Source organism: Micromonospora trifolii, from assembly GCF_050516465.1.
Lineage (GTDB): Bacteria > Actinomycetota > Actinomycetes > Mycobacteriales > Micromonosporaceae > Micromonospora > Micromonospora trifolii.
Genome location: NZ_CP191526.1, coordinates 911,484 through 1,142,169, shown reverse-complemented (window position 1 = coordinate 1,142,169; position 230,686 = coordinate 911,484). Strand labels below are relative to the sequence as shown.

The window sequence follows — 230,686 nt, the reverse complement described above, 5'->3', positions numbered from 1 at the left end:
GCCTTCACAGCGTCGGCGTCGGCGGGCTCGTCGGCGAGGAACGCGGGGGCCTTGTCGGCGTAGAAGCGGGCGGCGGTGGCGCACTTGGTCACCTCGGCCTGCGCCGCGACGTACGTCTTGCCCATCTCCGTGGTCATGATCCGGGCGACCTCGTCGCGCTCGGCGTCCAGCAGGTCGGCCGCGGCGTTCATCCACTGGGCGCGCTGGTCGACGGTCGTCGCCTTCAGCTGGTGGAACGCGAGGTCGGCGCGCTCGATGGCGTCGTCGAGTTGCTCGGTGGACATCGCCTCATAGGTCTTGAGCACCTGTCCGGTGGCGGGGTTGGTGGTGGCGATGCGGGGCATCTCGTCCTCCTGTTACTCGAACAACGAGTGTCGTACGCCCGGCTCCTCGCGGCGGCGGGCGGCGCGGCGGCGCTGGATCACGACCAGGTCGACCACGGCGACCACGGCGAGGATCGCGCAGACTACGCCGAGCCAGGCGATGCCGGCCCAGAACGCCAGCACCGCGAAGAGCACCATGATCACCAGCCCGAAGCTGGCGAGGGTGAGCCGAAGGTTCAACGCGCTGTTCGCGTGGCCGACCGTGCCACGGGCGCGCCGGGGCTGCGATCTCGTCATGCCCAGGGACCTACCCCCGATCGCCAGCGTTAACCGGCCTCGGACGCCTCGGTCAGTCGCGCCAGGCACCACGCGACGCCGCCTCGGCGGCGTACGCCGAGAAGTCGCGCGGCTCGCGACCGGTCAGCCGGCGGACGGTGTCGGTGGGCTCCGCGTGGCCGAGGTCGCGCAGGGCAGTGAACGCCGCGATCTGTTGCTCGATCTCCTCGGCGGGGACGCCCAGCGGACCCAGCGCGGCCCGGTAGTCGTCAGCCGTGCCGAGGTGACGCACCGGTCGGCCCGCCGCTCGGCTGATGGTCTCGGCTGCCTCCGCGAAGGTGATCGCCCGTGGCCCAGTGACCTCGTGGACCTGGCCGGCGTGCCCGGGCTCGGTGAGGGCGGCCACCGCGACGGCGGCGATGTCGTCGGCATCGACGAACGCCTGGCGTGCCGCGCCGACCGGCACGGTGATCTCCCCGGCCAGCACAGCCTCCCGGAACACTCCCTCGTCGAAGTTCTGGTCGAACCAGTCCGCTCGCAGGATCGTCCAGTCGGCGCCGGCCTCGCGGACCGTCCGTTCCGCGGTCAGCAGGCGCTCGTCGCCCATCGCCTCGATCGCCCTGCTGGAGAGCAGCACCATGTGCCGCACCCCCTGCTCGATGGCCAACCGGACGAGGGCCGGCTCGACCGGCTGGCCGTCCGGTGCCATCAGGTAGACCCCGGACGCGCCGGCCAGCGCGGGCGCCCACGTCGACTCGACCGACCAGTCGAAGCGCACCGAGCCGTTGCGGGAGGCTGCGCGGACCCGGACGCCCAGCGCCCGCAGTCGGTCGGCCACCCGTCGCCCGGTGGTGCCCGTCGCACCGAGCACGAGGATCGCTCTGTCGGTCATCCCCCGAGTAGAGCATCGACCCCCGACAGGTACCGGCCGATCGCCTGCCAGGCCGGGCGGCGCTGGGGTGCGCTGGTGTGCTCGATTACATCCGTTCGCGCCGCGGCCCCGTCGACCGCAGGATGGGCGCATGTCAATGACCCTCGCCGTGCCGGTGACAGTCTCCATCGCCCGCCGCGTCGATCCCGGCCGGGCCAGCGAGATGGTGGCCTGGATGCGGGCCGGCACCGCGCTGGCCGAGGCGTTCCCCGGCTTCCTCGGCGCCGGCTGGGTGCAGAGCGGCCCCGGTTCGCCGGAGTGGCACATGCTCTACCGCTTCGCCGACGCCGAGACGCTTCGCCGGTGGGAGGAGTCGCCGCAGCGGCACTGGTGGCTCAGCTCGGCGCAGGGCATCGTCGAGCACACCCGGGTCGAGCGGCGTACCGGGATCGAGGGCTGGTTCGACAGGCCGCTGGAGCACTCGGTGGACCCGGTGGAGCCGGCCCCGCCCGCGTCACCGCCCCGCTGGAAGCAGGCGGTGACCATCTGGCTGGCGTTCTTCCCACTGAGCCTGACCGCCACCCTGCTGACGAGCCGATTCCTCGACGCGGTGCCGCTGGCGGCCCGGGTGCTGCTGATGACGCTCTGCCTGACCCCGCTGATGACCTATCTGGTGCTGCCCCGGATCACCCGGGCGTTGCACTGGTGGCTGCACGGTCAGCGGGCACCGTGGCGGGACGCATAGCACCCCGACGGCCTCCGCGTCGGCACTCTGCCGCATACCCGACAGCAACTTCCCGACGAACCGCATCCTGCGCATAGAGTTACCGCGCTGTCGCTCTGTGCTGCGGGAACGGGAGACGTCATGCCTCGACGCTGGGTCGCCGCCCTGGCCTGTCTCACGGCGCTGGTCGCGCTGGCCTGCGAGGGCGGCAACTCCGCGACACCCCGCCCCACCACGAGCGCCCCGCCGTCGAGCGGGCCCGGCGGCATCGCCGCCCTCGGCGACTCGATCAGCACCGGCTTCGCCTCCTGCCTGGTGCTCACCTCGTGCGAGCGCAACTCCTGGTCGACCGGGGACGGGCTGCGGGTGCAGAGCCACTACCGACGGCTGCTCGAACAGAACCCGGCGATCCGCGACCGGACGTACAACCATGCCCGTCCCGGCGCCCGCGCGGACGCTCTCGTTGGTCAGGCCCAGGCGGCGGTACGCGACCGCGCCGACTACGTCACAGTGCTGATCGGCGCCAACGACGTCTGTCGGGGCGGGGTGGACGCGATGACGCCGGTGGCGAAGTTCCGGACCGACGTCGACCGGGGGCTGCGAGTCCTGCGGACCGGCCGGCCGAAGGCCCGGGTGCTGGTGGTGAGCATTCCCGACCTGTACCGGCTCTGGGAGGTCGGGCACGACGACGACCGGGCGACCCGCGCGTGGCGGCGGGGCATCTGCCCGGCCCTGCTGGCCGAGGCGACCTCGAACGCGCCCGCCGACCGGGCGCGCCGGGCCGCCGTCCGGGACCGGATCGACGCGTACAACGCCGAGTTGAAGGCGGCCTGCCGGGCGTACGGATCACGGTGCCGGCACGACGGCGGCGCGTTGCACAAGGTCCGGTTCACCCTGGACCTGCTCAACCCGCTGGACTGGTTCCACCCCAACGCCACCGGCCAGGGCCGCATCGCCGAGGTGACCTGGCGCTCCTCCGGCCTGGCCGGCTGACGACCCCGGACGGGCCGTCAGGGTTGGCGCGGCTCCGGGACGGCGTTGCCGCAGGAGCCGTAGAGGACCCGGGATCGCTGGGCGAGATCCTTTGTAGCCGACGAGTTGGCCCAGGTGCCGAGTACGATCGCCGCACCAGGGACGATCTTGGCGACCATCCGCTTCGCGGCCCGGACGCCGGCCATCTGGGCCAGCCGGACGCCGAGTTGCAGCATGACCCGACCGAGCGGACGCTGCCCGCCCAGGCCGAAGAGCGCGTCGGCGCGTTCCCGGCCGGCGGCCACACCGAGCGCCAGCCGGGCGCTCTCGGCGACCTTGTGCACCCGCTGGAGCACCAGCAGGTCGGTGGCCCGATCGCTGTGCAGGGGATCGACGCCGTACGCGGCGGCGATGTGCAGCACCATCCGCGCCTGGGTCCAGGCCAGCACACCCACGTCGATCACGGCGCCGGGCAGCCCGGCCGCGCCGGAGACCGCGCCGGACAGTCGGGCCAGGTTGACGAACTTACGGGCCGCCTGGTCGGCCAGGACGTCGGCGGACACCCCGGGCTGCTCGGCCCGGGCTCGGGCGGCCCACTGCACGGCCTCCGGCCCGAGGCGGCGCACCGCCTCCAGGGCAAGGTGCTCCGGCGCGTACTGCGGGTCGTCCCGCATCCGGTCCCAGAGCCGGGCCGGCGGACCCTCGGGGGCGTCCACCGGCCCGGCCGGCAGGTCGGCGGACGGCTGCGGAGTAGGGGCGGCGGGCTGGCCGCCAGCGGGCGGGGTGTCGGTCACCAGGTCTCCCCAGGGGTGGAAACGGTGGACAGGGCGGCCGATGGAGAGGTCAGCGGCGGCGGTTGGACAGCCGGGAAGCCAACCCCTTCAGCTTCTGCTGGTTGCCCGGCTTGGCCATCTCGCGCCGGCCCCGGTCGACCAACTGCTGCCCCTTCGGCGATTTCAGAAACGCGCTGATCCGCTGCATCAGTGACATAACGTCCTCCTGTCGATGGTCCCGTACTCATGTGTACCCCGAACCCGCAACACATGTACCCGGGATGCGACAGCCTCAACCCTGACCGTCCATAGTGGGCGGTAGGTTACCGCCCCGCCGGCACGATGGCGTCAACGACCCGGGTGGCCCGCCACTCGTGCTGCTGGTAGTGCTCGGGGTACGCGGAGACCTGCACCGCCTGCGCGGCGTCGGTGAGCCGCATCCGCTGCCAGCCGGGCACCTGCTCCAGCGCGCTGAGGAACTGCCGGGTGGCGAACTCGGGGTCCATCAGCCGCCCCACCGGACCCCAGCCGCTGCTGGAACGCTGCTGGAACAACCCGACCGAGTCGTGGTCCCAGCCGACGCCCTGGTGCGGATAGTCCTGCGACTCGGGCAGCACGCCGCTGGCCACGTTGTAGAGGTTGCTCTCCTGCATGGCGGTGGCCACCGCGATCACCAGACCCCGGCGCGGCACCCCCATCTTGCGGCCGGCGCGGACGATCGCCTCGGCGTTCTCCATCTGGTCCTCGTCCAGCCCGGCGACGGGCGCCGGGTCGGTCGGGCGAGCCGGGGCGACCTTGCGGGCCGGCGCGCTGGTGTCCGGGTCGGCGGGGCTCGCCGCGGCGGACTGGGCGGCGGCGGAGGTGCTCGGGGCAGCCGTGCGGTCCAGGGAACGGGAGGCGCTCTGCTGCTCGGCGCGCTGCGCCAGCTCGGAGCTGGAGAGCGATCCACTCCGGGTCGCCGCGTCGGCGTCCTCGTTGCGGACCTGGACGACGGCGGTCAGACCGAGGCAGCACACCACACCGGTGGCCAGCGCCATCTGTGCCCGGCGTCGACCGGTCAGGTCCCGGGCGTACGCCCGGAGCCGGCTCGCGGCGGTTGTCCGTTCGGTTGAGGTGCCATCCTCCATATCGGCAGTGGGCCTGCTCGGGGCGTACGGGTCGTCGAGGGTGCCGTCGTCACGCATCAACCGAGGCTAGGCAGGTGCAAACCCCGATCACGCACGGTGATCACGTGGCGCTCGACACAGATCTGACCCGTACTGGTGGACGACCTGGGCGGGTCGACCCGCCCGGGGAACGGACCTCGCGTACCGGATGAAGCTGGCGCCGCACGCGGACCGGCACGGGCCGGGACAGCGCCGGACATCCGACCGCCGAGCCTGACATGATCGACAAACTCGGCCTTTGGGCCGAACCGCCCCTCGGCCGATCGGCCAAGAGGCTCGGCCTGGTGGCGTAAACAGCCGATTAGTCCGGTCACGCCCACCACCCGGCCAACGGATCGCCCGGCGCAGGAATGCACCAGGATGGCGGGTACGTTGCCCGAACGGGTGCCCTCCGTCGCGACGGCGCCCCGCAGGCACATTTCAGGGAGGTCCGCACCGGTGCTCGACCCACACGAGCTTTACCAGCTCACCGACGATCTGCCCGACCTCGGGCAGCCGGTCCTGATCCAGGCCCTCACCGGGTTCGTGGACGCCGGAAACGCCAGCCGACTGGCGCGTGAGCAGCTACTCACCTCGCTGGAGGGTCGGCCGATCGCCACCTTCGACGTCGACCAGCTCTTCGACTACCGATCGCGACGACCGGTGATGACCTTCGTCGAGGACCATTGGGAGAGCGTCGACGCGCCCAAGTTGGAGCTGCACCTGTTGCAGGACGACGACGAGACCCCGTTCCTGCTGCTCACCGGCCCCGAGCCGGACTTGCAGTGGGAGCGTTTCGTGGCCGCCGTGGCCGGGCTCGCCGCCCGGCTGGACGTCCGGCTCACGGTGGGGCTCAACTCGATCCCGATGGCGGTCCCGCACACCCGGCCGACCGGGGTGACCGCGCACGCCACCCGCCCCGAGCTGATCGCCGGCTACGAGCCCTGGCTGCAACGCGTCCAGGTGCCCGGCAGCGTCGGTCACCTGCTGGAGTTCCGCCTCGGCGAGCAGGGCCGCGACGCGCTGGGCTTCGCCGCCCACGTGCCGCACTACGTGGCGCAGACCGAATACCCGGCGGCCGCCGAGGTACTGCTCACCTCGGTGTCGCGCAGCACCGGGCTGCTGCTGCCCGGCGACGGGCTGCGCTCGGCCGCCGAGGTGGTCCGGGTGGAGATCGACCGGCAGGTCGCGCAGACCGAGGACGCCGCAGCCCTGGTCCAGGCCCTGGAGGAGCAGTACGACGCGTTCGCCCGAGGTCGAGGCGAGAAGAGCCTGCTCGCCCCGGATGCCGGCCCGCTGCCCACGGCCGACGAACTCGGCGCCGAACTGGAACGGTTCCTGGCCGAACAGACCCGTCCCGGCGACACCCCGGGCAGCTGACCCGGCGTCGCGGCGGCGGATACGGCAGGCTGGGGGCATGCGCCTGGCGACCTGGAACGTCAACTCGGTGAAGGCCCGCCTACCCCGGCTGCTGGAGTGGCTGGCCGACACCGGGCCGGACGTCGTCTGCCTCCAGGAGACGAAATGTCCGGACGGCGCCTTCCCGGTGACCGAGGTGGGCGAGCTGGGCTACACCGTGGCCAGCCACAGCGACGGCCGGTGGAACGGGGTGGCCATCCTGTCCCGGGTCGGGCTGGGCGACGTCCGGGTCGGGTTCGCCGACGAGCCCGGCTTTCCCGAGCCCGAGGCCCGGGCCATCTCCGCCACCTGCGACGGGGTGCGGGTCTGGTCGGTGTACGTGCCCAACGGCCGGACGCCGGACGACCCTCACTACGCGTACAAGTTGGCCTGGTTCGCGGCGCTGCGCGACGCGCTGGCCACCGAGGTGGCCGGCGGGTTACCGCTGGCGGTCTGCGGCGACTTCAACGTCGCCCCGACCGACGCCGACGTCTGGGACCCGGCGGTCTTCACCCACTCCACGCACGTCACCCCGGCCGAGCGGGCAGCCCTCGCGGCGCTACGCGACCTGGGCCTCAGCGACATCGTGCCGACCCCTATGAAGGGCCCGCACCCCTTCACCTACTGGGACTACCGGGCCGGCATGTTCCACCAGAACAAGGGCATGAGGATCGACCTGGTGTACGCGTCCGCGCCGTTCGCCCGGGCGGTCCGCTCCGCGTACGTGGACCGGGAGGCCCGCAAGGGCAAGGGCCCTTCCGACCACGCGCCGATCGTGGTCGACGCGGACCTGGTCCCGGCGGTCGAGGCGTTCTGAGTGGCTAGGGTGGGCAGATGGCAGTCGTGAAGATCAACGCAATCGACGTCCCACCCGGTGGCGGCGCGGAGCTGGAGAAGCGGTTCGCCGCCCGGGCCGGCACTGTGGAGAACTCCCCCGGTTTCCTCGGCTTCGAACTCCTCCGCCCGGTGGCCGGCGAGACCCGCTACTTCGTCTACACGAAGTGGGAGAGCGAAGAAGCGTTCCAGGCGTGGGCCGCCGGCCCCTCGCGCGCCGCCCACGCCACCGCCCCCGGCGACAAGCCCCGTCCCCCGGTCTCCACCGGCGCGAGCCTGCTGGAGTTCGAGGTGGCGCTGCACGTCCCCCAGCCCTAGCTACGCCGAGGACCCCGCACCGCCGCCAAACCGGGCCAGGCCGGACGTTTCCGTTGATAACGTCGAGGCGGCCGGAGCGGTAGCCGGTCACCAGTCGCCCTGCCCGCCGGCACCTGCCGTTCGCGCCGGGCGGTCCCAGGAAGGTGCGGGGTCCGGCCATGTTCGACGGCTTCGAAGAGTTCGACATCGAGACGCCCGGCGCGACGATCCACGGGCGCCGCGGCGGAAGTGGGCCGCCCGTTCTGCTGCTGCACGGCATCCCCGAGACGCACCTCATGTGGCACCGGGTCGCGCCACGGCTCGCCGAGAACTACACGGTCGTCGGCACCGACCTGCGGGGCTGGGGTGACAGCGGCAAGCCGCCGAGCAGTCCGGATCACGAGCCGTACAGCATGCGCGCCATCGCCCGCGATCAGGTTGCCGTGATGCGGAGTCTGGGCCACGAGCAGTTCCGACTCGTCGGCCACGATCGTGGGGCCCGCTGCGCGTACCGCCTCGCCCTGGACGAGCCGGACGCCGTCACTCGGCTGGCCGTCATGGACGTGGTGCCCATCGGCGACGTCTACAACCGCGCCGACAAGACGTTCAGCCTCTCCTACTGGGTCTGGTCCTTCCTGGCGGCACCCGCGCCGGTGCCTGAGCAGTTCATCGAGGCGGCGCCCGCGGTGCTCGTCGACTTCATGCTCGACACGTGGCCCAAGGTGAAGGACGCCTTCCCCGCCGAGGTCCGGGCGGCGTACGTCAAGCAGTTCAGCGACCCCGCCACGGTGCACGCGATCTGCGAGGAGTTCCGCGCTGCCGCGACGCTCGACTACCAGCAGGACGAGGCGGATCGCGGAAACCGGAAGATCACCTGCCCGGTGCTGTTCCTCTGGAGCCAACACGGCCAGGTCGCGAAGCTCTACGACGACCCGCTCGCGATCTGGCGGGAGTGGGCCGACGACGTGCGCGGCGAGCCGGTCCCGGTCGGGCACTTCATTCCGGAGGAAGCCCCCGACGAGACCACCCGTCAACTCCTGGCCTTCCTGAGCTGACGCCGACGCTGGCCCGGCGCCCGCCCGCCGACTGATCCACTCGGGTTCACCGAAACCGGGGTGTCCCGGTCGGCCCGAAACCGCGACTTCAGTGATCCCGAGTTGATCAAGCCCCGACGGGCGGGTGGGCCAGCCGGGGTCGGTCTCAGGGCTTGCGGGAGGACTGGAGGGTGGCGAAGGCGATGACGTTGTCGGCGTAGCCGGTGCGGCCCCCGATGAACTGCCCACCGCAGGTGATCAGCCGCAGCCCGGGTGGCCCGTCGTGGCCGTAGATCCGCTCGGCGGGCAACTGGTCCTTCGGGAAGTGCTCAACGGTGTCGACCCGGAACACCACCACCGACTTGTCCGCTCGGGCCACCTCGATCAGGTCGCCGGGGTGCAGCTTGCCCAGGTCGTAGAAGACCGACGGGCCGGTCTTCGTGTCCACGTGCCCGACGATCACCGCCGGGCCAGGCTCACCGGGGGTGGGCCCCCGGTCGTACCAGCCGGTCTCGTTGTGCCGTTCCAACGGCGGCACGGCGATCGAGCCGTCGCGCGCCTGCCCGACGGGTGCCACCGGCGCGGCCACCTTGATCGCCGGCACCGAGAGGCGCACCGGGCGACTGGCCGACAGCCCGACCGACTCACTGCGGGCCGGTCGGTCACCGCCGGTCGGGGCCAGGTCGAACGGGCCGACCGAACGGCCCAGCCCCGCCCCGGTGGCGAAGACCCCGGCCAACACCAACACCACGGCCAACGGTACTGACCAGGGGCTGCGGCCGGCGGGACGACTACGCCGGGGGGCGACGGCGGTCGGCGGACGCGCGGCCACCGACGGGCGGTCGGGATCCGGCGGGCGGTCGGGATCCAGCGGGCGCTGGCGACTTGGCGGACGCTGGGGAACCGGCGGGCGGTCGGAGCCCGGCCAGCCGTCGTCCAGGGGCAGCCGAACGTCATCGGGTGGCGAGGCGGGGCGGCCGGCGAACGGCTGGCGGGCAGCGTCAGACGACGACGCGGGACGACCAGGCAACGGCGGGCGTGAACCGGCCGGCGGCGGCGTGGGGCGGAAGATCGTCATGGCGGGCTCAGCGACGCGCGGCGGCTCGGGGGCGGCGGAACGCCATCACGGCGAGGATCAGCCCGGTGATGATCAGTGCCGCGCCGCCGGGCAGCAGCAGCTTTCCGGTCATCCCGCCGGTGCTCCCACCGAAGCCGGTCGCCGGACCACGGCTGGGCTGGACGGGGACCTTCTTGACCACCTGAAGCATTGTCGAGGCGGTCTCGCCGTCGCGGCACTCCAGCTTGACCCGGTAGTTGCCGGGGCGGGTGCGCTCGCGGACCATCGGCGCAGCGGTGAGCACCCCGCGCTGCGGCTGCACGCCGACCGCCCCGAAGGCGTCCGAGACCACTGTGGCGCCCACCGAGTTGTCCCGACAACTGGCCCGGATGCCGACCAGGTAGCCGGGCTGCACCGTGCTGGGGCTCACCTCGACGAAGATGTCCACCGCCGGCGTCGGTTGAGGTGCTCCACCGGGCGGTCCTTCCGGCTGCGGCGCGGGCGCGAGAGCGACGGCGGCAGGCTGGGGCGCGGCGAGGGCCGGCGTGGCGGCCAGCAGGGGGCCGGCGAGCACTGTCACCAGGGACAGGGTCACGACGCCGCGGGTCACTGTCACGATGCCCCCTCTCGACGCCGTGCGGCCCGGCCGGGCAGTGGAGCACCCGACCTGCCGTACCAGTTGGATCCTCTCATTTCCGGTCGCACATCACATCCGATCCGCCAGCGGCGTCGCGTACGCTCGGGTCGCTGTGACCGCCACCGACCATGACCCCGCCGTCCCGCCCGCGAGCCGGACGATCCGCACGTTCCACCCCCGCCGGGGTCGGATGAGCGACCGGCAGACCGACGCGCTGAGCCGGCTCTGGCCCGCGTACGGCCTGGATGTGCCGGACGGACCTGTGGTGCCCGTCGACCTGGCCGACCTGTTCGGTCGCCGGGCGCCAGTGGTGCTGGAGATCGGCTCGGGCATGGGCGACACCACCGCTGCGATGGCTGCCGCCGACCCGGATCGAGATTATCTGGCGGTCGAGGTGCACACGCCGGGAATCGCCAACCTGCTCCACCTGGTGGAGCGTGGTGGCCTGCGCAATGTGCGGGTGGCGGAGGGTGACGCGTTGTCCCTGGTCAGCGGCTTGCCCGAGGGTGTGCTGGACGCCGTGCACGTTTTCTTCCCGGACCCGTGGCCGAAGTCCCGCCACCACAAGCGGCGGATCATCCAGCCGGCGCACGTGGCGCTGCTGCGGTCCCGGCTGCGCCCCGGCGGCATGCTGCACTGCGCGACCGACTGGGCCGAGTACGCCGAGGCGATGCGGGAGACGCTGGAGGCGGACCCGGAGCTGGTGGACGCGTACGGCGGCTTCGCGCCACGGCCGACGCACCGCCCGGTGACGAAGTTCGAACGGCGGGCGATCACGGCCGGTCGACCGGTCGCCGATCTGCTGTACCGCCGACGGTGACCGGCGAAACGGCCGAACCGGAACGCGGCGGCGCGTTCGGGACGCCCGGACGGGGGTCCGGTGCGGGCCGGGTTGGCGTACCGGGGCATGATCCAGGCACCATGGACAGGCTATGACGCTCACCGCCGCGCTGCCGACAAGCGCCGACCCCGACACCCTCTTCGACGCGTTCGCCGGCTGGGCGAAGGAGCGCGGCCTCGACCTCTACCCCCATCAGGAAGAGGCGGTCATCGAGATCGTCTCCGGCGCCAACCTGATCATGAACACGCCCACCGGCTCGGGTAAGAGCCTGGTGGCGATCGCCGCGCACTTCGCGGCCCTCGCCGACAGCCGGACGACCTTCTACACCGCGCCGATCAAGGCCTTGGTGTCGGAGAAGTTCTTCGCGCTCTGCGAGGTCTTCGGCGCCGAGAACGTCGGCATGCTCACCGGCGACGCCAGCGTCAACGCCGACGCCCCGATCATCTGCTGCACCGCGGAGATCCTGGCGAACCTGGCGCTGCGCGAGGGCACGAAGGCCGACGTCGGCCAGGTGATCATGGACGAGTTCCACTTCTACGCCGAGCCCGACCGGGGCTGGGCGTGGCAGGTGCCGATCATCGAACTGCCGCAGGCCCAGTTCATCCTGATGTCCGCCACATTGGGGGACACCACCCGCTTCGTCGACGACCTGAGCCGGCGCACCGGGCGACCGACAGCCGTCGTGCGCACGGCGGAGCGGCCGGTCCCGCTCATCTTCTCGTACGCGATGACGCCGCTGCACGAGACGCTTGAGGAGCTGCTGGAGACCAAGCAGGCCCCGGTGTACGTGGTGCACTTCACCCAGGCCGCCGCGTTGGAACGCGCCCAGGCGCTGACCAGCGTCAACGTCTGCACCCGCGCCGAGAAGGACATGATCGCCGAGGCGATCGGTGGTTTCCGGTTCACCGCCGGCTTCGGCAAGACGCTCTCCCGGCTGGTCCGGCACGGCATCGGCGTGCACCACGCCGGCATGCTGCCCAAGTACCGCCGCCTGGTGGAGACCCTCGCCCAGGCCGGCCTGCTGAAGGTCATCTGCGGCACCGACACCCTCGGCGTCGGCATCAACGTGCCTATCCGCACCGTGCTGTTCACCGGCCTGTCCAAGTACGACGGGGTCCGTACCCGGCTGTTGAAAAACCGGGAGTTCCACCAGATCGCCGGGCGGGCCGGCCGGGCCGGCTACGACACCATCGGCCGGGTCGTGGTGCAGGCCCCGGAGCACGTCATCGACAACGAGAAGGCCCTCGCGAAGGCCGGTGACGACCCGAAGAAGCGGCGCAAGGTGGTCCGTAAGAAGCCGCCGGAGGGCTCGATCGGCTGGGGCCAGCCCACCTTCGACCGACTCGTCGACGCCGAGCCGGAGCCACTGACCTCCAGCTTCCAGGTCAGCCACTCGATGCTGCTCAACGTCATCGGCCGGCCCGGGGACGCGTTCACCGCGATGCGGCACCTGCTCACCGACAACCACGAGGAGCCCGCCGCGCAGCGCCGGCACATCCGCCGGGCGATCGCCATCTACCGGGCGCTGCGGGCCGGCGGGGTCGTCGAGGAGCTGCCCGAGCCGGACGAGACCGGCCGGCGGATCCGGCTCACCGTCGACCTCCAGCTCGACTTCGCCCTCAACCAGCCGCTCTCGCCGCTGGCCCTGGCCACCATCGAGCTGCTCGACGCCGAGTCCCCGTCGTACGCGCTCGACGTGCTGAGCGTGATCGAGTCGATCCTGGACGACCCCCGGCAGATCCTCTCCGCGCAGCAGTTCAAGGCGCGCGGCGAGGCGGTCGCCGCCATGAAGGCCGAGGGCATCGAGTACGAGGCGCGCATCGAACTGCTCGACGAGGTGACCCACCCGAAGCCCCTGGCCGAGCTGCTGGAGGCCGCGTACGAGATGTACCGGCAGGGGCACCCCTGGGTCGCCGACCACCAGCTCTCCCCCAAGGCCGTCGTCCGCGACATGTACGAGCGGGCCATGACCTTCACCGAGTACGTGCAGTTCTACGGGCTGACCCGCTCGGAAGGTCTCGTCCTGCGCTACCTGGCCGACGCGTACAAGACGCTGCGCCAGACCGTGCCCGAGGACGCCAAGACCGAGGAGCTGATCGACCTCATCGAGTGGCTGGGCGAGCTGGTCCGCCAGGTCGACTCCAGTCTCATCGACGAGTGGGAGCGACTGCGCAACCCGTCCGACGTGGCCGAGGTGGCCCAGGCGCACGCCGCCCTGACCGATCGGCCGCCAGCGGTGACCCGCAACGCGCGAGCGTTCCGGGTGCTGGTGCGCAACGCGCTGTTCCGCCGCGTCGAACTGGCCGCGCTACGCCGCTGGGACCTGCTCGCCGAGTTGGACGCCGAGGACGGCTGGGACTACGACGCGTGGGCCGACGCCCTGGCGCCGTACTTCGAGGAGTACGACTCGATCGGCGTCGGGCCGGACGCCCGAGGGCCGGCGCTGCTCATGATCGAGCAGGGCCGGGAACGGTGGACCGTCCGCCAGAGCTTCGACGACCCGGACGGCGACCACGACTGGGGCATCAGCGCCGAGATCGACCTGGTGGCCTCGGACGAGGTCGGTGCGGCGGTCGTGCGGATCACCGACGTCGGCCAGCTCTGACAGTCCTCCCGACGAGGGGGTCGTCCGCCCGGCGGACGGCCCCCTTTGTCGCCTTTTCCGCACCCCCGTTTTCGCTGGGCGATGTCAGACCCGTCGATTAGAATGTATGTACTAATCGAGTTCCTGACCTGGGAGGACGCCCGTGACCGCGCCCGCCTCCACGCCCCTCACCCCCTACGCGACACTGCTCGGTTTCACCCGCTACGTCGACCGCACCGGCCCCACCAAGGCGACCTTCGTCGGCGGGCTGCGCAAGCAGCGCGCCAGCCGGTCCGGCTTCAACCCGCACGGCCAGTTCGTCAAGGCGCTCAAGGCCGACATCGCCTTCCACACCGGCGGCACCCACCTGGCCGGGGTGGCCGACATCGTCAAGCCACGATGGCGCCCGCTCTACCAGGCGCTCGTCCCCGGCGCCACGACCTGGCTGCACTCCCTCGGCGAGCCGGCCGCCGTCGATCTCGCCCAGACCCGCGACGCCCTGGCCATGCTGGGCGACCTGCCCGTCAAGATCAACCCCCACTTCGGGGTACGCCACGCCGACGGCCGCGCCGAAACGGTCCGCCTGCACTTCGACGAGGCCCCACCCAGTGAGGAATCGGTGCTCGCCACCCTGCACCTGATGGCCCGACACATGGACGCGGTGCTCCCGCACGCCGAGCCGGTCCTGGTCGACGTCCGCCGCGGCCTGGCCCACCGCATGCCCACCGACGCCAAGCCCGACCAGATCGAACGATGGCTCTCCGGGGAGGCCGCCGCCTTCCGCGCCATCTGGTCCACCGCCGCCTAACCCCACCCCCGCCCTCCACGCCCTCCGCGCCCTCCGCGCTCCACGCGCCTGCCCAGCAAGATCGCGCTCGATCCAGGACGGACTCTGGCACGACGACCCCGAGCAGTTCCATCGGGACCGTCAACGCCTCAACCGACTGCTCGGCGGCGACTGGATCGTGCTGCACCTGACCGCCAAGCGCCTCCGGGACGACTTCGACGGGTTGCTCGCAGAGGTCCGAGCCGCCCTACGGGCACGCTCGCGCTCCCCCCGGTGACGATGATCGCGCTCGAACATGGAAGTAGTGGCCTCCCTAGTCAGGGAGGCCACTACTTCCTGGATCGAGCACGATCATGAGCCGGCGCACGGGTGCGCGGGGCGCGTGGCTCGCGCGGGTGCGGGTGTCAGGCGGCGGGGAGGTACTTGGTCAGGTCGTCGAGGATCTTGTTGGCGGCGCCGACGCCGATGCCGGTCATCCAGACCTCGTCGGAGACGGGGTACGCCTTGCCGGCCTTGACCGCGCCGAGGCCCTTCCACAGCGTCCCGCCCGCGACCTTGGTCTGCTCGGCGGCGGCCTTGTCGCCGTACGCGGTCACGAAGATGACGTCACCGTCGACCTCGTTGATCCGCTCGGGGCTGACCAGGTCGAAGCGCTTGTCCTCCTTGTTGGCGAGCAGCTGCCGCTCGGGGCGGCCCAGGCCGGTGTCGCCGATGACGATGCCGGAGAACGAGTCCGGGCCGTACACCCGGATGTTGCCGGGCAGGAACCGCACGATGGAGACCTTGCGCGTGGCGGCGTCGCCGAGTGTCGCGCCGAAGTCCTTGGCCCGCTTCTCGTACGTGGCGAGCAGATCCTTGGCCTGCTGCTCGCGGCCGAGCGCCTTGCCGTCGAGGAGGAGGTTGTCCTTCCACGTGATGCCCACCTTGTCGGTGAACACGGTCGGCGCGATGGCGGCCAGCTCGTCGTAGAACTTCTCCTGGCGGAACTTGCTGCCGAGGATGAGGTCCGGCTTCAGCGCGTTGATCGCCTCCAGGTCGGGCTCGGTGAGCACCCCGACCTCCTTGATGCCGGCGAGCTTGTCCGCGCCGAAGTACGTGGGCCAGCTCTTCGCCTCACCGGCGGTGGCCGCGCCGACGGGCGTGATGCCCAGCGAGAGCGCCGTGTCGATCTTGTCGGTGTCGAGCACGACGACGCGCTTGGGCTCGGCCGGGACCTTGGTGGTGCCCATGGCGTGGGTGATCTCCCGGGTCTCCCCGGTGGTGGAGCCGGCGACCGGGTCGCTCTCACCGCAGGCGGTGAGGCCGGCACCGAGGGCGACGGCCGCGGCGAGAGCTGCGACGAGACGACGCATCAGAGTCCTTTCGAGGGGTGCGAGCCGGCGAGCGGGTTGGCCGCGTCGCCGGTGGCGGGTCGGGCGTCCGGTACGGACGCCGTCGACGAATCGGGGTCTTCCGCGCCAGCGGACGCGGTCGCCGGAGCGTTCCCGCCGGTGTACGCGGGCACCACCAGCGGTGCGCCGGTCACCGGGCAGGGCACGACCACGCAGGCCAGCCCGAAGACGTCGCGGACCAGGTCGGCGGTGAGGATCTCCCGGGGTGGTCCGGCGGCGACCACGGCGCCGGCGCGCATGGCGACCAGGTGGTCGGCGTAGCGGGCGGCCTGGTTCAGGTCGTGCAGCACGGCGACCACGGTGCGGCCCCGCTCGGAGCGCAGCCGGTGCAGGAGGTCCAGCACCTCCACCTGGTGGGCCAGGTCGAGGAAGGTGGTCGGCTCGTCCAGCAGCAGGGCGTCGGTGTCCTGGGCGAGTGTCATGGCGATCCACACTCGTTGCCGCTGACCGCCGGAGAGGCTGTCCACCGGTCGGTCGGCCAGGTCGGTGACGTCGGCGAGGGCCATCGCCTGGTCCACCGCCGCGCCGTCCTCCGACGACCACTGCCGCCACCACCGCTGGTAGGGCTGCCGGCCGCGCCCGACCAGGTCCGCCACCGTGACGCCCTCGGGCACCAGCGGGCTCTGCGGCAGGACGCCGAGGCGGCGGGCCACCTCCCGGGTCGGCAGGTCGCGGATGGCGGTGCCGTCCAGCAGTACCGTGCCTCTGCGGGGAGTAAGAAGCCGGGCCATCGTGCGCAGCAGGGTGGACTTGCCGCACGCGTTGGGTCCGACGATCACGGTGAACGCGTCGGTGGGCAGGTCCAGGTCGAGCCCGTCGAGCACGGTCCGCTCGTCGTAGCCGGCGACCAGGTCGCGGGTGGAGAGCATCACACGACTCCTTGTGGCGTCACGACGACCGCCGCCGGCCGCGCAGCAGCAGGAAGATCAGGTACGGGCCGCCGATCGCGGCGGTCAGCACACCGGCGGGTAGTTGGGTGGGTGCGAACAGCCGCCGGCCGGCCAGGTCGGCCAGCACCAGCAGGAGGGCGCCGAGCAGCGCCGCGCAGACCAGCGGTGGTCGTTCAGCACGTACCAGTCGTCGGGCCACCTGCGGGGCGACCAGCGCCACGAAGTCGACGGCGCCGACCTGGGCGGTGACCATCGCGGCGACGAGTACGCCGGTGCCGGCGAGGCCGAGCCGGCGGGCCACCGGGCGCAGCCCGACGCCCCGGGCGGTGTCGTCGTCGAGGGCGGTGCTGTTCAGCGCCCAGCCGGCCCAGGCCAGCACCGGCAGCAGCACCAGCAGTGTGCCCGCGATCCAGGCGGCCTCGGTCCAGCCCTTGCCGGCCAGGGTGCCGATCAGCCAGATCTGCGCACGTAGTCCGTCGATCGGGTCGGCGGTGAGCATGACCACCTCGGTAAGCGCCCGGAAGCCGAACGCGACCGCCACGCCGGCGAGCACGAACCGCTGCGCGGCCAGCCCGTGCCGGGCGCCGAGGGCGAACAGCAGCACCGCCGCGAGCAGCCCGCCCACCAGCGCGGTGGGTGCCACCAGCACCGCGGCCATTCCGCTGGTCAGGGCTACGGTCGCGGCGAGGCCGGCGCCCTGGGTGATGCCGATGACGTCCGGGCTGGCCAGTGGGTTGCGGGCCACGCTCTGGATCAGCGTGCCGGCCACGCCGAAGGCGGCGCCGGCCACGGCCGCCAGCACGACCCGCGGCAGTCGAAGATCAAAGACCACGAGGTCGTACGGGGTGCCGGCGCCGGAGAGGGCGCGCAGCACGTCGGCCGGGGCGACGTACGGGGTGCCCAGCGAGAGGCTGAGCACGACGGCCAGCAGGAGCAGCACGGTCAGCACGGCGGCCACCAGTACCGCGCGACGGCGGATCAGCAGGCTGGCCGGGCCGATCCGCAGCAACGACCGCCCGGGCAGCCCAGCACGGCCGGCACTGTCGGCACGGCCGGCACCGACCGCGACGGCCGACAAGCCGACGGGGCCAGCCGAGCCGGGTGGGTCAGTGGGGCCGGAGGAACGCCGGGTGGTCGTCACGCGGTCACCACCCGGGCGCGGCGGACCAGCACGGCCAGCAGTGGCGCGCCGATCAGCGCGGTGACGATCCCGGCCGGGATCTCGCCGGGCGGGGCGACGAGCCGACCGACGATGTCGGCGGCGAGCAGCAGCGCCGGCCCGAGCAGGGCGGAGACGGCGAGGGTCCAGCGGTGGTCCGCGCCGACCAGGGCGCGCGCCAGGTGCGGCACGGCCAACCCGACGAACGCGACAGGTCCGGCGGCGGCCACCGCGGCACCGGTCAGCAGCACGGCGGCGAGGCCACCACCGAGGCGGACCAGGCCGATCCGGTGGCCGAGGCCACGGGCCACGTCGTCGCCGAGGGCCAGCGCGTCCAGACCGCGGGCCACCAGGGCGGCCAGCACCAACCCGGCGAGGACGAACGGCAGCACCTGCGCGGCGACCGTCAGGTCCCGGCCGGCCAGCCCGCCGACCACCCAGAAGCGGTACTCCTCGAAGGTGCGGGCGTCGATGCTGAGCAGCGCGTACACCCCGGAGGCCAGGCTGGCGTCGAGCGCCGCGCCGACCAGCGCGAGGGTGACCGGGCTGGCGCCCTCGCGGGCGCGGGTGGCGATGGCGAAGACCAACAGCCCGGCGATCAGGGCTCCGGCGATGCCGAACCAGACGTACCCGGCGAGCGTGCCGACGCCGAAGACGGAGATCGCGAGCACCACCCCGAACGACGCGCCCGCGCTGATGCCGAGGATGCGCGGCTCGGCGAGGGGGTTGCGGGTGAGCGCCTGGAACAACACCCCGGCCACGGCGAGCGCGAGCCCGACAGCGAGGCCGAGCGCGGTCCGGGGCATCCGCAGCTCACGGACGATGGTGCTGGCGTCGCCGCCGTCCGGCGCGACGAGCGCGTGCCACACCTGGTCGACGCCGAGTTGTCGGCTGCCGAGCGCGAAGCTGGCCAGCACGGTGAGCAGCAGCACCAGCGCGGCCCCGACGGTGACGGCCACCCGGCGGCCGGTGCGGGTGCCGGACCGGTTGCGGGCCGGGGTCGGCCGGGTGGCGAGGGTGGTCACGAGTCTCCTGCACGTTCACGCTTAGGTTCGCCTAACCTTAGCCGCTCGGTTGAGGGTCACCTAACTGGCGCTTATCGATCCGCGACAGGCTGAGCAGGGCAGACGCCCGCGCGGAGGGGGCCGCGCGCCTAGGGTTGGCTCATGCGATTCGACCAGCACACGGTCGTCCTGCTGACCCGGCCGTCGGATCCGCCGGAGCTGCCGCAGGACGCGATCGACCGGTTGCGGGACGCGCACCTGGCCCACCAGGCGGGCCTCGTGCAGCAGGGGCTGGTGCTCGCGGCCGGGCCGTTCCTGCACCCCGACGACGAGCAGCTGCGGGGCTTCGTGGTGCTGTCCATCGCCCCGGACGAGGCACGCGCGCTCTTCGCCAACGACCCCGCCGTGCGGGCCGGTCGCCTGGTCGCGCGGGTCACGTCGTGGCTGCTTCCGGAGGGCAACCTGCGGTTCGAGAGCGTGCCGGTGCCGCAGTCGATGCTGGAGGCGGCCTCCGGGGACTGACGCCGGGCCCGGTCAGCCGGCCGAGCCACTGCCGGTCTCCGCCGGCAACTCGCCGAGCGGGACCACCCGCAGGGCGTCCATCGGGCCGACGATCACCCGCAGTTCCGGGAAGTAGTCCCGCAGCACCTGCCGGCACCGGTCACAGGGCGCGACGACCTCGCGCCCACGGTCGGCGACCGTGACGATCGTCTCCAGCGCGGTGACACCCTGGGTCGCGGCCGTGCCGATCACGACCAGCTCGGCGCAGGCCCCTCCGGTGGCGTGCTGGACGTTCACGCCGGTGAAGACCCGCCCGTCCGCGGTCCGGGCCGCCGACGCGACCGTGTGGTGCTGGCTGCGGCAACGCAGCTTGGAGACCGCCGTGGCGGCCTGCACCAACGCGCGGTCGGTGTCGCGCATCTCCATCCGGCTCCCCCAGAGCTCGACGTCGGCCGCCAACTCTAGGGCCCGCTCGTGGCCGTCAAGGGACTGGAGGTGGCCTCCGGGAAGCCGGCCGCTCGGTAACCCAGGGGCGGTGCGCCGCCGGGCTGCCTATCCTTGGGCACGACATGCAGAATCCAACCGCCTCCGCCGCGTCCGACCCCGTTCGCGAGCTGCACCGCCGCCTCACACCTCTGATGTTCCGCGACCAGCGCCGGCTCCAGCGGCGACTGGACGGTGCCCGCAAGCTGCGCGACCCGCAGCGTCGGGAGGCGGCACTGGCCGAGATCACCGCCGACCTGGTCCGGGCCGAGCAGCGGCTCGCCGCCCGCCAAGCGGCGGTGCCCGTGATCACGTACCCGGTGGGTCTGCCGGTCAGTGAGCGCAAGGACGACATCGCCGCCGCCATCCGTGATCACCAGGTGGTGATCGTGGCGGGCGAGACCGGCTCCGGCAAGACCACCCAGATCCCCAAGATCTGTCTGGAGTTGGGGCGCGGGGTGCACGGCCTGATCGGGCACACCCAGCCCCGGCGGCTGGCCGCCCGGACGGTGGCCGACCGGATCGCCGAGGAGCTGGGCACCGAGTTGGGCGACGTGGTCGGCTACAAGGTGCGCTTCACCGACCAGGTCAGCGAGCGCAGCCTGGTCAAGCTGATGACCGACGGCATCCTGCTGGCCGAGTTGCAGACCGACCGGATGCTGCGCCAGTACGACACGCTGATCATCGACGAGGCGCACGAGCGCAGCCTCAACATCGACTTCATCCTCGGGTACCTGCGGGAGCTGCTGCCCCGACGACCCGACCTCAAGGTGATCATCACCTCGGCGACGATCGAGACCGACCGGTTCGCCCGGCACTTCGCCGGGCCACCCACGGCCGACGAGCCGGAGGGCGTGCCAGCGCCGGTGGTCGAGGTTTCGGGGCGTACCTACCCGGTGGAGGTGCGCTACCGGCCCCTCGTCGAGCTCGCCGAGGGCGAGGAGGACGGCGACGAGGAGAACGTCCGGGACCAGATCCAGGCTATCGGCGACGCCGTCGAGGAGTTGGCCGCCGAGGGCCCCGGCGACATCCTGGTCTTCCTCAGCGGTGAGCGGGAGATCCGGGACACCGCCGACGCGCTGGGCAAGCTGGTGCAGACGAAGCGAACGCTCCTCGGCACCGAGATCCTGCCGCTGTACGCGCGGCTCTCCTCCGCCGAGCAGCACCGGGTCTTCGCCGCGCACTCCTCGCGCCGGGTGGTGCTCGCCACCAACGTCGCGGAGACCTCGCTGACCGTGCCCGGCATCAAGTACGTGGTGGACCCGGGCACCGCCCGTATCTCCCGCTACTCCAGCCGGCTCAAGGTGCAGCGGCTGCCGATCGAGCCGGTCTCCCAGGCCTCGGCCAACCAGCGCAAGGGCCGGTGTGGCCGCACCTCGGACGGCATCTGCATCCGCCTCTACGACGAGCAGGACTTCCTCTCCCGGCCCGAGTTCACCGACCCGGAGATCCTGCGAACCAACCTGGCGTCGGTCATCCTCCAGATGACCGCGATCGGGCTCGGCGACCTCGCCGCGTTCCCGTTCATCGACCCACCGGACAAGCGCAACATCACCGACGGCGTCAACCTGCTGCACGAGCTGGGCGCGTTGGACCCGACCGAGGCCGACCCGGCGAAGCGGCTCACCGCGCTCGGCCGGCGGCTGGCCCAGTTGCCAGTCGACCCGCGCCTGGCCCGGATGGTGGTCGAGGGCGAACGCAACGGCGCCGCCACCGAGGTGCTGGTGATCGCCGCCGCGCTCTCCATCCAGGACCCGCGGGAGCGACCGGCGGAGAAGCAGGCCCAGGCGGACCAGGCGCACGCCCGGTTCGCCGACAAGGAGTCGGACTTCGTCGCCTTCCTCAACCTGTGGCGCTACCTGCGTGAGCAGCAGCGGGAGCTGTCCTCCAGCGCGTTCCGCCGGATGTGCAAGGCGGAGTACCTGAACTACCTGCGGATCCGCGAGTGGCAGGACATCGTCAGCCAGTTGCGCCAGGTGCTGCGTACCCCGTCCGACGGCGACCGGCGGGGTGGGCGGCCGGCGCGCGACACCTCGGACGACGCGGACGCCGGCCGGGGCCGTCGGGGTGGCGCGGACCTGCCGGAGGAGATCGACACCCCGAAGGTGCACCAGTCGCTGCTGCCCGGCCTGCTGTCGCACATCGGCCTGAAGGACGCCCAGAAACACGAGTACCTGGGGGCGCGGGGCGCGAAGTTCGCGCTCTTCCCCGGGTCGGCGTTGTTCAAGAAACCGCCGCGCTGGGTGATGGCCGCCGAGCTGGTGGAGACCTCCCGGCTGTGGGGGCGCATCGCCGGCCGGGTCGAGCCGGAGTGGGTCGAACCGCTCGCGCAGCACCTGGTCAAGCGCAGCTACAGCGAACCGCACTGGGAGAAGAAGCAGGCCGCGGTGATGGCCTACGAGAAGGTCACCCTGTACGGCGTCCCGCTGGTCAGCTCCCGCAAGGTCAACTTTGGGCGGATCGACCCGACGCTGAGCCGGGAGCTGTTCATCCGGCACGCCCTCGTCGAGGGCGACTGGCAGACCCACCACCAGTTCTGGGCGGACAACAAGCGGCTGCTCGCCGAAATCGAGGAGTTGGAGAGCCGGGCCCGCCGCCGGGACATCCTCGTCGACGACGAGACCATCTTCGGCTTCTACGACCAGCGGATCCCGGCCGACGTGTCCTCCGGCCGGCACTTCGACAGCTGGTGGAAGAAGACCCGCCGCGAGCAACCCGACCTGCTCACCTTCACCCGCGACCTGCTGATCAACGACGGCCGACCGGGGGTGGACGAGGACGACTACCCGGACGAGTGGCAGGCCGACGGGGTGAGCCTTCCGCTGACCTACCGGTTCGAGCCGGGCACGCCGGACGACGGCGTCACAGTGGACATCCCGCTGCCGCTGCTCAACCAGGTGCCGGCGGAGACCTTCGACTGGCAGGTGCCGGGGCTGCGCGAGGAGACGGTGATCGCGCTGATCCGCTCGCTGCCCAAGGCGATCCGCCGCAACTTCGTCCCGGTGCCGGACTACGCCCGGGCCGCCCTGGCGGCGATCACTCCCGGCGAGGAGTCGCTGCTGGACGCGCTCACCCGGCAGCTGCGCCGGATGACCGGGGTGACAGTGCCCCGCGACGCCTGGGAGCCGGGCAAGCTCCCGGCGCACCTGCGGGTGACCTTCCGGGTCCTCGGCGACGACGAGAAACCGGTCGCCGAGGGCAAGGACCTGCCGGCCCTGCAACGCCAACTCCGCCAGGAGGTACGCCAGGTGGTGGCGGCCGCCGCACCGGAGGTCGCCCGCACCGGGCTGCGCGAGTGGAGCATCGGCACCCTCCCTCGCACCATCGAGCAGGTCCGCGCCGGTTATGCGGTCACCGCGTACCCGGCGCTGGTCGACGAGGGCGCCACGGTCGGGGTGAAGGTGTTCGACTCCCCCGCCGAGGCGGAGGCGGCGCACTGGGCCGGCACCCGCCGACTGCTGCGGCTCACCGTGCCGTCCCCGGCGCGGTTCCTCCAGGGGCGGCTGGACAACGAGGCGAAGCTGGCGTTGAGCCGCAACCCGCACGGCGGCGTACAGGAGCTGATCGAGGACGCGGCGGGCGCGGCCATCGACCGGCTGATCGGCGTGGCCGGCGGGCCGGCGTGGGACGCCGACGGCTTCGCGGCCCTGCGCGAGAAGGTCCGCGCCGACCTGGTCGACACCGTCGTCGAGGTGATGGACCGGGTCCGCAAGGTCCTCGCCGCCGCGTACGCCGTCGAGCAGCGGCTCGGCGCGACCCGCAACCTCGCCGTGGTGGCGGCGCTGGCCGACATCCGCAGCCAGCTCGCCGGGCTGGTGCACGCCGGTTTCATCACCGAGACCGGGTACGCGCGCCTGCCCGACCTGCTGCGCTACCTCACCGCCATCGAGCGTCGGCTGGAGCGGCTGGGCGGCAACCCGCAGCGGGACCGCCAGCAGCAGGACCGGATCGCGGTGGTGCAGAAGGAGTACGCCGACCTGCTCGCCAATCTGGCGCCGGCCCGCCGTCAGGAGACGGCCGTCCGGCAGATCCGCTGGATGATCGAGGAGTTGCGGGTGAACGTCTTCGCCCAGGCGCTGGGTACCCCGTACCCCGTCTCCGAGCAGCGGATCTATCGGGCGATGGACGACGCCGAGGGCCGCTGAGCCCGGCGGCCGGGCCGCTGCCGGCCCTTCGCGGCGGCGGCCTCGGCCGGGTCAGGTCAGTGGCTCGACGCCGGGGGGCAGTTCGCCGAGGTCGATCGCCGACTGGATGTAGTCGAGCAGGATCCGTCGAAGCTCCCGACCGGCGTGGGTGGGTACGACGTCGCGCCGACGGGCCACCGCGATGGTCCGCCGCACGCCGGGCGGGGCGAGCGGAGTGATCCGCACGCCCGGCCGGCGGGCCAGCACGATGCCGGGCACGAGCGCGATGCCGAGCCCCGCCTCGACGAAGCTGAGTACCGCGTCCATCTCGCCGCCGTCCACCGCGAAGGTGGGTTCGAAGCCCGCCTCCCGACACGCCTGGATGGTCGCGTCGCGTAGGTCGTACCCCTCCCGGAACATCACCATCGGTTGGTCCCGCAGGTCGGTGATGCGCAGCTCCCCGGTCGTCGACGCGGTCGCCACCTCCCCCACCGAGGCCACCACCAGGCTCTCCCGCAGGATCGGGTCGACCCGCAGCCCCGGGTCGGCCCCCTGCGCCGGCATGATGATCAGGGCCAGGTCGAGGTCGCCGCGCAGGAGGTCGCGGACCAGGTCCTGGGAGCCGCCCTCTTCGACGCGCAGGTCGATGGTGGGATGCGCGTCGCGGAACCGGCGCAGCACCGGCGGGGCGAGCGAGGTGGCCAGACTGGGGGTGGCCCCGAGCCGGACCCGGCCCCGGCGCAGCCCGACCAACTCCTGGACCTCCCGGGTCGCGGTCTCCACGTCGGCGAGGATCCGGGTGGCCAACGGCAGCAGCACCTCACCCGCCGCGGTGAGCGCGATGTTGCCCCTTACCCGCTCGAACAGTGGGGCCCCGAGGTCGGCCTCCAGAGCGTGAATTTGCTTACTGAGAGAGGGCTGAGTGATGCCCACGATGTCGGCGGCTTGGGTGAAATGTCGTACTTCGGCCACCGCGACGAAGTACCGGAGCTGATGGAGCTGCATCTAAATAGCTTACGGCTATCAACACTGCGAGTTTGATGCATTGGACGACTGGTCGAAGTGCTCCTAGCGTCGGTCCTGTGGTAATCACGAAGACTCGGTCGCCCATCCGCTCAAACGTCGGCCTCAAGGCCGTCATGGCGGTGACGGGCATCCTGCTGGCGCTGTTCCTCATCGCCCACATGCTCGGCAACCTGAAGGTGTTCACGGGGGAGACCTCGTTCGACCACTACGCGCACTGGCTGCGCGACATCGGCAAGCCACTGCTGCCCGGCGTCTGGTTCCTGTGGATCCTGCGCACCGGGCTGGTCGTGGCGGTCGTCGCCCACATCGTCGCCGCCACCGTGCTGGCCCGGCGAGCCCGCGCCGCCCGCCCGGTCAAGTACGCCCACCGCAAGAAGGTCAACGGCAGCTACGCGGCCCGCACGATGCGCTGGGGTGGAGTGATCATCCTGCTCTTCGTGATCTACCACCTGCTGGACCTGACCACCGGCACGCTGAACCCGGTCGGCGACGCCAGCAAGCCGTACGGCAACGTCGTCGCCGACTTCGCCCCGGAGCGCTGGTACGTCACGCTCTTCTACACGCTGGCCATCCTCGCGGTGGGCTTCCACCTGCGCCACGGCGCGTTCAGCGCGTTCCGCAGCCTCGGCCAGCAGACACCACGCGGCGAGCGCAGGGCGCGTACCGCGGCTCTGATCTTCGCCGTGCTGCTCTGCGCCGGGTACCTGGTGGTCCCGTTCGCCGTACTCACCGGATTGGTGTCCTGACATGGAACTCTTCACCGAGGGCGACCCGATCGCCGACACCAAGGCTCCCGCCGGCCCGGTCGAGAAGCGTTGGGAGACCCGGCGCTTCGAGGCCAAGCTGGTCAACCCCGCCAACCGCCGCAAGATGACGGTGATCGTGGTCGGCACCGGCCTGGCCGGCGGCTCCGCCGCCGCGACCCTGGCCGAGCAGGGCTACCACGTCAAGTCCTACTGCTACCAGGACAGCCCGCGCCGGGCGCACTCCATCGCCGCACAGGGCGGCATCAACGCGGCGAAGAACTACCGCAACGACGGCGACTCCGTGCACCGGCTCTTCTACGACACCGTCAAGGGCGGCGACTTCCGCTCCCGGGAGTCGAACGTGCACCGGCTCGCCGAGGTGTCGGTAAACATCATCGATCAGTGCGTCGCCCAGGGGGTGCCGTTCGCCCGCGAGTACGGCGGCCTGCTGGACACCCGCTCCTTCGGTGGCGCCCAGGTACAGCGCACCTTCTACGCCCGGGGCCAGACGGGCCAGCAGCTGCTGCTCGGCGCGTACCAGGCCCTCGAGCGGCAGATCGGCCTGGGCAACGTCGAAATGAACACCCGGCACGAGATGCTGGAACTGGTCCTCGTCGACGACAAGGCCCGCGGCATCGTGGTCCGGGACCTGGTCACCGGTGAGATCAGCACCGAGATGGCCGACGCCGTGGTGCTCGCCTCCGGCGGCTACGGCAACGTCTTCTACCTCTCCACCAACGCCAAGGGCTGCAACGTCACCGCCACCTGGCGCGCGCACCGCAAGGGCGCGTACTTCGCCAACCCGTGCTACACGCAGATCCACCCGACCTGCATCCCGGTCTCCGGCGACCACCAGTCGAAGCTGACCCTGATGAGCGAGTCGCTGCGCAACGACGGCCGGGTCTGGGTGCCGAAGACCAAGGGTGACGACCGCAGCCCGAAGGACATTCCGGAGGACGAGCGGGACTACTACCTGGAGCGGATCTACCCCTCCTTCGGCAACCTGGTCCCCCGCGACATCGCCTCCCGCGCCGCGAAGAACGTGTGCGACGAGGGTCGGGGCGTCGGGCCGACCAAGCTCGGCGTCTACCTCGACTTCGCCGACGCGATCGGCCGGCTGGGCCGCAAGGCCATCGAGGCCAAGTACGGCAACCTCTTCGAGATGTACGAGCGGATCACCGGCGAGGACCCGTACGAGGTGCCGATGCGCATCTACCCCGCCGTGCACTACACGATGGGCGGCCTGTGGGTCGACTACGACCTCCAGTCGAACATCCCCGGCCTGTTCGTGATCGGCGAGGCGAACTTCTCCGACCACGGCGCGAACCGGCTCGGCGCCTCGGCGCTGATGCAGGGCCTCGCCGACGGCTACTTCGTGCTGCCCACCACCATCGCCAACTACCTGGCCTCCGGGCCGCTGGAGAAGGTCGACGCCAGCCACCCGGCGGCCGTCGAGGCGCGCACCGACGTCGAGGACCGCGTCCAGCGGCTGCTCGCGGTCGACGGCGACCGGACCGTGGACTCGTTCCACCGGGAACTGGGCCAGATCATGTGGGAACACTGCGGCATGGAGCGCAGCGAGGCCGGGCTGCGCAAGGCGATCGACGAGATCCGTGCCCTGCGCGAGCAGTTCTGGCAGCGGGTCAAGGTGTCCGGCACCGGCGAGGAACTCAACCAGTCGCTGGAGAAGGCCGGCCGGGTGGCCGACTTCTTCGAGCTGGCCGAGCTGATGTGCATCGACGCCCTGCACCGCGAGGAGTCCTGCGGCGGCCACTTCCGGGCCGAGCACCAGACCCCCGACGGTGAGGCGCAGCGCGACGACGACCGGTTCGCGTACGTGGCGGCCTGGGAGTTCACCGCCGACGGCGAGCCCTCGTTGCTGCACAAGGAAGACCTGAAGTTCGAATACGTCCACCCCACGCAGCGGAGCTACAAGTGAACCTGACCCTGCGCATCTGGCGCCAGAAGGGCCCTGAGGACAAGGGTCGGATGGAGACCTACCCGGTCGACGACGTGTCCCCGGACATGTCGTTCCTGGAGATGCTCGACGTACTCAACGAGCGGCTGATCCTCGCGGGCGAGGACCCGGTGGCGTTCGACCACGACTGCCGCGAGGGCATCTGCGGCATGTGCGGCCTGATGATCAACGGCGACGCGCATGGGCCGCAGCGCGGCACCACAGCGTGCCAGCTGCACATGCGGCAGTTCAAGGACGGCGAGACGATCGACATCGAGCCGTGGCGGGCCAGCGCCTTCCCGGTCGTCAAGGACCTGGTCGTCAACCGGAGCGCCTTCGACAAGATCATCGCGGCTGGCGGTTACGTCACCGCGCCGACCGGCAGCGCGCCCGAGGCCCACTCCACCCCGGTGGCCAAGGCCAACGCCGACGCCGCCTTCGAGTCCGCGGCCTGCATCGGCTGCGGCGCCTGCGTGGCAGCCTGCCCGAACGGCTCCGGCATGCTCTTCACCGCCGCCAAGCTCACCCAGCTCTCACTGCTGCCCCAGGGCCAGCCCGAGCGCTACACCCGGGTGATCGGCATGGTCGACGCGCACGACGAGGCCGGCTTCGGCGGCTGCACCAACGCCGGCGAATGCACCCCGGCCTGCCCGAAGGGCATCCCGCTGAACACCATCGGCCGGCTCAACCGCGACTACCTCGCGGCCACCGCCAAGGGAGCCAACAACACCCCCGGTTCCTGAGGTCCGCCGTACCGACCGCCGTATCCCGCTCTCCTGGGGGTACGGCGGTCGCGCGTTCTGGCTCTTGGGCTTCAGTTGCGGCGGTGAGGGCTGGGGCACGCCGACAGCTCCCCACCGACGCGCCCACGAACCCGGCCCAGGCGAGCCCACCCAGCGCACTCCGGCCCGTGCGGCACCCCACCCTTCTCGCCTCGCACCCCGTCGCACCCCGCCTCACCCTCTCGGATCGCTTGATCCACTCGTGTTTCAGGAAGTCGACCTGTCACCGGGTGTCGGATACCGCGACTTCAAGGAACGCGAGTGGATCAACTCGACTCGGCCTAGAAGACCCACTCACCAGCGCGACAAAGACGATCCAGACGGGTATTTCGCCGCTCCAGTGAGGGACTCGCTGGCTCGCCACGAGACGCACAAGCAGCAGCCACTCACGGACCGGGCTAACGGACCTACAGCGAACGCACGCGCGGACGCCCCCAGCCCCCACCGCAACACCCACAGGCCAGGGACAGGCGGCCGGTTCAAGTGCCTGAGCCCGGGTAGCAGTCTTCCGAGACGGCAGTGAGAAGGGATGAGGGACATGAAGGCGCTCACCTGGCAGGGCAAGCGAGACGTACGGGTCGAGGAGGTCCCGGACCCTCGGATCGAGGAGCCGACCGATGCGATCGTGAAGATCACCTCGACCGCGATCTGCGGTTCCGACCTGCACCTGTACGAGGTGCTCGGGCCGTACCTGAAGCCGGGTGACGTCCTGGGTCACGAGCCGATGGGCATCGTCGAGGAGGTCGGGTCGGAGGTGACCGGGCTCAAGCCGGGCGACCGGGTGGTGGTGCCGTTCAACATCGCCTGCGGCAGTTGCTGGATGTGCGAGCGCCAGCTCTACGCGCAGTGCGAGACCACCCAGGTCACCAGCGAGGGCAAGGGCGCGTCCCTGTTCGGCTACACCTCGCTCTACGGTTCGGTGCCGGGCGGGCAGGCCGAGTACCTGCGCGTCCCGCAGGCCCACTTCGGGCCGATCAAGATCCCGCAGACCGGCGCGGACGAGCGCTACCTCTACCTGTCCGACATTCTGCCTACCGCCTGGCAGGCGGTGAAGTACGCGGACACCCCACGAGGCGGCACCCTGGCCGTCTTCGGCCTGGGTCCGGTCGGGCAGTTCTGCGCGCGGATCGGCCGCCACCTCGGCGCGGGCCGGGTGATCGGGCTGGACCTGGTGCCCGAGCGGCTGGAGCTGGCCCGCCGGCACGGCATCGAGGTGCTCGACGTGAGCCAGCTGTCCGACGTGCCGGGCGCCTTGATCGATCTGGTCGACGGGCGCGGCCCGGACGCGGTGATCGACGCGGTCGGGATGGAGGCGCACGGTTCGCCGGTGGGCAAGTTCGCCCACGCCGCGGTCGGGTTGCTGCCGGACAAGCTGGCCCAGTCGATGACCGACCGGGTCGGCATGGACCGGCTGTCCGTCCTGCACGCCGCGGTCAAGGGGGTTCGTCGCGGGGGCACCGTGTCGGTCTCCGGGGTGTACGGCGGCGAGGCGGACCCGATGCCGCTGATGGAGATGTTCGACCGTGGCATTCAGCTGCGGATGGGGCAGTGTCACGTGCGCCGGTGGACCGACGAGATCCTGCCGCTGCTCTCCGGTGACGACGACCCGCTGGGCGTGGAGGACCTGCGTACCCACCGGGTGCCGCTGGCTCGGGCGCCGCAGGCGTACGAGATGTTCCAGAAGAAGGAGGACGGCTGCATCAAGGTCGTGCTCGAACCATGAGTGCGAGGAGTGAGCCGGGGTTGCGAGCCCCACGGTCACGATTGCAGCGGGCACCGTGAGCCGGGTGGTCGTGATCGTTGGCGCGAGCAGCGGGATCGGCCGGGCGACGGCCCGGGCGTTCGCCGAGCGCGGCGACCGCCTGGTCCTCGCCGCTCGCGCCACCACGACCCTGGCCGAGGTACGCGCGGAGTGCGCCGACGTCGACGTGCTGACCGTGCCGACCGACGTGACCGAGCCGGGCGCGCTGGACGCGCTCGCGGGTGCCGCGATCGACCGCTTCGGCCGCATCGACGTGTGGGTGCACACGGCGGCGGTGATGGCCTACGGTCGCTTCGACGAGCTGCCGGAACGGGTCTTCGACCAGGTGGTACGGACCGATCTGCTCGGCACCGCCGGCTCGCTGCGGGTGGCGCTGCGGCACTTCCGGGCCACCGGGGCCGGCACGGTGATCCTCACCGGTTCGGTGCTCGGGCACATCACCGCTCCGTACATGAGCGCGTACGTGGCGAGCAAGTGGGGGTTGCAGGGTCTGGTCCGGACGGTGCAGCAGGAGTTGCGCGACAGCCCGGGGATCCGGCTGTGCCTGGTCAACCCGGGCAGCGTGGACACACCCGTGTATCAGCAGGCGGCCAACTATCTGGGTCGGATCGGGCGACCTCCGCCGCCGGTCGCCGGCCCGCGGCGGGTGGCCCGGGCCATCGTGGACTGTGTGGACCGGCCCCGCCGGGAGGTGTCGGTGGGCCGGCTCAACGTGGTGCTGCGGGCCGGCTTCACCGTACTGCCGGGGGTCTACGACGTACTCGTCGGACCGTTGATGCGCGCGGCGGGACTGAGTGGACGGTCAGTCGCCGCGCACGACGGTTCGGTCTTCGCCGCGAACCCGGCCGGCGAGGCGGTACGCGGCGGCCACCTGCCCGACCTGCGGCAACTCGTGTTCGGACCGGTCGGTGCGATGGGCGCCGCACTGCGCCGACGGCTCGACTGACCTGTTCGGAACTGTTCGGGACATACTCGGGGGCATCGTGCGTCGATCAACTCGCCTAGGGTGGTGGGCCAGCAAGCGCTCTGGCACACCACGATCGGGGAGACGATTGACCATGCGACTGAACCGTAGGACGGCACTCGGGTTGGGCACGGTAGCCACCGCCGGCACGGTGCTGGGCGCCGCCGCCCCAGCGAGCGCCGCCGAGACCACCGAGGCGTCGCCGACCACCCCCGCTCGGGCCGCCCGTCGGGTCGCCAGCGTCTTCACCAAGCACAGCGCCGAGGCCGGCGGCAACTGGCAGGCGTACGTCAGCGTCGCCGACCCGGCCGGCGCGCCGGTGGTCGCGGTGGAGGCTGACGCGGACCGGCGGATCGAGGCGTACAGCGTCAACAAGATCGCCGTCGCCACGGCGGTGCTCGACAAGGTCGACCGAGGGCTGCTCACCCTGGACCAGCAGGTCGAGGTGAGCGCGGCGATCGTCGTGCCGGGTGGTGACGGCATCTTCAGCCTGGACGGCGCGTACCCGAGCCTGGTGACCATCGGGCACGTTCTGGCCAACCTGCTGACCGTCTCGGACGACACGGCGGTGCGGCTGTGCGGGCTGGTCGCCCCGGCTGCCGAGATCAACTCCATCCTGGTCGCCAAGGGCTTCCCGAACACCCAGGTTCAGCCGGTGGCCAACCCGAACCGGTTCTTCCTCGGCACCAGCACCCCCCGGGAGACGCACGACCTGCTGCGCGCCCTGGTCGCGGGCACGCTGCTCTCCCCCGCCTCGACGACGTACCTGTTGGGCATCCTGCGCTCCCCGGTGGCGTTCACCGACGGCATCCGGCGCACCATGTCCTCCGACGAGCGGGCCCGGATCGCCACCAAGGCCGGCTGGTTCGGCGACGCCCGGCACGAGGCCGGTGTGATCTTCGACCGTTCCGGCGCCGCGGTGCTCACCTATGCCCTCTTCGCCGACGGGCAGGCCAACCCGGAGGACTTCGGCGCGACCCACCCGGCGGTGCAGGCCCGGGCCGCCATGGGCCCGAAGTTCCTGGCCGCGGTGGACCGGATCGCGGGCGTGGGCAAGACCTTCCGGATCACCGCCCGACGCCCCAGCAACGGCGGCTAGGGCACGCGCTGAGCTTGTCCCGGGTCGGTCGCCGCTGCCGGCGACCGACCCGGCGTGGCGACCACCGAGGCACGGGTCGGTCCGGGTGACTACCGTGTAGGGCGGACACGTCGGAGGGACGGCAATGGCACGAGCGCAGAACACGGACGTCGAACGGTCGCTCGGGCGGCGGATGCGGGGCGCCGCTGGCCTGGCCGCGCTGGCCGGCCTGGCCTGGGTCGCCCGGGATGTGCCGGCGGCGTTGGGTGGCCGGCTCAGCGGGGCGCGGGCCGAACGGGCAGCCCGCTCGCCGCAGTTCCGCGAGGGCACCTTCCACAACCGGGCCGGCACCCGCACGATGATCGCCGAGCCAGGGCGCAACCTGGTCCGCGAGCTGATCTTCGGCAAGCAGAAGCGGCGTCCCACCGCGCCCGTGCCGCTGCTGCGCCCCAGCGCTGGGGCGCCGGAGGCTGCCGACACCACCGACGAGCTCAACATCGTCTGGTACGGCCACGCCTCGACCCTGATCGAGATCGAGGGCCGGCGGGTGCTGCTCGACCCGGTCTGGAGCGACCGGTGCTCCCCCTCGGGTCTGGTCGGCCCGCGCCGACTGCACGAGCCACCGGTGGGCATCGACGAGCTGCCCCCGCTGGACGCCATCCTGATCTCGCACGACCACTACGACCACCTCGACATGGCCACCGTACGGGCGCTGCTCGCCGGGCAGTCCGCGCCGTTCCTGGTGCCGCTCGGCGTGGGCGCGCACCTGGACCGCTGGGGCGTACCCGCCGAACGGATCATCGAGCTGGACTGGTCCGAGTCGCACCAGGTGGCCGGCCTGGAGATCACCGCCACCGCCGCCCAGCACTTCTCCGGACGCGGGCTGCGCCGCGACGGCACGCTCTGGAGCTCGTGGGTGGTGGCCGGGGTGCGCCGTAAGGTCTTCTACACCGGCGACTCCGGCTACTTCGACGGGTACGCCGAGATCGGCGCCGAGCACGGGCCGTTCGACGTGACGCTGATGCAGATCGGCGCGTACGACCGGGCCTGGCCGACGATCCACATGTTCCCGGAGGAGGCGGTCAGCGCCCACCTCGACCTGCGCGGCGGGCTGTTCCTGCCGGTGCACTGGGCGACGTTCAACCTGGCCCTGCACGACTGGTCCGAGCCGGTCGACCGACTGTGGGCCGAGGCGAAGGCCCGCGACGTGCGGCTCGCCGTGCCCCGACCGGGCGAGCGGGTGGTGGTCGACGAGCCGCCAGCAGTCGACGGCTGGTGGCAGGGCGTCGCCTGAGTCAGGCCCAAGCAGGCATCGCCTGACTCAGGCCACAGCAGGCATCGCCTGACTCAGGCCACAGCTGAGCCGGGTCAGAGCACGAACGCGTCGGTCCAGAGCGCGCCGGACCGGCCGGAGAGCGCGTCCAGCATGGCCACCGCCTGACCGTCGGTGAGCTGCGCGACGAAGTCCACGATGGCTCTGCCCCGGGCGCGACCGATCCGGTCCGGGGTACGCGGGTGCAGCTCCGCCTCGGCCAGCTCGACCAGGTCGTGCAGCCGGCGGGGCAGTCGGGACTCCTCCTCCGGGTCGAGCAGCCACTCCCAGAGCGCCTCGACCAGGGTGCCCAGCAGCCGGGCCTGGCCGCGCTGGTGCAGGGCGAGATCCGGGCGGGCCAGCACGAACCGGTGGTGGACGAACTTGAGCACCTGCACCTCGTGCCACTGGGCGCAGCCGAGCAGCACGTGCCCGGAGCGCACCGACGGCTGTTCGGTGACCGTGATCGCCTCGACGAAGCGGGTGGACCAGCGGGCGGAGAACCGAGCCACGTACTGCTCGGCCTCGATCGAGCCGTCGAACGGCATCGCGAGCAGCCCGTCCACCAACTCCTCGCGGACGTGTTCGACGGCGGCGGCGAACGCGTCGTCGTCGGCGATCCAGGCGTCCTTGCGGTGCAGTTGCCGGCGTAGCCGCTCGATCGCCGCCCCGGGTCGCCGGGCCGCCGTGGCCAGTGCCGCGTCGGTGATCGCCCGCAGCTGCCCGCTCTCGCGCTGCCAGGCCATCAACTCCGCGGAGACCGAACCCTGCTGGAGCACCCCGACCCGGTAGAAGTCCTCCACGTCATGAATGGCGTACGCGATGTCGTCGGCGGTGTCCATCACGGACGCCTCCACGGTCTGCTGCCAGTCCGGGATGCGACCGGCGAACGGCGCCCGGGCCTGCCGCAGGTCGTCCAGCTCGGTCCGGTACGCACCGAACTTCGACGAGCCGCTCTCCGGGTCGTCCGGCGGCGGGGTTGCTCCGCGCGGCGGCGGGTCCATGGTGCGCGGGTGCGGGTCGGGGTGGTCCAGGCGGGTCCACGGGTACTTCAGCATGGCCGCGCGGACCGCCGCGGTCAGGTCCAACCCGGTAGTGGCCGCGCCGCGGATCTCGGTGCTGGTGACGATCCGGTACGACTGCGCGTTGCCCTCGAACCCGTCGGAGAGGCCGAGGCGCTGGCGGGCCAGCCGGTCCAGCACCCGCTCCCCCAGGTGCCCGAACGGTGGGTGGCCGAGGTCGTGGGCGAGCGCCGCCGCCTCCACCACGTCGGGGTCGCAGCCGCCGAGCTTGTCCAGCAGGTCACGCCACCGTTCGTCGGCGCCCAGCCGCTCGGCGACCGACCGGGCCACCTGGGCGACCTTGAGGCTGTGAGTGAGCCGGTTGTGCACCAGCAGCCCGGAGCCGACCGGGCTGATCACCTGGGTGACGCCGCCGAGGCGGGCGAAGAACGGCGAGCCGACGATCCGGTCCCGGTCGGCGCGGAACGGGTTGGCCGTGAGGTCGCCGAGGGCCCGGGCGCTGCCGCCGAAGAGCCGCCGGGCGCGCGGCTCCGCAGCAGATTCCATGATCGCCACGCTAGCGCAGGCCCGACGGGACCGCCGCCGGTCACCCCGGCCGGGCGCTGTGGTTCGGTCCTCCGCCCCGGCCGGGCGCGGCGACAGCGCCCCGGCCGGCCCGGCAGAATGCAGGCGTACCCGCTCTTTGAAGGCGGATCGAGTCGAAGGCGGATCGAGATCGTGACCCAGTCTGTTCATCAGCGGATCGCCGACGAGCTCGGCGTGGCCGAGCGTCAGGTGCGGGCGGCCGTGGAGCTGCTCGACGGCGGCGCCACCGTGCCGTTCATCGCCCGCTACCGCAAGGAGGCCACCGGCCTGCTCGACGACACCCAGCTGCGCACCCTGGAGGAGCGGCTGCGCTACCTGCGCGAGCTGGACGAGCGGCGGGCCGCGGTGCTGGAGTCGATCCGCGGCCAGGGCAAGTTGGACGAGGCCCTGGAAGCGCAGATCATGGCCGCCGACTCGAAGTCCCGGCTGGAGGACATCTACCTCCCGTACAAGCCGAAGCGACGGACCCGGGCGCAGATCGCCCGCGAGGCCGGGTTGGCCCCGTTGGCCGAGACGCTGCTGGCCGACCCGGGTCAGGACCCGCGGGCCACCGCCGCCGGGTTCGTCGATGAGGAGAAGGGCGTCGTCGACGCCGCCGCCGCGCTGGAGGGCGCGCGGGCGATCCTCATCGAGACCTTCGCGGAGGACGCCGACCTGATCGGCACGCTGCGCGAGCAGATGTGGTCGCGGGGCCGGCTGGTTTCCCGGGTACGCGAGGGTCAGGAGGCGGCCGGCGCCAAGTTCGCCGACTACTTCGACTTCTCCGAGCCGTACCCGAAGCTGCCGTCGCACCGGATCCTGGCGATGTTCCGGGGCGAGAAGGAGGGCGTGCTCGACCTGACGATGGAGTCGGAGGAGGCGGGCGAGGCGGACGCCGTGCCAACCGGCCCGACCCGGTACGAGGCGGCCATCGCCGGCCGGTTCGGGGTGTCCGACGCGGGCCGCCCGGCCGACCGTTGGCTGACCGACACGGTCCGCTGGGCGTGGCGTACCCGGATCCTCATCCACCTCGGCGCGGACCTGCGGATGCGGCTGTGGCAGGCGGCCGAGGAGGAGGCCGTCCGGGTGTTCGCCACCAACCTGCGGGACCTGCTGCTCGCCGCGCCGGCCGGCACCCGGCCCACCATGGGCCTGGACCCGGGCCTGCGGACCGGGGTGAAGGTGGCCGTGGTGGACGCCACCGGCAAGGTGGTCGCCACCGACACCATCTATCCGCACGAGCCGCGCCGGCAGTGGGACGCGTCGGTGGAGACCCTCGCCCGGCTGGCCGGGGCACACGGGGTGGAGCTGATCGCGATCGGCAACGGCACCGCCTCCCGCGAGACCGACAAGCTCGCCGGTGATCTGATCGCCCGGCACCCGCAGCTCAACCTGACCAAGGTGATGGTCTCCGAGGCTGGCGCGTCGGTCTACTCCGCCTCCGCGTACGCCTCGCAGGAGCTGCCCGGGATGGATGTGTCGCTGCGCGGCGCGGTCTCCATCGCCCGCCGCCTCCAGGACCCCCTCGCGGAGCTGGTCAAGATCGACCCGCGCTCGATCGGCGTCGGTCAGTACCAGCACGACCTGTCCGAGGTGAAGCTGTCCCGGTCGCTGGACGCGGTCGTGGAGGACTGCGTCAACGCGGTCGGGGTGGACGTCAACACGGCCTCCGCGCCGCTGCTGACGCGGGTCTCCGGGATCGGCGCCGGTCTGGCCGAGAACATCGTGCTGCACCGGGACGCCAACGGGCCATTCCGCTCGCGTACCGAGCTGAAGAAGGTGGCCCGGCTCGGGCCGAAGGCGTTCGAGCAGTGCGCCGGCTTCCTGCGCATCCCGGACGGCGACGACCCGCTGGACTCCTCCAGCGTGCACCCCGAGGCGTACCCGGTGGTGCGCCGGATCCTCTCCACCACCGGGCAGGACCTGCGCTCGGTGATCGGCAAGAGCGGCATCCTGCGCGGGCTGCGGGCCACCGACTTCGTCGACGACCGGTTCGGCCTCCCCACCGTCACCGACATCCTCGCCGAGTTGGAGAAGCCGGGCCGGGATCCCCGCCCGGAGTTTCGCACCGCCACCTTCGTCGAAGGGGTGGAGAAGATCAGCGACCTGACGCCCGGCATGGTGCTGGAGGGCGTGGTCACCAACGTGGCCGCGTTCGGCGCGTTCGTCGACGTCGGGGTGCACCAGGACGGTCTGGTGCACGTCTCGGCGATGTCCCGGACCTTCGTGAAGGAACCCCGCGAGGTGGTGAAGTCCGGCGACGTGGTCAAGGTCCGGGTGCTCGACGTGGACGTACCCCGCAAGCGGATCTCGCTGACCCTGCGCCTGGACGACGAGCCCGCCACCGTCGGTGGTGGTGGTAGCCGGACTGGCCAGGAGGGTCGGGGCCCGGCGCAGCGCGCGCCGCAGGGCGGTCGCGGCGGGCAGGGCGGTCGCGGCGGCGGGCAGGGCGGTGGCGGGCAGCAGGGCGGCCGAGGCGGCCAGCAGGGCGGTCGTGGCGGGCAGCAGGGCGGTCGTGGCGGGCAGCAGCGGCAGGGCGCACCGGCGCCGGCCAACGACGCGATGGCCGAAGCCCTGCGCCGCGCCGGATTGGCCTGACCCCGTCAGCTGACGCGGAGGTGACCGGGATGCCCCCGATTCGGCGGTCATCCCGGCTCCTCGGCTGAGTGCCTCTGCTGGCGCTCGCCACCGGAACGCCAAGCCACAGCAGATCTTGGACAGTTTCCGTTCTGGTGGAACGGAAACTGTCCGAGATCTGGAGTCATCGGGCCATGAGACCTGGCCGGGACGGCCGCAGGCGGCGGGCGGACGGCGCGGGCGGGCGGCGCCGGCGGCGGGGAAATCGGCTCGCGTGGCCGCGGGGTCCGGAGTGATGATCTCGCGGTGAAGATGCACGCCGATCAGGTGGACGTGAGCGTGGACGTGGTGTCCGCGCTGGTAGCCGAGCAGTTTCCCCGATGGGGTGGTCTACCGATCCGGCCGCTTCCCTCGACCGGCACCGAGAACGCTCTGTTCCGGCTCGGCCCGGACGTCGTGTTGCGGTTTCCGCTGCTGCCCTCGACCGATCCCGAGCTGCGCGCCGGGCTGCGGCGCGAGCAGGAGTACGCCGTACTGCTCGCCGCGCACCTGCCGGTCGCGGTGCCCGAACCGCTCGGCCTCGGCGAGCCGGGCGACGGATACCCCGGGCCGTGGACGGCGTACCAGTTCCTTCCGGGGGAGACGGCCCAGCTCGACCGGATCGGCGACCTCGACGTCTTTGCCCGTGACCTGGCCGGCGTGGTGAGGGCCCTGCGCGGCATCGACACCGGCGGGCGGGTCTGGCCGGGGACCGGGCGCGGCGGGCCGCTGGGCGCCGAGGACGCCGACGTACAGGCCGCGCTCGCCGTCAGCGGCGCGCTCACCGACACCGCCGCGCTCGCCGAGGTGTGGGACCGGTCCCGGGACGCGGGCCGGGACGACCCCGCCGACGTGTGGATCCACGCCGACCTGATGCCGGGCAACCTGCTGGTCCGCGACGGCCGGTTGGCCGCGGTCATCGACCTCGGAACGGCCAACGTGGGCGATCCGGCGGTGGACCTGATGCCGGCGTGGAACATGTTCGACGCGGGTTCCCGGGACACCTACCGGCAGGCGCTCGGCGTGGACGACGCGACCTGGGAGCGGGGGCGCGGCTGGGCACTGTCCCAGGCGATCAACGCGCTGCCGTACTACGTCGACACCAACCCGGTGATGGCCGACATCGCCCGGCGCACGCTGCTCGCCGTACTCGACTGAGCCGGGCCGCACGCGCGGGCGTACCGTCGGCGTCGTGAGCGAGCGCGACGACCGGGAGTGGCGGGATCGGCAGCGGCAGGCGGTGCGGGCGCACGCCGACGCGGATGCGCGGCGGCGGGCCGCCGAGCAGGCGGAAGCCGCGGAGCTGGTGGCCTGGTTCGTGGCCGAGGCGACCCGGCGAGGGCTGCGCACCACCCGGCTGGTTGCCCGGGGTTACGACGGGCGCGGCCGCTACCGGACCCGCCTGACCGGCTGGTACGTCGACCGGGCCGAGACCCGGGCGGTGGACGTGACCGGCCGGTTCCACCTGTTGACCGTGCCGGGCGGTCTGCGGGCCCGGCTGTTCGGCGTCGACCCGGAGCCCAGCCCGGCGCCGTTGGTCGTCGGGGCTGGTGGCCGTGACGGCGAGTCGATTCCGCTGCGGACGCTGCTCACCCGGTTGCTGGACGACGGGACCGGCGAGCCAGGCCCCACCACCAGACCTGCTGCACCACGAGGGTGAGAAGCCCGGCCAGGACAATCGCGCACAGGTTGATCACTAGTTGGAGTGCCGAGCCGCCCGCTTCACCCCACACTCCGTAGGCGGCGGCCACCGCCACGTTCGCGGCGGCCGGGACCGTGGTCACCGAGATCAGCACCCCGACCAGGCTGCCGGACTTCTTCGACGTCAACGAGAGCATGCCGGCCACACCGGCGAGTAGACCGACCACCCAGGACAGCGCGTCCGGCCGCCAGATGAAGTCGGTGAGCGGGCGCTCGGCGAGCAGCATCTCCCGGCTGACCAGGCCTGCGGCGCTCAGCGCCCAGGTGCTCAGCACTGTCGCCACCATGGCCGCCAGGAAGCCGACCGTGAGGGCCTGCACCGAACGGCCGACGCCCCCGAGCTGGCGGCGCAGCAACGCCACGCAGAGCGCGGCGAGAGGACCGAACTCCGGACCGACCACCATCGCCCCGACGATGAGAATCGGCTGGTCCAGCAGCACACCGATGCCGGCGATCATGGTGGCCACCACGATCAGCACGAGGTAGGTGCCGGACAGTTCGGTCTGCTCGCCGGTCTTCGCGGCGATCTCGTCCCAGACCACCGCGTCCGCGCCGCTGCCCGGCGCCCGGTCCGCCGCCCGGTCGGCCGCCGCGGAGATGGTCAGCTCGACGTCCTCGGCCGCGATGCCGCCGCTGGCGTCCACGCCGATGCGCTGCAGCTCCTGCAGGACGCGGTCGGCGCTCTCCCGCACCACGTCGCAGAGGATGAGATCGCCCTGCGGTTGCCGGGCAGCACCGGGCAGCACCGCCAGGTGAGTCACCCCCGCCTCCGCGGAGAGCAGGTCGACGACCTCCGCCGACCGGTCCACCGGGGCGATCACCCTCAGGTGCAGCACGTCAACCCCCCTCGCCCAACCGGCCAGTTCTTCCCTCGCCCGACCGGCCGTCGCGACTCTACCGCTCGGTCCAACAGCCGCAGGAGCTGCACAAGGCCGCGGATCTGGCCGTGTCCGACTACGGGGTTTCGGGGTTGATCGGGGGAATGCGGACCCGGTGTCGCTATTCGGCACCCCCGCGTCGTGTGTACCTGATATGACAAATGAGTACGTTTTGCGTAGATCACGTGGGAGGTCACAACGTGCCGGTGCCTGATGGTCTCGTGGACGCCGATCTGTCACTGCCCCGGACCAGCCCGAAACGGGGCAAGCGCATCATCGACGTCACCGTGGCGGCAGTCCTCCTCATCCTGGTCACGCCGGTGCTGATCGTGGTGGCGGCCCTGGTCGCGGCGGGTCTCGGCCGCCCGGTGCTGTTCCGACAGTGCCGCGCCGGCCTGCACGGCCAGCCCTTCGAGGTGGTCAAGTTCCGCACCATGCGCCCACCCAACCGGAGCCTCGGCCTGCTCGGAGACCGCGACCGACTCACCCCGCTCGGGCGTTGGCTGCGCGCCACCAGCCTGGACGAGCTGCCCACGCTCTGGAACGTGCTGCGCGGTGACATGAGCCTGGTCGGCCCGCGCCCGCTGCTGCCGGAATACCTCGGCCGCTACTCCCCCCGCCAGGCCCGGCGGCACGAGGTCCGGCCCGGTGTCACCGGGTTGGCCCAGGTACGGGGGCGCAACAGCCTGAGCTGGGAAGAGAAGCTGGACTTCGACGTCCGGTACGTGGACAGCCACAACCTGCGGGTCGACCTGTCGATTCTCGCCGCGACCGTCCGGACCGTGCTGCGCCGCGAGGGGATCAACGCGGCCGGGTCCGCGACCGCGCCGGAGTTCCTCGGTACGGCGGCCCGACGTCCGGCACCTTCGCAGCGGGATCGGACACCGGCATGACGATTCCCCAGGGAGCCGGCCGATGAGCCAGACGATCCACCTCTCCTCACCCGACGTCGGGCCGCTAGAAGAGTCGTACCTGGTCGCGGCCCTGCGTTCCGGCTGGGTGGCACCGGCCGGCCCGGACCTGCAGGCCTTCGAGAGCGACATCGCCGAGCGGGTCGGCACCGGCGGAGCCGTCGCGGTCAGCTCCGGCACCGCCGCCCTGCACCTGGCGCTGCTCGGCGTCGGCGTGGGGCCGGGCGACGTGGTCATCGTGCCCACGCTCACCTTCGTGGCCACCGCGAACGCGGTTCGGTACATCGGCGCGCGGCCGGTCTTCGTCGACTGCGACCCCAGGACTGGAAACGTCGACGTCGGCCTCGCCACCGAGCTGCTGCGCCGGTTGCGAGCGCGCGGCCAGCGGGTCGGCGCGATCGTCCCGGTGGACATGTTCGGCAGCTGCGTCGACTATCGCGCGCTGGTCCCGGTGTGCGCCGAGGCCGAAGTCCCCCTGGTGGAGGACGCCGCGGAGGCGCTCGGGGCCAGCCACCGGGGGCAACCGGCGGGCTCTTTCGGGCACGCCGGTGTGCTCTCGTTCAACGGCAACAAGATCATGACCACCTCCGGTGGCGGAATGCTGGTGTCCGACGACATCGCGCTCCTCGACCGGGCCCGACACCTCTCCACACAGGCCCGCGAGCCGGCCCGGCACTACGAGCACCGGGAGACGGGCTACAACTACCGACTGAGCAACCTCCTCGCGGCGCTCGGCCGGGCCCAGTTGCTCCGGCTGGACGGAATGATCGCGCGACGCCGCCAGCTGCGCGACCAGTACGCCAAGCTCTTCGCCCCGGTACCGGGCGTCCAGCTACTCGGCGCCGAGGACACTGAGTCGAACTGCTGGCTCACCGTCATCACCGTCGAACGGGAGCGGTGCGGTTGGCGGGCCGACGACCTCGCGGCCCACCTGGCCGAGCGGGACATCGAGACCCGACCGGTGTGGAAGCCGATGCACCTGCAACCCATGCACGTCGGCGCCGAGAGCCTGCTCACCGGCGCGGCGGACCGGCTCTTCGCCGACGGGCTCACCCTGCCCAGCGGGAGCGCCCTGACCGAACCGCAGATCGCACGGGTGTTCGCCGCGATGGACGAGTTCCTGGCCGTCCGGACGGGAGGGTCCACGGCGTGACGACGGGACTGGTGGTGGTCGGCTGCGGCGGGCACGGCCGGGAGGTGCTCACCATCGCCCGAGCGGTGAACGAGGCCGCCGGCCGGGCGATCTGGCAGCTGCTGGGCGTCGTCGACGACCGACCCACCGAGGAGAACCTGAAACGGTTGCAGCGACTCGACGTGCCGTACCTCGGGGACGTGGCCTGGCTGCGTGACGCGCCCCCGACCACCCGGTATCTCATCGGCGTCGGCGATCCCCGGGTCCGTCGCGCCATCGGCTGTCGGATCGACTCGTACGACATCACCGCCGCAAGCCTCGTCCACCCGGACGCCACCATCGGGCCGGACACCGAGTACGGGCCGGGGCTCGTCGCCTTCGCGGGCGCCCGGGTCACCACGAACGTCACCCTCGGTCGGCACGTCCATCTCAACCAGAACGCCACCGTCGGCCATGACAGCAGCCTCGCGGACTACGTCTCGGTCAACCCGCTCGCCGCGGTTTCCGGGGATTGTCACCTGGCCGAGGGTGTGCTGATCGGGACCACCGCCGCAGTGCTGCAGGGCCTGCGGATCGGGCGGGACTGCACCGTCGGGGCAGGTGCCTGCGTCGTCCGGGATGTACCCGATGAGGCGACGGTGAAGGGCGTTCCAGCCCGCTGAGGCCACCGATCAGACAGCATCTCAGCTTGTAATAACAGAAAGCGCCCAAGTGCGCTTATTTGGCATGTAACAAGAACAAAGATCCTAGAGGCTCTTCTGCCGTGCGGGCGGGAGCAGCCGTGCGACAGGACAGGGAGCCAGCACATGCCGCAGGACACCGAGACCACGCAGAGCGCGGACCGGCAGGCCCGGCGGGCCCGGGCCCGCCAGCGCACCGTCGGGTTCCTCGCCACCGACACCACCGCCTGGGTCGGTGGCTTCGTCGCGGCCGCGTGGACCCGGTTCGAGTTCCAGCTCCCCCCGGGCCAAGTGGGCCGGGCAGCTGCAGTCGGTGTCGTCGCGGCGGTCGTCCACGTGGCAGTGGCCGCGCTGCGCCGGCTCTACTCCGGGCGACACCCGCTGGGCAGCCTGCAGGAGGTCCAGGGCGTCGCCGGCACCGCCATCACCACGGCGGGAATCGCGCTGCTCGCCCTGCTGCCGTCCGGCGAGCGGCCGGTCCCGGCGAGCACCCCCCTGGTGGGTGGCGCGCTCGCCCTGCTGTTCATGCTCGGTGCGCGGTTCGCGTACCGGCACCGACGCGACCTCGCCATGCGGCCGGACGTACGGTCGTCGACGCCGGTGCTGCTGTTCGGAATGGGTGACGCCGGCCAGGGCCTGCTCCGCGCGATGCTCAGCGACCCGCGCGGTCGGTACCTACCGGTCGGCGCGCTCGACGACGACCCGGACAAGCGCGATCTGCGCATCGGCGGGGTACGCGTACTGGGTGGACGGCACGAGGTGACCGAGTCGGCCCGGCGTACCGGCGCCACCGCGGTCATCTTCTCGGTGGCCAACGCCGACGCCGCGCTGATCCGCCAGATCCGCGAGGCCACCCTCGAGGCCGGCGCGGTCTTCAAGGTACTGCCCCCGGTGCGGGACCTGGTCGACCATCGGATCACCGTCACCGACGTCCGCGACGTACAGGTCAGCGACCTGCTGGGCCGCCGGCAGGTGGTCGGCGACCTGCCGCTGAGCACCAACAGTCTGACCGGCCGGCGAATCCTGGTCACCGGCGCCGGCGGGTCGATCGGCTCCGAGCTGTGCCGTCAGGTGATGAAGGCCAACCCCGGCGAGCTGATGATGCTCGACCGGGACGAGTCGGCCCTGCACAGCCTGCAGATGTCGCTCAGCGGACGGGCCATGCTGGACGGGCCCGAGCTGATCCTCGCCGACCTGCGCGACGACGAGGGGATCCGGCAGATCATCCGGCAGCGCCGCCCGGAGATCATCTTCCACGCGGCGGCGCTCAAGCACCTGACGTTGCTGCAGCGGCATCCTGGCGAGGCGATCAAGACCAACGTCTGGGGCACCCTTTCGGTGCTCGACGCCTGCCAGGACGTAGCCAAGTTCGTCAACATCTCCACCGACAAGGCGGCGGACCCGATCAGCGTCCTCGGCTACTCGAAGCGGATCACGGAGCGGTTGACCGCGCACGCCGCCTCCCGGTTCCCGGGTACGTTCCTGAGCGTCCGGTTCGGCAACGTGCTAAGCAGCCGCGGTTCGGTGGTGACGGCCTTCCAACGGCAGATCGAGACCGGGATGCCCTTGACCGTCACCCACCCGGAGGTCACCCGCTACCTGATGACCCTTCAGGAGGCCGTCCACCTGGTGCTTCAGGCCGCCGAGATCGGTCGGGACGGAGAGGCGCTGGTGCTCGACATGGGCGACCCGGTCCGGATCATCGACCTGGCACGCCAGATGGCCGACCAGGCGTCCAGCTCGGTGCCCATCGTCTACACCGGCCTGCGGCCCGGCGAGAAGCTGCACGAGGACCTGCTCGGGACCGGCGAGATCGACGCCCGGCCCCTCCATCCCCTGGTGTCCCACGTGGCCGTGCCGGCGCTCGATCCGATGGAGGTCAGCGGACTCGACCCGTACGAGGATGTGGCGAAGGTCGTCGAACACCTCGCGCTGCTCTGCACCCAGCCGAGCCATCCGGTGGTGGACGGTCCACTCGGCGTACCACTGCAGTCGCGCTGATCGGCCCGTCCGCACCGGCGTCCGGGTTCACGCAACCGGGCCGGCGACCGCAGGTACGCGCGGTCGCCGGCCCGGTTGGCTGCCTCGTTCAGCGGCGGATGCCCGCCCAGTCGTGGTGCCGGCGAACGGTGGAGAGGATGAAGTCGACCACCCGTCGGGAGGTGTCCGGCACCTGGTAGTCGACCGGACAGGGCACCCCCTGCGCGGCGACCTGGGCCACGGTGACCTGGACCGCCTCGACGACGCCCTCCGGGTCGAGACCGGTCATGATGATGCCGCCGGCGTCCAGCGCTTCGGGGCGTTCCATCGAGTCGCGCAGGGTGACCGCCGGGAAGCCGAGGATCGCTGCTTCCTCGCTGATGGTGCCGCTGTCGGAGAGGGTGCACCGGGCCTGGCTCTGCAGGCCTACGTAGTCGAAGAGACCGAACGGCTCGTGGAAGGTTATGCCGTCGACGCTGAGATCGGCGTCGGTCAGGGCCTCCAACCGCTTTCGGGTACGGGGGTGGGTGGAGACGAGCACCGGCAGCCCCCAGGTCTGCCGTACGGCGTGTAGACAGTCGAGCAGCCGACGCAGCCGGGCCGGCTGGTCGACGTTCTCCTCCCGGTGCGCGCTGACCACGAAGTAGCCGCCGGGTTCGAGGCCGAGCTGGCGCAGAATCCCCGAGCCCTCGATGTCCGCGGCGTAGTGGTTCAACACCTCACGCATGGGTGAGCCGGTGTGCAGGATCCGGCGCGGATGGAGCCCTTCGGCGAGCAGGTTTCGGCGGGCGTGCTCGCTGTAGACCAGGTTGAAGTCGGCTACGTGATCGACCAGACGCCGGTTGGTCTCCTCCGGCACATTGAGGTCGAAACAACGATTGCCGGCCTCCATGTGATAGACGGGCACTCGCATCCGCCGTGCCATCAGGGCGGCGATGCTGCTGTTCGTGTCGCCGAGGACCAGGAGTGCGTCCGGCCTCAGCTCGGCGATTGCCGCCTCCATGCCGATCAACACACCTCCCAGCACCCGTCCCAACGAAGAGGTGTCCACCCGGAGGAACCTGTCCGGCTCGCGCAGCCCCAACTCCTTGAAGAAGACCTCGGAGAGGGCCGTGTCCCAGTTCTGCCCGGTGTGGACCAGCACGTGCTCCACAGTCTCATCGAGCCCGGCCATGATCCGGGACAGCCGGATGATCTCTGGTCGGGTCCCTACCACCGTCATCACCCGTGTCATGTCTCCACCCTTCGCCGACGCCTGCGCCGGAGTCCGTCTCGAGCCGGCAATTCGATCGTTGGACAAACGAGTAGCAATAGCCGGTGGTAGCGGCATTTTTGATGAAAATTAGTCGTCTATCAAATTTGTCGACGGTTATCGGATTTCCAGGTGCTTGGTCTTCTTAGGACGGTATGGTCCGAATCTATGACAACTGCGAACCCCCCTGTAGTGGCGGAAAGGGCTGGAGGAGTTGTGATTTCCTCGCTGTCGGATCGACGTTTCCTGATCACCGGCGGGACCGGCTCCTTCGGGCAGACCATGGTCCGTCGCCTGCTCGACGCCGGGGCCTCCGAAGTGCGGGTCCTCAGCCGCGATGAGTCGAAGCAGGACGCGATGCGGCACCGGATCCGCGACGACCGGGTCCGCTACTACGTCGGCGACGTGCGCGACTACGACTCGGTTGCCAAGGCCAGCCGGGACATCGAGTTCGTCTTCCACGCCGCAGCCCTCAAGCAGGTCCCCTCCTGTGAGTTCTTCCCCCTGGAGGCGCTGCGGACCAACGTGTTGGGCAGCGCCAACGTCGTGGACGCCTGCGAGCGGAACGGCGTCGAAGCGCTGGTACTGCTCAGCACCGACAAGGCGGTCTACCCGGTCAACGCGATGGGCATGACCAAGGCGCTGATGGAGAAGGTGGCGCAGGCCCACGCGCGCAACAACCCGGCCGCCCGGACCCGGGTCTGCTGTGTGCGCTACGGCAACGTCATGTACTCCCGAGGATCGGTCATCCCGCTCTTCATCGACCAGATCCGCAAGGGAACACCGCTGACGGTCACCGAGCCGACGATGACCCGCTTCCTGATGTCGCTGGAGCAGTCGGTGGACCTGGTGGAGCACGCCTTCCGTAACGGTCAGCCGGGGGACGTCTTCATCCGCAAGGCTGACGCCTGCACCATCGGCGACCTGGCCACGGCGCTGTGCAACCTGTTCTCGGTTCCCGTCAAGATGAACGTCCTCGGGATCCGGCACGGCGAGAAGCTCTACGAGACCCTCGCCAGCCGCGAGGACCTGTCCCGCGCCGAGGACTTCGGCGACTTCCTCCGCGTCGCGGTGGACAGCCGGGACCTCAACTACGCCCTCTACTTCGACGAGGGCAGCGTCGACCGCGGCACCCAGGACTTCAACTCGCACAACACACGACGTCTCGTCGTCCCGGAGATCGAGTCGCTGCTGATGAGCCTGCCGGAGGTGCGGGCGCACATCGACGCCGCCGCGGCGTGAGCGCCCCGACCAGCGGCGGACGACCCGACCGGGTAGCACTGGTCAGCCAGTGGTTCCCTCCGGAACCGGCGCCCTTCGCCGAGGGGATCACCGACTCGCTGCGCCGCCAGGGATTCGACGTCGACGTGCTCACCGGGGTACCGAACTACCCCAAGGGCGTCGTGTACGACGGGTACTCGGCCATGCGTCGGACCGTGGAACTGCGCGACGGGGGCCGGGTCGTCCGCACACCACTGCACCCGAGCCACGACCGGTCCGCGCTCGGCCGGGTCGCCAACTACCTGAGCTGGGCCGCGTCCTCCTCGCTGCTCGGCGCGTCAGTCCTGCGCACCGCTGACGTCGCCCTGGTGTACTCCTCACCGGTCACCGCCACCACCGCGGCCATGGCGGCACGACGACGCTGGGGCACCCCGTACGTGACCATGGTGCTGGATCTCTGGCCGGACTCCGTCTTCGCCACCGGGTTCCTCACCGACGGGGTGGCCCGCCGGCTCGCGGAGACGAGCCTCGGCTGGTTCACCGAGCGGACGTACCGCTGGGCCGATCACGTCACGGTTCCCGCGCCCGGCCTGCGGGACACGATCATCGCGCGGGGGGTTCCGGCCGAGAAGGTCTCGGTGGTCTACAACTGGGCCGACGAGAAGGTCATGCAACCGACCGAGCCCGAGCCCGGCCTGCGCGCCCGGCTGGGCCTCCGCGACGACGACTTCGTGCTGATGTACGCCGGCAACCACGGCCCGGCGCAGCGACTCGACACCGTGATCGACGCCGTGGCCCGGCTGCACGACCTGCCGGACGTCCACCTGGTTCTGGTCGGCGACGGGGTGGAGAAGGGCTCGCTGATAGCGCAGGCCGCGCAGAGCCGACCCGGCCACGTCCATTTCCTCGACCCGATTCCGCCGCAGCGCCTGGCGGCTCGAATGGCGGCCGCCGATCTGCACCTCGTGTCCCTGGCGAACGATCCGCTGTTCAGCATCACCCTGCCCAGCAAGGTGCAGTCGATCATGGCCTGCGGCCAACCCGTGCTCGCCTGCGCGCCCGGCGACGCCGCTCGGGTCGTCCGCGACGCCGGCGCCGGCTTCGACGCCCAGCCCGAGGATCCGGAGAACCTGGCCGAGGTCGTCCGGCAGGCCCGGCAGACGCCGCGCTCACGGCTACGGGCGATGGGGCACGCCGGCCGCGACCACTACCTGACGCACATGAGTCAAGCGACAAACGTGCAGGTCCTCGCCGACCTGCTCACCGATGCGGCACGGCGGGCCAGGAGCGGCCGCCGGGACAAGGAGTCACGATGACCCGACGCGTCCTCGTCCTCGGCGCGACCGGGATGCTGGGCCACGCACTCGTCCGGGAGTTGAGTGCGGACCCAACCCTCGACGTGTACGGCGCCGCGCGGAGCATGGAGGGCCGCGCGCACCTCTTCCCGCCCGAACTGCTCGCCCGGATCACCCCGGCGCTCGACGTCAGCCGGTTCGAGCAGGTGCGACAGGTCCTCGACGACATCCGACCGGACGTGGTCGTCAACTGCGTCGGCGTGATCAAACAGCGCCCGGACGTCCAGGACGCCGTCCAGACGGTAATGCTCAATGCGCTCTTCCCCCACCTGCTGGCCGACGCCTGCGCCCAGCTCGGCAACCGTCTGGTGCACGTCAGCACCGACTGCGTGTTCTCCGGCAGTCGCGGTGGTTACCGGGAGAGCGACCTGCCGGACCCACCGGACCTCTACGGGCAGTCCAAGCTGCTGGGCGAGACCACGCTGGCTCCCGCGCTCACCCTGCGGACATCGATCATCGGACACGAGTTGACCACCAACCGGTCACTGCTGGACTGGTTCCTCTCCCAACCGGGCCGGGTGGGCGGGTACACCAGGGCGATCTACAGCGGAGTGACGACTGTCGAGTTCGCCCGACTGCTACGCGAGGTCATCCTGCCCCGCGAGGACCTGACCGGGCTGTACCACCTCGCCGCCGAGCCGATCTCGAAGTACGACCTGCTCCGGCTGGTCGCCGACGTGTACGGCTGGCGGGGCGAGTTGTCGCCGGACGCCGACTTCGTGCTCGACCGGTCGATGCGCGCCGAGGCGTTGGCGCAGGTCACCGGATACCGCCCGCCGTCCTGGCCGGACATGATCCGGCTGATGCACGACGCGCGAGCCAGGTGGAACGTGCCCGAGACCGTGGCGAGCCGACACACCGCCCGGGTCTGAACGCACGTACGCCGGGTCGGCCGCACGCCGACCTGTCTCCCGACACATCTTCGCGACCACGGCGGACCGGCGGGTTTGCACCCCGCCGATCCTCAGAGTCGCGACCAGGACAACGCGCCGATGCCGATCCAGGCCGGCAGGAGCCGAAGGACATCACGTGGTAGAACGACTTGGCCTCGTCGCCCTCGTCGTTGGGGCAGTATGTCTCACGGCGGTCACGACAGCCTTTGCCGTTGGCGAACCGATGATCGCCGGCGGGGTGGCGCTCCTGTTCGTCGCGCTCTACCTCATGCGGCGGCTCGACGGTTTTGGGCGGATCCTGGCGGTGGCGACGGTTCTGCTGATCTTCGCCTCGTCGAACATGCCGTCGCTTGTCAGCTTCAGCTTCTACGCGCGTTACGTGGCGGTCGGCTGCCTGGTCGTCTGGGCGTTGCTGGGGCACCCCCGTGGAATTCGGCGGACCGACCATTGGACAAGTCTGTTCGTCACCGCGCTCTGGGCGACCGCAGCGCTGGCCGCACTGAGCAGCTTCTGGTCGGTCACCCCGTTGCACACACTCCAGCAGGCCATCGCGTTGCTGCTGCTGGCCGCGTTGACCCACGTGGTGCTCTGGCGCCGCTGGGCCGACGCGGTGGCCGTGACCGCCGACCTGTACGTGGTCTACGTGATCCTCAGCTTGTCGCTCGTGGTCAGTCTCGGCCTCGGCATCGCCGGCAGCGCGTCCGCCACCTCCTTCAACGAGCGGTTCCAGGGCTTGTACTCCAACCCCAACATGCTGAGCATCATCTGCGCCCTGACGATTCCGCTCGGCTGGGCGCTCTACCGGCAGTCGCGCAAGCGGACACAGTTGCTCGGCATCGTCCCGGCGGCCATCGCCCTCCCCATCACCGAGTCCCGCACCGCGTTGATCGCCCTCTTCGTCGGTGGCCTCTGGGTGGTGCTGCGGCACGGGGTCGGGCCGCTGGCCCGCCTGCTGGTGGTGACAGTCGGGGGTGTCGGGCTGGCGTACCTGTTCGGCATGCTCCCCAGCCTCGTCGGCTCGCCCTGGGTGCAGGCCATCGCCGCCCGGTTCACCGACCCGGACAATGGCGATTTCTCCAACGGACGTACCCAGACCTGGCAGGCGGCCGTCGAGCTGTGGCAGAGCCGTCCGACGCTGGGCTTCGGATACGCCTCGGGTTTCCAGCTGTTCGAACAGACCCGTCAGAACGGCTTCCTCGACGCCAACGTCAACCTGGTGCACAACAGCTATCTGCAGTGGCTGCTGGAGATGGGAGTCATCGGCGTCGCGCCGCTCCTGCTGCTCCTGTTCGTCGCGCTGAAGGCGGCGCTGGCTCCTGTCGGCGCACTCAATTCGGGTCTGGTCTGGCTCATCGTCACCGGCCTGCTGATCCAGGTCACCGAGTCGACGATGTTCGGCATGGGCCAGCCCTACCCGTACGTGTTCTGGCTCGCCGTGGCGGGCGTCTTGGTAAGTCCCCGCTCGGGACGCCACGTGTCCGGGGTTCCCGCGAGCGTTTACATCTCGGCACGTGCCGACGGCGGGTCGTACCCGCACAGTCCGACGGGCCAGCGGCAACCGACCACGGTGCACGGTTCGGCCCGGCGGGAGCGGATGTCCGTGCGCTGACCGCCTGACCGGGAAGCATCCGACGGCCGCCCCGTCGGGGCGGCCGTCGGCCAGCTCGGAACCTGCGAGTCAGCGCGCAGCGCGGGTGGGATCGAGGAAGGCTGTCACCCGAGCCCGCCAGGCACGGTGGTCGAAGGAATCGCGGGCCCGCTCCCGGGCCGCCCGGCTCATCGGCGCCCAGTCCTCGTCCCGCAGGCGCAACGCGCGCTCGATGCCGCGCCGAACGTCGTCCGGACCGTTGCCGTCGAGCACCAGGCCCTCCACCCCGTCCTGCACGTAGCTGGCGAGATCGCTGGTGTAGTTGAGCAGCACCGGACATCCGGCGGAGAGGCTCTCGGGCACCTTGGACGGGAACCCGTGGGCGGCGTATCCACCGGTGGGGCGCACCAACAGCGAGAAATGCGACTCGGAGAGCAGCGCGAGCACCTTGTCCCGAGGCACCCGGCCGAGGAATGTCACCTCGGCTGACACCGAGTCCAGCACTGATATGTCCAGGTCGGACGATGCGGCGGCGGCATCGCGGGTCACCCCGGCGATGGTGAGGCGTACCCGCGCCTGATCCTGCGGGGTGAGTCGGCTGATCCCCCGGAGAATGACGTCGAGCATGTCCTTGCGGCCCGGGGTGCCCGCGTACAGGAGCCGTAACCCGCCGGTCAGCGACGAGGACCGCGGCTCGGCGAACTCGTCGCAGTCCACCTGTGGCGGCACCACCAGGACGTCGACTCCCCGTCGTTCGAGGTAACCGCCGAGGGTGGTCGACACCGCTATGGCCCGGTGGACGAGACGGGTGGCCAGGAAGGTGGACCAGCGGTGCCGGACGAAGTACGGGGTCAGCCAGCCGCGCTGAAACTGGTGGCGGTCGTGCCGCTCGCTGGCGTCCACCACCACCGGGCAGCGCAGAGCCAGCCGTAGCACCGCCCAGTTGCCCAGGGTCATCATGGCCATCGGCAGCAGCACCACCGACACGTCACCGCGTACGACGCCGCGGCGACGCATCGCCCGCAGCACACGTATCGGTCGGGCGAGGCGGGCCGCCATCCGGGTGACCGGGTTTCCCCCCCTGGTTCGCAGCGTGATCAGCTCGATGCCCGCCACCTCGTCGCGCGAGGGTGCGGATCCGTCACACGGCCAGTCGTTGACCACCAGGGTCTGCGTGCCGTGGGGCGCCGCGCACCGGGCCAGCTGCAGCAGACGGTTCGAGGTGGCGTCCCCGTACGGGAAGCGGTAGTGGCCGACCAGGAGTGGACGCGGCCGGTCAACCCCCCGCGCTGGGCCGTCGTGTCTCTCGTGATCGGCGCCGAGCACCGTCGTCTGATCGTTCATCTGTCTCACCGTTCCGAAGCGGCCGGCAGCCGACTTCTGTTGTTGACAACAGGTGCGGACGGCGGGCCGCCAGACAGCCGCCGCCGGTAGATCGCCAGGTGCGTCTCGACTGCCGTCTCGATCGCGAAGGGGCTCAGCTGGAAGCGTTTGCTGACCGTCTCGGGATCCGTCGCCATGGTGTAGCCGGCAGCGGCCCGTACCGCCGTCGCCCAGACCGCCGGTGCCGCCTCGACCTCGACGATGGTGACGCCGGGCAGGTGCTCGTCGATGAAGCGCACACCGGGCAGATCGGCGGCCACCGTGCCGATCCCCAGGGCGACGGGTTCCAGCACACCGCCCGGCAGCCCTTCCAGACAGGACGGGTGCACGACCACATCGGCCTGACGGAGCAGCCCGCCCACGTCGTCACGCGGGCCGAGCAGGTGCACCCGATCGACGACTTCGTGCACAACGGCGGCGGCTCGGAGGCGGGCTTCGTCATGCTCGTTCGAGGGGCCGACGAACACGACGTGGGCGTCGACGCCCTGGTCGCGCAGACCGGCCAGGATCGGCGGCAGGAGCCAACGCCGCTTCTCCGGTGCGGCCCGCCCCACGCTGACGCAGAGCAGGTCGTCCGGGCCGGCCCCGGTCAGGGCCCGGAGATGGTGGCTGCTCGGCCGGTGGAGCCGGTCGAGGTCCAGACCATTGAGGACGACCTGACACCGCGGGTCGTCGCGCCAGGCACTGTGGTATCCGCAGGTGAGCGCGCTGGGCGAGACGCCGAGGATGTCGGTGGCCGAGGCCCGCAACAGCTGCCGCCAGAACCACCGCTGCGCCCGCCGACGCAGGTTCCGGTGCTGGTTGTCGTCGCCGCGGAAGTGCGCGACGCGGGTCGGGACGCGGCCAAGCAGAGCGAGGCTGAGGACCGCACCGGAGAAGTTTCCGCAGTCCACGTGGACCACGTCCGGACGTAACCGCCGCAGCAGCCCGAGGAAGCGCAGTGGGAACCGGACGTCGAGCGGGATCGGGGTGACCGACCCACCGTGTCGGACGGCCGCCCCAGCCAGGGGTCCAGGCCCGATCCGGTCGCTGAGCGTCACGAAGTGGACCTCCGTCCCGGCGGCGGCGAGACGCGGCAGCAGCTCGGCGGTCCGCATCTCCGTACCACCGAAGTTCAGCTCGCCGACGACCCGCAGGACCCGACACCGGCCGTCGTCGCCCTGCCTGTCCTGCCCGTCGCCGGCACCGACGCTGTCGACCTCGTACCCGGACATCCCGCCCCCCTCCGCTCCGTTCCGCCCTCTCGTCACGGACGGACCACCCGCGCCCCGGCCAACGGCGAACTGTCGGCCTGGCGTCCCGGGCGGCCCCGGTCGAGCCCCAGCAGCCGGGTGAAGTACGCACCCCGCTCGAACGCATCGGGTTCCGGGGTCACCGTCCGGTCGATGTCGTCGAGAGCGTCCGCGAGACTGTCCACGTCCGTCAGGCGGTACGGGGTCAGGGCGCTGCCCGCGACCTCGCGCGCCTGCGCGCTCTCCGGTGCCAGCACCGGCAGGCCGTAGACGCGTGCCTCGGCGAGCGGGTAGCCGAAGGACTCCACCAGGCACGGGAAGAAGACGGCGGTCGTCCGGCGCCAGTGCTCGGCCAGCTCGTGGTGCGGCAACTGCCCCAGCAGGTCCAGTCGCGGGTGTCGGGCCAGGTCGTCCGGCAGCTCGTGCGCGTGCGCGGTCATCCGCACCCGCACCGGTTGCTGGCGCCGGTCCAGCGCGGCGAGCAGCACGCGCAGCTCCGCCACCACGTTCTTGAACGGCGACGGCACAACCGGGACGAGGATCGTCGACACCCCGTCCGTGGGCACCCGAGGGCCGACCGGGCTGACCGGGTTCCCGAGCACCAGCAGTCGGTCACGAACCGCCGGCACCCGATCGGCGACCCGCTCCGCCATGGCCGAGCACGGCACGGCGATCACGTCGGCTCGGTGCAGCATGCCCCGGACCACGGGGATCTGCGCCCGCAGCGACCGGGGCTGCAACTTCAACAGGTGCCGCTCGGCGGGTGCCAGGAAGTGCAGGGCGTTGTGCACCAGGACCCGCCGCTCGGTGCCACGCCAGGCGAACGAGACGTTGTTCAGCGAGACGACGACGGGGGCGCCAGCGGCGGCGACCTCGCGCCGCACCAGCCACGACGACGTGAGCTGGCGGTCCCCTCCGATGACCCGGATCGGGGGGGTGCCGTCGGCGAGGAAGGCGTCGAGTTCGGTCTTGAGACGTCCGGCGCCGCCACCCGCCCCGCCAGCAGCGTCGATGACGACCTGCGCCTGGTTCATCAAAGGACTCCCATGGTGTCGAAGAGGGCCGACTGGCCGGCCGGGACGACGGATGGTCAAACTGCCACTTCGGATTCGCTGCGAGTGGTGGCACGATCGGACGTGGCCAGCGCCCGCCGGTAACCGACGATGGCGGCGGGCCACATGGTGAGCAGATAGGCCAGGCAGCCGGCAGCCGGCAGGCCCACCAGCCCGAACGCGCGCAGCCCGGCGAGCTTCAGCGCGGTCGCGAGCAGCAGGAAGGCAGCCCAGCCGACGAATTGCGGACGGAGGAGGCCGATGCTGTTCTGGACTAGGAGCAGCGGGGAGGCCGTCGCCACCAGGAATGACCAGAGCGCGAGTCCGGCCAGGACGGCGACCGGTACCACCGCCACGTCGACCCCACCGACCCACAGGTCGAGCAGGCGATGACCGCCGACGACCAGCGCGAGCCCGGCCGTTCCCACGATTACGCCGTTGAGCAGCACCATCCGTCGGGTGATCCGGCGTACCCAAGCGATCTCGCCTCGGGCGAGGGCGGCCCCGTTGGCTGGCCAGACCGTCATCCCGACGAGCCCGACGAAGAGCGAGAGGACGGCGAAGAGTTTCCCGACGACCGCGTAGTACGCGGCGACGCTGAGCCCGAGGACGTGCGCGACCAGTGGGCTGTCCACGTTGAGTGCGATCGACGACATCGCCGAGAGCGCGAAGAACTGCAGGCCCAGTCGAAGCAGGCCCACTGCCGTGGCCCGGTGCACCAGCCCGGGGCGCGGTCGCGCGGTCGACTCCTGGAGCCAGAAGTAGACGAGGGTGTTGACCAGGTTGGCCACCGGGACGGCCAGCACGGCGCAGGCGATCACCGTCAGTGGGCCACTCCCCGCGGCGATCGCGCCGAGCACGGCCGCCATCGAGGAGAGCGCACCCGCCGCCTGCCAAGCATTGCTCTGGGTGACCTGCGCGCGCGCGTACTGGATCCGCTGGATCAGCGAGAGCGGAACGTTGATCGCGAAGGCCCCGAAGCAGAGCAGGGCCAGGGTCGACGCCTCTGCGGCGATGGCGGGGTCGGTGACGCCGAACACCCGGGCCCAGGGCACCAGGGGCTCGAGCAGAGCGATTCCGGACAGCAGGGCGAGCGCGACCATACCGAGGGTGGCGTACGCGCTGGAAATCTCCCGCGCCCGCTGGCGGGGGTCGTCGGCGAGAAGACTGAGCCGGGTGAGCAGGCCGTTGCCGAGCCCCAGGTCGGCGAACCAGGCCATGCCGGTAAGCGCGGTGATCGCCATCCACAGGCCGTAGCGCTGCTCCCCGAGGTACCGGAAGCACGCGGGGGTGATGACCAGTGGCGCGGCGAGACCGACCCCCTTCGCGACCAGCGAGGTGGCGATGTCCACGCTGAGCCGGTGGTCCCGCCCCACCGGCAGGATCCGCGACAGGCCGCGTCGCGGTTCGGCCTCCGTCGCGGCTGATGTGCCGGGAACGGCGGGTGAAAGGGGCGCGTCGGCGGTGAGTTGTGCCCGCTCTACCCTGCTCGTCGCCTTCTGGGTCACCGCTGTGTGGCGTTTTCGACGGGCACCAGCCCGGCCATCCACTCGATCGTCGCCCGGAGACCGTCGGTGCGTGCGACCGGCACGACGTTCGGAAACAACTCCCGCAGCGTGGTGTTGTCGGCCGACGAGTGGGGAACGTCGCCGGCGCGGGGCGGCGCGTACTCGCGGGCGATTGGGCGGTCCAGCAGGTCGGTGAGTTCGTCGAGCACCTGCAGCAGGCTTGCCCGTGCTCCGAAGGCAAGGTTGACCGGGTGCGGGTGGTGCACTCGACGGCGGAGCGCGTCGAGGATGACCTCGCACACCGTGCCGACGAAGGTGAAGTCGCGGGACTGGGTGCCGTCGCCGTGCAGCACGACGGGCTCCCCCCGCAGCGCCCCGTGGACGAACCGGGGGATGACCGCGGCGTAGGCGTGGTCGTGCCGCTGGCCCGGACCGAAGACGTTGAAGAACCGGAAGGCCAGTGTCGGCAGGCCGAACGATGCCTGGTGGGCGAGGGCGTACGCCTCGGTGGCGAGCTTGCTGGCGGCGTAGGGGCTCATCGGCCGGGTCCAGGTGAGCTCCGCCTTGGGCAGTGCGGGGTTCATGCCGTAGACCGAGGAGGAGGAGGCGACCAGGACGTGGCCGACATCGTGTCGTCGTGCCGCTTCGAGGACCATGAGCGTGCCCGTGGCGTTGGCGTGGTGGGAGGCGAGCGGGTCGCTCAACGAACGGGGCACGCTCGGCAGCGCCGCCAGGTGGACGACCGCCTCCCGTCCGGCCATCGCCGCATCCAGAGCAGTCGGATCCAGGATCGACCCCTCGACGAAGTCGACATCCAGCCCGTCGAGGTTGCCGCGCAGCCCGACCGACAGGTCGTCGAGGATGGCCACCTCCTTCACCGCGGGATCGACCAACGCGGCACGGGCCAGGTTCGAACCGATGAAACCGGCCCCACCAGTGATCAGAATGCGCATCGACAGCCCCTCGGTGTGTGGATCGACCACCTGTACATCGAGCGAGGTCAGGGTGCAGTAACGGCAAATCCGTCATGGGAAGAAGGCGAGATTCGCCTACTTCCGTCGACCGGCCGCACCGGTACGCGACGGCGCCCGTGCCATCCAGGCCGCGCGCCACCGGCAGCGTCAGACCGTTGTCACCCCGTAGATCTTCTTGATCGCCTCATGCTTCGCCGGGACCGCGAGGTGGCCGATCCCCAGCGACTTGGCTTGCAACTGCTCCAGGTACTCGTCGGTGGTGCGCAGCGGGCGAGCCGGCACACCGGCCGCCACCGTGTTGTCCGGGATGTCGCGGGTGACGATCGAACCCGCCCCGATCACGCACCGGTTACCGATGTTGACCCCGGCCAGGATCATCGACCGCATGCCGATGTAGACGTCGTTGCCGATCGTGATCGGCGCTGTCCAGTCCAGCTCGGGGTGGTCCTTGCGGAGGATCAGGGTGCCACCGTCGTGGGTCACGAACTGGACCCCGGCGGTGATGAACACGTTGTCGCCCATGGTGATCAACCATGGTTCGGACCCGAACATCGCCCGGTTCACCGCGTAGAACTTGACCCGGCCGTTCAGCTTCACCCCGAGTGACCGGGCGAAAGCCTCAGGATCACGGGAGCCGGCGAGGTGGTCCTGGACCCTGCGGATCATGGTGCGAACGCGACTGGGCACCTGTTGACCTCACTTACGGAGCAATCGGCGGGAATGGCATACCGTCACCGGACCAAACACCTCCGTAACGATCCCGCCGAGTCGAGGTGACGGAGCTGCCCAGGAGTGCTGCGGCGCGGACGGTCGCCACCGTCGCCCCGGCGCGTCCCGCGCAGGACGTCGACGTGCCGGCGCACCTTCGCGGTACGGCGGGTGCGGTCGCCGCCGATGTGATGAGCTGTACGGGTGTCGGGGCTGGGACTTGTGCTGCACCCCACCCGGGATGTCACCGAGGTGGTCGGGATCATCGAACGGTGGGCGAAGCGTCACCACAAGACGCTGATGGTGCGCGAGGAGGACCAGCACCGCGTCTCGTCCTGCATCGTGCCGGTGCCGGCGGACGAGGTGGCGACCCGCGCCGACGCCTTGATCAGCGTCGGCGGCGACGGCACCATGCTGGGTGCGCTGCGCTCCGCCGTCCTCGACCCGAAGCCGGTGCTCGGCGTACACCTGGGTCATCTGGGGTTTCTCGTCGAGATCGAGCCGCCGGAGCTGCCCGACGCGCTGAGCCGGCTGCTGTCGAAGGACTTCACCATCGAGTCGCACGCCTGCCTGGCCTGCGACGTGTGCGGTGACGACGTCGTGGCGTTCAACGACATCGCGCTGGTGCGCCAGCCCGGCTCCGGCTTCGTCAGCGTCACCCTCGCCATCGATGGTCAGCAGTACGGCTACTACCGCAGCGACGCTGTGGTGGTCAGCACCCCGATCGGCTCGACGGCCTACAGCTACGCCGCCGGCGGCCCACTGATCTCCCCCGCCGCCGACTCGGTGGTGATCACGCCGTCGGCGCCGATGGCCGGCATCTCCCGGTCGGTGGTGCTCTCGCCGGACGAGAACATCCGGCTGCAGCTCCGACCCGACTCGTCGCCGGTCGTGGTGGAGATGGACGGGCTGGTGTTCCGCGACGCGGCGACGGAGGGGACCGTGGCCATCACGTACCGCCGCAACGCCGGCCTGGTGGTCCGTTTCGACCCGCTGCGCTACCAGGAGCGCAACCAGTTGAAGATGACCCTGCTCGACCTGCCGTTCCTCCCCGACCAGCTCCGCGAGCTGCTCCCCGAGGAACTACGCCGACGCACCCAACAAGAAATCCCCCCACCCTGCTAACCCACCCAACCCGCGCCCCGGCCGGGTCGAGACCGGGGCGGCGGGAGGGGCGGTGGGGTCAGGCTTGGGTCAGGACCTCGTCCACCAGGTTCTTGGCCTCTTCCTGGATGCGCTTCAGGTGCTCCGGACCCTGGAACGACTCGGCGTAGATCTTGTAGACGTCCTCGGTGCCGGACGGGCGGGCGGCGAACCAGCCGGACTCGGTGGTGACCTTGAGGCCGCCGATCGGTGCGCCGTTACCGGGGGCGGTGGTCAGCGCCGCGGTGATCGGCTCACCGGCGAGCTCGGTGGCGGTGACCTGCTCCGGGGAGAGCTTGCCGAGCACGGCCTTCTGCTCCCGGGTGGCCGGAGCGTCGATCCGGGCGTACGCGGGCGCGCCGAAACGCTCGGCCAACTCCGCCCAGTGCTCGCTCGGGCTGCGGCCGGTGGTGGCCTGGATCTCGGCGGCGAGCAGGCAGAGCAGCAGGCCGTCCTTGTCGGTGGTCCAGGTCGAGCCGTCGCGCCGCAGGAACGACGCCCCGGCGCTCTCCTCGCCACCGAAGCCGACCGCGCCGTCCAGCAGGCCGGGTACGAACCACTTGAAGCCGACCGGCACCTCCAACAGCGGCCGACCCAGGTCGGCGGCGACCCGGTCGATCATCGACGAGGAGACCAGGGTCTTGCCCACCGCGGCGGCCGGCCCCCACTCGTTGCGGGTGCGGAACAGGTGACGAATCGCCACCGCCAGGTAGTGGTTGGGGTTCATCAGCCCGGCGTCCGGGGTGACGATGCCGTGCCGGTCGGCGTCGGCGTCGTTGCCCGTGGAGATCTGGTAGTCGGCCCGCGCGGCGATCAGCGACGCCATCGCGTTCGGCGAGGAGCAGTCCATCCGGATCTTGCCGTCGCCGTCCAGGGTCATGAACCGCCAGGTCGGGTCGACCGTCGGGTTGACCACGGTCAGGTCCAGCCGGTGCCGCTCGGCGATCTCACCCCAGTACGCCACGCTCGCCCCGCCCAGCGGGTCCGCGCCGATCCGGATACCCGCGTCGCGGATGGCGTCGATGTCGATCGCCGCCGGCAGGTCGTCGACGTAGTTGGCGAGGAAGTCGTACTCCCCGGTGGTGTCGGCGGCCCGCGCCCGCGCGTAGGTGATCCGGCGGACCTCCTTGAGCCCGGCGGCGAGGATGGTGTTGGCCCGGTCCTGGATCCACCGGGTCACGTCGGTGTCGGCCGGCCCGCCGTTGGTGGGGTTGTACTTGAAGCCGCCGTCGTCGGGCGGGTTGTGCGACGGGGTGATGACGATGCCGTCGGCGAGCCCGCTGGTCCGCCCACGGTTGTGCGTGAGGATCGCGTGCGACAGCGCCGGTGTCGGGGTGTAGCCGTCGCGGCTGTCCACCAGCACGGTGACCCCGTTGGCGGCGAGCACCTCCAGGGCGTCCACCGCGGCCGGCGCGGATAGCGCGTGGGTGTCCCGGGCGAGGAAGAGCGGCCCGTCCAGCCCCTGCTCGCGCCGGTAGTCGCAGAGCGCCTGGGTGACCGCCAGGATGTGGTCGGAGTTGAACGCGTGGCGCAGGCTGGAGCCGCGGTGGCCGGAGGTGCCGAAGGAGACCTGCTGGGCCGGGTCCGCGGGATCCGGATGCTCGGCGTAGTAGGCGGTCACCAGGCGCGGCACGTCGACCAGGTCGGCGGGCTCGGCGGGCTGGCCGGCACGGGGGTGGGTCACTGCGGGATCCTCCTCGGGGAGTGCGGGTCGGTCACGGCACGACCTTCTGGCCCTTGCCGATCACCACGATGCCGTTGTCGGAGACGGTGTAGCGCTGCCGGTCCTTCTCCAGGTCGACGCCGATCTCGACGCCCTCCGGGACGAACACGTTCTTGTCCAGGATGGCCCGCCGGACCACCGCGTGCCGGCCGATCTCCACACCCTCCATCAGCACCGAGCCCTCGACGTGCGCCCAGGAGTGCACCCGCACCTTCGGCGAGACGATCGAGTTCTCCACCAGCGAGCCGGAGATCACCACACCCGGGGAGACCATCGAGCCGACCGCCCTGCCGACCCGCTCACCCCACTGGTGCACGAACTTCGCCGGCGGCCACGGCGGCTGCTCCGTGTAGATCGGCCAGTCGAAGTTGTACATGTTGAAGACGGGGTGCACGTTGATCAGATCCATGTGCGCGTCGTAGAACGAGTCGAGCGTTCCCACGTCCCGCCAGTAGCCGCGATCACGGTCGGTGCTGCCCGGCACCTCGTTGTCGCGGAAGTCGTAGACGTTGGCCTCGCCGCGCTCGACGAGCATCGGGATGATGCTGCCGCCCATGTCGTGCTTGCTGGACTTGTCTTCGGCGTCGCGCTCGACCGCCTCGCAGAGCGCCCGGGTGGTGAAGACGTAGTTGCCCATCGAGGCGTAGATCTCGTCCGGTGCGTCGGGCAGGCCGACCGCGTCGGTGGGCTTCTCGCGGAACGCCCGGATCCGCTTGCCGTCCTCGCCGACCTCGATGACGCCGAACTGGTCGGCCATCGACAGCGGCTGGCGGATGCCGGCGACGGTCACCGCCGCGCCGGAGGCGATGTGGTCCTCCACCATCTGCCGCGGGTCCATCCGGTAGATGTGGTCGGCGCCGAAGACGATCACGTAGTCGGGCTGCTCGTCGTTGATCAGGTTGAAGCTCTGGTAGATGGCGTCGGCCGAGCCGGCGAACCACCACGGGCCACGACGCTGCTGCGCGGGCACCGGGGTGACGTAGTTGCCGAGCAGCGTGGACATCCGCCAGGTCTTGGTGATGTGTCGGTCGAGGGAGTGGGACTTGTACTGGGTCAGCACGACGATCTTGAGATAGCCGGCGTTGGCCAGGTTGGAGAGGACGAAGTCGACCATGCGGTACATCCCGCCGAACGGGACGGCCGGCTTGGCCCGATCCGTGGTGAGTGGCATCAGGCGCTTGCCCTCCCCACCCGCCAGGACGATCGCGAGCACCTTGGCAGCCATGCCCCGACGCTATCCACCCGCGTCCCACTTCACCACTCGTACGGGGAGTCTTCTGCACTAGGGTGCGCACATGACCGACTCCTCCCCGGCCACCGGATCCCTGCGCGTCGATCTGCTCACCCGCGAGTACCCACCGGAGGTCTACGGCGGCGCGGGCGTGCACGTCGAGTACCTGGCTCGGGAGTTGCGCCACCTCGCCGACGTACGGGTGCACTGCTTCGGCCTGCCGCGCACCGAGCCGGGCGTCACCGCGTACCCCGAACCGCCCGGCCTGACCGGCGCGAACGCCGCGCTGCGCACGATGGGCGTGGACCTGGAGATGGCCGCCGGCGCGGCCGGCACCGACGTGGTGCACAGCCACACCTGGTATGCGAACCTGGCCGGCCACACCGCGAAGCTGCTGCACGGGGTGCCGCACGTCGTGACCGCGCACAGCCTGGAGCCGCTGCGACCGTGGAAGGCCGAGCAGCTCGGCGGCGGTTACGCGCTCTCCTCCTGGATCGAGCGCACCGCCATGGAGGCCGCCGACGCGGTGATCGCGGTCAGCGGCGGGATGCGCAACGACGTGCTCACCGCGTACCCGCAGATCGACCCCGACCGGGTCCGGGTGGTCTACAACGGCATCGACACCATTCAGTACGCCCCGGATCAGGGCACCGACGTGCTCGACCGGCTCGGCGTCGACCCGTCCCGCCCCAGCGTGGTCTACGTCGGCAGGATCACCCGGCAGAAGGGGCTGCCGTACCTGCTGCGGGCCGCCCGGGAGTTGCCGGCGGACACCCAGCTCGTCCTGCTCGCCGGCGCGCCGGACACCGCCGAGATCGCCGCCGAGGTGGAGGGGCTGGTCGCCGAGTTGCGGGCCAACCGTTCCGGCGTGGTGTGGGTGGCCGAGATGCTGCCCAAGCCCGAGGTGATCCAGGTGCTCACGCACGCCACCGTCTTCGCCTGCCCGTCGATCTACGAGCCGATGGGCATCGTCAACCTGGAGGCGATGGCCTGCGAGACGGCCGTGGTGGCGACCGCGACCGGCGGCATCCCCGAGGTCGTGGCCGACGACGAGACCGGCCTGCTGGTGCCGATCGAGCAGGCCACCGACGGGTCCGGGACCCCGTTGGAGCCGGAGAAGTTCGTCGCCGACCTGGCGGCGGCGATCAACACGCTGCTCGCCGACCCGGCGCGCACCGAGCGGTTCGGCCTGGCCGGCCGGCAGCGCGCCGTGAAGCACTTCTCCTGGGACGCCATCGCCCGGCAGACCCTGGAGGTCTATTGCTCCGTCGGCGCGGCCTGAGGGAGACGGACTTCAGATCGCCGTCCCCGGCGGCGACTTGAGCAACGACGTCGCCTCGGCGCACTGACCACCACGCCCGTTCCGTAGCGCGCTGGCGGCGATGCGGATGAGGTCGATGTTGACCCCCGCGGCGCCACTCGGGTCATGCACCTTCAGCTTCACGTCGAGGCTCACCGACGTTTCACCCCAACCCTGCGCCTCAAGGTTGAGGTGAGCCACCTTCTGCGACGCGAGATGCGGCAGGTACCCGAGCGGGGCCACCTCGACGCTGTCAGCGCCCGACAGGGCGTTGAGCTTGGACTGCTTCTTGGTGTTGGGGTTCTCGACCAGGTTGCGGAAGTCTTCGGTGCCGCCCAGGTTGACCTGGTAGGAGCTGACCAGGGTGAGGCCCCGCTCCTCCAGGAGCCGCAGCAGCGCGTTGTGCAGCACCGAGGTGCCGAACTGGCTGGCCAGGTCGTCGCCGAGCAGCGGCAGCCCGGCTGCCTCGAACCTGTCGATCCAGCGTGGATCGCGGGCGACCGGGTCGGAGGTCGTGTTGATGAAGGCGACGCCCGCCGTGTGGGCTGCCTCGGCGTACGCCTGGGCGGTCTCCGGCCGGCCACTCGGTGCCGAGTAGAGCAGCACCTCCGCCCCTGCCAGCGCCGCTGCCACCCGCTGCACCTCGCTCGCGTCGACCAGGCCCTTCGTGACCGGCACACCCGCTCTGGGCAGGTCGCAGTTCAGCCGAGGGAAGTTGTTGGGCGCCAGGAAGATCGCCTCGGTCAGGTCCCGACCGATCTTCTCCTCGGAGGTGGCGAAGGCCGCCACGACGTCGACATCCCCCACCCCGAGCCCGTCGATCATCGGCCTGCGGATTCCGACCAGGCTGCCGCTCTGGCGGTAGAGAGCAAGCCCCTGCACCAGTGCCGAGGTGTTGTTACCGACACCGACAACCGCGACTTTCACCCGTTCGATCATGGCCGGAGGCTACGTCACCTCCGGGTCGGCGGTCCGCCCCGGCGGGACCGCCAACAGGACCGGAAGACCTCTCGCCCGGTCTAGATCTACTCGGGTTTCAGGAAACCGCCGCATCCGGAGCGCGCCGACACCGCGCTTTCCTTGAACCGGTGTGGATCTTGACGGCTTGGCCGCGCGCGAACGGATCTCGCGCAGTAGGTTGGCGGGGTGACTGGACGGTTCCCGATCGAAGACGTCTCCCCGGTCGTCTCGTGCGGGCGATACCCGGCCAAGGCGGTGGTCGACGAGCCCATTCCGGTGTCGGCGCGCGCCTACCGGGAGGGGCACGACGCGCTGGGCTGCAACGTGGTGTGGGCCGGTCCGGACGGCGCGAGCCGACCGTTCACCCGGATGCGCCCCGGCGAGCCCGGCCAGGACCGCTGGCACGCCACCATCGCACCGGACGCCGTCGGGCCGTGGACCTTCTCCGTGGAGGCGTTCCAGGACCCGTACCTGACCTGGCAGAACGTGGTGACCAAGAAGATCGCCGCCGGGCAGGGGCCGGAGGACCTGGCCAACGACCTGGCCGAGGGCGCACGGGTGCTCGCCGCCGCCCGGGGCCTCGTGCCGACCGCCGACCGGCCCCGGGTCGCCGACGCCCTCACCGCGCTGGTCGACACCGACCTGCCACTGGCGCAGCGGGTCGACCCGGCGCTGACCCTGGCCGACCTGCTCTGGGAGCACCCGGTGCGGGAGATGGTCACCGCCGGTGACACGTACTCGATCTGGGTCGACCGCAAGCGGGCGCTCTACTCGGCCTGGTACGAGTTCTTCCCCCGCTCAGAAGGGGCGGCGGGCGGCCGGTCCGGCACCTTCGCGACCGCCACCGAGCGGCTGCCGGGGGTGGCCGCGATGGGCTTCGACGTGCTCTACCTGCCGCCGATCCACCCGATCGGCCGGGTCAACCGCAAGGGCCCGAACAACGCGCTCACCGCCGGGCCGACCGACGTGGGCTCGCCGTGGGCGATCGGCGCCGCCGAGGGCGGCCACGACACGATCCACCCCGATCTGGGTACGCCGGCGGACTTCCGAGCCTTCATCCAGGCGGCGGCGGCACAGGGCCTGGAAGTGGCGATGGACCTGGCGTTGCAGTGCGCGCCGGACCACCCCTGGGTCACGGAGCACCCGGAGTGGTTCACCACCCGGGCCGACGGCAGCATCGCGTACGCGGAGAACCCGCCCAAGAAGTACCAGGACATCTACCCGGTCAACTTCGACAACGACCCGGAGGGCATCCGGGCCGAGGTGCTGCGGGTGGTGCTGCACTGGGTCGGCGAGGGCATCCGGATCTTCCGGGTGGACAACCCGCACACCAAGCCGTTCGACTTCTGGCACTGGCTGATCGCCGAGGTGAAGGCGGTCGACCCGGACGTGCTGTTCCTGGCCGAGGCGTTCACCAGGCCGGCCATCATGCACGGCCTCGGCAAGATCGGCTTCACGCAGTCGTACACCTATTTCACCTGGCGCACGACGGCAGCCGAGATGCGGGCGTACTGCGAGGAGCTGATCGAGGCGGCCGACTACATGCGGCCGAACTTCTGGCCGAACACCCCGGACATCCTGCACGAGTCGTTGCAACACGGCGGCCCGCCGATGTTCAAGATCCGGGCGGTGCTGGCCGCGCTGCTCTCCCCCTCCTGGGGTCTGTACGCGGGCTACGAGCTGTTCGAGCACGTGGCCCGGCCGGGCGCCGAGGAGTACCTGGACAACGAGAAGTACGAGCTGCGCCCCCGGGACTGGGCCGGCGCCGAGGCGCAGGGTCGCTCGCTGGCGCCGTTCCTGGCCACCCTCAACCAGGTACGCCACGACAACCCGGCCCTGCACCAGCTCCGTAACCTGCGCTTCCACGAGATCGACAACCCGGCGCTGCTCTGCTGGTCCAAGCACGACCCGGAGACCGGCAACACGGTCATCGTGATCTGCTCGTTCGACCCGCGCGCCGTGCAGTGGGGCAACACCACCCTCGACATGCCGGCGCTCGGCTTCGACTGGCACGAACGGTTCACGGTGCACGATGAGCTGACCGGCACCAGCTACGACTGGGGTCAGCGCAACGCGGTGCGGCTCGACCCGTACCTGCAACCCGCGCACGTGTTGACAGTGCGTCGCCCCATCCCGCCGACCGAGCCGCAGCCGGCGGGCGCCGAGCCGGCCGACCTCACCGTCGCCGAGGTGCCGGACGACCTCTCCGGCGGCACCGCGCCGACGACCCCGGCCACGACGACCCCGGCCACGACGACTCCGGCCACGACGACCCCGGCCACTGTGGCGTCCCGGCTGTCCGCCGCCCGTTCGGCTGCCGCCCGCTCGTCCCGTTCCGCGCCGACCGCTCCCGCCCCGAAGGACGACCGATGGACCAGCTGATCTCCGGCGCGACGCACGACCCGCACGCGCTGCTCGGCGCGCACCCCGCCGACGGCTCGACGACGATCCGCACGATGCGCCGGGGCGCCGGCGACGTCGCGCTGCTCGTCGGCGACGAGCGGCACCCGATGAAGCGGGTGCACGACGTGGGCGTCTTCGAGGCGCAGGTCGACGGCACCGTGCTCGACTACCGGGTGGAGGTCGACGGCACCGCCCACGACGACCCGTACCGCTACCCGCCGACCCTCGGTGAGCTGGACCTGCACCTGATCCGCGAGGGCCGGCACGAGCGGCTGTGGGAGGCGCTCGGCGCCCGGGTCTTCGACGAGGGCGTGGCGTTCAGCGTCTGGGCGCCCAACGCTCGTGGGGTGCGGGTGATCGGCGACTTCACCGGCTGGGGCCCCGACGACGGCTGGCCGATGCGGTCGCTCGGCTCCAGCGGGGTGTGGGAGCTGTTCGTCCCCAACGCCCGGGTCGGGGCCCGCTACAAGTACCGGGTGCTGGGCGCCGACGGGCAGTGGCGGGACAAGGCCGACCCCCTCGCCGCGTACGCCGAGGTGCCGCCGGCCACCGCCTCGGTTGTGCACCACTCGACGTACCGGTGGAACGACGCGGACTGGCTGGCCCGGCGGGCCGAACGGCAGCCGCACCAGGAACCGATGAGCGTCTACGAGGTGCACCTCGGCTCGTGGCGGCCCGGCCTGGGCTACCGCGAACTGGCCGAACAACTCACCGCGTACGTCACCGAGTTGGGCTTCACGCACGTGGAGTTCCTGCCGGTGATGGAACACCCGTTCGGCGGCTCCTGGGGCTACCAGGTGACCGGCTACTACGCGCCGACCTCCCGGTTCGGCGACCCGGACGAGTTCCGCCACCTCGTCGACCAGTTGCACGCCGCCGGCATCGGCGTACTCCTGGACTGGGTGCCCGCGCACTTCCCGAAGGACGAGTGGGCGCTGGCCCGGTTCGACGGCACCCCGCTCTACGAGCACCCCGACCCGCGGCGTGGCGAGCACCCCGACTGGGGCACGTACGTCTTCGACTTCGGCCGCAACGAGGTCCGCAACTTCCTGGTCGCCAACGCGCTCTACTGGTGCGACCAGTTCCACGTCGACGGGCTGCGGGTCGACGCGGTCGCCTCGATGCTCTACCTGGACTACTCCCGCAACCACGGCGAGTGGGCCCCGAACAAGTACGGCGGCCGGGAGAACCTGGAGGCCATCGCGCTCATGCAGGAGGTGAACGCGACCGTCTACAAGCACCACGCCGGCGTCGTGATGATCGCCGAGGAGTCCACCGCCTGGCCGGGTGTCACCCGCCCCACCGCCGACGGCGGGCTGGGCTTCGGCTTCAAGTGGAACATGGGCTGGATGCACGACACCCTGCTCTACACCTCGAAGGACCCGATCTACCGCCAGCACCACCACCACCAGCTCACCTTCTCCCTGGCGTACGCCTGGAGCGAGAACTACGTGCTGCCGATCAGCCACGACGAGGTGGTGCACGGCAAGGGCTCACTGGCCGGCAAGATGCCCGGCGACACCTGGCAGCGGCTGGCGAACGTGCGGGCGCTGCTGGCGTACATGTGGGCGCACCCCGGCAAGCAGTTGCTCTTCATGGGCTCCGAACTGGCCGACGACCGGGAGTGGAGCGAGGAGCGCGGCCTCGACTGGTACCTGCTGCACGACCCGGCCCGCGCCGGTGTGCAACGGCTCGTCGCCGACCTCAACCGGGTCTACCGGGACACCCCGGCGCTCTGGGCACAGGACACCGAGCCGGCCGGGTTCCGTTGGATCGCCGGCGACGACGTCGCCAACAACACCGTGTCGTTCGTCCGGATCGCCCCGGACGGTTCGACGCTGGTGTGCGTGGCGAACTTCTCCGCCCAGCCGCTGCACGACTACCGGATCGGCCTACCGGCCGGCGGCACCTGGCAGGAGGTGCTCAACACCGACGCGCAGCACTACGGCGGGTCGGGGGTGGGCAACCTGGGCGAGGTACGGGCCGAGGACGTGCCGTGGCACGGAATGGTCGCCTCGGCGGCCCTCCAGGTCCCGCCGCTGGGTGCCGTCTGGCTCCGCCGAAGCTGACGCGGCCGGGCGGTCAGACCAGGCCGGCGTCGCGCATCAGCTGCCACAGGCCGGCGCCGTCCGGGGCGGACAGCCACTTCTGCCCCACCGGCCCCGACGACGGGCGGCCGGCTGGGGCGGGCAGGGTGCCGGCCAGCACCGACTGGGTCGGGGAGAGCCGGCGGATCGCCACCCCGGCGACGTTCTCCGGGTGGGCGGCGGCGAACTCCCGGTAGATCTCCTGATCGTGCTGGCCGTCGTCGCCGACGAGCAGCCAGCGCACGTCGGGGAACTCCTGGGCCAGTCGGGCCAGCGTGACCCGCTTGTGTTCCATGCCGCTGCGGAACCAGCGGTCGGCGGTCGGGCCCCAGTCGGTGAGCAGCAGCGGCCCGGCCGGGTAGAGGTGGCGGGACAGGAAGCGGGTCAGCGTGGGCGCCACGTTCCACGCCCCGGTGGAGAGGTAGAAGACCGGTGCGCCGGGGTGCGCGGTGACCAGCCGCTCGTAGAGCACGGCCATGCCGGGCACCGCGTTGCGGGCGTGCTCGTCGAGCACGAACGTGTTCCATGCGGCGAGCAGTGGCCGGGGCAGCGCGGTCACCATCACCGTGTCGTCGATGTCGGAGATGATGCCGAACTTGACCTCCGGGTCGAGGATGCGCACCGGGGCGTCGACCGGCTCGGCGTCCGGGACACTGAGCCGGACCGTACCCCAGCCGGGCGGCAGGTCCGCCTCGACCAGGGTGTCGACGAAGCCGCTGCGGTCGGCCTGCGTCTCGTGCCGCACCCCGCCGGCCTCGATGGTCACCGTGACGTGCTTGTTCGGCAGCGTGGTGAAGCTGCGCCAGCCGCGGACCTTGTCCAGCCGACCTCGCTGGCGGGTGTCCGGACGGCCCAGCAGCACGCGACACATCACCCGCACCCAGCCCGGTGCGCCATAGCCGGTGTACGCGACGATGTTGACCCGCCAGCCGGTGCGCCGCAGCCGGCGCTGGACGAGCTGGTGCACGGCGTCCTCGATCCGCGCAGCCCGGTGCAGGTTCGTAACGGCCAACTGGCCGGCGGGAGTGGGTGGCACGCGCCAACCCTGCCACACGTCGACAGCCACGGCCACGCGAGCCGATCCCGGTCCCGCCGCTCCGCCCGGCCGCCGTGGAGCCGATCCAGCCCACCCCGGCTGCGCCGATCCACCTCGGCGGCCCGGCCGAACGTGAAACACTCCGGTCGGGACGACGACGGGGGCGTTGGTCGTGTCGCATCCAGAGCAGCACCGTGGGCGATGGCGCCCACGACTCGATCGGCCGGCGCTCGTCGCGCTGCTGTTCGGGCTCGTCGGTGTCGTCTACCGGCTGGTCCTGACGCTGTTCACGGTGCCGGTGTCGAACAGCGACGAGGCGACCTTCGGCCTCGCCGCGCTGCACATCGGGCAGGGCCGGGAACTCCCGGTCTTCCTCTACGGCCAGCACTACATGGGGATGTTGGAGTCGTACCTGGCCGCTCCCCTGATGGCGGTGGCCGGGCCGAGCTGGCCGGTGCTGCGCCTGCCGATGCTCGCGCTGTACGCGATCTTCCTCTACCTGATCCACCGGTTGACCCGCCGGCTCGGCACCCCGTGGTTCGCCGCCTTCGTGGTGGGTCTGCTCGCGCTCGGGCCGGAGCGGGTGGTGCGCGACCAGCTCACCGTCGTCGGCGGGCGGCCGGAGGTGAAGCCGGCGGTGCTGCTGATGCTGCTGATCACCGTGGGGTTGGCGGCCGGCACGGTCCACCGCCGACGGCTCGCGATCGGCCTCTTCGGGCTGCTCGTCGGGCTGGCCGTCTGGTCGGACTGGCTGATCCTGCCGTACCTGGCGGTGGCCGGGCTGGCCCTGGTCTGGGCGGTACGGCGGGAGCTGCTCGGCTGGTCCGGTCTGCTGCTGGTGGCGGGGGTGGTCGTCGGCGTGGCCCCGATGATCGTGGACAACCTGCGGGCCGGGCCCGGTGAGGACTCGCTGTCGGTGTTCCGGGAGGTCAGCACCAAGGCCGGGCCGCAGCCGCCGTGGTCCGACCGGATCCGGGGCGGCCTGCTGGAGGGGGTGCCGTTGGCACACGGGCTCTGCCCGGTGGACGGCTGCGGACGCTGGCAACAGTGGTTCGGTGTGCTGTACCCGCTGCTGCTGCTGGCCGGCGCGGCACTCGCGGTGCTCGCGTACCGTCGCGCCGCCGGGGCGCCGCGTGGGGGGCGGGTCGGACGCGCGGCCGGGGGGCTGCGCGGGGAGCGGGTCGGGCCGGTCGTGCAGCTCGCGCTGGTCGCCGGCGCGGCGTTGACCCTGCTGTCGTACGTGCGCAGTCCGCTCGCCGCGACCAGCCCGCTGGACAACGCCCGCTACCTGTCGGTGCTGCAACTGTCGCTGCCGGCGGTGCTCTGGCCGCTCTGGGTGGCGGCGCTGACCGCCTGGCGGGGCACCAGCAGCGTGCTGGGGCGGCTCGCCGGCGCGCTGTCCGCCGCCGTGCTGGCCGCACTGACCGTGACCACCCTGGTGATCACCGTGCTGTTCGCGGCCACCGGCACCGCAGCGTCGCGGACCGAGGAGCGCCAGGCCCGGGAGTTGGCCGCCGCGCTGCGCGCCGACGGACCCCACGAGGTGTACGGGGACTACTGGACCTGCAACCGATTGATCTTCAACACGGATGAGTCGGTGGTCTGCGGGGTCCTCGACGGGGACCTGTCGCCAGGGCAGAACCGCTACCGGCCGTACTGGCGGCAGGTGGGGCGGGCCGAGCGGCCGGGTTACGTGGTGGCTGTCGACTCGCCGATGGACCGGCGGTTGCGGGCGCTGCTCGCCGACCGGGCTGACGCCGCGCCGGTGCGGGAGGTCGGCGGCTATCGCGTGTACCACCCCGACACCCCGGTGCGGCCCTGGCGCTAGGGGCTGGTCGTACGCTGGCCGGGCCGGCGCGTGGGGCGCCGCCGTTTCGCCCGTCGAGGAGACCCATGCTCATCCTGTTGCCGCCCTCGGAGGGGAAGGCCGACGCCGGCACCGGACGGCGCTGGGCCCCGGACCGGCTCTCGCTGCCCGAGCTGAACCCGGCCCGCGAGCGGGTGCTGGACGCCCTGGTGGCGCTGAGCGCCGGGCCGGACGAGGAGGCCGCGCGGGCGGCGCTCGGCCTCAGCGAGGGCCAGCGAGGCGAGCTGCGGCGCAACGCCCGACTGCGGGAGGCGGCCACCGCGCCGGCCGAGCGGCTCTACACCGGGGTGCTCTACGAGGCGTTGGACCTGGCGTCGTTGCCGGCCATGGCGCAGCGGGCGGCCCGCCGGTCGATCCTGATCAGCTCCGGGCTGTGGGGCGCGGTCCGGTTGGCCGACCGGATTCCGCCGTACCGCTGCCCGATCGGCGCCCGCCTGCCCGACGTCGGGGCGCTGTCGACGTACTGGCGCAGGGAGCTGACGCCGGTGGTGGACGACGCCGCCGGGCGCGGCCCGGTGCTGGACCTGCGCTCCGGCGCGTACGCCGCCACCTGGACGCCGCGCGGTGAGCTGGCCGAGAGGACGGTCACCGTGCGGGTCCTGCACGAGCGGGAGGTCGACGGCGTGCCGGTCCGCTCGGTGGTCAGCCACTTCAACAAGGCGACCAAGGGGCGGCTGGTCAGGGACCTGCTCGTCGCCGGCGCCCGGCCGCGCACCGCCGCGGAGCTGGTGGGCACCCTGCGGGAGTTGAAGCACACGGTGCTGGAGCAGGCCACCGCCGCGGGCCGGGTACGCCAGGTGGATGTGGTGGTCACCGACCTGTAGTGGCACCGCAGCCGCAAGATTTGCTCAAGGCTGGGCCGGAGCAGTTCCGTAACGGCGTGGCAGGGGCCACGGTAGGGCAACCCAGACTCCGACAAGGGAGCCTCCGTTGACCCACGAACCCGCCCTGCTCGACCGGCCCCACACCCCGACCACCCCATCCCCGCTGGGCTGGCTGACACTGGGCGACGCGTTCGAGGCTGCCTGCCTGCTGCGCTGCACACCACCGCCGACCGCCGCCCGCCCCAGCGCGGTCCGGGCCGAGCACACCGCCGGGGTGGAGTTCAACCGGGAGGACGCCGCGCAGCGGATGCGGCAGCTGCTCAACCGGCTCGACATCCCGGTCAGCCACGAGGTGGCCGTCGGCGGCCTGCGCCGCCGCTACGAGCTGCACCGGCTGTGGGTGCCCCGGGAGCACCAGGGCGCGTACACCCGGATGTTGGACGCGGGCTGGTGGCAGGGGCGGCGCGAGCTGCTCGGCGGGCCGCTGCCCGGCGCCTCACCGGCCCGCCGACGGTTGGTTACCCGACTGGCGGAGGCGGCCTGGCGCTCGGCGCTGCTGGCCGCCGGGCGGCACGTCCGCCGGCACATCCTCGGTGTCCGGCTCACCGACCGGGAGTTGGCCGCCGTGCTGATCCGGGGCGCGGCAGTGCTCGACGTGCCGGCCCGGCTCCGCCCCGGCACCGGTTGCTTCCTGGTCAGCGTGGCCGACGGCCCGGACCGGCAGCGGATCCTGCGCAGCGCCGCGTTGGAGCCGGCGCGTGGCCCGCTGGCGGCACCCGCGACGGCGACGGCGCGCGGCGTGATCCCGGCGTCGGCGCGGGGCGCGGCCGTGGCGCCGGCAGGTCGCACGGCCTTCTGATCGGGTTCCGAGCATCCGGTACGTCGTCGGCCCGGGCTTGCGTGCACCCGCCCGACGGCGCACAGTGCACCGCGTGAGTCGTACCTCGTCCAGCCGCGCCGGCCTGGCCGCTCTGTCGACGGTGCTGCTGATCGCGAACCTGGCCGTCGCCAGCTGCCGGGACGCCCCGACCGAGCCGACGTCGATCCGGATCGCCACCGGTAGCCCCACCGCTGTCTACTACGCGTTCGGGCAGTCCCTGGCGGCCATCCTCAACCGGGAACTCCCCGACGTACGGGCCAGCGTGGTGGTCACCGCCGCCTCGGCGGAGAACGTCCAGCTCGTCGGCTCCGGCGGGGCCGAGCTGGGCTTCACCCAGGCCGACGTGCTGCCGACCAGCACGGCGGGAAGCCCGGCGGTCGACGCCGTCGCCCGGGTGTACGACGACCAACTGCACCTGGTCACCACGAGCGGCGGCCCGGTTCGCACGGTCGCCGACCTGCGCGGCCGGCGAGTCTCCGTCGGCGCGGCCGGTTCGGGCACCGAGATCACCGCGACCCGGCTGCTGGAGGTGGCCCGCCTCGGTGGTGACGAGGTGCGCCGGGAACGACTCGGACTCGACGACTCGGTGACGGCGCTGCGCTCCGGGCGGATCGACGCGTTCTTCTTCTCCGGCGGGTTGCCGGTCCGGGGCATCGAGGAGTTGGCCGATGCCAGCGCCATCCGGATCGTGGACCTCAGCGAGTGGACCGAGCCGCTGCGGTCGCGCTACGGCCAGGTCTACGTCTCCCGGGACATCCCCCGCTCGGTGTACGGGGTGGACGCGGTGACCACCGTGGCCAACCCGAACTACCTGATCGTCCGGGCCGACCTGCCGGAGCCGTTGGTCCGTGAGGTGACCCGGCTGTTGATGGAACGCCGGGCCGAGCTGGCCGCCGCCCATCCGGCGGCGGGGCGGATGAGCCCCCGCTCGGCGATCGTCACCGCGCCGCTGTCGCTGCACCCCGGCGCCGCCTCCTGGTACCGCGCCACCAAACCCTGACGGCCGGGCCTCACCGCGCCGGGGAGGGTCGCAGGTCGGCGGCCGGTTCCTCCTCCGCCGGCTCCACCGCAAGGGCCGGCGTCGGGAACCACAGGGCGGCGACCAGCCCCCGCGACTCCCCCGGGCGCATGGTGAGCCGCCCGTCCGAGGCGTCCACCAGCACGGCGGCGATGGTCAGGCCGAGCCCCGCGCCGTCCACGTTCTGCGCGTCCGGGGCGCGCCAGAACCGCTCGGTCGCCTGGCCGAGCTGACTCTCGGTCATGCCGGGGCCGGAGTCGCGTACCTCCAGCGCCACCCCGCCGTCGCGGCGGGCCACCGTCACCGTCACCGCCCCGCCCGTCCCGCTGAACTTCACCGCGTTGTCGATGAGCGCGTCCAGCGCCTGGTCGACGGCGGTCGGCACGGTCTGGGCGTACGCCGGGGCGTCGGTCGTGGCCAGCCGCAACGCGACCGACCGGTGCCGGGCCAGCGGCGCCCACGCGGCCACCCGGGAGGCGGCCACCGCGGCGGCGTCCACGGTGACGCGCTCGTTCTCCTCCCGTTCGGCACGGGCGAGGGTGAGCAGCGCGTCGAGCACCAGCGCGAGCCGATCGGTCTCCTCCAGGGCCAGCCGGTGCTCGGACCGACCGTCCGGGTCGGTGAGGCTGGGCCCCAACTCCTCCACCCGCAGCCGCAGCGCCGTGAGCGGGTTGCGCAGTTGGTGGCTGGCGTGCGCGACGAAGGCGCGCTGCCGGTCCATCACGTCGGAGACCACGTCGGCCATGTGGTTGAAGCTGGCCGCGAGGCGGCGCAGCTCCGGCGGTCCCAGCCGGTGCTGCACCCGGGCGCCCCGGTCGCCCTCGGCGATCTCGTGGGTGACCGCGTCCAGTTCGGTGACCGGGCGCAGCACCCAACCGGCCAGCCCGAACGCGGTGAGCACGCAGGCCAGCACGGCGAGCAGACCGGCCAGGGCGAGCAGCAGCCACCACGCGACGACGGCTCGGCGGATCGGGTCGGCCGGGGTCACGATCACCACCGCGCCGAGCACCTCACCTCCGTCGTTGATCGGTACCGCCACCACCACCGGGTCGGTCGTCCAGGGCCAGACCGCCTCGGGGGCGCTGGTCTGCTGCCCGGACAGCGCGACGTCGAGCACCGTCGCAGTCCCCGGGCTGGGCTGCCACCTCGGCGACGAGACCGGGGTGTTCCGGTCTCGGTCGACGATCGCGGCGCTGATCGCGTACAGGTCGTCGTAGCTGGTCAGCTCCGACTCGATCGGGCCGGGCCCGCCGTCACGCAGCGCCGGGCCGGCCAGCGAGGCGAACCGGGTGGCGTCGGCGAGCCGGTCGGCGCGGACCCGTTCGGTCTCCCGGCTGGCCATGGTGGCGGCCAGTGGGGTCTCCAAAGCGATCAGGACGAGGACCATCAGCAACAGATAGCTGATCACCAGGCGACGGCGCACGTCAGCTCCTCACGCGTCGCGCAGCCGGTAGCCGACGCCGCGTACGGTCTCCACCAGGCGGGCGTCGCCGAGCTTGCCGCGCAGCGACCCGACGTGCACCTCGACGGTGTGCCGGTCCGCCCACGTGGTGCCCCAGGCGTCGAGCAGGATCCGATCGCGGGGCACCGCCACCCCGGGCTGGCGGGCCAGCGACAGCAGCACGTCGAACTCCTTGCGGGTCAACGTGACGGCACGGCCGTCGACGGTCACCGTCCGCGCGGCCACGTCGATGCGGACCGGCCCGGCCTCGATGAGGTGCCGCTCGGGCGCGGCGTTCGCGGCGCGGCGCAGCACCGCCTCGATCCGGGCCTGCAACTCCACCATCGAGAACGGCTTGACCACGTAGTCGTCCGCGCCCAGGCGCAGACCCAGCACCCGGTCCCGTTCCTCACCCCGGGCGGTCACCGCGATGATGCCGAGCTGACTGCTGCGCCGACGCAGCTCCCGGCACAGGTCGGTGCCGTCCCCGTCGGGCAGGGTCAGGTCGAGCAGCACCAGGTCGCAGGGGGCGGCGGAGAGCGCGGCGGCGACGGTGGCGGCGTGCTCGACCTCGTACCCCCGGCGGGTGAGGGCGGAGGACAGCGCAGCGGCCACCCGGCGGTCGTCCTCCACCAGCAGGATCCGCACCCGTGCCCCCGTCCGTCGCAGCGCTGTTCTGCGAATGGTGGCAGAAGAGCGCGCGGACCGGGAGGCCACCCGCCCGCGCTGGGCGGGCTACCGGCCGCTACAGGCCGAAGGTGTCGTCGGCGGTGGCGTCCCGGACGCCGTCGGTGAACCCGCGGAAGCCCGGGTCCTCGTGGCTGGCCGGCACGCTGGTGACGTTGACCCCGCTGGCCTGGGTGACCGCGTCGACCAGCGGCGGGTAGTCGATCTCGGCGTCCTGGAAGGCGTCGTCGTCCGCCTCGGCCAGGTTGATCACGTGCTGCACGTCGTCGGACGGAGTGTCCGGGTCCTCGGCCCACTCGCCGCCGGCCCGGTAGCACTCGTCGTACAGCGCGCGCTGGCTGTCGGTCCAGTCATCGTCGTAGCTCTGCATCGCCCATCCCTCCGCGGCCCTTGACCTGAGCATGCCCGGCGGGAGGCGACGGGCGCGGCGGTACCGGCGAAAACCGGGCGGGCGCGCCGACCACGGCCCCGTACGCTGCTGTGGTGATCTACAAACTGCTGTCGAGCGCCGAATGGGACGACGCCCTCGCCGCTGGTGCCTTCACCGGCTCCGCGGTGGACCGGCAGGACGGGTTCATCCACCTCTCCGGCGCCGACCAGGTGGTCGAGACGGCGCGGCGGTATTTCACCGGGGCGACCGGGTTGACAGTGCTCAGCGTCGAGGAGGAGCGGCTGGGCGACGCGCTGCGGTGGGAGCCGTCGCGCGGCGGGCAGCTCTTCCCGCACGTGTACGGACCGCTGCCGGTCGCGGCGGTGGTGGCGGCGCGGGCGTTGCCGGCGGACCTTCCGGTCGCCGACGCGGTGGCCGCCCTGCTGGGCTGACCCGGTGGCCGCTCTGCCGGGCTGACCAGGTGGCGACTCTGCTGGCTGACACGGACGCGCCCGACCCGACAGTGTCGGGCCGGGCGCGATGCCGTAGGGACGGGGCTCAGTGGCAGAGCCGGTCGATCTCCTGCTGGAACCGGTCCATCGGGTTTTCCTCGGCGGGGCCGAGCAGGTAGGTCTTCAGCTCCCGGCGGGCCTCGGTCATCGGGTCGTCACCGGCCCGGGTGACCGACACGATTTTCTCCAGCTCGCCGCAGTCCTTGGAGAGCAGGTACGCGGCCCGAGCCGTCGGGTACTCCCGGCGGAACTCGTCCTCCGACAGGCCGGCCGGGTTGGCCACCACGTACGGCCGCTGGCTCTGCACGAAGTCGGACACCACACTGGACACGTCGCTGATCAGCAGGTCGGTCTGGTTGAAGCAGTCGAACAGCGCCGGCGTGCGGCCGGTGACCACCAGGTGTGCGGTGCCGTCCAGCGAGGACGCGTCCGGGTTGCCGCCGGCAGCGCGGATCGCCGTGACGACCCGGTCGTGCACGACCTTCGCAGCCCTGGACCGCGACCCGGTGAGCGGGTGCGGCTTGTAGATCAGGCGGACCCGAGGATTCGTGGCGAGCAGCCCCTTGACGATCCGCTCACCCATCAGCACCAGTGAGGTGTGGTACGGGTCGTCGTCGAGCCAACCCTCCCAGGTGGGCGCGTAGAGCACTGTGAACGGCCGGTCCACCGACTCGGCGCCGAAGGTGTGCACCCCGGCGAGCTGCGGCCGGCCGATCTCGACGATGTCCGAGTCGAGCACCCCCACGCCGGCCCGCGCGTAGCGCTCCCGGCCGGCCAGGCCGGCGACCCAGACCTCGTCGTACACCTTGCTGTAGGGGTTGACGCTGGCCTGCTTGTCGCTGTCGCCGTGCCCGACGAAGACGTGCTTCGTACCCGGCTCGCGGAGCATGTGGATGTTCGCGCCGACGTTCGCTGAGTAGAGCGCCGCGCGGATGCCGCCGAGGTCGAGGTTCATGAAGTCGACCCCGGCCGGTACGCAGATCACCGGCAGCCGGGTGTCGGCCAGCTCCAGGAACGCGTCCCGGCTGCGCATCAGCACCACCGCGCGCTGCTGGAGCGCCTCGGTCGGGGCGAGCCACATGTTCGCCTGGTAGACGTCCTTGGCCGGGCCGGCGAAGTAGAGCGCCACCTCCGGCCGGTAGCTGTCCAGCCAACGCTGGACCGCCGGCAGCAGCGGACCCTGCCCTGCGCCCCGGCCCCGCAGCCAGGTCAGCGCGATGATGGCGCCCACCAGACCGGTCGCCAGGACCGCCACCGCGCCGGCCACGAAGAACGGCGTCGGATCGTGCTGCACCGCCGCGGCCACGCCGGCCGGCACCAGCAGCAGGTTGAGCAGGGGCATCCGGTCACCGGCGACCGCCGCCGCCCAGGCGGGCGGCTGGGGGGCGCTGGACAGTGGACCCAGCTCGATGTTGCGCACCATGGCGGAGAGCGGGTTACGACGCTCGATCATGGTGGAGAGCGCACCGGCGAAGACCGACACGACCCACACCGCGGCCGGCAGCACGAGCAGCAGGGTCAGCTCGCCGTCGGTGAGCCGCACCTCGGCGGCGACCAGCAAAACGGCGGCGAGGTCCCGGGTCAGCTGTCGGTACGACCAGTGCAGGCCCACCTTCTCCAACAGCAGTTGCGACGGGGGTGACCAGCGGGCGACGGCGAACTCGCCGATGATGGCGGCCAGGCCGGCGACGGCGAACAGGCCGACCCAACCGAATACGCCACCGAGGAGCATGACCAGGTAGGCCAGTACCAGTAGCGCACTCTGGGCGGCCACTCCGAGGCGTCCTGTCAACGTGCCGAACAAACGAGTTCGCTCCCTACGAGATTTCGTTGCGGGCGGTGCCCGTGATGGACCGACGTCACTCCCCCGTCGCGCAGCGGCTCAGTCGCGGCCGGCTGCGTGTGACTGCGACCTTAACGCGAGGGGACAGCTCGGTGTCGCTCGGGTATCCGGCACCATTTCGGGCAAAGTTCCACACCGGGGTGCGCCCGACCCCACGCCGGGGTCGGGCGCTCGGTGCGGGTGAAGCGCTCAGCTGACCCGCCGGAAGCAGGTCATCCCGCCGGGTGCCGGGCGCGTGGCGAACTCCCGGTAGCCCAGTTGCGGCGCGGTGTCGCGGGCGTACCGGTTGCCGTTGTAGACGCAGATGGTGCCCACGTCCAGGCGGTCCAGTGCCGGCGTCAGCTCGGCCGGCGTCGGGCTGGCGGTGCCGTCGGCGAAGTCGGAGAGCAGCAGTCGGTCCTTGGCGAACTGGGAGCTGAGGTCGTACTCGACGAGGTAGAAGTCGCGGGGCAGGACAACCCGGACCTCGCTGGTGATGATCGGCGTGGTGCGCATGATCGTCTTCGGGGCGAGCAGCAGGCCCTCCGGGCGGTCCAGGCCCTTGATCCAGAACGCGATCGACTGACGCTGCTGCGGAAGCTTCCAGGTGGGGCGGTCGTGCACCTCGACCCAGCTCTTCGACGACCACATCGGGGTGGCGAACAGCGCGAACGAGGCGACCAGCAGCACCGCGATCCCCCCGGACGCCGCCCGGCGCAACGCCGGGGTCGGCGCCGGCACGCGCACGGTGCAGAGCAGACCGATCAGCGTCGGCAGGGCGAGCAGCCACGGCACACGCCAGAGCACCACCGAGATGCCGCTCAACGCGCTCAGCAGCTCCAGTACACCGGGCACGAACAACACGCTCAACGCCAGGGCGGCACCGGCGGCGAGCAACGCGGGCGTACGCCGACGGGCGAGCAACGCGCCGCACCACAGCGCGAGGCCGCTGATCACCCCGACCACACCGAACAGCAGCGTCCGCTTGTAGGTGTACGCCGCGTCGAAGAAGGCGTCGTCCGCCCCGGTCGCGGTCATCCCGCCAAGCAGCAGCCGGGAGACCACCAGCGAGCCGATCGGGTACGCGAGGGCGGCGACCGCCGCGACGATGGCCGCCTTCCAGCGGCCGACCAGCAGCATGGCGAAGCCGGCGGCGCCGACCAGCATCGGCAGGATGATCGCCGCGGTGTTGGTGAGCCCGATCGCGGTGATCGAGAGCGCCACGATGAGCAGCAGGCTGCGCCGCGACCGGTTGTCGAACCACTCGGTCAGGTAGAGCCACATCAGCGGGATGACCGCCGAGACGAACATGCCCTTGCCCTCGTGCAGCCGCAGCAGGTGGAACGTGCCCAGCGCGGCATCGTCACCGGCGACGAGGTAGAGGTACGCGATCGCCACGGTGAAGGCGAGCAGCGGACGGCGCGGGGCCCACCGGTGCGTCAGCCGCCACAGCGCCAGCGCCGCGATCACCGCCATGATCGGCAGCAGCACGTACCAGAGGGCAGAGCTGGCGTGGATGCCGACGACATTGGCGAAGGCGCCGTCGAAGACCTCGATCGACGGGATGGGCGGCTGCGAGCCCATGGACGGCAGCACGTTCTCGGAGAACAGGAAGTCGTTGAGCGGGATCAGGTCGCGCTCGGCGATCCACACCGACTTGCCGACGTAGTAGACGTCGTCCGGGGTGTTGCGGGCCATGAAAAACGAGGAGATGCCGACCAGGGCGGAGACGACCAGCGCGTACGCCGACTGCACCGTGGTGGGCGCGGGGGCGGCAGGGGTGGGCGCCGGGCCGCTCAGCCAGGCCTGGCGTACCAGCAGGAGGCCGCCGACGGCCGCGAGCAGGCCGGCCACGGCCGGGATCCACCAGGAGAGGCTGACGCCGGTGCCGGCCACCCCGGCGGAGATGGCGGCCACCCCGGCGGCGACCACAACCCCGATCAGCAGGCGGCGGTCGGTGGCGGGGCGGCCGATGACCGGTTCATCCTGAGCGGCCGGGGTGCTGTCGGCCGGGGTGCTGTCGGCCGGGGCGCGGCGGCGGGCGCGCAGCACGGCCACGACCGCGAGCACCACACAGGCCAGCAGCCAGATCCGGAAGGTCACCGACGGACGCAGGTCCCCCAGGAAGGCCAGGTGGTAGAGCACGGTGAAGAGCGCGAACGCGATCACGGCGCCGTCGGTGAGCACCGCCGGGGCGACGGCCACCAGCGCGCGTACCCGGGACAGCCCCGCGCGAGCGCCGGCGGGTCGGGATGCCGGCCCGGTCCGCGGCGTCGGATCCGGTTCGGCGGGCGCTACGGCGATGCTGTCGACGTTGGCCACGGGCGTCCTTACTCGTCAGGCGGATGAGGGGCGTCGTCACGGTGACGGCCGGGTGTCAAGGGGGCAGCGTAGCGGAATCGGACAGGGGGGCCGCTGCTGCCGGGGACCGAGTGTCGAGGGCTGGTCAACCCGATATCGGAGCCGCCCGGGGACGGGGCAGCACGCTGTCGGCGCCGAGCCCGGCCGCCACGGATTCGACCAGGTTGTCGAGGTAACCGTCGGTGAGCGGAAGCCGGGCGATGGCGAGCCGCCAGTAGAGCGGCCCGACGATGAGGTCGATGGCGGCGTCCAGTTCGGTGTCGGCGGGCAGCTCGCCACGCTGCACGGCACGGGTGACCAGGCGACCGCCGATCTCCTGCTGCCGGGCGTGCAGCACCTGACGCAGGGTCGCGTCGATGCTGGGGTTGCGGGCGGCCTCGGCCAGCAGGTCCGGAATGATCTGCGACGCCAGTGGGTGGCGCAGCGCGTGCGCCACCGCCTGGAACAGCAGCGCGAGATCACCGCGCAGCGTGCCGGTGTCCAGGGCGGGGAGCTTGCCGTGTGCCGCAGCGGCGACGATCTCCAGCACCAGGTCGAGCTTCGAACTCCACCGTCGGTAGATCGCCGTCTTGCTGACCCCGGCCCGCCGGGCAACCGCCTCGATGGAGAGCCGGCCGTAGCCGACCGCGGCGAGTTCCTGCATCAGCGCCCGGCGGATCGCCGTGGTGATCTCGTCGCGCAGCACCGCCGCGCCGGCCGGCGCCCGCCTCTTTTCGGTGGTCATCGAGGGCTCTTATCGCAGGTCACGCCGGACAGCGTAGCGCAACGACGGTACGGTTGCGTCCCGACGTGTTTCGGACTACTGTCCTCGCAGCGACGAGGCGGCGCCCCGCGCAAATTTCCCACTAGGATTCGATCGTCGCGAGCAACCCCCGTCTGCACGAAAGATCGGAGCGCCATTTCCATGGCCACCACCGCGCTGGTCGACCCCGACACGGGCCTGACCCAGGCGCAGCTGGCCGCTCGGCACGGGCTACGGGTCGCCGGTGAGCGGCCCAGCCTCGTCGAGTACAGCCGCCGACTCTGGGCCTACCGGCACTTCATCGCCGCGTACGCCAATGCCAAGCTCGTCGCCTCGTACAGCAACGCCAAGCTGGGTCAGCTCTGGCAGGTGCTCACCCCACTGACCAACGCGGCGGTCTACTACCTGATCTTCGGGGTGGTGCTGGCACAGAACGACAACATCCCGAACTTCATCGCCTACCTGACCACCGGGTTGTTCATCTTCAACTTCACCCAGAGCGCGGTCCTGGCCGGCACCCAGTCGATCAGCAGCAACCTGGGGCTGATCCGGGCGCTGCACTTCCCCCGGGCCAGCCTGCCGCTGTCCACCACGATCACCCAGTTCCAGCAGTTGCTGGCCTCGATGGTGGTGCTGGTCGGCATCGTGCTGGCCACCGGCGAGCCGCTCACCTGGAAGTGGCTGATGCTGGTGCCGGCGCTGCTGCTGCAAGCGGTGTTCAACGCCGGCGTGGTGCTGCTGGTGGCCCGTCTGGGCTCCAAGGCGAGCGACCTGAAGCAGGTCATGCCGTTCGTCATGCGGACCTGGATGTACGGCTCCGGCGTCCTCTACAGCGTCAGCCTCTTCGACCGGCTGCCCGGCTGGGCGACGACGCTGGTGCAGTACAACCCGCTGCTGGTCTACATCGAGCTGGCGCGGTACGCGCTGCTCGAGGAGGCACCGCTGCTCAACGAGTCGCTGACCCAGCTCTGGCTGGTCGGTGCCGGTTGGGCGCTGGTCGCCGGCATCGGCGGTTTCATCTACTTCTGGCGCGGCGAACAGGAGTACGGCCGTGGTTGATCACTTCGACGCCCCCGTTGAGGCGAGCGCGACGATGACCCGAACCCAGGAGCGCATCCCGACCGTGGTCGTGGACGACGCGCACATCATCTACCGGGTGCACCAGGGCGCCGCCGGTGGCACCACGCCGGTGGCCGCGCTGCGCCGGCTGGTCAAGCGCACCCACGCGCCGAACGTCCGGGAGGTGCACGCGGTCAAGGGCATCTCGTTCACCGCGTACCGGGGCGAGGCGATCGGGCTGATCGGCAGCAACGGCTCCGGCAAGTCCACCATCCTGCGGGCCATCGCCGGTCTGCTGCCGGTGAACCGGGGTGCCATCCACACCCAGGGGCAGCCGTCCCTGCTGGGCGTCAACGCCGCCCTGCTCAACGACCTCTCCGGGGAGCGCAACGTCACCCTCGGCTGTCTGGCCATGGGCATGCACCCCGACGACGTGGCCAAGCAGGCCGCGGGGATCATCGACTTCTCCGGGATCAACGAGCGGGGTGACTTCGCCAGCCTGCCGATGCGCACGTACTCGTCGGGCATGGCGGCCCGGCTGCGGTTCTCCATCGCCGCCGCCAAGAAGCACGACGTGCTGCTCATCGACGAGGCGCTCGCCACCGGCGACAAGGGCTTCCGCAAGCGCAGCGAGCAGCGGGTGCGGGAGCTGCGGGAGGGCGCCGGGACGGTGTTCCTGGTCAGCCACCAGCTCTCCTCGGTACGGGACACCTGCGAACGGACGATCTGGCTGGAATCGGGCGTCATCCGGATGGATGGCCCCACCGACGAGGTCATCCGGGCCTACGAGGCGTACGCGAACAGCAAGTAGGGTTCCGGAGAACGTCCGGCATCGACATGACAACCGAGGACCGCGTCGCCCGCGTTGGGGCGACGCGGTCCGCGCGTTAAGGTTCATTCCGTCGCCGCTCGGGCGGAACCTTCCGTTAACGCATCCCTGAGAGTGAGGATCCGGCAATGACGCAGGACCAGACCACTGGCCCGGACGCCGAAGCGGAGACCCCGACGCCGTGGCGGCCCTCGCGGACAGTGGCGGTGGTTCTGGCCGGCGGCACCGGGACCCGGCTGGGCCTCGGCATCCCGAAGCAGCTGCTGAAGATCGCCGGTAAGCCGATCATCGAGCACACCCTGGCGGTCTTCGAGGCGGCACCGGAGATCGACGAGATCATCGTGCTGATGGCCACCGGCCACGTCGAGGACGCCCAGCAGATCGTCGAGAAGGCCGGCCTGCGCAAGGTCACCAAGGTGATCGAGGGCGGTGACACCCGCAACGCGACCACTCGGATCGCGCTGGACGCGGTCGGCCCGGAAGACTGCAACATCCTCTTCCACGACGCGGTGCGCCCGCTGCTCAGCGGCCGGATCGTGCGCGAGTGCGTCAACGCGCTCTGGAGCTACGACGCCGTGGACGTGGCCATCCCCTCCGCGGACACGATCATCCAGGTCGACGAGAACGACTGCATCACCGACATCCCGGTGCGCTCCCGGCTGCGCCGTGGTCAGACCCCGCAGGCGTTCCGCTCCCCCACGATCCGGGCGGCGTACCAGATCGCCGAGGACGACCCGGACTTCGCCGCCACCGACGACTGCGGCGTGGTGCTGCGCTACCTGCCCGGCACCCCGATCAAGGTGATCGACGGTTCGGACGAGAACATCAAGGTCACCCACCCGGTCGACGTGCACCTGGCGGACAAGCTCTTCCAGCTCGCGGCGGCGCAGGCGCCCCGGCTGACCGACCACCGCAGCTACAGCGAGGAGCTGACCGGCCGGACCATCGTGGTGTTCGGCGGCAGCTACGGCATCGGCCACGAGTTGACCGAGCTGGCCCGCCGCTACGGCGCCCAGGTCTTTCCGTTCAGCCGTTCCAGCACCGGCACGCACGTGGAGCGGGCCGAGGACGTCGAGGCCGCGCTGACGACCGCCTTCGAGGCCACCGGCCGGATCGACCACGTGGTGGTCACCGCGGGCATCCTGGAGAAGGGCGCCCTCGCCGAGATGGACGAGGAGACCATGGACCGGCTGCTCCAGGTCAACTTCGTCGGTCCGGTGACCATCGCCCGCCAGGCCCTGCCGTACCTCCAGCAGACCAAGGGCCAGCTGCTGCTCTACACCTCCAGCTCCTACACCCGGGGCCGGGCCCGCTACGCGCTCTACTCGGCCACCAAGGCCGCCCTGGTCAACCTCACCCAGGCGTTGGCCGACGAGTGGGCCGACGTGGGTGTCCGCGTCAATTGCATCAACCCGGAGCGCACCGCCACCCCGATGCGGACGCGGGCCTTCGGCGAGGAGCCGGAGCACACCCTGCTCGCCGCGGAGGCCGTCGCCCAGTCGTCGCTGGACGTGCTGATCTCCGACCTGACCGGCCAGGTGATCGACGTACGCCGGGCACCCGGTGACGGGCCCACGCCGAGCGTGCCGGCGCAGTCCGGGTCGGGTCGGGTCGAGACGCCAGCCGGCGCGACGTCCGCCAACTGACGCCGACGGCTGCGGAACCACGAACGGAGCGACATGCGCGGCGACCTGGTCCGAAAGCTGGCCGCCCGGTGCCTGACCACCGGGTTGGCCGTGCTGGCCTTTGTCGTGCTGGCGCTGACCGGCGCCACCGGCTGGGGGCTGGCGTTGGCCGTCGCCGCGCTGGCCGCCTCGGCCGCCGAGCAGCGGATCCGGCCCAGTGCCGACCTGGTGGCGGAGACCGCGTTGATCGCCGCGGCGATCCTGGTCGGTTACTCCCGACGGATGGACGACGGGCTCAACCTCGCGCTGGTCGCCACCGGGCTGGTCCTGCTGGGGCTGGTGCTGCTGGTGGGGCCGCTGCGCACCGCCGGCAGTCTGGAGATCCGGGCGGCCAACCTGCCGGTACGCGCCTGGACGCCGCTGATCGCCGACCGGCTCGGCACGGCTCTGCTCGGGCTGCTCGCCGCCCTGGCGCTCGCCGCCGCGCTCGCCCTGCCGGCCGGTGTGGCGCTGGCCGCCAGCCTGCTGGTCGGCGCGGGCGCCGGTGCGGTCGCGCTGGACCTGGCCCGGCGGCGGTTCCGGCCGCGGGCCGGTGGCGGGTCGGTGGCCGCCGCGCTGCGCCGGCACCAGCCGGAGTTCCTGCTCTACTTCTCCGCGCCTCCCGGCTCGGAATACCAGGTCACCATGTGGCTGCCGTACCTGGAACGGATCGGCCGACCGTTCCTGGTCGTGCTGCGTGAGCCGGAGTTCCTGGCCCCGATCGCGGCGGCCACCGACGCGCCGGTGGTCTACTGCCCCACCCTGGGGGCAATGGACGAGGCGTTGGTGCCGAGCCTGCGGGCGGCGTTCTACGTCAACCACGGTGCGAAGAACAGCCACTGCGTCCGCTTCACCCAGCTCACCCACATCCAGCTGCACCACGGCGACAGCGACAAGGCGCCGAGCGCCAACCCGGTGTCGGGGATCTTCGACCGGATCTTCGTGGCCGGGCAGGCGGCGATCGACCGGTACGCCCGCGCCGGAGTGCAGATCCCGGCGGACAAGTTCGTGGTGGTGGGTCGCCCACAGGTCGAGTCGATCGAGGTACGCCCGGAGCCCGCGCGAGGGTTGGCGCACCCGACGGTGCTCTACACGCCGACCTGGACCGGGCACCACGCCGACGCCGACTACTGCTCGCTGCCGGTGGCCGACAAGCTGCTGCGCCGACTGTTGGAGCGCGGCGCGACGGTGATCCTGCGGGCCCACCCGTACACCGCGCAGAACCCGGCATCGGCCCGCCAACTGGGCCGCCTGACCGAGCTGCTCGTCGCCGACCGGGCCCGCACCGGCCGCCAGCACGTGGTCGGCGCGGCGGCTCGGGAGCTGAGCCTGACCGAGTGCGTCAACTCCGCCGACGCGCTGGTCTCCGACGTGTCCGGCGTGATCTCCGACTTCCTCTACTCCGGCAAGCCGTACGCGGTCGCCGACATGGGCGACGAGGGCGACCGGTTCGTGGAGCGGTTCCCGCTGGCCGGGTCGGGTTACGTGCTGCGCCAGGACATGTCCAACGTGGACGAGGTGCTGACCGCGCTGCTGGACACCGACCCGCTGGCCGAGGCCCGCTGGGCCACCCGCCGCCGCTACCTGGGTGACTTCCCGGCCGAGTCGTACGCCGAGGCTTTCCTGACCGCCGCCCGCCGGGAGCTGGCACCAGCTGAGGACCGCGTGTCCGAGGGGTCCGCGCAGCTTTCCCCCTCTGCCTGATCGGGACCATCGGGCCCGGCGAGGGCGGCTAGCTCAGGCCGAGCCGAGGCGCTGCGTTGACCTCGATCCGGACGATCCCGGACGTGCCGGTCGGCGCCTGCCATTCGGCTGTCGCAAGACCGTCGGCCGACTCGGGGACCGACCACTCCCACGGGTGAAGCTCGGTGGCTGCGACGACGACATCCACGATCTCCCCTGCGGTCATCAGCGTCGCCCCGAGGTGTGCCACGATCCGTAACCGTCCATCGGCGAGGGTGTCGCTGCTGATCGACTCGATGTCCTCGTCGTCGAGTCGGACGAGTTCCCGGACAACTGCCCTGGCGTCCGCGACCGGACCAGCGACGTCGACCACCAGCACGAGACGTACGGCATCTCGCAACGCCTCCTCGACAACGCGGATCAACTCGGCCTCGTCCGGACCGTCCTCATCCCGGCCTCGGAGCACCATCTCCCGGGTCGCCACCGGCCGGTCGCTCGGCCCCGGATCGAACGGGTCGATGCCGGTTCGCACGTACAGCGCATCAACCGTCGGCGCCCCGGTGAGCGGCCGGTTCGCCTCCACTGCCCCCACCAGCCACAATCCGAGCGGCGACCTGCGCAGGTGCCCCGCCGGCAACCCGAACTCCGCCGTCAGGGCATCCACCTCGGTCCCGAAGGGAGCCTGCGGTGAAACCCCGACAGAGGCAGCACCAGGAGCATGGCCAGGCCCCACGTGCCGCCCCCGTCGAGCGCCAACGGTTGGAGGTCGACGGACCACACTTCCGGTCGTCCGAGCAGCGGAAGGCAGCGGGCGAGGGCGGTGTCGAGGTCGGGGGCCCTCAGCCGGGCGTGCAGTCGGGCGACCACGTCGTCGTCGGACGCCGCCGCCGGCAGTCGCCGGACCCGTCGTCGAACGGGCGCAACGGATTCGTCGGCGGGCAGCCACTCGGGCGGGTCCCACCACTCGCCTTCGGTGTCGGCGGCAGCGTCGATGGAAACGCACAGCGGGGTCAATCCGTCGGTCGTCCGCTGTCGACCGACGGCGAAGCCCATCGGGTAGCCCGCCGCCGACTCGCCAACGTCCAGGTCGCCGGGCCACCATCCGAAGCGCGTCAGCAGGGGCGCGACCAGTTGACGCACCGCTTCCGCGCTCGGAGCGGACGGGAAGGACGGCGCCAGCGTCAGGTCGACGTTCACCCCGCTGCGGGAGCCGTCGACCTCGGTTCGGGACGCCGTCAGGCTCACCGCGCCGAGCGACGCGACGAGGGGTCGGCAGCGACGCGACGCGTCGTCGAGTCGGGCGTCGACGACGTTCAGGCTCACTGTGGTGATCAGGGCTTGCTCGACAGTGGACATCAACGCGGGATCGTATGCGCCGGGGTGGGGCGGCACGACCGCTTTCCTGCCGACGAACGCGCTCGTAGGACCTCAGCGGTACGGGTCGAGCAGCGCCAGCACCGCGGCCGGGTCCTCCACGTGCGCGTTGTGCCCGAGACCGGGCAGGGTGGCGACCGGTACGCCGTACTCCTTGAGCTGTTCGTCGGTGACCATCGGGTCGTTCTCCCCGCGCGCCAGCACCACCGGCACGTCGGTCGCCGCCAGCAGCGCGGTCAGGTCGGGCTCGCCGACGGCGAAGGCGGCCGGGTCCATGGCGAGACGCCACCGGCCGTCGACCTGACGCAGCCCGGCGTCCACCACCGGGTGGTCCGGCGAGACCAGGCCGGCCAGCCCGGCGACCCGCAGGTAGCGGCGTGCCGCCTCGGTGCGGCTGGCGAACCAGCTCACCGGGCGGGCGGCGACCTCGGCGGCGCGGGTCAGCTCAGCGGGTGACCAGAGCGCCTTGATGCCCAGCCCGACCACCGCGTCCACCGGCGTCCCGGCGTCGCGGGCGGCCAGCGCCAGGCCGACCACCCCACCCAGCGAGTGCCCGAGCACGACCAGCCGGTCGTCGGGGGCGAGGGCCTGCGCGATCTGCTGGGCGAAGCCCGCGAAGGAGTACGACGGCAGCGGCGACGCCCAGCCGTGGCCGGCGAGGTCCGGTGCCAGCCACCGCCCGGGCCAGTGCTGCTCGAGGTACGGCGCCCAGGGCAACCACACGTCCCCGGTCGCCCCCATGCCGTGCAGCAGCAGCAGGACCGGCCTGCGGCCGGCGTGACCACCCGTTTTCTCCACCACGGCCGCAGTCTCCCACGGTTCACGGCCTGGTACGAGAGCCGTCACCCGCGCCACCCCCGGGACACGAAGATCCACTGTAGAGTTCGCGACCTGAACCGGGACCGCCATCCGTCGATCCCGTCGCGGAAAGGAGCCACAGTGCTCAGGATGTCCGGATCAGCACTGGTCGCAGCCCTGGCAGCCGTCGCGCTCGGCGCGTCGCCGACGCACGCCGCACCGGGCACACCGGCGGATGTCACCACACCGAACGGCGGGGCGGCAGTGGCGGCCGACCGGGTCCTGCGGGTCTACAACAACAACATCGAGAACCTGGTGGTGAACAACTCCGACGGGAGCTGCACCCGGATCTCCGGGCCGGACCACCTGAGCTCGATCCTGGTCGACGACGCTGGTCGCACCGGCACCAGCGGTGTGGCGCCGCCCGACATCCTGATCGTGCAGCAGGTGCGTGGCAGCGGCCAGGCCGAGGCGTACGCCGACCAACTGTCGGCGAAGTTCGGCTACCCGGCGGGCACCTACGGGGCGATCGTGGCGTGGAGTGACCCGGAGCCGTGGGGCAGCACGCACAAGTGCAGTTCGCAGTCGCTCGGGGATCTCAAGAAGAAGCAGACCAACGGGATCATCTGGAACACGCGGACGCTGAGCCTGGCCAGCGGCGACATCTCGAAGTACTGGAGCGCGGGCTGGCTCAGGCCGGGCACGGCGTACGCCGACGGCGCCGGATGCACGCTGTACAAGCCACCGAACAGCGACCCGGACAGCACCGACTTCTACAAGTGGAAGCGGACCAGCGCCATCGCGGCCCGGTTCACCATCAAGGCGACCGGCACCAGCGTGTTCGCCGCGACCATGCACCTGCCCCAGGAGAACCGGCAGAATGCCTGCGCCGGCGACGGCGATCGGGGCATCGCCAACACCGGCATCCACCTCGGCGCGGACGCGACCAGCCTGCTGAACGCCTCCACGATCCGCGTGGTGGGCATCGACGCGAACCGGACGGGCATCGCCCCCGGCACGTTGAGCGGCTATGGAATGACCGGCTACGGGTCGAAGGCCACCAACGGCTCCAGCAAGATCGATTATCTCTTCGTGAAGGGCAGCGTGCAGCCGTCCACCATCGACCACACGGTCGGCGGGACGAAGTCGAACCATCTCGCGCTGTACGGCTTCATCGCGTACTGACTCGTCGACGAAGACGCCGCGGGCGCCGGCCCCTCGTGGGGGATGGCGCCCGCGGCGGTCAGCGTGCCCGGGTCAGGCGGAGTAGCCCCGGCTGGTGATCCAGTTGGCCAGGTCGATGGTGGTGATCCAGTACGACGGGTCGGCCGGGTTCGCCGAGTCGGCGATCCGCACGGTGCGACCGTTGTCCTTGTAGCCCACGACGGCGATGTAGTGCCCGCCGCCGTAGGAGTGCCAGCTGCCGTCGGTGTCGGTGGCGTCTCCGACGACGTTGGCCACCACGCCCCGGCCGTCGGTGATGGCCTTCACCACGTCGGCCTGGAGCCGGTCCATCTGAGCCGGGCTGGGCGCGCCGGGGAACATCCGGGTCCGGTACGGGGAGCCCTTCACCTCGGCGTTGAGCACCCGGGTGGTGTCCTCGGCCGAGTTGGTGCCCATCTCGGTGGTGCCCAGCTCGGCGCCGAGCTCCTCCTGGGTGCGGTCGATGCCGGCCGCGCTGAGCGCGTTCCGGGTGGCCGCCGGGCCGCAGTTGTAGTAGGTGTTCTGCGCCTCGTAGTCGTAGTCGAGCACCTTGGTCGCGGGCGGCTTCGGCCGCTCCGGCTTCCGGGTCAGGTCCGGGTTGCTGCTGGCCTTGGCGGCGGGCGACGCGGCGCTGGTGGCCGGGCCGGCCGTGGTCGGCGCGGCGCTGGCCGAGGGGGACGCGTCCCGAACCTCGCCGCGGGAGGCGGCGACGTCGCTGCGCATCTCGGCGACAGTGGTCGCGGTGCGCTGGCCGACCGGGGCGTCGTCGGCAGTGGTGAGCAGGGCGCCGGTGGTGGTGGCGATCGCGAGGGCCGCGGCGGAGGCGGCAACGATCTGGTACGGGCGCTCGGTGGCGAGGCGGCGGAGCTGACGCTTCAGGGTGTGCTTCACGGGGTCCTCCACGGATCGGGGGGAGAGCGGCACACCGGGGCCGGACCGGCATCCGGGCAGGCGCCAGCGCGCGGACCGTGGTCCGCGGATGGTGAACCGCTCAGGGGAACGCCCGGCGCGGCCGGGCGGGGAAGGCGATGACCCGGGGGGTCAGCTCACCGTCACTGGACGAATGAGCGGGTGCACCGCCGCGCCGTGGAGGCGAGGGAACAACCGAGGGGTGGAAAGGTGCTGCACGAGGATGGGACTCCTTCCGACACCGCCTACCGGGTTAGCTGACGGATTCGGGCGGGAAGATCGCCCTACCGCGGGCCGTGGCTCGCGGATTCACCCCAGACTTACTGATGGGTCCCCGGCTCGTTGATCACGATTAAGCGGGTCGATGCGGCGTCGCGTCTTGCGATCGGTTACCGCACCGGACGGGACGACACTACTGGCGTCTCAGCGCCCTGCCAAGCCAGGTTCACCTGCGTAAACCCCAATTGGCGCGACAATTTCTGCGCGTATTGCCGATGATGTGACTCGATGGGACAACCGGTTACGGCGACGCCTACGGGCGACAACCGGACAGGCCGCAAACAACGCGACGGTAATCGCGGGAACAATGGCGCCGATCGCGCCGGACGTCCGATTTCGCAATCGGGTGACCGGCCTCACATCACGGATTGGGCTCAACCCACCCGGGCCGGGCGCCACCGTGCCACGACGGCGGGACGCAACGACCCGGCCACCGTCCGACGCGCGGGCACCGGGGTGGGGCGGAGCCGGGCCGCCGCCGCGTGTGCCTCCTCGGCGAGGGCACGAGCCGACTCGGCGGCCAACTCCGCGTCGCGCCAGGCGGCCCGCTCCCGGTCGGCGGCCGCCTGGTAGTCGGCCAGCCGCGCGTCCCGGATCACCCGGCTGATCAGCACCTCCTGCTCGACCGGGTGTCGCCGGGGATCCCAGCCGCGCCGGTGCCCGAACACGTCGCCGAGCTGTGCCATGGTCAGGTCGCCCCGCCAGTACGCCGCCATCGCCGCCCGGTGCAGATAGCGTTCCCGGGCGGCGTACTCGGCGGGGGTGTGCGGGGTCTGCGGGGTGGGCAGCGCCCCGGCGCCCGCGAAGCGACGCGTGGCGGTGTCCGCCTCGTCGTACCCGATCCAGGCCCGCTCCAACTGCTCCTGAGCGGTCAGCCAGGCGGCGCGCCACCGCTTGGCGGTGGTGGCCGCGCCGGCCGCGGCGACGGCCACCTCCTCGGCGTAGCGGCGCCTGTCGACGGCCTCGGCGGCGGCCAACTCCCGAGGAGTGGGCCCGGCCGGGAGCGGGTCGTCAGTGGGCCGGTCCCGTTCGGGGCGGGCGGCCAGCACGGTGAGCAGGCCCAGGGTCAGCAGGAACAGCGTCGACCAGATGGCGGCGGCCTGCGGCACCTCGGTCACGAACTGGTAGAAGACGACGGTCTCCATGGTCGGCACCTCGGGGAGAGAGCAGTGCGATGGGGAGCCGCGCCGACCAGCGGGCCACGGTGGGCACGGGTCGGCGGGTCAGGGAGCGGTGGGTCGACAGGACGCGGTGACGGGACGGTCGTCCCGGTGGCTCAGCGCCCGGGTGGGGCCCGGGAAGCCCGACCGTTCGCACCGTCAACGAGGGGCAGCCGGTCAGATTCGGCAGCGCGGACCGGTAGCACGCCGGACGCGATGGTGCCCTGATCGCCGGGGAGCGCCACCGGCGTGTCGACCGACCAGGTCGGGACCGACTCCTCGGTGGCCTCCGGCGGTATCGCCGGGGCCGGGCGGGCCGCACTGGGTGCCCCGGCATGCCGGCAGGTGGCCGCCAGCGACCCGGCGGCGACCGAGGCCGGCACCGCGCTCGCCGTTGGCACCGGGCCGGGCGTTGACGTGGCGGCCGTGGCCGGGCCTGCGCCGAGCGCCAGGGCCGCGACGACGGCGAGGCTGCTCAGCACCCGAGTCGCCCAGCGCGCCACCCACCACAGCGGACAGGTGAACGCGACCGGAAGCACGTCCCCACGCTACCGTCGCGCCGACCCGGGCGCACCGACCACGGGCGTGTCGAATCACGCCGCGCCGACCCCTTTGACCAGGGTGGACGTTGTCAGCGCAGGTCGACGTACGTTGATCGAACGCCGGCTTGACCGACCTCGTCGGCGGGTCCATCGACCTCGCCGCGGGCGCTGCCTGCGGGGTCTCGTGCGTCGCCGTCGCCGGCCGCGCGTTGCTGGGGGACGGGCGCCGGACGGGCCGCACGGCGCGGCGCGAGCCGGCGCATCATCGGGGTTTCGACGAAGCGGTGCACCAGCCCGGCGAGGATCAGGGTCGCCGCCAGGAAGCCGAACACCACGGCCGGGCCACGCCAGCCCGCGAAGCCGACCCCCCAGGTTCCGCTCCAGCGCAGCACGCTCGTCATCACCAGCACGTGCACCAGGTAGAAGGCGAACGAGACCTCACCGAGCCAGACCAGCGGCCGGGACCGCCACGGCGAGCGCCGACCCCGCACGTCCGCGTCCGCGGCAGCGGTGATCACCAACAGGTACGCGACCGCGAGCAGCGTGGTCCACAGCTCGGCGCGGATCCACTGCGCGGCCACCACCCAGGTGACCAGGAAGATCCCGCTGGCCACGGCCAGATTGGGACCGCGCCAGAGCCCGCGGCGCATCAACTCGGCCGCCACCGCGCCCAACCAGAACTCCAGCGACCGCACCGGCGGGAAGATCTGGGTGAACCACCAGCGGCTCACCTCCGGCACCAACTCCTGCGCCGGCCAGAGCGCGAGGATCAGCAGCGGCAGCGCGACGATCAGCGCCCAGAGCACCTTCGGTCGGGCCCGGCGCAGCAGTGGCAGCGCCAGCGGCAGACAGAGGTAGAAGAAGAACTCGCAGGACAGCGACCAGCTGACCGTGTTGATGCTGTAGAACCAGCCCGGCCGGGGATCCCACGCCTGCAACAGCAGCAGGTTCTCCAACGCCGCCGCCGGCAGGACCGGGTCGGCGAACCACCAGGCGACCACCAGCGTCGCCACGAACAGCACCAGGTGGTTCGGGTAGATCTTGGCGATCCGTCGCCGCCAGAAGGTACGCCGGGAGTCCCCCTCGCGGGCCGACCAGACCAGCACGAACCCGCTGAGGATGAAGAAGAACTGCACCCCGGAGAGGCCCAGGGTGAACAGCTCGTCGACCACTGCCTTGTAGTCCGGCTCGGCGATGATCCGCATGGTGCCGGCGTGAAAGCCGAAGACCAGCAGAGCGGCGATCCAACGCAGCCCGGTCAGCGAGGGCAGCCGGGGCGGGGCGGGTGCGGGTCGGGCGGCCGACGTCGCGGCGAGGCTCGTCATACCGGGATCCCGGCGCTCGGCAGGGTCACCAGCACGGTCGTAGCCTCCTCGGCGCGGCGTCGGACGGCGCGACGGCGACGCCCACGACGACCCGGCAGGGCCGCACCGAGGCACCCTACCGGGTCACTCCCGGGTGAACCGGACGCATCCCACCCGCCCCACCAGCCCGCGTTTCCCCGGCCGGGAAACCGCCCACCGGCCCGGCGTTAACCTTCCGCTGGGCGGGAGTTCAGAGAGTCCACCATCGGCGGCAACGTCAGGTTCCGGGGCCGGCCACCCGAGTCGTCGAAGGTGGCGGACGTGGTCAATGAGCCGACGCACGCACCGCTGCTGAGCATCGTCGTGCCCGTGTACGGCGTCGAGGCGTACCTGTACCAGTGCCTCGAGTCGATCCGGGCCGACATCCCGGCGGGCGAGTCGGACGCGGTCGAGCTGATCGCCGTCGACGACGCCTCGCCGGACGGCTGCGGCGACATGCTCCGCTCGTACGCGGTCAGCCGCGACGGCGTGCGCGTCGTGCACCTGAGCAGCAACGTGGGTCTGGGGCTGGCCCGCAACGCCGGGCTCGACGTGGCCACCGGCCGGTACGTCTGGTTCGTCGACAGCGACGACTGGTTGCCGCCGGGCACGATCGCGGCGGTGCTGGACCGGCTGCGCCAGCACCAGCCCGATGTGCTGATGCTCGACCACCTGCGGGTGCACGACGACGGCCGGCGGGAGGTCGACGCGAGCAGCCCGCTGCTGCGCGGGATCACCGGCGTGACCCGGCTGGCCGACCAGCCGCAGTTGCTGCGGGTGCAGCACACCGCCTGGAACAAGGTGGTCCGCCGGGACTTCATGGACGGGCTGGAGCTGCGGTTCTTCCCCGGCTGGTACGAGGACATCCCGTTCAGCCACCCCCTGCTGATCGGGGCCGAGAAGATCTCCGTGCTGGACCGGGTCTGCTACCTGTACCGGCAGGGCCGCCAGGGCGCGATCACCTCCACCCGCAGCGGCCGGCACTTCGACGCCTTCGCCCAGTACGAGCGGCTGATGGACTGGGTCACCCGGAAGCACCCGGACGAGCGGTTGCAGGCCGAGCTGTTCGAGCTGATGATCAGCCATTATCTGGTGGTGGTGGGCAACGACGGCCGGCTGCACCCACACCTGCGGCGCGACTTCTTCCACCGGGCCGCCGCGCACTACCGTCGGTACCTGCCCACCGGCGGCTACCCGCTGCCCCCGGGCGTGACCGGGCTCAAGCACCGCCTCGTCGGGCGGGGTGACTGGGTGGCGTACTCGGCGCTGCGCCAGGCCCACCGGGTCGCTGGTCGCCTGCGTCGGCAAGGCCCGGTTGGCGGCGCCGACGGCGGTTCGCTCGCCGCCGACGAGGAGCCGGGGCGAGGGGTGAGCGACGGGCCGACGCGCGACGGTGGGCTCGCGCCGGAGCGGCGCGACGCGCTGGCCGTCGGCCGGCTGCCGTGATCGACCCCACCGCAGAGCACGCCGGGAGCCGGGGCGGCTCCCAGTGCCCTGATTTCCCAGGTCGTCCGCCCGCCGGGTGGACGACGACAGCACCACCGCACCCCGGTGCGGACGTACCTGAGCAGAGGTCGGAATGACGGCGACAATCAAGATCGGACCGCACGCGGTCGGTGCCGGGGAGCGACCGTTCGTGGTGGCCGAGATGTCCGGCAACCACAACGGCGATCTGAACCGGGCGTTGGCCATCGTCGACGCGGTGGCCGCGAGCGGGGCGCACGCGCTCAAGCTCCAGACGTACCGGCCGGACACCATCACCATCGACGTCGACACCCCGGCGTTCCGGATCTCCAGCGGGCACGAGCTGTGGGGCGGGGAGAACCTGTACCGCCTCTACGAACGCGCGCACACCCCGTACGAGTGGCACGCCCCGATCTTCGAGCGGGCCCGCGAGCGTGGCCTGACCGTCTTCTCGTCGCCGTTCGACGCGACCGCCGTGGAGCTGCTGGAGTCGCTGGACGCGCCCGCGTACAAGATCGCCTCGTCGGAGCTGGTGGACCTGCCGCTGATCCGACTGGTGGCCAGCACCGGCAAGCCGATGGTTATCTCCACCGGAATGGCGACGGTCGCCGAGATCGACGCCGCCGTGCGCACCGCCCGGGACGGCGGCGCGGCGGGCATCGTCCTGCTGGCCTGCACCGCGTCCTACCCGGCGCCGCCGGCCGACAGCAACCTGCGCCGCTTGCCGGTGCTGGCCGGCGCGTTCGACGTGCCGGTCGGGCTGTCCGACCACACGCCCGGCATCGGGGTGGCGGTCGCCTCGGTGGCGCTCGGCGCCTGTTTCATCGAGAAGCACGTGACGCTGGACCGGGCCGACGGCGGCGTGGACTCGGACTTCTCCCTGAACCCGGCGGAGCTCACGGCCCTGGTCGCCGAGTCCGGCCGCGCGTATGAGGCGCTGGGCGGCACCGCGATCGGACCGACCCCCGCCGAGCGGGAGGGGCTGCGGTTCCGCCGGTCGCTCTTCGTGGTCGAGGACGTCCGGGCCGGCGACCCGGTGACCGCGCGCAACGTCCGCTCGATCCGGCCGGCCGGCGGGCTCGCGCCCGTGGAGATCGACCGGGTCCTGGGCCGCACCTTCGCCACCGACGTCCCCCGCGGCACCCCCCTGAGCTGGGACCTGATCTGACCGTTCGCTGAGGCCGGGCCGCCCAAGCGTGCGGCCCGGCCCACCCGCGCCCCGCCCACCCGCGCCCCGCCCACCCGTGTCGATCATGGACTTGTGGTGGCCGTTTAGACCCCCGGTGCCTGCTTTGTGAAGCACCACAACTCCATGATCGACCGGCGCGGAGGTCGGGGGGCGGAGGGCGGGGGCGGCTCTACAGGGAGCGGCCGCCGACTGCAGCGCCCCGGCCGTTGGGGGCGAAGCCGACGGTGACCACCAGGTCGGCCGTGCGGAGGGTTCGCCAGAGCGTCGAGCCGTCGGCCGGCGTGCCCAGGCCGTGCCGGCGCCACCAGGTCGCGATGGGCACGTCGGCCAGCTTGCAGCAGCACTCGGCCCGGGTCCACCGGGCCCAGAAGTCACCCGCGCCGAACCGGCGGGCCAGCGCCGGGGGCACCGGGGCGTCGGCGCGCTCCGCGTCGATGGCCACCCGCCAGCCGGGCGCCGGTGGGCCGTACCAGCCGACGCACCGTCCATCGTCGAGGTGACTGCGGGTCACCGCGTCGGCCATCGCGGCCGGCGACCCGATGCGCAGATACCGCTCGGCGACGGCGAGCAGCCCCGGCACCGGGCGCGGCACGGCGGGGCCGCCGTGCCGCGCTGGTCGCACCGGGAGGAAACCCGGCCGCAGGTCAGATGGCGGCGGCACCGTCCACCACGATGACCTGGCCGTTGATGTTGGTGTGCTCCCGCAGCAGCATCCGCACGACCGGGGTGACCTCCACCGGCTCGGTCAGGTGACCGGTCGGGGTGCGGCGCACGATCTGGTCGAGCTGGGTAGGACCGAGCACGGCGGACATCTCCGAGGCGAAGAAGCCGGGCGCGACCGAGTTGACCAGCATCCGGCCGCCCAGTTCGCGCGCGAGCGAGCGGGTGGCGGCGTCCATGCCGCCCTTGGTGGCCGAGTACGCGACGAGGCCGGGGAAACCGCGCTGCCCGCAGATCGAGGTGATGTTGACGATCCGCCCGCGCAGCCCCTTGGCGAGCATCCGGCGGATCACCAGCCGGGTCAGCTGGAGCGGGGCCGTCAGGTTGGTCTCGATGATCCGGGCGATGTCCTCGTTAGCGGTGTGCGCGTGCAACGAGTCCTGTCCCATGGCGGCGTTGTTGACGATGCCGTCGATCGGGCCGAGGCGCTGCTCCACCTCGCGGACGAAGCTCTGCGCGGCGCGCAGGTCGGTGACGTTTACCGAGCCGACGTGCACCCGGTCGGGGTGCTCGGCGGCGAGCTTCTCCAACTCCGGGGTGATGGTGCGGGCGAACGCGGCCACGCGTACGCCCGCGTCGAGCAGGTCGGTGACGATGGCCAGGCCCAGGCCACGGGAACCGCCGGAGACGAGGACCACGGAGCTGGGCGGGACGAGCTGGGTGTCGGCGGGCTCAGACATCGCTCTTCAGGGTCTCCTTGACGGGAATGTCGGTCAGGACGCGAATGCGGCGCGGCACCGCGTGCTCGGGAAGCCGATCGGTGCACCAGCGGACCAGCGCGGCCTCGTCCGGCACACCGGTGTCGGCGACGGACGGGTCGGCGGCGAGGACCACCTCGGCGACCACCATCCGCCCGAGCACCGGGGCGCGGCGCCCGGTCACCCGGGCCCAGGCCACCGCCGGATGACCGGCGAGCACACCGCGGACCACACCGGCGGAGACCTTGCTGCCACCGACGTTGATCTCGTCGGAGTCCAGCCGGCCGGTGATCAGCACCCGGCCGTCGAGCACCTGCACCCGATCCCCGGTACGGATCGGGCCGGCCAGACCGGCCCCGTGGTACGGGGAGGTGACCACCAGCTCGTCGTCGCGGACGGAGAGCGTCGGCCGGCCCGGGGTTTCCCGGTCCAGCCAGTCGACCGGGAAACCGGCCCGCCCGTCGTGCACCACAATGGACGCCCCCACCTCGGAGGACGCGTAGATCCAGGAGATCCGGGCCGTCGGGAAGACCTCCCGCAGCTGGTCCAGGATCGCCTGGTCCACCGGCTCCCCGCCGAGGGTGATCTGGCGCAGCGGCACCCGGGCCAGCGCTTCGGCGTCGCGGTAGAGGGTGCGTCGCCAGAAGGTCGGGGTGCCGGAGGCCGCGTCCACCCCGTGGGCGGCCGCGACCGTGGGCCAGTCGTCCAACTCGTCGGGCTCGACCACCACCAGGTGCTGGCCGGGCTGGGTCAGCGACAGGGTGACGACCTGCCACCAGGCGTACGTGCCCGGGGCGTACGGGCAGAGCCAGGTCCGGTCGGGCTGGTCGGCCCGCACGGTGGTCAGCGTGTCGAGGGTGTGCCCGACCCGCTTCGGACGCCCGGTGGAGCCCGAGGTCAGCAGCCAGAGCCGGCCCGGTTCGGCGGCTCGCGGCCGGGCCGGTGCGCTCGGGTGCACGCCGTCGTCGTCGAGGACGCTGACGGTGAACCCGGCCTCCAGCAGCTCGGCGCGCATCACCGCGTCGACCCGGCTCTCGGTACTGAGCAGCAGCTCGGTGCCGTGCACGGCGTGCTGCCGCGCCGCGGTGAGCGCGTGCACGGCCGAGTGGGCGAGCACCGCCGCCGGGTCGGGCAGGGTGGGCGTCGGCAGCGAACGCCAGGTCAGCGCGGCGCCACCGACGACGAGCCGGTTGTCGACACCGGCCGGCTCCGGGTCAGCGGGGGTGGGGTGGCGCGACGTCTCGACGGTCACTGGTGTTGAAGCTCGACGAGGAAGTCGAGGACGTCCCCGACGGTGGCGATGCGGCGCAGCCCGGGGGCGTCGAAGTTGAGCTCCTCCCCCGTCTCGTCCTCCACCCGCAGGGCCAGCTCGGAGAAGTCGAGCGACCGGAAGCCGATCTCCCGCAACTGCGCCGCGTCGTCCGCGGGCAGCTCCTTGTCCTGATTCTTCAGCACCTGAGCCATGAGGTCGCGGATCTGCGCGCGACTCAATTCGTTCATGCGCCGCAGTCTACAACCCAACGAATGCATATCTGATTTCCCGGTAGGCCCGGGTAAGGTGCCGGAACCGACGTGAACGGCTAGGAAAGCGAGACGCACGTGCTGCGCGAAGCGACGACGGACGACGTTCACCTGATGTTGTCCTGGCGTAATCAGGAAACCAATCGACAGGTCAGCAAGACCAGTCACGAGATCACCGCCGAGGAGCACGCCCGGTGGTGGTCGGCGGTCCGCGACGACCCGTCCCGGCGGGTGCTGGTGTACGTCCGCGACGACCGACCCTGCGGAGTGGTCACCTTCTTCGACCTGCGATTGGACGGCCCTCGCACCGGTGCGTGGGGCTTCTATCTCGACGCCGACGGGCTGGACGGGCGAGGCGAGACGCTGCCGGCCTGGCTGGGGGTCATGCGGGAGGCCGTCGAGTACGCCTTCGACGGGCTGCACCTGGACCGACTCGACGGCGAGGTGCTCGGCCACAATACCGTCGTACGACAGATGAACCGACGTTTCCGATTCGTCGAGGGCACCCCGCGACAGGAGCTGTCCGACGGCCGGGAAATCACCGTCATCCCGATTTCCCTGGCTCGGGCAGACCGCCGCCAGCGCTGATTGTAGGACCCTTTTCCGCCCTGGACGGGAACCATTAACCGACCGTGCTCCCGGTGGACATCCGCCGTTCACGAATAGCGGTGTCCACCGGGGCGCGATGGGTCAGGCGCGCCGCCAGGCGGCCCAGTGCTGCTCCGGGTTGCCGCCCAGCCGGACGAAGCCGTACGCCGTGCCGTCCCAGTCGTCGGCCTGCCCGGGCGCCCAGCGGGCGAACACGACCTGCGCCGCGGCCGGCGGCTGTTTGTCGCCGAACCACCGGACGTCGCTCCAGGTCACCTGGTGGCTGAGGTTGAACCGGAGGACGTAGTGCACGCCGGTCGAGGCCCACACCCGCTCGCCGGGGCGTACGCCGACGTCGGCCACCCGGGGGGTAGGCGCGGTGCTCGCGGCGGTCGGTCGCACGACCCGTTGGTCGATCACCTGCATCGTGACGAGGTTGACCACCACGACGGCGCCGAGGATGGGCAGCCGCAGGCGGGGCACCCTGACCGTGGCGACGAGCAGCACGCAGGCGGCGATGCCGACCAGCGACCCGACCACCGGTCGCAGCTCCCGCCAGCCCCCGGTCAACGCCGCCAGGTCCGGTGCGCTGAACCCGCCGTAGCGCAACCGGTGACCCTGGCTGGCCACGTACGCGAGTCGGGCGGCGACCAGCGCGCCACCGCCGACCAGCAGCGCCACCGCGACCGCCGCCTGGCGCAGCACCGCCCGCCACCCGGCGGTGAACAGCACCCCCAGCCCGACCAGCAACCAGAACGGCGCCAGCATCTGCACGTACCGGCCGTAGATCGCGTCCAGTGGCTTGCCGGTGATGCCGGACAGGATCACCGACGCGCCGCCGGCCACCCCGACGGTGACCACCAGCGCCACACCCATCGTCCAGCGGGCCGCGTCGCCGTGCCGTGGGCGCCACAGCTCGCGCACGGCGCCGGCCCAGGCCACCCCCGCCATCCCGAACGTGATCACCACGAGGTACCAGAGCTGGGTGGTGACCGCGGCGCTCACCCGGACCACCCCCTGGGCGGAGGCGATCGCCTCGAACGTGCTGCCGCCGGGAGTGCTGCCGAGCAGGTAGACCTTGCCGCCGAGGTAGCGGATGGCGGCCGCGTTGACGAGCGCCATGGCGAGCACCGGCAGCAGCGCCGCGAGCACCACGGGCGGGCTGATCCGGCGGCGGACGAACAGCAGCAGAACCAGCCCGGCGTGCACGGCCACGATCACCAGGCCGCGGGAGTGCAGCAGGTGGAACCCGCCGACCAGCAGGCCCACGGTGGCGGCGGCGAGCGGGCCGGGCCGGGTGATCCAGCGATGCACGGCGAGCAGCCAGGCGACCACGAGCGGCGCCATCACCGCGTCGATCATGGCGACGCCCGCGTAGAAGGCGGTGGCGGGCAGGGTCGCCGCCGCGACCGCGCCGAGCAGCGCGTACGAGCGGCGCAGCTGGAACAGACGGCGACCGAACAGGTACGCCAGCGGCAACAGCGTCGAGTTCACCATCGCGTTGATCAGCTGGACAATCCGGTAGCTGTCGGTGAAGTCCCGGTCCCCGAGGAACGCCGGCGAGATCAGCATCGGGTAGCCGACCCGGCGCAGCAGGTCGTTCTCGCTGCTGAAGCCCCCCGGACCGCCAGCCAGCGCGCGGGCGGTGTTCAGGTAGCTGTCCTCGTCGGTGTGCGCGATCGGCAGCACGACGTGCCGGGACCACCACATCCGCCAGGCCACGCTGAGCACCCAACCGACGACCAGCAGCAGCGGCACCAGCCAACGCCGGGCGGGCGGGCCGCTCGGCGTCTCGGCCACCACCACCGGCCGTTCGATCACGTCACTACCGGGTGCCATGAACGCCTCCAGAATTGCCGGCCGGACCGGGCCCGCGCTGATCCGACGGGCCCACCGGCCGGCGTCGGTGACGCCCGGGGTGGCCCGCTCGCACCGAGCCGGTGTGGATGTCGGGTGAACGTGGGACCCGGCTTCGCGCCGGGCCGACGGGTCGTTCGCGCGGTCACTGTAACGGCCCGATCCGGCCAGGTCAGCCCACATCCGGGGCGGTTGGAAGTGTTCGCCTACGCGGTGTTCGGCATTCACGGGAGCAGAGGTTGTGGTTCACCCGCGAGCGTCGAGGAGTTAACCCGCCATGGCTAGCGTGTCACCCCGGTCGGCCGGCCCAGGGCCGCCCGTTCATCCACGAACACGGGAGCACCACATTGAGTGAGTTGAATGGATCGTCCATTCTGATCACCGGGGGAACTGGTTCCTTCGGCAGGACGTTCCTCCGGCACATCCTCAACGAGGCCGACCCCGCCCGCGTGGTGGTGTTCTCCCGTGACGAGCTCAAGCAGTACGAGCTGCGCCAGCAACTCGGCGACGACCCGCGGCTGCGCTGGTTCATCGGCGACATCCGGGACCGGCACCGCCTCACCCGGGCCATGCACGGCGTCGACCACGTGGTGCACGCCGCCGCGCTGAAGCAGGTGGACACCGCGGAGTACAACCCCTCGGAGTACATCGCCACCAACATCACCGGCTCGCAGCACGTCGTCGACGCGGCGATCGAGGCCGGCGTCAAGAAGGTCATCGCGCTCTCCACCGACAAGGCGTCCAGCCCGATCAACCTGTACGGCGCGACGAAGCTGGTCGGCGACAAGCTGTTCGTCTCGGCCAACCACTACGCCGCCCAGCACCCCACCCGGTTCTCGGTGGTGCGCTACGGCAACGTGGTGGGCAGCCGCGGCTCGGTCGTCCCGCTGTTCCGCCGGCTGGCCGCCGAGGGCAAGAGCCTGCCGATCACCGACAAGCGGATGACCCGCTTCTGGATCACCCTGGACCAGGCCGTGCAGTTCGTCATGGACTCGTTCGACCAGATGCAGGGCGGCGAGCTGTTCGTGCCGCGCATCCCGAGCATGCGCATCCTCGACCTGGTCGAGGCCGTGGCCCCGGACGCCACCACCCACGAGATCGGGATCCGGCCGGGCGAGAAGCTGCACGAGGAGATGATCGCGCCCGACGACAGCCGGCGGACGCTGCGCGCCGACGGCCGGTTCATCGTCCAGCCGACCATCGCCACCTGGGGCTACCAGGCGCCGGTCGACTGCGACCCGGTCCCGGACGGCTTCGCCTACCAGTCGGACACCAACGACGAGTGGCTCACCGTCGAGCAGTTGCGCGACATGCTCGGCATCAACGGATGACGGGGATGCTCCCGTACGGCCGGCAGTCGATCAGCGAGGACGACGTCGCAGCCGTCGCCGACGTGCTGCGCGGCGACTGGCTCACCACCGGTCCGCAGGTCGACGCCTTCGAGGCCGACCTCGCCCGGTGGACCGGCGGAGTCGGTGTCGCCGCCGTCTCCAACGGCACCGCGGCGCTGCACGTGGCGTACGCGGCGGCCGGGGTGGGTCCGGGTGACGAGGTGGTCGTCCCGCCGATGACGTTCGTGGCGACCGCCAGCAGCGCGGTCGCCCTCGGCGCGAAGATCGTGTTCGCCGACGTCGACGACGAGACGTTCTGCCTCGACCCGGCGGCGGCCGCCGCGGCGGTCACCTCGCGAACGAAGGTCGTCGCCGCGGTCGACTACGCCGGCCACCCCGCCGACTACGACGCGCTGCGCAAGTCGGTCGAGGGCAGCGACGCGCTGCTGCTCGCCGACGCCGCGCACTCGATCGGCGGGACGTACCACGGTCGGCCGGTCGGTTCGCTCGCCGACCTGACCACGTTCTCGTTCTTCCCCACGAAGAACCTGACCACCGCCGAGGGCGGCGCGGTCGCGGCGCTGGACCCGGAGATCCTGAAGCGGGCCCGCCGGTTCCGTGGCGTCGGCGTGGTCCGCGAACGCGACGACCTGCGTTTCCCGGACGAGGGTGGCTGGCACCAGGAGGTGCACGAGTTCGGGCTGAACTACCGGCTGCCGGACGTGCTCTGCGCCCTGGGCCGCAGCCAACTGCGTCGGCTCGGCGAGTTCACGGCCCGCCGCAGCGCCCTGGTCGCCCGCTATGACGAGGCGCTGGCCGACCTGGACGGCGTGCTGCTGCCGAACCGCAGGTCGTGGGCCGACCCGGCCTGGCACCTCTACCCGATCCGGGTGCTCGACGGGCGTCGCCGCGAGGTGTACGACCGGATGCGGGCCGCCGGCATCGGCGTCCAGGTCAACTACATCCCGGTGCACTGGCACCCGGCCTTCGCCGACCTGGGGTACCGGCGCGGGTCCTGCCCGGTGGCCGAGTCGTTCTACTCCCAGCAGCTGTCGCTGCCGCTCTACCCGGGGCTCAGCGACGCCGACCAGGACCGCGTCATCGACGCGCTGACCGCCGCGCTGCGGGTCGGCTCGGTGCGTTCCGCCGCCTGATGGGAACCTGATGCACCACGCCAACCACTTCTACGGCCACGCGCACGTGCTGGCCCGGTACGCCGGCCTCGGCGACCGGCACCCACCCCGGATCAACGGGTACGTGCAGCACGGCTGGAACATCGGTGACGGCCTGGCCCCCGGCCACCCGTACGCCGACCGCACCCCCAGCCTGCTCTGGTCGGAGCAGACCCGCCGCCGGGCCTGGTCGGTGGGCCGACGCAACGTGGTCGTCATCGGCGCGCCGTTCAGCTACCTGCTGGCCATGCGACCCGAGGAACCACCGGCCGAGGAACGGGAGGGCACCATCTGGTACCCGTTCCACGGCTGGGAGGGCCAACACGTCAAGGGCGACCACCGCAAACTGATCGCCCTCATCCAGGACACCGAGCCCGGCCCGGTCACGGTCTGCCTCTACTGGCACGAGTACCGGATGCGCAACGTGCGCCGGCTCTACGAGCGCGCCGGGTTCCGGGTGATCTGCCACGGCTACCGCGGGCACTGGTGGAAGGACACCGATCCGGAGTTCCTCGACCGGCAGCTCACCGAGCTGCGCCGTCACCGCCGGGTAGCATCCAACCGGCTGACCAGCGCGATCTTCTACGGCATCGCGGCGGGGTGCGAGCCGGCGGTCTACGGCGACCCGATGATCCTGTCCAACGAGGACCCGACCTTCGGCGGCACCGCTCGGATCCGACGGCAGTGGCCGCAGCTGCACGGCACCACGGTCGACCTGCCCACCGCGGTCGAGATCGCCCGCGCCGAGCTGGGCACCGACCACCGCTGCACGCCGGCCGAGCTCCGCGAGCTGCTCGGTTGGGCGAACCTCCAGGAGGAAGAGGAAGACCGTGACGACTGAGACGGCACCCGCCGACCGGATCACCCTGCCGGGCGGCGAGATGCTGGCCTGGTCGGACCTGCCGCAGGAACGGCTGGCCAACGGTGGGCCGCTCGCCGCGCTGGCCGCCCGGTTGGTGCCGCCCGGCGCCCGGGTCCTGGTGGCCGGTCCACACGACCCGGCGCTGCTCGACCAGCTCACCCACGCCGAGGTCACCTGCCTGCTGCGCAGCCACCCGGACGCGGTGGCGCTGGCGCACCGGGCCGCCCGCGTGGTGGTGGGTGGCCCGGCCGGGCTGCCCGACGACGAGACGTACGACGTGGTGATCGCGGCTGCCGGGCTGGACCCGGTGGAGTCGGTGGAGGGCACCCGGCTCGGCTGGGACGGTGTGCTGGCCCGACTCGTCGCCGCGGTGCGACCGGGTGGCGCGTTGCTGCTGCGCCTGGACAACCCGCTGGGCCTGCACCGGCTGGTCGACACCACCCCCTGGTACGCCCGCCGCGACGACTCCGCCTGGGTGATCGGCGGCGTGCTGGACCGGGCCCACCCGGCCAACCGGGACCAGCTGCGCGAGCGGCTCGGTGCGGCGGGGCTGCGGCCGGCCACGTGCTGGGCCGCGTACCCCGATGTCAGCAGCCCGACGGCGCTGCTGGACGCCGACCACCTGGACCGGGACGCGGGCTCCGGCCTGTTCGACGCGGTGCTGCACGGCGCCTGCGCCGGGGGTTTCACCAGCGCCACAGTGCTCCAGGACCCGGCCCGGCTCGCGGTGGACGCGCTGCACGCCGGGCGCGCCGCCGACCTCGCACCGGGCTGGCTGACCCTCGCCCACCGGCCCGCCGACCCCACGGACCCGACCACGCCGACCGTCGACCGGGACCTGCCGGTGGCCCTCGTGCAGACCGGTCGCCCCGGGATCGGCGTGCTGGAGGTGCTGCACGGCCCCTCCGGTTGGCGCTGGGGGCTCATCCCGGCCACCGACGCGACGACGCCGGCCGTCGCGCCGTTCGCCAGCCGCGAGGCCGCGTACCGGGACGCGGACGCGCTGTCCGGACCGGTGCCGTCCGGCCGGCTGCTGCGTACCCTGCTGCTCGACGCGGCCCTGCGCCGCGACCTGGCCACCCTGCGCGCGCTGCTGCACGGGTACGCGGGTTGGCTCACCGACCAGGCCGACACCGACGGCCGGATCGCCGGCGCGGCGGCGCTGGCCGGCACCGACAACGTGGTGGTCGACGGCGAGCGGTACGCGGTGCTCGACCCCAGCTGGCGGGCCACCGCCGCGCTGCCCGGCGACGTGGTGCTCGCCCGCGGGCTGTGGCGCTTCGCCGCGGGCCTGCTCACCGGCGGGTACGCCCACCCGTGGTCGTCCACTCTCGACGTCGCGGGCCTGACCGTGGTGCTCGGCGGACTCGCCGGCCACGACCTCGACCGCGCGACCGTCAGCGAGGCGGTGGAGGCCGAGGCGGCCATCGCCGCCGCGCTGCACGGGCTGGACGCCGTCGGCAGGGTCGGCCTCGCCACCGAGCTGCACGCCGTCGCGCCGACCGACCCGCCGGTCGGCGGGCACAGCTACCAGCAGCTCCGCGAGGCGTGGCTGCGACAGCGCGAGGAACTCACCCGGTTGGCCGCGCTGACCGCGTGGACCGAGGAGTTGCTCACCTCGCGGGAACGGGCGCTACGCCGGGCCGAGACGACGATCGGCCTGCTCAGCGGGTCGATCAGCTACCGGGTGGGCCGGCTCGCCATCACCCCGGCCCGGCTGGCCAAGCGGGGCGCCCGCGCCGCCAAACGCCGGGCCACCGCGGTGCTCGCCCCCAAGCAGGAGGAGCAGCAGTGACCGCCGTACCGGTGCCCGGGGTCGCCACGGACGACGCGGGGCCACGGATCGTCGGCATCGTGCAGGCGCGCATGGGTTCGTCCCGGCTGCCCGGCAAGGTGCTCCGCCCGCTCGCCGGACGGTCCGTGCTGGGCCGGGTCGTACGCGCCGCCCGGGACAGCGGCGTCCTGGCCGACCTGGTAGTCGCCACCAGCACCGACGCGGTCGACGACGCGGTGGCCGCCGAGTGCGCGCGGCTCGACGTGCCGTGCCACCGCGGGCCGGTCGACGACGTGCTGGACCGATTCGTGGGCGCCCTCGCGGCGCATCCGGGGGACGCCGTCATGCGGTTCACCGCCGACTGCCCCCTGCTCGACCCGGAGATCATCGCCCTGGTCGCGTCGGTGTACCGGGCGGTCCCCGGGCTGGACTACGCCAGCACGTCGATCGCCCGGACCCTGCCCCGAGGGCTGGACGTCGAGATCATCCGAGCGGAGACGCTGCGCACCCTGGGCCGGCTCGCCACCGACCACCACCGGGTGCACGTCACCTCGTACGCGTACACCCATCCGGAGCTGTTCCGGGTGCTCGGGGTGACGCTCACCCCGGACCGCTCCGCGCTGCGGCTCACCCTCGACACCGAGCAGGACTGGGCGCTGGTCAGCGCGATCATCGACCACTTCGGTGACGTCAGCGTGCCGCTGGCCAAGCTCGCCGACTGGCTCCACGGTCAGCCCCGGCTGCGCGCGCTCAACGCCGACGTCCAACAGAAGCATCTGGAGGAGTCCTGAGCACCCTGAGGGTCGGGTTGCGCTGCGACGCCGGGCCACTGCGCGGCGTCGGCCACCTCGTCCGCTGCCTGGCGCTCGCCGAGGAGTTCCTCGCCCGGGGCGCCGACGTCACAGTGTTCGGCACCGTCGAACGGCTCGACTGGGCCACCGCGGAGCTGGCCGCGCGGGGCATCCCACTGCTGCCCGGCCCGGACTCGGCGGCCGACCTGGTCGAGGCGGCCCGCCGACACGACCTGGACGTGCTGGTCCTCGACTCCTACGAGCTGGACCCGGCCGGGGCCGGCGCCCTGCGCGCCGCCGGCGTCTACACCCTCGCCATCATCGACGGCGACAGCCGGGGCCAGGTCGCGGACCTCTACCTCGACCAGAACTTCGGAGCAGAACTGGCCGGGCCGGGTTCCGGGGCGGAGCTGCCCGGGCTGGGGTCCGCAGCGGCGCTGCCGGGGCTGGGTGCCGGGGCGGGACTGCCTGGCCGACTGCTCGCCGGGAGCGGGTACGCCCTGCTGCGCGACACCGTGATCAGCGCCCGGCCGCCGGTCGTCCCGCCCACCACGGCGGTCAGCCGCCCCCGGGTGCTGGCCTTCTTCGGCGGCACCGACGCGGTCGGCGCGGCCCCGGTCCTGACCCGGGTGCTGGTGGCCACCGGTCACCCGATGGACCTCACGGTCATCGTCGGGCGACCCGAGATCGAGTCGGAAGTCGAGGACGTCACCCCCGGCCGGGGGCAGATCATCCGACCGGTCCCGCCCACCACCTCGCTGCCGGCGCTGATCGCCGAGGCGGATCTGGTGGTCAGCGCCGCCGGCACGTCCACCTGGGAACTCTGCTGCCTCGGCGCACCGAGCGCACTGGTCTGCGTGGTCGACAACCAACGTGAGTCGTACACCCGGGTGGTGCGGCACGGCCTGGCCGCCGGCCTCGGCGAGCTGCCGGAGCTGACCGCCGGCGGCGTCGCCGGACGAGCCGCCCGCGCGGCGGCGGCGCGAACTCTGCACGGGCTGCTCAGTTCGCCGCAGCGGCGCGCGACGCTCGCCGCGCGCGCCTGGTCCACCGTTGACGGGCAGGGCCGGGCCCGGGTGGTGGACGCGGTGTTCGACGCCGTACGCGCCGCCGCCGTCCCCGGCTGACCGCAGCACGCCAAGGTCACGTTCACCACTAGCACGGGTGTACGAAAGTGCTGCTAGGGTGGCCGTATGACGCAGGCCGCCTACCAGCCGTCGATGCTCGACCTGGCCGACGCCGGGCCGACCCTGGGGCCGCTGCCCGGCCAGATCCGCCGGCACCAGCTCAGCCGGGGCGCCTGGGTCGACCACCTCCCCGGCTGGGTGCGCGGCTCCGACACGGTCCTGGACACCCTGCTCACCGAGGTGCCCTGGCGTGCCGAACGGCGCACCATGTACAACGCCGAGGTCGACGTGCCCCGCCTGCTCTGCTGGTACGACGGCGCGAGGCAACTTCCCCACCCCGTGCTCACCGCCGCGCGGGCCGCGCTGACCGGGCACTACGCGCCCGAGCTGGGCGAGCCCTTCGTCACCGCCGGCATGTGCCTCTACCGGTCCGGGCGCGACAGCGTGGCCTGGCACGGCGACACCATCGGCCGCTCGGCGCACGCCGACACGATCGTCGCGATCGTCTCCTTCGGATCACCCCGACCACTGCTGCTACGCCCACGCGGCGGCGGCGAGAGCCTGCGCTTCCCGGTGGGCCACGGCGACCTGATCGTCATGGGAGGCTCCTGCCAACGCACCTGGGAACACGCCATCCCCAAGACCACCCGCCAAGTGGGCCCCCGGGTGAGCGTCCAATTCCGCCCCCACAACGTCGCCTGACCCTGAGGCCGTAGTACTAGGACGGAATCGGACGTTCGAGGCGGCGGCGGACCTCCTCGACTGCGGGGTCGCCCACCTCCTCATAGATCCGCGCGGCCAGGCGCCAAGCGGCAGCGGCAGCGTTCCGGTCACCCATCCCTTCCCGGGTGTCCCCGAGTCGGATGAGGGTCTCCGCCTCGTGATACCGGTCCGCGGAGTCGCGGAAGAGTTTGATCGCTTGCTCGTAGCAGTTGGCCGCGCGATCGCGGTCGCCGAGGCGGTCGTAGGCGAAACCGAGGCTGTCCAGCGTCGCGGCTTGACCGTTGCGGTCGTCGGTCCGTCGTTGCTGGTCGAGGGCCTCGGTGCAGCTGGCGATGGCCTGGACATAATCGCCGGTGGTGGCGAGCAGCCAACCGATCGCGTTGAGCGTCCGGGCTTCGCCCGCGTGATTGCCGACCAGCCGGTAGAGCCGCAGCGCCTCGCGACCGTGTGCGAGCGCCTCGTCGAGCCGGCCGTCCAGGTAGCAGAGTTCGCAGTAGTTGTGCAGCGTCTGGGCCTGGCCGATCGGGTCGCCGAGACGTTCGTGCAGCTCAAGCGCGCGCTTGAGCCGGTACTCGGCAGTGGTGCGGTCGCCCAGTCGGGTCAGAGCGCGGGAGACCAACCGGCTGGCGACGGCCTGGCCGGCGAGGTCGTCGATTTTCTCCGCAGCGCCCAGCGCGACCTCTTGGATGGCGAGTTGGTCCTGCCAGAGGCCGCGCGGCGCCACGAAGGTGGTCAGTGCCCACGCGATCTGCCAGGCGTACGTTTCGAAGCCGTTCTCGGCGGCCTGTCGGACCACCCGGACCAGCACCCGATGCTCCGCCATGAACCAGGCGAGCGCGCCGTCGTGATCGGTCACCGGCCGCCTGGCGGGTACGGGCAGCGGCGGCACCGGCCTGATCGGGGGCCACTGCGGCTGCAGTAGCCGGGCGGCCGGATAGGCGGCGTGCAGGTAGTGGTCGTACAGACGCTGTCGGGCTGCGACGTGTTCGTCGCCGCGCTCCGACGACTGGGCGAGCTCGGCCGCGTAGGCGCGCAGAAGATCGTGGAAGGCGAACCGGCCGGGCGCGTGCTCCGCCAGCAGATGGAGCCGGGTCAGTTCCCGCAGGATCGGCGCAACGGCCGCGGCCGACACACCGGCGAGCGCTGAGGCCGCGGCGGTGGTCAGGTCCGGGCCCGGATGCAGCCCCAGCATGGTGAACAGCCGGGCCGCGTCCGCCCTCAGGGCCAGGAACGACCACGAGAAGACGCGCCGGACGTCGCCGTCGGCCAACGCGTCCAGCCTCGCCTCGGCCGAGTGCAGTTCGGCGGCGATCGCGCTGAGCGGGAACGTGGGATGGGTCGCGACGCGCGCCGCCACTATCGACAGTGCCAGCGGAAGCCGGCCTGCGGCCTCGATGATGTCGGCCACCGCCACCGACTCGGAGGCGAGCCGGCCGACCCCGAGACGTCTGACGAGCAGGCTCCTCGACTCCTCCGCCGTGAGTACGTCCAGAGTCAACGGCGTGGCACACTCGGCGGCGATCAGGCCGCCGAGCCGGTCACGGCTTGTGACCACGACCATGCAGCGGCCCGCACCGGGCAACAGGGCGCGCACCTGGGCGGAGTCGCGAGCGTTGTCGAGCACCAGGAGCATCCGGCGGGAGGCCAGCAGGCTTCGGTAGAGACCAGTCCGGGCCTCCAGATCGGAGGGGATCCGGGCGTGGGGCACGCCGAGCGCTTCGAGGAAGCCGGACAGGGCATCGGACGGGGACACCACGCCGGCTTCGTCGTAGCCGCGAAGGTTCACATAGAGCTGCCCGTCCGGGAAGCTGTCGGCAACCCGGTGCGCCCAGTGCAACGCCAGGGCCGTCTTGCCGACTCCGGCCATGCCGGACACCACAGAGATGGCCACGCTCGTCGGCCCTTCAGCTCCGCCGTGCAGAAGCCCGTCGAGGCCCGCCAGCTCGACGCTGCGTCCGACGAACTCCGGCACCGCACGCGGCAGTTGCTCGGGGCGCTGAAAGAGCGGCCCTCCTGTCGTCTCCGGCGCCGACCGGTCCGGCCCCGTTGGAGGTTGCGCCGTCAGGCCCGGCCGGTGATGCAGGATGTCGTCGTACAGCGCGACGAGTTCGGGTGCGGGATCGAGGCCGGTCTCCTCCGCTAGCGTCTGTCGGGCCTGCCGGAAGGCATCCAACGCGCCGGCTACGTCTCCGATGCGGTACAGGCCCACCATCAGCTGGCCCCACGCCCGCTGCCGCAACGGATGCCGGTCGAGCAGGCCGCGCAACCGGTGCACGACGTCGGCCGACGCGCCGAGGGCCAGCACCGCCTCGGCGTAGTCCTCCTCGACGAGCAGCCGGCGCTCCTCCAACCGCGCCACCCGCTGAGCCAGCGTCGAGCGCAGCGGCAGGTCGGACAGCGGTGCACCACGCCACAGGCGCACCGCGGCGGAGAGTTCGGCCTCGGCCCGGTCCAGATCGGAAGCGGCGAGCGCCTCGCGGCCCCGCGCCGCCGCGGCGTCGAACAGGTCCAGGTCCCGTTCGCCTGGGCCCACCCGCAGCAGGTAGCCGCCGGCCGCAGCGGTTATCCCATCCCAGGTCGCCCCACCGCCCAGCGACTGCCGCAACCCTCGCACATAGGTGCGCAGATTCGCGGCGGCCGACGCCGGCTCTTCGTCGCCCCACAGCATCGCGGCCAACTCGTTGGTGCCGACTACCTCATTCGGGCGCAGCAGCAGGGTCGCCAGCAGGAGACGCTGCTTCACCGAGCCCAGTGGAACCGACCGGCCGTCGCGGTACACCCGGAACGGGCCAAGGAGTTCGAAACGCAACCAGGCACCTCACATGTGGGCACTGCCATGTGCCGTCATGCGTACAACACCCACACAACGCGGGCGAGCAATTGATCTATACCGCAGATGTGCGGTGGTTGTGCCGGCCCCACCGTACCTTCTCCAAGGGGGGCCCCGGAGCGGTGAGGACGGTTCTACCGTCCTCACCGCTCCATCCAGGAGCACCAATCGCCAGACCTGGTCGCACGACGATGGCGCGAGGTCAAACGGGACCGTCTGTCCAGACCTGGCGCGAGGCCACCTCGCCTCGTCGTGCCGGGCCTGACACCGCCGGCTGGCGCGACGCCCCAGCACCGTTGCCCCCTCATGATTCCCGACCAAAGGAGACACATGTCGTCGCTCCGCTCCACCCGCCGCATCCTCAAGGGAGTTGCCGTGCCCGCCATCGGCGCGGCATTGGCCATCGGCATCAACGTCACCATCGCCACGCCGGCCGCGGCCAGCGGCTCCTACACGGGCCGGGCGTTCGTCCATGGCACGGGCGCGGTGTCTGACGACTTCGATGACGAAGGCGTCACCAACGTCACCACCCACCGCAACTCGAACGTCGCCTGTCTCTGGCAGACCATTCTCTGGGCGAATGGCTACCTGCCCTCGTCCGGGGTCGACGGCGTCTTCGGCGACCAGACCGATGCCGCGACGAAGAACTTCCAGCGCGACAAGGGCCTCTCTGCGGATGGCTCCGCAGGCCGGAACAGCTGGACCAGGGCAGGCGACAAGCTGGTGCAACACGACAACCAGAACGGCTGGCTGTACGTGGTGTACCACGGGGCGGCGGGTTCCAGGAGCCCCTACGGCTCGCACCAATTCGTCCTACAGCGTTCGCCCGATGGGAACTACCGGTTCTACCCGCCTCAGGGCAGCGGCCCCTACTGGGCTGCCTACAACTCCCGCACCTGCTGACCTCGCCCAGGACCACGACGCGGCGGATGCCGGGCCAGCCTGTTTGTCGATCCGGAAAGGAATACCGACAAATGGAGCGAAGAGCATGGAGCAGAGCAGGCGCAACGGCGTCTCGCGTTGCGGGCTGATCCGAGGCGGGCTGCTGGCGGTGGCGGCATCGGGCGTGTCTGACTGAACAGGCATCGCGAGTGGCCCGACCGGGACGCGATGACCAGCGACTCGCAAGGTAGGTCCGGACGCGGCGGGTCCCGTTGTCCGGACCTACCCTGCGGTTCTCCGGCCTGATCGCCATTGGTCCAGCGGCGACCGGGCGCCGTCCTAGAGGAGGCCGGCGAGTTTGTAGAGGACCAGGGAGCCGGCTACCGCGACGTTGAGGCTGTGGCCGTGCCCGACCATGGGAATCTCCACCGCCGCGTCCAGTTGGTCGAGCGCCTCGGGTGGGATTCCGGTCGCCTCGTGCCCCAGCAGCACCACGGTGCGGCCCCGAGCGGCGGGCAGATCACCGAGCCGGACGGCCTCGTCGGCCAGTTCCACCCCGAGGACCCGGGTGCCGGCGGCCCGTTCGGCTGCCAGCCAGCTCAGCGGACTGCCGACCCGGTGAACGCAGCCCGGCCGGCGCAGCGTGTTGCCCCGGGCCACCGCTTCGTCCACCCAACGGAACGGGGGCACGGCAAGACAGGCGCCGACCGCGTCGCACGTACGTAACAGGGTGCCCAGGTTCGCGCCGTGCATCGGCCAGAGTGGCGCGGCGATCAGATGACCCCAGCAGCGGTGTGGCCGGGGACGGCGGGCTGCGCGTAGCTCACGCCTGGGCCGGACCCGGATGGCGGCGCTCACGCCGCGCCGGCGACTCCGCCGGACAGAGTTGAAATCATGTTGAGGGGTGCTTAGCGGCGCACCCAGACCCTCACCGACAACAGAGGACCCCACCATACCGCGCTGACGGCCGTCCCCACTCCCCAAGATCGTGCTCGAACCAGGTTCGAGCACGATCTTGGGGCCGGGCGCGCCAGACGCGCCGGGCGCGACAACGCGGGTGGGTGGGTTAGTCGCGCTCGATCAGGTGGCCTACCACCGTTGGGCCGAGCATCACCGCGAAACCGCTGCCGTCGCGGCGCGGGTCCGCCGCGGGCAACTCCACCGGGTCGCCGGTGGCGGTCGCGCCGACCGGTCGCGGGCCCACCCAGGCGACGGCCACGTCCGTCTCACCCTTGAGGAAGCGGTGCGCGCGCACGCCGCCGGTCGCCCGGCCCTTTGCCGGGTACGCCTTGAACGGCGTCACCTTGACCGTCGCGCCGGTGGAGGTGACCACCATCGGCTCGCCGTGCCCCGGGTCGTCGGTGCGCACCGCGCCGAAGAACGCGACCCGCGCCCCGGCCGGCAGGTTGATGCCGGCCATACCGCCACCCTTGAGGCCCTGCGGCCGAACCAACCCGGCGGGGAAGCGCAACAGCGACGCCTCCGAGGTGACGAAGGTCAGCGTCTCGGTGCCGTCGGTCAGCCAGGTCGCCCCGACCACCTCGTCACCGTCGCGCAGACCGATCACCTCGAACTCGTCGGAGCGCACCGGCCACTCCGGCGAGCAGATCTTCACCGCGCCCTGCCGGGTGCCCAACGCCAGCCCCGGTGAGCCCTCCGCCTGCCCGCCGAGCGGGGCCAGGCCGACGACCGTCTCTCCCGCCGCCAACGGCACCAGCTCGGCCGCGGACATACCGCCCCGCAGTGACACCGTGCCCGCCTGCTCGGGCAGCACCGGCAGCGGCAGGACGTCGACCTTGAACGCCCGGCCGGCGCTGGTCAACAGCAGCACCCGACCACGGGCGGTGGAGTGCGCGATGGCGCGTACCGTGTCGTGCTTGACGCGGCCGTTGCGTCGGCGCCCCTCGGAGCTCTCCTCCGACTCGGCCGCGGTCCGGGCGACCAGCCCGGTCGCGGAGAGGATCACCTGGCACGGGTCGTCGGCGACCTCCAGCGGGCCGGCCGGCGCGGACGCGGCCAGCACCTCCTTCAGGTCACCGTCGACAAGCGTCGTACGACGTTCGGTGCTGAACTGCTTGACCACGGCGGCCAGCTCGTCGGAGACCACCTTCTTGAGCACCCGCTCGTCGTCGAGGATCTTGCTCAGCTCGGCGATCTCAGCGCGCAGCCGCTCCTGCTCGGCCTCCAGCTCGATCCGGTCGAACTTGGTCAGCCGGCGCAACGGAGTGTCCAGGATGTACGTGGCCTGGATGTCGGAGAGACCGAACCGGCTCATCAGCCCGTCCTTCGCGGCCTGCGCGTCGTCGCTGCCCCGGATCAGCCGGACCACCTCGTCGATGTCCAGCAGCGCGATCAGCAGACCGTCGACCAGGTGCAGCCGTTCCTGACGCTTGCGCCGACGGTACGAGGTGCGCCGGGTGACCACCTCGTACCGGTGGGCCAGAAAGACCTCCAGCAGCGCCTTGAGGCCCAGCGTGCGCGGCTGCCCGTCGACCAGGACCAGGTTGTTAACGCCGAACGACTGCTCCAGCGGGGTCAGCCGGTAGAGGTCGGCGAGCAGCGCCTGCGGGTTGACCCCGACCTTGCACTCGACGACGAGCCGGGTGCCGCTCTCCCGGTCGGTGAGGTCCTTGACGTCGGCGATGCCGGTCAGCCGCTTGGTCTTGGTGACCTCGTTGGTGATCGCGGCGATGACCTTCTCCGCGCCGACGCCGTAGGGCAGCTCGACCACTGTGATCGCCTGACGGCCCCGGCTGCCCTCGATCGGGCCGATCTCCACCTTGCCGCGCATCCGCACCACGCCACGCCCGGTCTCGTACGCCCGGCGCACCTCGTCCAGGCCGAGCAGCACCCCACCGGTGGGCAGGTCGGGGCCGGGGACGAACTCCATGAGTTTGTCCAGAGTGGCGTCCGGGTGGTTGATCAGCCAGCGGGCCGCGGAGACGACCTCCGCCAGGTTGTGCGGGATCATGTTGGTGGCCATCCCGACCGCGATCCCGGACGCGCCGTTGACCAGCAGGTTGGGGAAGGCCGCCGGCAGCACGGTCGGCTGGGTCAGCGACCCGTCGTAGTTGGGCTCGACATCGACGGTGTCCTCGCCCAGCTCACCGACGAGCAGCATGGCCTCGCGAGACATTCGCGCTTCGGTGTAACGCGATGCTGCCGGTCCATCGTCTGGGGACCCAAAATTTCCATGCCCGTCGATGAGCGGCACGTTGAGGGAGAAGTCCTGGGCGAGGCGAACCATCGCGTCATAGATCGCCGTGTCACCGTGTGGATGGTACTTTCCCATCGTATCCCCGACAATTCGGGCAGACTTCACGTGCCCGCGGTCCGGGCGGTAGCCCTGCTCGTACATCGACCAGAGGATGCGCCGGTGCACGGGCTTGAGGCCGTCCCGCGCGTCGGGCAGGGCGCGGGAGTGGATGACCGAGAACGCGTACTCCAGGTAGGAGTCGGAGACCTCGGTGACCAGCGGGTTGTCGAAGACCCGCGCGCCGGCCTGGTCGAACGAGGAGAGGTCGACCTTGTTTTCCTTACGGCGTGCCATGACTCAGCTTTCCCCTCGAACGGAAGCGGTGCTCATGCGTCGATCGCATCCCGGTCGACGCGGTCGGCGGAGTCGATCAGCCAGTTGCGGCGCGGCTCGACCTTCTCGCCCATCAGCAGTTCGAGGATGCGTTCGGCAGCGTCGACGTCGTCGAGGGTGATCCGGCGGACAGCGCGGGTGGCCGGGTTCATCGTGGTGTCCCACAACTCGTCGGCGTCCATCTCACCGAGACCCTTGAACCGTGGGATGGGCGTGACGATCTGCTTGCCGGCCTTCTCCAGCTTGCGAACCGTCGTCTCCATCTCGGCCTGGGTGTAGGTGTAGACGGTCTGCGGGCTGCGCCCCTTGGTGGTGATCTTGTGGAGGGGCGGCATCGCGGCGTAGAGCCGACCGGCCTCGATCAGCGGCCGCATGTACCGGGCGAACAGGGTGATCAGCAGCGTACGGATGTGGGCGCCGTCCACGTCGGCGTCGGCCATGATCAGCACACGGCCGTAGCGCAGCGCGGTGAGGTCGAAGGTGCGCCCCGAGCCGGCGCCGAGGACCTGCACGATGGCGGCGCACTCGGCATTGTCCAGAACCTGCTGGAGGTTGGCCTTCTGCACGTTGAGGATCTTGCCGCGGATCGGCAGCAGCGCCTGGTATTCCGAGGAACGGGCCATCCGGCTCGTCCCCAGGGCGCTGTCGCCCTCGACGATGAACAGCTCGCTGCGGTCGATGCCGGTGGCCCGGCAGTCGACCAGCTTCGGCGGCATGGACGCGCCCTCCAGGGCGGTCTTGCGCCGGGCGGCGTCCTTCTGTTGCTTCTGGGTGAGTCGCACCCGGGCGGCGTCGACGATCTTCTGAAGGACGGTGCGCGCCTCGGCCTTGGTGCGCCGATCTTCAAGCCAGGCCTTGATGTGCGCGTCGACCAGCGACTGGAGAACCTTGGTGATGCCGGTGGTGGAGAGCTCGTCCTTGGTCTGCGAGGTGAACTGCGGCTCGGGGATCCGCACGTGCACCACGGCTGTCATCCCCTCCAGGACGTCGTCCAGGGTGGGCGGCTCCTCCTTGGCCTTGAGCAGACCGCGGGTGTTGCGGATCGCGTCGGCGAGCGCGCGGACGAGGGCCCGCTCGAAGCCCTTGCGGTGGGTGCCGCCGTGCGCGTTGCGGATGGTGTTGGTGAAGCACTCGACGGTGCGCTCGTAACCGGTGCCCCACCGGAACGCCACCTCGACCTCGGCGCGCCGCTGCACGTTGGACTGCATGACGCCGTTGGCGTCGGCGGCGTTCTCCCGGTAGGTGCCCTCGCCGTTGACCAACAGGGTGCCGGAGACCGGCCGGTCGCCGGCCGGAGCGAGGAACTCCACCATGTCGCTGAGCCCGTTGGGGTAGTGGAACCGCTCCTCGGCGGGCGTCTCGCCGGTCAGGTCGCGGAGCAGGTAGGTCACGCCGGGGACCAGGAACGCGGTGTTGCGCAGCTTCATCCGGACGGCGTCGACGTCGAGCGCCGCCCCGGTCTCGAAGTAGCGGGCGTCGTGCCACCAGCGGATCGAGGTGCCGGTGCGTTGGCCGCGCTTCATGGCGCCGGTCACCTGGAGCCCGGGGCCGGCGGTGAAGGGCGCGTCCGGCCCGTCGCCGTCGAAGATGCCCGGAACGCCGTGCCGGAACGACATCGCGTGGATCTTGCCGGCCCGGCGGACGGTCACGTCGAAGCGGTGGGACAGCGCGTTGACCGCCGACGCGCCGACGCCATGCAGACCGCCGGAGGTCTTGTAGCCGGAGCCGCCGAACTTGCCGCCGGCGTGCAGCCGGGTCAGCACCAGCTCGACGCCGGAGATGCCGGACTTGGCGTGCACGTCGGTGGGGATGCCCCGGCCGTCGTCGTCGACCTGCACCGAGCCGTCGGCGTGCAGGATCACCTCGACATGGCTGGCGTGACCGGCGACACCCTCGTCGGTGGAGTTGTCGAGGATCTCGTTGACGAGGTGACCCACGCCACGGCTGTCGGTGGAACCGATGTACATGCCGGGCCGCTTGCGGACAGCGTCCAGCCCCTCAAGGTGGGTGAGGTCATCGGCCCCGTACAGGGTGTCAGGCTCTGCGGTCAACTGGTCGTACTCCCCGGTCTCGGCGGTGTGCTGCCGGTCACCGGCGACATCAGCCGGCGTGGCGCGCCGCAGCGAGCCTAGCCCGAGGCTAGGACAACCACCGGAGGACCTACGCGACCCGCCGCGCGCGGCCCGCAGGACGTGAGCCAACGAACAGCCTGCGGTGATCATGGGACCACGCAGAGACACCGCCACCGGTACGCTCACCCATGATCGCGGCCGGTTGAGCGCGGGGTGCGCGCCGGTCCGGGTCGAGGAGATCAGGAGGCGGTCGAGGTGGACGGGACGATTCGCGACGCGCTGCGGCGCTCCCTCGGTACGCCGGCCCGACGGTGGCTGCTGGTGGGCACCCTGGTGGCAGGGCTGCTGGCCGCCGTGGCGCTGGTCGCGGCGGCGGATCCCGCCGACCGGACCTTCGCCGAACTCTCGGGCACGGTCCAGAGCCTGACGTCGGTCGTGACGCCCCTTTTCGGCATCCTGCTGGTACGCGACCTGCGCCGGTCGCCCGTCCCCCTTCCGGTCCTGCCCACCGTGCTCGCGGTGGGGCTGCCGGCAGTGGTCATCGGCGTGGTCGGTGTGCTGATCTGCGCCGCGACGCTGGCCCTCACCCCGGCCGATGTCGCCGACGAGCCGTGGCGGTTCGCCGGGACGGTCGCGGTGGGCAGTGTGCTGGTGCAGATCGCCGCCGGCCTGGTGGGCACCGGGCTGGGTCTGTTGCTGCGCTCGGTGGTGGTGGCGTTCCTGACCACGATCATTCTGCCGCTGGGGCTGTTCGCGCTGCTGGGCGCCGTGGACGCCCTCCGTCCGGCGCAGCCGTGGCTCACCCCGTTCGGCAGTGTGCGCAACCTCCTCTCGGGAGAGATGACCGCGCTGCGGTGGGTGCAGTGGCTGTGCGTACTCCTGATCTGGGGTGTCGGTCTGAACGCCGCCGGTGCGGCAGTGCTGAACCGCCGCGGCGGCCCGGCCGGTCGCTGACTCCCCGCGCACGGCGGGCGCGGGTCGGTGGGCGCGAAGGCTCGGAGCGCGAGTCCAATCTCGACACGGTAGGGCGTCCTGCCTACGTGCGCGTGTCTTTCGTCGAACGAATCTGTTACGGGCCATTGACGCCCGTCGTACGGGGGTGATCTGATCTCGCTCTCAGAGAATCTTTCATCTTTCGATGGTTGGGGGCCCCATGCCCAGGTTCCGGCGTACCGCGCTCGCCGCGGGACTAACGATCGCGATGGCCGCGTTGTCGACCGCCTTCGCGCTGCCCGCACCCGCGTCCGCCGCGTTGCCCACCGCCGCGGTGGCACTCGGGGACAGCTTCATCAGTGGCGAGGGCGCCGGGGCGTACACCCCGGTCGTCGACGTCAACGGAGTCAGCCAGGGCTTCCCCGGTTGGACCGCGGCGAACAACAACGCGTTCTTCTGCCACCGCTCGGCGAACGCCTCGCTCAACCAGGCCAACCTGCCGGGCATCCAGAACCGGTTCAACCTGGCCTGCTCCGGTGGTCAGCCACACGACATCGCCAACGCCTCCCAGGCGCGGACCAACGGTCGCACCGTCGCCTCGCAGGTGAGTCAGCTGCGCGCCGTCGCGCAGACGCAGGACATCGACCTGGTGCTGGTCGGCCTCGGCTCCAACAACAGTTCGTTCACCTTCGGCAGCGTCGCGGAGAAGTGCGCCAACCGGTTCATCGCCGACGCCTGGACCGGCTGGTGGGAGTTCTGGGCGTACCTGAACGGCCCGGTGGAGCAGAAGCCGTGCAGCGACGCCGACCTGGCCACCGCCGCGCAGCTCAGCGCCGCGACCGCGGAGACCACCGCGGCCGTACGCCAGATCCTGACCACCCTCGACCAGGTGGACGCGGACGGGCAGCACCGGGTGGTGTTCCAGGACTACACGAACCCGCTGCCGCTGGACCTGAACCAGCAGTTCCACGAGGAGGACAGCCGGGACGACACCCGGGACAAGTTCCGTGACCTGGGCGCCGAGCGGTACGCGGCCGGTTGCCCGATCCACCGGGCCAGCCTGGCGCCGGGGCACCGCTTCTCCCAGGGCCTGGGCGGCATCGTGAAGTCCACCAGGGACACTCTGGCCGCCGAGTTCCCCGCCGACGACCTGGTGTACCTGAACGTGCAGCAGGCCTTCAACGGCGCCCGGCTCTGCGAGCAGACCAGCAGCCCGAGCGGCGCGCTGGCCACTCCGATCCGGCTTCAGGACGGCGCGACCGGCACCTTCGTCACCAGCCTCGCCGGCAAGGACAAGATCGCCATCCAGCGAATCGCCAACACCTGCGTCACCTACTTCCAGACCTGCCAGGAGTCGTGGCACCCGAACGCCACCGGGCACCAGGTGCTCGGCCAGTGCCTGAGCGGCGCGGCCTCCACCAGCGCCCGTTCAGTGGCCTGCGTGCGGGCCAGCAACGGGGCGATCTCGGTCTCCTGACCGCAGCGTCCTTTGAAGGGCTCCGCCGTCCGGCGGGGCCCTTCGTCGCGTCCGTCGAGCGTGCGGCACGTCTGCGCAGCGCTGTCGTCGACCCGGCAGCCTGCTGCTACCCGCCGGTAACGTCAGGCCGTAGGCTGGGCCGGTGAACGGGGAGCCGGAGTACGCGCAGGAGTTCGTCGAGGTCGACGGTGGCCGGCTGGGTGTGCAGGTCTATCCGGAGCCGGCCGGGGCGCCGGGCGCGCCGGTGGTCGTGATCTGGCCCGCGATGGGGGTCCGGGCCCGCTACTACCGGCCCTTCGCCGCCGCGCTGCGCGCCGCCGGACTGGCCGTGGTCGTGGCCGACCTGCGCGGCACCGGGGCGAGCACGCCCGCGCCGAGTCGGGCGGACCGGCACGGTTACGCCGAACTGGCCGACGACGTCGGCGCCGTCCTGGCCGCCCTCAAGCCGCGACTGGACGGACGCACCCGACTGCTCCTCGGGCACTCGCTCGGCGGGCAGGCCGCGCTGCTGCACCTCGCCCTGCACGGGAGCGACGAGGTGGACGGGTTGGCGCTGGTCGCGGTCGGCATCCCGTACTGGCGGAGCTACCCGGGCCGGCGCGGCCTCGGCGTACTGCCCTACACCCAGGGAATCGCCGCCACTGCGGCGCTGCTCGGGGTCTGGCCGGGCTGGGGCTTCGGCGGTCGGCAGGCGCGCGGCGTGATCCGCGACTGGGCCCACACCGCGCGGACCGGCCGATTCCCCCGGCTCGACGGTACGGACACCGAGGCCGCGGTCCGCGCGGTGCGGACTCCGGTGCTGGCCGTCAGTGTGGACGACGACCAGTTCACCCCGCACGAGACCATGGACCACCTCTGCGCGAAGCTCGCCGACGCGCCGGTGACCCGGGAGCGGTACACAGTGGCGCAGGCCGGTACGACGTTGGACCACTTCACCTGGGTCCGCGCCAGCGTCCCGCTGGCGCGGCGGATCGCCGGTTTCGTCGGCGATCTGCCGCCCCGCTGAGCCCTACCGGTCGGTCGGCTCACTCGTCCTGGTCCAGCGGCACCAGTTCACCGTCCCGCTCCACCTGGATCTCGGCGTGCTCCTTGCGGGGCGCGACCTCGGCGGTGTTCCGGTGTGGGTCGTTGTCGGGGTGCATGAGCACCGCGTCTGTTTTGGGGGTCTTCTCCCGGCTCTCGTCCGGCTGCGACATCGCGTTCCCCTCTCGTCGGCGTCGCTCGGGATCTACCCGCCACCGGGCCAACGACTCCTGCTCGGGGCAGGTCGACCTGCCGACGCCACGGATGTCCGGTAGCGGCCCGCCACGGCGCGGATCGGCCCGCCCGGGGCGGGGTTAGCTGCCCGACCGGCGGGTAAGCCGCACCGCCCGACACGGCGGAAGGGGATCACATGTCCGAACGGCACACCGCACTGCGCTCGATGCACGATCTGGGCCTGGCGGCCTGGTTTGGCGGCTCCCTCATGGGTGCCTTCGGCGTCAACGGCGCAGCGGCGAAAATCAGCGACTCGACCCAGCGACTCCCGGTCGCCTCGGCTGGATGGTCCAAGTGGACACCGGTCAACGCGGCCGCGATCGGCGCCCACCTGGCCGGCGCCGTCGGCGAGTTGGTAACCGAGAGCCCACGGGTGGCGGCCCAGTCCGGCGTTGGCCGGGCCAGCGCCATCAAGACCGCGTTGACGATCGGCGCGCTGGCGGTCACCGGCTACAGCCGGTTGGTCGGCATGCGGCTGGAGAAGGCGGGCGGTCCGTCGGTGAGTGGCGCCACCGAGCCGAACCACCAGACGCCGTCCAGCGTGGCCTCGTCGCAGCGGCAGATGAAGCTGCTCCAGTGGGCCATTCCGGCGCTGACCGGGACCCTGGTCGTGGTCACCGCGTACATGGGTGAGCAGCAGAAGCCCGGCCAGGTGTTCCGCGGGATGCTCGGCCGGGGCGGCGGAGCGAAGAGCATGATCAAGCTGGCGGGAATGAGTAACGGCAAGCGCCCGATGGCGATGGCCGGACGCTGAACGTCAGGCCGACCGGCGTCCCGCCGCCACCTCGACGGCGGGGCGCTGGCCGGCCCTGCGCGCGCACCGGAGCGACGACGGATCCCGCGCGCAGCGGCGTGCCGGCGACATGTGGTGCGCCGCGCTCGGGCGGGCAGTCCCGGCCCGAGGACGGCACATCGTCCGCCGTAGCGGCGGACCGACGAGCGGGGTGGCCATGACGGCGCACAAGGGACGCAGCGGTGACAACGACCGGCTGGAGCCGGAAGCGACCAAGCCGTGGGGCACCGGCGACGGCTTCGACGCCGACGCGCCCTGGGGCACTGACGACGACTCACCGATGGACGAGGGCAGCGAGGAGGCCGCGGTACCCGAGGGACGGCGCGGAGAGCGACGCGCGGGTGCCCCGGCGGGCCGGTCAGACCCGGCGGGACGACACGGCTTCGGCTCGGTCGAGCCGACCCGTACGACCATGGCCGGACCGGGTGCCCCACCCGATCCCGCCCCCAGCGGCCGGAGCTTCCCCGATGATGCGGACATCGGCGAGTCGACCCAGGACGCCCTGCGCAGCCGGGGACGACGGTCCTGACCGGGCCGGCACCCGGCCGGGCGGCCCGTGCGGCGGTCAGCCGGTCGCCGGGACGGCCTGCTCGACGACCAACGTCTCGGCGAGCAGTTGCGCCAGCCGGGTCGCGTCGCGCTGGGCCTGCCCGGCACAGCAGTTGTTGAACAGCACGTGCAACTCGTCGGAGAGATCGGCGAACTCGGCCAGCAGCCCGGCCCAGTGCCGCAGCTCGTCCTCGGCGTACGCGTACCGGAACTTCTCCTGCTTGTCGCCCTCGCCCCAGGCGTCGCTGTGACCGTGGAACCGGACGATCGCCGGCTCCGCCGTCATGGTCAGGATCGGCGGCACCGACGACGGGTGACCCTGCGGCATGTCGACGCAGACCAGGGACAGATCGTGGGCGCGTAGCAGGTCCAGGGTGTCCGGCGCGGCGTCGTCGTCCAACCAGGAGGCGTGCCGCAGCTCCACACCGACCCGCCACGGCCGGCAGCGCTGCGCCAGCTCGACGATCCGGCGTTCGGCCGCGGGGCTGCGCACCAGCCACGGCGGGAACTGCAACATCACCACACCGAGCTTGCCGGCCGCCGCGATCGGGGCGAGGGCCGCGCGGAACCGGGCCCACAGCTCCTCGTACGCCGGCTCCGGCAGGTCACGGCGGCGGATCCGGCTCGGGCCGCTGGCCGGTCGCAGGTCCCGGGGCAGCACGGCGACCGGTGTCGGGTGACCGGTGAAGAGGCTGAACGCCTTGACGTCGAAGGTGAAGTCGTCAGGTGTGGCGTCCACCCAGCCCTGGGTCGTCTCCGGCACCGGGATGGCGTAGTAGGACGTGTCCACCTCGACCATCGGGAACTGGCTGGCGTAGAAGCCCAGTCGACGGGCCGGCGTGCTGGCCGAGCGTGGGTACCACCCGGAGCGCAGCAGGGACTGGTCCGCCCAGGACGACGTGCCCACCTTAATCACACCCATGTCATTCAGTTGACCGCCACCGGCGCGGATCGGCAACCGCTGGCGCGTCTTCGGTCGATTAGGTGTCGTGCCCGGGAAATGTCGGTGCCTCGCCCTACGGTGGCACCGGGTGGACATCAACGAAGGGTGGCGGCATGACCAGCACTGAGCAGCTCACCGGTGAGCGCGCCGACCTCCTGCAGACCCTCCGCAGGCACCGCGGTTTCCTCTTGCAGACGGTCGACGGGCTCACCGACGAGCAGGCGGCCAGCCGCCCCACCGTCAGCGGGCTCTGCCTCGGCGGCCTCATCAAGCACGTGTCCGGCGTCGAGCACCGGTGGATGCTCTTCGCCGTCGGCGGCGCGGAGGCGATGGGCCGCGAGGAGATCGACTGGGTCGGTCAGTTCCAGATGTTGCCGGGCGAGACCCTCGCCGGGCTGGTCGAGCGCTTCCAGGAGGTGGCCGCCCAGACCGACGAGTTGACCGCCACCCTCGACCTGGATGCCGCGCACCCGCTGCCGCAGGCGCCCTGGTTCGAGCCGGGGGCGAGTTGGACAGTCCGCCGGGTGCTGCTGCACCTGATCGCCGAGACGGCCCAGCACGCCGGGCACGCCGACATCCTGCGCGAGTCGATCGACGGCGCCAAGACCATGGGCTGACTCCGACGCCGACCGTCGCCGGGCCGAGCGCTGCTCCACCGCCTCAGCGCAGGCGGTGCCGGCGCTCGGTGGTCCGGTCCCTCGCGTAGGCGTCGGAGTGACCCCAACGTCCCGGAATGTCCAGCAGTTCCAGCCGACCGAACCCCTCCGGCACCGCCGGGTTGACCAACAGGTTGTCGCCGGTAGGTCGCAGGCCCAGCATGGTGCCGAGCAGCATCAGCAACGCTCCCGACGACCACGCCTGCGGGCGGCAGCTCGTCGTCAACTGCACGGGGTAGGTCGTCAGGTCGCGCTCGTAGCCGGCGATCATTCCCGGCGTCGCGCCACCGAGCGTCTGCGCCATGTCGAAGATGCCGTCCGCGATCCGGGCCGCCTGCACGTCGAGGCGGTAGCGGCGCAACCCGGCGGCGATCAGCGCGTTGTCCGACGGCCATACCGCGCCCAGGTGCGTGCCCACCGGGTTGTACGTGCGCTGCCCCGTGGCGAACGTGCGTACTCCCCATCCGCTGAACAGTCGCGGCCCGACCAGGTGCTCGGCGACCGCCTCCGCACGGTCGTCGGCGACGATCCCGCTCCAGAGCAGATGCCCCATGTTGGAGGCCAGCGCATCGACCGGTTCGCCGTACGGGTCGAGCGCCAACGCGTAGTACTCCCGGTGTGGCAGCCAGAAGTCCCGGTTGAAGCGCTCCTTCAGCGCTGCCGCCTCCCGTTCCAACCTGTCGGCGTACGCGGGGTCGCCCCAGAACTCCCGGGCCAGCCGGGCGCCACGCCGCTTCGCGTCGTACGCGTAGCCCTGCAACTCGCAGGTGGCGCGAGGGAAGGCGGGTTGCCGACCGTGACCGTCGACGATGGCGTCCGGGGAGTCCTTCCAGCACTGGTTGATCGTGCCGTCGCGCTCGTTGCGGCGCTGGTAGCGCAGGTAGCCGTCCCCGGTCAGGTCGCCGTACTCGTCGATCCAGTCCAGCGCCATCCGGGCCGGGTGGCGCAGCTCGCGGACCAGGTCGGCGTCACCGGACCAGCGCTCGTACTCGTCGAGCAGCACGACGAAGAGCGGGGTGGTGTCCGCCGCGCCGTAGTACAGCGCGCTCGCCCGGTCGCTGAACGCCCCCGTCTCGCCGTATCGGAGCTGGGCCAGGATCTTGCCGGGCTCCTCGTCCAGCGCGTCGTCGAGCTGGCCGCCCTGCATGAGCGCCAGCATCCGTAGCGTCGCCGGAGCAAGTTCGGGGGTGAAGGCCATCGTCTGGAGGCAGGTGATGATGGCGTCCCGTCCACACAACCCCATCGCCCACGGCAGACCGCCGATCGGCACCCGCTCGCGGTACGACAGCGGCTTGTAGCGCAGCGCCGCCAGGTCCGCGAGGCTGCCCTGGTAGAGCTCCTCGAGGCCCTTGCGTTCGGCCACCAGCTGCGGTGCCCGGTCCAGCCACTGCACCAGGTCCTCGCGCATCCCCGTCCGCACGGTCTGCTGGTGCGACTGTAGGTCGGCGCGGAGATCCCGGCCCTCCTCGCCGCCCATGGTCGCGCTGACGTGCAGGTCGGTCTCCCACTTCCCGTCGGCTTCGATCCGGATCCGGAACGTCATCCCCTGCTCGTCAACCTCGGCAGGGACGGTGCTGCGCACAGTGGTCTCGCGGACGAACCGGTCCCGCTGGTAGCGCAGCACGAGCTGCTGGCTCGCCGAGTCTGCGCTGACCTCGACGGCCCGCTGCCGGAGCTGCCCGACCTCGATGATGTCGGTGAAGTCGCTGGCCATCTCCACCCGGACGGTGAACTCGGCGGGCTGCGACGAGTGGTTGAGCACTGTGATGTTCTCGTGCAGACAGTCGTGCACCGAACGGTGCCTGATGATCGACACGTCCGCGTCGACGTAGTGGCTCGCCGCACCGGGGACCAGGAAGAACCGGGTCTCGAAGTAGGTGAGGTCGTCGCGGGAGAGCGCGTTGATCCGTTCGCCGTCGATCCTGAGCACCCAGTGTGACAGGAACCGGGTGTCGTACGCGAAGAGTCCGAGCGGGGCCTGCGGATCGGCCTCGATGTCGCCCTGGGCGTCGCTGATCGCGAACAGGTTGCCGGCGATGACGTGCACCAGTTCCTGCTTCACGACCGCTCATTCCGAGCGGTCGTCGCGGCCCGGCCAACCAACGCGGCCCGGCCCAGCTCATGCGGGTGACGGGCGCCGTCCGGCCCGGAGAAGATCCGCCGCAGCAGCATCAGCAGTTGCATGTTGCCCTGCACGGTCAGCTCGTTGCGCAACAGGCCCGCGCCCGGGTGCAGCTCGCCGCGGGCCATCCGGTCGAAGACCGCCCGGTCGGCCCGCACCACCAGCTCGGCGTCGTCGGCTGAGCGGGTCACCCGGACCTGCTGGTCGGCGACGGTCAGGTACCAGTGATCGGTGCTGCCGTCGTCGCGGACGTCCAGCCGCAGCGTCCCCGCGGTGGTCTCCGGCAGGTCGGGCCGCCGACCGGTGTCCAGCTGTCGCAGGTACTGCTCCGCCGTCGCGCCCATCGGGTCCCCTCCCCACGGTTTCCCGCAGGATCACCCGCGTCGGGGTGAGCCCGGTTCACCCGAAGAGGGTGAGGGGTGCGTCAGCCGGCCTCGATCAGGCCGCGCACGTAGGCGGCCTGGCCCACGTGTTGCAGGTCGTCGTCGGCGACGCTGACCAACCGGACGCCGAGGGTGACCGGTGGGTCCCACGCCTCGTCGACGACGCGGTCCAGGTCCGCCGGGCCCAGGCCGGCCAGGAAGCTTCCGGTACGCGCCGCGACCGCCTGGTAGTAGTCGATCAGCGCCTGCGGGCTCTCCGGCCGCACCGCCGCGACCTGAGCGGGTGAGTGCCCGTAGCCGGTGTCGTCGGGGTCGGCGGCGAGCCCGAACCGACCCGCCCAGTCGCCGCTCACCCATATCTGCTCGGCGTCGAGCAGGTCGGCGACGTGGTGGTCCTGCACCCGGGTGAGGTGCCAGACCAGCCAGCCGACCGAGTTGGCGCCCGGCGCGGGCTGGTGGCGCAGTTGCTCGGGGCTGAGGCCGTCGACGGCCGCGCGGACGAGGTCGGGCAGCCGGTCGTACGCCTCGGTCAGCAGGTCACTCACATCCACGGGTACGCCTTCCTGGTCGGTTTCCGAACAGGTACCGCCGGACCCGGGCGCGCAAACCTGGGCCGCTACGGTGATCAAATGGTCGCCGCGGTGGAGTTGTACCTGGACCCGGACGCCACCCGCCGGATCCGGGTGCTCTGGGACGCGCTGGAGGCCGAGGGCGTGCAGAGCATGCGCTCGCTGCTGGAGCAGCGCCACCGTCCGCACGTCTCGCTCATGGTGGCGCCCCGGTTCGACCCGGAGCAGGTCGCCGAGGCGCTACAGGGGACGGTGGTGGCCGCCCCGCTGCGGCTCGACTTCCAGCACGCCGGCCAGTTCGTCGGTCGGGTGCTCTGGCTCGGCCCAGCGCCCACCCCGGAGTTGCTGGCGCACCACCGGCTGGTGCACGACCGGCTCGCCGCCGCCGGCATACCCCTCGCCGAGCACTACCAGCCGGGGCGGTGGGTGCCGCACTGCACGCTCTCAATGCGGGTGCCGAACACGCTGATGGCTGCCGCTGTGCGCCGCTGTCTGGAGGTGTTGCCGCTGGCCGCGACAGTGGTCGGCGCGGCGCTCACCGACCACGCGCGCGGCATCGCCCACCCGCTGCCTTGACCATGCCTCGACCGTCGAGGCGTAATGTCCGGTTTGGCGGGCGACAGTCGGGAAACCCGAAAACAAGCGGTGCGGATGCGGCCGGGCGTGGGAAGGTTCGAGTGGCTGTCGTACCGGTGGTGAGCTGCTCGCAGGCGGTTCGCCCGGCCGGTGCGGCGCGGGGTCACCCCGCGCCGCCCACGACGGCTTCGACGAGGAGAGGCAGGGCCCATGCAGGCTCAGCGCAGGCCACCGCGCACGGAGCGGAGCCAGACCCGGGACGACCGGACCGGCGGCGGAATGACCGGGGCGGCCACGCCACTGACGATCTGGGCGGCCGCCGTACTGCTCGGCCGGATCAGTGCCGGCGACGACGACGTCGAGGACGAACGACACATCCTTCGCGGCATCGAGTGAATCCCGGCCGCGCGGCTCAGAGCCAGCCGCGCCGCTTGAAGATCACATAGAGGGTGCCGCAGACCAGCAGCATCAGCAGCAGCGCGAAGAGGTAGCCGAAGCGCCAGTTCAGTTCCGGCATGTGCACGAAGTTCATGCCGTACACGGTGCCGATGAGCGTGGGAGCAAAGAGGATCGCCGCCCAGGAGGAGACCTTCTTCAGCTCCTCGTTCTGGCTGTAGCTGGCCGCGGTGAGGCTGCGCATCTCCTCGTTCTGCTGCTGTGAGACGAGGGTGGCGTTGACGGTGAGGATGTTCTGCAACAGGTGCCGGAAACCGTCCACCCGCTCCACCACCTGGGTCAGGTGGTCGGTCACGTCGCGCAGGTAGCGGCGCAGCTCCTCGTCGGCGCTGGCGCTGCCGACGCCGTCGGCCAGCGCGTCGAGCACGCTGAGCAGAGGGCGGGCGGCCCGCTGGAACTGGATGACCTCGCGGCTGAGCCCGTAGATGCGGCGGCTGGCGTTCGGGTCGCCGCCGAACACCTCGGTCTCGATCTCGTCGATGTCGTTCTCCAGTCCGGCCACCACTGGCGCGTACCCGTCGACGACCTGGTCGAGGATCGCGTACAGGACCGCCTCCGGGCCCCGGGCCAGCATCTGCGGCTCGGTCTCCAGCCGCCGCCGCACCGCGGCCAGGTCGGGCGCCTCACCGTGTCGGACGGTGATCACGAAGCCCGGGCCGATGAAAAGGTGCAGCTCGGAGAACTCGACCTCCTCCCGGAGGTCGTCGTAGCTGGCGGCGCGCAACACCACGAACAGGGTGTGCGCGTACCGCTCCAGCTTGGGCCGCTGGTGAGCGTTGATCGCGTCCTCGACCGCCAGGTCGTGCAGCCGAAACTCCCGGGCCAGCGAGGTGATCTGCTCGATGTCGGGCCGGTACAGCCCGATCCAGGCCATCGCGCCGTCCTGCTCCTGGAGGCAGCGGTACGTCTCGGCGAGGCCGGACGGCGAGGCGAACCGGTGCCCCCGGATGTAGACCGCGCTGTCCACCAGGCCGCCGTGGGACGCGGCGGGCGGCTCCGGGGACGGTGGCACACCGACCCTCGTCTCGTACTCGTCGAGTTGGCGGCCAAAGCCACCACCCGGGCGGAAGCGACGGCCGCCGACCATGCCCTGTCCCCTCCCCCGGTGCCGTCCCACCCAGCCCGGGGCGCTGCTTCCCCCTGTCCTGGGCCCTGAAACCCGCCGTGGCGTTGGCCGGGTTCCGCGCACCGGCGGACGGGGGCGGCCCGTCGGGCGGATACTCACGGTGACCGTGGGCGGGATGACGGGGGACGCGCCGGTGACTCTCGACAGACGCGCCGGCCGGTTGCGGGGGTGGCTGCTCGACGCCGGCTCGGACCAGGCCGTGCAGCACCCGGGGCCGCACGGGCGTCCGCCGGAGCACCGGCACCACCCGTGGTGGAAGGTGATGTGCCTGACCGGGGTCGACTACTTCTCCACGCTGGGTTACCAGCCGGGCATCGCGGCGCTGGCCGCCGGGGCGCTCTCGCCGGTGGCGACCCTGGTGCTGGTGCTGGTGACCCTGCTGGGGGCGTTGCCGGTCTACCGGCGGGTGGCGGTGGAGAGCCCGCACGGTGAGGGCTCCATCGCGATGCTGGTACGCCTGCTGAGCTACTGGCCGGGCAAGTTGCTGGTGCTGGTGCTGCTCGGTTTCGCGGCCACCGACTTCATCATCACCATCACCCTCTCGGCCGCCGACGCGACGGCGCACATCGACGAGAACCCGTTCTGGCCGAGTGGGCTCAAGGGTCACGAGGTGCTCGTCACGCTGCTGCTGGTGTCGCTGCTGGGCGCGGTGTTCCTCAAGGGATTCACCGAGGCCATCGGGATCGCCGTCGTCCTGGTCGCGGTCTATCTGACGCTGAACGCGGTGGTGGTGGCCGACGCGCTGTGGCGGGTGGCGACGCATCCGAGCGCGGTCGGCGACTGGACCACCATGCTGACCACCGGGCACGGCGATCCGTGGCTGGTGGTCGGGCTGTCGCTGCTGGTCTTTCCGAAGCTGGCGCTGGGTCTGTCCGGTTTCGAGACCGGGGTGGCGGTCATGCCGAGCGTACGGGGTGACCCGCAGGACTCCGAGGCACGACCACTGGGCCGGATCCGTGGCGCCCGCCGGCTGCTCACCACCGCAGCGGTGATCATGAGCGTCTTCCTGATCACCAGCAGCGTGACGACCACCGTGCTCATTCCGCCGGAGGCCTTCCAGCCGGGCGGGCCGGCGAACGGGCGCGCGCTGGCCTACCTGGCGCACGCCCACCTCGGCGAGGTGTTCGGCACCATCTACGACCTGTCCACCATCGGCATCCTCTGGTTCGCCGGGGCATCGGCGATGGCCGGTCTGCTCAACCTCGTACCGCGCTACCTGCCCCGCTACGGCATGGCACCGACCTGGGCGCGAGCCGTCCGGCCGCTGGTGCTGGTCTTCACCGCCGTGGCGTTCCTGATCACGATCGTCTTCGAGGCCAGCGTGGACGCGCAGGGCGGCGCGTACGCCACCGGGGTCCTGGTGTTGATCACCTCGGCCGCGACGGCGGTGACGCTCGCGGCGCGCCGGCAGCGTCAGCGCGGCCGCACCATCGCGTTCGGAGTCATCGCGGTGATCTTCGTCTACACCACCCTGGCGAACGTGGTGGAGCGCCCGAGCGGCGTCAAGATCGCGGCCTGTTTCATCGGCGGGATCATCCTGGTGTCGGTGCTGTCCCGGCTGATGCGGGCCTACGAGCTGCGCGTCGACCACGTCGAGCTGGACCACGCCGCGGCTCGGATGATCGACGAGCGCGCCGGCCGGCGGATCCGCCTCATCGCGCACGAACCCGACCGGCGCGACGAGGCGGAGTACCGCGCCAAGCTGGCGCAGACCATGGCGGACAACGACTTTCCCGACGACAGCGACGTCATCTTCGTCGAGGTCAAGGTCACCGACCCGTCCGACTTCGAGACGGAGCTGCTGGTCCGCGGCGGAGTGGTCGACGGCCGCTTCCCGGTGCTCAGCCTGGCCAGCTCGTCGGTGCCCACCGCGCTCGCCGCCCTGCTGCTGGAGATCCGCGACCGCAGCCGTCGGCGCCCCCACATCTACTTCGAGTGGTCCGAGGGCGGCCCGACTCGCAACTTCCTGCGCTACCTGGCGTTCGGGCAGGGCGCGATCGCCTCGGTTACCCGGGAGATCCTGCGCCGCCAGGAGCCCGACCCGCACCGTCGACCGCACGTGCACGCCGGCTGACCTGCGAGCCGACAGCCCGTCGCGCACGGTGAGCGTGGTCATAACGACTGGACGATCCACCCGTTCCTGCTGCTAGCCTCGGCACAGGTCATGAGTGCCAGCGCGAAGCCCCGGCTCGCTGGCCGGCAACCCTCCTCCGCGGTGGGGTGCCCCGGGTGAAGACCAGGCACCGGCACGACGTCGGTGCAAGCGTGGCCTGGCACCCAGGTCAGCACAGACCCGGGAGAACCATGCGCATCCTCAGCACCACCCCACCGACCGACGTCGCGGACTCCCGCACCGGTCGACCCTCGCCCGCACTGACCCGGCGACGGCACGTGGACATGATGCGAATGTGCAGCGCCGCCTGTCGTCGCGGCACCGCGCTCTAGCACCCCCTTCCCGAGCTCCTACCCACCGGTACGCCCATCGGGCGCGCCGTCGGTGGCGCACGTCCGTGCGCGCCGAGACACCACCCTTCGGAGACACCCGTGCGATTTCTTCCTGCCCTGACCCGCGCCGCCGCCCTGGGCGCCGCCACGATCCTGGCCGCGACCGCCCTCACCGCCTGCGGCGACGACAGCTCGTCCGACGCCACCGCCAACCCGTACGGCCTGGCCCAGGCGGGTGTGCTGCGCGCCGGCACGCTGACCGACGCCCCGCCGAACGTATACCTCAAGGACGGCAAGTTCACCGGCTTCGACAACGACCTGTTGACCGCCGTGGCCGGCAAGCTCGGCCTCACTGTCGAGTTCGTCGGCACCGACTTCTCCGCGCTACTCAGCCAGGTCAACAACCGCAAGTTCGACGTGGGCAGTTCCTCGATCACCATCACCGAGGCCCGCAAGAAGACCGTCGACTTCGGCAACGGCTACGACTTCGGCTACTTCGGCCTGGACGTCCCGGCCGGCTCGCCGATCACCGGCTTCGACCAGCTCGCCGGCAAGCGGGTCGTGGTGGTGCAGGGCACCGTCCAGGACGACTACGCCACCGGCAAGCAGCTCGACCCGGTGCGGGTGCCGGACTACAACGGCGCGATCAACCAGCTCAAGGCGGGCACCGCCGACGCCTGGATCGCCCCGGCGGAGATCGGCGAGAAGTCGGCTGCCGACAGCAACGGCAAGATCACCGTGGCGGCCAAGCAGCTCAGCCCGGCACCGACCGCGTACGCCGTGGCCAAGGGCAGCGACAAGCTGCGCGAGGCGCTGAACAAGGGCCTCGACGAGGTCATCGCCGATGGCACCTGGAGTCGGTTGCAGGCGCAGTACTACCCGGGCCGGCCGATCCCGGCGGACTTCACGCCAGGCAGCGGCACTGTGAAGGCCCCGTCCGCGTCGGCCACGCCGTCGGCGTCGGCTGTGCCGACGGGACCGTCGGCGTCGGCGTCCGCGTCGGCCGCGTCCTGAGCCGGTAACGAGCGAGCGGGGCGGTAGGAGGAGCGACAGATGGATCCGTTGAGCAACCTGTGGGAGACCTTCTTCGACTGGGACGCGATGCGCGAGGCGCTGCCCGAGATGCTGACCGTCGGGTTGCCCAACACGCTGATCCTGGCGGTCTCCGCCGCCCTGCTCGGCTCGGTGCTGGGCCTGCTGCTGGCCGTCGCCGGGATCTCCCGCAGCCGCTGGTTGCGCTGGCCGGCGCGGGTCTACACCGACGTGTTCCGGGGGCTGCCGGCGGCGGCGACGATCCTGCTGATCGGCGTCGGGCTGGCCCCGCTGGGCATGCAGGTCTGGGGGCCGGATCCCTACCCGTTGGGCATCCTGGCGCTGTCGCTGATCGCCGCCGCGTACATCGGGGAGATCTTCCGCTCGGGCATCCAGTCGGTGGAGGCGGCCCAGTTGGAGGGCGCCCGGGCGCTCGGCTTCTCCTGGTCCGACGCGATGCGGCTGGTGATCATCCCGCAGGGCATCCGGCGGGTGCTGCCGGCCTGGGTGAACCAGCTCATCGCGCTGATCAAGGACTCCAGCCTGGTCTACTTCCTCGGATTGGTGGCCAGCCAGCGGGAGCTGTTCCGGATCGGGCAGGACTACGCGGCGACCACCGGCAACGAGTCGGCGCTGCTGCTGGCGGGGCTGTTCTACCTGGCGCTGACCGTCCCGCTGACGCACGTCGTGAACTGGATCGACCGGCGGCTGCGCAACGGCCGGCCGGCCACCGCGTCGACCGAAGAGGACGACGACGACATCGCGTCGTACGCCGCGACGGAAGGAGATCGGCGATGACCACCGCCACGACGACCTCGGTCAGCCTCGACGTACGCGACGTGCACCTCGCCTTCGGACCGAACCGGGTGCTGCGCGGCGTCGACCTCTCGGTGCCGCGGGGCGCCACAGCCTGCGTCATCGGCCCGTCCGGGTCGGGAAAGTCCACCCTGCTGCGCACCATCAACCGGCTGATCGAACCGGACCGGGGCGACGTGCTGCTGGACGGGCGCAGCGTGCTGGGCGACGACCCGGACGCGCTGCGGCAGCGGGTGGGCATGGTGTTCCAGCAGTTCAACCTCTTTCCGCACATGAGCGTGCTGCGCAACGTCACGCTGGCGCTGCGCCGGCTGCGCAAGCTCGGTGCGGACGAGGCGGAGGCCGTCGCCCGGGCCCAGTTGGAGCTGGTGGGGCTGGCCGGCAAGGCGAACTCCCGGCCGGCGCAGCTCTCCGGTGGTCAACAGCAGCGGGTGGCGATCGCCCGCGCTCTGGCGCTGCGGCCCGAGGTGATGCTCTTCGACGAGGCCACCTCAGCGCTCGACCCGGAGTTGGTCAAGGGCGTCCTCGGGGTGATGGCCGACCTGTCCGCCGCCGGCATGACCATGGTGGTGGTGACCCACGAGATGGGCTTCGCCCGGCAGGTCGCCGACACCGTCGCCTTCATGGACCGGGGCGTGGTGCTGGAGGCCGGCCCACCCGAGGCGATCTTCGAACGGGCCAAGCATCCGCGGCTTCGCCGGTTCCTCGACCAGGTGCTCTGAGCCCTGGTCGGACGGCCGCCGACGATCACTCGTTGGGCCCGCGCCCCAGCAGCCGGATCTCCTCGTTGTCCAAAGCGGCCTGGAGCTCCTGGAGCACCAGGTCGTCGATCTCCCGGTTGTCGCGCAGTCGGGTGACCTCCCGCCTCTTGTGGGCGAGGACGCCGAGGCGCAGTCGGCGTTCCAACCGGCGCTCCTCGGCGGTGTTCCCGCCGCTCTCGTTGAGGTCCTCCAGATGACGCCGGTACTCGGCCTCCAGCCGACGCACCGATTCATCCTGGGCACCGACCTCCTCGGCGACCTGGGGAAGGGCGGCCAGGCCCACCTCGGTGGCCCGCCGCCGGGCGTTGCGGGCCTCGTCGACGCGTCCCGGGTCGCCGCTCAGCCCGGCCCAGCGCACCACCAACGGCAGGGTGGTGCCCTGAAGCAGCATGATCAGCACGATCACCAGCGCGGTGACGAAGATGATCAGATCGCGTTCGACCACCGGTCGACCGTCGACCATCACCGTCGGGACGGCCAGGGCAGCGGCCAGTGACACCGCGCCCCGGAAACCGGACCAGCCCGCGACGGTCCCCACCCGCCAGGCGGAGGGACCTCGGCCGTCGTCGTCCACCATCCGGCGGCGCCGCAGCCGCGCCGACTGCGCGGTGAGGTAGACGAAGAGAAGCCGGGTGCCGATCACGACCAGGGTGACCACCAGCACGATCACCAGAGCCCTCCCGGGCGAGGTGCTGGTGATCCCCCGGACCGCGCGGGGAATCTGCGTGCCGAGCAGGACGAACAACCCGCCGTTGATCAGGAAGGTGGACAGGTCCCAGAACGCGTACGCCAGCACCCGGGACCGGGCGCGGATCACCCGTGGGCCGGCGTAGGCCAGCACCAGGCCGGCGACCACCACCGCCAGCACGCCGCTGGCGTGCACCGAGTCGGCGAGCAGGAAGGCGCCGAACGGGGTCAGCACGCTGAGCGCTCCCTCGCGCAGCGGATCGTCGAGCCGTTTGCGGATCAGCACCACGGCGGCCCCGACCAGCAGACCGGCGACCACGCCGCCGACGCTGGCGCCGACGAACTCCTCGCCGATGCCCAGCACGCCCGGGTCGTCGCTGTGGCTGAGCAGACCCACGGCCACCGCGAAGACCACCAGCGCGGTGCCGTCGTTGACCAGGCTCTCCGCGTGCAGGGTGGTGAGCAGCTTCCGGGGCAGCCGCTTGGCCAGGCCGGTGACCGCGGCGGCGTCGGTCGGCGCGAGGACCGCGCCGAGCACCCAGGCGGCGGCGGGGTTCACCCCGAACGCCTGCGCGGCGAACGACACAGTGACCATGGTGAGCACCACCAGCACCACGGCGAGCAGCCCGATCACCGGCAGGTTGGCGCGGATCTCCCGCAGGCTGATGGTGAGGCTCTCCCGGTACAGGATCGCCGGCAGGAAGATCAGCAGGACCAGGTCGGGTTCCAGGGTGACCTCGGACAGCGGCGGCGCGAGCCCGAGCAGCACGCCCAACGCGATGAGCAGGACCGGCGGGGCGACCCGGTACCGGCCGCCGAGGGTGGTGCCGACGAGGACGGTGACGCCCAGCGCCACGATCAGGATGAGCGCCTCCACGCGTACCCCCTCGGACCATGGCCGACGGTGGACGCGCCGGTGGTTCCATCTGACCGCACCCGCCGGTGGGTTCCGGCGGAAACCGGCAAGTCGCCGTGGCCCCGGGTGAGGGTCAGGCGGTGGCGCGGGCGCGCGCGGTCACCGCATGGGCCGTCCGACGGTGTTCGGCTGCCTCCTCGTGCCGACCCAGCGCGGCGGCCAGGTCGGCGAGGTGCCCAGCCACCGGGCCGACGGTGAGCACCCCGCTGCCGGCGGCCAGCTCGTCGGCGGCCGGCAACAGCTCGGCGTGGACCCGGGTCATCGTGGCCCGGTCGTCGAGAGCGCGTGCCGCCCGACCGACGAGGCAGAGCCGTACCTCACGCAGCAGATCGTGCGGCCCCTCGGGAAGCGCCCGCAGGGCGGCCGCGGCGGCGTCCCGGTCGTCGGCGGCGACCAGCAGCAACGGTCGGACCCACGGCTCGTGCGGACCCCAGTCGAGGTCCGCCCAGTCGGCAGCGCCAGGTCCGGTGAACAGCCGGTCGGCAGCGCCGATGGTGTCGGCCAGCCGCAGGCCGAGCAGGGCCAGCGGGAGCAGCCCCTGGGTCAGCCCCGGCATGCCGTCGGCGCTCACCCCGTCGGCAGCCACGCGGTACGCCTGCGCCGCCGCGTCCGACTCGCCGTCGAGGGCCAGGCGCAGTGCGGCGTACCACCGGGTGAAGACGCCGACCAACGGCAACTCGTACCGCTCGGCGAGGCGGTCGGCGGCGCGCGCGTGCGCGTCGGCGGCAGGCCGGGCGGCCAGCGCACAGTTGGCCTGGACCAGAACGAGGTGGCCGAGCACCTCGAAGGTCACCAGGTGGTGCCGGGCGGCCAGCTCGACCAGTTCGACGCCGATCCGGGCCCGCGCGTCGGCCAGACCGACGCGGTGGAAGGCGTGCATGAAGCGGGCGTTGAGCGCGAAGGCCAACAGGCCGGGATCGCCGATGTCGCGGGCGATCGTCTCGGCCTCGGCGGCGGCGCGGCGGCCACGATCGGTGGTGGTGCCGCGCAGCTCCAGCGCGAGGGTGCTCAGCAGCCGGCCGCGCTGCGCCGAGCCGATCGGGCCGAGCGCGGTCAGGGCGTGTTCGGCGGCTCGGACGATGTGCCCGGAGAGCAGATCGTCGTCGTTGCGCGTCCAACTGGCGGGCACGTCAAAGCCAGCCAGCGCCTCCTGGATCAGCAGGGGGTCGCCGGTGGACTCGGCGGCGGTGATCGCCTCGGCTCGCCGTCGCCGCGCCTCGGCCAGCCGGCCCGTCACGGCCAGCGCCCGCCCCAGGCCGAGCAGCGCGGTCACCCGCCCACGCGGCTCGACCCCGCCGGCCCGGTCGTGCGCGTCGATCGCCTGGCCCCACAGGCGGGCCGCCTCGTGGGGGTTGCCGCCCCGTTCGGCCCGCTCGGCCGCCACCCGGGCGTAGGTCGACGCCTCGGCGGCGTGGACCGTCCCGCCGGCGCGCAGCAGGTGGTACGCGAGGGCCGCCGGCTCGACGGGTTCCCGCTGTCGCAGCACCTCGGCGACGGCCGCGTGCCAGGCGGCGCGGCGCGGCGCGGACAGGTCGGCGTAGAGCGTGTCGCGGACCAGGATGTGGGTGAAGCGCAGCCGCCCGTCGGACTCCCGCTCGGTGAGGAACCCGGCTGCCAGGGCCCGGTCCACGGCGTCCAGCGCTGCCGTCGGGTCACCGGCCAACGCGCCCAGCACGTCCGGGTCGAGGTCCCGGCCGAGCACTGCCGCCTGCCGCAGCACGGTACGGGTCGAGGCGGGCAGCTGCGCCAACCGGTGCCGGATCACGTCGCGTACCCCGGGCGGCACGGCGGCCAACCCCGCCTGCCCCGTGCTCGCGTAGAGCTGGGCCAGTTCGCGGACGAAGAACGGGTTACCGCCGCTGCGCTGGTGGATCGAGCGGGCGGTGGCGGGGTCCAGTTCCGTCCCTGCGATGGTGCCGGCCAGCTCGCCGGTCGCCGACGCGGGCAGGCCGGCAAGATATTCCCGGACCGGCTCCAGCCCGGCGGCGCGGGCCAGGGTGGCGGTCAGCTCCGGGCTGATCTCGGTGGCCCGGTAGGTGCCGATGATCAGCACCGGCCCGCTGGCCGGCTGCGGGCCGGTGAGCAGTGCGGTCAGCAGGTCCAGGGTGTCACCGTCGGCGCGGTGCAGGTCGTCGAGGACCAGCAGGACCGGCTCCCGGTCGGCGACCGCCGAGATCAGCGAGGCCACCGCGCGGTGTCGACGGAACCGCACGGTGGCAGGGTCAGCCGAGCCGTCGTCCGGGTCGGCGGGTCCGGCGAGCGCGTCGGTGATCTGGGTCCACGGCCACGCTGGCGGGGCCCCTTCGTACTCCGGGCTGCGCCCCCATGCCGTGGTCCAGCCCTCGGCGGCGAGCAGCCGGGTCAAGGCCTCGGCCAGCGCCGTCTTGCCGGCGCCCGGGTCGCCGCTGAGCAGGGCGAGCGTGGGCTGGCGGCGTCGGGACGCGGCCTCGGCGGCGTGCCGCAGCCGCTCCAGCTCCGCGTCTCGGCCGACGAACGGGCGCTGCTCCGCCTGAACGGGTCGGTCGGGTTCCCCGAGGCCGGGGGTGGCGGCCCGGTCGAGGGACGGGGTGAGGTGCGGCGCCTGGGCCAGGATGTCGGCTTCCAGCCGCCGCAGCTCGGGCCCCGGGTCCACGCCCAGCTCGGTCACCAGGGCGTGGCGGGCTTCCCGCAGCGCGGCCAGCGCGTCGCCCTGCCGGCCGGCACGGTACCGGGCCGTCGCGAGCAGCCGCCAGGCGTCCTCGCGCAGCGGATGGCTGGCCAGGTGTGCCGGTAGGTCCGCGGCGGCCTCGTCCGGCCGGCCCACCGCCAGGAGCGCCTCCGCCCGCCGCTCGACGGCGAGCATGCGCAGCTCGTCCAGCCGGTTGATCTCCGCGACCGCCCAGGACTCGTTGGCGCAGTCGGCGTACGCGGGCCCGCGCCAGAGCCCGAGCGCCGTGTCCAGCGCGGCCAGGGCCGGCGTGGGACGTCCGGCCGCCAGCAGCCGGGCCGCCTCGGCGACGGCCGCCTCGAACCGTCCGGCGTCCACCGCCTCCGGGGCGGCCTTCAGGGCGTACCCGGGCGGCTCGGTGACCAGGATCCGGGGTGGCTGGCGGGGCGGTCTATCGGGCTCCAGGGCCCGGCGCAGGTCGGCGACGAAGGTCCGGATCGCGCCCACCGCGCCGTCCGGTGCGACCTCCCACAGGTCGTCGACGAGACGATCCACCGGCACCACCCGACCGTGGGCGATCAACAGCCGGCCCAGCACCAGGCGCTGCCGGTGTCCCCGCAGGGGAACCGGGCCGCGTTCGGTCGCGGCGGTCACCGGCCCGAGCACGCCGAAGGTCACCGCGACGGGCGCCGTCAGCTGCCTGGTCATGGCACCAATCTAGGCCCGTGGTCCGGCCGGCACTGATCCGACGCTGACCGGCTGCTGATCACCGCCGGGCAGGCTCGACGAGGTACGACGGCGACGGGCCACCGCCCCCCGCCGGCACTGCTCACCAGGAAGGTTCCCCGTGGACCCGAAGATCAACGGATTCGACTACCGACGCGTCACAGTCGCCGACGGGGTGACGCTCAACGCCGCCGTGGGCGGTTCCGGGCCGGCGATCGTGCTGTTGCACGGCTTTCCGCAGACCCACCTCATGTGGCGGCACGTCGCCGCCGATCTGGCCGCCGACCACACGATCATCTGCCCCGACCTGCGCGGCTACGGCGACAGCGACAAGCCCCTCGACACCGACGGTGCCGGGTACGCCAAGCGCACCATGGCCGCCGACATCGTGGCGCTGGCCGGCGCGCTCGGTCACGACCGGTTCGCGTTGGCCGGGCACGACCGGGGCGCCCTGGTCGCGTTCCGCGCCGGCCTCGACCATCCGGCGGCGATCAGTCACCTGGCCCTGCTCGACGTGCTACCCACCCTGGACATGTGGGACGTGCTGCACGGCGCCAGCGCTGCTGTGGCATTTCACCTCTATCTGATGGCGCAGCCGCCCGGCCTGCCGGAAGAGCTGATCGCCGGCAGCCCGGACGCCTTCTTCGGTCACTTCCTGGACGTCTGGACCCGTGATCCGGGCGCCCTGCCGGCGGAGGTGCGGGCCGCGTACCTGCGCGCGTCCCGCGACGCCGTTCCCTCGATCGTCGCCGATTATCGGGCGTCCGCCGGCATCGACGTGACCCACGACGCCGCTGACCGGACGGCCGGCAACCAGCTGCGGATGCCGGTGACGGTGCTCCAGCAGGACTGGGGCGCGGCGCTGGGCTACGACGCGGCGGCGGTGTGGCGGGCCTGGGCACCGGACCTGGACCACCAGACGGTCACCTGCGGACACTTCATGGCGGAGGAGGCCCCGGCCGAGGTGCTCCGGGCGCTGCGCACCCTGCTCGCCCGTTGATCGATCGGCGACTCGGCCGCCACTGTCACCCTGGGCGACATATCCGACACTTTTCGTCATCGGGTGGCCCGTGCGGCCGGGTCGCCGCACTTGATCGCTGAGCGGGTTCGGCGACTCAACCCCGGCCACGGAGGCGTTCGGCGAGTTCGCGCACCGCCGCCCGGAACTCGGGGTCGGTCTCGCCCGGATGGTGCCCCCGTAGCGGCGGCGCAGACCGCTCCCCCGGCGCCGGCAGCAGGTCCGGTGGGTCCCGCAACCGCCGGTCGACCTGGCCCGCCGGATCGACCGGGTCCGGGGGTGGATCGCCGGGGCGGTGTGCGGCGAAGACCCAGCCGCCGACCGGGTCGGTGTCCCGCCAGAGGTTGAGCCACCGCCACTCGACCCGCTCCCCCACCTCACGCAGCACCTTCTCGTTGAGGTAGGCCGGGAAGAGCCGGGCGTACAGGCGGTCCAGCGGTGATCCGTAGGTGAGCAGCGCGACCCGTTGACGGACGCGCGGGGGCAGCCGCAGCACCGCGAGAGCGAGCAGCGCGGACCCGTGGCTGTGCCCACAGAGCAACACCCCGACGTGCCGCTCGGCCAGTTGGCTGATCCGGTCGGCCAGTTCCGGCACCGCGCGGTCGGCGTAGCTCGGCGGGGCGAACGGGTGCGCGGCCCGGGGCCAGAAGGTGCCCAGGTCCCACAGGATGCCGACGTGCCGGCGGAACCACGCGGTCCGATAGGCGAACACACCGCCGGCCAACAGCGTGAGCAGCAACGCGGCGAGGAGAAAGCTGCCCGCGCTGAGCCCCATCTGGACGGCGCCGGCCGGCAGCCCGAGCAGTTGCCGGGTCAGCTCCTCCGGTTCACGCCCGGTACGCCCCACCAGACTGGTGGACAGTCCGACCACCGCGAGCGCCGCGTACGTGGCGGCCAGCAGACCCAACCATTCGGTGAACCGCGCCCGGGCGACGGTCTTCGTCGCCAGCCGCAGCCGACCGACCGCCTCCGGCGGCACGACCGGGAAGTCACGGGTGGTGATCGCCGCCGCCGCACGCCGCCGGCGCCGCCGCGACACGACGGTCAACGCGCCACACAGCAGCACCGCCGCGACCACGTGCAGGAAGAAGGCCAGCAGCGTCCAGCGATACGGCAACGGTGGCCCACCGTCACCGCGGTAGCCACCGAGCAGTTCCCCTGTCTGGTAGACGAGGCCGGCGGAGAGCGCGCCGGTCAGGCCGACCGCGAGGGCGGCGAGGACCGCCGCGCCCAGGCCACCCGGCAGCGCGGACCGGCCGCCCACCCGACCGCGCTGCCACAGCACCACAACGCTGAGCAGCACCAGCAATATCATCTGGCCGAACAGCGCCCCGCCCGCGATCCCGTCGTAGCCGGGAAGCCCGGTCGCCGACGACCAGTCGCGCCGGTCGCTCGCCACGGTGACGAGGGTCGCCGCGGTCAGGACGGCCGCCACCGCGCCCGCCGTGCGGGCGGTCCAGGTGGCCGTTCGCGCGGTCGCCGCCCGGTCGATCATTCCCGGAGCGGCGAGCAGACCGACGCAGGCCAGCAGCACCGCCGCATTGAGCGCCAGCAGCAGCGTCGTGGAGAACGTCGCGCCGCTGGCACGACGGGCCGTGAGCAGCACGACATTGAGTACGGCGAGCGCGGCGGCCACGTGGATCGCGCGCAGCCGGTGCACCAGCGGCTCCACGGCCCACAGTGGGTTGTCGGCCGGGCCGGACCGACGGGTGCCGAGGAGACGCAGGACCGCTATGGCGGCGATCGGCAGGAGCGCCAGCACGGCCAGCCGGTGCCCGGCGTGCCGGCCGTCGAGCCCGGCCATGGTGTCGAAGGGCGGGCGGCAGCGGGCCGTACCGAGACACTGCCAGGCGAGCAGGTCGAGGGCGACTCCGGCGATGGACACCACGTACAGCACTGTGAGGTTGAGCGCGAGGAGCCGACACAGCACGCTGACCGCGGCGGCGCGGCGGCGGCCGGTGGGGCGCATCCACACGGCCACGTTGCTGAGCATGAACGGCAGCAGGAAGACCATGGCGAGGGTCCGGCCGACAGTGCCCGAGGGCAGGTCACCCCAGCGGTACGCCTCCAACGTCACCCCGTCCGGGCCGACGCCGTCCGACCGGGCGGCGCGATGGAAGCCCCCGCTGCCGTCCCCGGCGACCTGCCGGACCTGCGCCTGGTCGAGGATGACCGTGGGGTCTGCCCCGGAGACGCCGTGCACCCGCAACTCCACCACGTCGTGTCGTCGCGGTTGATTGCCGTGCTGCCGGCTTCCCTCAGGCATCAGCGGAGCTACCCGTGTCGTCGCTGGTAGAGGCCCCGCTCTCGCCGGTCTGGCGGACGAACCGCCGCAGTCCCGGCATCGCGTCGAACAGGACGATCAGCAGCAGCACCCCGGCGACGACGGCGCTGTTGACAAGTTGCGGAGACCGCACGGTGGCCAGGCCGCCCACGATGATGGCCGGCACACCGACCAGGCGCACCCAGGGCCACCTGCCGTCGACCACCGCCGCGAGCACGATCCGGGCGCTCAGGAACAGCGCGGGGCCGATGACGCCAACGGTCGTCTGCCCCGTGTTGTGTTCTCCCGGATGGCCGATCGTCATCTCCATGGCCACCGAGGTGGCCAGCACACCGGCGATCATGATGAGGTGCAGGTAGCCCGCCATCAGCGTCAACTTGCTGCCGGGCGGGCCCTCTGCCTCGATTCTGGCGCCGAGCCGCCCGCCGGCGGGCACCAGATAGAGCCGGGCGAGGGCCACCGCGGTCACGAACGCCAGGACGAAGGCCACCGTGCTGTCCTGGTCCAGGCCGGAGCCGGTATAGGTGAAGCCGGCGATCAGGATCAGCTCACCCAGGGCGATGATGAAGATCTGTTGGTACCGCTCGGAGAGGTGTCTTCCGTTCACCTGGAGTTCCGGCCAGGTACTGCGTCCGAGCCGCGGGAAAGGCCAGCGCAGCCGGGCCAGGGAGTACTCCAGCACGAGGGCGAGCGCCCAGAGCACCTCCCGGGCCGGGGCCACGGCTGCCCCGACCACCCAGAGCACGCCGGAGATCGCGAACCAGATCGCCACCCGCAGGCTCCGCACCTGGAGCGGGTGCCCCCGCAGGGCGGGGATCAGGATCGCCGCCCGACCCAGGTGGATGGCAACGTAGGCGATGGCGAACACCATGGCGTGCTGGTCGAACGCTGTGGGTACGGCCGCGGCCATCAGCAGGCCGCCGAACATCGTCCAGAGCAGCAGGGTGACGATCAGCGGGGCCCGGGGATCGAACCAGTCCGCCGACCAGGCGGTCACGAACCACACCCACCAGATCGCCGCCAACATCAGCAGCACCTGGAAGCCGCCGTTGAGGGTGGGGTCGTCCAGCAGCGCCCGGGACAACCGGGTCAGCGCGAAGATGAACGCCAGGTCGAAGAAGAGCTCCAGGAACGACGTCTTGCCCGGGTTCTCCCGCCGGAGCAGCAGCTCTCCCGCCATCGCCATCCTTCCCCGGCCCGCAGCTGCCACCGCCGCCCCAGTCGTACCACCCGGACTGCCGGGTCCGGGTCGGTTCCGCCGAGCCGGGCCGCCGTGGTCAGCGGCCGGCGGGGACGCCGCGCTGGGAGGTCAGCTCGGACGCCACGGTCCAGAGCCGCTCGGCGTTGCCCGGGTCGACCGCGTACGCGGCCACGCCGCTGTAGTCGGCGGGCCGCTCGGTGACGACCGGGGCCTCGGCGCAGTCCTCGAAGTAGCGACCGCCGACGCCGTCCAGCAACGGGGATGCCGCGAGCAGCACCGAGGTCGCCGCGCCCTGTTGCGGGGTCTTGTGCATCTCCTTCGGCGACTTCAGCCCACCGGTGTGCTTCTGCAACCCGGTGGCGATCGCGCCCGGGTTCAGCGCGTTGGAGTAGATGCCCTCGCCGGCCCAGCGGCGGGTGGCTTCCACGGCGAGCAGGGCCTCGGCGCTCTTGGACTGCCCGTAGGCCAGCAGCGGGTCGTACGGCCGGAACGCGAAGTGCAGGTCGTCGAAGATCACCGGGGAGAAGAGGTTGCCGCTGGAGCTGACCGACACCACCCGAGCGCCGCCGGCCGCGGCGAGGGCGTCGTGCAGGCCGACGGTCAACGCGAAGTGCCCCATGAAGTTGGTGGCGAACTGCATCTCCCAGCCCTCGGCGGTGCGCTCCAGCTCGGGCAGCGCCATGATCCCCGCGTTGTTGACCAGGATGTGCAGCGGCTGGTCCCAGCCGGCGACGAACTGGCGTACCGAATCCTGGTTGGCCAGGTCCAGCTCGCGGACGGTGACCCGCTGCGCGCCGATGCTGGCCGCGATGTCGGCGGCGGCCTGCTCACCGGCCGCGACCCGGCGGACCCCGAGCACGACCTCGGCACCGGCGGCGGCGAGCGAACGGGCCGTCTCGATGCCGATACCGGCGGCACCGCCGGTGATGATGGCCCGCTTGCCGCTCAGGTCCACCCCGGCTATGACCTCGTCGGCGGTCGAGGCGAATCCGAAGGGGGTCGTGATGCGCTCTGTCATTGCTGTCCCGTCTCTCGATCACGCTTACCCCGACACTGTCACCCTGGTGGCGGGTGCTAGCCGGTTCCCTGTTTTTCCTGGTAGTGGCAGGACCAGGCTGGGCGGTCGGTGGCGGCTCCTACGATGGGCGGGTGAGCACGGCCGGCCCGCTGGGCGAATACCTGCGTGCCCGGCGCGAGCTGATCGGGCCGGGTGACGTCGGCTTGCCCGCGCACGGCCGTCGGCGGGTGCCCGGCCTGCGGCGCGAGGAGGCGGCCCTGCTCGCGGGCATCAGTGCCGACTACTACCTGCGGTTGGAGCAGGGGCGTGACCGGCACCCGTCGACGCAGGTGGTCGAGGCCCTGGCCCGCGCGTTGAGGCTGGACGCGGACGCCGCGGCACACCTGCACGGCCTGGCCCGGCCGGTGCCTTCCCGCCGGGCGGCGCGACCGTCGGAGCGGGTGTCGGTGGGCATCCGGCAGTTGGTCGGTTCGTGGGCTGAGACGCCCGCCTTCGTGCACGGTCGACACCTGGACGTGCTCTTCGCCAACCCGGCCGCGACCGCACTGGCGCCGATCTTCACCGCCGGGGTGAACCTGCTGCGCGCGGTCTTCCTGGACCCGAGCGTGCCGGCGCTCTACCCGGCTCTGACGGCGGTCGCGGCCAACGCGGTGGCTGGCCTGCGCGCACAGGTCGGCCCCGACGTGGACGACCCCCGCCTCATCGAGCTGGTGGAGGAGCTGACGGCCGGCAGCGAACGGTTTCGGCGGTTGTGGGCCCGGCACGACGTCACCGCCCGTGCCGGCGGTGGCGTGCGGGTGTTCCAGCACCCGGAGCTGGGCGAGTTGGCGCTGCGCTACGAGAAGCTCACGATCAGCGGCACCACCCAGTCGCTGGTCGTCTATCACGCCGAGCCGGGCAGCCCGTCGGCGCGCTCGCTGGCCCGGCTGGCTCGACGGGCGGCACCACGCTAGCGTCGCCGGATCCCCCGACCGAGGCCGGCTACCGGTCGGCCGCCCGCTCGGCGACCACCACCGAGATCCCGTCGAGAACGCGTTGCAGACCGAACTCGAACGCGTACTCCGGGCCGTACGCGGCACCGTGCTGCTGGCCGGCCGCGGTGCCGACCCGCGACGCGATCGGGTAGGCACCGGGCTTCAGGAAGGTCTCCAGCCAGGGCGCGTGCGACTGCCACCACTGACCGTCGGTCATGCCGGTCTCGCGCTCCAGGTCGACCACCTCGGAGGCGGCCCGGGCGGCGCTCTTCACGTGACCGAGCACCAGGGTGAGCACCGCGTCGACCTCGACGTCGGTGAGCCCGATGTCGACGATCGCGCCCAGCTCGTAGTCGTACTTGGCCATCAGGTGCGGGCCGAGCACCGGTCGGGTCGTCTCGGCCCGCAGCATCCAGGGATGCCGCTGGTAGAGCGCCAGATTGTCGCGGGCGATCCGCTCCAGCCGGGTCCGCCAGTCGCCCTCGACGGCGGGGCGCGGCATCTCGCCGTACGCGGTGTCGATCATGACGGCTACGAGTTCGGCCTTGCCCGGCACGTAGGTGTAGACCGACATCGTGCCGACCCCCAGCGCCTCACCGACCCGGCGCATGGTCAGCGCGTCGAGCCCCTCGGCGTCGGCGATGTCGATCGCGACCCGGACGATCCGGTCGACGCTGAGCGCCGGACCGGCGCTGCGGCTGGTCGGCTCCCGGGTGCGCCAGAGAAGGGCCAGGCTGCGGGCCGGGTCCGCGGTCGCCTTGCGCTCACTCGCCATGGTGCGGCCATCCTAACAACGCGGCCGTACGCCGTACGACCGCGCCGGCCTGCTTCCGCGTGCCCCGCGCGGCCGCGCCGAGGCGTGAGTCAGAGCGCCTCGCGGTCGTCGGACAGCGTCGGACCGGCTGCGGCGGGCACCAGGTGTCGGACCTCCGGCTCCCCGTCGGTCAGCTCCCGGGCCCGTTGCTCGGCCGCGCGGTCCTCGCCGGTCAACCGGCCACCGTGCTGACGCAGGTGCTCGTCCCAGGACGGCACCAGATACACCTCGACGAACCGGTCCATCGTCTCGGCCGGGCGGAACAGCCCCCAGCGCATCGCGCCGGTCCGCTGCCGCGCGCCACGCACCAGGTCCATCGCCGCCAGGAACCGTTGGGTCCGCTCCGGCCGGACGGTGTACTGCACGGTCACCAGCACCGGCCCCACCCCCGGGTCCGGCTCGTGCGCCAGGTGCAGCTGCGGCCAGTAGGCCGCCGGTTCCCGGTCCACCGACCGCAGGTCCGGCAACGGCCAGATCCGACTCGTCAGGGTGCCGACAAGCATCAGCGCCGCCGCCGCCAGGTACGCGAGGAGCAGCCCGGCCATCTCGGCCACCAAACCCCAGAGCAGCGCGCCCGCGGCCTGCCCACCGGCGAAGCACACCTGGTAGACGGCCAGGCCCCGGGCCCGCACCCAGCTGGGCAGGAAGAGCTGCATCTCGGCGTTGACGTTGGCCAGCACCGTCACCCAGGCCATCCCGGCGGGCAGCAGGGCGAGCAGCACCAGCGGCACCACCCGCACGGTGCCGACCACGGTCAACGCCACGGTGAACAGCGCCCCGGCGATCAGCAGGAGCTGGTTGGCCGACAGCCGGGTGCGGATCACCGCCAGCAGCACGCCACCCGCGATGGCGCCCACGCCGAGGGCGGCCAGCAGCACGCCGTACCCGCCGGAGCCCAGCCCCAGCCGCCGACTCGCCACCAACGGCAGCAACGCCCACAGCGCGCTGGCCGGGACCACGAAGACCAACGCACGGCGCAACAGCCGGCGTACGGTCGGCGAGTGGCGTACGTAGCGGCTGCCGGCGCGCAACGCGGCGGTGAACCGCTCGGGCACCTCGACCGCGCGGGCGTTACCGGGCCGCCACCGCCACAGCGCGTACGCGAAGATCCCGAAGGCGACCGCGTTGATGCCGAAGACCGGGGCGACGCCGGTACGGGCGATCAGCACGCCGGCCACCGCGGGCCCGACCGCCCTCGCCACGTTCACGCTTATCGAACCGAGCGCGGACGCCGATCGCAGCTGGTCCTGCGGCACCAGCTCCGGGATCACCGCCGCCCAGGCCGGCAGGGTCAGCGCCTGCCCGACCCCGAACGCGAAGGTGAGGGTGAGCAGCAGCGCCGGCGGCATCCGGCCGGCCAGGGTGAGCAGCGTCAACGCCACCGCCACCGCCACCAGGAACAGCTGCACGGCGATCAGCAGGTGTCGGCGGTCGAAGCTGTCGGCCAGCACGCCGGCGGGCAACGCCAGCAGCAGCACCGGCAGCAGACTGGCGGTCTGCACCAACGCGACAAGGGTGGAGGCGTTGGAGTGGTTGATCAGCAGCCACTGCGCGCCGACGGTCTGCATCCAGGTGCCGATGTTCGCGGCGAGCAGGGCCAGCCACAGGTTGCGGTAGACCGCCGTCCGCAGCGGCGCCCACGCCGAGGCCGGACGGTCGGCGGGTCCGGCTGCGGCCGTCACCACCGCCCGTCCGCGCGCAGCACGCGCTCACCGGAGACGTAGAGGTCGTCGGGTTCGAGCAGCAGCAGCCGGACGACCTCGGTGGCGACCTGTTCGGGCATGGCGAACACCTCGTCCAGGAACTCAGCGCCGACCCGTTCCTGTAGCCGCGTCGGCATCGGCCCGGGATGCAGCTGCATCACCTTGACCCGGTTGCTGTGCTGGGCCTCGGCCAGCGAGTCGACCAGGCTGTTGCCGTAGCTCTTGGTGGCCCGGTAGACGGGGATGCCCGGCCGGGGTGCCGCCAGCGCCAGCGCGCCGATGTAGACGACGTTGCCGTGGCCCTGCCGGTGCAGGTGCTGCACCGCCTCCCGCAGCAGGTACGTGATGCCCAGAACGTTGATCTCCACGGCCCGGCGGATGTGCTCCACCGACAGGTCCCCCAGATCGCCGCCCGCCCACATCGAGGCGCAGGCCGCCACCCCGTCGATCGCGCCGTAGCGCTCGACCACCTCGGCGAACCCGTCGCGGACCTGCTCGTAGGAGGAGATGTCGCAGACGGCGCCGTCGCAACCCAGCTCGTCGGTCGCGGCGGCGACCTCGGCCGGTACGTTGCCGAACACCACGACCTGATGCTCGTCGACGAGCAGTCGGGCCACCGCGAGGCCGAGACCGCTGGTCCCGCCGACCACCACGAAGGTTCTGGCACCCATGTCTCTCCAGCCGCCGCCAGCACAGGTCACGCGGGCCGCGTGACGGCGCGTTCTTCCCGTTTCCGGACCCCGCACACCCGTTCGCCGGTGGTGCTGGGCATACCCCGAAGAGTGGATCTGGACGGCTGGGGCAACCGGTCGCTCCCGATTAGCGTCTGCTGCATGACCACGGAACACCCTTCGTACCTGGCCGAGGCGCTGCGCCGCCGCCGCTGGCTGATCTCCGCGTGGCCCTGGCGGGCGCTGGCCTACCTGGTGTCCACCGTGCCGATCGCCGGCGTGCTCGGCGTCGGGCTACTCATCATCGGCGGACCCCTGCTGCCCGTCGTCAGCGCGCTCAGGCAGCACGGCCGACCGCCGAGCATCGCGCTGATGCTGTTCCTGATTATCGGCAGCATCATCCTGTTGGCGTTGGCCCCGATCCTGAGCTTCGCGGTGGCCGCCGTCGAGCGGTGGCGGGTCCGGCTCGTCGACAACCGTCCGCTGCCCTCGTCGCCGTGGCCGGGCCTGGTCGCCCGCTACCGCAGCGCCGCGACCTGGCGGGAGGTGGCGTACCTGTTCTGGCTGGGCGGGTTCACGCCGGTCGCGTACTGGGTTTTCCTGGTGCTGGTGCTGCTCGACCTCGGGATGATTTCCAGCCCCTGGCTGGCCGGCGACGCCAACCAACCGGTGGTGATCTGGCAGCCGATCGACAGCACCGGCGAAGCCATTCCGTACGCGATCGTGGGTGTGCTGCTGATCCCGGTGCTCTGGTACGCCGCCGGTCTGCTCGCCGCCGTCCAGGCAGCCGTGGCCCGGTGGTTGCTGGCCAACCCGGTGGACGCGGCGGCGCTGCGCGAGGTCACCCGCTCCCGTACCCGACTGGTCGGCGCGTACGAGGCCGAACGCCGCCGCATCGAGCGCGACCTGCACGACGGCGCACAGCCCCGGCTCACCAGCCTCACCCTCCAGCTGGGGCTGGCCCGGCTGGACGTACCCGAGGACTCCCCCGCCTCCCGACCTCTCGCCGTGGCACACGACCAGGCCCGGGGCCTGATGGCGATGCTGCGACAGTTGGTGCACGGCATCCGCCCGCAGAGCCTCACCGACCTCGGCCTGGCCGGCGCCGTACGCGAGCTGGCCGACGCCGCCACCATCCCGGTCACCGTGCACGCCGACCCGCACGACGAGCTGCCGGAGATCGTGGAGACCACCGCCTACTTCGTGGTCTCCGAGGCGCTGGGCAACGTGGCCCGGCACTCCCGGGCGACCCGCGCCGAGGTACGCGTCAGCCGGGTCGGCGGCGACCTCGTCGTCGAGGTGACCGACGACGGTCACGGCGGCGCCGACCCGGCGCGGGGCACCGGCCTGACCGGGCTCGCCGACCGGGTCGCCGCCGTGGACGGCCGACTGCTGCTGTCCAGCCCGCCCGGCGGGCCTACCCTGGTCCGGGTGGAGCTGCCATGTCGTCGGTGACCCGGGTGGTGCTCGCCGAGGACGAGGTGCTGCTGCGGGAGGGTCTGGTCGCCCTGCTGACCCGCTTCGACTTCACGGTCTGCGCTGCCGTCGGCTCCGCGCCGGACCTGCTGGCGGCGGCTCGCGACCACCAACCGGACCTGGTGCTGACCGACATCCGGATGCCGCCGGGCCGCCGCGACGACGGGCTGCGCGCGGCCGTCGCGCTGCGCACCGAGCGACCGGACCTCCCGGTCGTGGTGCTCAGCCAGTACGTGCAGACCGGGTACGCGGCGGCGCTGCTGGACAGCGGCGACGGCCAACGGGTCGGCTACCTGCTCAAGGACCGGGTCGCCGAGGTCACCGAGTTCGTCGACACGCTACGCCGGGTCGCCGGCGGCGGCACCGCCATCGACCCGGACGTGGTCCGGCAACTTCTGCACCGCCCCCGCGACCCGCTCGCCGCGCTGTCCGCCCGGGAACGCGAGGTGTTGGCGCTGCTCGCCGAGGGGCGGTCCAACGCGTCGATCGCCGGCCGGTTGCACGTCAGCGAGGCGGCGGTCGGCAAGCACGTCGGCAACATCCTGCTGAAGCTCGACCTGCCGCCCAGCGACGACACCAACCGTCGGGTGCTCGCGGTCCTCACCTACCTGCGCGCCGACCCGGTTACCTGAGCGGCGCCGGGCCGAGATCGGGCCCGAGGGCCCCCGGCGTAGATTCTTCTCAGCGGTACCGGCGCCAGGTCAGGGCGCGGACCAGGGAGACGGGGGCACAGCATGGCGAAGGCGCTGCGGGTTGGTCTGCTGGGGTACGGGCTGGCGGGCCGGGTGTTCCACGCGCCGCTGATCGCCGCGACTCCCGGGCTGCGGCTCGACGCCATCGTGACCCGTGATCCGCAGCGACGCGAGCAGGCGCGACAGCACTTCCCGGACGCCCGCCTGGTCGACGACGCCGACGAGCTGTGGCGTACCCCGGACGCCCTGGACCTGGTCGTGGTGGCGACGCCGAACCGGCAGCACGTGCCGATGGCGCGCGCGGCGCTTGCCGCCGGCCTGCCGGTCGTCGTCGACAAGCCCCTCTCCCCGACCGCCGCGGAGGGCCGCGTGCTGATCGACGAGGCGACCGAGCGTGGGGTGCCGCTGACCGTCTTCCAGAACCGACGTTGGGACGGCGACTTCCTCACCGTCCGCCGCCTGGTCGAGCAGGGCGAGTTGGGGCAGGTGCTGCGCTTCGAGTCCCGGTTCGAGCGGTTCCGTCCGACGATCAAGCCGGGCTGGCGGGAGCTTGCCGGCCCGGAGGAGGCCGGCGGCGCCCTCTTCGACCTCGGCGCCCACCTCGTCGACCAGGCGGTGCAGCTGTTCGGCCGGGTCGACCGCGTCTACGCGGAGGTGGACCGTCGCCGCGCGGGCGCGGCCGTCGACGACGACGCCTTCGTGGCGTTGACCCACGCCAACGGGGTCCACTCGCACCTGTGGATGGGCGCGGTGACCGCTCAACTCGGGCCACGCCTGCGGGTGCTGGGCGACCGGGCCGGCTACACCAGCTACGGGCTGGACGTGCAGGAGGCGGCGCTGCACGACGGTGGCCGACCGGACCAGCCGGGCTGGGGCGAGGTCCCGCCGGACCGCTACGGCCTGCTCGGCGTCGACGGTGACCTGCGGCCGGTGCCGACCGAGCCGGGCGCGTACCAGAGCTTCTACGCACAGGTGGCGGCTGCGCTGCGCGAGGGCGCGCCGATGCCGGTGGACCCCCGGGACTCGGTGCGCACGGTCGAGTTGATCGAGCTGGCGCACCGGTCGGCCGCCGAGGGCGTGGTGCTGCCGGTCCCGACCGCCTGACCGGGGCCTGACACCCCGACCGGCCGGCACTCCCGCCACCCGGGCTCCTGACGCGTACGCGAAAACCAGTGGAGCGGCGCCGCCGTGCGCCGTTACCGTGCTGCGCAACCAGGTCGTCTAGGCAAGGACGTGCCGTTGTACACCCTGTGAGACCTCCCGAGAGCTGATCTGTCGCGCGTCGCGCAGCTGCGCCGCGCTCCTTTTTGCTGCGGACTTCTCACTGAGACCGGTGTACTTCTGTGCTCAAAAATTGGGCCGTCGTGCCCACCTGCCTGCCCATCGTTCGCCGCCGTTGCCACGCGTGCGCGTCCCAACGCCTTCGGGCGAGCGGCAAGTTCCGTGTCAACGCCAACCACAAGCTGCTCGACGTCTGGCTTCTCGCGCTCTGCACCGAGTGCGGGGAGACGGCGAAGCTCACGGTCCTGGAGCGGATGACCGTGCGCTCCATCCGACCCGAGCTGCTGGACCGGCTCCATGCCAACGACCCCGGCCTGACCGCCGAACTGCTTCAGGATCCGGCCGTCCAGCACCGAAACCGATTCGCCCTGGTCTGGGACAACGCCTGGCGTCTCGACACCGGCGGATCGGATCATTTGGATCTCGACGTGATCGACGTCGCGGTCCGTAACGCGGCGCGGATCCCGGTCCGGCCGACACGACTGATCGCTGACGGTTGCGGTCTGTCGCGGGCCGAGGTCGACCGACTGATCACCGAGGGGAAGGTCGTTTCGGCGATCCGGTTGAGCGGCAAGCTCTCCGGCGACTTCACCTTCACGCTGAAGCGCTGACCCGCCATCGGGGCCTGTCCGGCATGACGCCGGGCGGGCCCCTAGTCGGCGTTCTGCTCGGAGCGGGCCTCGTCCGGCGCCCGGGCGTCGTCGTCGGTCAGGGCGTCGTCCGACGAGGTGGCGAGGTCGGCGAGCCGGCGCTCGGCCTCCCGGATCTCCTCGTCGAGCCTGGGGTTCTCCTCGTCGGGACCCTGCGACATGGGCACCTCCATCGGGCGCGACCGGCAGCCCTCCGTGTACCCCGCCTGAGGGCGGCGACACGGAACACGCACGCTATCCCTTGATCACTTGATGAAGAGCAGTCAAGAAGGCCGCCCAGAACTGCTCTTCATCAAATAATCAAGGAAGCCTGGGAGCGCGTGGCCGAAGGTGGGTTGGCGAGCTTACGAAGTTGTGCCGGCTGCACGTAGATCTCCCGGCGGGCAATGGCCAGGCCATTGCGGTCTACCTGATACCCGTCGAGCCACGCCCAGCCGTCGTAGGTGACAAGGGGCAGGATCCGAATCAGCCGGAACCTGATGGGCACCGCGAACTGCGGGCTCGCGGACCGGTCGACCAGTAGGAGGTCGGCCGCTCGGAGCCTCACCTGCGGCGTTCCCGCCAGGTCGCCAAGCGCTCGGCGGCCTCGGCCAGCTTGGGGCACGTCCCGTCCGGCCGGCACCGGCTGCAGACGTCGCGGTGATGAAGGTCGATCACATAACCGGCCATGATCACGAGGAACGGAGGCTCGGGCCGACACTGCTCAATCATCGTGATCCCCTCTTGCTCAACGGCGGGCATCGACCGGCGGCAAAGCGCCGTCTACCAGCCCAGATAACCGCCACGATCCCGGAGCGACGATTCCTCCTGCAACACTCGCCGTGAGACGTTCACTACGCATGGCGCATTTCAGGTAATGATGCGTGTGGCGTCTCAATCGACGCCACAGGACGCATCAGGATGAGACCGGGAGGACGGTGCGGATGACCGAGGCTGGTTCGACGGTGCCGAGGCGGCAGCTCGGTCGTCTACTGCGGCAGACCAGGGAGCAGGCAGGGATCGGCCTGGAGGCCGCCGCGTCCGACCTTGAGTGGTCGCGCGCCAAGATGTACCGGATCGAGTCCGGGCAGACCCCGGTCCGAGCGCTGGACGTGGACCAGATGTGCCGCCTCTACGGTGTCACCTCCGACATGACCGAGGTCCTTGTGAGTCTCGCTCGAGAATCCAAGAGCAAGGGTTGGTACCACGCCTACGGCGAGATCATTCCGAGGTGGTTCGAGCTGTACGTGGGCCTGGAATCAGCGGCCAGCCACATACGGACCTATGAACATGCCCTGGTACCGGGCCTGTTGCAGACGCCGCAGTACGCGACTGAGGTAGGACGGAGCCGGTCCGAGAATTCGGACGAGGAGGTGGCCAAGCTGGTCGAGCTACGGACCGAGCGGCAGCGGATCCTCACCAGGAAGAGACCGGCTGCCCCCACGCTCGACGTGATTTTGGAGGAGGCACTACTACACCGGTCCGTTCCCGGCATGGCCGACCAGATAGCTCGGCTACTCGAGGCCGGCGACACACCCAACACATCCATCAGGCTCCTGCCACTCGGCAGCAGACTGAGTCAGGTGGCGGTGGTTGGCAGCTTCGTCATCCTCGACTTCCCGACCAGCGGTGCCAGGTCCGCGGAGCCGACAACCGTATATTGCGAGGGATTGTCCGGTGCCCTTTATCTGGACCGGATCGAAGAGGTCAAGGCGTACGCCGCCGTCTGGAAGACGCTCACGTCTGAGGCGTTGAGCGTGCCGAAGTCCCGTGAGCTCATGCAGAACATCAAGGAGAAACACCATGTCTGATCTGACCGGCGCCAGTTGGCGCAAGAGCACTCGCAGCAGCGCCCAGGGAAACTGCGTCGAGGTGGCCGACAACCTGCCCGACGTGATCGGAGTTCGGGACAGCAAGGATGCGTCCGGCCCGGCGCTGCGTTTCCGGCCCGAGCAGTGGAGCACCTTCGTGGGGGCGACCCGCACCAATCGGCTGAGCCGAGCCCGACCGTAGCCGAGTTGGTGAGTGGTTACCGAGCGCCGGGCCGGTCGGCGGGCGCGCCGGGCTGGAGCCCGGGAGCGTTGCCGACCCGGCCCGGTGCCGGATCAGCGCTGCTTTAGCTCGCGCCAGGATGGGTGGGTGCCGCGCCAGGCGTCGGCGAGGATGGCCGCCGAGGCCCGGCTGGGGCACTGCTGCACCCGCTCACGACCCGACGCCCCACCGATCTGGGCGCGGACCTCCCAACCCTGCCCGTCAGTACGGATGTACACGTCCCGGCGCCCGCGCGGGGTCGTGTCTCCGTTCCACCAGTGTTCCTCCACCTTCATTCGCCGACCGTATAGCAATTCCCGCGCCGAGGGTACGGCGCAGGTATGCCCGGACCGGGGCAAGAGCGACATTCCAGGCGCATTTCGGCCCAACCGTTGACGGTTCGAAACCATAACGGGCGGTTCTCTCGCTCCTGACTTGCGAATCAGGAACCCCGCCCCACTCTGCCCCCTCCCCGCAACTCCCACCCCCAGCCCTTGTCGACCAAGAGGTTCGCGTCACGAATCGCGTTACCGGTGACGCAAACCTCTTGATCAACGCAAGAAGGGCGAGGAGGGCGGGGGCGGTCAGGTCTGGGTTGTCAGGAGGTAGTCGTCGGCTTCGGGGCTCCAGCGCAGGTCCAGTACGCCGGCGGTGGCGGCGGCCTTGCAGAACTGAAGGAAGCTGCGATAGCCGAGCTTCTTCTCGCTGAAGTCGGGGCGGGCCCGGCGTACCTGGTTCTTCAACCCGGACAACGCCACCGGGTTGCCACCGCTGCCCAGGTCCGCCACGACACCCCGGAGCAGACCGAACGCCACCTCCCGGTCGCCGTGCTCGGGCAGTGAGACCTCGGGGTCACCCTTCGCCGGGCCTTCGGCCAGCTCGATCACGTTGCGCTCGGCGAGGTGGCGCAGCAGTTCGCCGAAGGTGCGGAAGCCGTAGTCGGACTCGCTGAAGGTGGGGTCCTTGCGCAGCAGGGTGCGCTTGAGCCGGGAGGCGGTGACCTCACCGTTGGCGCTGCCCTGCAACCCGGCGACCGACTGGGCGACGAACACGGCGAGGGCGTCCACGTCGCGGCCGGGCTCCTCCCCCGCCGGCCGACGGTCCACCTCCGGCTCGTGCTCCCGCTCCGGCTCGGGTGGGCGTTGCTCCGCGCCGGCCTGCCGGGTGGTGGGACGAGCGCGCCGGCCACGGGCCGGCGGGATGTCCACGCCCTCCAGCCGGTCGTAGTACAGGAACTCGTCACACGCCGGTGGAAGCAGCCCCGAGGTGGACCCCTCGACCCCGACGCCGATGACCCGCTTGTTCAGCTCGCGCAACTTGTGCACCAGCGGGGTGAAGTCGCTGTCACCACTACAGATCACGAAGGTGGAGATGTAGTCGCGTTCGAACGCCAACTCGATGGCGTCAACGGCCATCTTGATGTCCGCGGCGTTCTTACGGGACGCGCCCATCCGCTGCGGGATCTCGATCAGCTCGACGTGGGACCGGGTGAGCATCCGGCGGTCCTCGTCGAAGTAGGACCAGTCGGCGTACGCCCGGCGGACCACCACCCGACCTCGTTCGGCCAGCGCGTCGGCGATGGGCCGGAAGTCGAAGGCCGCGCCGCCGCGATGGTCGCGCGCGCCCAACGCGAGGTTCTCATAGTCGAGGAAGAGGGCAATCCGGTCTTCTTGATCCACGCGGACCAGCCTACGCCGGGCCTGAGCTGGTCGGGGCGGGCGACGCGCGACACCTCAACTCGACGACCGTCCATTTCTTGCGGCCTGATAGTCGTTTATTTTCGTTGTTCGATAGGCGTCTTGCAGTGCCATGTCTGTTGCTGCATCATGACGATCAATGTCGGGCGTCGGGGGAGCGCCGGGCGGACCTCCACCACCACCCACCCAGGAGGGTCACCGATGTTTCGCAGCCTCACGCCGGCGCGGGGACGCCCCGGCCGGCCCAGCGGCACCGCCGTCGCGCTCGCGGCCGGTCTCGCCGTGCTGGTCGCCGGGCCCACCGCGGCCGCCGCCAGTCCACCCGGGTCCGCCGGCGCGCAGCCGGTGGTCACCCGGGCCGCCCTCGATCCGGCACTGGTCGCCGGACGCGGCGCGGACGTCGACTTTCTCGAGCAGGAAGCGGAGAACGCCCGCACCAACGGCGAGATCATCGGGCCCGACCGGTCCGCCTACACGCTGCCCGCGGAGGCTTCCGGCCGCCGGGCGGTCCGGCTCACCCCCGGCGAGTACGTGGAGTTCGTCCTGCCCAGCGCGGCGAACGGAATCACCGTGCGGTACAGCATCCCGGACGCGCCGCAGGGTGGTGGGATCACCGCGCCGCTGCGGGTCGCCGTCAACGGCAAGCACCTGCGCACCATGACGCTCACCTCGCAGTACTCGTGGCTCTACAACCAGTACCCGTTCACCAACGACCCGCAGGCCGAGCTGCTGCACCCGGACTGGTGGATCACCGAGTGCCAGTGCGTGCCGTCGGCCACCACGCCGTACCCGAGCATCGACAAGCCGTTCCGGCCCACCCACTTCTACGACGAGCAGCGGCTGCTGCTCGGGCGCACCTACCGGGCCGGCGACACGATCCGGCTCACCGCGCCGCCCGGTAGCGCCGCCGCGTGGACGGTCATCGACCTGCTCGACTCCGAGTTGGTCGCGCCGCCGCACGTCCGGCTGCTCGCCGCGAACGTGCTCGCCTTCGGCGCCGACCCCACCGGCCGGCGGGACTCCGCCGACGCGCTGGACCGGGCCATCGCCTTCGCTCGACGTGCCCACCTCAAGGTGTACATCCCGCCGGGCACCTACCAGGTCAACCGGCACATCATCGTCGACGACGTGACCATCGAGGGCGCCGGCAACTGGTACACCACCATCAAGGGTCGCGAGGTCGCCCTGCCGACCCCCGCGCCGGACGGCTCGGTGCACACCGGAGTCGGGTTCTACGGGCGGGACGCCGCCGACGGCGGCAGCCGTAACGTGCACCTCTCCGGCTTCGCCATCGAGGGCGACGTACGGGAGCGCATCGACACCGACCAGGTCAACGCGATCGGCGGGGCGATGAGCGACTCCACCATCGGCGGGCTCTACCTGCACCACACCAAGGCGGGCCTGTGGTTCGACGGCCCGATGCGCAACGTCCGGGTCACCAACAACATCATCGTCGACCAGATCGCCGACGCGCTCAACTTCCACACCGGAGTGACCGACTCCCTGGTGTCGCACAACTTCGTCCGCAACACCGGCGACGATGGCCTGGCGATGTGGTCGGAGAAGACGGCCAACGCGCGGAACACGTTCGACCACAACACCGTGCAGTCACCGACACTGGCCAACGGCATCGCCATCTACGGCGGCACCGACACCACCGTCTCGCACAACCTGGTCGCCGACCCGGTCCGCGAGGGCAGCGGCCTGCACGCCGGGGCCCGCTTCGGCGCGGAGCCGTTCACCGGTTACCTGCGGTTCACCAACAACACCACAGCCCGCGCCGGCACGTACGAGCTGAACTGGAACATCGGGCTCGGCGCGATCTGGGTCTTCGCCCTGGATCGCAGCATCGAGGCGCCCATCGAGGTGACCGGCGACGCGTACCTGGACAACACGTACAACGCGATCATGCTGGTCAGCGACTGGCCGGTGAAGGATCTCTACTCGATCTCCGATGTGCGGTTCCGGGACGTCCGGGTCGACGGCACCGGCACCTCGGTGGTCAGCGCCCGCGCAGCCGGGTCCGCCTCGTTCGCCAACGTGGACGCCCGCAACGTCGGGGCGGTCGGCGTCAACAACTGCGGATCGTTCCACTTCACCCCGGCCGGTTCGGAGTGCACACTGACCGACCTTGGCGGTAACGACGGCGGGTGGCTCGCGCCGTGGCTGCTGCCCAACACCATCACCTGCGACGACCGGCCGCCCGTGTCGCCGCCCCCGCCTCCGGCGCAGTGGTGACAGCGGTGGGCGGCCCGAGCGATCGGGCCGCCCACCGCGCACAGATCAGCGCGTCCTGGCGTACGCCAGCGGCACGGTCGTGGACTGACCGTGCCATCTGCCGCTCAGCGTGCCCCCGGCCGGCCCGTCGGCCCCGGCCCCCGGCCGGCGCACGACGACCAGCTCGACGGTGTCGGTGTCGATGAGCGTGCGGTCCTCGTCGACCACCCGTCGCACCGCGCCGACGGCCGGTACCTGGGCGTCGGCGGCGCCGTCGACGACGACCGTCATCGTCGGCTCACGCACCTCACGCCGGCCGTCGACCTCGAGGTACTGCTCCGCCTGGCCGCTGCCGGTGAGGATCGCGTGGGCGAGCGCGGCCGCGTACACCGGGTCGACGCAGCCGTCGTACACCCAGCGCCGGCCGAGCACCGAGTGCTCGGTGGTGCCGACCAGCCAGCCGTCCGCACCGTCGAGGGGCGCGGCGCGGTAGGTGAGCGGGACATGGTGGACCGGCCCGTCGGCGGCACCGACCAGCATCGTCTCGATGCCGACCTCGCCGGCCGGGTCGTCGAAGCGGTAGGCGCCCCGGCTCACCACCTCGACACCGGTCGGGCCGGCGAACCACTGTCGGTCGGGCAGCCAGGCCGTCAGCAGGTCCAGCTTCGTGGGGTGCAGGGTCGCCCTGTGCAGCAGTGCCATGACGGCAGCCTAGTCAGAGGCCCGCGCAGGGTTGCCCGCCGATCGTGCAGCTCTCCGGCTCCCGGGCGTTCGGCCGGCTGTCGCGGACGTCGAAGCTGATCGTCTGGGATCCCCCGGCCGCCACGGCGGCTCCGGTGAAGGTGATCACCCGTTTGTCCTGTCGCCAGTTCGCGCCGTCGACGTCGTCGACGGTGGTGCCTTCGGCCAGGGTGACCACCACGGCCCAGTCCGCCACCGGTGCGCCGCCGGGGTTGCCGACCACGATCTCGCCGGTGTAGCCGAACAGTCGGTCGGATTCGGTCTCGTAGCGGGCCGTGATGGGCGCCGGCGGCGGGGGCGGCGCAGCCGACGCGGGCGTCCGCGAGGGCTTCGCCGACGGGGTCCGGCTCGGCCGGGCGGTCGCCGACGCGGTGCTCCGCGAGGGGCGCGCCGAGGGGGTCGCGGTGGGAGCGACGGTGGTCCTGCCGGCCGTCACGGTCGGCGACGCGGTTTCGGTCGGTGCGGGCGCGGCGGCCGGCTTCGAGTCGGGCGGCAACGTCACCCATGCCGCCGTCCCCGCCACCAGCACGACCCCGGCGACCACGGCGACCAGCGTGCGACGCCGACGGGGGTTGTGGCCGGCCCTGCCGCGTACGCCGATCAGCGGCAGTTCCGCGGTCATCCCACCGTCGGCGCGGCGCAGGTCGACCTGCTGGAAGGCGATCCAGTCGAGGATGGCCGGCAGCCGGACGGTCAGCGCCTGCCGGAGCTGCTGCTCGCGGGGGTCGTGCTGCTCGGCTGACCACGCGCCGTGCGTGCTGACCTCCCGTAGCTCCAGCCGGCAGCCCTGCTTCGTGGCCGTGACCGTGCAGGTCAGCTCGCTGAGCCGACCGGCCTCGTCGCAGGCCAGCACGAGGAGGTCCGGCTCCTGCCGGTCGGTCACCTCGACCTCGACGTTGGCCTCGAAGCCGGGCAGGCCGGCGGTGTGCAGCAGCATCCGGTCCGGTACGCCCTCGACCATCTCGGCCTCGGCGAACCACCGGCCGAGCAACTCCCGATCGGTCAGAGCGCGCCAGACCCGCTCAGCCGGGTGGGACAGGTCGACCTGCGCACCGATCTCGATCACGGCGAGACTCTAACGGGTTGCCCGCCCGGCCCTGTCCCGCCCGCCCGCGCCGGTTGCCGGCGTCCTGGTCAACCCCAGCGGCTGAACCGCTCGACCACTGTGGCCAGCGCGGTCCGGGCGCCGGCGCTCACCTCGGCGACCACCTGCGCCGCCGGCACGTCCCGGGCCAGCGGGTGCGCCTGCCCGGCCCACAGGTTGGCCACCGATGCGTCCGCGTCGCGCCGGGCGGCGGCGAGCAGTGGACGCGTCAGGTGCAGCACCTGGGGGTAACCGCGCGGTGCCACCGCGTCGTGCTGGCGCAGGAAGTCGTTGGCCACACCACGGGCCCGCTTGCCGGTGTACGACCGGGTCAACGCGGTCGGCGTGGCACTGGCCACCGCCGCCCGGTGCATCGGCGAGCTGCCCGCCTCCGGGCAGCGCAGGAAGGCCGTGCCGAGTTGCGCGGCGGCGGCGCCGGCAGCCAGCACGGCGGCCACCGAGGGGCCGTCGACGAGGCCACCCGCGGCCACCAACGGCCGGTCACAGCGGGCGGCGGTCAGCCGGAGCAGCGGCAGCAACCCGTAGTCGTCGTCGTCCGGCAGGCCGCCGCGATGCCCACCGGCCTCAGTTCCCTGCACCACCACCGCGTCCACACCCAGATCGGCGGCGGCGGTCGCGGCGTCCGGGCGGGTCACGGTGGCCCACACCTCGGTGCCCCGCTCGCGCAGGGCGGTCACCGCCGCCCGGTCGGGCAGCCCGAACACGAAGGACACGACCGGGACCGGGTCCGCGAGCAGCGCGGCCAGCTTCTCCGGGTACGCGTCGTCGCCGCCCACCGGCTCGCCCAGGCTCACCCCGCGCTGCGCGGCCTGCGGGGCGAGCCGTTCCGCGTACGCCTGGATGGCGGCCTCGTCGACGCCGCCAGGGTCGGGCAGAAAAACGTTCACACCGAACGGCCGATCGGTACGCGCGCGGACCTCGGCGACGTCGGCGAGCAGCCGGCCGGTGTCGATCATCCCGGCGGCGAGGAAGCCCAGCCCACCCGCGGCGGACACGGCGGCCACCAGCGCGGGCGTGGACGGGCCACCAGCCATCGGGGCGGCGATGATCGGGTGGCGCAACGTGGGCAGGACGGACATCCCCCCATCCTGCCGCAGGCCCGGTCCGCTCACCGGCGCGCGGTGTGCCTCCACCAGAGCGCGGCGGCCAACCCGAGCAGGACCAGCAGTGTGCCCGCGCCGAGGGCCAGCGGCCAGGTCCGCCCACCCCCTCCGCCGACCTCTCCGGCGGCCGGACGGACCGCAGTGGGCGCCACCGGGTCGTCGGACCGCGTGGGTGGCGCGGCGGTGGCCGTGCTGGCCGTGGCCGGGTAGCGCAGAATCGTCGAGCGGGTGCCGGCTGGTTGACCGGCGGACTCGGAGACGGTGAGCAACGACCGGCCGTCTCGGCTGTAGGTGATCGACTCACCCTGGGGCTCGTCCGGCAACGGGGTGATCCGCGGGGTGCCGGTGGTCAACGCGCGGACCACGTCGCCGTCGGGCACGTCGTACTCGAAGGCGTCGGCGTAGCTGCGCAGCACCACCCGCCGTCCGTCCGGCGCGCTCGCCGCCCCGGTGATCACCCCGCGCCCCAGGAACGAGAACGGGTTGCTGGTGGTGGTCGAGGGCACTGTCACCTGGCCGAGCGCGGTCAGCGGGGTCGTCGCGTCCGACCGCAACGCGGTGCTCGGCGCGTACAGGAAGACGGTGCCGCTGCCGCCCTTGGTGACGATCAGCGGCCGCCCGGACGCGTCGAGCAGTAACGCCTCGGCGTCGTGCGGACGGTCCGGGTAGGTCATCCGGTGCAGCACCGGCCGCTTCGCCCCCGGCGCGAGCCGCCACACTCCGACCGTCGTCCGGGAGCGGTCGTTGTCGCCGATGTCGGCGACCCAGACGGTGCCGTCCCGGCCGATGGCCAGGTCCTCGGTGTCGCGGGGCCGGGACGGGAAGGAGACGCTGCGCGCCACCGCGCAGCGGTGGTCGAGGAAGAAGATACGGCGGTGGGCCTCGTCGTCGGCCCCGTCGTTGATCACCACGTACCCGTCGTCGGTGGCGACCATCCCGGAAATCTCGCGCAGCCGGTCGTCGCGCACCTGGCAGACCGGCGTCCCCGCCGCCGCGGCGCCCGCCGTGGCAGCGCCCGGCGCCAGCACCACGGCCGACGGCAGCACGCCCGCGAGCAACGCGGCCAGCACCGCCCCCGCCCGAGCACGCCACCCCCAGGTCAACCGTCCACGTACCCGCATCGCCCACCCTCCTCGTCGCGGCCGTGACCGGCCACCCGCCCATCCTGGCCGATCCCGGCCACGGTCGACGGTCATCGGGGGACGCGCCGGGACCCCTGGTCGATGTACTGTCGCTCCGCCTGATTCTCAAGCTGGAAGGTGGCCATGTCCGTGAGCGACACCGCGCCGGCCACCCGGTTCGGACGGCGGCTGCTACGCCGCCTCGGCCGCCCGGCCGGTGGCGCCGCCGTCGCGTGGGTGCCGCTCGCCGCGGTCGTCTGCGGCCTCTTCACCGGCGCGCTGGCCAGCCGGGCCGCCTGGGAGACGTCCCGGCCGCAACCCGACCGGGCCGAGGCCGCCGCCATCCTGACCGAGGCCTTCCCCGGCCACGACCTCGGTGAGATCGACACCCCACCGGCGCTCTTCGTCGTCTACGGGCACGCGCTGCGCCTGGGGACCGTCAAGACCCTGGTGTTCGGTGACGGCGGCGAGTACCAGGAGAGCGCCACCGCCGCCGGCGCCCTCGGCGCGCCGCCGGTGCCCGCCGCGCAGATCGTCACGGTGGCCCGGGAGCGCCTGACCGGTGCCGGCTGGCGGGTGTACGACCCACAGGTGTCCGATCGCGTCGGCTGCGCGGACAAGATGTGCGCCACCCCGCGGGCGGTCACCGACACCGCGCTGACCGCCCGACGTGACGACACCATCCTGAACGCCTCGATCTCCTCGCAGACAGCCGTCGACGCCAGTTACCTCTCGGTCGAGCTGCACCGCGCGCCGCCGCCCCTGGTGGTCCCCGCCGGAGTGCTCGGCACGGTGCTGGGCGCGGTGGCCGGTTGGCTGGTCTTCGGCTGGGTCAGCCGACGCACCGAGGGACGCCGTAGTCGCGGCACTGTGAGTGGCCTGATCGGTGTGGCCACGGTGCTGTGGTGGCTGCCGGTGCCGCTGGCCGCACCGCAACTGCTGCACCACCACCTCGGCGAGCCACACCCGGCCTGGCACCCGTACTGGGAGTGGCTGGGCCAGCCGGCCGCATCGCTGCTCTTCCTGGTCGGCGCGGTGTGCGTGCTGCTGGCGCTGGGGTTGGCCGCCGGTACCCGCCGAAACACCACATCCGAGGCGACGGCCGACTGACCGCCGAGGGTTACCTGTCGGTGCGCCGACCGGTACGGTCCGAGATGTCCACGGTCGCGGCAGGCCCGGACGACGGCGCCCCCGCCGGGCCCGGCGCCCGGCGCCGCCAGGCCGACCGGCCAGGGAAGGGGCGCAGGGTGCGGATCAGAGCGGGGTTGTGTGTCGCGGCGCTCGTCGCGGCGGGACTGACTGTCGCCACACCGGCCGCCGCCACACCGGCCGGCGTCTCGGTGGCCGGCGCCACAGTGGTGCCGATCCAGGTCACCGGTGACCCGGCGACGCGGTTCAACCTGGTGCTGTTGGGCGACGGTTACACCGACTCCGACCTACCCACCTTCCGAGCACACGTGGACCGGCACCTCAACACCCTGTGGACGATCGAGCCGTTCAAGTCCTACCGCAGCTACTTCAACGTCTACGCCGTCGAGATCGTCTCGGCGGAGTCCGGCGTGGACTGCGACCCCGGCCTGTCCGCGCCGCAACGCGACACCGCGCTGGGCATGGGATTCTGGGGTGGTTGCAACCCGGCGAGCGTGCAACGTCTGCTCACTGTCGACGGCACCGCCGCGAACGCGTACGCCGACCTGGCCGTCGGCACCAACCCCGGCAACCGTCAGCTGATCGCGCTGGCCAACAGCGGCACGTACGGCGGGGCCGGCGGCAGTAACGCCACCGCCTCCGGCGGCAACGCGCTCTCCGCGCTGATCAGCCCGCACGAGTTGGGGCACTCGCTCGGTGGCTTGCAGGACGAGTACGACTACTACGGCCGTGGGGTGCCGGGCGACACCTACAGCGGGCCGGAACCGGAGTCGGTGCACCACACCCTGCTGACCGAGCGGCAGATGCGCGACACCCGGGCCAAGTGGTGGCGCTGGCTGGGTGAGCCGAGCGAGTCGGGCGGCACGATCGGCCGCTACGAGGGCGGCCTGTACCTCCAGCGCGGGGTGTGGCGACCGAGCCGACACTCGATGATGAAGTCGCTGGGCTTCTACTTCGACCAGGTCGGCCGGGAGCGGATGACCGAACGGATCGCCGCCCGGGTCGGCATCGTGCAGGGCGGCACGGCCACCGATCAGGCGGTTGGCGCGGACCGACTGCTCTGGGTGGACACTCTGCACCCGGTGAGCCACGCGCTGACCGTGACGTGGTCGCTGGACGGCAGGGCGGTGCCGCGTACCGGCAATGCCCGCCACCTGGACCTGCGGAAACTACGCCTCTCCCCCGGCCGGCACACGGTGACCGCCACGGTGACCGACCCGACGGAGTTCGTCCGCGACCCGGCGGTCCGCACCTCACCGGCGCTGACTCAGACCCGCACCTGGACGGTGGACACCGCGGTGCGTACCCCGGCGGTGGAGTCGCCGCTGGCGATCACCGCGTCCACCGCGACCGACCGACCGGTCGGCGCGCACGACGTGGTGTACGTGCGGACCAGCCAGCCCACGGATCGGGCGCCACGCGTGCGCTGGACGCTCGACGGCCGGCCGGTGGCCGACACCGGCACCGACCGGGACGTGGATCTGGGCGCCCTGCGCCTGTCGCGGGGCACCCACCGGCTGACCGCCCGGGTCAGCGAGCCGGGCACCGGGAAAGCGGTGACCCGCACCTGGACGGTCGACGCGACGCGGCCCGACGTGGCGTACGCCCTCTCCGAGCCGCTGCTCACCGTCACCCGGCCCGGCCGACCCACCGAGTACGTGTACAACGGCCCGTTCACCATGGGGTTGACCGGCACCGACGACGGCACCGGCCAGGTCACCTCGGAGTTCCGGCTCAACGGCGACGGGTGGCACAACTACTACGGCTGGCCCACCGACGCCCGATCGCCGTTCCTGTTCACCGCCACCGGCACCGACGTGGACGGCCTGGTCTACGGCAACCTCGGCTCGGGCGGCCTGTCCGTGTCCCCGTTCGCTGAGCGGTCCCCCGGGTACGGCCGGCACCGCATCGAGTACCGGGGCATCGACGCCGTCGGCAACATCGGGCCGGCCCGCGCGTTCATGACCACGCTGATACCGCCTCCACCGGCCTGCACCACAGTGGTCACCGGCCGACATGCCGGCCCGCTGACCGTCACCACCGGTGTCACCTGCCTGCGCGCGGCCACCGTGACCGGCCCGGTCACCGTCACGCCCGGCGCCGCCCTGGTCGCCCAGGGCTCCTCGATCGCCGGAGATCTGACGGCGTCCCGCGCCACCGCCGTCGAGGTGCTGAACACCGAGGTACGCGGCGCGGTGGCGCTGACCGGCACCTCCGACCACGTCACGATGGTGGGAGCCCGGGTGGCCGGGCCGCTGGCGTTGACCGGTACCGCATCGGCGCCCATCCTCGCCGGCGGCCAGGTGGGCACGCTGGCCTGCTCGGGCGGCCCGGTCCCGGCCGACCTGGGGGCGCCCACCACGGTACGAAAGCCCACCGCAGGCCACTGCCGCCGGGCGTGACGCCAGACCCTCTCTAGATCCGCGCAACCACCGGGAAAGTGCTGCTTCCGCCGCTGCGGAGGCAGCACCATCCCGGAAACTGCCCAGATCTCGACCAGCGTGGCGGCCTGAGTGCGGCGCTGGCGGGTAGGCAGCGGCCCGGCGGCATGTCGACACCCGCCGGGTGGGAGGCTCCGATGAGCACGTACCGGGATGAACAGGGCGGCACGTTCCCTCCGCCGGAGGCGGATGCCCTGGAACAACGACAGGACGCGTTCGACGTCGGGCCGCCGGACCGGGTGTCCGGTGACGTGGACCCGGAGGCGGCCGAGGCCGACCTGGCCGAGCAGGGCGCCTTCCCGGCGGGCACGCTCGAGGAGGTGACGTCGCTGCCGGCCGACGCCAACCCGGCGGACGCCCTCGAACAGCGCCAGGAGATCCCGGCCCGCGACGAGGGGCGTCGCACCTGACCACGCCTGCCCCGCTGGCCCGGCCGGCTCAACCGGCGACGCCGACCGGCCGGCTCAGGCGGCGACGCCGACCGGCCGGCTAGCCGGCGACGACCTGCCAGAGGAGGAACGCGTTGAGCGCGACCACCAGCACGGCCACCAGGGACGCGGCGGCGGTGGTGAGCGGGTGGTTGACCAGGTTGCCCATCAGGTCGCGGCGACGGGTGAAGGCGACCACCGGGATCAGCGCGAACGGGATGCCGAAGCTGAGGATGACCTGGGACAGCACGAGCGCCCGGGTCGGGTCGAGGCCGATGGCGAGCACGGCCAGCGCGGGCAGCAGGGTGACCAGCCGACGCAGCAGCAACGGAACCCTCCGCCGCAGGAAGCCCTGCATGATCACCTCTCCGGCGTAGGTGCCGACGCTCGTGGAGGCGAGCCCCGAGACCAGCAGGGCGACGGCGAACCCGAACGCGGCGGCGGTCCCGATGGTCTGACCGAGCCCGGCGTGCACCCCCTCCAGGCTGTCCGCACCGCCCGGACCGCCGCCCCGGAAGCTGGCCGCGGCGATCAACAGCATGGCGAGGTTGACCGCGCCGGCCGCGCTCAGGGCGAGCAGCACGTCGGTGCGCTGGCCGCGGAACAGGATCCGACGCTCGGTGTCGTCGGCGGCGGGAATGCGGTCGCGGGTGAGCGCGGAGTGCACGTAGATGACGTGCGGCATGACGGTCGCGCCGAGGATGCCGGCGGCCAACAGCACGCTGTCCGTGCCTTGCAGGCGCGGCACCAGGCCGGCCATGGCCGAGCCGGGGTCGGAACCGGAGGCGAGCAGGTTGGCGGCGAAGGCCAGCACGATCACCCCGAGCAGGACGGCGATGGCGACCTCGAAGGCGCGGTACCCGCGCGAGCGCAGGGCGAGCACGGCGAACGCGGCCGTGCCGATGATGATCCCGCCGGGCAGCAGGGGGATGCCGAAGAGCAGGTACAGGGCGACCGCGCCACCGATCACCTCGGCCAGGTCGGTGGCCATGGCGACCAACTCGGCCTGCACCCACATCATCCGGTTCACCGGCCGGGGTAGGCGTTCCCGGCACAGCTCGGGCAGGCTGCGCCCGGTGGCCAGACCCAGCTTCGCGGTGAGCGTCTGCACCAGCATCGCCATCAGGTTGGCCACCACCACGACCCAGACCAGCAGGTAGCCGTAGCGGGCGCCAGCGGCGGAGTTGGTGGCGAAGTTGCCGGGGTCGACGTAGGCGACGGCGGCGACGAACGCCGGGCCGAGCAGGATCAACCGCCCGCGTACGCGGCCCCGGGCGCGAGCGGCCTGTAGTGGAGTCGCCCTCGACGTCGTCAGTTCGTTGGTGACCATCGAACACCTCCCCGTCCACGCGGATCGCTGCCGGTCCCTTCCCCTCGGGGCTGACCCGTCGGTGCCAAACGCTGGCCTGCCGGTGCCACCACGGTCGGCCCGCCGCGCCGCCTCGGCCAGCACGCGGCGCGCCGGACGAGACGCGCCGCGCTCGGACAGAACCTGCCGCGCCGGGCTTGACAGCCGGTGGGCCACCGATGAAGCTGTCTATTAGTCCTACTGTCGTAGGACAACAGGAAGGATCATCGGGAGTGATCGAGTTCGTACTGGACAGCCGGTCGAAGGTGAACACCTACATGCAGCTCGTGCAGCAGGTGAAACAGGCGCTACGGGTTGGCCTGTTGACACCGGGCGACCAGTTGCCGAAGGTCCGGGACGTCGCGCAATCCCTGGCGATCAACCCGAACACGGTGCTGAAGGCGTACCGGGAGTTGGAGATCGAGGGTCTGGTCGGTGGCCGACCCGGGGTGGGCACGTTCGTCCAGCGCACCCTGGCCGGCGCGTCCCTGCCCAACCAGGCCGAGCTGCGCGACGATCTGGTCGCCTGGCTGCACCGGGCGAAGGCTGCCGGCCTCACGGCCGAGGACGTCGTCGCCCTGGTGGAGACGACGCTGCGCGCCACCCTCGCCGACGACGCCCCGCAGAAGGAGCCCGCGTGAGCGAGCAGAGCGAACGAACCATCAGGCACCGCAAGGGCTCGCGCGACCGCGAAGCGGTGGCGTGAACGGAACGAGAGGACGAGGGATGGACATGGTCTTGGAAGCAGACCGGCTCGGCAAGCGGTACGGCAGCACCTGGGCGTTGCGGGACTGCTCGCTGCATCTGCCGGCCGGTCGGATCGCCGCGTTGGTCGGGCCGAACGGCGCGGGCAAGAGCACGCTGTTGCACCTGGCCGTCGGGCTGCTCAAGCCCGATGCGGGCACGGTCCGGGTGTTCGGTCGGTCCCCGTACGGCGACACCGAGGGCCTGGCCGACATCGGTTTCGTCGCCCAGGACACCCCGCTGTACCGGGACTTCACGGCGTCCGAGCTGGTCATCACCGGCGGCAAGCTGAACAAGCGGTGGGACGCGACGTTGGCCCGTCAGCGGCTGGCGCAGCTCGGCATCCCGCCGGACAAGCCGGTCGGCAAGCTCTCCGGCGGTCAACGGGCCCAGGTCGCGTTGGCTCTGGCACTGGCCAAGCAGCCGCGGCTGCTGCTGCTCGACGAACCGGTCGCCAGCCTCGACCCCCTGGCTCGACGGGAGTTCCTCCAGTCGTTGATGGGCAGCGTGGCGGAGTCGGGCACCACAGTTCTGCTCTCCTCGCACCTGCTGGCCGACCTGGAACGCGTCTGCGACTACCTGATCGTGCTGAACGCCTCCCAGGTGCAGCTCACCGGCGCGGTCGACGACCTGGTCGCCGGGCACCGGCAGCTCGTCGGGCCGCGGCACGACGGCGGCGCTATCGGGGGCGTCGCCGCAGTGATCCGGGCCAGCCACACCGACCGGCAGTCCACGTTGCTCGTCCGCACCGACGGGCCGGTCACCGATCCGGCCTGGACGGTCCGCGAGGTGAGCCTGGAGGACGTCGTGCTGGCCTACCTGGCCGACGGCACCACGCAGACCAGTCACAGCGAGTGGGGGGTAGCAGCATGATCTGGTTGACCTGGCGGCAACATCGCAAGCAGGCGTTCTACACCCTGCTGGGGTTCGCGACACTCGCTGCGCTGCTGGTGCCGATCGGCCTGGCGATGCGGAACACCTTCAGCGACCTCGGGCTGGCGGACTGCGTCAGTCAGCTTGCCCGCGCGGACGTGGCGCTGACGACCCGCGAGACCTGCGACGCGGGCTTCCGACGCTTCAGCAACCAGTACGGCAGCCTCAACCTGCTGGCCGTGCTGCTGATCACCCTGCCGGCGCTGGTCGGCCTGTTCTGGGGCGCCCCGCTGGTCGCCCGCGAGGTGGAGCAGGGCACGCACCGATTCGTCTGGACCCAGGGCGTCGGCCGAAACCGGTGGGCCCTGGTGAAGTTCGGACTGGTTGGCGCGGCGGTCGTGATCCTCGCGGCGGTCTACGGGCTGGGCATGTCCTGGTGGGTCGACCCGCTCAACCAGGCCGCGCACGAGGGTCGACTCGGCCTGATCGTCTTCGATCTTCAGGGCATCGCCCCGATCGGCTACACCCTCTTCGCCGTGGCGCTCGGCATCTTCGCCGGCACGGTGTGGAAGCGGATGCTGCCCGCCATGGGCATCACCCTCGCCGGGTTCATCGGGGTACGAGCGGCGGTGGAGATCCTGGCCCGGCCGCACTACCAGGCCGCCCGCACCAAGACCTTGCCGATCGAGGGGGACGGGCCGCCGGAGATCAGCCGGGGGGACTGGATCCTCACCCAGGGCGTCCGGAACCCGGACGGGACGATGATCGCGGAGGACACCCGGATTCAGTGCCCACCGGGCGGGAAGGGGCCGGACGGTCGGGTCTGCGGCGCCGAGTTGGGCCTCGAGCCGGGCGCGTACAACTGGCAGCTTTACCAGCCGGCGGACCGGTTCTGGCTGTTCCAGGGCATCGAGACGGGCATCTTCGTCGCCCTCGCCGTGCTCCTGCTCTACCTCGCGGTGCGCCGGATCCGCCGGATCGCCTAGCTGGGCGACGGGTGCTCGTCGGGGAGCGGGGGCCTCGACGATCACCCGTCAGCGCAGGCCCTCGACGGTCAGCGACAGCCAGGACGCCAGGTCGTGCAGCTCCTCGTGCACGGCCCTTGTCACCTCCGGGGCGAAGGGCACGTCCTCGTGGATAGCGTGCACGGTGAGCGTGCCGCGCCGGCGCTCGGCCGTGGCGTCCACCTTTCCGACCAGCCGATCGCCGTGCAGGATCGGCAGCGCGAAGTAGCCCCACCGCCGACTCGCCTTGGGCTTGTACATCTCCAGCACGTACTCGTACTCGAAGAGGTCGGCGAGGCGGACCCGGTCGTGCACCAGCCGGTCGAACGGCGACAACAGCGCCGTGCGCCCGGTGAAGGGCTGACCGAGCGCGGCCGGGTCCACCCGCCACTCCCCCGCGACGCCCTCGATGATCGCTGGCTCGCCGGCGTCAGCGACCTCGGCCGGCTCGCCGGGCACGACCACCGCCTTCTCCCGAGCGATGCCCAGCGCCCGTAGCCGTCGCTCGTTGCGAAGCCGGCGCGCCTGCTCCAGCTCGATGACGGGCACGTCGGCCGGGTAGACCCGCTCGGCCACGTCCCACAGCCGCTGTCGGCCCTGGCGGCCGGCGATCGCGACCTCGCCGCGCAGGACCAGGAACTCCAGCATCTGGGTGACGTTGCGGTTGTTGGTCCAGCCCGACGACGGCCAGGGCACGGCGCTCGTGTCCGGGATGTCGCGGGAGAGCAGCGGACCGGAACGGCCGAGCAGGTCGAGAACATCCCGCCGGAAGGAGTCGTTGGCGCGCAGCCATTCACGGTGGCGCTGATGACCGGGCGACGCCGCCATCGCCGCGAGGAAGAGCCCCAGGTCGTCCGTCGGTCGCACCATCGCCTGGTGCTCGAAGAGCGTCCGGTCCCGTTCGAGGGCCTCGCGCATCTGGGTGGGCTGGTACGACGAACCGAGCCGGCTCCAGCAGACGAGATCGGCGCTGGGCGCGACGGCGGCGGTCGGGTCGATCTGCACCAGGGTCAACTGGCGGACCACTGTCAGCAGGTCGGTCGGGCGCGGTGCGGCCAGCAGCTGGGCCCGGATGGCGATTCGCCGCGCCTGGGCCCGATCGAGTCGGTGCACATCCACGCCGGTGAGCCTAACGACGACCACCGACACCGATCGGGCCCAGAGATTCGGATCCAGCGCCGGCTCGGGCTCAGCCGGTCAGCCGTCGGTACCGGGCGACCGAGAGCGGCAGGAAGACCGCGACCAGGACGAGCGGCCAGGCCACCGCCAGCCACGGGTAGTGCTGCGCCGCCCAGGAGTCGCCACCCCAACCGGGGTTGCCGAACAGCTCACGGGTGGCGCCGACGGTCGCCGACAGCGGGTTCCACGCGGCCACCGCACCGAGCCAGGCGGGCATGGTGGACGGTGCGACGAACGCGTTGGAGAGGAAGCCGAGCGGAAACTCCAGGGTCTGCACGGCGACCACGGCCGTCTGCCCACGGGTGACCAACCCGAGGAAGATGCCGACCCAGATCAGGGCGAAGCGCAGCAGCAGGATCAACCCCACCGCCGCCAGCGTGGCGCCGACCCCACCGTGTGCCCGCCACCCGATTGCCAGACCGGTCAGCAGCAGGACCCCGAGGGTTACCAGCGCGAACAGCATGTCGGCCACCGCCCGGGCCGCCAGCGGTGCCAGCGGCGAGACGGGCATCGATCGGAGCCGGTCGGTCACCCCGCGCTCCAGGTCCTCGGCAACGGCGATCGTGGTGAGGCTGATGCCGAAGACCATGGTCATCACGAACATGCCGGGCATCAGGAACTCTCGGTAGCTCCCACCGCCGGGCACCTGCAACGCGCCACCGAACAGGTAGGCGAACATCAGCACGATCAGGATGTTGAAGCCGAGCGAGGCGATCAGCGGGCCAGGATCGCGTCGCCACCGGGCCAGGCCGCGCCAGATCAGCGTGCTGCTGTCGGCCAGGAGGGCGGGCCGGCCGGGCGTCAGATCCACCGGCGGGGCCGGCGTGCTCAGCGCGCTCATGCTGCCACCTCGGCGGTCGCCGCCCGGTGCCCGGTGAGGTGCAGGAACACGTCGTCCAGGGTTGGGCGGCGCAGCGCGACGTCCACCACCGGGACGTTCACGGCGTCGAGCGCCCGCAACACGTCGACGAGCGCACCGGCCTGGTGACCGACCCGGACGCTCACCATCCGCCGGTCCACGTCGACAGTCGGTTCGTCGTCGGCCGCCCGGCGTACCTGGGCGACGGCGGCGGCAAGGTCGGTCGGCGCCGCGACGACCACCTCGATCCGATCGCCGCCGAGCCGGGTCTTGAGGTCGTCCGGAGTTCCCTCGGCGATCACCCGGCCGGCCTCGACCACCGAGATCCGGTCGGCGAGCTGGTCGGCCTCGTCCAGTTGCTGGGTGGTGAGCAGCACTGTGGTGCCGGTTCGTACCAACTCCCGGACCGACTCCCACACCTCGTTGCGGCCGCGCGGGTCCAGCCCGGTGGTGGGCTCGTCGAGGAAGAGGACCGCGGGGGCCAGGATCATGCCGGCCGCCAGGTCGAGCCGTCGGCGCATTCCCCCGGAGTACGTGCTGACCGGCTGCTCGGCGGCATCGGCGAGACCGAAGCGTTCCAGCAGCTCGACCGCCCGTTGGCGGGCCCGGCGGCGACCCAGATGAAACAGCCGGCCGAAGAGCACCAGATTCTGCCGGCCGCTCAACGCCTCGTCGAGCGCGGGATGCTGCCCCACCAAGCCGATCCGGTAGCGCACCTGGTCGGGCTGGCGGGTCACGTCGAAGCCGGCCACCTCGGCACGACCCTCGTCGAGTCGGAGCAGGGTGGAGAGGATCCGTACCGAGGTGGTCTTGCCGGCCCCGTTCGGGCCGAGCAGGCCGCACACCGTTCCCCGCGGCACCCGCAGGTCGAATCCGTCCAGCGCGTACCGGTCCCGATACCGCTTGCGCAGCCCTTGCGCCACTATCGCGTCGGCTCTTGTCGTCACAGCGCTCCCCTCCCGAAACTGTCTGCCCGCATTACCGTACAGCGTACGATAGCGCGTACGGGAAGCCTCATGACGGCCAGACCGAGTGAGGGCAGGGTGGTGCCAGCGGTAACCGTCGCGGCCGACGTCAGGGCACTTCGGAGCCAGGCGGCGCCGGCGAGCAGCAGCGGCTACTCGGGCTCGGCGGTCCCGACCTGGCCCGCGACGCCGACGTTCAACGGGTCGGCCAGGAGTTTGTCGAACGCCAACTCGGCGGCGCCGATCAGGACGGCGTCGCGGCCGAGTGCCGCCGCGCGCAACCGCAGGTGTTCGCGGGAGGCGGGCAGTGGCATGGTGTCGAGCCGGTCCCGGACCACGTCCGCACCGGCGGTGAAGATGTCACGCAGCGAGCCACCGAACACCACGGCGTCCGGGTTGACCACGTTGACCAGGTTCGCCACGCCGAAGCCGAGCCAGTCCGCCACCTGCTCGACCGCCGCGCGGGCGGTCGGGTCGCCCTCCGCCGCGGCGCGCAGCACCTCGGCCACCGCCGCGCGATCGCTCGGGTCACGGCCGGCGTGCCGCAACAGCGCGGCTTCGGAGATCTCGGTCTCCCAGCAGCCGCGTGAACCGCAGCCGCAGGGCAGACCATTGGGGTTGACGACCATGTGGCCGACCTTGCCGCTGTGCCCCCGGTGGCCGATCACCAGTCGGCCACCGACGATGATGCCGGCGCTGATGCCCAGGTCGCCGTGCAGGTAGATGACGTCGTCGATGCCGACCGCGACACCCCGGACGTGCTCGGCCAGGCCGGCGATGTCGGCCAGGTCACCGGCCACGAAACCGGGGCCGGAGCTGAACTCCGCCTCCAGCGCGGCGCCGAGCGTCTCGTCGATGCTGGCGATCCGGAGCCTGCCGTCCGGGTCGCGGGTGGTGTCGGTGACCGCGGCGGCGCCGCCGACCAGCAGCGCGTCGCCGGCCACCGAGCGTTCCATGTCGCGGACCAGGTCGGCGAGGGGCCCGACGGCTTCGATCGCCGACATGCCGCTGGGTCGGGGGATCTCCCGTAGATCGAGGATCTGTCCGCCGAGGCCGACCCGGGCGGCACGCAGCCGGTCCGCGTCGATGCTCAACGCGTGTGCGTAGACCCGGTCGGAGCGGGGGCTGACCACCAGCGAGGGGCGGCCGGCGCGGCGGGCGGTGGTCGGTGCCTCCTCGGTGACCAGGCCGCTGGTGACCAGGTCGGCAGCGAGGGCGCCGATGGTGCTTCGGTTGAGGCCGAGCCGGCTGGTCAGCTCGGCGCGGGACGTCGGTCCGTGCAGGTGGACGTAGCGCAGGACGGCGCCGAGGTTCTGCCGCCGGATCTCCTCCTGGCTGGCGCCGGGGACCGACGGCAGCGGGGATTCGGCGTTGCGGCCGACGCCGGCTGGCCTGGCCCGTACTGGTGTCGCCACGGTCAGACCTCCTTCCGGGTCGATGCCGGTTGGTGCGGGGGTGCAGGGACGACGATGGGTCCCGGTAGAGGAGACCCGGGACCCATCGGCGTTACTACCTACCGTGCGGTGATTACTTGGTGAGCGGCGCGAGCTTCGGGTCGGTGGCGTACGCCTCAGCCGCGTTCGCCTTGGTGACGGCGACCGGCGGGAGCAGGTACGTGTCGACGACCTTGCTGCCGTTGTTGTAGGACTTGGTGTCGTTCACCTGCGGCTTGTCGCCGGCCTGGAGAGCCTTGACCATGTTGATGGTCTCCTTCACCAGGTTGCGGGTGTCCTTGTTGATCGTCATGTACTGCTCGCCCTTGACGATCGACTTGACCGACTCAACCTCGGAGTCCTGACCGGTGACGATCGGGGTCGGCTTGCCAGCACCCTTGACCGAGGTCAGGATGGCGCGGGCCAGCGTGTCGTTCGGGGAGAGGACGCCGTCCAGCTCCTTGCTGCCGTAGGTCGAGGTCAGCAGCTGGTCCATGCGGGCCTGCGCACCCTCGGCCTTCCAGCCCTGGATGGCGGTCTGCTTGACCTCCTTCTGACCCGAGGCGACGACCACGTTGCCCTTGTCGATCTCCGGCTTGAGCACGTCCATCGCGCCGTTGAAGAAGACACCGGCGTTGTTGTCGTCCGGCGAGCCGGAGAACAGCTCGATGTTGTACGGGCCGTTCGGCTTCTTGGCCTTCATGCCGTCCAGCAGGGCCTGGCCCTGGAGCTGGCCGACCTTGAAGTTGTCGAACGCGACGTAGTAGTCGAGGTCCGGGGTGTTCGTGATGAGCCGGTCGTACGCGATGACCTTCACGCCGGCCGTGTGGGCCGCCGCGACCTGGGTCGACAGCTGCGCGGCGTCGGTCGCGCCGATGACGATGACCTTGGCGCCCTTGGTGACCATGGCGGTGATCTGAGCCTGCTGGTCGGCGACAGTGGTCGACGCGCCGGCGTACTGCACGTCACCCTGGAAGCCGGCCTCCTTGAGGCCGTTGCTGAACAGGTCACCGGCGAGGACCCAGTTCTCCGAGGTCTTGGCCGGGAGGGCCACGCCGATCAGCGAGTTGGCCGGGAAGCCCTTGGCGGCCTCGCCGCCGGAGCCGCTGTCGCCGTCGCGGCCGGAACCGCAGCCGGCGAGGGCCAGCATGGCGGCGGCGCTGATGGCCACCACCGACGTGCCGAAGAATTTACGCATGGTGAGGACTTGCCTTTCTAGATGGTGAGGCGGGTGGAGAGGTCGGTGGCCGTCAGCCGGACACCGCTGCCTTGGCGGGCTCGCGCTCCGCGTCCGGCGGTGAGGTGGGTGGGGCGGAGTCCTCGCGGCGGAAGGGCCGCATCAGGCTCCCGATGATGGAGAAGCGCCCCTGGCTCTTGTTGTAGACGTCGATCGCGACGGCCAGCAACAGGACCAGACCCTTGATGATCTGGACGCGGTCGGTGCCGACACCCATGAGCTGGAGGCCGTTGTTGAGCACGGCCATGACGAGACCACCGACGATGGACCCGCTGATGGTGCCGATACCGCCGGCGACGGCCGCGCCGCCGATGAAGACCGCGGCGATGGCGTCCAGCTCCCAGCCGTTGCCGTCCTGCGGTCCGGAGGCCGCCGAACGGGCCACGAAGATCATGCCGGCCAGCGCGGCCAGGACGGACATGTTCATCATGACGAAGAAGTTGACCCGCTTGAGCTTCACACCGGACAGCTCGGCCGCCCGGGAGTTGCCGCCCACCGCGTAGATGTGCCGGCCACCGGCCGTGTTGCGGGTGTAGAAGGAGTACGCGATGACCAGGACCAGCAGGATGATGCCGGAGATCGGGAAGCTGGTGCCGACGCGACCGCTGGCGAAGCGCAGCGCCGCGAAGGCGATCACGCCGACCATGATGGCCATCCGCAGGATGGAGATCCACATGGGCGCCGGGTCGGCGTCCATTGCCCGTCGGGTCTTGCGGGCCTGGATCTCGCGCCACACCACCGCCAACGCCGCGGCGAGGCCGAGCAGCAGCGTGGCGTTGTTGTAGCCGGTGTTCGGACCGAACTCGGGCAGGAAGCCGGAGCCGATCTCCCGGAAGCCCTCCGGCACCGGGACGGTGCTCGCGTTACCGATGAACTGGTTGCCGCCCCGGAAGAGCAGCATGCCCGCCAGGGTGACGATGAACGCCGGCACCCCGATGTAGGCCACCCAGAAGCCCTGCCAGGCGCCGATCACCGCGCCGATGGCGAGGCCGAACACGATGGCAGCGGGCCAGGGCAGGTCCCACTCGGTCATCGACTTGGCGACCAGGATGCCGGCGAAGGCGGCGACCGAGCCGACCGAGAGGTCGATGTGCCCGGCCACGATCACCATGAGCATGCCGATGGCCAGAATCAGAATGTACGAGTTCTGCTGGAACAGCGCGATCAGGTTGTCCGACCGCAGGGTGAGGCCATCGGTCAGGATCTGGAACAGGACGACGATCGCCACCAGGGTGAAGATCATTCCGAACTGGCGAGCGTTGGAGGTGGTGCCTCCGAACAGGTTCTTCTGAAGGTCCTTCAATCGGCTCATCGTGTGGCCATCTTCTTCGTCGAGGTCATCTGCTTCATGAGGGTTTCCGGGGTGGCGTCCGCCCGGGCGATCTCGCCCGTGATGGCGCCTTCGAACACGGTGTAGATGCGGTCGCAGAGCCCGATCAGCTCAGGCAGCTCCGAGGAGATGACGATGACGCCCTTCCCCTGGTCGGCGAGCCGCTGGATGATGCCGTAGATCTCGTACTTGGCACCCACGTCGATGCCGCGCGTCGGCTCGTCGAGGATCAGCAGGTCCGGGTCGGTGAACATCCACTTGGCCAGGACGACCTTCTGCTGGTTGCCGCCAGAGAGCTTGGAGACGCTCTCGTCGACCGTCGGGGCCTTGGTCCGCAACTCCTTGCGGTACGCCTCAGCCGCCTGGTACTCCTCGACCTCGTTCAGGACGCCGTGGTGCGAGATCTTGGACAGCTTGGCGGCCACCGTCGACGTCTTGATGTCGTCGAGCAGGTTGAGGCCGATCGCCTTACGGTCCTCGCTGACGTACGCGAGGCCGTTGTCGATCGCGTCGGCGACCGACTTCAGGACGATCTCCTTGCCGTCCTTGATGATCGTGCCCGACTCGTACACCCCGTAGGAGCGGCCGAAGACACTCATCGCGAGTTCCGTACGGCCCGCGCCCATGAGACCGGCGAAGCCGACGATCTCGCCGCGGCGCACCACGAAGCTCTCGTTCTTGCAGACCTGCCGCTCGGCGGAGATCGGGTGCCGGACGTTCCAGTTGCGGACCTCGAAGAAGACTTCACCGATCTTCGGCGTGTGGTCCGGGAACCGGCTGCTCAGCTCACGGCCGACCATGCCCCGCACGATCCGGTCCTCGTCGACCCCGTCCGCCTTGACGTCGAGGGTTTCCACGGTCCGGCCGTCGCGCAGGATGGTGATCTGGTCGGCGATCGCCTCGATCTCGTTCAGCTTGTGCGAGATCATGATCGAGGTGATGCCACGGGAGCGGAACCCACGCAGCAGGTCCAGCAGGTGCTTGGAGTCGGCCTCGTTCAGCGCCGCGGTGGGCTCGTCCAGGATGAGCAGCTTCACGTCCTTGGCGAACGCCTTGGCGATCTCGACGAGCTGCTGCTTGCCGACCCCGATGTCCTTGATCAGGGTGTCCGGGTCCTCTTCCAGACCGACCCGGGCCATCAGGTCCAGCGCCATCCGGTTCGCGGCCTTCCAGTCGATCGCGCCCCGCTTGCGCGGTTCGTTGCCGAGGAAGATGTTCTCGGCGATCGACATCCCTGGAATGAGCGCGAGCTCCTGGTGGATGATCACGATGCCGGCGTTCTCGCTGGCCCGGATGTCGGAGAACTTGCTCTCCGACCCCTGGTAAACGATCTTGCCGTCGTAGGTGCCGTGCGGGTACACCCCGCTGAGCACCTTCATCAGGGTGGACTTGCCCGCGCCGTTCTCGCCGCAGATGGCATGGATCTCGCCGGCGCGAACCACCAGGTTGACGTCGGAGAGGGCCTTGACTCCGGGAAACTCCTTGGTGATGGAGCGCATCTCAAGGAGGATGGGCACGTCGCTCATCGCTCGTACCACCTCGCCAACGTCATCGGTTGCCTCCGGAAGGTTGAACCTTCACTTGGTTTTGTTGTTGACGGCAACGTATTGCGGCCGGAGGGCCATCCGCAAGGCGAGGGACTGTTGAAAAAGTAACAATCCGGCAATATAGATGTGGCACAGTGTTCGCCTGCCACAGCGGCCACCACAGCCCCTCCCGGCACCCCGGCTCGGCCACAGCACCCACGCCGACCTGCGACAACGCGCCAATCGACCCGTGCCGCTACCCGCAGCTTTCCCACCAGGCAAGACGCGCCGGGGTAGGTGCGACCGGTGGCACAGCGCACTCACCGCGCCAGCGAGCGATGATGATCGCGCACCAGGCCCAACGCCGCACGAGCGGCGCACCAGTGGTCTCGGGCAACTGATGTGACCCACGCCTCTGCCGGCCGGACGCATCGACCGTCACCGTCGCCGAGCGGCGGGCACCGGACGGCAGGTCAGTGCCTTGGCGTCCGTTAAGCGCAGTTTGCGACGGCCCACCGCGCCGCCCAGTCCGGTCAGCTCGGGTGCAGCACCGCCTTGATCACGCCGTGCTCCCGCCGGTCGAAGTGGCGATACAGCTCGGGGGCGTCGGCGAGGGTGCCGTGGTGGGTGACGATCATGCTGGGTCGCGCCCGGCCCGCGACGACCAGATCCCGCAGCAGGACGGTGTAGCGGCGGTCGTGGGTGCGACCAAACCGGACCGCGACCCCCTTGCTGAACAGCGCTCCCCAGGGCGCGACAAGGTTCTCGTGACCGTCCGCGCCGGGCCCGGGGTGTGGGTCCCGGTCCGGGTACACACCGGCGACCGCGATCGCGCCAGCGGCGTTGACCAGCCGGGCCGCGTCGGCGATGACCTGGTTCGGACGCTCCCGGTCGGGGTGCTCCCGGTCACGGGCCTGGAACCCGACGGCGTCGACGACCTTGTCGACCCCGCCCAGTTTCTCCTCGCCGAGTGGCAGCCCGGTCCGGGCCCGGTCGGCGCGGATCTGCTCGACCGGGTCGCCCCGACGGAAGTCGATCGGCACGGCGCCGATCTCGCCGGCCTTGTCGAGTCGGGCGTCGACCCCGTCGACGGAGTACACCACCCGGGCGCCTCGGAGCAGCGCCGAGTAGGCGCCGAGCAGACCGACGGTGCCGGCGCCGAACACCGCCACGGTGTCACCGGGCTCGACCTCGGCGAGGGTGGCGGCGTGCCACCCGGTGACGAACGCGTCGGCGAGCAGCACGAAGTCGTCCTCGTACGCGTCCCCCGGCTCGCCGGGCAGGGGTACGCAGTTGGCGTCGGCCCACGGCACCCGCAGCAGGTCGGCCTGCGCACCCCGGTACGGGCCCATCCCCGCGTACCCGTACGCCGCACCCGGCCCCTCGGCCCGGACCCGCAGACAGGCCGCCGAGAGCCCGCGGGCACACATCACACACGTCCCGCAGAAGAGGTGCGTGGGGATCACCACCCGGGTGCCCGGCCGGACGGTCTGCACCGCGGCGCCCACCTCCTGCACCACGCCCAGCGGTTCGTGACCGAGCACCAGGCCGGGCTCGGCGCTGGTCCGTCCGTCGTACATGTGCAGGTCGGTGCCGCACAGGGCGGTGGAGGTGATCCGCACGAGCGCGTCGGTCTCCGCCTCCAGTGTCGCGTCGGGCACCTCCCGCACCGCGACCGTCCGGACGTCCGTGTAGACGACGGCTCTCATCCCGGCTCTCCTGTTCGGCGGTGGAACGGCCGGTCTTCCCCCGACTGGGCTGTTCATGCCTGCACGACCCAGCGGCCGGCGGCGGTGCTATCTTAGGGTCCCTAAGTTATTTCCTAGCGAAGCAAAGGTTCGGTATGCCACGGCGGGGTCTGACCAGCGCGCGCGTCTCGGCCGCCGCAGCCGAGCTGGCGGACTCGGTCGGCCTGTCCCGGTTGACCGTCGCGGCCGTCGCCCGGCACTTCGGGGTCTCGGACGCCGCCCTGTACGTGCACGTCCGCAGCCGCGACGCGCTGATCGGGCACGTCGCGGTCCGGGCGGCGGCCACGTTCGCCGACGCGCTCGCGATCGCGGTTGCGGGGCGGGCCGGCCGCCAGGCCCTGATCGGGTTCGCCGACGCCTGGCGCGCGTTCGCCGTCACCCATCCGGGGCAGTACGCGGCGACCCAGCTTCAACTACCGCCCGAGGTCGGCACCCGGTCGGCCGGGCACCTACGCATGATCGAGCTGAGCTACGCGATGTTGCGCGGGTACGGGCTCGACGAGCCGGCCCTGACCGACGCGATGCGATTCGTCCGCAGCACCTTCCACGGCTTCGCAAGCCTCGAAACGGTCGACGGTTTCGGGCATCCCCGCGCTGTCGACGCGTCCTGGCAGTCGATCCTCGACGCGGTGCACACCACGTTGAGCAACTGGCCGACCCAGAAACAGGAGCAGCAGTGAGCAGCCACGATCAGTCGGTCGAGTCGGCCGACGGGACCCGCCTGGTGGTACGACGCCTGGGCGTCGGAGACCCCGTCGTCCTGGTGCACGGCTCGGGTGGAGGGCTGCACTCCTGGGCCACCGTTGCGGCGCACCTGACCCAGAGCCACGAGGTATGGCTGCCGGCCCGGCGCGGATACGGTCCCAGCGACGTCCCGGCCGGCACCAAGTCCTTCCGGGCCGAGACCGCCGATCTGCTCGCCGTCATCGAGGCGGCCCGCCAATCCTCGGGCCGACCGGTCCATCTCGTCGGCGCGTCCTACGGAGCGACACTGGCGTTGCACACCACCCTGGCCCATCCGCGCGACGTACGCTCCCTGGCGATCTTCGAGCCGCCGCTCTACGCGGCCGGGGCGGAGATGGTGCCGCTGCTCGACCGGTACCGCGCCGCCTTCGAGCGCGACGACGCCGCCGCGATGGCAGCGGCCCTGAACGACGTGACGCGGGTTCCGGCCGAGATCGTCGCCGCGATCGCCGCCGGCACGGGCGATCGGATGCCCGACCCGGTCGAGGCGCGTCGCTCGGCGGTCGGCTGGCTGCACGATCTCGAGGCCCTCGCCCAGGACAGCACGGACATCACCCGGTGGTCCTCGATCGCCGTGCCGACTCTCCTGCTGGCCGGCGCGGACACCTGGGAGCCGATGCCCACCACGATGAACGCCCTCGCGAGGACGATTCCGTCGGCCCGCTACGTCGTCTGGCCGGGCCAGTCGCACTTCGTGACCATGACGGCACCCACCCTGGTCGCCGACGCGCTGCGGCAGTTCTTCGCCGCGGTACCCGCGGCTTAGCCGAGCCGACCGAGGCACGGTGGCCCAGCCGAGCCGGCCGGATATTGTGGCGGCTCCGCCGAGACACCTGACCTCCGTCGGCCCATCGAACGCACCCGGTCGGGCTCGATGGTCAGGATGATCCGGACCTGGTCACGACCACCGAACCACGGGTACGGCCCACCGAGGTAGCGCTGCGCCAACTGGTCGATGTGCTCGGCGGCGCCCTCGGTGCTGGTGCGCACCACCCCGGCCGCCGCCGGGCCGGATCCACACCGGCGGTGTGGATCCGGCCCGGCACATCGACGGGAGCGGCCCCGGTGTGGCGGGATCAGTGACCGGCGTTCTGCCCGCCGTCGACGTGCAGGATCTCGCCGGTGACGAACGGGGCGGACTCGAGGTAGAGGACGGCGTCGACGACGTCGCTGGTCTCGCCCATCCGGCCGACCGGGTGCAGGCCCGCGAGCGTCTGGTGCGTCTCGACCGGGTGCATCGGCGTCTTGATGACGCCGGGCGCGACGGCGTTGACCCGTACGCCGCGCGCCGCGTACTCGATGGCCAGGGACTTGGTGGCCGAGCTGAGGCCGCCCTTGGTCAGCGACGCGAGCGCCGACGGAACGTTCGAGTTGGGCTGGTCGACGAAGCTGGTCGTGATGCTGACGATGTGCCCCGAGCCCCCGGCCAGCAGGTGCGGCAGGACGCGCCGGGTGAGGTGGAAGAAGCCGGCGAGGTTGACCCCGGTGACCAGGTCGAACTCCTCGTCGGTGTAGTCGGTGAACGGTTTGGCGACGAAGACGCCAGCGTTGTTCACCAGGCTGTCGATCCGCCCGAAGCGGTCCAGTGCGGCACGCACCACCCGCTCGGCGGTGTCGGCCTCGGCGATGTCGCCCTGGACGGTGACGATCTCCGGGTCGTCGGACGCGCCGATCGAGCGCGAGGTCGCCACGACGCCGTACCCGAGCTTGCGGTAGGCGGCCACGAGGTCGGCGCCGATGCCCTGGGAGGCGCCGGTGATCACGACGACCCGCTGTCCCTGACCGCTGTTCATGGGGCTGCTGTTCATGAGGGAACCACCTTCACTAGACGACTGGTCTACTAAAAGCTAGCCGACCGGTCGTGTATCGTCGAGGCATGGGTCGGACCAGTGACGCGAAGAACAAGATCCTCGACGCGGCCGCCACGCTGATCGAGCAGCGCGGCTACACGGCGCTCGGCGTGGCCGAGATCTGCGCGGCGGCGGGCGTGCCGAAGGGCAGCTTCTACTACTTCTTCGAGTCCAAGCAGGCGCTCGCCCGCACCGTCATCGACGAGCACTGGGTCACCCAGCGCCGCCAGTGGGAGCAGTTGCTCGGCAGCGAGCGCGACCCGCTACAGCGGCTCCGGGACCTGTTCGAGGCCACCGAGGAGGTCCAGCGCGTCGGTCAGCAGAAGGTTGGCGTGGTCGCTGGCTGCCTGTTCGGCAACCTCGCCCTCGAACTCAGCAACCAGGCCGAGGAGATCCGCGGTCGGCTCCAAGAGATCTTCGAGGAGCAGATCAGCCTCATCGAGCAGGTCGTCGTCGAGGCGAAGGAGGGCGGCCTGGCGGGCCCGGCGGTCGACAGCCGGGAGGCCGCCCGATCGATCGTCGCGCAGATCGAGGGGCGGGTCCTGCTCGCGAAGTTGCTCAACGATCCGACCCAGCTGGAGACGCTGTGGCGCAACTGCCTCGATCTCCTTCAGGTGCCGGCGCAGGCGCGGACCACCACCGGCTGAACGGACGACGGTCACTGGCCGTCCACTCCGGGGCGCACTGCGCGGCCGCTCAGTAGCATCGGCGAGGCACGATATTCAGGCGGACCACTCCCCGACCGGATCGAGCACTCGACATGACGACCGAGCAGACCACGTCTCCGCCGCGTGCCGGTGTCGGCATCGCCGCTCGGGGGCTGGGCCAGAGCGTCCGGAGCGGTCGCCAGATCCTGACCGACATCTCCCTGAGCATCGCGCCGGGCGAGCTGGTCGCGATCATCGGTGCCAGCGGCGCCGGTAAGACCACCCTGCTGGAAATCCTCGCCGGGGTACAGCGACCGGCATCGGGCACCGTGACGTACGACGGCACCGCCGCGGCCGGCACCATCGGTGTCGTTCCGCAGGACGACATCATCCACCGCGAGCTGCCCCTGGCCCGCACCCTGCGGTACGCCGCCCGACTGCGCCTGCCCTCCACCACCGGACCGGCCGAGATCAGTGACCGGGTCGCGGAGGTGCTCGCCGAGCTGCGACTCACCGACCGGGCCGGCACGCCGGTCGGCCTGCTCAGCGGCGGTGAACGCAAGCGCGCCAGCATCGCCGTCGAGCTGCTCACCCGACCCGGCGTGTTCTTCCTGGACGAGCCCACCTCCGGATTGGACCCGGCGATCGCCGTGGAACTGCTCCGGGTGCTCCGCGCGCTCGCCGACACGGGCGCCACCGTCGTGCTGACCAGCCACCAGATCACCGACGTGGACCATTGCGACCGGGTCGTCGTGCTGACCCGACAGGGCCGGCTGGCGTTCACCGGCACCCCGGCCGCCGCCCGGGAGTTCTTCGGCGTGCGGTCCCTGGCCGAGCTGCACCTCCGGCTCGACGAAGCGACGCAACCCGCCGACTGGCCCGATCGCTTCGCCGAGCAGCGCGCGACCGAGCAGCCGTCCCGTACCACCGACGACGGTGACGTCGCCGCGACGCCGCCCCGCCGCGTCGGCCGGCTGCGCCAGTGGGCGGTCCTCACCGCGCGCAACGCGGAGATCGTCGTCCGCAACCGGCTGACCCTGGCGATCCTGCTCGGCTCGCCGCTGATGGTGCTCGGCATGTTCGCGCTGCTGTTCCGCCCGGGGGCGTTCGAGCCGACCAACCCCAGCCCGACGGTGACCGTGATGATCCTGTTCTGGATCGCGTTCGGCGGTTTCTTCTTCGGGCTGACCTACGGGCTCCTCCAGATCTGCACCGAGCTGCCGATCCTGCGGCGGGAGCGGCTGGCCGGGGTCCGGCTGGTCCCGTACCTGTTGGCGAAGGTCGCGGTGCTGCTGCCGCTGCTGGCCCTGGTGGACCTGGCCCTGCTCGGGGTGCTGCGCGGCATGGACCGGTTGCCGCCGGTCGGCGGCACCGACTTCGCCGCCCTGTACGCGACCCTGCTGCTCTCCTCGGCGGCGGCGCTCGCCCTCGGTCTGCTCTGCTCGGCGGCCGTGTCCGACGCGGCCCAGGCGACGCTCATGCTGCCGATGCTCTGCTTCCCACAGGTGCTGTTCGTCGGCGCGATCCTGCCGGTGCCGGCCATGGCGGTCGGCGGTCAGTGGCTCAGCTACGCGATGTCGAACCGGTGGGCGTTCGAGGGCTTGGGGCACACCGCCGGGGTGGAGCGGCTCTGGCGCGACGGCGGCTCCCCGCTCGGCCCGCCGCTGCTGGCCACGTACGGCGACAGCTTCTCCCGGCCGGTGTGGGTCGACTGGCTGGTGCTCGGCGGTTTCGTGCTGCTCTTCCTGGGCGCGGCCTGGGCGGTCCTGGTCCGACGGGACTCCCGCCGTGCGTCCTGACCCGACACCGCCCGCCTCCCCCGCGGCGCTGCCGGGATACGCCGCCACCGCCCGGATCGACGAGCTGCGCGCCACCGAGTACCGACATCTGGACACCGACGGGCAGGTGTACCTCGACTACGCCGGGGCCGGGGTGGCCGCCCAGGCCCAGGTTCGCGCCCACCACGACCGGCTGCTCGCCGGCCTGTACAGCAACCCACACTCGGAGAACCCCACGAGTGTGGCGGCGGGCTCGCTGGTGGAGTCGGCGCGAGGCGCGGTGCTCGACTTCTTCCGCGCCGACCCGGCCGAGTACGCGGTCGTCTTCACCCCGAACGCCAGCGGCGCCTGCCGGCTGGTCGGCGAGGCGTACGACTTCGGCCGGGCCGCGCCGCTGGTGCTCACCTGGGACAACCACAACTCGGTCAACGGCATCCGCGAGTACGCCCGGTCGGCTCGCGCGTCCGTACGCTACGTGCCGCTGAACGGGCCGGAACTGCGGGTCGCCGAGTCGGACCTGGTCGCGGCGCTCGACGCCGGCCGACGCAGCCTGGCCGGCCGGTGGGGCCGGTCCGGCCGTCGCGGGCTGTTCGCCTTGCCGGCGCAGAGCAACTTCTCCGGCGTGCAGCACCCGCTGAGTTGGGTTGAGTTGGCCCGTCAGCACGGCTACGACGTGCTGCTCGACGCCGCCGCCTTCGCGCCGACGAACCGGCTGGACCTGAGCGTCGTCCGGCCAGATTTCGTGTGCCTGAGCTGGTACAAGCTCTTTGGCTACCCCACCGGGGTCGGCGTGCTGCTGGCCCGCCGTTCGGCGCTGGCCCGGTTGCGCCGGCCGTGGTTCGCCGGCGGCACGATCCGCGCGGTGAGCGTGCAGGGCGGCTGGCACCGGCCGATGGACGACGAGTCGGCGTTCGAGGACGGCACGCTCAACTTCCTGAGCATCCCGGACGTGGAGTTCGGGCTGCGCTGGCTCGACTCGATCGGCGTGGATCTCGTGCACTCCCGGGTCGGCCTGCTCACCCAGTGGCTGCTGGAGCGGCTGGCCACCCTGCGGCACGACACCGGCGGGCCGCTGGTCCAGGTGTACGGGCCGACGACGGGTGCGGGGCGCGGTGGCACGGTGACGTTCAACCTCCGTCACCCGGACGGCACGCTGGTCGATGAACGGCTCGTGGCGCGGGAGGCGGCAGCGGCCGGGTTCTCCCTGCGTACCGGCTGTTTCTGCAATCCGGGCGCAGCCGAGGGCGCGTTCGGGATGAGCCGGGCGTCGATGCGGCAGCGGTTGCTGGCGGGGGTCGACACGATCGACCAGTACCTTGCCGCGCTGGGGCTACCGACGGGCGGCGCGGTCCGCGTCTCGTTCGGGCTGGCCTCCATTGCGACCGACGCGGAACGCTTCGTCGACTTCGTCCAGTCGACCTACCTCAACCGGGACGTCGGCGTCGAGGCACCCCTGCCGCCCCGGCTGCGCTGCTGACCTGCCCGGCCGCGCCGGCTAGCTGACCTGGGCCACCGGCGCCGGGCGTTGCTTGATCTCCTCCATGAACGGGAACCGGGCGGTCAGCTCGGCGAACGTCAGGCCGGCCCGCCAGGCCGCGGCCACCTGGGCGACCTGCGCCAGGTCCATGACGTCACCGCGCGCGAGAACCTCTCCCGAGACGCGAAGGTCAATCATGAAGTACCGGGCCTGCGATCCCAGCCCCACGCAGATCACGCCCTCGTCGGAGTGCAGTTCGGCGCAGGTGAACCGGGCCCGCCCCTGCTCCGGCGCGGTCACCCGGCCGATGTCGAGCCCGTGGCGGGCAGCGGTTTCGACGAGCGCGGGGGCCAGGCCACCCCGCTCGACCAGATCCGGGTAGAGGCGCACACCCAGCGCCGTCGACACCTCGCTCATGACTGACTCCCACTTCCTTGTGACAGAGACCAGCAGCGCGCAGGTTACGGTAAAGTTTCCGGCACGCCTCGTCATCCTGTCCCCCGTGGACGCCCCACGGCAATAGGAAGGGTCGATTCGACCGCTATCGAGTAAGTGCCGAACCTCTTCGATGGGTCAGCGCCGTCCAGCTCGGAGGCACTGGGTCGGTGCTCCGCCGCCCACTGGTCAGCATCGGGCGGTAACGGGCGGTCGTGATATTGGAAACACTCTTGACAGAAAGACATGATATCGACATGCTTCGCTCTAGAGAGCGCTCTCTATCCTGGTAAACCGCCTCCACCACCCCCCAAGCTGAGGAGCCTCCCGTGTTCACAGCCCGGCCCAGCCTCCGCTTCCGCCCCCTCGTACTCCTGGCGGCCGCCCTCGTCGCGACCGCGACGGCGCTCGTCGTCCCGGCGCACCCCGACCGGGCCGAGGCCGCCATCGGCCCCATCAGCTGGCAGGACGAGTTCAACTCCTCCGCCGGCACGCCCGTCGACCAGAACAAATGGCGGTTCGACACCGGCGGTGGCGGCTGGGGCAACAACGAGCGGCAGTACTACACGAACAGCACCAGCAACGCCGTCCACGACGGTCAGGGCAACCTCGTCATCACCGCCCGTCGCGACAACCCCGCCAACTACCAGTGCCACTACGGGCGCTGCGAGTACACGTCGGCACGGCTGCTGACGGCGGCCACCTTCACCCAGACGTACGGGCGGTTCGAGGCCCGGATCAAGGTCCCGCGTGGTCAGGGCATCTGGCCGGCCTTCTGGATGCTCGGCACTGGCGGCGGGTGGCCCGACGCTGGCGAGATCGACGTCATGGAGAACATCGGCCGGGAGCCCAACACCGTCTACGGCACCGTGCACGGGCCCGGGTACTCCGGTGGCGGCGGCATCACGGGCAGCCGCACCCTTGGCGCGCCGCTCGCCGACACCTTCCACACCTACCGGGTGGACTGGGAGCCGAACGTCATCACCTGGTACGTCGACGGGGTGCAGTACCACCGGGTCGATCCCGCTCGGCTCGGCGGCAACCGTTGGGTGTTCGACCACCCCTTCTTCATGATCCTCAACGTGGCGGTCGGTGGTAACTGGCCCGGCTACCCGGACGGCTCGACCCAGTTCCCGCAGCAGATGCTCGTCGACTACGTCCGGGTGTCCAGCTACACCTCAGGTGGCGGGGGCGACCCAACTCCCGGCACCAACCGGATCCGGGGCGCGCAGAGCGGTCGCTGCATCGACATCCCCGGCGCCAACCCGGTCGAGGGCGCCAAACTCCAGATCTGGGACTGCAACACCACGGCGGCCCAGAGCTGGACCTTCGCCTCCGACGGGACCATCCGCGCGATGGGCAAGTGCATGGACCCGGCCTGGGCCGGCACCGCCAACGGCACCGAGGTCAACCTGGTCAGTTGCAACGGCAACACCGCGCAACGCTTCACGCTCAACGCCTCCGGCGACCTGGTCAACCTCAACGCGAACAAGTGCGTGGACGTACGGGAGGCCAACCCCAACAACGGCGGCAAGCTGCACCTGTGGGACTGCCTCGGCGCCGCCAACCAGAAGTGGTCTCGCATCTGACGATCCGAGCTCTAAGGCGTAGGCCGTCCGAGGAGAACTCGGGCGGCCCACCGCCGTTGGGGGCCTCCGCCCACCTCGTCGAACCGGATTAACTCGATGGGTGGGGAGGCTCGGCTTACGCCCACTATGGTCGGATTAGTCCAGAATCCGGCAGTTCCGGGAGTGAGCTCATGTCGCACCACCTCGATACGCCCCTGGCCGCCCAGGGCGGTCAGTTGTACATCGACGACCTGTACGTCTTCAACGGTGACCGCGCCACCGTGTTCGTCATGGACGTCAACAGCTCGGTGACCAAGGCCGACATCAAGCGCGGCTTCCACGCCGAGGCGCGTTACGAGATCAAGATTCACATCAACGGCACCGAGGTGGAGGACCTGACCTACCGGTTCGCCTTCGGCGAGCCGGACGGCGACGCCCGGCAGGCCCTCCAGTTGTACGAGCTCACCGGAGCGGACGCCCGCGACGACGCCGCGATGGGCACTCCCATCGCCGAGGGGCGAACCGGCGAGGTGACGACCGGCGGCAACGTCCGGATCTGGGCCGGCCGGATCAGCGACCCCTTCTTCGTCGACCTCGACGAACTCGCCACCATCAACGGCGCGGTCAAGAACGGTTCGCGGGTGGACCGCTCGGCGTGGCGGGTCGACCAGGCCAAGAACAGCTTCGCCGGCACCACCGTCGAGTCGATCGTCCTTGAGGTCTCCCACGACGAGCCACTGCTGCGCGACGGCACCGAGATCGGCGTGTGGTGTCGCACCATGCTGGCCACCGACGCCGGCGGATGGCGGCAGATCAACCGCGCCGGCCACCCCATGATGTGGCCGATCTTCTGGCCCCACGACACCGACTTCTCGGACCCCGCCAACTTCCGCCACCCCGGCAGCGACCTCACCGAGGGCGGCGAGGAGATCGCGAACGCCGTCGCCGGGGTGGTCAAGGCGAACGGCACCGCACCGGACCCACAGGCGTACGGCTGGAGCGTCGCCCGACAGCTCTACCCCGACCTGCTGTCATACAAGGTCGGCACGGCCGCGAACTTCGGCTTCGCGGTCCGCAACGGGCGCACCCTGGCCGACAACGCGCCTGAGGTGATGTTCTCCCTGGTCCTCAACACCGGCACCACGGCCGGTCTCACCTCGGACGTCACGAAGGCCGCCCGTTCCGCCACGTTCCCCTACGTGGTCGCGGCCTGAATCTGCTCGCGGGGCTCGGCTGCCGGCACGGCGCCGAGCCCTTGCCGTGCGCGCCCTCCGCGACGCCACAGCGCGGTCCCGGACCTCCCGCGATCGTGCTCGATCCAGGAAAGAGGCTCCTCCCGCGCGCTCGACTGCACCACCTCCAGGATCGAGCACGAGCACCGCCGACCATCGAGTGATACGCGTGCCATTCGGCCTATATAGGGCATTTTGCGTAGTTAGTCTCTTAAGTGCTTCCCAGGGTTGTTTAGGACTAAGGAGACTCGATGCGTAGAAAGATCCTCGCAGGCGTAGCCGGTGTCGCCGCCGTCGTCGCGCTCGCCGGGCCGGCCGCCGCGGACACCACCGGCAGCACGATCGTGACCCTCACCGTCGACGCCGCCGGTGGTCTGTCGATCACGGTGCCGGCGACGGCGAACCTCGGGCACGGCGTGGAGGGCTCGACGATCTCCGGCCAGCTCGGCCCGGTCACCGTGCTGGACCAGCGCGGTTCGCTCACCCCCAACTGGACCGCCGAAGTCGTCTCCACTGACTTCGTCACCGGCGGTGGCACCGCCGGGGAGAGGATCCCGGCCATCAACGTCCTCTACTGGTCCGGTCCTCCGACGGCGACCGCCGGTGGCGGCACCTTCACGCCGGGGCAGCCCACCGCCGCCCAGCAGGTGATCATCAACGTTCCCCGTACGGCGATGAGCCACACCGGCGGCACGGGCAACAACTTCGCCACCTGGAACCCCACGCTGGTGGTGAACGTGCCCGAGGGCACCGTCGAGGGTGTCTACACGGGGACGGTGACACATTCGGTGTTCTGAGCCGCTCGGCCGGCTGGTGCTGCTGGCCTCGGTCGCCCTCGTGGCGCTCGGGGTTTCGGCGGCACCAGCCGTTGCCGTGCGGGAGCAGCGTCAAGAGCCCGCCGAGGAGTCGGCAATCAGTATCCGCATGTTGGACGTCCCGGCCAGTCGGGTGCAGGACCCCCGTGCCCGGGTCTACATCGTGGACCACCTGAAGCCCGGGACGACCATCAACCGCCGGGTCGAGGTGCAGAACACCTCTGGCGAGACGCAGAAGATCGAGTTCTATTCCGGTGCCGCGTCGGTCGAGAACAACGCCTTCACCGTGCCCGATGGGCGCACCGGGAACGAACTCAGCGGGTGGATCCGGCTGAAGACCGCCGCGATGGAGCTGGACCCGGGCGAGCGACGACCGGTCGAGGTCGAGGTCGCCGTGCCTAGGAAGGCATCGAAGGGCGAGCGGTACGCCGCGATCTGGGCGCAGGTCACCAGCGCGAAGGAGCGCACCGGCAACGTCACCCAGATCCACCGGGTGGGCATCCGGGTCTACCTCGACGTCGGTCCGGGCGGTGAGCCGCCAACGGACTTCCGCATCGAAGGGTTGGCCGCGGAGCCCGGCCCTGGCGAGTTTCCCGTGGTCACCGCGAAGGTCACCAACACCGGCGAACGCGCACTGGACATGACCGGCACCCTGTCGCTGACCAAGGCGGCGGTCCAGGCCGGGCCGTTCAAGGTGACCAACGGCGTCACGATCCTGCCGGGCCAGAGCGGCCAGGTCCGGATCGAGGTCAACCAGGCCCTGCCCGCCGGGACCTGGGACGCGCACGTGAAGCTCGCCAGCGGCACCGTGGAGCGCACGGCGACCGGAACGATCGTTCTGCCCGTCGCGGCGCCGATGACGGTCGCGACGTCCAGCGGGCCGAGTTGGCTGGTCTACACGCTCGGCGGCGGCGTCGCCCTGCTGGTACTGGTCACCCTTGGTGGCTGGTATCTCGTCCGCCGGCAGCGGGCCCAGCTGGCCTGACGTTCCCCGACCAGAAACTGCCCGGCCGTTCCGAAGGGAACGGCCGGGCAGCGACGTTTGACGGGACGGGCTGGCTGAGCTAGAGGACGGAGTGCGTCACGACCGCCACGTAGTCGCCGACCACCACCCCGGACGGGAGGGTCACCAACAGCGTGGGGTTCCAGGTGGCGGAGTTCGGACCCCCGGTCTGGCCGGACCACCCGGCGGCCGTACGTGGGGTGTCCAACACCGCCCCGGGCTGCGGGACGAAGGATCCCTCCCCGGTGCTGGCAAGGGCGGGCCCGGAGGCGTACGTGATGTTGCTGTTGGGGATGGTCTCACCGCCCGAGCCGGAGCCCGTGGTGAAGTTCGTGCTGGACACGACGCTGACCCAGTTTCCGGAGAACGGCCCGCGGTCGTCGATGACGGTCACCGGGCCGAGTTGGCCCGAGACGCCGGTCGCGTCCGAGGTGACGGTGCCGAGTGCGGAGATCGCCGGGACGCTGATGGAGAGCCCACCGAGCGGGGTGATGACCAGTTCGACGGGCCGGGTCGCGGACTGGTCGAACGAGTCGGTCACCCGGACGGTGAACGGGAACGTCCCGGACACGGTGGGCGTGCCGGAGAGCAGTCCGGTGACCGGGTCGAGGGTCAGCCCAGCGGGCAGACTCCCGGCGCTGACCGACCAGGCGAACGGACCCGTGCCACCGGTCACCGTCAGCTGGTACTGGTACGGGTCGTACGCCCTGCCGGGTGGGGGCGGTGGGAAGGTCAGCGTCGGCGACGCGTTGACCGTCACCGACGCGGAGGGGGCCGACTGTGGGCCGGTCCCGGCGGCGTTCGTCGCGGCCACCCGGAAGGTGTACGTGGCACCGCCGGTCAGCCCGGTGACGACCTGGGTCGTGGCGGTCCCGGTGAAGACCTGGGGGGTCTGCGCCACTCCGCCGAGGTACGGCGTCACGGTGTAACTGGTGATCGGCGTGCCTCCGTTGGCCGGGGCCGTCCAGCTCACCGTGGCGGCGTTGGTTCCCGCGGTGGCCGAGGTGATCGCCGGCGCCCCGGGCAGGGTGTATGGGACCACCGCGGCCGAGGGTGGGCTGGCCACGCCCGTGCCGTAGGCGTTCACCGCCGCGACCCGGAAGGCGTACGACGAGCCCGGGATCAGTCCGGTCAACGTGCGGCTGGTGGTGGAGGCGTCGAAGGTGAGGGTCGGTTGGGTGACGCCGTCCCGGATCGGGGTGATCAGGTACCCGGTGATCGGGCTGCCGTTGCTCGCCGGCGCGGTCCAGCTCACTGTGGCGCTGGTGACGCCCGCGACCGCGGTGGGCGTGGCTGGCGTGCCCGGCGCGGACGCGTAGACGTAGGTCGCCGACCCGGCCGAGCCTCGGGTGACGACGCTGACCGTGACCGTCGCCGGGCTGGACCGGGCCGGCATGGCGGAGATGCCGAGGGTGCCGTCGGGGTTCACTGTGAAGCAGCCGGCGGCCGGGCCGGAGGTGCACGGCACCAGCACCACCGAGGTGCCGGCCTGCTGTTCTGCGGCCGTACCGATGGTGATCGCGGTCGCGCCGGTGAGATTGCTGCCGCCGACGGTGACCGCGATGCCCCCGGCGATGGAGCTCTGCGCCGGGGTGACGGTGACGCCGCTCGGTGCGGCGGCCGGCGCCACGGGTGTGGTGACGGTGGAGTAACCCGGATTCGCGTCGATCGACGATGAGGTCGCCACCGTCGCGGTCTGGATCAGCGCCGGCGTCACGCCGGTGCCGGTGACGGTCGCGACGACAGTGAGGGGTGCCAGGGAGCTGCCGCCGGCGAACGGGCCGTTGCTGTTGGTGCAGGTGATGGTCTGCCCGGACGGTGCCGCGCAGACCCAGCCGGAGCCGAACGCGCTGCGCGGTACGACACCGGTGGGCACGGTCTGGGTGACCGAGATCGGCGACGTCTCGGTGGCTCCGGCATCGACCCCCGCCGTGATCGAGTAGGTCACGGGGTCACCGGGCTGGGGGGCGGCAGCGACCGCGCTGGTCTGCGACACGTTCAGGTCCGGCACCGGGTTGAAGCTGACCGCCCGAGCGTTGTCGACCTCGTGGAAGTCGGTCACCGAGCCGGTCGATCCCACCCAGCCGAAGGCGAGTTGTCGGGGGTGACCGCTGGCGTTCAGCCAGGTCGGCGACGGGTACAGGCTCGGCGACACGACGGGGAGGCTGCCGGCCAGGGTCCGCGGCGACCCACCGACCGGGGTGAACCTGACCCGGTACTCCCCGGCCGGAACGGTGATGCCGGTGGTGGTGGTGAACGAGGACGAGGTGGTGTTGGCGACCACCTCGACCGGCACCACCGAGGCGGCCCGGGTGCTGGCGCGCAGCGCCACGGGGGGCGACGAGGTGCTGGTGGCGGTGCTGTTGATCGCGCAGTAGCCGACCCCGTTGCGGCCCGGCCCCCGGATCACCACCTGGCCGGGGACCCGCGTGTTCGTGGTCGAGATGTACGGCGGATTCGTGCAACCGGTGCCCTGGTAGAGGCTGTTGCTGAAGTTGCCGAAGACGTCCAGACCGATGCCCAGGTAGCCGTTGGACAGACCCACCGAGCCACCGTTGAACGCCGCCGAGTAGCCCAGTGATCCACCCGACTGCCCGATCACCGCCGGCGACCGCGGGTTGGCGGGGTCGACCGCGGCCAGCGCGAACGCCAGGCCGTCCGCTCCGGTGCTGATGCCGCCGTACTGATAGGTGTTGAAGGTGACGTGCAGTCCCTGCGAGGTGGGCACGCTCACCGCACCGAACACCCCGCCCTGCCGGTTCGCGACGGCCGGGGTGAGCCGTAGCTTGCCCGAGCCCTGCGGATCGGTTGCCGTCGGGCAACTCAGCAGCGGGCCGATGGTCGAGTTGCCGGCCGCGCTCAGGCAGGCGACGTTGGTCGCGGTTGGGCTCGTGGCCGGCACGCCCGGCACCGTCACCGCGCCGATGCCGTCCGGGGTGTTGTTGTGAAACGGCTGGTCGAACAGGACGGACCCGGCCGCCCACGCGGGGAGCGGCGCGACCGCGAGAGCTCCCACGGTCACGGCTACCGCCAGCGCGGCGATGCTGCCCGGACGACGCCGGCCCCGAAACGACATGCCCACTCCCAGCTTTCACTCCAGTCCCGATCTGGACTATATCCCCCCAAAAACGCCCATATTTCTTGTACGGGGATAAGCGGGCTCGGCACCTGGCCGCGCAAAAGCGGACCGACCCCATCGGTCACGCCGAGGGGGTCGGTCCGCTGAGACCGGAAGCTGTCAGCCTTCGATGTCCCGGGGGTCACGGCTGCGGGGGTAGGTGTTCTTCTCCCCGATCGTGCCGTCCTGCTTCTTGATCACGTGTTCGACGCCGCGGTCGGCCGCCATCTCGCGGCCCTCGGCCTGCGCGTCGGCCTTCACGTCATGCGTGCTGGTGGCCCGCTCGTGGCCCTCCGGCTTGTTCTTCCACTGACCGTCCTCGTGGTACGTGTCGACGTCACCCTTGGCCATGGCCGGCTCCCTCCCTGCGTCTGAACTGTCCCCCCAATCAGTGCCCAGAGCCGGGCCGGGCAAACCGCCGTCCTCAGGAGACGGCCGGGCAGTTGTTGCTCACCCGCCGCAGGATCTGTTCGCGTTCGTCGGTGGTGATGCCCGACGGCGTGCCGTCGAAGTGGGTCTCGACCTTGTCCCAGCCGCGGCGTTGCTCGTAGTGCAGGTGCGGCGCGCCGGAGTTGCCGGTGCTGCCGAGCCGCCCGATCTGGTCACCCTGGGCGACCTTCTGACCGACGGTGACCAGTGGCGGTTCGAGCATGTGCAGGTACTGCGTCTCCCACTTGCCGCCGTGGTCGATCTTCACCCAGTAGCCGCCGCCGCGCCCCCGCGGGCCTTCCGGGTTCTCCGGGTTGCGGCCGCCCAGCGAGCCATTGATGCCCGCCACGGTGACAGTGCCGGCGTACGACGCGAGCACCGGCCGCCCCCACGTCTCGCCCTCGGTCGGGAAGAAGTCGACGTCGTAGTCGTCGTGACCGGGGTAGGTGCTGAGCTGCCACGTCTCGCCGCAGGTCACCGGCATCTGGAAGAGCGGGCGTGGCCCGGCCGGTCGCAGCATCGGCACCGCGACCACCGCGACGCCCAGGACGGCCGCCACCGCGACGAGCGCGAGGAGGACACGGATGGCACGGCTTCGAGGGCGGCGGTGGGAACGGGCTCTGGTCGGGCGGCCGGTCGTCACCGGCCCGAGCATGGCAGATCCCGGCAACATTCCGACCCCGAGGTGGCGCACCCACCGCGGTGACATTGCAGTCGCATCGTGAACGAGATACCGTGGGATGCAATGCAGTCGTATTGCAACGAGAGTGGGCCGCCATGCACGTGATCACGTTGTCCGAGGTGACCGCCACCATGACCGCCCTGGTCGGCGGCAAGGCGGCCGGGCTGGGCGAGCTGATCCGCCACGGCGAGCAGGTCCCCGACGGTTTCTGCGTCACCACCGAGGCACACCGGCTCGGCGTCGTCCCCACGGCCGAGGTCGTCGCCGCGTACCAGCGGCTCGGCGCGGGCCCGGTGGCGGTGCGCTCCAGCGCCACCGCCGAGGACCTGCCGGACGCGAGCTTCGCCGGGCAGCAGGACAGCGTCCTCAACGTCACCGGCACCGCCGAGCTGATCGCCGCCATCGAGAAATGCTGGGCTTCGCTGCACGGCGACCGCGCGACCGCGTACCGCGACGCCCGCGACATCGATCATGAAACGGTGCGGATGGCCGTCGTCGTGCAGCGCATGGTCACACCCACGATGGCGGGAGTGCTGTTCACCGCGAACCCGCTGACCGGCCGCCGCGACGAGATGGCCGTCGACGCCGCGCCCGGCCTCGGCACGACAGTGGTGGACGGCGCCACGGCCGTCGACCACTACATCCTCGACGACGTCACGCGCACCGAGGCCGGATGCCTGACGTCCAGGCAGCTGGCCCGCCTCCGCGCCACCGGCGAGCGGTTGCAGGCCCACTTCGGCTGCCCACAGGATGTCGAGTGGGCGATCGACGCGGACGACGTGCTGTGGCTCCTCCAGTCCCGGCCGATCACCAGCCTGTTCCCCGCCCCACCGCGCAGCGGGAAGCCCCTCCCCCGCGTCTACCTGGAGTTCGGGCACGTCCAGGGCATGCTGCAACCGGTCACCCCGATGGGCATGTCGACCCTGCGGACGCAGATCGCCGCGATGCTCGCCGCGCTCGGGGTACGGGTCGAGATCGTCGACATCGGCGGCCGCCTCTACGGCGACCTGACCGACCTCGCGCGCGACCGGTCGTCCCGCAAGCGACTGGTGAAGCTCCTGGCGGTCGACTTCGGGCCGCGCGCCCAGGCGGTGATGCAGCACGTGCTGGCGGATCCCCGGTTCGCCCCGACCAGCGGCGGCGCCCGGCGCGGTGGGGCACCGGCGGCCGCGTCGCTGCGGACGGCCGGCCGCGCGGTGGTGGGGATCCTGCGGGCGCTGACCCGTCCCGAGGCCGCGCGGGCCCGGATGTTCGAGGCGATCGAGCAGCTGAGAATACGCTCGGCCGCCCCCGCCGACCTGCGTACCACCGCCGACCGGCTGCGCTTCGTGCAGGCGCAGGACGCCGACGCCGACGACAGCGCTGACGCGATCATGTGGCCGATCGTCGCCGGGATGCTCGCCGCCGCCCTGCCGACCGCGCTACTCAAGGGCGTCGCCGGCCCGGACGAGATCCACACCGTGCTGGGCGGCATGCCGCACAACGTCACCATCGAGATGGACCTGGCCCTGTGGCGGCTCGCCCAGGGCGTGGGCGAGCACCGCCAGCTTCTCCTCGACACCCCGCCGGCCGAGTTGGCCGCACGGTACCTGCGCGGCACGCTGCCCGACATCGGCATGGCGGCCTTCCTGGACATCTACGGTCACCGGGGCGTCGCCGAAGTCGACCTCGGCGTGCCGCGCTGGGCGGAGGACCCGACGCCGATCTTCGCCGCGGTCGCCAACTACCTGCGGGTCACCGATCCACAGCAGGGCCCCGACCAGCGCTTCCAGCGGGCCGCCTCGGCGGCGGAGACAGCGCTGGAGGAATTGGTCGCCCGTGCTCGCCGTCGGCGGCCGGTGCGGGGCAGGATCGCCGGCTTCCTGCTGCGCCGGGCGCGATCGTTGGCCGGCCTGCGCGAGGCCGGCAAGTTCGCCGGGCTGTACCCGCTGCGCGAGACCCGCCACCAACTGCTGCTCATCGGCGCCGCCCTGCACGGCGCCGACCTGCTGGACCAGCCCGACGACATCATGTTCCTGACCCTCGACGAGGTGCACACCGCCGTACACCAGGGTGTTGACCTGCGCGGCACCGTCACTGCCCGACGGGCGGTGCACCGCCGGGAGTTGCGGCGTCGGACGGTGCCGGTGGCACTGCTCTCCGACGGCACGGATGTTGAGACCGTCCTGCCGGCGACGTCGGCCGGCGACGGGACGCTCGCCGGAGTGGGTGCGTCGGCGGGCCGGGTGACCGGCCCCGCCCGGGTCGTGCACGACCCGGGCACCGCCCACGTCGAGCCCGGCGAGGTTCTGGTGGCCGCGACCACCGACCCCGGCTGGACCCCGCTGTTCCTCACCGCGGCGGCGCTGGTCACCGAGACCGGCGCGATCATGGCGCACGGCCCGACGGTGGCCCGTGAGTACGGCATTCCCGCCGTCATCTGCGTGCCGGACGCCACCCGGACCATCGCCACGGGGCAGCTCGTCACCGTGGACGGCGGCGCCGGAACCGTCACGCTGCACTGACCGTCGGCCCCCGAGCGAGAAGGACGACCATGACCGACACGAAGACGCCAACCAGGGCGCGGGTGGGCCCGCTGCTGCGTCGGGCCGCCGAGGCCGAGGCCGCGACGTGGCGCAGCCTGTACGTGTGGGCGCGGCGGCGCCCACTGCCGCTGGGGCCCGGCGACGAGCCGTTCGGCTACCTCGGCGTGGTCAAGCCGATCCTGGGCATCTTCATCGGCCTGTCCGTCGTGGAGATCCCGATCTTCGACGTCGTGGTCACCCACGTGGTGCCGTGGCGGCCCGCCCGCTGGATCGTGCTGGGCCTCGGCATCTGGGGTCTGCTCTGGATGATCGGCCTGTTCGCCAGCATGACCATCCACCCGCACGTCGTGGGCGACCGGGGCCTGCGGGTGCGGCTCAGCTGGGGCATCGACATCTGGATCCCGTGGACGGACGTCGAGGCCCTGCGCAAGCGCTACCGCTCGCTGCCGTCGAGCAGATCGGTGCAGGTCGAGCAGGAGGGTGACCGTCAGGTGGTGTCCATCTCGGTCGGCAGCCAGACCAGCATCGACGTCCTGCTGCGCCGGCCGCTGACCTTCGACCTGCCGAAGACCGGGTCCACGCCGATGAACGAGCTGCGACTGTACGTCGACGACCCGGACGGTCTGCTGCGCAGCGCGCGGGGCACCCCGGTGAGCCACACCGTCAGCCGGTGACCGCCGCGCTGGCGGAGTGTCCGGGCCACCCACTGTGAAACGATCGAGGCCATGCCCAAGAAGGTCGATCACCAGGAGCGACGCACCCTCATCGCGGACGCGCTGATGCGGGTCGCCGCGGATCAGGGCCTGGAGGCCGTCAGCCTCCGACACGTGGCTGCCGAGGCCGGCGTGTCCGCCGGGATGGTCCAGCACTACTTCCGGACCAAGGACGAGATGATGGCGTTCGCGTTGAGCGTGGTGCGTGAGCGCAGCCAGTTCCGGGTCACCGAGGCGGTGGCACGGCTGGGCGAGACCCCGTCGCCTCGGCTGCTGCTGCGCACGATGCTCGCCGCGCTGCTGCCGCTCGACGAAGGCACCCGCGACAACGGGCGGGTGGCACTCGCGTTCCTCGCCTACACGGCGGTGCGACCGTCGGCCGCGCCCAGCCTGCACGAGGACACCGCGCAGTTCACCGGGTTCATCGCCAGTGTCCTGCCCGACCGGCACGGCGACGCCGCTGCAGCCGGCCTGCTGGCGCTCATGGAGGGGCTCGGTGTCTACCTGCTGGGCGGGCAGTACACCGCCGAACAGGCACTGGGCGCGCTGGACGCCCAACTGGACCTGCTCTTCGGCTCGTCGGCGGCCGCCTGAGCGTCGTGGTCCACCCTCAGCAGCGTGGCACGTTCGGGATGTACCCGTCGTAGCCGGTCAGCACGTAGGCGTCGGAGACGTAGCGGTTGGTGCCGATCCGGTTCCAGATGGCGGTCGTGCCGTACGGGCCGGTGACCGTGCTGCCGACGGCCTGGCAGTAGACGGCGACGGTGGCGCCGTCGGCGACCGAGCCGACGACCGGATAGCTGGCGCCAGGGCCGGAGCGCACGTTGAGGCTGGACGCCTCGGTGTTCACCGTGCCCGAGCCGATGCCGGTGATCCCGTTCACCAACTGCATGTAGTAGGTCCAGTTCCAGTTCGGGCCCGGGTCGGTGTGGGTGGCACCGGGCACCTCACGGTGGGCGATGATGTGCGCCCGATCCCTGGGTATGCCGTACTTCGTGGCGAGGCTACGGGTGAGCGCGGCCGAGGCGCGGTACATCGCGTCGGTGAACCAGGCGGGGTTGTCGACGTATCCCTCGTGCTCGATGCCGATCGACTCGGTGTTGTAGGTCCAGTTGCCGGCATGATGGCCGATGTCCTTCTCCCGCACCGACTGGGTGACGGCCCCGTCGGAGGAGCGGAAGGTGTAGTGCGCGCTGACCTTGGCGGCCGGGTTCTGGAACCAGCTGATGGCGCTGGCGTACGAGCCCTGCGTCATGTGGATGACGATGCGGGTGACCGGGTGGCTGCCCGGTCGACTGGCCACGGTGTAGTTGCTCGTGCTGGCCGGCGCCCACGCGGCCGGCCCGTAGTCGGTGCTGAGGGTGCCGATCCCGCCGAGCACCGCGGCCCGCTCCAGGCCACCCCGCCGGGGCGCGACCGGCCGCCCGGCCACCGCCTCGCCGCGCCCGGTGAACCCGGCACGCAGCAGGTCGTAGACGGTGTCCGCGTAGAGCCGCGCGACCGACGGCTCGCTGGCGCCGCCGTACCGGGCGACCGGTCCGTACCAACCGTTCACGTCGTCGCGCGCCGAAGCGGTGAGGCCCGCTTGATCGGCGTACGAGCGCAGCACCGCGGCCGCCCCGAGCACGTTCGCCGCGGGTTCGGTCCGCAGCGCGGCCGGACTGAGCCGGGTGAGCGCGGCAGCCTCGTCCAGGGTGCGCACGCCGGGGTTGCTCGCCAGGTGCATCAGCCCGTGACCGCCTGCCGCGCTCGGTGTGCCGCCGTGCATGTCCAGCCGCGACTCGGCGTACCCCAGCGCCACCAGCAGGTCGCGCGGAACGTCGTACCGCGCGGCGGCGGTGTCGAACGCGACGGCCAGCGGGGCGGCCGGCGCTGGCGTCCCACCGGGGCCGGCGATGGCCGGTGACGCGACCGCGACGACTCCGGTCAGGGCGGTGGTCAGGGCGAGCAGGATCCGGCCTCGGTGGAAGCTACGAACGGACATGAGCACTCCTTGCGGTAACTGAGGTTGGCGGCCGGTGAGCCGCCAACCTCGGCGGTCGAACTCGTCAACACCAGCCGTTGATCGGACCGTTCACACCGGTCGACAGGTAGGCATCGGACACCCAACTGCCGTCGCTCAACCGGTTCCAGAGCGCCGTGGTGCCGTACCGCCCGGTGTGGGAGGTGCCGTTGGCCGAGCAGGAGATGGTGACGGTGGCGCCGTCTGCCACCGAGCCGAGCGAGCCGTAGCCGGTCCCCGGTCCGGCACGTCGGGTGAGCACCCCGCCGCCGTTCGCGTCGACAACTCCCTGGTTGAAGCCGAGCGCGCCGTAGTTGTAGAGGCCCGCGCCTGCACCGGCCCAGGCCGACCCGTGCCGTGCCCCGCCCTGGTAGGCGGCGGCGCCGTTGGCCAGTACCCACTTGCCGATGTCGTGGCCGGCGATCGGCACGTACGCGCTGTTCTGCCGGAGCCCGAAGTGGACGTGCCGGCCGTAGGCGGCGCCGCCGCAGGTCACGTCGGTGCCGGTGTTACCCAGGGCGGCGCCCTGGCCGACGCTGGCACCGTTGACGGAGATGCTGTTCCAGAGGTGGTAGTAGTCGGTCGAGTAGCCTCGGTCGTGGATGACCCGGATCCACCCCTGACACATCGTGTACGCCGCTCCGGCCCGCGCCGCGCGGACCACCTGGTCACCACCGGCCAGGTCGACCGAGCTGTACGGCAACTCACTTCCGCCCCAGCCATGCGGGCCACTGGTGAGCGTCCACGTCTGGCCCACACCGAACGGCAGGGCCATTCCGGTCCGGTAGTCGCCGCCCGCGTACATCGGGGCCGGTGTGGTGGTGAGCACGCTCCTCTCCGGAGCCGTCACGAGGGGCGACTCGGCGGCCAGCTCGCCGAAGGCGGCCTCGCCGTCGAAGGCGATCCGCCAACCGGCGGGCTCGGACCGGGCGATGAAGATCGACCCGGTCGGGTGCGCGTCCTCCTGCCGGGGGGCGAGAACGACGGCGGTGCCGAATGCCCACCTGCCGCTGGTGCGGCTGACGGTGATCCGGGTGTCCGGTCGCACGTCGGCCGTGGACCGCTCGGCGGAGCCGAGCAGCTTGGCGGTCACCGCGGCGGTGAGCGCGGGGGTGACCGCCGCGGCGGCGGCGCTGGGCGCGGTCCCGATCAGGCCCGTGACCATCAACAGGGCCATGGCTGCGCCACCGACCAGTCGTCGACCGTGTCTCATCGTGCCCTCGCTTTCGATGGGGATCCAGGCCGGAGCGATGGAGCGCCCGCGGCCGCTGAGGGGTGGGGTACTGGCAGGGTTGACCAGGGGTTATCGCACAGCCACGGAGACGGAGGTAGATATTGACGCTGATTGTTGTGTAGTAAACCGTCGAAGTCAACGCACCCATCGAAGGTTTCCTACATCATCCGATTTCGCGCATCGACCACAGGCAGGGTGACGGACCGACGAGGATGAACCGATGAGCCGTGCCCTTCGGTCCCGGCCGGTGTTGGTCGAGGAGGCACACCGGGCCACCACCTTCGAGATCTTCTTCGACCTGGTCCTGGTCTTCGCGCTGACGCGGCTCATCGGCTTCATGGCGGAGTCGCTGGGGCCGCTCACCCTCTACCAGGGGCTGCTGCTCCTGCTCTGGTTCTGGTACGCGTGGAGCTGCTACGCCTGGCTGGGCAATCAGGTCCGCGCGGACAACGGCCCCGTGCTGGCCGGAATGCTCGCGGCCATGGCCGCCATCTTCGTGGCCGCCCTGGTGATCCCAGAGGCATGGCAGCGCCACGACGGCGCGTTGAGCCCGCCGCTCACCCTGGCCATCGCCTACATCGCGGTCCGCGGGGTGCACCTCACCCTGATGACCTACGCCTCGTCCGGCAACCCGCAGTACCGCCGGCAGACCCTGCGCTTCGCCGTGTCCACCACACTCGCCTGGATCCCGCTCGTGGTGGGAGCCGTCCTCGGCGGGACCGCGCAGACAGTTCTGTGGACCGTGGCGTTCCTCGTCGACTACGGCGGCGGCCGGATCGCCACCGCCGCCAGCTTCGGGGAGGTCCGCAGCGGGGCACACTTCGCCGAACGGCACGGTCTGGTGCTGATCATCGTGCTCGGTGAGTCCCTGCTGTCGGCCGGGGCCGGCGTGGGCCGGGCCACGATCGCCTGGCCGGTGCTGGTGGCCGCGGTGTTCGGCTTCGCCGCGACCGTGTGCCTGTGGTGGCTCTACTTCGTGGGCGTCGCCCCGGAAGCCGCGAAGATGCTGACCTCGGCCTCGCCACGCACCCGACGCCGTCAGCAGTTGGCGTCGGACGCGTACACGCTGGCGCACCTGCCGCTGGTCGCCGGGGTCGTCTACTTCGCCCTGGGCATCCACCTGATCCTCGCGAGCCTGACGGACCAGCCTCGGCACCCCGCCGGGGAGCCGATGGGATGGCCGGCGACGACAGTGCTCTACGGCGGTGCCGCGCTCTACCTCATCGGTCGTCTGCTGTTCCTCCGGCTGACCGTCGGCGGCTCGCCGGGTCAGCTCGTCGCGATCGGCGTTGTCCTCCTGCTGCTGCCGGTGGCCCGGATCCTGCCCGCGCTGGCCGCCCTCGGCCTGCTGGCGGCCTTCCTCACCGCCCTGGTCCTCTACGAGCGGTTGACCCACGCCGAGTGACCACGTCGTACCGTCAACAGATCGACGGGATTGTGCGACTCCCGCTCGCCGTGGCAGTCTGCGCGTCATCGGTGCCGGGAGGGGCGGTGGCACATGTTGAGCATGGACGGGGCCTCGGTCGGCTACGGCGACGCGCCGGCCGTCCTCAGGGACATCTCGGTGACGGTCCGACCGGGTCGGGTCCTGGCGTTGACCGGGTCGTCGGGCGCCGGCAAGACCACCCTGCTCAACGCGATGGCGGGGCTGTTACGGCCACGGGACGGCTCAGTGACTGTCGACGGGCAACCGCTGCGCGACCGTGATCACGCGGTCGAGCACCGGATCGTCCTCATCCCGCAGGAAAACGGCCTCGCTCCCGTCCTCACCGCGGCCGAGAACCTTCAGGTGGCGCTCGTGGCCGGTGGAGTGACACCACCGGAGGCCCGCCGGCAGACCGTCGCGATGCTGGATCTGCTGGGCCTTGCCGGCCAGGCCGACCAACTCGTCGAGGAGTTGTCCGGTGGCCAACAACAGCGTACGGCCGTCGCCCGCGGCCTGGCCCTGCGTGGGGGTGTGCTGCTGGCCGACGAGGTGACAAGCGAGCTGGACGCGGGCAATCGGCAGCGGGTGCTCGATCTGTTGCACGACGAGGCGCGGCGGGGCGCGGCCGTCGTGTTCGCCACCCACGACCCGGAGGTGGCCGCCGCCTGCGAAGCAGAGCTGCACCTCGTCGAGGGGCGGGCGGAGCTCCTCCGCGACTGAGGACGCCGGTAACCGGCAGGTCTCGGTCCCGTCGCACGGGGCGGCGGAGCGGCGGACGGCTCGATAGCCTCGGCGTCAATGCTGACCGTCATCTCGGGTGCGATCGCGGCCCGCCGGGCACAGGCGTTGGCGGTGCTTCTGCTCGCGGTGCTCGCCAGTGCCGCCGCGGCGGCCGCACCGAGCTACGTCGCCGCGGCCGGGCAGGCGCTGGCTCGGTATGAGATGTCCAATGCGGAGCCGAACGAGCTTCGCATTCGGCTCGCCGAGGGTGTCGAATATCCGGGGATGCCCACTGACCCCACCCGGACCACGTTCGCCAGCACTGTCAAGCGACTGACGCCGGCCGGGTTCGACGTCGTCCTGGGCGCTCAGGCCGGTGGCGTCGCCACCGGTCGAGCCGGGACCGTGACCTCCAGCCTGATCTTCCGAGCGGGAGTGTGTGCGCAGGTCGCCGTGACCGGCGCCTGCCCCCGGGCCACGTCGAGGGACCAACTCCCCGAGGTCATGGTCAGCACGCACACCGCCGCGCGGCTGGGTGTCGCCGTCGGCGATCGGTTCACCTTCGCCGCGGTGCCGGTGCGGGTGACCGGCATCTACCGACCGCTGGACGTGACCGAGCCGTTCTGGCTCGGTGGGGAACTCATCCGGCCAGCCACTGGAGGCTCGGCCAGCACGTCGATCCCGGGCAGCGCCGAGGATGCCATCTTCACCGCCGAAGCCTCTCCCCTGCCCGATGACGATGCCATTCTGCATCGGTCGACGGCCGACCTCTACGTCACCGAGAAGCTGCTGGACAGCACGTCCATGCCGGAACTGCGGGCCACGGTCATGGCGGTGCAGCGGGACGGAAACCGCCAGAGCTTCGGGGCCGGCACCACCGCGACCAGCCTGTTCGATCGCATCGCGCGGCAACGCGGGCAACTGGCCGACGGCGTCACGCTGGGCGCCGGGCTGCTCGTGCTGCTCTGCTGGCTGGTGCTCTTCGTCGCGGTCGGTTCGGCGGCGGACCAGCGACGACCGGAGCAGGGTCTGCTCCTGCTTCGCGGGGTGCAACGCCGACGACTGTGGGCGCTGGCGATCGGCGAACACGCCATACCCGCTTTGGTCGCGATCCCCCTCGGCTGCTTGGGTGGCCTCGCCGCTGCCACGCTGCTCGCCGCTCACACGCTTCCGGCCCGCGCTGACGTCATGCTGGACGCCAGCGTGGTCGCTTTCGCCGCCATCGGCGCCGCCGGCGCGCTCGCCGCGGTACTGCTGGCCCAGGCTCGGATGCTGTCCGCACCGGTCGTCGACCTGCTACGTCGGGTGCCGGCCCGGGTACAGGGATGGCGGGCGACCATCGGTGACGTCGTCGCGGTGTCCATCGCGGTAGCTGCCGTGGTGCAGTTGCGCTCCGGCGGGTCGCCCAGCGGGCTGGCACTTGTGGCACCGGTCGCCGGGGCGCTCGCCGCGGGTGTGTTGCTGGCACGGGTCGCGATGATGGCCGGCGCCGCGGTGGGTGCGGCACTGCTGGCGCGGGGCCGCACCGCCACCGGCCTGGCCCTGGTGCAGGTGGCCCGGCAGCCACGGTTCCGGCCCCTGATCGCGCTGCTCACCGTCGCTGTCGCGATGCTCGCCTTCACGGCGGCGACGAGCGAGGTCGCCTCGGCCGCCTACAGCGATCGCGCGGTCGTGGAGGTCGGCGCGCCGCGCGTGGTCGCGGTCGACGCGACGTCCCGTACGCACCTGTTGACGGCCGTGCGGGCGGCTGATCCCGAGGGTCGCTTCGCGATGGCCGCGGTCGTGACGAGAGAAGTTCCCAACGGCGGCACACCGGTACTCGCCGTGGACTCCGCCCGGCTGGCGACGGTGGCCGTGCCGCACCCGTCCTACGGAGTGTCCCTCGCGGACGTCGCACGGTCCATCCGCCCCGATCCGCCCGGGGAACCGGTGCTGCTACGGGGGCGGCTGCTCACCATCGTCGTGTCGGCCGGCTTCGACGCCGAGGCCTTCGGGGGGAATCGGGTGCGCCTCGCGGTGACCGTCTCCAGCGCCGATGGCACCCGGGTGGTCACCGCACGCCAAGACATCCTGCCCGGCCGCGACGACTACGTCCTTGAGGTGCCCGAGTGCGTACGGCAATGCCGCCTGGTCAAGATCGAAGTAGTCGCTCCGGTGGTGGCGCAGGACCTGACGGTCCACTTCGAGGAGCTGCGCAACGGCAATGACAACGCCGAGACGGTGGTGCTGACCGGTACGCAGTTCGCCGATCTGAAGCGGTGGCGGCGCTCCGTCGCGGCGGATGACTCTGTTCTCAGCGCCACGGGCGGCGCGGCCCCGGCGCTGGCCCTCGAAATGTACGAGAACCGGCGTGTGACGCCGGCCGGCATCAGTGTCGTCGATTCACCGTTCCCGCTGCCCGTCTACCTGACCCGGTCGGAGGGGACGCCGCTCGGCGGGGCTCATGCGCACGAAGGCGTCGACGGGGCACCGACCACGGCCCGGGTCGAGGGCGTGGCCGACGGTCTGCCGCAGCTCGGTGGCGCCGGCCTGATCGTCGACCTGGAGTACGCCGACCGACTCGCCGTCGCCGGCCAGAGCGGCACCAAGGAGGTGTGGCTGGCTCCAACCGCGCCCGCCGACGTCCTCGACCGGCTTCGCGCACAGGGTCTGGCGGTCATCGGTGAGCGGACGATCACCGGAGTTCGCCAGGACTTCGATCGACAGGCTCCGGCGTTGGCGCTGCGCTTCAACCTGTTTGCCGCACTGGCCGGGGTGCTGATCGGGGCGGCCGGCCTCATCGCGATGGCGGCGGCCGAGCAGCGTGCCCGGGTGGCCATGTTGGTGGCGCTGCGTCGGCAGGGGTTGCCACCACGCGCCGTCCGTGGCGGCTACGGGTTACCGGTCGCGGTCGCCGCCGTGTCGGGCGGTCTCGTCACCCTGGTGATCTGGCTGCTCACCCGCAGCGGACAGCGGCTGTTCGGTGACGGCCGTTCCCCGGTCCCACTACCCGAGTGGCCGGACATCGGCCGTCTGTTGGTGTTCGTGGCGCCCACGGTCACGCTGTTCGCTCTCACCGCTGTCGTCCTCGGTCGGGTCGTCGCCGCCTCGGTGCGCCGCCGGAGCGGCCGATGACCGCCGACCCGCCGGAGCGGCCGATGACCTCCGAGCCGCACGACGAGCCGTTGACCGTCGCGCGGCCGGCCGGGGGTGTGGCCGTCACCTGCCACCGGCTGATCCACATCTATTCCACCGGTACCGGCGACGTCGTCGCGCTCTCCGGCGTGGACCTGCGGATCTCGCCGGGCGAGATGCTGGCGTTGGTGGGGCCGTCCGGCTCGGGAAAGTCCACGTTGGTGGCGATCCTCGGCGGGCTCATGCAACCCTCCGCCGGACGCGTGTACGTGGGCGACCATGAGTTGTCCCGGCTCTCGTCGAAGGGTCTGGCGGCTCTCCGTGGAGCCACGGTCGGCACCGTGCTCCAAGGCGCCGAACGCAACCTGCTGCCGTACGTGTCGCTGTCGCGCAACATCTGGTTGGCGCAGCGACCCGCGGCACGCCTCGCCGGACGCCGGCTCGACCCACCGGAGGCGATCCTGGACCTTGTCGGTCTCGCGGGCGCGGGCACTCGGCGGGTGGGCGACCTGACCCCGGGGCAACGTCAGCGGGCCGCTCTGGCGCAGGGGCTCGCGGCCGGGCCCGGGCTGCTCCTGGTCGACGAGCCGACCAGCCAGCTCGACGCGTCCGGTCGGGACGAGGTGCTCGCGGCGCTCGCCGCCGTGAACGCGGAGCGGGGCACCACTGTGGTCGTGGTGACCCATGACGGCGAGGTGGGCGCCCGGCTGGGCCGAGCGGTCACCATCCGGGACGGCCGGGTCGGCGCCGAGGGGCGCAACGGCCGTGATTTCGCCGTGGTGGCCGGCGACGGCACGATCCAGTTGCCGCCCGAGACGTTGGCGACCTTCCCGGCCGGGACGCTTTTCGAGGTCGACCACACCGATCAGTCGATCACTCTGCGCGCGGCGTCCACCCCGTCGCCCGGCGGCGGGGACGACGGGGTGGCACGGGCCAGCGGCGAGCCGGGCCACGCCCTCTGATCGTGGTGCCGAAGTCGCGGTGTCCCCGGCGACGGGAACACCGCGACTTCCCCGAACCCGAGTGGACCACCCCGGCTCAGTGGGTGGTGACGCCCGCGCGCGCCTTCAGTCGGCGCAGCTCGTCGGCGGACATCAGCCAGGTGGAGTTCGTCGTCCCCAGGCCGAGGAGCACCTGGTCGAAGGTGTTGCCGTCGTTGTCGTCGGTGTAGCAGACGCTCACCTCACCCCAGGGTGACGCGGCGACCGCGAAGTGCTCCTGTCGACCCGTCGTGGTCTGGCTCAGCGCCTGGGCGGCCAGCCGGCCGGTGGACGTACCGTCCGGGTTGAGGCCCCGCGCCCAGACGTCCGGGTTGGCGCCGGACACCGTCCAGCCCACCACCACGTTGTCCTGGTCGTCGATGCCGACCCCCGGAGCGATGGCACCGGTGCCGGTGGAGGCCTGCACCTCGTCGTGCCGGGGCGTGCCCGCAGCGGTGAACGATCGGGCCCAGACACCCCGGGTGCCGAGGTGGTCGGATTCCCATCCGACGGTGAAGTCACCGGCGAAGTTCGCCGCCACCGAGGCCCGCTGCTGCTGGCCGCCGTTCTGTGCGTTGGCCGTCCGCCGCGACAGCGCCACGGCACCGTTGGACCGGGCCAGCCGGGTCAGCCCGATGTTGTACGAGCCGTTCGCGTCGGCGTCCTCGTCCCAGACCACCAGAGCCTCGCCGGAGGCGGACACCGCCACGTCGGGGCGGTGGTGCGTGCCAGTCGTCTGCGAGGCCGTCACCTCGTACGCCTTGGTGGTGGCAGCGGTGAAGCCGGCGGCCTTGACGGTGGCGGGAGCGGTGCCCTGCACGTCCTCCCAGACCACCGTGAAGCCGACGGCGGCGGCGTTGCTGGGCGCGCCGTCCGGGTCGACCGAGACCTTCGGCCAGATCTGCTGCCCGGCGTCGCTGGCGTTGGCCTGCCCCGAGCCGAGCACCGCGCCGGTGGGCGAGACCACCCGGTACTGGATGTTGTAGACGCCGTTGCCGTCGCCGTCGGCCGCCCAGACCACCACGGCGTTGCCCCGGTCGTCGAGCCCCACATCGGGGCTGAGGTGCCGCCAGGCGGCCCCGCTGGTCCCCCCGGTGGAGAGCTTCAGCTCGTACGCGGCCGTGCCGTCGCGGAACAGGCGCACGTAGATCTCGCTGTGGGTGTCGTCCTCCGGGGCGGTGCTGTCCCGGTCGTCCTCCCAGACCACGGCGACGTGGCCGTTGCGGTTCATGGCGATGGACGGCAGGTCCTGGTCGCCGGTGGCGACGCTGTTCGCGGTGGTCCAGGTGACCGCCTCGGCGGTCATCGCAGTCGGGCCGGGAACCACGTTCGGGACCAGCAGGGACGCGGTGAGCAGTGCGGTGATCGCGGTCATGGTGGCTCTCTCCCTTACCCGGCCTGCAGGCCGGGCTGGCCGTCGAGGATGACGAACGAACGCACGGTGGACGCCGCCGCGCCGTGCTCGGTCACGGTGTTCACCGCGCGGAAGTCCGCGCGTAGCTGGCTGCGGCTGATGGTGGTACGGACGTAGCCGCGCCGGTCCGAGTAGAACTTCAGGTGCGGGTTGGCCGCCGCGTTCGGGACCGTGGTGCTGCCGCTGCCGTTGCCGGTCGAGCTGATCGAGGTGCAGACCAGCTCGGTGCCGATGGTGGCCGAGGAGGGGTTGGCGTAGTCGGCCTTGAGGTCGTTGGCCCACGACCGGTGCACGTCGCCGGTGAGCACCAGCGGGTTGCGCACCCCACGCTGCTGCCAGCCGGTCTGGATGCGGCTGCGGGAGGCCCGGTAGCCGTCCCACGCGTCCATGCTCGCCGCCCCGTTCGCGTCCAACTGCTGGGCGAAGAAGACCTGCTGGCCGAGGATGTCCCAGGTGCCGTAGCGCTGGGCCAGCCCGTCGAGCAGCCACGCCTCCTGGCTGGCGCCGGTCAGCGACCGGGAGGCCAGGTCCGCATCGGCGCAGACCTTCCAACCGTCCCCGCAGGCCTGGTCGTCGCGGAACTGCCGGGTGTCGAGCATGTGGAAGGTGGCGAGCTGTCCCCACCGGACGCGCCGGTACAGCGGGATGCTGTTGCCGTTGGCGGCGGACGCCGGTCGCAGCGGCATGTTCTCGTAGTAGGCCCGGTACGCGGCGGTGCGCCGGGCGGTCCACTGGGCGGCGGTCAGCGTGGGGCTGCTGTCGTTGCGGACCATGTTGGCGTAGTTGTTCTCCACCTCGTGGTCGTCCGGCACCACCAGCCAGGGCGCTGCCGCGTGGGCGGCTTGCAGGTCCGGGTCGGACTTGTACTGCGCGTACCGACGGCGGTAGTCGGCCAGCGACACGATCTCGGCGCCGACGTGCTGCCGCACCGTGGAACTGCCGACGCCGCCCTCGTAGATGTAGTCGCCGAGGTGCAGGATCAGGCCGGGGTTGTCCTCGGCCATCCGCCGGTACGCCGTGTAGTAGCCGGCCTCGTAGTGGGCGCAGGAGGCGAAGGCCATCACCAGGTCGCGGCCGAAGGCGCTGGGCGCCGGGGCGGTCCGGGTCCGCCCGACCGGCGAGATCTGGCCCTGGGCCCGGAACCGGTAGTAGTAGTCGGAGTCGGCGGCTAGCCCGCCCGCGATGGCGTGCACGGAGTGCGCGTCGGCGTACCGGGCGACCACTGAGCCGGAGGCGACCAGCGAGGTGAACCGGTCGGTGGTGGAGACCTGCCACTCCACTGTCACGTCGGCGTTGGCCATGCCGCCCTGCCCGTCGGCGTTGAGCGGGGAGGGTGCCAGCCGGGTCCAGAGGACCACGCTGTCGGGCGCCGGATCACCGGACGCCACACCGAGTTTGAAGGGGTACGGCGCCGCGGCGCGGGCACCCTGGCGGGGTGTCACAGCGACTCCGGCGGTTACCAGTCCACCAAGGACGAAAATGCGACGGCTCAGCCTTGTCATGGTCAACAGCCTCGGGAACGTCGATGAACGGCGATGACTGCGGGGCGGAATCCGACATGACGGAATGCTGTCCGTGCCAAGGCGTTCAGGTGTCCGGCCGCCGGCGATGGGGGCCGGACCGTCAGGTGAGCGGCGACGGCGACTCGGCGCCGGGAATCACCAGCGTCGGCGCGCCGGACCCGTCCGCCGGGACACTCCAGACGTCGGGCTGGCCGTCGTCACGGCGCAGCGTGTAGGCCAGCTTTCCACTGTCCAGCCACGCGGCCTGGTCATCGACGCTGCGGACCTCGGCGGTCGCGGTGACCCGCATGCTCGACAGGTCCAGGACCGAGAGCCGCCAGCCCTTCGCCGGGTCGGCGTCGACAGCCTCCTTGAACGCGAGCCGGGTGCCGTCCGGTGACAGCGACGGGCACTCGACGTTCTCCTTCAGCGTCTCGACGGTACGGGCGGCGAGGTCACCCCGAACGAGGTACCTCCTACCGCCGGTCGCCATGGTCGCGTAGAAGCGGTTGTCGTCGGCGGTGAAGGTGACGCCCCAGTAGTTGACGTCCGCGTTGCGGTAGCCCCGGCCGTCCCGGGTGATCGCGAACTCTTCGAGCGACGCCACCGTGGTGCCGGTGCGGGTGTCGAGGATCCCGGTGCGGGTGGAGAAGCCACTGGAGGTGTACGAGTCGCCACCGACGAACGTCGTCCAGGAGACCATCCGGCCGGAGGCCGAGACCCGGGCCCGGTTCGGCAGCCCCGGCACACTGACCGCCCGGGTCTGGCGCAGCGTCGCGTCGAGCACGACAACCTGGTACGACCACGCGGTCTCCGGCTTCAGGCAGACCCCGGTGCCGGCCGCCGCGTACACCCGGAGGCACTCCAGGCCGGCGACGGTGCGCGGCCCGGCGGGGTCGGTCACGGCGACGGTGGAGACGTGCCGGTCGGTGATCGCCAGCAGGCGCGGCCCGCTTGCCAGGGTGACCGCCTGCTCCCCGCCGGCGGGTGGCGGCGTCCGGGGAGCCTGCGCGGCCGTGGCGGCGTAGCCGGCCGCCACGGTGCCCAACAGCACGGCCGAGGCGACCACCACGCCGAGCTTCGCTCGGGTCGACATCGCGGTCATCGGGAGACCTTCCGGGTGGTGAGTCGGGACGGGGAGGCCAGCAGGAGCAGCGTGCCGATCAGGACACCGGCGACGGCCACGGCCGCCACGCGGATCGCGTTCTCCGGCCCCCACGCCTGCCAGGCCAGACCGAACAGCACGGAGGAGACGAGGTACGCGAGGGCCTGTCCGGTCTGCACCAGCGCGATTCCGGTGGTCCGCAGGCGCGCCGGCAGCACCGGACCGGCGAGTGCGATGAGCACGCCGTCGGTGGCCGCGTAAAAGGCGCCGTACAGCGTCAGCGCCAGGGCGATCAGCGGCCAACCGTCGACCGGGCCGGCCAGCAGCAGGTACGTCGCACCGAGGGCGGTGTAACCGCCGATCACCACGGGCAGGCGACCGATCCGGTCGGCGAGTACGCCGAGCGGGGCGGCGAGCAGCAGGTACGCCAGGCTGGTCCCCACCGCGAGCAGCGGGAACCAGCGCAGGCCGAGGTCCATCCGGCGTTGCAGCAGCAGGTAGACGAAGCCGTCGCCGATGGTGGCCAGCCCGAGCATCGCGGCGGCCAGCACCAGCCGCCGGGCCGGTCCAACGCGCAGCAGACCGAACGCCTCCCGGACGGAGACCTTCGGGTCGTCCGGCCCGTCCGTCGCCTCACCGTCCGTCGCCTCGCCCGGCGGCCGCTCCCGGACGAAGAGCACGAGCACCACGACGGCCAGGGCCGCGATGCAGAAGCTGGTGACGAAGACCGCGTCGTACGACTGCCCGACGACCAGCAGGACCGCGAACGCGGCGAGCGGCCCGAGGAACGCGCCGACGCTGTCCATCGCCCGGTGCACCCCGAACGCCCGGCCCAGCTCTTCGGGTGGCGTGGAGAGCGTGATCAGCGCGTCGCGCGGCGCGCTGCGCACCCCCTTGCCGATCCGGTCGATGGCGATGACGGCGCCGATCGCCGGGATCGACCGACCGGCGAGCAGCAGGCCGAGCTTCGCGACCGCCGAGAGCGCGTACCCGACGCCGGCGATCAGCTTGCGCCGCCGGAACCGGTCGGCGGCGAAACCACCGACGACCCGCAGCAGCGCGGTGGCGCCGGTGTGGACGCCGTCCAGCACGCCGAACGCCACCGGGCTGAGGTGCAGGCCCAGCACCAGATAGAGCGGCAGGACCGCGGCCACCATCTCGGCCGACACGTCGGTGATCAGACTTACCGTGCCGAGCGCGACGACGTTGCCGCTGACCATCGCGAACCGGCGGCGTCGAGGCCCCGGTTCGGGTTGGTCGGCGACCGGTCGGGAGACGGTCGACAGGTACACGAGCATCTCCTCGGATCGGCGGTCGACGGGCAGCCATCGTCCGTACTCAGTGGAGAGCGCACAACGGACCGCGGGTGGCATCCCGGCGAGGGGCGGGTGAACGGGCTCCCAACACCGAGGTGTTCGCTTGCCGGGACGCACTGTTCATCCGTCTGTCGCCCCCCGGCTCATCGACCTTCCTACATTCCTTGCGCTCTTCCCACGAGGTAAGGAGTCCTGAATGGGCATTCGATTCCCCCGTCCGTCGGTGACGCTGGGGGTGGTCACGGTGATCGTCGCCGCGACCGCCGCCGTCGTCGTGACCGGCGCTGGCGCGGCGTCGGCGGCGAGCGTGACGTTCACGCCGGTCGCCGACACCTACGTCCAGAGCGACACGGCCACCACCAACTACGGCACGTCCACGCAGGTCGTGGTCGACAACTCGCCGGTGCGGCGCTCGTTCCTGCGCTTCACGGTGAGCGGTGTCAGCGGCACGGTGACCGGCGCCAAGCTGCGACTGCGCACGATCAGCGGCAACAGCGGCAGCGACGCCGGTGGCACGTTCCGCCGGATGTCCAACACGACCTGGTCGGAGACCGGCACCACCTGGAACAACCAGCCGACCATCGACGGGGCCACGCTCGGCACGGTCGGCGCGGTCAGCGGCAACAGCTGGTACGAGGTCGACGTCACGGCCGCGGTCACCGGCAACGGCACGTACAGCTTCGGCGCCACCTCGACCAGCGGTGACGGCGCCTACTACGACACCCGCGAGAGTGGCGCTGACGCTCCGCAACTGGTGGTCACCGGGAGCACCACGCCACCCCCGTCGGGCGACCCGGTGTTCGTCGGTGCCGGTGACATCGCCGACTCGGGCTCCGGCGACAGCGCCACCGCGACGCTGCTCGACAGCATCCCGGGAACTGTCTTCACCACCGGCGACAACGTCTACGACAGCGGGACGGCGTCGCAGTTCAACAGCTACTACGAGCCCACCTGGGGTCGGCACAAGTCCCGCACCCGCCCGTCGCCGGGCAACCACGACTACAACACGTCGGGCGCGACCGGCTACTACAACTACTTCGGTACGTCCGCCGGCCCGAGCGGTCGCGGCTACTACTCGTTCGACCTCGGCAACTGGCACATCGTGTCGCTGAACTCGAACATCAGCATGTCGGCCGGCTCGACGCAGGAGAAGTGGCTACGCGCGGACCTGGCCGCCAGCAGCAGGCCGTGCACGCTCGCCTACTGGCACCACCCGCTCTTCACGTCCAGCTCCAACCACGCGCCGTCGACGTCGACGCGTCCGCTGTACCAGGCGCTCTACGACTACAACGCCGACGTCGTGGTGTGGGGGCACAACCACGTGTACGAGCGGTTCGCCCCGATGAACCCGGCCGGCGGCGCCGACTCCAGCCGGGGCCTGCGCAGCTTCGTCGCCGGGATGGGCGGCGCCGGCCACTACGGCTTCGGCACCATCCAGCCCAACAGCGAGGCGCGTAACAGCTCGGCGTGGGGCCTACTGAAGTTCACCCTGCACTCCAACAGCTACGACTGGCAGTTCGTACCGGTGGCCGGCCAGACCTACACCGACACCGGCACCACCACCTGCCACTGACGGACGGGTGCCCCCTGTCCGCCAGGCGGGCAGGGGGCACGTGCGTACCGTCGGAACGTCAGCGGGCGGTGCCGGCGCGACGCTTGTTGTAGACGTCGAAGGCGACGGCGACGAGCAGGACGAGACCCTTCACCACCGACTGGGTCGACTGGTCGATGCCCATCAGCTGCATGCCGTTGCTCATCACCGCCATGATCAGACCACCGACCATCGCGCCCACCACGGTGCCCACGCCACCGGTGACCGCCGCGCCGCCGATGAAGGCCGCCGCGATGGCGTCCAGCTCGAACATGTTGCCGGCGGCGGGCTGGGCGCCGTTCGACCGCGACGAGTAGATGACACCGGCCACCGCCGCCAGGAAGCCCATGTTGACGAACATCCAGAAGTTGACGGTGCGGACCTTCACCCCGGACAGCGCCGCCGCCGACAGGTTGCCGCCGATCGCGTAGACCTGGCGACCGAAGACGGTACGCCGGGTGAGCAGGCCGTAGACCAGCACCAGGACCGCCAGGATGATCAGCACGATCGGCAGCCCTCGGGCGTGCGCCAACTGCCAGGCGAAGTACATGAGGACCGCGCCGACCAGCACGACCCGGGCGACGAAGAGCGGGAACGACTCGACGGGCTGCTGGTAGCGGATACGCGCCACGCGGGTGCGGAAGCCGCTGACCGCGTAGCCGGCCACGGCGATGGCGCCGATCAGCAACGTGAAGGCGTCGAAGCCCTGCCCGCCGAGCAGGCCGTTGAGGAAGCCCGCCGCGACCTGCTGGTACTCGGACGGGAACGGCGACAGCGAGATGTTGTCGAGCACCCGCAGGGTCAGACCCCGGAACAGCAGCATGCCGGCCAGGGTCACGATGAAGGCCGGAATGCCGGCGTACGCCACCCAGAACCCGTGCCACGCGCCGACCGCGACGCCGACGACCAGCGCGGCAACGACGCCGATCCACCACGGGTGGCCCTGCTGGATCACCAGGACGGCGGAGACCGCTCCGGTGAGCGCGACGACCGATCCGACCGACAGGTCAATGTGCCCACCGATGATCAGGATGACCATCCCGATGGCGAGGACCAGGATGTACGAGTACTGGAGGACGATGTTGGTGATGTTGCCGGGGCTCAGCAACACCCCGTCGGTCAGGACCGCGAAGAGCGCGACGATGACGACCAGGGCAACGTAGATCCCGCTCTGCCGCAGGTTGTTCAACACCAGCGCCCGCAGGTCGCTCGTCCCGCTGTGCAGGGCGGCGCCGGGCGTGCTCTCCGGAGGCGTGGGGCGCTCCGTCGAAGGGGTCTTGATGCTGGTCATCCGACGAGCTCCTTGTCCTTGGTCATCAGCTCCATGAGGCTCTCCTGAGTCGCCTCGGCCACCGGCATCTCGCCGGTGATCCGGCCGGCGGCGAGGGTGTAGATGCGGTCGCACATCCCGAGCAGCTCCGGCAGCTCGGAGGAGATGACGATCACCGCCTTACCGGCGGCCACCAGCCGGTTGATGATCGTGTAGATCTCGTACTTGGCACCGACGTCGATCCCGCGGGTGGGCTCGTCGAGGATCAGCACGTCCGGGTCGGTGAACAGCCACTTCGACAGCACGACCTTCTGCTGGTTGCCGCCGGAGAGCTTGCCGACCACCGCCATGACGCTCGGCGTCCGGATGTTCATCTCCTTGCGGCTCGCCTCGGCAACCTTGATCTCCTCGTTGCCGTTCACCCAGCCCAGACGGGACAGCCGGTCCAACGCGGCGGCGGACACGTTGCGCCGCACGTCGTCGATGAGGTTGAGGCCGTAGCGCTTGCGGTCCTCGGTGACGTAGGCGATGCCGTTGTCGATCGCCTCGGCGACAGTGCGCGCCTGCACCTCCCGCCCGTGGACGAAGAGTCGGCCCCGGATGTCGCGCCCGTAGGACCGACCGAAGACGCTCATGGCCAGCTCGGTCCGCCCGGCCCCCATGAGGCCCGCGATGCCGACGACCTCGCCGGCGCGTACGGAGAGGCCGACGCCCTCGACGACCATCCGGTCCTGGACCGGGTGGCGCACCGTCCAGTCCTCGATGCGCAGGACCTCGTCACCGGGGGACGACTCGCGGTCGGGGTAGAAGCTGTCCAGGTCGCGCCCGACCATGCCCCGGATGATCCGCTGCTGGGTCACGTCCTCGGACCGCATGTCGAGGGTCTCCACGGCGCGTCCGTCGCGGATGACGGTGGTCGAGTCGGCGATGGCGGTGATCTCGTTGAGCTTGTGCGAGATCATGATGCAGGTGATGCCCTGCTCCTTGAGGGCCCGCAACAGGTCGAGCAGGTGCGCCGAGTCGATGTCGTTGAGCGCGGCCGTCGGCTCGTCCAGGATGAGCAGGCGCACCTTCTTCGACAGCGCCTTGGCGATCTCCACCAGCTGCTGCTTGCCGACGCCGAGCTGGATGACCGGGGTGACCGGGTTCTCGTGCAGCCCCACGGACGCCAGCAGCTTCGCCGCTTCGGCGTTGGCGAAGTTCCAGTCGATGAGCCCGCTGCGGCCGCGCCGCTCGTTGCCGAGGAAGATGTTCTCCGCGATCGACAGGTACGGCACCAGGGCGAGCTCCTGGTGGATGATGACGATGCCGTTGGCCTCGCTGTCGCGGATGCCACGGAACTGCATCGGCTTGCCGTCGAAGAGGATCTCGCCGTCGTACGAGCCGGACGGGTAGACGCCGGACAGCACCTTCATCAGGGTGGACTTGCCGGCGCCGTTCTCACCACAGATGGCGTGGATCTCCCCGCGGCGCACTGCGAGGGTGACGTCCTCCAGCGCGGTCACGCCGGGGAAGGTCTTGGTGATGCGACGCATCTCGAGGATGGTGTCGTCCATGGTCACTGTCCTCCGTCAGGTCTGGACGTGGTACGCGCCCAGGCGTCGGGCCCGGCGGGTGACCGCCGGGCCCGACGAGTGGCTTACTTCTTGGCCTGACCGGCGGCGACCTCTTCCGCCGTCCAGTAGCCGGAGTCGATCAGCGTCGCCTTGATGTCGTCCTTGTAGACGGTCGCGATCGGCAGCAGGTACGCCGGGACGACCTTGACGCCGTTGTTGTACGTCTGGGTGTCGTTGGCCTGCGGCTGCTTCTTCTGCAGGAACGCCTCGGCGGCGTTCACGGCCTGCTCGGCCAGCAGCCGGGTGTCCTTGAAGACCGTGGAGCTCTGCACGCCGTCGTTGATCAGCTTGATCGAGGCGATCTCCGCGTCCTGGCCGGTCACCACCGGGAGCTTCTTCGCGCCCTTGCCGTAGCCGGCGTTCTGCAGGGCGGTGATGATGCCGCGGGAGATGCCGTCGTACGGCGAGAGCACCCCGTCGACCTTCGAGCCGTCGTTGTAGCTGGAGGTGAGCAGGTTCTCCATCCGCTTCTGCGCGGTCTCCTGCTGCCACCGCAGGATGGCTACCTGCTCGGGGGTGGTCTGCTTGGACTTGACGACCAGCGTGCCGTTCTCGATGAACGGCTTCAGCGTGTCCATCGCGCCGCCGAAGAAGTACTGGGTGTTGTTGTCATCCAGCGAGCCGGCGAAGAGCTCGACGTTCAGCGGCCCCTTGGCCGTGCCCTTCGAGCCGTCCTTGTTCAGCAGGCCGAGACCGACGAGCAGCGCGGTGCCCTGGGCGACGCCAACCTTGTAGTTGTCGAAGCTGACGTAGAAGTCGACGTCCTTGCTGCCACGGATCAGTCGGTCGTAGGAGATGACCGGGATCTTCGCGGCCGCGGCGGCCTGCAGCTGGCTGCTGAGCGCGGTGCCGTCGATCGCCGCGAGGACCAGGACATCCGCACCCTGGGTGATCATCTGGTCGACCTGCTGCGACTGCGTGGGGATGTCGTCGCCGGCGTACTGGAGGTCGACCTTGTAGCCCTTGGCCTCCAGCTTCGACTTCACCGCGTTGCCGTCGGCGATCCACCGCTCCGAGGTCTGGGTCGGCATCGAGACACCGATGGTCAGATCGCTGGGCTTCTCGTCGCCGCTCTTCTCGCCGCTGCCCGCACCCCCGCCGCTGCACGCCGCCAAACTGAGCGCGAGTGCCGCGCCGCCGAGAGCAACCAGGAATTTCCTGCCCACGGGCTTCTCCTCTCTGGACTCCCCCGCCGACTGCCGGGGCCAAGTGTCATCTTTCGGGTAGTGTTAGCGCTCACATAGATTGCGTCAACACCAGATCCGAAATACCGGTGTCACGGTCTCGTAACGGAGCATCCAGGCGAGCGTAGCCATGTGGCCGATCCGCCGGAAGGGCAGGATGCGGCGACTCAGCGTGTCGTCCGCAGCACTCTACAGACCGATGCCCGCGGACGACGTCTGTCGTCCGCGGGCACCAGCACTACCGCCGGATCAGGTGGGTCGCCGCGACCTTGGCGGTCGGCGGACCCGATCGGCTACCGCTGCGACCACCGCTGGTTGGCAGCCGCGGTGCAGGTCCAGAGGATCACCGTGGTGCCGTTTGCCGTGGCGTTGGCGTTGACGTCCAGGCAGAGCCCGGACTGCGTGTTGCTGATCGTGCCGTTGGCGTTGACCGTCCACTGCTGGTTGGTCCCGCCGTTGCAGTCCCAGAGCTGCACCTTGGTGCCGGCCGCGGCGTTCAGCGGGGCGTCCAGGCACTTGCCGAGGGCCTGCAGGGTCTGACCGCTGCTGGTCCAGCGCTGGTTGGCGGCGCCGTTGCAGTCCCAGATGACCGGCTGCGTGCCGTTGGTCGTGTTGCTGTTCGGCACGTCGAGGCAGCGGCCCGAGGCGGCGCTGGCGTACGCGCTCGACGTGGTCGGCGGCGGCGTCGTCGGAGGAGTCGTCCCGCCACCGCTGACCCGGTACACCACAGTGCCGTGCGCGGGGACGCTGGCGCTGATCGTCCCACTGCTGGAGCTGGTGCCACCGGTCCAGGCGTCCACCAGCGTGAACGACGAGCCGGACTTGCCGATGGCCGCGGCCGTGGTCGAGATCGTCGTCGTCGAGCCGCCCTGGTTGAAGAGGGCCACGGCGACGTCACCGTTGGCGAGCCGCTTGGCCAGCACCCGACGCGTGCCGTCGAACGACACCTGCGTCCCCTGCAACCCGAGCGAGTCCTGGTTGATCGCGATCAGGTTGGCGTTCTTGAGGATGGTCTGCGTCGCGGCGTTCATGTTCCGCACGTCGTTGCCGGCGATCAGCGGAGAGGCCATGATCGCCCACATCGCGAAGTGGCTGCGCATCTCCGTGTCGTTCATGCCGCCGCGACCGACCTCCATCATGTCCGGGTCGTTGAACCCACCCGGCCTCGCGTAGGACGCCAGCGGAACGGTCACGTTGATGATGTTCTGGATGCCCATCGGGTAGCCGTTGCTCTGGCCGGTGTCCCACGCGTTGGTGATGTCCTCGGTGGTTCGCCACATGTTCGCCACGTCGCCCCAGTTGCGCTGCGGGCCGGTCTTGGCGTGGATGCTGTTGGAGTTGATGCTGTAGACGATCGGTCGGCCGGTGGCGGCCAGCGCGTCACGCATCTTGGCGAAGGTGGTCACCTGGTCGTTGATGCTGCCCTCCGGCGAGCACCAGTCGTACTTGAGGAAGTCGACACCCCAGGCGGCGAACTGGCGCGCGTCCTGCACCTCGTGGCCACGGCTGCCGGTCGCGCCGGGGTAGGCGCCGAAGTACTGCGCGCAGGTCTTGTCGACCGGCACCTGGTAGAGGCCGAACTTCAGGTTCCGGGCGTGCAGGTAGTCGCCGAGCGCCTTCATCCCGCTGGGGAACCGGCCGGGGTCGCCCTGGATGTTGCCGGAGCTGTCCCGGGTGGGGTTGAACCAGCAGTCGTCGACCACGACGTAGTTGTAGCCCAAATCCCGCATGCCGCTGCTGACGATCGCATCCGCCGTCTGCCGGATCAGCGCCTCGTTGATGTTGCAGCCGAACGAGTTCCACGAATTCCAACCCATGGGGGGAGTGCGCGCCACGCCGTTGTCCAGTGCCTGCGCCGTCGGCGCGCGAAGGCCGACCAGGGCACCGGCGAGCAGTATTCCGGCCGCCAGTACGCTCCCCCAGCGACGACCTCGGGTAATGCGGTTCATCGAGCCTCCTTGTCGGTGACGCCCGCCCGTGATTACGATCTCTGGTCGGTGCGCCGATAGTTGGACGCCAATTTTTGTTAGCGTTAACAGAGACGCCCATCATGTTACGGCGACATTTCACGAGGTTCAATACCTGCACGGCGTTGTATCGCCAGACATCGATTGGTCACACTCTGCAACTCATCGAGTTGCGTCTTATCGGACGGAGCAGCCGAACATTGGCGCAGTCCGCCCTCGCGTCCACCACTGGGAGCGGAGCGGCGGCGGGACCGCTCCCCCGCGCCGCGGGGGCGACCTCCGGTTGGTCCGGCCGTCAGCGACGAGGTGGGGCGACGCTCTCGCGTGCGACCAGAGCCGGGGCGATGGTCTGCCGCAGCGCCCCACCGGTGCCCGACTCGATCTGGGACAGCAGCATCTGCAGGCTCGCCCGCGCCACCGCGTCGAAGTCCGGTCGGACAGTGGTCAGCGGCGGAATGAAGTACGCCGCCTCCGGCACGTCGTCGAAGCCGACCACGCTGATCTCGTGCGGCACCCGCCGACCGAACTCGTGCAGCGCCCGCAGCACGCCCAGCGCGAGATGGTCGTTGGCGGTGAAGACGGCGGTGACCTCCGGCATCCGCGCCAACATCTGCCCGCACCGGTAACCCGACGCCGCGGACCAGTCCCCCGGCATCGGCGGCGGCGGATCCAGCCCGGCGGCCAGCAACGCCTGCCGCCAGCCGTCGATCCGACCCACACTGTCGAACCAGTCGGTCGGCCCGGAGACGTGCCAGACGGTGCGGTGCCCGGCGTCGAGCAGATGTTGCGTCGCCGCCCGGGCGCCCGCCACCTGGTCGACAGTCACCAGCGGCACCGGCCGACTCGGGTCACCGTCGACGGTGACCAGCGGGACGTCCTTGGGCAGGCGCTCCAGCGCCTCGCCGGCCGACTCGACCGGGGCGATGACCACGATGCCGGCGACCCGGTGCGACAGGTGCCGCTCGACGGCCGCCGAGATGGAACGGTGGTCCAGGTTTCGCACGCTGCCGACGCTGACCGCGAAACCCTCTTCGGCGGCGGTCTGCTCCAGGGCGGCAAGCAGCGACGCCGGACCGTAGAGCGTCGTGTTCTGCGCGACCACACCGATGACCTGTGATCGACCGGTCACCAGGGCGCGTGCCGCGCCATTGGGGCGGTAGCCGAGTTCGGCGATCGCCGCGCGTACCCGGAGCCGGGTCTGCTCACGGACGTTGGGGTGCCCGTTGAGCACCCGCGACACCGTCTGATGGGAGACACCGGCGAGACGAGCAACGTCCGTCATCGCGGGACCGTGGACGGCCATTTCACTCCCCCCGCTACATCTCCGGCGCCCGCGGCCCGGTCGACGTCGACTGGAGCGGCCCGGCCCGATCCCCCTCGCTCAGTCACCACGCCGGTGCTGAATCCCAGGTGACCAGCGCTGGATCGCCGACAGTCTACGCCAGCAACGGCCCCGAACACGGCACGGCTGTGCGGGGACCGCGCGACGCGCCGAAGCCGTACAACGCGGTGCCCGTCCGCAGTCCCCAACCAACCGGTACGGGGCACGGCCCCGAAGTGGTACGCCGGCCTGCCCTCGCTCCTGGACAGAGCGTGGAGCAGGCCGGCGAGGACCTGACGCGGTGGCGCGGACTTCACATGCCGCCAGGCCTGCGTTGCCAGCGCCACCGGTCAGAGCGATCGTCGTGTGACTGGTGTCACGGGGTGGTCAGGTCGAACCGCCGCACGGTGACCGCGCCACCGAGCGCCTGCGTCGCGTGGTTGAAGATGGCGAATCGGTAGCCCATGAAGAACTGCCAGTTGTTCGCCAGTGTCAGGGCGTTGCCGAACGAGGTGAAGTTGACCCCGTCGGTGCTGTATGAGAAACGGGCCTGCCGGCCGGAGCCGGGTCTGATGTCGGCGTTGGCGCGCAACCAGATCCGGCCACCGGAGACGGCGGTGCTCGCCACCTCGCTGCCGGTGCTGGTGGTGTTCCAGCTGCCGTCCATCGTCAGCCCGTTCTGCATGACCAGTCGGGTGGACCCGTTGTCCCGTCGGACTCCGATCCAGGCGGACGAGTTGCGCAGCACCGCCAGGCCGGTGCGATCACCGTCGCGCATGGTGGAGTAGTCCAACTCGATGGTCGCGGTCGAGGTGGGGCCCTGGATGCGGTGGGTCAGCGTGTTGCGCGCCTTGTACAGGTCGCCGGTGACGGTGGCGGTCTGCAGGTTCAGCCCGTTGTTGACCGACCACTTGCTGTTGTCCGGGTTGTGGTTCCACTCCCACTGCGGGCCGAGCGTGGTGCCGGCGAACGTGTCGGTGCCGGTGAGCGGCTTGACCGCCCGGGGCGGCGCGGGCAGGTTCGGCTTCGGGTACGAGCTGCCCCACGTGCCGTTGACCGTCTGCAGCACGGGCCAGCCGTCGCCGGTCCAGGTGATCGGGGCCATGGCCGGCATCCGACCACCGGGGTACGCGTCGACGAAGGACATGTAGTACCAGTCGCCGTTCTGGGTCTGCACGAGCCCACCCTGGTGCGGCACACCGCCACCGGAGATCGGGCCGGGCAGGTTGAGCAGCACCTGACGCTGCTCGTACGGGCCGAACGGGCCGTTCGTCGACTTCAGCACGTACTGGCCGTTGGCCGGGCGGGTGAGCCAGATGTAGTAGGCGCCGTTGCGCTTGTAGAAGCGGGCGCCCTCCAGCGTCCCGATGCTCGACGGCGTGGTGTACACCTGCTGGGCACGAACCTGGGACTTCCCGTCCGCGGACAGCTGCGCCACGCTGATGGTGCCGTTGCCATACGCCACGTACATGGTGTCGTTGTCGTCGATCAGCATCCCCGCGTCGTAGTAGCAGTTGGGGATGGTGGTGTGCTTGCTCCAGGTGCCGTCGACGGCGGACGCGGTGTAGATGTGGGTCTGCGCGAAGTCGATGCACCCGGCCCAGTAGTACGTCCGGTTGCTCGGCCGGTAGTTCAGCGTCGACGCCCAGATCCCGTCGACGTAGGCGTTACCGCCGCTCATGTCGTACTTCGAGCCGAAGTCGAGTCGGGGCACGGAGTGACCGGCGAACTCCCAGTTCACCAGGTCGTACGAGCGCAGGATCGGTGCGCCGGGCGAGTAGTGCATGGTGGACGCCGACATGTAGTAGGCGTTGTCCACCCGGATGATGTCGACGTCGGCGAAGTCCTGCCAGACCACCGGGTTCGAGTACGACGTACCGGGGGTACCGGGGTCGCTGCCGCCCACCTGGACGAGCTGCCACTGCTGGTTGGTGCCACCCCAGTCGGCGTACTGCACGACGTTCCCACCGTCGGCCGTGGACGCGCCCTGCACCTCCACCGCCTTGTTGCTGTTGCGGTTGATCAACCGAACGTAACCACCATCCGAGTCGGCCAACCGGAACTGCTGGTTCGTCCCGTTCAGATCGCCCCACTGCACGATCGCACCACCGTCAGCGGTGGAGAAACCACTCACGTCGAGCACCTTGCCCGAGTGCCGCGACTTGACCCGGTAATAGCCACCCCCGGAATCCACGAACTGCCACTGCTGATTGACGCCGTTGTTACGCGTCCACTGGCTGATCCGCGCCCCGTCATTGGTGGCCGAGGCATACAGGTCCAACGCCTTACCACTGTTCCGGTTCACCAACACGTACCAGGCGTTGGTGTCGACCGTCGCCGCTGACGCGGCGGTCGGCGCGACAGCCGCCAGAGCGCCGCCGACCACCACCGCGACCGCGGCGGCGACGAGTCGCGACAGCCGACCACGCCCCCGCGCTGGTGTTGTCCAGGGAACCCGACCGATGGCAACCATGATCCTCCTTATGCGTTCCGAACGGCCCGGGTCGTCATCCGCGGCACTGGGCGGTGTGCCGAGCTGGCCTGATCGCACAATGTGATCGCTAACATCACTCATCGTGGTCCACGGCACTGATCTACCGAACACGGGGAGAGAGATGATCGCGGCCGGGCCAGCCACAGACATCGACCGTCTTGGCTATAGACTGTGAGCGATAACACGGCCTTAGTCAAGACGTAACCCAATCAGCTCGTGACCGTGCTATCGGACACGCAAACGGGTGGCCCGCCCCTGCCCGAGGGATGTCAGGCAGGGACGGGCCACCCGTCCGAGGTGCGGCCGAGCCGAGCGAATCAGAAGCCGCGGGCCAGCCGGTAGTAGGCCTGGTTCCAGCGCAGCTCGTCGGCGAAGCGGCGGGGCTCCGTGGCGGCGTCGATGACGACGAGCTCGGTGCGGCTCATCTCCGCGAGGTCGTGCAGCTCCTCCACGCCCACCGCCTGCGACAGCACAGTGTGGTGCGGGGCGCCCGCAGTGATCCACGCTTCGGCCGAGACCGGCAGGTCGGGGCGCGGACGCCAGACGGCACGGGCGACCGGCAACCGGCGCAGCGGCTGCGGCGGCGCCACCACGTCGATCTCGTTGGCCACCAGCCGGAAGCGCTCCCCCATGTCGGCCAGCCCGAGCACCACGGCCGGACCGGGCGCGGCGTCGAACACCA

198 protein-coding genes and 2 riboswitches (2 of these 200 only partly in view) are annotated in these 230,686 nt (G+C 71.5%); of the genes, 99 read left to right on the top strand and 99 right to left on the bottom strand.

Features of this window, described 5'->3' with window-relative positions; all coding sequences use genetic code 11:
* The 3 genes in view from ACQRWP_RS05205 to ACQRWP_RS05195 are tightly spaced (at most 52 nt apart) and all read right to left on the bottom strand, a layout consistent with a single transcriptional unit that may run on beyond the window.
* Positions 1-344, bottom strand: the beginning of a protein-coding gene (locus ACQRWP_RS05205) for an NADP-dependent succinic semialdehyde dehydrogenase (RefSeq protein WP_430501051.1). It extends 1,072 nt beyond the left edge of the window; the window shows 344 of its 1,416 coding nt (coding positions 1-344); its start codon is at positions 342-344; its stop codon lies beyond the left edge, outside the window.
* Positions 345-356: 12 nt separating this feature from the next.
* Positions 357-620 carry a DUF6343 family protein gene (locus ACQRWP_RS05200; protein WP_354943480.1) on the bottom strand — a complete coding sequence of 88 codons (264 nt, stop codon included), beginning with the start codon at positions 618-620 and terminating at the stop codon, positions 357-359.
* Positions 621-672: 52 nt separating this feature from the next.
* Positions 673-1,491, bottom strand: coding sequence for an NmrA family NAD(P)-binding protein (locus ACQRWP_RS05195; protein ID WP_430501050.1), 819 nt, complete (start codon positions 1,489-1,491; stop codon positions 673-675).
* Between the two features lie 130 nt (positions 1,492-1,621).
* Between ACQRWP_RS05195 and ACQRWP_RS05190 the strand changes: the two genes are divergently transcribed.
* Positions 1,622-2,215, top strand: a complete 594-nt coding sequence (locus ACQRWP_RS05190; protein WP_112584652.1) for an antibiotic biosynthesis monooxygenase — start codon at positions 1,622-1,624, stop codon at positions 2,213-2,215.
* A gap of 120 nt (positions 2,216-2,335) precedes the next feature.
* Positions 2,336-3,187 (top strand): GDSL-type esterase/lipase family protein, encoded by an 852-nt coding sequence (locus ACQRWP_RS05185; protein ID WP_430501049.1) that lies wholly within the window; start codon positions 2,336-2,338, stop codon positions 3,185-3,187.
* Between the two features lie 17 nt (positions 3,188-3,204).
* Here ACQRWP_RS05185 and ACQRWP_RS05180 read toward each other — a convergent pair whose 3' ends face one another.
* The 3 genes from ACQRWP_RS05180 to ACQRWP_RS05170 all read right to left on the bottom strand — a co-directional run bounded on the left by ACQRWP_RS05180 (position 3,205) and on the right by ACQRWP_RS05170 (position 5,123).
* Positions 3,205-3,960 (bottom strand): EcsC family protein, encoded by a 756-nt coding sequence (locus ACQRWP_RS05180; protein ID WP_430501048.1) that lies wholly within the window; start codon positions 3,958-3,960, stop codon positions 3,205-3,207.
* Positions 3,961-4,009: 49 nt separating this feature from the next.
* The gene (locus tag ACQRWP_RS05175; protein ID WP_357187418.1) at positions 4,010-4,156 is read right to left on the bottom strand and encodes a hypothetical protein; all 147 of its coding nucleotides are present in this window, start codon (positions 4,154-4,156) and stop codon (positions 4,010-4,012) included.
* Between the two features lie 106 nt (positions 4,157-4,262).
* Positions 4,263-5,123, bottom strand: coding sequence for a peptidase M23 (locus tag ACQRWP_RS05170; protein ID WP_430501047.1), 861 nt, complete (start codon positions 5,121-5,123; stop codon positions 4,263-4,265).
* A 420-nt stretch (positions 5,124-5,543) separates the two neighbouring features.
* Here ACQRWP_RS05170 and ACQRWP_RS05165 point away from each other — a divergent pair, with 420 nt between their 5' ends.
* The 4 genes from ACQRWP_RS05165 to ACQRWP_RS05150 all read left to right on the top strand — a co-directional run bounded on the left by ACQRWP_RS05165 (position 5,544) and on the right by ACQRWP_RS05150 (position 8,668).
* Positions 5,544-6,464: a proteasome assembly chaperone family protein gene (locus ACQRWP_RS05165; protein ID WP_091401570.1), complete on the top strand. Its 921-nt coding sequence runs from the start codon at positions 5,544-5,546 to the stop codon at positions 6,462-6,464.
* A 37-nt stretch (positions 6,465-6,501) separates the two neighbouring features.
* A complete protein-coding gene (locus ACQRWP_RS05160; protein WP_430501046.1) occupies positions 6,502-7,299 on the top strand; it encodes an exodeoxyribonuclease III in 798 nt (265 codons plus the stop codon).
* A gap of 17 nt (positions 7,300-7,316) precedes the next feature.
* Complete coding sequence (locus tag ACQRWP_RS05155) at positions 7,317-7,634, top strand: antibiotic biosynthesis monooxygenase family protein (RefSeq protein WP_112584657.1); 318 nt, start codon at positions 7,317-7,319, stop codon at positions 7,632-7,634.
* Positions 7,635-7,792: 158 nt separating this feature from the next.
* Complete coding sequence (locus ACQRWP_RS05150) at positions 7,793-8,668, top strand: alpha/beta fold hydrolase (RefSeq protein WP_430501045.1); 876 nt, start codon at positions 7,793-7,795, stop codon at positions 8,666-8,668.
* A gap of 145 nt (positions 8,669-8,813) precedes the next feature.
* Here the strand turns inward: ACQRWP_RS05150 and ACQRWP_RS05145 are convergent, their stop codons facing one another.
* Both ACQRWP_RS05145 and ACQRWP_RS05140 read right to left on the bottom strand, forming a co-directional pair.
* On the bottom strand, positions 8,814-9,479 hold the full coding sequence (locus ACQRWP_RS05145; RefSeq protein WP_430501044.1) for a class F sortase: 666 nt from the start codon (positions 9,477-9,479) through the stop codon (positions 8,814-8,816).
* Positions 9,480-9,732: 253 nt separating this feature from the next.
* Positions 9,733-10,323 carry a hypothetical protein gene (locus tag ACQRWP_RS05140; protein WP_430503129.1) on the bottom strand — a complete coding sequence of 197 codons (591 nt, stop codon included), beginning with the start codon at positions 10,321-10,323 and terminating at the stop codon, positions 9,733-9,735.
* 130 nt (positions 10,324-10,453) lie between these two features.
* On the opposite strand from ACQRWP_RS05140, the gene trmB reads away from it, so the two are divergent.
* The 3 genes from trmB (at position 10,454) to ACQRWP_RS05125 (ending at position 14,574) form a co-directional block, all read left to right on the top strand.
* Positions 10,454-11,161, top strand: coding sequence for a tRNA (guanosine(46)-N7)-methyltransferase TrmB (gene trmB, locus ACQRWP_RS05135; RefSeq protein WP_430501043.1), 708 nt, complete (start codon positions 10,454-10,456; stop codon positions 11,159-11,161).
* Between the two features lie 112 nt (positions 11,162-11,273).
* Positions 11,274-13,787, top strand: coding sequence for a DEAD/DEAH box helicase (locus tag ACQRWP_RS05130; RefSeq protein WP_430501042.1), 2,514 nt, complete (start codon positions 11,274-11,276; stop codon positions 13,785-13,787).
* A gap of 142 nt (positions 13,788-13,929) precedes the next feature.
* Entirely contained in the window at positions 13,930-14,574 is a 645-nt protein-coding gene (locus ACQRWP_RS05125) for a hypothetical protein (protein WP_430501041.1), read from the top strand.
* A gap of 383 nt (positions 14,575-14,957) precedes the next feature.
* Here the strand turns inward: ACQRWP_RS05125 and ACQRWP_RS05120 are convergent, their stop codons facing one another.
* The 4 genes from ACQRWP_RS05120 to ACQRWP_RS05105 are packed head-to-tail and all read right to left on the bottom strand — an operon-like array spanning position 14,958 to position 19,018.
* The gene (locus ACQRWP_RS05120) at positions 14,958-15,905 is read right to left on the bottom strand and encodes an ABC transporter substrate-binding protein (RefSeq protein ID WP_430501040.1); all 948 of its coding nucleotides are present in this window, start codon (positions 15,903-15,905) and stop codon (positions 14,958-14,960) included.
* Entirely contained in the window at positions 15,905-16,813 is a 909-nt protein-coding gene (locus ACQRWP_RS05115; RefSeq protein WP_430501039.1) for an ABC transporter ATP-binding protein, read from the bottom strand. Before ACQRWP_RS05115 ends, ACQRWP_RS05120 begins: the two co-directional genes overlap by 1 nt.
* Before the next feature lie 19 nt (positions 16,814-16,832).
* The gene (locus ACQRWP_RS05110; RefSeq protein WP_430501038.1) at positions 16,833-17,975 is read right to left on the bottom strand and encodes a FecCD family ABC transporter permease; all 1,143 of its coding nucleotides are present in this window, start codon (positions 17,973-17,975) and stop codon (positions 16,833-16,835) included.
* Entirely contained in the window at positions 17,972-19,018 is a 1,047-nt protein-coding gene (locus tag ACQRWP_RS05105; RefSeq protein WP_430501037.1) for a FecCD family ABC transporter permease, read from the bottom strand. Before ACQRWP_RS05105 ends, ACQRWP_RS05110 begins: the two co-directional genes overlap by 4 nt.
* Before the next feature lie 141 nt (positions 19,019-19,159).
* On the opposite strand from ACQRWP_RS05105, the gene ACQRWP_RS05100 reads away from it, so the two are divergent.
* On the top strand, positions 19,160-19,519 hold the full coding sequence (locus ACQRWP_RS05100) for a YciI family protein (RefSeq protein ID WP_238658882.1): 360 nt from the start codon (positions 19,160-19,162) through the stop codon (positions 19,517-19,519).
* 12 nt (positions 19,520-19,531) lie between these two features.
* Here the strand turns inward: ACQRWP_RS05100 and ACQRWP_RS05095 are convergent, their stop codons facing one another.
* Positions 19,532-19,924, bottom strand: coding sequence for a cytidine deaminase family protein (locus ACQRWP_RS05095; RefSeq protein WP_430501036.1), 393 nt, complete (start codon positions 19,922-19,924; stop codon positions 19,532-19,534).
* 143 nt (positions 19,925-20,067) lie between these two features.
* Between ACQRWP_RS05095 and hrpA the strand changes: the two genes are divergently transcribed.
* The gene (hrpA, locus tag ACQRWP_RS05090; RefSeq protein ID WP_430501035.1) at positions 20,068-24,126 is read left to right on the top strand and encodes an ATP-dependent RNA helicase HrpA; all 4,059 of its coding nucleotides are present in this window, start codon (positions 20,068-20,070) and stop codon (positions 24,124-24,126) included.
* Between the two features lie 51 nt (positions 24,127-24,177).
* Here hrpA and ACQRWP_RS05085 read toward each other — a convergent pair whose 3' ends face one another.
* The gene (locus ACQRWP_RS05085; RefSeq protein ID WP_425699614.1) at positions 24,178-25,110 is read right to left on the bottom strand and encodes a LysR family transcriptional regulator; all 933 of its coding nucleotides are present in this window, start codon (positions 25,108-25,110) and stop codon (positions 24,178-24,180) included.
* A gap of 83 nt (positions 25,111-25,193) precedes the next feature.
* Here ACQRWP_RS05085 and ACQRWP_RS05080 point away from each other — a divergent pair, with 83 nt between their 5' ends.
* The 7 genes from ACQRWP_RS05080 to ACQRWP_RS05050 all read left to right on the top strand — a co-directional run bounded on the left by ACQRWP_RS05080 (position 25,194) and on the right by ACQRWP_RS05050 (position 33,714).
* The gene (locus ACQRWP_RS05080) at positions 25,194-25,877 is read left to right on the top strand and encodes a succinate dehydrogenase cytochrome b subunit (RefSeq protein WP_425699864.1); all 684 of its coding nucleotides are present in this window, start codon (positions 25,194-25,196) and stop codon (positions 25,875-25,877) included.
* A gap of 1 nt (position 25,878) precedes the next feature.
* On the top strand, positions 25,879-27,816 hold the full coding sequence (locus ACQRWP_RS05075) for a fumarate reductase/succinate dehydrogenase flavoprotein subunit (RefSeq protein ID WP_430501034.1): 1,938 nt from the start codon (positions 25,879-25,881) through the stop codon (positions 27,814-27,816).
* Positions 27,813-28,577 carry a succinate dehydrogenase/fumarate reductase iron-sulfur subunit gene (locus ACQRWP_RS05070; protein ID WP_430501033.1) on the top strand — a complete coding sequence of 255 codons (765 nt, stop codon included), beginning with the start codon at positions 27,813-27,815 and terminating at the stop codon, positions 28,575-28,577. Before ACQRWP_RS05075 ends, ACQRWP_RS05070 begins: the two co-directional genes overlap by 4 nt.
* Before the next feature lie 577 nt (positions 28,578-29,154).
* Complete coding sequence (locus ACQRWP_RS05065; protein WP_430503128.1) at positions 29,155-30,339, top strand: zinc-dependent alcohol dehydrogenase; 1,185 nt, start codon at positions 29,155-29,157, stop codon at positions 30,337-30,339.
* Positions 30,340-30,403: 64 nt separating this feature from the next.
* Positions 30,404-31,324, top strand: coding sequence for an SDR family NAD(P)-dependent oxidoreductase (locus ACQRWP_RS05060; RefSeq protein ID WP_430501032.1), 921 nt, complete (start codon positions 30,404-30,406; stop codon positions 31,322-31,324).
* Between the two features lie 112 nt (positions 31,325-31,436).
* On the top strand, positions 31,437-32,441 hold the full coding sequence (locus ACQRWP_RS05055) for a serine hydrolase (protein WP_430501031.1): 1,005 nt from the start codon (positions 31,437-31,439) through the stop codon (positions 32,439-32,441).
* A gap of 124 nt (positions 32,442-32,565) precedes the next feature.
* The gene (locus tag ACQRWP_RS05050) at positions 32,566-33,714 is read left to right on the top strand and encodes an MBL fold metallo-hydrolase (RefSeq protein WP_430501030.1); all 1,149 of its coding nucleotides are present in this window, start codon (positions 32,566-32,568) and stop codon (positions 33,712-33,714) included.
* Between the two features lie 74 nt (positions 33,715-33,788).
* On the opposite strand, the gene ACQRWP_RS05045 is transcribed toward ACQRWP_RS05050, so the two are convergent.
* Positions 33,789-35,300 (bottom strand): deoxyguanosinetriphosphate triphosphohydrolase family protein, encoded by a 1,512-nt coding sequence (locus ACQRWP_RS05045; protein ID WP_430501029.1) that lies wholly within the window; start codon positions 35,298-35,300, stop codon positions 33,789-33,791.
* Between the two features lie 117 nt (positions 35,301-35,417).
* Between ACQRWP_RS05045 and ACQRWP_RS05040 the strand changes: the two genes are divergently transcribed.
* From ACQRWP_RS05040 to ACQRWP_RS05030, 3 genes are all read left to right on the top strand, one after another.
* Entirely contained in the window at positions 35,418-37,916 is a 2,499-nt protein-coding gene (locus tag ACQRWP_RS05040) for a Tex family protein (RefSeq protein WP_430501028.1), read from the top strand.
* Positions 37,917-38,207: 291 nt separating this feature from the next.
* The gene (locus ACQRWP_RS05035) at positions 38,208-39,092 is read left to right on the top strand and encodes an aminoglycoside phosphotransferase family protein (protein ID WP_430503127.1); all 885 of its coding nucleotides are present in this window, start codon (positions 38,208-38,210) and stop codon (positions 39,090-39,092) included.
* Between the two features lie 34 nt (positions 39,093-39,126).
* Positions 39,127-39,594 carry a hypothetical protein gene (locus tag ACQRWP_RS05030; protein ID WP_430501027.1) on the top strand — a complete coding sequence of 156 codons (468 nt, stop codon included), beginning with the start codon at positions 39,127-39,129 and terminating at the stop codon, positions 39,592-39,594.
* Here ACQRWP_RS05030 and ACQRWP_RS05025 read toward each other — a convergent pair.
* Positions 39,524-40,471: a DUF389 domain-containing protein gene (locus ACQRWP_RS05025; protein ID WP_430501026.1), complete on the bottom strand. Its 948-nt coding sequence runs from the start codon at positions 40,469-40,471 to the stop codon at positions 39,524-39,526. The genes ACQRWP_RS05030 and ACQRWP_RS05025 overlap by 71 nt on opposite strands.
* A 248-nt stretch (positions 40,472-40,719) precedes the next feature.
* Between ACQRWP_RS05025 and ACQRWP_RS05020 the strand changes: the two genes are divergently transcribed.
* The 4 genes from ACQRWP_RS05020 (at position 40,720) to ACQRWP_RS05005 (ending at position 45,237) form a co-directional block, all read left to right on the top strand.
* Positions 40,720-41,406, top strand: a complete 687-nt coding sequence (locus ACQRWP_RS05020) for a sugar transferase (protein ID WP_430501025.1) — start codon at positions 40,720-40,722, stop codon at positions 41,404-41,406.
* A gap of 22 nt (positions 41,407-41,428) precedes the next feature.
* Positions 41,429-42,577 carry a DegT/DnrJ/EryC1/StrS family aminotransferase gene (locus ACQRWP_RS05015; RefSeq protein WP_430501024.1) on the top strand — a complete coding sequence of 383 codons (1,149 nt, stop codon included), beginning with the start codon at positions 41,429-41,431 and terminating at the stop codon, positions 42,575-42,577.
* Positions 42,574-43,218, top strand: coding sequence for an acetyltransferase (locus ACQRWP_RS05010; RefSeq protein ID WP_430501023.1), 645 nt, complete (start codon positions 42,574-42,576; stop codon positions 43,216-43,218). Before ACQRWP_RS05015 ends, ACQRWP_RS05010 begins: the two co-directional genes overlap by 4 nt.
* A 144-nt stretch (positions 43,219-43,362) precedes the next feature.
* Positions 43,363-45,237, top strand: coding sequence for a polysaccharide biosynthesis protein (locus ACQRWP_RS05005; RefSeq protein ID WP_430501022.1), 1,875 nt, complete (start codon positions 43,363-43,365; stop codon positions 45,235-45,237).
* An 88-nt stretch (positions 45,238-45,325) separates the two neighbouring features.
* On the opposite strand, the gene wecB is transcribed toward ACQRWP_RS05005, so the two are convergent.
* Positions 45,326-46,450, bottom strand: coding sequence for a non-hydrolyzing UDP-N-acetylglucosamine 2-epimerase (gene wecB / locus ACQRWP_RS05000; protein WP_430501021.1), 1,125 nt, complete (start codon positions 46,448-46,450; stop codon positions 45,326-45,328).
* 234 nt (positions 46,451-46,684) lie between these two features.
* Between wecB and ACQRWP_RS04995 the strand changes: the two genes are divergently transcribed.
* From ACQRWP_RS04995 to ACQRWP_RS04980, 4 genes are all read left to right on the top strand, one after another.
* A complete protein-coding gene (locus ACQRWP_RS04995) occupies positions 46,685-47,710 on the top strand; it encodes a polysaccharide biosynthesis protein (RefSeq protein ID WP_430501020.1) in 1,026 nt (341 codons plus the stop codon).
* Positions 47,707-49,005 (top strand): glycosyltransferase family 4 protein, encoded by a 1,299-nt coding sequence (locus ACQRWP_RS04990; RefSeq protein ID WP_430501019.1) that lies wholly within the window; start codon positions 47,707-47,709, stop codon positions 49,003-49,005. Before ACQRWP_RS04995 ends, ACQRWP_RS04990 begins: the two co-directional genes overlap by 4 nt.
* Positions 49,002-49,916, top strand: a complete 915-nt coding sequence (locus ACQRWP_RS04985; RefSeq protein ID WP_430501018.1) for a dTDP-4-dehydrorhamnose reductase family protein — start codon at positions 49,002-49,004, stop codon at positions 49,914-49,916. Before ACQRWP_RS04990 ends, ACQRWP_RS04985 begins: the two co-directional genes overlap by 4 nt.
* Positions 49,917-50,160: 244 nt before the next feature.
* The gene (locus ACQRWP_RS04980) at positions 50,161-51,546 is read left to right on the top strand and encodes an O-antigen ligase family protein (RefSeq protein ID WP_430501017.1); all 1,386 of its coding nucleotides are present in this window, start codon (positions 50,161-50,163) and stop codon (positions 51,544-51,546) included.
* Positions 51,547-51,615: 69 nt separating this feature from the next.
* Here ACQRWP_RS04980 and ACQRWP_RS04975 read toward each other — a convergent pair whose 3' ends face one another.
* The 6 genes from ACQRWP_RS04975 to ACQRWP_RS04950 form a co-directional block, all read right to left on the bottom strand.
* Positions 51,616-52,869 (bottom strand): glycosyltransferase, encoded by a 1,254-nt coding sequence (locus ACQRWP_RS04975; RefSeq protein ID WP_430501016.1) that lies wholly within the window; start codon positions 52,867-52,869, stop codon positions 51,616-51,618.
* A 5-nt stretch (positions 52,870-52,874) separates the two neighbouring features.
* Positions 52,875-54,122: a glycosyltransferase family 4 protein gene (locus ACQRWP_RS04970; protein ID WP_430501015.1), complete on the bottom strand. Its 1,248-nt coding sequence runs from the start codon at positions 54,120-54,122 to the stop codon at positions 52,875-52,877.
* A 32-nt stretch (positions 54,123-54,154) separates the two neighbouring features.
* Complete coding sequence (locus tag ACQRWP_RS04965; RefSeq protein ID WP_430501014.1) at positions 54,155-55,174, bottom strand: glycosyltransferase; 1,020 nt, start codon at positions 55,172-55,174, stop codon at positions 54,155-54,157.
* 56 nt (positions 55,175-55,230) lie between these two features.
* Positions 55,231-56,568 (bottom strand): oligosaccharide flippase family protein, encoded by a 1,338-nt coding sequence (locus ACQRWP_RS04960; protein ID WP_430501013.1) that lies wholly within the window; start codon positions 56,566-56,568, stop codon positions 55,231-55,233.
* 128 nt (positions 56,569-56,696) lie between these two features.
* Positions 56,697-57,653 (bottom strand): NAD-dependent epimerase/dehydratase family protein, encoded by a 957-nt coding sequence (locus ACQRWP_RS04955; RefSeq protein ID WP_430501012.1) that lies wholly within the window; start codon positions 57,651-57,653, stop codon positions 56,697-56,699.
* 168 nt (positions 57,654-57,821) lie between these two features.
* Entirely contained in the window at positions 57,822-58,340 is a 519-nt protein-coding gene (locus ACQRWP_RS04950; protein WP_410821259.1) for a DapH/DapD/GlmU-related protein, read from the bottom strand.
* A 255-nt stretch (positions 58,341-58,595) separates the two neighbouring features.
* Between ACQRWP_RS04950 and ACQRWP_RS04945 the strand changes: the two genes are divergently transcribed.
* Complete coding sequence (locus ACQRWP_RS04945) at positions 58,596-59,507, top strand: NAD(+)/NADH kinase (RefSeq protein WP_430503126.1); 912 nt, start codon at positions 58,596-58,598, stop codon at positions 59,505-59,507.
* A gap of 58 nt (positions 59,508-59,565) precedes the next feature.
* Here ACQRWP_RS04945 and pgm read toward each other — a convergent pair whose 3' ends face one another.
* Together pgm and glgC are read right to left on the bottom strand one after the other, a co-directional pair.
* A complete protein-coding gene (gene pgm / locus ACQRWP_RS04940; protein ID WP_430501011.1) occupies positions 59,566-61,209 on the bottom strand; it encodes a phosphoglucomutase (alpha-D-glucose-1,6-bisphosphate-dependent) in 1,644 nt (547 codons plus the stop codon).
* A 31-nt stretch (positions 61,210-61,240) separates the two neighbouring features.
* The gene (gene glgC / locus ACQRWP_RS04935) at positions 61,241-62,473 is read right to left on the bottom strand and encodes a glucose-1-phosphate adenylyltransferase (protein ID WP_091401467.1); all 1,233 of its coding nucleotides are present in this window, start codon (positions 62,471-62,473) and stop codon (positions 61,241-61,243) included.
* A gap of 70 nt (positions 62,474-62,543) precedes the next feature.
* Between glgC and glgA the strand changes: the two genes are divergently transcribed.
* On the top strand, positions 62,544-63,761 hold the full coding sequence (gene glgA / locus ACQRWP_RS04930; protein WP_430501010.1) for a glycogen synthase: 1,218 nt from the start codon (positions 62,544-62,546) through the stop codon (positions 63,759-63,761).
* 12 nt (positions 63,762-63,773) lie between these two features.
* Here the strand turns inward: glgA and ACQRWP_RS04925 are convergent, their stop codons facing one another.
* Positions 63,774-64,718 (bottom strand): inositol-3-phosphate synthase, encoded by a 945-nt coding sequence (locus tag ACQRWP_RS04925; RefSeq protein WP_430501009.1) that lies wholly within the window; start codon positions 64,716-64,718, stop codon positions 63,774-63,776.
* Between the two features lie 207 nt (positions 64,719-64,925).
* Here ACQRWP_RS04925 and ACQRWP_RS04920 point away from each other — a divergent pair, with 207 nt between their 5' ends.
* On the top strand, positions 64,926-67,121 hold the full coding sequence (locus tag ACQRWP_RS04920; RefSeq protein ID WP_430501008.1) for a maltotransferase domain-containing protein: 2,196 nt from the start codon (positions 64,926-64,928) through the stop codon (positions 67,119-67,121).
* Positions 67,109-69,211 (top strand): 1,4-alpha-glucan branching protein GlgB, encoded by a 2,103-nt coding sequence (gene glgB / locus ACQRWP_RS04915; protein ID WP_430501007.1) that lies wholly within the window; start codon positions 67,109-67,111, stop codon positions 69,209-69,211. The genes ACQRWP_RS04920 and glgB overlap by 13 nt, the downstream gene beginning before the upstream one ends.
* A 13-nt stretch (positions 69,212-69,224) precedes the next feature.
* Here glgB and ACQRWP_RS04910 read toward each other — a convergent pair whose 3' ends face one another.
* The gene (locus tag ACQRWP_RS04910; protein WP_430501006.1) at positions 69,225-70,265 is read right to left on the bottom strand and encodes an App1 family protein; all 1,041 of its coding nucleotides are present in this window, start codon (positions 70,263-70,265) and stop codon (positions 69,225-69,227) included.
* A 172-nt stretch (positions 70,266-70,437) separates the two neighbouring features.
* Here ACQRWP_RS04910 and ACQRWP_RS04905 point away from each other — a divergent pair, with 172 nt between their 5' ends.
* The 4 genes from ACQRWP_RS04905 (at position 70,438) to ACQRWP_RS04890 (ending at position 74,836) form a co-directional block, all read left to right on the top strand.
* The gene (locus ACQRWP_RS04905; protein ID WP_430501005.1) at positions 70,438-72,093 is read left to right on the top strand and encodes an ArnT family glycosyltransferase; all 1,656 of its coding nucleotides are present in this window, start codon (positions 70,438-70,440) and stop codon (positions 72,091-72,093) included.
* 65 nt (positions 72,094-72,158) lie between these two features.
* Positions 72,159-72,956, top strand: a complete 798-nt coding sequence (gene yaaA, locus ACQRWP_RS04900) for a peroxide stress protein YaaA (RefSeq protein ID WP_430501004.1) — start codon at positions 72,159-72,161, stop codon at positions 72,954-72,956.
* A 106-nt stretch (positions 72,957-73,062) separates the two neighbouring features.
* On the top strand, positions 73,063-73,815 hold the full coding sequence (locus tag ACQRWP_RS04895; RefSeq protein WP_430501003.1) for a hypothetical protein: 753 nt from the start codon (positions 73,063-73,065) through the stop codon (positions 73,813-73,815).
* A gap of 73 nt (positions 73,816-73,888) precedes the next feature.
* A complete protein-coding gene (locus tag ACQRWP_RS04890; protein WP_430501002.1) occupies positions 73,889-74,836 on the top strand; it encodes a TAXI family TRAP transporter solute-binding subunit in 948 nt (315 codons plus the stop codon).
* Between the two features lie 10 nt (positions 74,837-74,846).
* On the opposite strand, the gene ACQRWP_RS04885 is transcribed toward ACQRWP_RS04890, so the two are convergent.
* The 3 genes from ACQRWP_RS04885 to ACQRWP_RS04875 all read right to left on the bottom strand — a co-directional run bounded on the left by ACQRWP_RS04885 (position 74,847) and on the right by ACQRWP_RS04875 (position 77,352).
* Positions 74,847-76,277 carry a sensor histidine kinase gene (locus ACQRWP_RS04885; RefSeq protein ID WP_430501001.1) on the bottom strand — a complete coding sequence of 477 codons (1,431 nt, stop codon included), beginning with the start codon at positions 76,275-76,277 and terminating at the stop codon, positions 74,847-74,849.
* Between the two features lie 9 nt (positions 76,278-76,286).
* Positions 76,287-76,943 carry a response regulator transcription factor gene (locus ACQRWP_RS04880; protein WP_091401433.1) on the bottom strand — a complete coding sequence of 219 codons (657 nt, stop codon included), beginning with the start codon at positions 76,941-76,943 and terminating at the stop codon, positions 76,287-76,289.
* A gap of 97 nt (positions 76,944-77,040) precedes the next feature.
* A complete protein-coding gene (locus tag ACQRWP_RS04875; protein WP_204944301.1) occupies positions 77,041-77,352 on the bottom strand; it encodes a hypothetical protein in 312 nt (103 codons plus the stop codon).
* Between the two features lie 113 nt (positions 77,353-77,465).
* Here ACQRWP_RS04875 and ACQRWP_RS04870 point away from each other — a divergent pair, with 113 nt between their 5' ends.
* The gene (locus ACQRWP_RS04870) at positions 77,466-77,804 is read left to right on the top strand and encodes a DUF952 domain-containing protein (protein WP_396711199.1); all 339 of its coding nucleotides are present in this window, start codon (positions 77,466-77,468) and stop codon (positions 77,802-77,804) included.
* Between the two features lie 106 nt (positions 77,805-77,910).
* Here the strand turns inward: ACQRWP_RS04870 and ACQRWP_RS04865 are convergent, their stop codons facing one another.
* From ACQRWP_RS04865 to ACQRWP_RS04855, 3 genes are all read right to left on the bottom strand, one after another.
* Entirely contained in the window at positions 77,911-79,668 is a 1,758-nt protein-coding gene (locus ACQRWP_RS04865; RefSeq protein WP_430501000.1) for a CDP-glycerol glycerophosphotransferase family protein, read from the bottom strand.
* Positions 79,669-79,896: 228 nt separating this feature from the next.
* Positions 79,897-82,008, bottom strand: coding sequence for a DUF6077 domain-containing protein (locus ACQRWP_RS04860; protein WP_430500999.1), 2,112 nt, complete (start codon positions 82,006-82,008; stop codon positions 79,897-79,899).
* 124 nt (positions 82,009-82,132) lie between these two features.
* Entirely contained in the window at positions 82,133-82,771 is a 639-nt protein-coding gene (locus ACQRWP_RS04855; RefSeq protein WP_238677132.1) for a TetR/AcrR family transcriptional regulator, read from the bottom strand.
* Between the two features lie 180 nt (positions 82,772-82,951).
* Here ACQRWP_RS04855 and ACQRWP_RS04850 point away from each other — a divergent pair, with 180 nt between their 5' ends.
* The 4 genes from ACQRWP_RS04850 to ACQRWP_RS04835 all read left to right on the top strand — a co-directional run bounded on the left by ACQRWP_RS04850 (position 82,952) and on the right by ACQRWP_RS04835 (position 88,045).
* Positions 82,952-83,848 carry an ABC transporter permease gene (locus tag ACQRWP_RS04850; RefSeq protein WP_430500998.1) on the top strand — a complete coding sequence of 299 codons (897 nt, stop codon included), beginning with the start codon at positions 82,952-82,954 and terminating at the stop codon, positions 83,846-83,848.
* Between the two features lie 34 nt (positions 83,849-83,882).
* Positions 83,883-84,659 carry an ABC transporter ATP-binding protein gene (locus ACQRWP_RS04845; RefSeq protein WP_238677269.1) on the top strand — a complete coding sequence of 259 codons (777 nt, stop codon included), beginning with the start codon at positions 83,883-83,885 and terminating at the stop codon, positions 84,657-84,659.
* 146 nt (positions 84,660-84,805) lie between these two features.
* Positions 84,806-86,323 carry a D-ribitol-5-phosphate cytidylyltransferase gene (locus tag ACQRWP_RS04840; protein WP_430500997.1) on the top strand — a complete coding sequence of 506 codons (1,518 nt, stop codon included), beginning with the start codon at positions 84,806-84,808 and terminating at the stop codon, positions 86,321-86,323.
* Between the two features lie 33 nt (positions 86,324-86,356).
* On the top strand, positions 86,357-88,045 hold the full coding sequence (locus tag ACQRWP_RS04835; RefSeq protein ID WP_430500996.1) for a CDP-glycerol glycerophosphotransferase family protein: 1,689 nt from the start codon (positions 86,357-86,359) through the stop codon (positions 88,043-88,045).
* A gap of 28 nt (positions 88,046-88,073) precedes the next feature.
* Here the strand turns inward: ACQRWP_RS04835 and ACQRWP_RS04830 are convergent, their stop codons facing one another.
* The 3 genes from ACQRWP_RS04830 to ACQRWP_RS04820 form a co-directional block, all read right to left on the bottom strand.
* Positions 88,074-88,688 carry a hypothetical protein gene (locus ACQRWP_RS04830; RefSeq protein WP_430500995.1) on the bottom strand — a complete coding sequence of 205 codons (615 nt, stop codon included), beginning with the start codon at positions 88,686-88,688 and terminating at the stop codon, positions 88,074-88,076.
* Positions 88,676-89,380, bottom strand: coding sequence for a hypothetical protein (locus ACQRWP_RS04825; RefSeq protein WP_430500994.1), 705 nt, complete (start codon positions 89,378-89,380; stop codon positions 88,676-88,678). Before ACQRWP_RS04825 ends, ACQRWP_RS04830 begins: the two co-directional genes overlap by 13 nt.
* Before the next feature lie 72 nt (positions 89,381-89,452).
* Positions 89,453-90,199: an alpha/beta fold hydrolase gene (locus ACQRWP_RS04820; protein WP_430500993.1), complete on the bottom strand. Its 747-nt coding sequence runs from the start codon at positions 90,197-90,199 to the stop codon at positions 89,453-89,455.
* A gap of 147 nt (positions 90,200-90,346) precedes the next feature.
* Between ACQRWP_RS04820 and ACQRWP_RS04815 the strand changes: the two genes are divergently transcribed.
* Positions 90,347-91,381: a hypothetical protein gene (locus ACQRWP_RS04815; RefSeq protein ID WP_430500992.1), complete on the top strand. Its 1,035-nt coding sequence runs from the start codon at positions 90,347-90,349 to the stop codon at positions 91,379-91,381.
* A gap of 72 nt (positions 91,382-91,453) precedes the next feature.
* Here the strand turns inward: ACQRWP_RS04815 and ACQRWP_RS04810 are convergent, their stop codons facing one another.
* The 4 genes from ACQRWP_RS04810 to ACQRWP_RS04795 all read right to left on the bottom strand — a co-directional run bounded on the left by ACQRWP_RS04810 (position 91,454) and on the right by ACQRWP_RS04795 (position 95,614).
* Positions 91,454-92,302, bottom strand: a complete 849-nt coding sequence (locus ACQRWP_RS04810) for a C39 family peptidase (RefSeq protein WP_430500991.1) — start codon at positions 92,300-92,302, stop codon at positions 91,454-91,456.
* Between the two features lie 233 nt (positions 92,303-92,535).
* A riboswitch (cyclic di-AMP (ydaO/yuaA leader) is annotated at positions 92,536-92,677 on the bottom strand.
* Positions 92,678-92,961: 284 nt separating this feature from the next.
* The gene (locus ACQRWP_RS04805) at positions 92,962-93,732 is read right to left on the bottom strand and encodes a hypothetical protein (protein WP_430500990.1); all 771 of its coding nucleotides are present in this window, start codon (positions 93,730-93,732) and stop codon (positions 92,962-92,964) included.
* 131 nt (positions 93,733-93,863) lie between these two features.
* Positions 93,864-94,286: a hypothetical protein gene (locus ACQRWP_RS04800; protein ID WP_430500989.1), complete on the bottom strand. Its 423-nt coding sequence runs from the start codon at positions 94,284-94,286 to the stop codon at positions 93,864-93,866.
* A 92-nt stretch (positions 94,287-94,378) separates the two neighbouring features.
* Complete coding sequence (locus tag ACQRWP_RS04795) at positions 94,379-95,614, bottom strand: acyltransferase family protein (protein ID WP_430500988.1); 1,236 nt, start codon at positions 95,612-95,614, stop codon at positions 94,379-94,381.
* Between the two features lie 300 nt (positions 95,615-95,914).
* Between ACQRWP_RS04795 and ACQRWP_RS04790 the strand changes: the two genes are divergently transcribed.
* Positions 95,915-97,078, top strand: coding sequence for a glycosyltransferase family 2 protein (locus ACQRWP_RS04790; protein WP_430500987.1), 1,164 nt, complete (start codon positions 95,915-95,917; stop codon positions 97,076-97,078).
* 133 nt (positions 97,079-97,211) lie between these two features.
* The gene (gene pseI, locus ACQRWP_RS04785) at positions 97,212-98,264 is read left to right on the top strand and encodes a pseudaminic acid synthase (protein ID WP_430500986.1); all 1,053 of its coding nucleotides are present in this window, start codon (positions 97,212-97,214) and stop codon (positions 98,262-98,264) included.
* Between the two features lie 190 nt (positions 98,265-98,454).
* Here the strand turns inward: pseI and ACQRWP_RS04780 are convergent, their stop codons facing one another.
* From ACQRWP_RS04780 to ACQRWP_RS04765, 4 genes are read right to left on the bottom strand one after another with little or no spacing between them, the layout of a single operon-like run.
* Positions 98,455-98,946: a hypothetical protein gene (locus ACQRWP_RS04780; protein ID WP_430500985.1), complete on the bottom strand. Its 492-nt coding sequence runs from the start codon at positions 98,944-98,946 to the stop codon at positions 98,455-98,457.
* Positions 98,930-99,685, bottom strand: coding sequence for an SDR family NAD(P)-dependent oxidoreductase (locus ACQRWP_RS04775; protein WP_430500984.1), 756 nt, complete (start codon positions 99,683-99,685; stop codon positions 98,930-98,932). Before ACQRWP_RS04775 ends, ACQRWP_RS04780 begins: the two co-directional genes overlap by 17 nt.
* Positions 99,678-100,955 (bottom strand): AMP-binding protein, encoded by a 1,278-nt coding sequence (locus tag ACQRWP_RS04770; protein ID WP_430500983.1) that lies wholly within the window; start codon positions 100,953-100,955, stop codon positions 99,678-99,680. Before ACQRWP_RS04770 ends, ACQRWP_RS04775 begins: the two co-directional genes overlap by 8 nt.
* The gene (locus ACQRWP_RS04765) at positions 100,952-101,203 is read right to left on the bottom strand and encodes an acyl carrier protein (RefSeq protein ID WP_091401397.1); all 252 of its coding nucleotides are present in this window, start codon (positions 101,201-101,203) and stop codon (positions 100,952-100,954) included. Before ACQRWP_RS04765 ends, ACQRWP_RS04770 begins: the two co-directional genes overlap by 4 nt.
* Positions 101,204-101,302: 99 nt before the next feature.
* Here ACQRWP_RS04765 and ACQRWP_RS04760 point away from each other — a divergent pair, with 99 nt between their 5' ends.
* A complete protein-coding gene (locus ACQRWP_RS04760; protein WP_091401394.1) occupies positions 101,303-101,812 on the top strand; it encodes a GNAT family N-acetyltransferase in 510 nt (169 codons plus the stop codon).
* Between the two features lie 102 nt (positions 101,813-101,914).
* On the opposite strand, the gene ACQRWP_RS04755 is transcribed toward ACQRWP_RS04760, so the two are convergent.
* Positions 101,915-103,651: a hypothetical protein gene (locus tag ACQRWP_RS04755; RefSeq protein ID WP_430500982.1), complete on the bottom strand. Its 1,737-nt coding sequence runs from the start codon at positions 103,649-103,651 to the stop codon at positions 101,915-101,917.
* Positions 103,652-104,016: 365 nt separating this feature from the next.
* On the opposite strand from ACQRWP_RS04755, the gene pseB reads away from it, so the two are divergent.
* From pseB to ACQRWP_RS04720, 7 genes are all read left to right on the top strand, one after another.
* Complete coding sequence (gene pseB, locus ACQRWP_RS04750) at positions 104,017-105,000, top strand: UDP-N-acetylglucosamine 4,6-dehydratase (inverting) (protein ID WP_210816822.1); 984 nt, start codon at positions 104,017-104,019, stop codon at positions 104,998-105,000.
* A complete protein-coding gene (locus ACQRWP_RS04745) occupies positions 104,997-106,154 on the top strand; it encodes a DegT/DnrJ/EryC1/StrS family aminotransferase (RefSeq protein ID WP_425699557.1) in 1,158 nt (385 codons plus the stop codon). Before pseB ends, ACQRWP_RS04745 begins: the two co-directional genes overlap by 4 nt.
* A gap of 10 nt (positions 106,155-106,164) precedes the next feature.
* A complete protein-coding gene (locus ACQRWP_RS04740) occupies positions 106,165-107,013 on the top strand; it encodes a hypothetical protein (protein ID WP_430500981.1) in 849 nt (282 codons plus the stop codon).
* Positions 107,003-108,829: a class I SAM-dependent methyltransferase gene (locus ACQRWP_RS04735; protein ID WP_430500980.1), complete on the top strand. Its 1,827-nt coding sequence runs from the start codon at positions 107,003-107,005 to the stop codon at positions 108,827-108,829. Before ACQRWP_RS04740 ends, ACQRWP_RS04735 begins: the two co-directional genes overlap by 11 nt.
* Positions 108,826-109,599 (top strand): cytidylyltransferase domain-containing protein, encoded by a 774-nt coding sequence (locus ACQRWP_RS04730; RefSeq protein WP_430500979.1) that lies wholly within the window; start codon positions 108,826-108,828, stop codon positions 109,597-109,599. Before ACQRWP_RS04735 ends, ACQRWP_RS04730 begins: the two co-directional genes overlap by 4 nt.
* On the top strand, positions 109,596-110,726 hold the full coding sequence (locus ACQRWP_RS04725; protein WP_430503125.1) for a PseG/SpsG family protein: 1,131 nt from the start codon (positions 109,596-109,598) through the stop codon (positions 110,724-110,726). The genes ACQRWP_RS04730 and ACQRWP_RS04725 overlap by 4 nt, the downstream gene beginning before the upstream one ends.
* Positions 110,727-110,792: 66 nt before the next feature.
* A complete protein-coding gene (locus ACQRWP_RS04720; protein WP_430500978.1) occupies positions 110,793-111,428 on the top strand; it encodes an alpha-ketoglutarate-dependent dioxygenase AlkB in 636 nt (211 codons plus the stop codon).
* Positions 111,429-111,444: 16 nt separating this feature from the next.
* Here ACQRWP_RS04720 and ACQRWP_RS04715 read toward each other — a convergent pair whose 3' ends face one another.
* Positions 111,445-114,192, bottom strand: coding sequence for a BTAD domain-containing putative transcriptional regulator (locus ACQRWP_RS04715; RefSeq protein WP_430500977.1), 2,748 nt, complete (start codon positions 114,190-114,192; stop codon positions 111,445-111,447).
* Positions 114,193-114,609: 417 nt separating this feature from the next.
* Between ACQRWP_RS04715 and ACQRWP_RS04710 the strand changes: the two genes are divergently transcribed.
* Positions 114,610-115,182, top strand: coding sequence for a peptidoglycan-binding domain-containing protein (locus tag ACQRWP_RS04710; protein WP_430500976.1), 573 nt, complete (start codon positions 114,610-114,612; stop codon positions 115,180-115,182).
* A 318-nt stretch (positions 115,183-115,500) separates the two neighbouring features.
* On the opposite strand, the gene ACQRWP_RS04705 is transcribed toward ACQRWP_RS04710, so the two are convergent.
* The 3 genes from ACQRWP_RS04705 to ACQRWP_RS04695 form a co-directional block, all read right to left on the bottom strand.
* Complete coding sequence (locus ACQRWP_RS04705) at positions 115,501-116,019, bottom strand: TrmH family RNA methyltransferase (protein ID WP_410821222.1); 519 nt, start codon at positions 116,017-116,019, stop codon at positions 115,501-115,503.
* A 208-nt stretch (positions 116,020-116,227) separates the two neighbouring features.
* Positions 116,228-118,711, bottom strand: coding sequence for a DNA gyrase/topoisomerase IV subunit A (locus tag ACQRWP_RS04700; RefSeq protein ID WP_430500975.1), 2,484 nt, complete (start codon positions 118,709-118,711; stop codon positions 116,228-116,230).
* 32 nt (positions 118,712-118,743) lie between these two features.
* Complete coding sequence (locus tag ACQRWP_RS04695; protein WP_430500974.1) at positions 118,744-120,801, bottom strand: DNA gyrase/topoisomerase IV subunit B; 2,058 nt, start codon at positions 120,799-120,801, stop codon at positions 118,744-118,746.
* Between the two features lie 276 nt (positions 120,802-121,077).
* On the opposite strand from ACQRWP_RS04695, the gene ACQRWP_RS04690 reads away from it, so the two are divergent.
* The 3 genes from ACQRWP_RS04690 to ACQRWP_RS04680 all read left to right on the top strand — a co-directional run bounded on the left by ACQRWP_RS04690 (position 121,078) and on the right by ACQRWP_RS04680 (position 124,238).
* Complete coding sequence (locus ACQRWP_RS04690) at positions 121,078-121,776, top strand: hypothetical protein (RefSeq protein WP_430500973.1); 699 nt, start codon at positions 121,078-121,080, stop codon at positions 121,774-121,776.
* A gap of 199 nt (positions 121,777-121,975) precedes the next feature.
* Entirely contained in the window at positions 121,976-123,232 is a 1,257-nt protein-coding gene (locus ACQRWP_RS04685) for a hypothetical protein (protein WP_430500972.1), read from the top strand.
* Between the two features lie 142 nt (positions 123,233-123,374).
* A complete protein-coding gene (locus ACQRWP_RS04680; RefSeq protein WP_430500971.1) occupies positions 123,375-124,238 on the top strand; it encodes an alpha/beta hydrolase family protein in 864 nt (287 codons plus the stop codon).
* A gap of 19 nt (positions 124,239-124,257) precedes the next feature.
* Here the strand turns inward: ACQRWP_RS04680 and ACQRWP_RS04675 are convergent, their stop codons facing one another.
* Entirely contained in the window at positions 124,258-124,428 is a 171-nt protein-coding gene (locus tag ACQRWP_RS04675) for a hypothetical protein (RefSeq protein ID WP_158629581.1), read from the bottom strand.
* 197 nt (positions 124,429-124,625) lie between these two features.
* On the opposite strand from ACQRWP_RS04675, the gene ACQRWP_RS04670 reads away from it, so the two are divergent.
* Both ACQRWP_RS04670 and ACQRWP_RS04665 read left to right on the top strand, forming a co-directional pair.
* Positions 124,626-125,243 (top strand): hypothetical protein, encoded by a 618-nt coding sequence (locus ACQRWP_RS04670; RefSeq protein ID WP_430500970.1) that lies wholly within the window; start codon positions 124,626-124,628, stop codon positions 125,241-125,243.
* Between the two features lie 196 nt (positions 125,244-125,439).
* Positions 125,440-125,811, top strand: a complete 372-nt coding sequence (locus tag ACQRWP_RS04665) for a hypothetical protein (RefSeq protein WP_430500969.1) — start codon at positions 125,440-125,442, stop codon at positions 125,809-125,811.
* Positions 125,812-125,847: 36 nt separating this feature from the next.
* On the opposite strand, the gene ACQRWP_RS04660 is transcribed toward ACQRWP_RS04665, so the two are convergent.
* Positions 125,848-126,753: a DUF72 domain-containing protein gene (locus ACQRWP_RS04660; RefSeq protein WP_430500968.1), complete on the bottom strand. Its 906-nt coding sequence runs from the start codon at positions 126,751-126,753 to the stop codon at positions 125,848-125,850.
* Positions 126,754-126,887: 134 nt separating this feature from the next.
* Between ACQRWP_RS04660 and ACQRWP_RS04655 the strand changes: the two genes are divergently transcribed.
* Complete coding sequence (locus tag ACQRWP_RS04655) at positions 126,888-127,391, top strand: DinB family protein (RefSeq protein WP_430500967.1); 504 nt, start codon at positions 126,888-126,890, stop codon at positions 127,389-127,391.
* Between the two features lie 43 nt (positions 127,392-127,434).
* On the opposite strand, the gene ACQRWP_RS04650 is transcribed toward ACQRWP_RS04655, so the two are convergent.
* The 3 genes from ACQRWP_RS04650 to ACQRWP_RS04640 form a co-directional block, all read right to left on the bottom strand.
* Positions 127,435-129,492 carry an amylo-alpha-1,6-glucosidase gene (locus ACQRWP_RS04650; protein ID WP_430500966.1) on the bottom strand — a complete coding sequence of 686 codons (2,058 nt, stop codon included), beginning with the start codon at positions 129,490-129,492 and terminating at the stop codon, positions 127,435-127,437.
* Positions 129,489-129,896, bottom strand: a complete 408-nt coding sequence (locus ACQRWP_RS04645) for an SCP2 sterol-binding domain-containing protein (protein ID WP_430500965.1) — start codon at positions 129,894-129,896, stop codon at positions 129,489-129,491. Before ACQRWP_RS04645 ends, ACQRWP_RS04650 begins: the two co-directional genes overlap by 4 nt.
* Before the next feature lie 80 nt (positions 129,897-129,976).
* Complete coding sequence (locus ACQRWP_RS04640) at positions 129,977-130,486, bottom strand: mycothiol transferase (RefSeq protein ID WP_430500964.1); 510 nt, start codon at positions 130,484-130,486, stop codon at positions 129,977-129,979.
* Between the two features lie 78 nt (positions 130,487-130,564).
* Between ACQRWP_RS04640 and ACQRWP_RS04635 the strand changes: the two genes are divergently transcribed.
* Positions 130,565-131,080: a 2'-5' RNA ligase family protein gene (locus ACQRWP_RS04635; RefSeq protein WP_238677099.1), complete on the top strand. Its 516-nt coding sequence runs from the start codon at positions 130,565-130,567 to the stop codon at positions 131,078-131,080.
* A gap of 210 nt (positions 131,081-131,290) precedes the next feature.
* A complete protein-coding gene (locus ACQRWP_RS04630) occupies positions 131,291-131,476 on the top strand; it encodes a hypothetical protein (RefSeq protein ID WP_238677098.1) in 186 nt (61 codons plus the stop codon).
* A gap of 16 nt (positions 131,477-131,492) precedes the next feature.
* Here the strand turns inward: ACQRWP_RS04630 and corA are convergent, their stop codons facing one another.
* Positions 131,493-132,623: a magnesium/cobalt transporter CorA gene (gene corA / locus ACQRWP_RS04625; RefSeq protein ID WP_430500963.1), complete on the bottom strand. Its 1,131-nt coding sequence runs from the start codon at positions 132,621-132,623 to the stop codon at positions 131,493-131,495.
* A gap of 154 nt (positions 132,624-132,777) precedes the next feature.
* On the opposite strand from corA, the gene ACQRWP_RS04620 reads away from it, so the two are divergent.
* The 5 genes from ACQRWP_RS04620 (at position 132,778) to ACQRWP_RS04600 (ending at position 137,677) form a co-directional block, all read left to right on the top strand.
* Positions 132,778-134,736 (top strand): amino acid transporter, encoded by a 1,959-nt coding sequence (locus ACQRWP_RS04620; protein ID WP_430500962.1) that lies wholly within the window; start codon positions 132,778-132,780, stop codon positions 134,734-134,736.
* A gap of 86 nt (positions 134,737-134,822) precedes the next feature.
* A riboswitch (SAM riboswitch) is annotated at positions 134,823-134,934 on the top strand.
* A 32-nt stretch (positions 134,935-134,966) separates the two neighbouring features.
* The gene (locus ACQRWP_RS04615) at positions 134,967-135,107 is read left to right on the top strand and encodes a hypothetical protein (protein ID WP_430500961.1); all 141 of its coding nucleotides are present in this window, start codon (positions 134,967-134,969) and stop codon (positions 135,105-135,107) included.
* A gap of 99 nt (positions 135,108-135,206) precedes the next feature.
* The gene (locus tag ACQRWP_RS04610; protein ID WP_430500960.1) at positions 135,207-136,121 is read left to right on the top strand and encodes an ABC transporter substrate-binding protein; all 915 of its coding nucleotides are present in this window, start codon (positions 135,207-135,209) and stop codon (positions 136,119-136,121) included.
* Between the two features lie 39 nt (positions 136,122-136,160).
* Positions 136,161-136,937, top strand: coding sequence for an amino acid ABC transporter permease (locus tag ACQRWP_RS04605; RefSeq protein ID WP_430500959.1), 777 nt, complete (start codon positions 136,161-136,163; stop codon positions 136,935-136,937).
* Positions 136,934-137,677 (top strand): amino acid ABC transporter ATP-binding protein, encoded by a 744-nt coding sequence (locus ACQRWP_RS04600; RefSeq protein ID WP_430500958.1) that lies wholly within the window; start codon positions 136,934-136,936, stop codon positions 137,675-137,677. Before ACQRWP_RS04605 ends, ACQRWP_RS04600 begins: the two co-directional genes overlap by 4 nt.
* A 25-nt stretch (positions 137,678-137,702) precedes the next feature.
* Here the strand turns inward: ACQRWP_RS04600 and ACQRWP_RS04595 are convergent, their stop codons facing one another.
* Both ACQRWP_RS04595 and ACQRWP_RS04590 read right to left on the bottom strand, forming a co-directional pair.
* Positions 137,703-139,280, bottom strand: coding sequence for a Na+/H+ antiporter (locus ACQRWP_RS04595; RefSeq protein ID WP_430500957.1), 1,578 nt, complete (start codon positions 139,278-139,280; stop codon positions 137,703-137,705).
* Between the two features lie 112 nt (positions 139,281-139,392).
* Positions 139,393-142,674 carry a BTAD domain-containing putative transcriptional regulator gene (locus ACQRWP_RS04590; protein ID WP_430500956.1) on the bottom strand — a complete coding sequence of 1,094 codons (3,282 nt, stop codon included), beginning with the start codon at positions 142,672-142,674 and terminating at the stop codon, positions 139,393-139,395.
* 139 nt (positions 142,675-142,813) lie between these two features.
* Here ACQRWP_RS04590 and ACQRWP_RS04585 point away from each other — a divergent pair, with 139 nt between their 5' ends.
* Positions 142,814-143,692: an alpha/beta fold hydrolase gene (locus ACQRWP_RS04585; RefSeq protein ID WP_430500955.1), complete on the top strand. Its 879-nt coding sequence runs from the start codon at positions 142,814-142,816 to the stop codon at positions 143,690-143,692.
* 115 nt (positions 143,693-143,807) lie between these two features.
* Here the strand turns inward: ACQRWP_RS04585 and ACQRWP_RS04580 are convergent, their stop codons facing one another.
* The 3 genes from ACQRWP_RS04580 to ACQRWP_RS04570 all read right to left on the bottom strand — a co-directional run bounded on the left by ACQRWP_RS04580 (position 143,808) and on the right by ACQRWP_RS04570 (position 148,213).
* Positions 143,808-145,976 (bottom strand): hypothetical protein, encoded by a 2,169-nt coding sequence (locus ACQRWP_RS04580; RefSeq protein ID WP_430500954.1) that lies wholly within the window; start codon positions 145,974-145,976, stop codon positions 143,808-143,810.
* A complete protein-coding gene (locus tag ACQRWP_RS04575; RefSeq protein WP_430500953.1) occupies positions 145,969-147,174 on the bottom strand; it encodes a low temperature requirement protein A in 1,206 nt (401 codons plus the stop codon). The genes ACQRWP_RS04580 and ACQRWP_RS04575 overlap by 8 nt, the downstream gene beginning before the upstream one ends.
* A gap of 97 nt (positions 147,175-147,271) precedes the next feature.
* The gene (locus ACQRWP_RS04570; protein WP_430500952.1) at positions 147,272-148,213 is read right to left on the bottom strand and encodes an SDR family NAD(P)-dependent oxidoreductase; all 942 of its coding nucleotides are present in this window, start codon (positions 148,211-148,213) and stop codon (positions 147,272-147,274) included.
* 131 nt (positions 148,214-148,344) lie between these two features.
* Between ACQRWP_RS04570 and ACQRWP_RS04565 the strand changes: the two genes are divergently transcribed.
* Positions 148,345-149,166 carry a helix-turn-helix transcriptional regulator gene (locus ACQRWP_RS04565; RefSeq protein WP_430500951.1) on the top strand — a complete coding sequence of 274 codons (822 nt, stop codon included), beginning with the start codon at positions 148,345-148,347 and terminating at the stop codon, positions 149,164-149,166.
* 28 nt (positions 149,167-149,194) lie between these two features.
* Here the strand turns inward: ACQRWP_RS04565 and ACQRWP_RS04560 are convergent, their stop codons facing one another.
* The 3 genes from ACQRWP_RS04560 to ACQRWP_RS04550 form a co-directional block, all read right to left on the bottom strand.
* Positions 149,195-149,962, bottom strand: coding sequence for a TetR/AcrR family transcriptional regulator (locus tag ACQRWP_RS04560; RefSeq protein WP_430500950.1), 768 nt, complete (start codon positions 149,960-149,962; stop codon positions 149,195-149,197).
* 89 nt (positions 149,963-150,051) lie between these two features.
* Complete coding sequence (locus tag ACQRWP_RS04555) at positions 150,052-151,686, bottom strand: MFS transporter (protein ID WP_430500949.1); 1,635 nt, start codon at positions 151,684-151,686, stop codon at positions 150,052-150,054.
* A complete protein-coding gene (locus tag ACQRWP_RS04550; protein ID WP_430500948.1) occupies positions 151,680-152,375 on the bottom strand; it encodes an SDR family NAD(P)-dependent oxidoreductase in 696 nt (231 codons plus the stop codon). Before ACQRWP_RS04550 ends, ACQRWP_RS04555 begins: the two co-directional genes overlap by 7 nt.
* Before the next feature lie 162 nt (positions 152,376-152,537).
* Between ACQRWP_RS04550 and ACQRWP_RS04545 the strand changes: the two genes are divergently transcribed.
* From ACQRWP_RS04545 to ACQRWP_RS04530, 4 genes are all read left to right on the top strand, one after another.
* The gene (locus ACQRWP_RS04545; protein ID WP_430500947.1) at positions 152,538-153,830 is read left to right on the top strand and encodes a sensor domain-containing protein; all 1,293 of its coding nucleotides are present in this window, start codon (positions 152,538-152,540) and stop codon (positions 153,828-153,830) included.
* Positions 153,818-154,483 carry a response regulator transcription factor gene (locus ACQRWP_RS04540; RefSeq protein ID WP_354942207.1) on the top strand — a complete coding sequence of 222 codons (666 nt, stop codon included), beginning with the start codon at positions 153,818-153,820 and terminating at the stop codon, positions 154,481-154,483. The genes ACQRWP_RS04545 and ACQRWP_RS04540 overlap by 13 nt, the downstream gene beginning before the upstream one ends.
* 102 nt (positions 154,484-154,585) lie before the next feature.
* Positions 154,586-155,647, top strand: a complete 1,062-nt coding sequence (locus tag ACQRWP_RS04535) for a Gfo/Idh/MocA family oxidoreductase (protein ID WP_430500946.1) — start codon at positions 154,586-154,588, stop codon at positions 155,645-155,647.
* A gap of 239 nt (positions 155,648-155,886) precedes the next feature.
* A complete protein-coding gene (locus ACQRWP_RS04530) occupies positions 155,887-156,435 on the top strand; it encodes a DUF1062 domain-containing protein (protein ID WP_430500945.1) in 549 nt (182 codons plus the stop codon).
* Between the two features lie 41 nt (positions 156,436-156,476).
* Here ACQRWP_RS04530 and ACQRWP_RS04525 read toward each other — a convergent pair whose 3' ends face one another.
* Both ACQRWP_RS04525 and ACQRWP_RS04520 read right to left on the bottom strand, forming a co-directional pair.
* Complete coding sequence (locus tag ACQRWP_RS04525) at positions 156,477-156,635, bottom strand: hypothetical protein (RefSeq protein ID WP_430500944.1); 159 nt, start codon at positions 156,633-156,635, stop codon at positions 156,477-156,479.
* Positions 156,636-156,766: 131 nt separating this feature from the next.
* Positions 156,767-156,961, bottom strand: coding sequence for a hypothetical protein (locus ACQRWP_RS04520; protein ID WP_430500943.1), 195 nt, complete (start codon positions 156,959-156,961; stop codon positions 156,767-156,769).
* A gap of 436 nt (positions 156,962-157,397) precedes the next feature.
* On the opposite strand from ACQRWP_RS04520, the gene ACQRWP_RS04515 reads away from it, so the two are divergent.
* Together ACQRWP_RS04515 and ACQRWP_RS04510 are read left to right on the top strand one after the other, a co-directional pair.
* A complete protein-coding gene (locus ACQRWP_RS04515) occupies positions 157,398-158,264 on the top strand; it encodes a helix-turn-helix domain-containing protein (protein ID WP_430500942.1) in 867 nt (288 codons plus the stop codon).
* Positions 158,257-158,466, top strand: a complete 210-nt coding sequence (locus ACQRWP_RS04510) for a DUF397 domain-containing protein (protein WP_430500941.1) — start codon at positions 158,257-158,259, stop codon at positions 158,464-158,466. Before ACQRWP_RS04515 ends, ACQRWP_RS04510 begins: the two co-directional genes overlap by 8 nt.
* Before the next feature lie 92 nt (positions 158,467-158,558).
* Here ACQRWP_RS04510 and ACQRWP_RS04505 read toward each other — a convergent pair whose 3' ends face one another.
* Together ACQRWP_RS04505 and ACQRWP_RS04500 are read right to left on the bottom strand one after the other, a co-directional pair.
* A complete protein-coding gene (locus tag ACQRWP_RS04505) occupies positions 158,559-158,780 on the bottom strand; it encodes a hypothetical protein (RefSeq protein WP_030335934.1) in 222 nt (73 codons plus the stop codon).
* A gap of 288 nt (positions 158,781-159,068) precedes the next feature.
* Positions 159,069-160,163 carry an NYN domain-containing protein gene (locus ACQRWP_RS04500; RefSeq protein ID WP_430500940.1) on the bottom strand — a complete coding sequence of 365 codons (1,095 nt, stop codon included), beginning with the start codon at positions 160,161-160,163 and terminating at the stop codon, positions 159,069-159,071.
* 219 nt (positions 160,164-160,382) lie between these two features.
* Between ACQRWP_RS04500 and ACQRWP_RS04495 the strand changes: the two genes are divergently transcribed.
* Positions 160,383-162,419 (top strand): glycosyl hydrolase family 28-related protein, encoded by a 2,037-nt coding sequence (locus ACQRWP_RS04495; protein ID WP_430500939.1) that lies wholly within the window; start codon positions 160,383-160,385, stop codon positions 162,417-162,419.
* A gap of 45 nt (positions 162,420-162,464) precedes the next feature.
* Here ACQRWP_RS04495 and ACQRWP_RS04490 read toward each other — a convergent pair whose 3' ends face one another.
* The 4 genes from ACQRWP_RS04490 to ACQRWP_RS04475 form a co-directional block, all read right to left on the bottom strand.
* Positions 162,465-163,100: a CG0192-related protein gene (locus ACQRWP_RS04490; protein ID WP_430500938.1), complete on the bottom strand. Its 636-nt coding sequence runs from the start codon at positions 163,098-163,100 to the stop codon at positions 162,465-162,467.
* A 13-nt stretch (positions 163,101-163,113) separates the two neighbouring features.
* On the bottom strand, positions 163,114-164,205 hold the full coding sequence (locus tag ACQRWP_RS04485; protein WP_430500937.1) for an SRPBCC domain-containing protein: 1,092 nt from the start codon (positions 164,203-164,205) through the stop codon (positions 163,114-163,116).
* A gap of 68 nt (positions 164,206-164,273) precedes the next feature.
* Complete coding sequence (locus ACQRWP_RS04480; RefSeq protein WP_430500936.1) at positions 164,274-165,323, bottom strand: NAD(P)H-dependent flavin oxidoreductase; 1,050 nt, start codon at positions 165,321-165,323, stop codon at positions 164,274-164,276.
* A 29-nt stretch (positions 165,324-165,352) separates the two neighbouring features.
* Entirely contained in the window at positions 165,353-166,468 is a 1,116-nt protein-coding gene (locus ACQRWP_RS04475; RefSeq protein ID WP_430500935.1) for a hypothetical protein, read from the bottom strand.
* A 150-nt stretch (positions 166,469-166,618) separates the two neighbouring features.
* Between ACQRWP_RS04475 and ACQRWP_RS04470 the strand changes: the two genes are divergently transcribed.
* From ACQRWP_RS04470 to ACQRWP_RS04460, 3 genes are all read left to right on the top strand, one after another.
* Positions 166,619-167,578: a hypothetical protein gene (locus tag ACQRWP_RS04470; protein WP_430500934.1), complete on the top strand. Its 960-nt coding sequence runs from the start codon at positions 166,619-166,621 to the stop codon at positions 167,576-167,578.
* Positions 167,579-167,715: 137 nt separating this feature from the next.
* The gene (locus ACQRWP_RS04465; RefSeq protein ID WP_430500933.1) at positions 167,716-170,019 is read left to right on the top strand and encodes a M64 family metallopeptidase; all 2,304 of its coding nucleotides are present in this window, start codon (positions 167,716-167,718) and stop codon (positions 170,017-170,019) included.
* 176 nt (positions 170,020-170,195) lie between these two features.
* Positions 170,196-170,468, top strand: a complete 273-nt coding sequence (locus ACQRWP_RS04460; protein WP_091401262.1) for a hypothetical protein — start codon at positions 170,196-170,198, stop codon at positions 170,466-170,468.
* A 79-nt stretch (positions 170,469-170,547) separates the two neighbouring features.
* Here the strand turns inward: ACQRWP_RS04460 and ACQRWP_RS04455 are convergent, their stop codons facing one another.
* On the bottom strand, positions 170,548-171,816 hold the full coding sequence (locus tag ACQRWP_RS04455; RefSeq protein ID WP_430500932.1) for an Nramp family divalent metal transporter: 1,269 nt from the start codon (positions 171,814-171,816) through the stop codon (positions 170,548-170,550).
* Positions 171,817-172,067: 251 nt separating this feature from the next.
* On the opposite strand from ACQRWP_RS04455, the gene ACQRWP_RS04450 reads away from it, so the two are divergent.
* The 3 genes from ACQRWP_RS04450 (at position 172,068) to ACQRWP_RS04440 (ending at position 174,437) form a co-directional block, all read left to right on the top strand.
* Entirely contained in the window at positions 172,068-172,475 is a 408-nt protein-coding gene (locus tag ACQRWP_RS04450; protein WP_430500931.1) for a GntR family transcriptional regulator, read from the top strand.
* Between the two features lie 85 nt (positions 172,476-172,560).
* Positions 172,561-173,451, top strand: a complete 891-nt coding sequence (locus ACQRWP_RS04445) for an ABC transporter ATP-binding protein (protein WP_430500930.1) — start codon at positions 172,561-172,563, stop codon at positions 173,449-173,451.
* On the top strand, positions 173,448-174,437 hold the full coding sequence (locus ACQRWP_RS04440) for an ABC transporter permease (protein ID WP_430500929.1): 990 nt from the start codon (positions 173,448-173,450) through the stop codon (positions 174,435-174,437). The genes ACQRWP_RS04445 and ACQRWP_RS04440 overlap by 4 nt, the downstream gene beginning before the upstream one ends.
* Positions 174,438-174,485: 48 nt before the next feature.
* Here ACQRWP_RS04440 and ACQRWP_RS04435 read toward each other — a convergent pair whose 3' ends face one another.
* From ACQRWP_RS04435 to ACQRWP_RS04400, 8 genes are all read right to left on the bottom strand, one after another.
* Positions 174,486-175,574, bottom strand: coding sequence for a DNA glycosylase AlkZ-like family protein (locus ACQRWP_RS04435; RefSeq protein WP_430500928.1), 1,089 nt, complete (start codon positions 175,572-175,574; stop codon positions 174,486-174,488).
* 70 nt (positions 175,575-175,644) lie between these two features.
* On the bottom strand, positions 175,645-176,475 hold the full coding sequence (locus ACQRWP_RS04430) for an ABC transporter permease (RefSeq protein WP_430500927.1): 831 nt from the start codon (positions 176,473-176,475) through the stop codon (positions 175,645-175,647).
* A complete protein-coding gene (locus ACQRWP_RS04425) occupies positions 176,472-177,440 on the bottom strand; it encodes an ATP-binding cassette domain-containing protein (protein ID WP_430500926.1) in 969 nt (322 codons plus the stop codon). The genes ACQRWP_RS04430 and ACQRWP_RS04425 overlap by 4 nt, the downstream gene beginning before the upstream one ends.
* A 170-nt stretch (positions 177,441-177,610) precedes the next feature.
* Entirely contained in the window at positions 177,611-178,873 is a 1,263-nt protein-coding gene (locus ACQRWP_RS04420) for an ROK family transcriptional regulator (RefSeq protein WP_210784054.1), read from the bottom strand.
* Positions 178,874-178,985: 112 nt separating this feature from the next.
* A complete protein-coding gene (locus ACQRWP_RS04415) occupies positions 178,986-180,089 on the bottom strand; it encodes a substrate-binding domain-containing protein (protein ID WP_430500925.1) in 1,104 nt (367 codons plus the stop codon).
* Positions 180,090-180,141: 52 nt separating this feature from the next.
* On the bottom strand, positions 180,142-181,440 hold the full coding sequence (gene mmsB / locus ACQRWP_RS04410; protein ID WP_430500924.1) for a multiple monosaccharide ABC transporter permease: 1,299 nt from the start codon (positions 181,438-181,440) through the stop codon (positions 180,142-180,144).
* Positions 181,437-182,984 (bottom strand): multiple monosaccharide ABC transporter ATP-binding protein, encoded by a 1,548-nt coding sequence (gene mmsA / locus ACQRWP_RS04405; RefSeq protein WP_430500923.1) that lies wholly within the window; start codon positions 182,982-182,984, stop codon positions 181,437-181,439. The genes mmsB (ACQRWP_RS04410) and mmsA (ACQRWP_RS04405) overlap by 4 nt, the downstream gene beginning before the upstream one ends.
* Positions 182,985-183,517: 533 nt before the next feature.
* Positions 183,518-184,693, bottom strand: a complete 1,176-nt coding sequence (locus tag ACQRWP_RS04400; protein ID WP_430500922.1) for a glutathione-independent formaldehyde dehydrogenase — start codon at positions 184,691-184,693, stop codon at positions 183,518-183,520.
* A gap of 134 nt (positions 184,694-184,827) precedes the next feature.
* Between ACQRWP_RS04400 and ACQRWP_RS04395 the strand changes: the two genes are divergently transcribed.
* Both ACQRWP_RS04395 and ACQRWP_RS04390 read left to right on the top strand, forming a co-directional pair.
* A complete protein-coding gene (locus ACQRWP_RS04395; RefSeq protein WP_430500921.1) occupies positions 184,828-185,412 on the top strand; it encodes a TetR/AcrR family transcriptional regulator in 585 nt (194 codons plus the stop codon).
* Entirely contained in the window at positions 185,409-186,242 is an 834-nt protein-coding gene (locus tag ACQRWP_RS04390) for an alpha/beta fold hydrolase (protein ID WP_430500920.1), read from the top strand. The genes ACQRWP_RS04395 and ACQRWP_RS04390 overlap by 4 nt, the downstream gene beginning before the upstream one ends.
* Here ACQRWP_RS04390 and ACQRWP_RS04385 read toward each other — a convergent pair.
* Both ACQRWP_RS04385 and ACQRWP_RS04380 read right to left on the bottom strand, forming a co-directional pair.
* Positions 186,239-186,469 (bottom strand): hypothetical protein, encoded by a 231-nt coding sequence (locus tag ACQRWP_RS04385; RefSeq protein ID WP_430500919.1) that lies wholly within the window; start codon positions 186,467-186,469, stop codon positions 186,239-186,241. The two genes, ACQRWP_RS04390 and ACQRWP_RS04385, sit on opposite strands and share 4 nt — an antisense overlap.
* A gap of 83 nt (positions 186,470-186,552) precedes the next feature.
* A complete protein-coding gene (locus ACQRWP_RS04380) occupies positions 186,553-187,284 on the bottom strand; it encodes an SDR family NAD(P)-dependent oxidoreductase (protein WP_430500918.1) in 732 nt (243 codons plus the stop codon).
* 68 nt (positions 187,285-187,352) lie between these two features.
* Between ACQRWP_RS04380 and ACQRWP_RS04375 the strand changes: the two genes are divergently transcribed.
* The 3 genes from ACQRWP_RS04375 (at position 187,353) to ACQRWP_RS04365 (ending at position 191,228) form a co-directional block, all read left to right on the top strand.
* Complete coding sequence (locus ACQRWP_RS04375; protein WP_430500917.1) at positions 187,353-187,973, top strand: TetR/AcrR family transcriptional regulator; 621 nt, start codon at positions 187,353-187,355, stop codon at positions 187,971-187,973.
* A gap of 113 nt (positions 187,974-188,086) precedes the next feature.
* Complete coding sequence (locus ACQRWP_RS04370; protein WP_430500916.1) at positions 188,087-189,772, top strand: ATP-binding cassette domain-containing protein; 1,686 nt, start codon at positions 188,087-188,089, stop codon at positions 189,770-189,772.
* Positions 189,762-191,228, top strand: coding sequence for an aminotransferase class V-fold PLP-dependent enzyme (locus ACQRWP_RS04365; RefSeq protein WP_430500915.1), 1,467 nt, complete (start codon positions 189,762-189,764; stop codon positions 191,226-191,228). The genes ACQRWP_RS04370 and ACQRWP_RS04365 overlap by 11 nt, the downstream gene beginning before the upstream one ends.
* An 18-nt stretch (positions 191,229-191,246) precedes the next feature.
* Here ACQRWP_RS04365 and ACQRWP_RS04360 read toward each other — a convergent pair whose 3' ends face one another.
* Entirely contained in the window at positions 191,247-191,645 is a 399-nt protein-coding gene (locus ACQRWP_RS04360; RefSeq protein ID WP_430500914.1) for a hypothetical protein, read from the bottom strand.
* Positions 191,646-191,992: 347 nt separating this feature from the next.
* Here ACQRWP_RS04360 and ACQRWP_RS04355 point away from each other — a divergent pair, with 347 nt between their 5' ends.
* From ACQRWP_RS04355 to ACQRWP_RS04340, 4 genes are all read left to right on the top strand, one after another.
* On the top strand, positions 191,993-193,252 hold the full coding sequence (locus ACQRWP_RS04355) for a family 16 glycosylhydrolase (RefSeq protein ID WP_430500913.1): 1,260 nt from the start codon (positions 191,993-191,995) through the stop codon (positions 193,250-193,252).
* 170 nt (positions 193,253-193,422) lie between these two features.
* Positions 193,423-194,445 (top strand): DUF4331 family protein, encoded by a 1,023-nt coding sequence (locus ACQRWP_RS04350; protein WP_430500912.1) that lies wholly within the window; start codon positions 193,423-193,425, stop codon positions 194,443-194,445.
* A gap of 269 nt (positions 194,446-194,714) precedes the next feature.
* The gene (locus tag ACQRWP_RS04345) at positions 194,715-195,260 is read left to right on the top strand and encodes a hypothetical protein (RefSeq protein WP_430500911.1); all 546 of its coding nucleotides are present in this window, start codon (positions 194,715-194,717) and stop codon (positions 195,258-195,260) included.
* A gap of 127 nt (positions 195,261-195,387) precedes the next feature.
* The gene (locus ACQRWP_RS04340) at positions 195,388-196,263 is read left to right on the top strand and encodes a hypothetical protein (RefSeq protein WP_430500910.1); all 876 of its coding nucleotides are present in this window, start codon (positions 195,388-195,390) and stop codon (positions 196,261-196,263) included.
* A 79-nt stretch (positions 196,264-196,342) separates the two neighbouring features.
* Here the strand turns inward: ACQRWP_RS04340 and ACQRWP_RS04335 are convergent, their stop codons facing one another.
* The 3 genes from ACQRWP_RS04335 to ACQRWP_RS04325 form a co-directional block, all read right to left on the bottom strand.
* Positions 196,343-199,357 (bottom strand): fibronectin type III domain-containing protein, encoded by a 3,015-nt coding sequence (locus ACQRWP_RS04335; protein ID WP_430500909.1) that lies wholly within the window; start codon positions 199,355-199,357, stop codon positions 196,343-196,345.
* Between the two features lie 162 nt (positions 199,358-199,519).
* The gene (locus tag ACQRWP_RS04330) at positions 199,520-199,750 is read right to left on the bottom strand and encodes a DUF2188 domain-containing protein (protein ID WP_410821154.1); all 231 of its coding nucleotides are present in this window, start codon (positions 199,748-199,750) and stop codon (positions 199,520-199,522) included.
* A gap of 73 nt (positions 199,751-199,823) precedes the next feature.
* Complete coding sequence (locus ACQRWP_RS04325) at positions 199,824-200,483, bottom strand: M23 family metallopeptidase (RefSeq protein WP_430500908.1); 660 nt, start codon at positions 200,481-200,483, stop codon at positions 199,824-199,826.
* A gap of 122 nt (positions 200,484-200,605) precedes the next feature.
* On the opposite strand from ACQRWP_RS04325, the gene ACQRWP_RS04320 reads away from it, so the two are divergent.
* The 3 genes from ACQRWP_RS04320 to ACQRWP_RS04310 are packed head-to-tail and all read left to right on the top strand — an operon-like array spanning position 200,606 to position 204,342.
* Entirely contained in the window at positions 200,606-203,014 is a 2,409-nt protein-coding gene (locus ACQRWP_RS04320; protein WP_430500907.1) for a PEP/pyruvate-binding domain-containing protein, read from the top strand.
* A gap of 29 nt (positions 203,015-203,043) precedes the next feature.
* Positions 203,044-203,709, top strand: coding sequence for a PH domain-containing protein (locus ACQRWP_RS04315; RefSeq protein WP_430500906.1), 666 nt, complete (start codon positions 203,044-203,046; stop codon positions 203,707-203,709).
* A gap of 51 nt (positions 203,710-203,760) precedes the next feature.
* On the top strand, positions 203,761-204,342 hold the full coding sequence (locus tag ACQRWP_RS04310; RefSeq protein ID WP_430500905.1) for a TetR/AcrR family transcriptional regulator: 582 nt from the start codon (positions 203,761-203,763) through the stop codon (positions 204,340-204,342).
* Positions 204,343-204,358: 16 nt separating this feature from the next.
* Here the strand turns inward: ACQRWP_RS04310 and ACQRWP_RS04305 are convergent, their stop codons facing one another.
* Positions 204,359-205,732, bottom strand: coding sequence for an N-acetylmuramoyl-L-alanine amidase (locus ACQRWP_RS04305; protein ID WP_430500904.1), 1,374 nt, complete (start codon positions 205,730-205,732; stop codon positions 204,359-204,361).
* 64 nt (positions 205,733-205,796) lie between these two features.
* Complete coding sequence (locus ACQRWP_RS04300) at positions 205,797-206,963, bottom strand: peptidoglycan DD-metalloendopeptidase family protein (protein ID WP_430500903.1); 1,167 nt, start codon at positions 206,961-206,963, stop codon at positions 205,797-205,799.
* A gap of 241 nt (positions 206,964-207,204) precedes the next feature.
* Here ACQRWP_RS04300 and ACQRWP_RS04295 point away from each other — a divergent pair, with 241 nt between their 5' ends.
* From ACQRWP_RS04295 to ACQRWP_RS04280, 4 genes are all read left to right on the top strand, one after another.
* On the top strand, positions 207,205-208,389 hold the full coding sequence (locus tag ACQRWP_RS04295; protein WP_430500902.1) for a low temperature requirement protein A: 1,185 nt from the start codon (positions 207,205-207,207) through the stop codon (positions 208,387-208,389).
* 93 nt (positions 208,390-208,482) lie between these two features.
* Entirely contained in the window at positions 208,483-209,130 is a 648-nt protein-coding gene (locus ACQRWP_RS04290) for an ABC transporter ATP-binding protein (protein WP_430500901.1), read from the top strand.
* 78 nt (positions 209,131-209,208) lie between these two features.
* Entirely contained in the window at positions 209,209-212,244 is a 3,036-nt protein-coding gene (locus ACQRWP_RS04285; protein WP_430500900.1) for an FtsX-like permease family protein, read from the top strand.
* Between the two features lie 23 nt (positions 212,245-212,267).
* A complete protein-coding gene (locus ACQRWP_RS04280) occupies positions 212,268-213,206 on the top strand; it encodes an ABC transporter ATP-binding protein (protein WP_430503402.1) in 939 nt (312 codons plus the stop codon).
* A gap of 76 nt (positions 213,207-213,282) precedes the next feature.
* Here ACQRWP_RS04280 and ACQRWP_RS04275 read toward each other — a convergent pair whose 3' ends face one another.
* The 4 genes from ACQRWP_RS04275 to ACQRWP_RS04260 all read right to left on the bottom strand — a co-directional run bounded on the left by ACQRWP_RS04275 (position 213,283) and on the right by ACQRWP_RS04260 (position 218,537).
* Positions 213,283-214,599, bottom strand: coding sequence for a hypothetical protein (locus ACQRWP_RS04275; protein ID WP_430500899.1), 1,317 nt, complete (start codon positions 214,597-214,599; stop codon positions 213,283-213,285).
* Positions 214,600-214,613: 14 nt separating this feature from the next.
* Positions 214,614-216,080 carry an alkaline phosphatase D family protein gene (locus ACQRWP_RS04270; protein ID WP_430500898.1) on the bottom strand — a complete coding sequence of 489 codons (1,467 nt, stop codon included), beginning with the start codon at positions 216,078-216,080 and terminating at the stop codon, positions 214,614-214,616.
* A 181-nt stretch (positions 216,081-216,261) separates the two neighbouring features.
* Positions 216,262-217,245, bottom strand: coding sequence for a TolB family protein (locus tag ACQRWP_RS04265; RefSeq protein ID WP_430500897.1), 984 nt, complete (start codon positions 217,243-217,245; stop codon positions 216,262-216,264).
* On the bottom strand, positions 217,242-218,537 hold the full coding sequence (locus ACQRWP_RS04260; RefSeq protein WP_430500896.1) for an MFS transporter: 1,296 nt from the start codon (positions 218,535-218,537) through the stop codon (positions 217,242-217,244). The genes ACQRWP_RS04265 and ACQRWP_RS04260 overlap by 4 nt, the downstream gene beginning before the upstream one ends.
* 220 nt (positions 218,538-218,757) lie before the next feature.
* On the opposite strand from ACQRWP_RS04260, the gene ACQRWP_RS04255 reads away from it, so the two are divergent.
* Complete coding sequence (locus ACQRWP_RS04255; RefSeq protein WP_430500895.1) at positions 218,758-220,134, top strand: DUF7594 domain-containing protein; 1,377 nt, start codon at positions 218,758-218,760, stop codon at positions 220,132-220,134.
* A gap of 58 nt (positions 220,135-220,192) precedes the next feature.
* Here the strand turns inward: ACQRWP_RS04255 and mmsB (ACQRWP_RS04250) are convergent, their stop codons facing one another.
* The 7 genes from mmsB (ACQRWP_RS04250) to araA all read right to left on the bottom strand — a co-directional run.
* Positions 220,193-221,443, bottom strand: coding sequence for a multiple monosaccharide ABC transporter permease (gene mmsB / locus ACQRWP_RS04250; RefSeq protein ID WP_430500894.1), 1,251 nt, complete (start codon positions 221,441-221,443; stop codon positions 220,193-220,195).
* Positions 221,440-222,978, bottom strand: a complete 1,539-nt coding sequence (gene mmsA, locus ACQRWP_RS04245) for a multiple monosaccharide ABC transporter ATP-binding protein (RefSeq protein ID WP_430500893.1) — start codon at positions 222,976-222,978, stop codon at positions 221,440-221,442. Before mmsA (ACQRWP_RS04245) ends, mmsB (ACQRWP_RS04250) begins: the two co-directional genes overlap by 4 nt.
* Before the next feature lie 83 nt (positions 222,979-223,061).
* Positions 223,062-224,204 carry a multiple monosaccharide ABC transporter substrate-binding protein gene (chvE, locus tag ACQRWP_RS04240; protein ID WP_091401170.1) on the bottom strand — a complete coding sequence of 381 codons (1,143 nt, stop codon included), beginning with the start codon at positions 224,202-224,204 and terminating at the stop codon, positions 223,062-223,064.
* A gap of 311 nt (positions 224,205-224,515) precedes the next feature.
* Complete coding sequence (locus ACQRWP_RS04235; RefSeq protein ID WP_430500892.1) at positions 224,516-226,171, bottom strand: glycoside hydrolase family 27 protein; 1,656 nt, start codon at positions 226,169-226,171, stop codon at positions 224,516-224,518.
* A 313-nt stretch (positions 226,172-226,484) separates the two neighbouring features.
* A complete protein-coding gene (locus ACQRWP_RS04230) occupies positions 226,485-227,471 on the bottom strand; it encodes a LacI family DNA-binding transcriptional regulator (protein ID WP_181539476.1) in 987 nt (328 codons plus the stop codon).
* A 415-nt stretch (positions 227,472-227,886) separates the two neighbouring features.
* Positions 227,887-229,983 carry a family 43 glycosylhydrolase gene (locus tag ACQRWP_RS04225; RefSeq protein WP_430500891.1) on the bottom strand — a complete coding sequence of 699 codons (2,097 nt, stop codon included), beginning with the start codon at positions 229,981-229,983 and terminating at the stop codon, positions 227,887-227,889.
* A gap of 338 nt (positions 229,984-230,321) precedes the next feature.
* Positions 230,322-230,686, bottom strand: partial view of an L-arabinose isomerase gene (araA, locus tag ACQRWP_RS04220; RefSeq protein WP_430500890.1) — the end only. The gene runs 1,138 nt beyond the window's last position; only the last 365 of its 1,503 coding nucleotides appear in the window; its start codon lies beyond the right edge, outside the window — the gene reads right to left on this strand; it ends in the stop codon at positions 230,322-230,324.

Coding starts and splice junctions, on each gene's coding strand:
- ACQRWP_RS04845 (WP_238677269.1), top strand. CDS start 83,883: ATGACCCGAACCCAGGAGCGCATCCCGACCGTGGTCGTGGACGACGCG.
- mmsA (WP_430500923.1), bottom strand. CDS start 182,984: ATGAGCGACGTGCCCATCCTCCTTGAGATGCGCTCCATCACCAAGGAG.
- ACQRWP_RS05115 (WP_430501039.1), bottom strand. CDS start 16,813: ATGCTCTCCACCCGCGACCTGGTCGCCGGCTACGACGAGCGGACCGTG.
- ACQRWP_RS04540 (WP_354942207.1), top strand. CDS start 153,818: ATGTCGTCGGTGACCCGGGTGGTGCTCGCCGAGGACGAGGTGCTGCTG.
- glgA (WP_430501010.1), top strand. CDS start 62,544: ATGACCGACTCCTCCCCGGCCACCGGATCCCTGCGCGTCGATCTGCTC.
- ACQRWP_RS04320 (WP_430500907.1), top strand. CDS start 200,606: ATGCACGTGATCACGTTGTCCGAGGTGACCGCCACCATGACCGCCCTG.
- ACQRWP_RS04300 (WP_430500903.1), bottom strand. CDS start 206,963: ATGAGACACGGTCGACGACTGGTCGGTGGCGCAGCCATGGCCCTGTTG.
- ACQRWP_RS05050 (WP_430501030.1), top strand. CDS start 32,566: ATGGCACGAGCGCAGAACACGGACGTCGAACGGTCGCTCGGGCGGCGG.
- ACQRWP_RS04395 (WP_430500921.1), top strand. CDS start 184,828: ATGCCACGGCGGGGTCTGACCAGCGCGCGCGTCTCGGCCGCCGCAGCC.
- ACQRWP_RS04280 (WP_430503402.1), top strand. CDS start 212,268: ATGACCTCCGAGCCGCACGACGAGCCGTTGACCGTCGCGCGGCCGGCC.
- ACQRWP_RS04710 (WP_430500976.1), top strand. CDS start 114,610: ATGTCGTCGCTCCGCTCCACCCGCCGCATCCTCAAGGGAGTTGCCGTG.
- ACQRWP_RS04560 (WP_430500950.1), bottom strand. CDS start 149,962: ATGGCGAGTGAGCGCAAGGCGACCGCGGACCCGGCCCGCAGCCTGGCC.
- ACQRWP_RS04805 (WP_430500990.1), bottom strand. CDS start 93,732: ATGGAGACCGTCGTCTTCTACCAGTTCGTGACCGAGGTGCCGCAGGCC.
- ACQRWP_RS04445 (WP_430500930.1), top strand. CDS start 172,561: ATGGACATGGTCTTGGAAGCAGACCGGCTCGGCAAGCGGTACGGCAGC.
- ACQRWP_RS05040 (WP_430501028.1), top strand. CDS start 35,418: ATGCAGGCGTACCCGCTCTTTGAAGGCGGATCGAGTCGAAGGCGGATC.
- yaaA (WP_430501004.1), top strand. CDS start 72,159: ATGCTCATCCTGTTGCCGCCCTCGGAGGGGAAGGCCGACGCCGGCACC.
- ACQRWP_RS05130 (WP_430501042.1), top strand. CDS start 11,274: ATGACGCTCACCGCCGCGCTGCCGACAAGCGCCGACCCCGACACCCTC.
- ACQRWP_RS04350 (WP_430500912.1), top strand. CDS start 193,423: ATGTCGCACCACCTCGATACGCCCCTGGCCGCCCAGGGCGGTCAGTTG.
- ACQRWP_RS04850 (WP_430500998.1), top strand. CDS start 82,952: ATGGCCACCACCGCGCTGGTCGACCCCGACACGGGCCTGACCCAGGCG.
- mmsB (WP_430500894.1), bottom strand. CDS start 221,443: ATGACCAGCATCAAGACCCCTTCGACGGAGCGCCCCACGCCTCCGGAG.
- ACQRWP_RS05045 (WP_430501029.1), bottom strand. CDS start 35,300: ATGGAATCTGCTGCGGAGCCGCGCGCCCGGCGGCTCTTCGGCGGCAGC.
- ACQRWP_RS04975 (WP_430501016.1), bottom strand. CDS start 52,869: ATGAACGATCAGACGACGGTGCTCGGCGCCGATCACGAGAGACACGAC.
- ACQRWP_RS04765 (WP_091401397.1), bottom strand. CDS start 101,203: ATGAACGAATTGAGTCGCGCGCAGATCCGCGACCTCATGGCTCAGGTG.
- ACQRWP_RS04660 (WP_430500968.1), bottom strand. CDS start 126,753: ATGGGTGTGATTAAGGTGGGCACGTCGTCCTGGGCGGACCAGTCCCTG.
- ACQRWP_RS04925 (WP_430501009.1), bottom strand. CDS start 64,718: ATGATCGAACGGGTGAAAGTCGCGGTTGTCGGTGTCGGTAACAACACC.
- ACQRWP_RS04330 (WP_410821154.1), bottom strand. CDS start 199,750: ATGGCCAAGGGTGACGTCGACACGTACCACGAGGACGGTCAGTGGAAG.
- ACQRWP_RS05155 (WP_112584657.1), top strand. CDS start 7,317: ATGGCAGTCGTGAAGATCAACGCAATCGACGTCCCACCCGGTGGCGGC.
- ACQRWP_RS05005 (WP_430501022.1), top strand. CDS start 43,363: ATGCCGCAGGACACCGAGACCACGCAGAGCGCGGACCGGCAGGCCCGG.
- ACQRWP_RS04460 (WP_091401262.1), top strand. CDS start 170,196: ATGAGCACGTACCGGGATGAACAGGGCGGCACGTTCCCTCCGCCGGAG.
- ACQRWP_RS04495 (WP_430500939.1), top strand. CDS start 160,383: ATGTTTCGCAGCCTCACGCCGGCGCGGGGACGCCCCGGCCGGCCCAGC.
- ACQRWP_RS05185 (WP_430501049.1), top strand. CDS start 2,336: ATGCCTCGACGCTGGGTCGCCGCCCTGGCCTGTCTCACGGCGCTGGTC.
- ACQRWP_RS04400 (WP_430500922.1), bottom strand. CDS start 184,693: ATGAGAGCCGTCGTCTACACGGACGTCCGGACGGTCGCGGTGCGGGAG.
- ACQRWP_RS04345 (WP_430500911.1), top strand. CDS start 194,715: ATGCGTAGAAAGATCCTCGCAGGCGTAGCCGGTGTCGCCGCCGTCGTC.
- ACQRWP_RS04575 (WP_430500953.1), bottom strand. CDS start 147,174: ATGGCGGGAGAGCTGCTGCTCCGGCGGGAGAACCCGGGCAAGACGTCG.
- mmsA (WP_430500893.1), bottom strand. CDS start 222,978: ATGGACGACACCATCCTCGAGATGCGTCGCATCACCAAGACCTTCCCC.
- ACQRWP_RS04440 (WP_430500929.1), top strand. CDS start 173,448: ATGATCTGGTTGACCTGGCGGCAACATCGCAAGCAGGCGTTCTACACC.
- ACQRWP_RS04580 (WP_430500954.1), bottom strand. CDS start 145,976: ATGCCTGAGGGAAGCCGGCAGCACGGCAATCAACCGCGACGACACGAC.
- ACQRWP_RS04455 (WP_430500932.1), bottom strand. CDS start 171,816: ATGGTCACCAACGAACTGACGACGTCGAGGGCGACTCCACTACAGGCC.
- ACQRWP_RS05085 (WP_425699614.1), bottom strand. CDS start 25,110: ATGCAGCTCCATCAGCTCCGGTACTTCGTCGCGGTGGCCGAAGTACGA.
- ACQRWP_RS04525 (WP_430500944.1), bottom strand. CDS start 156,635: ATGTCGCAGGGTCCCGACGAGGAGAACCCCAGGCTCGACGAGGAGATC.
- ACQRWP_RS04955 (WP_430501012.1), bottom strand. CDS start 57,653: ATGCGCATTCTGATCACTGGTGGGGCCGGTTTCATCGGTTCGAACCTG.
- ACQRWP_RS04430 (WP_430500927.1), bottom strand. CDS start 176,475: ATGAGCGCGCTGAGCACGCCGGCCCCGCCGGTGGATCTGACGCCCGGC.
- ACQRWP_RS04630 (WP_238677098.1), top strand. CDS start 131,291: ATGCAGGCTCAGCGCAGGCCACCGCGCACGGAGCGGAGCCAGACCCGG.
- ACQRWP_RS04535 (WP_430500946.1), top strand. CDS start 154,586: ATGGCGAAGGCGCTGCGGGTTGGTCTGCTGGGGTACGGGCTGGCGGGC.
- ACQRWP_RS04875 (WP_204944301.1), bottom strand. CDS start 77,352: ATGCAGAGCTACGACGATGACTGGACCGACAGCCAGCGCGCGCTGTAC.
- ACQRWP_RS05120 (WP_430501040.1), bottom strand. CDS start 15,905: ATGCGTCGTCTCGTCGCAGCTCTCGCCGCGGCCGTCGCCCTCGGTGCC.
- ACQRWP_RS04315 (WP_430500906.1), top strand. CDS start 203,044: ATGACCGACACGAAGACGCCAACCAGGGCGCGGGTGGGCCCGCTGCTG.
- ACQRWP_RS04635 (WP_238677099.1), top strand. CDS start 130,565: ATGGTCGCCGCGGTGGAGTTGTACCTGGACCCGGACGCCACCCGCCGG.
- ACQRWP_RS04720 (WP_430500978.1), top strand. CDS start 110,793: ATGACGCAGGCCGCCTACCAGCCGTCGATGCTCGACCTGGCCGACGCC.
- ACQRWP_RS05100 (WP_238658882.1), top strand. CDS start 19,160: ATGCGATTCGACCAGCACACGGTCGTCCTGCTGACCCGGCCGTCGGAT.
- ACQRWP_RS04225 (WP_430500891.1), bottom strand. CDS start 229,983: ATGGTTGCCATCGGTCGGGTTCCCTGGACAACACCAGCGCGGGGGCGT.
- ACQRWP_RS05055 (WP_430501031.1), top strand. CDS start 31,437: ATGCGACTGAACCGTAGGACGGCACTCGGGTTGGGCACGGTAGCCACC.
- ACQRWP_RS05200 (WP_354943480.1), bottom strand. CDS start 620: ATGACGAGATCGCAGCCCCGGCGCGCCCGTGGCACGGTCGGCCACGCG.
- ACQRWP_RS04745 (WP_425699557.1), top strand. CDS start 104,997: ATGACGGGGATGCTCCCGTACGGCCGGCAGTCGATCAGCGAGGACGAC.
- ACQRWP_RS05175 (WP_357187418.1), bottom strand. CDS start 4,156: ATGTCACTGATGCAGCGGATCAGCGCGTTTCTGAAATCGCCGAAGGGG.
- ACQRWP_RS04700 (WP_430500975.1), bottom strand. CDS start 118,711: ATGGCACGCCGTAAGGAAAACAAGGTCGACCTCTCCTCGTTCGACCAG.
- ACQRWP_RS04620 (WP_430500962.1), top strand. CDS start 132,778: ATGACGGGGGACGCGCCGGTGACTCTCGACAGACGCGCCGGCCGGTTG.
- ACQRWP_RS04505 (WP_030335934.1), bottom strand. CDS start 158,780: ATGAAGGTGGAGGAACACTGGTGGAACGGAGACACGACCCCGCGCGGG.
- ACQRWP_RS04655 (WP_430500967.1), top strand. CDS start 126,888: ATGACCAGCACTGAGCAGCTCACCGGTGAGCGCGCCGACCTCCTGCAG.
- ACQRWP_RS04335 (WP_430500909.1), bottom strand. CDS start 199,357: ATGTCGTTTCGGGGCCGGCGTCGTCCGGGCAGCATCGCCGCGCTGGCG.
- ACQRWP_RS04370 (WP_430500916.1), top strand. CDS start 188,087: ATGACGACCGAGCAGACCACGTCTCCGCCGCGTGCCGGTGTCGGCATC.
- ACQRWP_RS05150 (WP_430501045.1), top strand. CDS start 7,793: ATGTTCGACGGCTTCGAAGAGTTCGACATCGAGACGCCCGGCGCGACG.
- ACQRWP_RS04235 (WP_430500892.1), bottom strand. CDS start 226,171: ATGAACCGCATTACCCGAGGTCGTCGCTGGGGGAGCGTACTGGCGGCC.
- ACQRWP_RS04285 (WP_430500900.1), top strand. CDS start 209,209: ATGCTGACCGTCATCTCGGGTGCGATCGCGGCCCGCCGGGCACAGGCG.
- ACQRWP_RS04965 (WP_430501014.1), bottom strand. CDS start 55,174: ATGAACCAGGCGCAGGTCGTCATCGACGCTGCTGGCGGGGCGGGTGGC.
- ACQRWP_RS04230 (WP_181539476.1), bottom strand. CDS start 227,471: ATGACGGACGTTGCTCGTCTCGCCGGTGTCTCCCATCAGACGGTGTCG.
- ACQRWP_RS04475 (WP_430500935.1), bottom strand. CDS start 166,468: ATGCGGGTACGTGGACGGTTGACCTGGGGGTGGCGTGCTCGGGCGGGG.
- ACQRWP_RS04970 (WP_430501015.1), bottom strand. CDS start 54,122: ATGTCCGGGTACGAGGTCGACAGCGTCGGTGCCGGCGACGGGCAGGAC.
- ACQRWP_RS04265 (WP_430500897.1), bottom strand. CDS start 217,245: ATGACCGCGATGTCGACCCGAGCGAAGCTCGGCGTGGTGGTCGCCTCG.
- ACQRWP_RS04840 (WP_430500997.1), top strand. CDS start 84,806: ATGACGCAGGACCAGACCACTGGCCCGGACGCCGAAGCGGAGACCCCG.
- wecB (WP_430501021.1), bottom strand. CDS start 46,450: ATGACACGGGTGATGACGGTGGTAGGGACCCGACCAGAGATCATCCGG.
- ACQRWP_RS04490 (WP_430500938.1), bottom strand. CDS start 163,100: ATGGCACTGCTGCACAGGGCGACCCTGCACCCCACGAAGCTGGACCTG.
- ACQRWP_RS04645 (WP_430500965.1), bottom strand. CDS start 129,896: ATGGGCGCGACGGCGGAGCAGTACCTGCGACAGCTGGACACCGGTCGG.
- ACQRWP_RS04380 (WP_430500918.1), bottom strand. CDS start 187,284: ATGAACAGCAGCCCCATGAACAGCGGTCAGGGACAGCGGGTCGTCGTG.
- ACQRWP_RS04325 (WP_430500908.1), bottom strand. CDS start 200,483: ATGCTCGGGCCGGTGACGACCGGCCGCCCGACCAGAGCCCGTTCCCAC.
- ACQRWP_RS04290 (WP_430500901.1), top strand. CDS start 208,483: ATGTTGAGCATGGACGGGGCCTCGGTCGGCTACGGCGACGCGCCGGCC.
- ACQRWP_RS04305 (WP_430500904.1), bottom strand. CDS start 205,732: ATGTCCGTTCGTAGCTTCCACCGAGGCCGGATCCTGCTCGCCCTGACC.
- ACQRWP_RS04415 (WP_430500925.1), bottom strand. CDS start 180,089: ATGCGTAAATTCTTCGGCACGTCGGTGGTGGCCATCAGCGCCGCCGCC.
- ACQRWP_RS04665 (WP_430500969.1), top strand. CDS start 125,440: ATGACGGCGCACAAGGGACGCAGCGGTGACAACGACCGGCTGGAGCCG.
- ACQRWP_RS04675 (WP_158629581.1), bottom strand. CDS start 124,428: ATGTCGCAGCCGGACGAGAGCCGGGAGAAGACCCCCAAAACAGACGCG.
- ACQRWP_RS05015 (WP_430501024.1), top strand. CDS start 41,429: ATGAGCCAGACGATCCACCTCTCCTCACCCGACGTCGGGCCGCTAGAA.
- hrpA (WP_430501035.1), top strand. CDS start 20,068: ATGCAGAATCCAACCGCCTCCGCCGCGTCCGACCCCGTTCGCGAGCTG.
- ACQRWP_RS05065 (WP_430503128.1), top strand. CDS start 29,155: ATGAAGGCGCTCACCTGGCAGGGCAAGCGAGACGTACGGGTCGAGGAG.
- ACQRWP_RS04275 (WP_430500899.1), bottom strand. CDS start 214,599: ATGACCGCGATCACCGCACTGCTCACCGCGTCCCTGCTGGTCCCGAAC.
- ACQRWP_RS04375 (WP_430500917.1), top strand. CDS start 187,353: ATGGGTCGGACCAGTGACGCGAAGAACAAGATCCTCGACGCGGCCGCC.
- pseI (WP_430500986.1), top strand. CDS start 97,212: ATGACGGCGACAATCAAGATCGGACCGCACGCGGTCGGTGCCGGGGAG.
- ACQRWP_RS04605 (WP_430500959.1), top strand. CDS start 136,161: ATGGATCCGTTGAGCAACCTGTGGGAGACCTTCTTCGACTGGGACGCG.
- ACQRWP_RS04980 (WP_430501017.1), top strand. CDS start 50,161: ATGATCGCCGGCGGGGTGGCGCTCCTGTTCGTCGCGCTCTACCTCATG.
- corA (WP_430500963.1), bottom strand. CDS start 132,623: ATGGTCGGCGGCCGTCGCTTCCGCCCGGGTGGTGGCTTTGGCCGCCAA.
- ACQRWP_RS04985 (WP_430501018.1), top strand. CDS start 49,002: ATGACCCGACGCGTCCTCGTCCTCGGCGCGACCGGGATGCTGGGCCAC.
- ACQRWP_RS04670 (WP_430500970.1), top strand. CDS start 124,626: ATGTCCGAACGGCACACCGCACTGCGCTCGATGCACGATCTGGGCCTG.
- ACQRWP_RS05190 (WP_112584652.1), top strand. CDS start 1,622: ATGTCAATGACCCTCGCCGTGCCGGTGACAGTCTCCATCGCCCGCCGC.
- ACQRWP_RS04950 (WP_410821259.1), bottom strand. CDS start 58,340: ATGATCCGCAGGGTCCAGGACCACCTCGCCGGCTCCCGTGATCCTGAG.
- ACQRWP_RS05160 (WP_430501046.1), top strand. CDS start 6,502: ATGCGCCTGGCGACCTGGAACGTCAACTCGGTGAAGGCCCGCCTACCC.
- ACQRWP_RS04740 (WP_430500981.1), top strand. CDS start 106,165: ATGCACCACGCCAACCACTTCTACGGCCACGCGCACGTGCTGGCCCGG.
- ACQRWP_RS04825 (WP_430500994.1), bottom strand. CDS start 89,380: ATGTCCACTGTCGAGCAAGCCCTGATCACCACAGTGAGCCTGAACGTC.
- ACQRWP_RS04685 (WP_430500972.1), top strand. CDS start 121,976: ATGCCCAGGTTCCGGCGTACCGCGCTCGCCGCGGGACTAACGATCGCG.
- ACQRWP_RS04590 (WP_430500956.1), bottom strand. CDS start 142,674: ATGACCAGGCAGCTGACGGCGCCCGTCGCGGTGACCTTCGGCGTGCTC.
- ACQRWP_RS04570 (WP_430500952.1), bottom strand. CDS start 148,213: ATGACAGAGCGCATCACGACCCCCTTCGGATTCGCCTCGACCGCCGAC.
- ACQRWP_RS05035 (WP_430503127.1), top strand. CDS start 38,208: ATGCACGCCGATCAGGTGGACGTGAGCGTGGACGTGGTGTCCGCGCTG.
- glgC (WP_091401467.1), bottom strand. CDS start 62,473: ATGGCTGCCAAGGTGCTCGCGATCGTCCTGGCGGGTGGGGAGGGCAAG.
- ACQRWP_RS04775 (WP_430500984.1), bottom strand. CDS start 99,685: ATGTCTGAGCCCGCCGACACCCAGCTCGTCCCGCCCAGCTCCGTGGTC.
- ACQRWP_RS04295 (WP_430500902.1), top strand. CDS start 207,205: ATGAGCCGTGCCCTTCGGTCCCGGCCGGTGTTGGTCGAGGAGGCACAC.
- ACQRWP_RS04545 (WP_430500947.1), top strand. CDS start 152,538: ATGACCACGGAACACCCTTCGTACCTGGCCGAGGCGCTGCGCCGCCGC.
- ACQRWP_RS04855 (WP_238677132.1), bottom strand. CDS start 82,771: ATGACCACCGAAAAGAGGCGGGCGCCGGCCGGCGCGGCGGTGCTGCGC.
- ACQRWP_RS04615 (WP_430500961.1), top strand. CDS start 134,967: ATGCGCATCCTCAGCACCACCCCACCGACCGACGTCGCGGACTCCCGC.
- ACQRWP_RS05195 (WP_430501050.1), bottom strand. CDS start 1,491: ATGACCGACAGAGCGATCCTCGTGCTCGGTGCGACGGGCACCACCGGG.
- ACQRWP_RS04550 (WP_430500948.1), bottom strand. CDS start 152,375: ATGGGTGCCAGAACCTTCGTGGTGGTCGGCGGGACCAGCGGTCTCGGC.
- ACQRWP_RS04360 (WP_430500914.1), bottom strand. CDS start 191,645: ATGAGCGAGGTGTCGACGGCGCTGGGTGTGCGCCTCTACCCGGATCTG.
- ACQRWP_RS05075 (WP_430501034.1), top strand. CDS start 25,879: ATGGAACTCTTCACCGAGGGCGACCCGATCGCCGACACCAAGGCTCCC.
- ACQRWP_RS04755 (WP_430500982.1), bottom strand. CDS start 103,651: ATGGCACCCGGTAGTGACGTGATCGAACGGCCGGTGGTGGTGGCCGAG.
- ACQRWP_RS05170 (WP_430501047.1), bottom strand. CDS start 5,123: ATGCGTGACGACGGCACCCTCGACGACCCGTACGCCCCGAGCAGGCCC.
- ACQRWP_RS04600 (WP_430500958.1), top strand. CDS start 136,934: ATGACCACCGCCACGACGACCTCGGTCAGCCTCGACGTACGCGACGTG.
- ACQRWP_RS04835 (WP_430500996.1), top strand. CDS start 86,357: ATGCGCGGCGACCTGGTCCGAAAGCTGGCCGCCCGGTGCCTGACCACC.
- ACQRWP_RS04510 (WP_430500941.1), top strand. CDS start 158,257: ATGTCTGATCTGACCGGCGCCAGTTGGCGCAAGAGCACTCGCAGCAGC.
- ACQRWP_RS05095 (WP_430501036.1), bottom strand. CDS start 19,924: ATGGAGATGCGCGACACCGACCGCGCGTTGGTGCAGGCCGCCACGGCG.
- ACQRWP_RS04515 (WP_430500942.1), top strand. CDS start 157,398: ATGACCGAGGCTGGTTCGACGGTGCCGAGGCGGCAGCTCGGTCGTCTA.
- ACQRWP_RS04310 (WP_430500905.1), top strand. CDS start 203,761: ATGCCCAAGAAGGTCGATCACCAGGAGCGACGCACCCTCATCGCGGAC.
- mmsB (WP_430500924.1), bottom strand. CDS start 181,440: ATGAGCCGATTGAAGGACCTTCAGAAGAACCTGTTCGGAGGCACCACC.
- ACQRWP_RS04340 (WP_430500910.1), top strand. CDS start 195,388: ATGTTGGACGTCCCGGCCAGTCGGGTGCAGGACCCCCGTGCCCGGGTC.
- glgB (WP_430501007.1), top strand. CDS start 67,109: ATGGACCAGCTGATCTCCGGCGCGACGCACGACCCGCACGCGCTGCTC.
- ACQRWP_RS04480 (WP_430500936.1), bottom strand. CDS start 165,323: ATGTCCGTCCTGCCCACGTTGCGCCACCCGATCATCGCCGCCCCGATG.
- ACQRWP_RS04255 (WP_430500895.1), top strand. CDS start 218,758: ATGGGCATTCGATTCCCCCGTCCGTCGGTGACGCTGGGGGTGGTCACG.
- ACQRWP_RS04795 (WP_430500988.1), bottom strand. CDS start 95,614: ATGACGAGCCTCGCCGCGACGTCGGCCGCCCGACCCGCACCCGCCCCG.
- ACQRWP_RS04815 (WP_430500992.1), top strand. CDS start 90,347: ATGTCCGGATCAGCACTGGTCGCAGCCCTGGCAGCCGTCGCGCTCGGC.